A 230,686-nucleotide genomic window follows, 5' to 3' on the forward strand; every position below is an offset into this window, starting at 1 on the left:
GGGTGTAATCCTTGGCAGTGACAATGACTCGAAAAAAGCTAGAATTAAGTTAGCGGTTGCTCTTGCCTGTGGATTAGAGAGAATTAATTTTTAAAGGGCAATTCTTAAATGGGTATAATCTTTCATTTAATTAATGACCATATCATGTTACGATTAAGGAAACCATTGATTTGAAATGAGGATTATCCATGCTGGGAATATTATCAGCCGGTATTGCCCCCGGACTGGCCTTGTTAAGTTACTTTTATTTAAAAGATGAATATGAGTCAGAACCAATTTCCGTTGTGTTTAGAACATTCATGTTTGGTGCACTGTTGGTGTTTCCAATTATGTTTATTCAGCATGTACTCCAAACAGAGAATATAATAAAATCAGGATTTATTGAAGCATTTCTATCTTCTAGTCTTCTCGAAGAGTTTTTCAAATGGTTTATTCTGTTCTATGCTATTTACCAACATGTGGAGTTAGATGAACCATTTGATGGTATTGTATATGGTGTGGCTGTGTCACTTGGTTTTGCGACTGTTGAAAATATTTTTTATTTGATTGCTAATGGGATAGAACATGCAATGGCAAGGGCGTTACTTCCTGTATCGAGTCATGCTCTTTTTGGGGTTATTATGGGGTTTTACATTGGTAAAGCAAAATTTACAGAAGGGAAAAAAGTAAAATGGGTAATAATCTCCTTACTTTTGCCTTTCATTTTGCATGGATCTTATGATTATATTTTAATCTCACAAGAAAACTGGTTATATATCATTTTACCTTTTATGATCTTTCTTTGGTGGTTTGGATTAAGAAAGGTTAAAATGGCGAGAATCTTAACGGCAAATCACAAGAAAAAACAATATTCAACACAAAAATCCTTTCATTCTTAATGAAGAATTCCCTTCATTCTGAAATGAGAGGATTTTTTTTGAATAAATTTGCCATAATAACAAAAAATAGGCTTACATCTAAAATGATTTACAACTGGGGGTTATTTTACAATGAAGAAAAAAATTGTTCGATTTACAGTTCCAATCTTAATCTCCCTTTGTATCATGCCATTTACGAATCTTGAGGACAACAGGGCATTTGCATTTTCTAATCAGGTTATTCAACAAGGCGCTGTTGGAGATGATGTCATCGAGCTTCAATCAAGACTTCAGTATTTGGGATTTTACAATAAGAAAATTGATGGAGTGTTCGGATGGAGCACCTATTGGGCACTTAGGAATTTTCAATATGAGTTTGGATTACCAATTGACGGCCTTGCAGGTCCAGAGACAAAGGCTAAATTAGCTAAAGCAAGTAAGTATAATCAACAATTTGTAAAAGAACAAATCAATAAAGGAAATAAATTTACGCATTATGGCGGGGTGGAGCAAAAAAAACAGAGTGCACCACAACCTAAAGCACCAGCACCAAAAGCTCCTGCTAAAACGGCAGCCCCAAAACCAGCAGCACCAGCACCGGCAGCCCCAAAAGCAGCACCCAAAAAACCAACTGCGGCTAATACTCCAGGAGGTTTTTCAAGTAATGATATACAGTTGATGGCTAATGCTGTTTACGGAGAAGCAAGGGGTGAGCCTTACACCGGACAAGTGGCAGTAGCTGCTGTTATCCTAAACCGTGTAAATAGTGCATCTTTTCCAAACACTGTATCAGGTGTTATTTTCGAGCCAGGTGCTTTTACGGCCGTGGCAGATGGTCAAATTTGGCTTACCCCGAACGAACAAGCCAAAAAAGCGGTATTAGATGCCATAAATGGCATCGATCCTACTGGGGAAGCGTTATATTATTTTAATCCGGTTACTGCTACTAGTAAGTGGATATGGTCAAGACCACAAATTAAACGAATTGGGAAACATATTTTTTGCGAATAGAGGGGTGAATAGGATGATACGAGGAATAATCATAGGTGTTCTAGCAGTAGGTGTTGCGGGCACAGCCTACTGGGGTTATCAAGAACATCGGGAGAAAAATGCGATTTTGTTAAATGCCGAAAATAATTATCAACGTGCCTTTCATGATCTAACTTATCAAATGGATTTACTTAATGATAAAATTGGAACAACTCTTGCTATGAATTCTAGGCATTCTCTGTCCCCTTCACTAGTGGAAGTTTGGAGATTAACATCCGAAGCACATAGTGATGTAGGGCAATTGCCGCTAACGTTACTTCCATTTAATAAAACTGAAGAATTTTTGGCGAAAATCGGTAAATTTAGTTATCAAACAGCAGTAAGGGATTTAGATAAAGATCCATTATCTGAGGAGGAGTATGAAACCTTAAAGGTTTTATACAAGCAATCTGGCGATATTCAGAGTGAGCTGCGGAAGGTACAGCATATGGTTTTGAAAAATAATCTCCGCTGGATGGATGTTGAACTAGCATTAGCATCAGGAAAAGAAACTACAGACAATACGATAATTGATGGCTTTAAAACAGTTGAGAAAACCGTGTCAGGCTATTCTGAAAGCGACTTTGGACCGACATTTGCGAACCTGCAAATGAAAAATGAAAATTTCAAAAAAATTAAGGGTAAAACCATTTCTGAAAAAGAAGCCATAAGCATTGCAAGAAGATATATGAAATTTGATGGAAATGAAGAAGTAAAAGTAACAGAGAACGGAAAAGGCTCTGATTATGGGTTTTATAGTGTTGCAATAAGAAATAAGAATACTGGTCAAGAAGGAAGTATGGATATTACGAAAAAAGCAGGATATCCAATTTGGTTTATTAATTATAGAGAAGTAACACAGCAAAAACTTAGCGTAAACGATGCAAACCTTAAAGCTTCTGCATTTCTTAAGGAAAATGGTTACAAAAATCTTGAGTTGTTTGAGAGTACTCAATATGATAATACGGGTGTCTTTAATTTTGTAACCAGTGAGAATAATATTAGAATTTACCCAGAGGCCATAAAAGTGGAAGTAGCACTTGATAATGGAGACATTATTGGTTTCTCAGCAGAGGAATACTTGAAATCGTTAAATGATACAAGGAAAGTTGAAAAACCAGTGTTAACAAGTGAGCAAGCTCGTGCAAAAGTAAATCCTAACTTCAAAATTATGGAAGAAAGACAATCGATTATTGTTAATAATCTAAATAAAGAAGTTTTATGTTATGAGTTCTTAGGAACGATTGAAAATGATACCTATAGAATCTTTATTAATGCAGTAGACGGTGTTGAAGAAGAAGTTGAAAAGTTAAAAAATGCCGAGGAAGTATATGACGAAGTAATTTAATGGTGAGAATAAAACCATGCCATCACTCCAATAATAGTAGTAATTGGTTAATTGGAGTGATGGTATAACATGAAGGTAATTGAAAGAATATTAATAAAGGTAATTATTATTCAATTTGTCTTTCTTTTATTAGCGCAGTTATTTTTACATCAATTAGATATTTTCCCACAATTAGAGCAGTTAACAAAGTATGAAGGAGTAAATGAAAATACATTTACTGAGATATTACAGACATTTAACGGTGATTAAAAAAGCAGAAATTCTGCTTTTTTTTTTATTCTCTTAGGGGGAAAATATAGAAGAAATCTAATATTAAAATGTTCAAAAAAAAGAGGCAATCAGCTTTCTTATGGTAAAATAAAATAGAGGTGTACGTGACGAACATGAGTAACTTAGGAGGATCTATGGAAAAAAAATTATCAATTGCAATTGACGGACCTGCCGCAGCAGGCAAGAGTACAGTTGCAAAAGTGGTCGCAGAAAAATTATCCTACATATATATTGATACCGGTGCAATGTATCGTGCCTTAACTTATAAAGCATTGGTAAACAACATTAACTTAGAAGATGAAAACTCATTATTAGACACTCTATTATCAACAAAATTAGAACTATTTCCTTCACAGAAAGGTCAATTGGTTGTTCTTGATAATCAAGAAGTAACAGAAGCCATTCGGTCACGTGAAGTGACAAATTCCGTATCGATTGTTGCAAAGCATCAAAAAGTGCGTGAAGAAATGGTAAGGATGCAGCAATCCTTTGCTGTAAATGGTGGGGTTGTGATGGATGGCAGGGATATCGGGACCCATGTGCTACCAAAGGCAGAAGTAAAGGTCTTCTTACTAGCGAGTGTTGAGGAAAGAGCAGGTAGGCGCCATACGGAAAACCTCCAAAAAGGCTACCCTTCCAACTTAGAACAATTAAAGGAAGAAATTGCCCGTCGTGATAAAATAGATTCTGAGCGAGAGTATGCACCTTTAAAAAAAGCAGACGACGCAATTGAAATTGACACCACATCCTTGTCTATCCCTCAAGTAGTTGAAAAAATAATGGCTCTCGTGCATGAAAGGGTTGGATAAGTGTGACATTTTATTCGTTTGCAAGATCGGTTGTAGCTGGCTTTCTTAAACCGTTGTATAGAATTGAAGTTATTGGATTAGAGTATTTTCCTAAAGATGGAGGAGTGCTCCTATGCACAAATCATATTCATAATTTTGATCCTTTAGTTGTTGGTGCTACAGCTCCTAGACCTGTCCATTTTATGGCGAAGGAAGAAATATTTAATGTTCCTGTTTTGGGTAATATCGTGAGAAGGTGCAACGCTTTCCCCGTAAAAAGGGGGAAAGGGGACAGGGAATCATTAAGAGCAGGATTAAAGGTATTAAAGGACGGAAATGTGTTCGGGCTTTTTCCTGAAGGGACAAGAAGTAAAACTGGTGAAATCGGCAAAGGTCTATCGGGAGCTGGTTTTTTTGCCCTAAGAACAGAAGCTGATGTGGTCCCATGCGCCATAATTGGTCCCTACAAAAGTTTGGGGAAATTAAAGGTTGTTTATGGAAAGCCGATTGCAATGGAGGAAATGAGGGCGGCTAAGGCCTCGGCGGAACAGGTGACTGAATTAATAATGTCAGAAATCGATAAACTAATTAAAGAGCACCAATAGGTTCTGCTTGACAAAATCCGCTATTTGTAAGAAGTTAATAAAAAGAGATTTTATTAGAATATTCACTCGTTTATCATTTTGATATTATATAATTTATTTAGCAGTAATTGGATTAAGGAGGAATACATATGTCGGAAGAAATGAACCAAGTAGAAGTGAAGAATTATACCATTGGTGATAAAGTCACTGGACAAGTTACGAAAGTAGAAGAAAAACAGGTCATTGTAAATATTCAAGATAGTAAACATGATGGTATTATACCAATCAGTGAGCTTTCCAGCCTTCATGTTGAAAAAGCCTCAGATGTTGTTTCTGAAGGCGATGAATTAGAACTTGAGGTTTTAAAGGTAGAAGAGGATGCCCTTGTATTATCAAAAAGAAAAGTAGATGCTGAAAAGGCATGGGTAAATCTAGAAAATCTCTTCGATAGCGGCGAAGTATTTGAAACGGAAGTAAAGGATGTAGTAAAGGGAGGTCTTGTCGTTGATCTTGGCGTTCGAGGCTTTGTACCTGCATCTTTAGTAGAAGCACATTTTGTCGAAGATTTTTCAGATTATAAGGGAAAAAATCTTACTTTTAAAATTGTTGAACTTGACAGAGAAAAAAATCGTTTAATTCTATCTCATCGTGCTGTGGTGGAAGAAGAAAAGGGAAAACACAAGAAAAATCTTCTAAGTACGATTAATCCAGGTCAGGTTATTGATGGAACTGTTCAAAGAATTACGGACTTTGGAGCATTTGTTGATATTGGCGGTATCGATGGACTTGTTCATATTTCCCAACTATCACATCAACATATCGATAAACCATCAGATGTAGTACAAGAAGGTCAATCAGTAAAAGTAAAGGTTCTTAGTGTAGATCGTGATAGTGAAAGAATTTCTTTATCTATTAAAGAAACACAGCCAGGACCATGGACTGATGTAGCTGAAAAAGCACCTAAGGGCAGTACGCTTACTGGCACCGTCAGAAGATTAGTTTCCTATGGTGCCTTTGTAGAAGTCTTTCCTGGTGTTGAAGGACTTGTTCATATCTCACAAATTGCTCATAAGCATATTGGTACGCCCCATGAGGTATTGAAGGAAGGGCAAGAGGTGCAAGTAAAAGTACTGGATGCCAACGAACAGGAGCAGAGACTTTCTCTAAGCATAAAGGACCTTCTCGAAAAAGATGTTGAAGAGAACTTTGATTACGAACTTCCTGAAGAATCAAAAGGGTTTCAGCTTGGTGAAATGATTGGCGATAAATTAAAGAATCTGGGAAAATAATGGTGATACGCAGTGTCTAGATCTGAACGGAAATGGGACCATATTCGCTATGCCCTGGAAACAGGGCAAAAACGATCAACAGCATTTGATGATATTCAATTTATTCATCAAAGTTTACCAAACATTAATGTTTCAGATGTCCGCTTACACCAAAAAATTGGCGAACTTTCTTTAAGTTCGCCAATTTTTATCAATGCAATGACAGGTGGCGGCGGAGAGAAAACCTACATGCTTAACAAGCAGCTTGCGATAGTGGCAAAGGAGGCTGGGCTTGCCATGGCAGTAGGGTCACAAATGTCAGCTTTGAAAGACAAGTCTGAAAGATACACATATGAAGTGGTAAGAAAAGAAAATCCATCAGGAGTACTTATAGCCAACCTAGGAAGTGAAGCAACCCCTGAACAAGCAAAAATAGCGGTTGAGATGATTGAAGCAAATGCCTTACAGGTTCATTTAAATGTAATTCAGGAGCTGACAATGCCCGAAGGAGACCGGGAATTTTCTGGTGCTCTAAAAAGAATTGAAGGTATTGTAAACGAGTTAAGCGTTCCCGTAATTGTTAAAGAAGTTGGGTTTGGCATGTCTAAAGAAACTGTAGGGCTACTTTCATCAGTGGGGGTTTCTTCAGTAGATGTTGGCGGCTATGGCGGTACGAATTTTGCTGAAATAGAAAATAAACGCAGTGATGTAGCACAATTCTTCTTTAATCAGTGGGGAATCCCTACAGCCATATCTATTTGTGAGGCTGCTCAAGCTTCTAGAGTGCCTATCATTGGTTCTGGTGGATTTACTTCGAGTATTGATATAGCAAAAGGCTTAGCATTGGGGGCGAGTGCTACTGGCTTTGCAGGCTACTTCTTAAAAATCCTAGTTGAAGAGGGGATTGATTCACTAAACGAAGAAATTTCGTCACTTCATTATGGGTTAAAAATAATAATGACTGCTTTAGGAGCTAAATCGATTCGAGATTTACAAGGAGCACCAATAATAATTTCAGGCCAAATGCATCATTGGTTAACTCAAAGGGGTATCGATACAAAAACATACAGTCAGCGTCAAATAAAATAAGCTCTCGCACCCAGCGAGAGCTTATTTGTTTAGCTATACTTACCATCATTTAATTTTCGTGCTTCTTCAGGGCTTTGCATCTTTGTTGCTCCAGGATAATGCAGTGCTTGATTCCGGTCTGATTCGACTGTTCTACTAGCTTTTAGCTTTTTTTCTTGACGGTCCTTTCCCATTTCTCCACACCTCCTACTATTAACATGAATTTGTTGCCGAAAGATTATACAAGTAAGTATAAAACTACATAAAGAATACCGATAATGGAAATAGTAGGAGGTGTGTGATAGTGGAGGGTTCATTGTTTTATTGGATTCTTTGGCTTTTTTGGGTATACATTACTTTTTTTATGGGTAAGCAAAATCCGTATCGTACAAAATTAGCCGCTGGCATTTTATTGGTTATAATATCTTCAAATGTACATTTTATGGTTGCAAAATTTGAGTTCTATGCAAGTGGGTTATTTATCCTGATATTATCCTATATTATTTTGAGTAAGAAAAAGCTTGGGTCTTTGCTGTATGCATTCATTTGTTCATTTATCATAACCATTTCATACGTTACCTTTAATCTGTTTGTCATTTATGATCCCGTTTGGGTTATTTTTCAAAAGGAATGGATGTTAGCGGTTTGCTTTAGCTGCCTGGCGATATTTTTGCTAACATCTTTAAAAGACAGATTGTTGATTTTGGTTAGCGGCACCATGCAAGGTGAGATACTCTATGCTTATTACCTAAGTAAATTTGAATTTTCTTATCCAATTGGAACAATAGCTTATTTTGATGTCAGTGCGTTAACAATATTATTAGTAGTAGGCTGGAGCATCCTTGAAAATGCAGGCCCTTTCTTTCAAAACCATTTTCATTTTTTTGAGAAGGGTAAGCAAAAATCATCCTAAAATAATTCTTTCCAAGAATTTGGATTGCTAGAAAGGATTAACATTGCTAAAATAATATGGTTAGACCCTTCTGTTTGAAAGAAGGGTTTCTTTATCATTAGTACTCGATTGCTTAATTAATAAATTGAGTTTTTCTGCTCTTAACGATAAAAATAACAAAAATATTGATAAATAGAATAGAAAGGATGGCGATGATAATGGTAAAACCTGTTATAGCCATTGTTGGACGACCGAATGTTGGGAAATCGACCATTTTTAACAGAATTGTTGGAGAAAGAATTTCCATCGTTGAGGATATCCCGGGAGTAACGCGTGATCGAATTTATAGCTCTGGGGAATGGTTAACACATGATTTTAATGTAATTGATACTGGTGGTATTGATATTGGAGATGAACCATTTCTTGAGCAGATTCGTCAGCAGGCTGAAGTGGCGATAGACGAAGCCGATGTTATTATTTTTTTAACAAATGGCAGAGAAGGAGTAACAGCTGCAGACGAAGAGGTAGCAAAGATATTATATAAATCTAAAAAACCTGTTGTATTAGCTGTTAATAAAATCGATAATCCTGAAATGCGTGAACAAATCTATGATTTTTATTCTTTAGGGTTCGGCGAACCAATGCCAGTATCTGGATCTCATGGCCTTGGATTAGGTGACCTGTTGGATGAGGCTGCTAAACACTTTCCAAAAAATAAGGGTCAGGATTATGATGCAGATACGATTAAATTTTCCTTAATAGGCCGACCGAATGTTGGAAAATCATCACTAGTTAATGCAATTCTGGGAGAAGACCGCGTTATTGTAAGTGATATTGCGGGAACAACAAGGGATGCAGTGGATTCTCCCTATACGTATAATGGAGGAAAGTATGTTATCATCGACACTGCTGGAATGCGTAAAAAAGGTAAGGTTTATGAGACTACAGAAAAATATAGCGTACTCCGTGCATTAAGGGCAATAGAACGCTCAGATGTCGTTTTAGTGGTTATTAATGCAGAAGAAGGAATTATCGAACAGGATAAGAAAATTGCCGGATATGCACATGAAGCGGGCAGAGCAATTGTTATTGTGGTCAACAAGTGGGATGCGGTTGAAAAAGATGAAAAAACAATGAAGGAACTTGAACAGAAAATTAGAGAGCATTTTCTCTACTTAAGTTATGCTCCGATTGTTTTCTTGTCTGCAAAGACGAAAAAACGTATTCATACACTATTACCAATGATTAATACAGCTAGTGAAAACCATTCAATGCGTGTCGAAACAAGTGTATTAAATGATATAATTATGGATGCGGTAGCCATGAATCCAACACCTACAGATAAAGGTCGTCGATTAAAGATTTATTACACCACACAAGTAGCTGTTAAACCGCCAACCTTTGTTGTTTTTGTTAACGAACCAGAATTAATGCATTTCTCTTATGAGCGCTTCTTAGAAAATCGAATCCGTGAAGCTTTTGGATTCGAGGGAACCCCGATTAAAATTTACGCAAGAGAGAGAAAATAATTTTACGGTGGGAGTGATCTAAATGCAGGAAAAAAAGGAAGCTATCGCTGTTATTGGTGCTGGCAGCTGGGGAACTGCTCTTGCCATGGTCCTTGTAGACAATGGACATGAAGTTAGGCTGTGGAGTCATAATGAAGCACAGGTTCAAGAAATTAATCAATACCATACAAATAAAAAATACTTGCCAGAAATAATATTGCCAGATTTGATTGCAGGTTATGCTTCATTACGTGATGCGTTGGCAGGAATAAATACGGTTATCTTAGCGGTACCAACCAAAGCGATTCGTGAAGTACTAGGGAAGATGAGGGCTGTTCAAAGTACACCTTTGATTATTGCACATGTTAGTAAAGGGATTGAGCCTGATACCCTCTTGAGAGTGTCAGAGCTAATTAAAGAAGAAATGCCAAATGAGCTTTTGGAAGCAGTTGTAGTGCTCTCGGGTCCTAGCCACGCAGAAGAAGTTAGTAAAAGACACCCAACCACAGTAACTGTATCATCCGAAGACATGGCTGCTGCCGAAAAAATTCAAGATTTATTTATTAACCTAAATTTTCGAGTCTACACGAACCCAGATGTCATTGGTGTTGAAATTGGCGGAGCATTGAAGAATATCATAGCTTTGGCTGCAGGAATAACGGACGGGCTAGGTTATGGCGATAATGCAAAAGCAGCGTTAATGACAAGAGGATTAGCTGAAATCGCACGACTTGGAACGAAAATGGGCGCTAACCCTTTAACCTTTTCCGGATTAACCGGAATAGGTGATTTGATTGTAACTTGTACAAGCGTACATTCAAGGAACTGGAGAGCTGGAAATTTGCTCGGTAAAGGGAAAAACCTAGAAGAGGTCCTTGATAACATGGGAATGGTTGTAGAGGGCGTTAGGACAACCAAAGCAGCCTATCAGCTTTCTAAGAAATATAATGTCAGCATGCCGATTACATGTGTTCTTTATGATGTATTATTTAATGGGAAGAATGCAAAAGACGCAGTTGATGTATTAATGGCACGTGGTAAAACTCATGAAATGGAAGATTTAGTCAATATTCTTGAAGAAAGAACGCAAGAGGATTAAAAATTGTGCATTTTCCAATGAAAAATAGGCATTCGATGATTCGCATCTTCACCTGTTTGCATACAATGCAAGCGAAGCACACGTGTAGTATGAACCTAAAATTTGGGTTGTTTAGTCACTAAGACTGAAGTAGAGAATTCGCCCCTCTTTACTTCAGTTTTTTTATTACCGTTAAACAAAAATTTTTTATGAAACACTTCCCTTATGTTATAATAGCTTTCGGAATAAGGGGGGTGTCCTAATGTCACCAGGTATGCTGAAAATGTGGATATCAATTGCAGGGATGGGACTTATGTTTCTTGCTATTATTACAATTTATTTTAGCCGTTATAAGTTAAAAGGAGTCCTTAAGTTTTTAACAGCGATCATTGCTTACATTTTTTTATTTATTTCGGGAATTACGTTGTTTATAGTCCTTTTTACATAAAAAAAAGAAAAAATAGGTGATTGTATGAATTGGAAAGTCATAGGCACTCTGCTTGTTTTAACTTCATTATTTTTGACAGGTTGTATGTATCCATCTGAGAAGTTAACACAAAATCAAATCCCATATGAAGACCAAATACAAGCAGTTCAACAAGCTGTTAACTCCTTTAAGGAGGATAATGGGGGAATCCTGCCGATTAAAACAAGGGACGCAGTGACTCCAATCTATCAAAAATATCCGATTGAATTTAAAAAAATTGCTCCTAAATATCTTGCAGAGCCCCCAGGGAATGCCTTTGAAAGTGGCGGGATTTTTCAATATGTGCTTGTAGATGTTGAAACCAATCCAACTGTAAAACTGTTAGACTTAAGGATGGTTGATACGATTCGTGATATCAAACTGAGGATTAAATCCAATGGATATCCGCCATATAAAGACAAACTTGCTGATAATGTGTATACGATTGATTTTAATGAATTAGGTTATAAGCAGGAGCCATATGCTGTTAGTCCATTTTCTAATCAAAATCTCCCACTTGTGGTCACAGCAGATGCTGAAGTCTATGTCGATTACCGGCAGGATTTATTCCAGCAGCTACAAAAACCGGTAAAGCCGGTAAAACCAGGTGAGGATATACGTAATATTCTTGTGGAAGATTCCATGTTTGTTCCTGCCTATTCTTTACCTTACACAATTGATGAGAATAATGAGCCAGTTTTTTTAAAGCAATAAGAATGTCAAATAGTCATAACCCTTCACCTGCGAAATATATTGTAGGAGTAGGGTTTTTTTTTGGGCAAAAAAGGATCTATTGTACTTTGCCTCGGAAACCCTCATTCGTTCAACTGTTCAGACACAACAGATACTAGCAAATTCAAGGAAAATTAATTAAGGGGGTAAAAAATTATAAAAAAGTGTCATAACAATATAGGACAACGTCATAAATATATATTGTCCAAAAATATCTTGATGGATAATATTATCCCACTTTACTCTATGATCGGGAGGGGATCACTTGGAAAAGGTTGATATTTTCAAAGATATTGCCGAAAGAACTGGCGGTGATATTTATTTAGGAGTAGTAGGTGCTGTTCGAACAGGAAAATCCACATTTATTAAAAAATTTATGGAGCTAGTGGTTTTACCGAATATAGAAAATGAGGCAGAGAGATCTAGAACAGTTGATGAACTTCCTCAGAGTGCTGCAGGGAAAACAATCATGACAACGGAGCCTAAGTTTGTTCCGAATCAGGCTGCATCAGTTCATGTTGACGAAGGGCTTAATGTTAATATTAGACTGGTCGATTGTGTCGGTTACACCGTTCCAGGTGCTAAAGGATATGAGGATGAAAATGGTCCTAGAATGATTACTACACCTTGGTATGAAGAGCCAATCCCGTTCCATGAAGCGGCTGAAATTGGTACTAGAAAGGTCATTCAAGAGCATTCTACCATTGGAGTAGTGGTTACTACTGATGGAACGATTGGTGAAATTCCAAGAAGTAATTATATTGAAGCGGAAGAAAGAGTCATTAACGAGTTGAAGGAAGTTGGCAAACCATTCATTATGGTTGTCAATAGCGCCCAACCATATCACCCGAGCACTGAAACACTTAGGTCTAGCCTAGCGGAAAAGTATGACATTCCAGTGCTGGCGATGAGTGTGGAGAGCATGCGTGACAGTGATGTACTTAATGTTCTACGTGAGGCCCTTTATGAATTTCCGGTCCTTGAAGTTAATGTTAATCTCCCAAGCTGGGTAATGGTGTTAAGAGAAAATCACTGGCTGCGTGAAAGCTATCAAGAAGCAGTTAAAGAAACGGTTAAAGATATCAAGAGATTAAGAGATGTTGATAGGGTTGTGCAGCAATTTAGCGACTTTGACTACATTGAGAGAGCTGGTTTAGCTGGAATTGAAATGGGTCAAGGGGTTGCCGAGATTGATTTATTTGCACCGGATGAACTTTATGATGATATCCTAAAAGAAATTGTCGGTGTAGAAATTAGAGGGAAAGATCATCTACTTGAGTTAATGCAGGATTTTGCCCATGCAAAGGCAGAATATGATCATATCTCAGATGCATTAAGAATGGTGAAGCAGACTGGTTATGGTATTGCATCCCCGTCACTTTCAGATATGAGTCTTGAAGAACCTGAAATTATCCGTCAAGGTGCTAGATTTGGGGTAAGACTGCGAGCAGTGGCTCCATCGATTCATATGATAAAGGTCGATGTTGAATCTGAGTTTGCTCCAATTATTGGGACAGAAAAGCAAAGTGAAGAACTTGTCCGCTACTTGATGCAGGACTTTGAGGATGATCCACTATCCATCTGGAATTCTGATATATTTGGCCGCTCATTAAGTTCTATCGTTAGAGAGGGTATCCAAGCTAAGTTATCCTTGATGCCAGAGAATGCAAGATATAAATTAAAAGAAACATTAGAAAGAATCATTAACGAAGGATCAGGAGGCTTAATCGCAATAATCCTTTAATCTGAGGAGACTCCAATTAGGAGTCTTTTTCTATTGTTACAAAAAACAACATCCAAAATTGTGAAATTCAGTAGAAATTTGTAGTAATGAAGAAAAGATTACCATTATTTCATGAAATATTCTTGATAAGAGTAAATGATTGTGATAATCTTTTAACAGACTCACGTTTAGTGCTTAAAACCTTTATATAATAAGGTTTTTTATTAAAAAAGTAGATTAAAAAACAAAAGTAGTAATTTTTGATTACTTTGCCAATAAAATCGCGCTATGACGTATAGAAATAAGAAAAATTGTTTAGAAATGTAGATAAGTACTCTTATTTACGATTCTTTACTTAAATTATTGGGAGGAGGTGAATAGCATGAACAAGACAGAACTAATTAACGCAGTTGCAGAAGCAAGCGAACTTTCTAAAAAAGACGCTACAAAAGCAGTTGATGCTGTTTTTGATTCAATTCTAGATGCTCTTAAAAATGGTGATAAAGTCCAATTAATCGGTTTTGGTAACTTTGAAGTGCGCGAACGTGCAGCACGTAAAGGTCGTAATCCTCAAACTGGTGAGGAAATCGAAATTGGTGCAAGCAAGGTTCCTGCTTTCAAACCAGGTAAAGCACTTAAAGACGCAGTAAAATAATTACATAAATTTATTGCCTCGGAAAAAAGGTCATGGTAACCCCATGGCCTTTTTTCTATGTTCTTTGAACATTGTATTTGTTGTGCTAATATGTATTTGTCGTATATACTTGTGTGATATATAGTAGGGGGAATAGGAATGTCTGAAGTGAATCGTACCCAAATTGAAGAGGCGGTACGTTTAATACTAACGGCGATTGGGGAAGATCCAGGCAGAGAAGGTCTGCTTGATACGCCGAAACGAGTTGCAAAAATGTATGAAGAAGTTTTTAGCGGGATGAATGAAGATCCAAAAAAACATTTTGAGACCATTTTCAGTGAAGATCATGAAGAATTGGTTTTGGTGAAGGATATCCCATTCTATTCCATGTGTGAACACCATCTCGTACCTTTCTTTGGAACAGCCCATGTGGCATATATTCCAAAAAACGGTCGTGTAACGGGATTAAGTAAATTGGCTAGGGCGGTAGAGGCGGTTGCTAAAAGACCCCAGTTACAAGAAAGAATTACTTCAACCATTGCGGATAGTATGATGGAAAAATTAGACCCTCATGGAGTAATGGTTATTGTTGAGGCAGAACATATGTGTATGACGATGCGCGGGGTAAAGAAGCCAGGCTCAAAAACTGTGACGACAGCAGTAAGGGGCAATCTTGCGAATGATACGAATGCTCGTTCTGAAATTCTAACGTTAATTAAGAACTAGTAGGGGGGATACTATGGAAAAGCGGGAACCACAAAGTAGTGACTTTGTTGTAATAAAAGCAATTGATGATGGAGTTAGTGTAATAGGATTGACGCGAGGAACGGACACGAAATTTCACCATTCTGAGAAGCTTGATAAGGGGGAAGTATTAATTGCCCAATTTACAGAACATACATCAGCAATTAAAATCAGGGGAAATGCAAAAATAATGACGCAATTTGGTGAAATTGATAGTGAAATGAAAAAATAAGATATCAAATATAGAAATGTATTTATTTTGTGAATTTCTGCCCATACATAAGCTTTTATGATATAATTGTCACTGCCTTGTTTATACAAAAGGGTCATAATAAATATTTAAAATCGGGGAAGCAAGGGTGATTAAATTGCCAGACATTCGACAAAAATTCACAGACATAAAGGAGCAAGTTGAGCGAAAAGTATTTCATCCTTACTTGCTTAAATACATTGACATGCCTGTAATTGATGAAGATAAACTGCTTATTCTTGTGTCCATTATGGATAGACTCGAATTGTCTTACAATGAGTTAAAGAATTATGCAACGACAACTATGCTAATCCAAATTGCCCTTGATACCCATGAGCATATATCTAATGCAACTGTTGATGAAATAAATAGACAATTAACAGTCCTTGCCGGGGATTATTATAGCGGCTTGTACTATAAACTATTGGCAGAGTCAGAAGATATCCAAATGATAAAGGAACTCTCTAAAGGGGTAAAAGAGGTTAATGAACATAAAGTTTCCATCTATCAAAAAGAAATTGATAATATAGAAAATTTAATGACAAGTATAAAGAAAATTGAAAGCTCTTTACTTGTAAAATTCTCTGCATGTTTTAAAGTGGACTTATGGAATGAATTTATTACTAATTTATTTTTTTTCAAGCGCTTGCTTCAGGAAAAGACACTTTTTATGGAAACTGGAAGCAGCATCATGTTCGAATCTATGAAGGATCTTATAATTCCTAATAAAAATCTTTCAATTAAAAATTTATCAGATAAACAGCATAGAGATTTGCTTGGGATTTGTGATCGTTATCTTGATTCATCGAAACAATTCCTATTAAATGGAATCAGTCAGCTCCCATATTTAAATGATATGCTTGAAGCTAGAATTACTTCGATCATTAATGAACATCAACCATTTGCGAATACTTTAGTGGAAGAAGGGTAAGTAAATGCAGCAATCCAAGGAACAACGAGTTCATAAGGTTTTTGAGAAAATTTCCGATAACTACGATAAAATGAACTCTGTGATTAGTTTTCAGCAGCATATCAAATGGCGTAAAGATACCATGAAAAGAATGAACGTCAAGCCGGGTTCGAAAGCGCTGGATGTATGTTGCGGAACAGGGGACTGGACGATTGCACTCGCGGAGGCTGTTGGTCCTTCCGGTGAGGTTACTGGATTGGATTTTAGTCAAAACATGCTAAATGTTGGAATTGAAAAAGTAAAAAGTATGGGCTTAAAGCAAGTTAGCTTAATTCATGGTAATGCCATGGAGCTCCCTTTCCCTGATAATAGTTTTGATTATGTAACTATAGGCTTTGGTTTGAGAAATGTACCGGATTATCTTCAAGTATTAAAAGAAATGAACCGTGTAGTTAAACCCGGAGGTATTGCGGTTTGCCTTGAAACCTCCCAGCCTACCTTAATTGGATATAAACAGCTTTATTATTTTTATTTCCGTTTTATCATGCCGATGTTTGGCAAGTTATTTGCAAAAAGCTATCGAGAATACTCTTGGCTCCATGAATCTGCGCGAAATTTCCCAGGTATGAAAGAATTAGCGCGAATGTTTGAAACTGCAGGCTTCAAGGATGTTTTTTATAAGCCATATAGTGGTGGAGCGGCAGCAGTTCATATAGGATATAAAAAGTAATTTTTGATATGTAAACAGGATGAAAAGCTGGTGAATACAAATGAAATTAAAGATGATGTATTCATTTTTGAATTCAGATATTAATATAATCGAAAAAAAATTAGAAGAAACAATCCAGGCGGACTCTCTTCTTTTGAAACGGGCTTCTTTGCACACCCTGCAGGCAGGAGGTAAAAGAATTCGGCCTGTTTTTGTTTTATTGGCTGGAAAGTTTGGCCGTTACGATATTAATATAATGAAAAACGTTGCCGTTGCTCTTGAACTTATTCATATGGCATCGCTTGTCCACGATGATGTAATCGACGATGCTGATATACGAAGAGGTCAGCCTACAGTTAAAGCGAAATGGGACAATAAGACTGCTATGTATACGGGTGATTTTATCTTTGCGCTTGCCTTAGAATTGATGAGCGAAATTAATAAGCCCTTAGCACATAAAATATTAGCCAATACAATTGTTGAAGTATCTGTTGGTGAAATCCAACAGATTAAAGATAAGTATCGTTTTAATCAAAATCTTAGAGATTATTTGCGTAGAATTAAAAGAAAGACAGCATTATTAATTTCTGCAAGCTGTCAGCTGGGTGCGATTACTGCGGATGTTGAAGAGTCCATACATAAAAAATTGTACCTATTTGGGTATTACGTCGGTATGGCATTTCAGATAACGGATGATATTTTGGATTTTACCTCGACAGAAGAGGAACTTGGTAAGCCAGCTGGCAGTGACCTTCTCCAGGGGAATATCACAGCTCCTGCTCTCTATGCAATGGAAAATGATAAGGTTCGCCGTGAAATAGAAAAGGTCCATGAAGATATGGAGCCTGTTCAAATACAAAAAATAATCTCTCTTATTAAAGAGTCAGATGCTATTGAAAGATCCATTGCACTAAGCGATTTGTACCTAGATAAAGCACTAGCAGTACTAGAAGAGCTTCCCGCTAATAGAGCCAAAAAAACACTGCGAGATATCGCTAAGTTTATTGGAAGGCGTAAATATTAAAGACATGAGAGTTAACCGTGGTTTACTCTCTTTTTTAATGTATCGATGAATACGTTTTCTACTTGCGAAATATTCAAAAAAATGTTAACATTTTGATGGATTGTCCCACTATGACAATTATTATACATACTATTTTAGGAGTGGAATTCATGGAAAAAACATTTTTAATGGTGAAGCCTGATGGTGTACAGCGTAATTTAATCGGAGAAATCGTTGCTCGCTTTGAAAAAAAAGGTTTCCAATTAGCAGGCGCTAAATTGATGAGTATTCCGACTGAGCTTGCCGAGGAGCACTATGGTGAACATAAAGAACGCCCATTCTTTGGTGAATTAGTAGATTTCATCACATCTGGACCCGTTTTTGCTATGGTATGGCAAGGAGAAAATGTTATTGCAACTGCTCGCCAAATGATGGGATCAACAAATCCTAAGGATGCAGCACCAGGTACTATTCGTGGAGATTTTGGCTTAACTGTTGGAAAGAATGTTATACACGGATCAGATTCTCCTGCAAGTGCAGAGCGTGAAATCGGGTTGTTTTTTAAAGATGGCGGCGTTGTAGAGTACTCTAAAGTAGTAAACGAATGGATTTACTAAACTAACTATAAAAAGGCACTTGTATCCTATATACAGGTGCCTTTTTTTGTATGCGTATTCATCAGAATTAAAAAATATTTCAGCACCAATGGGTGTACAAAAGGGTGAAACGTGTTTATCATTAATTAAATAATCACTATCAATTTATGCTATTTTCAGATAATTATACTAGGTTTATTAGTCTTAATATGGTATATTGATAAAAATCCTTTAATGAGTTGAAGGGGGAAAGAGTAATGGGAATGAGATATTTAACAGCTGGAGAATCACACGGTCCACAATTAACGACCATTCTAGAAGGACTGCCAGCAGGAATGCCATTATTAGCAGAAGATATAAATACTGAGCTTGCAAGAAGGCAGCAGGGATACGGTCGCGGAAGAAGAATGCAAATAGAAAAAGATACAGTTCAAATCACATCTGGGGTTCGTCATGGACAAACACTTGGTTCTCCAATTGCGTTAGTCGTGGAGAACAATGATTGGAAGCATTGGACCAAAATTATGGGTGCAGACCCATTAATTGAAGGACAAGAGGACGAAGTTAAACGAAAAATTACTCGTCCAAGACCTGGACACGCAGATTTAAATGGTGCGATAAAATACGGTCATCGAGATATGAGAAATGTTCTTGAGCGTTCATCGGCTCGAGAAACCACAGTAAGAGTAGCAGCCGGTGCAGTTGCTAAGAAACTTTTATCTTTAGTTGGGGTTACACTCGTTTCTCATGTTGTAGAAATTGGTGGAATTAAGGCTAAAGCTAATGCCAATTTAACGATTGACGAGTTAAAGGAAAGAACAGAGCTTTCACCTGTACGCTGTGCCGACCCAGAGGTAGAACAGGAAATGATGGATGCGATTGATACTGCTAAGAAGAATGGTGATTCAATTGGCGGCGTTGTTGAAGTCATTGCAACTGGGATGCCAGCAGGGGTAGGCAGCTATGTTCAATATGATAGGAAATTAGATGCTAAGCTTGCAGCAGCTATTATAAGTATTAATGCATTTAAAGGGGTAGAGTTTGGTATTGGCTTTGAAGCAGCAAGAAAGCCTGGCAGTGAAGTACATGATGAGATTATTTGGGATCAAGAAAATGGTTATACCCGCAAGTCTAATCGTCTAGGTGGTTTTGAAGGTGGAATGTCCACGGGAATGCCTATTGTCGTCCGCGGAGTTATGAAGCCTATTCCAACGCTTTATAAGCCGTTAATGAGTGTTGATATCGATACAAAGGAGCCATTTTCTGCGAGTGTTGAGCGTTCTGATAGCTGTGCTGTTCCTGCTGCTGCTGTTGTAGCAGAACATGTTGTCGCATGGGAACTAGCTAATTCACTAATTGATCAATTCTATAGTGACCGTTTTGAAACATTCGCTGCTGAAATTAAGCGCCAGCGTGATTACGCGAGGGAATTTTAATGGAAGCTATCCAAATTCAAACGAGCTCGAAACAGTATGAGGTGTTTGTTGGCGAAGGCGTTCGAAGTGAAATCAACACTTTTTTATCCAATCATTTTACTAACCTGACTAGAATATTAATTATTACGGATGAAACCGTTGGAAAATTGCACCTGGATAAATTAGTACCACTTTTATCCGAATGGAATCCTGTTATTTTTACTGCTCCAAGTGGTGAGAAAGCCAAAACGTTCGAGGTATTCTATGACGCCTTATCCGTGGCATTAGAAAGCCGATTAGATCGAAAATCCGTTATTCTGGCATTTGGCGGCGGTGCAGTAGGTGACTTATCGGGCTTTGTTGCAGCATCATTTATGAGAGGAATTCCATTTATCCAGATTCCAACTACCATTCTCGCCCATGATAGTGCAGTTGGCGGAAAAGTAGCTATTAATCATCCTCTAGGCAAAAATATGATTGGAGCTTTCCATCAACCTGAGGCTGTTTTTTACGATCTTGAACTACTCAACACACTTTCAAAACAAGAAATTCGATCTGGTTTTGCAGAGGTTATTAAACATGCCCTTATTTATAATCCTAACTTTTATCAATGGTTAAAATCAGATATTCACGATCTTGGCTCTTTATCTTCTGAACAATTATTTGAATCACTTACAAGAGGGATTAAAATAAAAAACGAATTTGTGTCAAAGGACGAAAAAGAGACGGGAATTCGTGCGTACCTAAATTTTGGACATACTTTAGGACATGCAATTGAATCGGAAATGGGTTATGGGAATTTTACACATGGTGAAGCTGTTATGATTGGGATGATTTTTGCCTTAAAGTTAAGCAATGAGGTATTAGGATTATCCTTTGAAACAGAAGAATTTGTAAACTGGGTACAAGAACTTGGTTATCAAACAAAGATTCCAGTTCATCTTTCAGCTGAACGATTGCTGGCAAAAATGAAGCAGGATAAAAAATCAGCGGGTGGATCGGTTAAGTTTGTATTATTAGAGCAAGTAGGAAAACCAAAGCTTCAGGAGCTTTCGGATGACTTTTTATTAGGCCAGATCAATAATTTTTAAAACAAAGGGGGACTTGTCATGATTAGAGGGATGAGGGGAGCAGTTACTGTAGATAGTAATTCCGAAGAAGTAATCATATCAGCAACAGAAGAACTTTTAAAACAACTAATCGAGGGAAACAATATCCTTCCAGAGCAGGTTGCTTCTGTTTTTATTTCAACAACGGAGGACCTAAACGCAGCCTTCCCAGCAAGAGCACTGCGTAAATTTGATGGCTGGACGTATGTACCGGTTATGTGTATGAGGGAATTGCCAGTGACAAATGGTTTACCCATGTGCGTAAGAGTCATGCTGCATGTGAATACGGCTGTTAAACAGGAAGAAATTGTTCATGTTTATCTAAAAGGGGCGAAGGTATTACGACCTGATTTAGGAAACACTTTGGCTAAATAGTTAACAACAATATTATTACGGATGGAGTGGAGAAAATGAGATGGAAAAAGCAATTATTAACCCTGACTCCATATCAGCCAGGAAAATCAATTGAGTCAGTTAAAAGACAATATAAATTAGATCAGATTGTTAAGCTTGCTTCAAATGAGAATCCTTTTGGGTGTTCTCCTAACGTGCTTACAGAATTAGAAAGTAATCAACCAAGCTTTGCGATTTATCCTGATGGCTATGCTACCAGCTTAAGGGAATCAGTAGCTTCTTTTTTAAAGGTAAATCAGGATGAACTAATTTTTGGTAATGGATCGGATAATATTATTCAAATTATTTCAAGGTCTCTTTTACATCCTGGTGCCAATACTGTAATGGCAACCCCTTCCTTCTCGCAATACAAACATAATGCTGTGATTGAAGGAGCAGAGATAAGGGAAATTCCTTTACTTGATGGTCAACATGACTTAGAGAAAATGTATGGTGCTATCGACGATAATACGAATGTTGTCTGGGTTTGCAGCCCTAATAATCCAACAGGTACATATGTATCAAAAAATAATTTAATTTCATTCTTAGATAAAGTCCCATCCCATGTTTTGGTTGTATTGGATGAGGCGTATTATGAATACGTTTGTGCAGATGATTATTATGATTCAATTGAATTAACACGAAATTATTCAAACCTAATCGTGCTGCGAACTTTTTCTAAAATATATGGCCTTGCCTCATTAAGGGTTGGTTATGGCATTGCGAACAAAGAGATTATTAAAGCGTTGGAACCTGCAAGAGAACCGTTCAATGTTAATTCATTTGGAATGGTGGCGGCACAAGCTGCAATTCTTGACCAAGAGTTTGTCCAAACTTGTAAAGAAAAGAACAAACAAGGCTTAACTCAATTTTATCACTTCTGTGAGGATCACAAACTTAGCTATTATCCTTCTCAAACTAATTTTATATTAATTGATATCAATGCTGATGCAGACAAGGGGTTTCAATTTCTATTAGAAAAAGGCTACATTGTCAGATCAGGGAAAGCTTTAGGATTCCCTTCATCTTTAAGAATTACAGTTGGCAGCTTTGAGCAAAATGAGGGTGTGCTTAAAGCGTTAGGTGTATTTCTAGCTGAGCAACCTGAACAGCTCAGTGAAAACTAGGGGGGCTACCAATGAAAGGCCGAGTGTTTGTTATTGGGCTTGGATTAATTGGCGGTTCTTTAGCTTTATGTATAAAGAAAGAACATAAAGAGGCTATCATTATCGGTTACGATATTCATCAAGAACAAGCTAGACTTGCTAAAATGCTGGGTGTTATTGATGAAGTGGCTGATCATATAGCGGAAGGTGCCGCATCCGCGGATTTAATCATCATTTCCGCACCAGTAATTGAAACGGAAGCGATTATTCACTTATTGTCAGAACAATTGTTGAATCCTGAAGTGATCATTACTGATACCGGAAGTACAAAAAGTAAAATTGTTGAAATTGCTGCAACCTTGAGGAAAAGAGGATACACATTTATTGGAGGACATCCAATGGCTGGTTCTCATAAAAGCGGTGTATCAGCGGCAAAAGAGTTTCTCTTTGAAAATGCCTTTTACCTTTTAACTCCAGAGGATCATATTGAAAACTCAAAAGTAGAACAGCTAAAGTCTTGGCTTAAAGGTACAAATGCAAAATTCTTAAGTGTTACACCCAGTACCCATGATTATCTTACTGGGGTTGTCAGTCATTTCCCCCATATCATTGCAGCATCGATTGTCCGTCAAACGGAAAGGTTATCTGAGGATGAGAGTCTTATTCCGCGTTTAGCAGCAGGAGGGTTTCGAGATATTACTAGGATAGCTTCTAGCAGCCCAGAAATGTGGAAGGACATTTTACTGCATAATCGTGAGGTTTTGATAGATTTAATAGATAAATGGAAGGAAGAAATGGACTCAGTAAAAGTGTTACTCGAGCAAGAAAATAGTGGTGAAATCTTTCGCTATTTTCAACAGGCTAAACAATATCGTGATGGCCTGCCAGTACGAGAAAAAGGAGCCATTCCTTCCTTTTATGATTTATATGTTGATGTTCCAGATTATCCTGGTGTCATCTCTGAGATTACAGGTTATTTAGCAAAAGAAAATATTAGTATAACAAATATTCGTATATTAGAAACTCGAGAAGACGAGATTTATGGCGTACTAGTGATTAGTTTTCAAACAGAAGAGGATCGACAGCGTGCAGAGAAATGTATCCATATCTGCTCAAGCTACGCAACCTCAATTGGAACATAATTTGATCTGAATATAGGTGATGACATGGAATTTATAAAATTACAGCCAACAATGAATGGCTTGGAGGGTGTTATTGAAATACCTGGTGATAAATCAATTTCTCATCGATCCGTTATGTTTGGCTCCATAGCCCAAGGTGTAACAAGGGTAACGAATTTCCTGCCCGGCGATGATTGTTTGAGCACGATTTCCTGTTTTAGAAAATTAGGGGTCGTAATTGAAGAAAATGAAAATGAAATTATCATATATGGTAATGGATTTGATGGTTTAAAGGAACCTAACGACCTATTGGACGTAGGTAATTCTGGAACGACTATTCGATTATTATTAGGTATTTTAGCGGGGAGACCATTTTTCTCCTCACTTATTGGAGACCATTCAATTGGAAAAAGACCGATGACAAGGGTAACGGAGCCGCTTAAAACGATGGGGGTACAAATTGACGGTCGAAAGAACGGAGAGTATACTCCTTTAAGTATTCGCGGTGGTCACTTAAATCCGATTCACTATAAAATGCCAGTGGCAAGTGCTCAGGTAAAGTCTGCGCTTATTCTTGCCGGTCTGCAAGCTGAAGGAGAAACAACCATAATCGAAAAAGCTGAATCGCGTGATCATACGGAAAGAATGATTAGAAAATTTGGCGGTGAAATTCAAAAGGATAATCGTACGATTACGGTAAAGGGAGGCCAAAAGCTTACTGCTTCAGATATTCTTGTTCCTGGAGATATTTCTTCCGCTGCGTTTTTCCTAGTTGCTGGTGCGATTGTTCCAGATAGTGAAATTGTTCTCAAGAATGTTGGCCTCAACCCGACAAGGACTGGCATTATCGAAATTATGAATAAAATGGGAGCCAATTTAGAAATTCGTCAAAATGCGGCTGATGCCTTTGAACCAGCAGGGGATTTAACCATTAAAACATCAAGTCTTAAAGGAACTGTCATAGAAGGTGATGTTATTCCAAGACTCATAGATGAAATCCCAATTATTGCTCTATTGGCAACACAAGCAGAAGGTAAAACGATTATTAAAGACGCATCAGAGCTTAAAGTCAAAGAAACGAATCGAATTGATACAGTTGTTCAAGAATTAACAAAATTAGGCGCCTCAATAGAAGCTACCGAGGACGGAATGATTATCCATGGGGGAACGGAACTTAAAGGTGGAACTGTTTCTAGTCATGGCGATCATAGAATTGGAATGATGCTTGCGATTGCTTCTCTGCTCTGCAAGGACCAGGTTGAACTTGAAAACCCAGAATCCATATCCGTATCCTATCCAAACTTCTTTAGCCATTTGAATAGCCTGAAAAACTAAAGCTGCCATGTGCAGCTTTTTTCCTTTTTTTTCTTGTCATAGTATTTATGTATGACACATAGCTTGTCTTAAAGAGGTAAAGTTGGGAAAAGGGTGGTACGATGGGATATATCATTGAAAATGCTAATATTCTAAAGGAAACTAAACTTACACAAACATCGCTGCTAATAGAGGGAAACCACATTGCCGCAAAGCAAAATCATAATAATCATAATAAGTTAATGAAAATGAATGCAGAATCTTTTATAATGACCCCTTCTTTTGTACTGTTAGATACAAAAATACCACTTAATGCTTCCTTTCAGGAATTTCGGAAATACATCATTGATAACTTCCTTTTGAAGGGGTGCACCACAATACTAACCTATATTTCGATTTCCTACGAAAATGAATTAGCTGAAAAAATAAAAGAAACAAAAACTGCTCTTATTAGCAGTCCAATTGATTTTCTCATCAGTGTAAAAATTCCACTAAAGTCTTTAACTCCCTCATTCATCAGGAAATGTAAGAAAGAAAGAGTTCCGGCAATTTTTTTAGAGATTGATGACCTCAATGAATTAAGTGATATTCCTTGGGGGTGGATAAAAGAGGCGCTCTTTCCTTATAATTGTCCGCTTGTTCCAATAATTTCTAATGATTTAAAGAAGGAAGCAAGGAGGGCTCTGTCGAAATGGAAGGTAATAATGGAAAATCAAAAAATCCCTTCAATTCTTGAAGAAATTAGAGAGAACCAACCATTGTCTAGTCTAGTTCTAAACAAACTAGGATTATTACCACAAAAAGCAAGCCTGCTGCATGGGTCAGAGGTAAGCTATAATTTATTTCTTAAAGTTAGAGAAATCATGAATGTTGATGAAATGGCATTATTTCATTATCATTGTGATAGACTTGTAGTTACAGTTAACAAGGGACAAGTAGTACGAGCAGGGGAAAAGGTTTTATTTAAACCAGGAAATGGAGAATATGTTAGGGTGCGAACCCCATCATATTTTGCATTTTAGTCAAACAAGGGAACCGAGAGGATAGAAATCATGGACAGAGTAAATAAAATTATTACAATGTTGGAAAACGGCCAACATAATGAAGCTATAAATGAATATAATGTTGTATTAACCAAAGGTCAGCCCGATGAAAAATTTCTTCTTGCTGAAGAAATGTTTCAGTATGGTTTTTTAAGTGAATCAAAGGCTTTAGTTGAAAATCTATTAGTAATATATCCTGAAGAAGGTGAGCTCCTCGTCTTACTGGGGGAAATATTAGTTGAATCTGGAGATGAGGAACAAGCAATTCTTGAATTAGAAAAGATTTCTGAACACGACCCAAGCTTTGGACAATCTCTATTGCTATTAGCGGATCTTTATCAAGTTCAAGGATTATATGAAGTTTGTGAAAGAAAACTTCAAAAAGCAAAGGAATTACTGCCCGATGAGGTTATCATTGATTTTGCCCTTGGTGAACTCTATAGTGAACAAGGAGAAGTAACGAAGGCATTAATTTCATATGAAGCAGTCTTAAAGGAGCAGGATGAAATTGCAGGTGTGAGTATTTTTCAACGCATGGCCGAGCTTCTGAGTGCCTCAGGGGAATTTGAAGAAGCATTAACCTTTTATGACAAAGCAATCGATGACAAATTAGAGATTAATACCCTTTTTGGTTATGCCTTTACAGCACTCCAAGCAGGATATAATCGAACTTCAATCGAGAAATTTGAGGAATTAAAAGGGATAGATCCAGAATATCATTCCTTATATTTACATCTAGCAAAAGCATATGAGCGGGAAGAAGAACTTGAAAATAGCATGAACGTTGTTCAAGAAGGCATTAGGCAAGATGAATTTAATAAGGATTTATTTTTCTTCGGTGGAAAAATTGCTATCAAGCTTGGAAAACCAGATCTGGCTGAACAGTATTTCCGCGAGGCGCTTGTATTAGATCCAGGCTTTACAGAAGCAGCACTTACTTTAAATAAGCTCTTTTTTCAACAAGAGAGGTATGAAGCAGTAATTGATTTGATTTCACAGCTGGATTTTGTAGAAGATGAGGAGCCTCAACTCTTATGGGACTCTGCCCTTGCATTTGATAAGCTTGAGAAATATTCCAATGCATTAGACAAATACGAAAGTGCATATACTTTTTTTAAGAATAATGAAGCATTTTTGAACGATTACGGATATTTTTTAATTGAGGAAGGAAAAACCGACCTTGCTGCCGAAATTTTTAAACAGTTACAAAAAGGTGATCCAACAAATGGAGAGTATACTGATTTGCTTGACCGTCTAATTAGTAGAGAGAATTAATAAAAAAGCTGAATATACAGAGGAGGGAAACTATCAAATGGCAACCCCTGTTTCTGTCAACGAGAAAAAGGACTTTATTCGCTGGTTTTTAAATCACTATCAATTAAAAAGAAGAGAGTGTGTTTGGATTCTTAATTATTTAATGAGTCACGACCAATTAATGGAGAAGGTTCATTTTGTAGAACAAGCACAGTATTGTCCACGTGGGCTGATCATGTCAACTCATTGCGTTGATAAAGTACCATTTCGCTTTTATAAAGAAAATGTTATGACAACTGATGCTGAAAAATCCTTTCATGATATTCGGTTAAATCGTGACGAAGATATTTTTATTCAATTAAACTTTCATGCTTCCAATCAAGCGCACCAATATGCAGCAGTATTAGAGGAAAATCCATTTGTTCCAAAACACCTTCAAGTAAATGAGAAAGACGGAATTGTAGCAGAGCAATTTTTACAAAATAGCATTGAAAGGTTCCAACGAGAGAAGTTGCTTCAATTAATTGATGAAGCACTAGATAAACAGGATAAAATAGCCTTTCGTGCCTTAACAGAGCAGCTAAATCAACTTAAAGAAACAGAGAAAAATGGAAGCTTGCGATAAGCAAGTTTCTATTTTTTTTGATTACTTCCCGGTTTTCCTTTTTTTCTTTTGCGGTAGTCCAATATATTTTGATATGATAGGGGTAATGATGAGAAAAGGGTTGGTGTCAAAATGAAGTGGGTCTCAAAGGATATAGAAACCTATTTATCAGCAAAAGAATACGTGGATACAGCAGTAATTCCTTTGTTTAAGGTTTCATTTGGGAATGAGATGAAACAATCGGCCTCAAGTGCAGAATTTATTACCTTATTAACGAATTACTTAGAAAGGCAGTTTACCGGAAGATTGATGTTGTTTCCACCTTTTACATACTTGCAAACTGACGGTCTTGAAGAGGTATTTAATAAGTTAAGAAACTGGGAAGCAAACATAGAAAAAAGTGAATTTAAACATATTTTCTACATAACCTCTGAAAGTGACTGGAAAAAATATGAGAAAGAGTTGACAGGTCCATTAATATGGCTCCCATCTTTGCCTCTCGAGCACTTAAATGATTCTCAAAAAATTTCAATGATTGAGAGCCAAGTTAATCAACTCTTAAGTCTGTTTACTCAAAAATGGCATGAAAATTTATAATTCTTTGCTATTAAACATGTTTTTGAAATAGTATGATATTGACCTAGGATAAAGATTGATATATCATTGTTATGTCCTAGTTTTATATGTGTTTATTTTATGTCCGATGGACTTAACTTGTGAATAGAGGGGGGATAAGCATGAGTAAGCATCGCGTATCAAGAAGACAATTTTTAACCTACACTTTAACAGGTGTTGGGGGATTTATGGCAGCAGGAATGTTAATGCCAATGGTTCGTTTCGCGATTGATCCGGTATTAACAGCGGAAGCAGGCGGAGATTTTATTGCAACTCCATTGAAGATTTCTGATATCAAAGCCGAACCACAACGGGTAGATTTTTCGTTTGAGCAAAAGGATGCATGGTATACGTCAGAAGTTACAAATACTGCCTGGGTTTATAAGGATGACCAAGATAATATTATAGCCCTATCTCCAGTATGTAAACACTTAGGTTGTACTGTTGCTTGGGGAACGGATAAAGAACATCCTGAACAATTCTTCTGTCCGTGTCACTTTGGCCGTTATGAAAAGGATGGTACAAACGTTAAGGGAACTCCACCAATTGCACCACTGGATGTATATCCATTACAAGAAAAAGATGGTTTACTTTATTTAGGTAAAGCTGAACCACGGACGAAGGAGGCGTAATCATTGTTAAACAAAATTTACGATTGGGTAGATGAACGTTTAGATATTACGCCTTTGTGGCGCGATATCGCAGATCATGAAGTTCCTGAGCATGTCAATCCAGCGCATCACTTTTCTGCGTTTGTTTACTGCTTTGGCGGTATGACATTTTTTGTTACAGTAATTCAAATTCTATCTGGTATGTTCTTAACGATGTATTATGTACCGGATATTAAAAACGCGTGGGAATCTGTTTTCTACCTTCAAAACCAAGTAGCATTCGGACAAATCGTACGCGGTATGCACCACTGGGGTGCTAGTTTAGTTATTGTAATGATGTTCTTACATACATTACGCGTTTTCTTCCAAGGCGCATACAAAAAGCCTCGTGAACTTAACTGGGTTGTTGGAGTTCTTATTTTCTTCATCATGCTAGCTTTGGGTTTAACTGGTTATTTATTACCTTGGGATATGAAAGCGTTGTTCGCAACAAAGGTTACACTTCAAATTATTGAAGCAGTACCGTTTATTGGTGTCTACTTAAAAACTTTACTTTCGGGTCATGAGACGATTGTTGGTGCTCAAACCTTAACTCGTTTCTTTGCGATTCACGTGTTCTTCTTACCTGCTGCATTATTTGGGTTAATGGCAGCTCATTTCATGATGATTCGTAAACAGGGTATTTCTGGACCACTATAATACTCTTAAATTGATTCTGATCTATTTATAATCTTAATTTACGAATAAAGGAGGGGGATTGTTCGATGCATCGCGGTAAAGGAATGAAATTCGTTGGTGACTCACGTGTATTGGCACCTGAGGCCCGTACGAAAAAGAATATTCCGAAAGATTACTCAGAATACCCTGGTAAAACAGAGGCATTTTGGCCTAACTTCCTTTTAAAAGAATGGTTGGTAGGTGCAGTATTTCTTGTCGGTATTTTATGTTTAACAGTTGCACATCCGAGTCCACTTGAAAGGATTGCAGATCCATCAGATACAGGTTACACTCCAATGCCTGACTGGTACTTCTTGTTCTTATATCAATTACTGAAGTATGAGTTTGCAGCTGGACCTTACACAGTAGTTGGTGCAATGGTTATCCCTGGACTAGCTTTTGGAGCATTATTATTAGCACCGTTCTTAGATCGTGGACCAGAACGCCGTCCGAGCAAGCGTCCATTAGCAACTGGCTTTATGCTGTTAGCAATCGCTGCTATTACATTTTTAACATGGCAGTCCGTTTCTACCCATGATTGGGAAGCGGCAAAAGAGTATGGTAAGATTGTTGCTGATGTAGAGATTGATAAGACATCTGAAGAATATACAATCGCTTCAGATAATACTTGTATTACATGTCATGGTGATAGTTTCCAGGGTGGTGCTGGTGCGCCAACGTTAATTGACACTGGACTATCTGCTGACGAAATTGCGAAAATCGCAAAAGAAGGTGTAGGAACTATGCCGCCGGGAGTCTTCAAAGGTGACGATGAACAGCTTAAAAAGCTTTCAGAATACATCTCAGGCTTAGGTAAATAATAAAAGATTTTAAAAGCTGACGGACTATCGTCAGCTTTTATTATTAAAATGGCTGTGTTAATGGGTATTATTTATTTTGGCACATGTTGATTTGTGCGGAAGGCACGAAGACTCCTGCAGGAGGACGGGACAGGGGAGACCCCGCAGACGCTTTAGCGTCGAGGAGGCTTCCCGAACCGCCTGCGGAAAGCGAAGTGCCTCGGGACAGGCAAAGACCGCCTGTCCCTGCGAAGATTATTCAAAGAAGCCTTCCTTAGTGGAGCACAAATCAACAGTCCAGTTTAACACAGCTATTAATATAAAAGAAAAGAGGAGTTACAAGTGAACCGTATATATCCTCTCTTAGCAAACAGATCATTCTTGTGGCTTTTGCTAGTTGTCAATACTGCTGGAACTGCTTATGGCTATGTGTGGTACGGTTGGCAATTAAAAGAAACACCACCAATTTTCCTACTATTTGTTCCAGATAGCCCTACTGCAAGTTTGTTTTTTGTCTTTGTACTTCTTGCTTTTCTGTTGAAAAGGAACTGGCCGCTAATGGAATCGCTCGCGATTGTCACTTTATTTAAGTATGGAATTTGGGCGGTTGTAATGAACTCTCTTGTGTTTTTAATACAAGATGAATTGGACTGGATTGGACTGATGTTAGCTTTGTCTCATTTTGCCATGGCCGTTCAAGCGTTGCTGTATGCGCCTTTTTATCATTTTAAATGGTGGCACTTGATGGTGGCAGCTATTTGGACTTTACATAATGATGTGATTGATTATGTGTTTTTCATGCTTCCGAGGTACCAAATGTTAAATGATTTTATACCTGAAATTGGTTATTTTACGTTTTGGCTATCGATTTTGTCCATTGCAATAGGCTATTATTTTGTGATTCGCCCAAAACGTTTTCAACTAGAACTAAAATAGTTAATGATAGTATAAAAGATGGTCTAACCTTGTCCACCCCTTCATACATTTTAATAGTAATGATAGGGGGGACAAGGTTTGAAGTATAAATGGTTACTACTATTTTTAATTAGCGTTATGCTCACTCCCATGACGGCCTACGCCCATGAGCATAGACCGATAGAGAAGTTAGATAGTATCTCTGATGAAGCACTTCAAATGATCAAATTTCAGAGATATGATGATGGCAAAAAGCTGTTAAATTATTTCTCAGAACAGTTCACGGACATTTCAAACAAAGAACATCCATTTACCATGGATGAACGAAGGATTATAACAGTATCTCATGATGAAGCGTTGGAGGCAGCAGCGAGTTCAAATATGGAATATGAGGAAAGAGTCCAAAGACTAACGAAGTTTCGTCTAGTGGTTGACGCGATTGCAACTAGCCATCAACCATTATGGACAGAGATGGAAAATCAAATTATGAGGGCTTTCCAGGAGGCAAGAGAAGCAGCAAGTACCGGTGATTCCGCACATTTCCACTCTAATTTTAATACGTTTATGTCCTTATACAACGTTATTTATCCAAGTATGAAAATTGATGTTTCTGCAGAAAATATCCAAAGAATCGATGCGCGTATCAATCTTATTGATGAATATCGGTCAGAGGTTGTTAATAACGTAAAAAATTTACAGGAATTAGAAGGCCTAGAGTCGGATTTAAAGAATTTATTCGATAACATGGATGAGGATGAGGCAGACCCATCCCTATGGTGGGTAATCATTTCAACAGGAAGCATTATCATATTAACCCTTTCCTATGTAGGGTGGAGAAAATATCAAGGTGAAAAAGAGATAAGGAAAAACCGTTCTAGGGTTCATAAGGATTAAAAATTTTCATTTGAACTTCAACAAGAATAATTTCACCGTTAGAAAACTGGAGGTTCAAGATGGCATTCTTAATTTATTTTCTAATCATTATGTTGGTGCCTTTATGGGCTCAATTTAGGGTTAAAGGTACTTTTGTAAAATATTCTCGTGTAGCCAATTCATCCTACCGAACCGGAGCAGAAGTTGCTAGAGAAGTACTAAATTCAAATGGTCTTTTTAATGTTGGTGTCGAAGAAGGAAGAGGTTTTTTAAGTGATCACTATGATCCACGGACGAAAACTGTCCGGTTATCCCCAGAAAATTATCAAGGTCATTCAATCGCTTCAACCGCCATCGCTGCCCATGAATGTGGACATGCTATACAAGACGCGCAGCGCTATACTTTTTTACGGTTCCGCCATGCTTTAGTTCCAGTAGCGAATATTGGCTCGAATTTTTCGTGGGTACTTGTTTTGATAGGAATCTTTTTTCAAATGAGCGGGCTGTTGTTAGCGGGTATCGTGTTTATGGCAGCGGCTGTTCTATTTCAAGTAATCACGTTACCGGTTGAATTTAATGCTTCCAACCGAGCAATGGACCAGGTGGTCTCGCTAGGATTAATCCGTAATGAGGAAGAACGTAATGCTAGGAAGGTATTAAATGCAGCCGCGTTAACTTACGTTGCAGCAGCAGCAGTAGCTGTTTTGGAGTTATTAAGACTGGTCCTTATATTCACTGGCATGAATAGAAGTAATGAATAAAAGCAATGTCCCAGCTGGACATTGCTTTTCTATATTTCAATTGGCTTTTTATTTTCGTCTAGTGTAAAGCCTTCGCCATGGACATCATGGACAACCGTGACTGAAACAAAAGCATGAGGGTCGACGGAGGTTATTAAATTTTTTAAGCGGACAATCTCATTCTTAGCCACAACACAATATAGAACTTCGCGCTCTATTTTGGTAAAAGAACCATATCCTTTTAGAACGGTAACTCCCCGATCCATTTCCTCCATAATCTTTTTCGCTATATCTTCATTTCTTTCAGAGACAATCATCGCACCTCTTGCCGTATAGGCACCTTCTTGAATGAAATCAATCACTCTAGCCCCAATAAATACAGCCACCAGGGTATACATAGCTTCTTTATAATTGAGATATGTAAGCACAGAAACACCAATAACACAAATATCGAAGATAAACATGGTTCTACCCATGCTCCAGCCTGCGTATTTCTGAACAAGTCGTGCAATAATATCGACGCCGCCTGTGGTGCCGCCATAGCGAAAGATAATCCCTAACCCAATTCCCAAAAAGACTCCTGCAAATAATGCAGCTAGTAATAAATCGTCCTTTAGTGGCATTTCAATCGAGTAACGTTGGAAAATCCATAAAAACACGGAGAGACCTACTGTCCCTAGAATGGTATAAAAGAAAGCGTTTCTTCCTAGCAATTTCCAACCGATAAAAAAGAGAGGAATATTTAAAATTAAGTTTGTATAGGATGGGTCCCATTTGAACATGAAGTAAAGAAGAAGGGTTATACCTGTAAAACCGCCTTCGGCGAGTTTATTTTGCATATTAAAATGTACAAGTCCAAAAGACATAATCGCAGTTCCTAATAAGATAAATAAGATATTTTTTATTTTAAGTCCAAATAACATGAATCTTAACTCCTCTGCCAATATTTTCTACAACCAGCGGATATTATTATAGCGAATTAACTATAGAAGAGCAATTTTCGGCATGAAAGAGTATACTTAATACAAAAATATTTGTAAAACTAAAATATTTTAGCTAATGTATTTAGTAGATGTTTTTTTATATTTAAAAGAGGTGAATGTGTTTGGTCAATGGGAAATCTATCAAAGACCTGCAGGTAGAAGTAGATACATACATAAGTCAATTTAAAGAGGGGTATTTTAGTCCTCTTGCAATGGTGGCCCGACTAACAGAAGAGTTAGGAGAGCTTGCTAGAGAAGTCAACCATTATTATGGTGAGAAACCAAAGAAATCCAGTGAAACCGAGAAGGCTATTGAGGAAGAGCTTGGAGACCTTCTTTTTGTCATTATTTGTTTAGCCAATTCCTTAAATATTGACTTAGAAGAAGCACACGACTACGTTATGAATAAATTTAATACGAGGGACAAGGATCGTTGGACAAGGATAGATAATAAGAATCAGGAGTGAGAGAGATTGAATAAGGTAAAAATTATTATTGCAGGACCACGGGGACGTATGGGCAGCGAAGCTGTCAAAATGGTAACCAATACCGAACATTTTGAACTAAAGGCTGTTATTGATTATAAGTACGAGGGTCATATGTTAAGTGACCTTGAGGGATTCCAAGCTATTAATAATGTACCAATTTTTTCAAACATCGAAACTTGCCTTCAAAATGTGGAGTGTGATGTATTAATTGATTTAACTACACCAGAGGTTGGGATGCATCATGCAAAAACAGCCCTTCTTCATAATGTCAGACCAGTTGTCGGCACCACAGGATTTACAAAAGCTGATTTGGAAGAGTTAGAAGGTATTTGTAAGGACAAAAATCTCGGTTGTATTATCGCCCCTAATTTTGCCCTTGGCGCTGTGTTAATGATGAAATTTTCACAAATGGCTGCAAAATATTTTAATGATGTCGAAATCATTGAACTACATCATGACAAAAAACTCGATGCTCCTTCCGGAACAGCCGTGAAGACTGCCGAAATGATTTCCGCTGTAAGGGAATCAAAACAACAGGGTCATCCGGATGAGAAAGAAACACTAAGCGGTGCCAGAGGTGCTGAACTTGACGGCATGCATATTCATTCAGTGAGACTGCCAGGTCTAGTTGCGCATCAACAGGTTTTATTTGGTTCAGATGGTCAAACCTTATCCATCCGTCATGATTCCTATAATCGTGCATCGTTTATGTCTGGTGTAAAGATTGCAGTAGATACAGTAATGAAGCAAGATCTTTTTGTATATGGTCTTGAAAATATTATAGAATAGGAGCACTTCCATGAATATAGCCTTAATCGCACATGATAATAAAAAGAATGACCTTGTTCAATTTGCAACAGCATATCAAACTATTTTTTCAAAGCATGCTCTTTTTGCAACGGGTACAACAGGGCAGAGAATCCAAGAAGCAACTGGATTACCCATTACCAGATTTCAATCAGGTCCTTTAGGTGGAGATCAACAAATCGGTGCGATGATTGCAAAAAATAAGATGGATGCTATTTTCTTTTTCCGCGACCCGCTAACAGCACAGCCGCATGAACCTGATGTAACAGCACTCGTTCGCCTTTGTGATGTATATTCTATTCCCCTTGCTACTAACATGGGGACTGCGGAATTGTTGATAAGAGGCCTAGATGAGGGCTTCCTAGAATGGAGAAATATTGTCCACGAGAACGGTGAAAGTGATGAAGGATAAGCCCTTACATATTTTAGCTTTTGGTGCCCATGCTGATGATGTGGAAATCGGCATGGGAGGCAGTATCGCAAAATGGACAACAAGTGGAAAAAGGGTAGGTATTTGTGATTTAACCGAAGCGCAACTTTCTTCAAATGGGACCATTGAGATAAGAAAAAAGGAAGCGAATAAGGCTGCAGAACTATTAGGAGTCACCGAAAGGCTGTCACTCGGATTTCCGGATAGAGGACTCCTTCTCCAGGAGGAATTCATCAGGAGGATTGCATCAGTAATTAGAAGGTACCAACCTCAAATTGTCTTTGCTCCCTACTTTGAAGATCGCCATCCTGATCATGGAAACTGCGCCCGCCTTGTCGAAGAGGCGGTCTTTTCCGCGGGCATAAGAAAATACCAAACGGAGAATTCCCAAAAACCCCACAAGGTTTCAAGAGTATATTTCTATATGATAAATGGTTTCCATAAGCCCGATTTCACAATCGATATCTCAGCTTATATGGAAAATAAAATTGCAGCCTTGAGAGCTTACAAAAGCCAATTTGAACAAACAGATACTAGCGTCGAAACTCCGCTTGTAAATGGGTATATCGAAACCGTTGAGGCAAGGGAAAGATTATTCGGTCAACAAGTTGGTGTTAATTTTGCAGAAGGTTTTAAATCAAAAGTACCAATCCTTTTGAATTGTGATTTGATGGGAGATTAAGAATGAGGAAACTTAAAATTGGAATTACCTGCTACCCTACAGTTGGTGGCTCAGGTGTGGTAGCGACGGAATTAGGTAAAATGCTGGCAGAGAAAGGACATGAGATCCATTTTATCTCATCTAGTATTCCTTTTAGACTGAATAGAATTTATCATAATATTTATTATCATCAGGTTGAAGTCAATCAATACTCAGTTTTTCAATTTCCACCTTATGACATTGCTTTAGCTAGTAAAATGGCAGAGGTTGCTAACAGAGAGAAACTGGACATTCTCCATGTTCATTATGCGATTCCTCATGCTGTTTGCGCGATATTGGCCAAACAAATGAGTAAGGTAGATGTAAAGATTGTCACCACTCTTCATGGGACAGATATAACAGTCCTTGGGTACGATCCATCCCTAACGGAGGCAATTAAATTCGGAATTGAAAAATCTGACGTAGTAACGGCTGTTTCCAGGTCTTTAATTGAGCAAACTCACGAACTTATTCAGCCAGATAAACAAATTGAAACAGTATATAACTTTATTGATCAAAGAATTTATCAAAAACGAGACGCCAACCATTTAAAGAAAGAATTCGGGATTAAAGAAGATGAAAAGGTTGTTATCCATGTTTCGAATTTCCGACCAGTTAAACGAGTTCAGGATGTTGTAAAAACCTTCGCGAGAATTTCTGAAACAATGCCGGCTAAACTTTTGCTGGTAGGCGATGGCCCCGAAATGACACCTGTGTGCAGACTGGTTAAGAAGCTAGGCTTAACAGACAAAGTTCACTTCCTCGGAAAACAAGAAAACCTTGAGGAGTTATACTCAATCAGTGATTTGAAGCTTTTATTATCAGAAAAAGAAAGCTTTGGACTGGTGGCTCTTGAGGCAATGGCTTGTGGTGTTCCATGTATCGGTACGAATGTTGGTGGAATGCCTGAAGTGATTCAGCATGGTGAGACTGGGTACATATGTGAATTAGGTGATATTGCAGATATTTCTTCAAAAGCAATCTTGCTATTAAGTAATCAACAACTTCATCAAGAATTTGCTAATAATGGAGTCTTGGTTGTAAATGAAAAATTTAGAGCCGAACAAATTGTCGGTCAATATGAGCAGTTATACTATAAGCTCTTAAACTAAGGATGTTTTTGAAAAGAATGTTGTTAAAATCTTAAAGCCGATTTTAACGTGGAAATAGTTATTTTGCGCTTTAGAATTTAGTTTGTAGGCTCTTTTCTTTTTAATTTATTCTATTTTCTGCGGAAACTAGCATAATCATTATATTTTGTTCCAAAAAGCAACAAAGTTTAAGAAAAGAGCCTATATAAAGGATGATAAATATGAAAGAGCCTTTTTTAGCAGCTGTACCAGTTTTAACAAAGTTAGAATCTGCAGGTTATGAGGCTTATTTTGTAGGTGGGGCAGTCAGGGATTTCCTTCTGAAAAAAGAAATAAACGACATTGATATTGCAACTTCTGCAACCCCCGAGGAAGTAAAGCAAATCTTTTCAAAAACCGTAGATGTTGGTATTGAGCACGGAACCGTTCTCGTTTTATATCAAAATCAATCGTATGAAATTACTACCTTCCGTACGGAAGCTGAATACGAGGACTATCGCAGGCCGAAAGCAGTGTCATTTATTAGGAGCCTGAAGGAGGATTTGCAACGTAGGGATTTTACTATGAATGCAATTGCAATGGATAAAGACGGAAATCTAATTGACCCCTTTCATGGAGAACTTTCAATAAAGAATCAAGTTATTCAAACAGTCGGAAAAGCAACAGATCGTTTTCAAGAGGATGCTCTTAGAATGATGAGAGCGGTTCGTTTTGTTAGTCAGTTGTCTTTCCGGATTGAAGAAGAAACACTTACTGCTTTGGAAGATTTAGTGCATTTGCTTGGTAAGATTGCAATTGAACGAAAACAATCGGAGTTCGATAAATTACTTTCTGGTGATAATCGAAAACAAGCATTACAACTTATTCTTCAAACCAAAATTTATCTCTATTTACCAGGTTTATCAAACCAGGAGGAAAGCCTTAAGTTAATATTAGAGTACAAGTTTGACCGATTAACTACCCGGGAAATGTGGGCATTGCTTGTATATTGTCTGAAACTCAAAAATAAGGAAATAGAGGAGTTTCTCAGAGGCTGGAGAATGCCATTAAAGGAAATTAGGGAGATTCAACTTATTATGCACTACTTAAATAAGAGATTCGAAGTTAACTGGTCTTCATATGATTTGTATGAAGCTACGCAGGAAATTTTCCTATCTGCGGAGGTTCTCTATCTTGTAATAAATGGTTTTGAGTCTAATGATTCCATACAGCATTATATACAAATATATGAAGGTCTTCCGATAAAAGCGCGTTCAGAAATGGATGTAACGGGTAATGATTTAATGGAATGGTTTAACAAAAGCGGCGGACCATGGGTAAAAGAACTGCTTCTTAAGGTTGAGCAAGCTATTTTAGCTGGAAGCCTGGTCAATAATAAGAAAAATATAAAGGAGTGGCTCACAGAATGCAATCACAACTAAGGAAGGACTTACTTGATGCCTTTACAAAAGCTGATGGGGCCTATTTATCAGGGCAGCATATTGCGGAGTTAATTGGCTGCTCAAGGACAGCCGTGTGGAAGCATATAGGGGAGCTTCGAAAAGAAGGTTTTGAATTAGAGGCAGTGCGCCGGAAAGGCTATCGGATTGTGAAAACACCTGAAAAAATAACAGCTGATGAATTGAGACTCGGATTAACGACTAAATTCATTGGTAAAAATTTGCACTATGAGGAAACTGTAGATTCTACCCAAAAAATTGCGCACCGGTTAGCATATGACGATGCTCCTGAAGGAACAGTAATCATTGCCGAAGAACAGGTATCTGGCCGTGGAAGAATGGCCCGCAGGTGGCATTCCCCTAAGTATACTGGTATTTGGATGAGTATCATCCTTAGACCTAATATCTCACTGCCAAAAGCTCCACAATTAACACTATTAACAGCAGTGGCAATTGTTCAGGCAATTGAGGAACTTACTGGTTTACTTCCAGAAATAAAATGGCCAAACGATATCCTAATTAAAGGAAAAAAGGTAACAGGTATACTTACTGAGCTCGAAGCAGAATCGGACCGGATTAATTCAATCATCATTGGTATTGGCATAAATGTTAATCAAACAAAAGAAGACTTTCCAAGCGACCTAGAGCAAATAGCTACCTCACTCCTGCTTGAAAAAGGCGAGACGGTATCTCGAGCTGACTTAATAAAAGGTATCTTTACAAATCTAGAAAAATTGTATTTACTTTATTTAGAAGAGGGCTTCCTTCCTATTAAGCTTCTATGGGAAAGCTATGCGATAAGTATTGGCAAGAAGATTACAGCCCGTACACTCACACAATCCATTATCGGTAAAGCACTAGGGATAACAGATGATGGAGTGTTAATGATTGAGGACGATCATGGCAAAATACACCATGTCTATTCGGCAGATATAGAGCTTTAAAATATTGCATGTTTTAATCAAAGGCTGTTTTCATAAAGAGTGTTGTTAAAATCTTAAAGCCGATTTTAACGTGGAAATAGGTAATTTGCGCTTTTGAATTTAGTTTGCAGGCTCTTTTTTAATAAAATATTTTCTATTTTCTGTGGAAACTTTAGTACAAACATTAAATTTTGTTTCAAAAAGCAACATAGTATATGAAAAAAGCATAATCAAAAGAATATCTTGCGATTTATTCAGTTTTTTCTTATAATTCAAATAATGGGCGGTATCCTTGAGAGCTGCACCTGAAACTGATTTTTACAACTTAAAATGGTTTCTGCCTAGATCCGTATAGCGGACCGGGACAGAGGGATAGAACACGTAAAAGAGTACCAAGATCCTCTGCCTTCAGATGGGTCTTTTTATTTGCTCTTTTCCCCTCTCTTCCTACTAACAAGGAGGGAATATTGATGAAGCAAAGTACAGATTTCTTGAAAATGAAAAAAGATAATGAAAAAATCGTCATGCTCACAGCGTACGATTATCCATCTGCAAAGCAGGCAGAGCAGGCTGGAGTGGATGTCATTTTAGTTGGAGACTCTCTTGGGATGGTTGTCCTTGGATATGATTCCACAGTTCCAGTGACTTTAGAGGATATGATTCATCATGCAAAAGCAGTAAAGCGAGGAGCTAAGGAGACGTATATCGTTGTTGATATGCCATTTCTTACCTATCATCTTTCAATTAGGGATACCTTACTAAATGCAGGCAGATTGATTCAGGAAACAGGTGCTCATGCTGTTAAGCTGGAGGGTGCAGATGAAGTACTTGAACAAATCTCAGCACTTACAAAGGCAGGAATTCCAGTTTGTGGGCATCTTGGGCTTACACCTCAATCCGTTGGCGTATTAGGCGGTTATAAAGTTCAAGGAAAAGAAGCTAAAGACGCAATTAAATTATTGGAAGACGCAAAGAAATGTGAAGAGGCCGGGGCATTCGCCCTTGTGCTTGAATGTGTACCTAAACAGCTTGCAGATGAAGTCTCTAAAAACGTATCTATTCCTGTTATCGGTATTGGGGCAGGGGTTGATGTGGATGGGCAAGTATTAGTCTATCATGATATTTTAGGTTATGGTGTAGAGCGAGTACCGAAGTTCGTAAAACAATATTACTCCTTAAATCCGTTTATTGTTGAATCTATCCAAGCTTATGTGAAGGAAGTAAAAATGGAACAGTTTCCTGACGATAAGCATTCCTTTACCATGAAAGAACGTGAGCTAAGCGGACTCTACGGAGGATTAAAATGAGAGTCATTACCAAAATACATGAGATGCAAACTGAAATAAAAAATCTTAAATCCCAATCCAAAACAATTGGATTTGTGCCAACAATGGGATTTTTACATGAAGGCCATTTAACCTTATTAAAAAAAGCTAGACAAGAAAATGATCTTGTTGTATTAAGTATTTTCGTAAATCCACTGCAATTTGGTCCGTCTGAAGATTTTTCAACGTACCCTAGAGACATTAATAGAGACCAATCACTGGCTGAATGTGAAGGAGTAGACATCCTGTTTTATCCTGGTGTGGAAGAAATGTATCCACAGCCTTCATCAGTAAGGGTTATCGTTCAAGAGCGTACCGATGTTTTATGCGGAAAATCGAGACCGGGACATTTTGATGGTGTTGCTACCGTCTTAACAAAGCTATTTAATATTGTTATGCCAACAAGAGCCTATTTTGGGAAAAAGGATGCGCAGCAAGTGGCTGTAGTAGAAGGATTAATTTCCGATTTTAATTTCCCTATTGAATTAATCCCTGTAGATATCGTTCGTGAAGAAGATGGTCTTGCGAAAAGTTCTCGTAATGTCAATCTTCTGCTGGAAGAGAGGGCTCAAGCAAGCACCATTTTTAAAAGCTTAACAGCTGCTAAAACGGAGATTGGGAAAGGAGTTCGGGATCCAAACTCCATAAAGACGTTAGTAACTGATATTATTACCTCCCAGACCAATGGGGAAGTTGATTATGTTGAAATCTATTCTTATCCTCAGTTAAAACCATTGGAGAATTTAGATGGTACCTGTATCATTGCACTGGCTGTAAAATTTTCTAAGGTTCGGTTAATAGATAATATCATCTTAGAAGTTGGTCTGGAAATTGGAGGAGAAAAATAATGTTTCGTCACATGATGAATGGGAAAATCCATCGTGCAACTGTAACAGAAGCAAATCTAAATTATGTTGGTAGTATTACAATTGATGAAGATTTACTTGATGCTGTGGGAATGGTTGCAAATGAAAAGGTTCAAATCGTCAATAATAATAATGGCGCACGACTGGAAACCTATATTATTCCGGGTGAAAGAGGCAGTGGTGTCGTTTGCTTAAATGGAGCTGCCGCACGACTTGTTCAAAAAGGTGATATTGTTATTATTATTTCATATTGCTTGGTATCCGAAGAGAAAGTCCACAGCCATAAGCCTAAAGTGGCGATTATGGGGGAAGATAACAGGATAAAAGAACTTATAAGTGCAGAACCAGCATTAACGATTATGTAGAAAATTCCCGTTCATAACGGGGATTTTTTCTTTTTTTGTGTTAATTTTGTATACTGTAGATTAAGGTTTTCTTTTTCTTTTACCTTTTTTGTGATACCGTTTTAATGAAGGTTTGAGGTGTTATGTAAAATGTTAAATAAATTTGTTGTAGTAGATTTAGAAACTACAGGAAATAACCCTAAAAAAGGGGATAAAATAATCCAATTTGCCGCTGTAGTCATTGAAGACGGGATAATCACGGAAAGCTTCTCATCTCTGATCAATCCTGAAAAATCAATCCCAGCTTTTATCGAGGAATTGACAGGCTTAAAGGATGAGATGGTAAAGGACGCTCCATTATTTGCAGAAATAGCCCCCAGGGTGAACGCTTTATTAGAAGGTGCTTATTTCGTAGCTCATAATGTATTATTTGATTTGTCATTTTTACAGGAAGAATTAATTCAAGCAGGATTTGAAGGCTTTTACGGGTCGGTTCTTGATACAGTAGAAATGGCAAGAATCATCTTTCCGACTGCAGATGGCTATAAGCTAACTGACCTAGCAATACGTGAGGACTTGCAGCATGATCGACCACATCAAGCAGATAGTGATGCCCAGGTGACAGCAGAGCTTTTTCTTATACTTGTGAAGCGTTTATCTCAATTACCTGAATTGACTCTCCGTCAGCTTTCTCAAGCTTCAGGAGGGCTAAAAAGCGATTTACAACAATTAATGGATGAAATCATATTAGAATTAGACCAGAGTAATGAGAGTTGGCAAGAATCGCTTGAGATATGTAACATGCTTGCTTTGAAAAAATCGCCAAGTAATTCCAAGTCAACAAGCAAGCCGTATCAGGTTGATTTTAAATATCCAATCGGTGAAGAAGATAAAATAGAGTTGGTTACAAAAGGCTTTACTGCCTATGAAAAAAGAATCGGTCAATTTCAAATGATGGATGGGGTCTATCAAGCATTTAAGTCAGGAATGCATACACTCATTGAAGCTGGAACGGGTGTAGGGAAATCTCTTGGGTATCTGCTGCCAGTTGCTTATTTTGCTAAACAGAACTCGCTCCCAGTTGTGGTAAGTACACATACCGTTCAACTACAGGAACAAATCATTCATAATGAAATCCCTTTATTAGCAAAGATCCTTCCTTTTGGAGTAAAGACCGTTTTGTTAAAAGGAAGAAATCATTATATAAGTTTAGAGAAATTTGCGCTTTCCTTACTCGAGGAAAACGATAATTATGATACCACATTAACAAAAATGCAGATTCTTGTATGGCTGACCGAAACTGAAACCGGAGATAGAGACGAGTTGAATCTCTCAAGCGGTGGAAATTTATTCTGGAATAAGATTAGGAACGAACAATCTGTCTTTCCAATAAATAGGCTTTGGCAAGAGAAGGATTTTTATTTGCGGGCAAAAAACGAGGCACAAAATGCAGATATAATTATTACCAATCATTCATTGTTATTAAGTAATCTATCGGCCGAAAAATCCTTTTTGCCAGACTTTGATTATGCCATCATCGACGAAGGGCATCATTTTGAAAAGGTTGCAAGTCAATATTTTGGGCGTTCATTAGATTACTTAACAACTCGATTGCTCTTAAGTCAGTTTGGTCAATCTGAACAAAGACTACTTTTTTATGAACTAGAATTAATCCTTGATGAACTAAAAGCTAACAAAGGAGATTTAACTAAAAACATAAAAATAAATCAATTAGCGGCAGACCTTTCCTATGAAATGGACGAATTTTTTAAGCTGACTGCTCTTTATGCAAAATCAAATACTGCTCAAAGGCTTGGATTAAATAGAGCGAAAGTACGTTTTTCACGGGACAAGGGTGGAAAAGAAAAAATTGCGCTCGTACACAGCGCTGAAAGATTTGCCTTCCTTTTGAAAGATTTACATGATGCTATAACCGAACGTTTAGAGTTAATAAAGATAAATAAGGAATCATTATCAAGTAAGCAAAAAGGAAAATTAGAGGAAATCATTTCCTTTAATAACGATTTAGCAGAGTTGAGAAATACCGTTCAAGATTGTTTTATTAAGGAATCAAATGATGTTAAATGGATTGAAATTGACTTTCGCTCACAACAGAATGTCACAACCTTTTATGCTCAGCCTGCATTTGTTGAAGCTGGTTTACGGGAAAGATTCTTTAGCCTTAAAAAAGGCGTTGTCCTAACTTCTGCTACCCTTACTGTCAATCATTCATTTGACTACATGATAAAAGAGATAGGGCTTTCTAAAGACACTACACTAACAATGACCATCACCTCACCTTTTGATTATAAAAATCAGGTGCAGCTATTAATCCCAGAAGATTTGCCTGAGGTTAATTCAACCAGTCTAGAAGATTATGTCATTGCAATAACGGAGCATATCATAACGATCGCTGAGGCAACCAAGGGGAGAATGCTGATTCTCTTTACGGCTCATGACATGTTAAAGAAAACATATGAGCTAATTAAAGAAAGTGGTTTTTTAGATGACTATGCCATGATTGCTCAAGGGATTACCAGCGGCAGCCGCTCGAGGCTGACGAGGAATTTCCAAAGGTATGATAAAGCCATTTTGTTAGGCACAAGCAGCTTTTGGGAGGGAGTAGATATCCCCGGGGAGGATTTATCCTGTTTGGTTATTGTCCGATTGCCATTTAGTCCGCCTGATGAACCGCTGACAGAGGCTAAGTGTCAAATAATTAAACAAAAGGGTGGAAATGCTTTTACGGAGTATTCTTTACCTGAAGCAATCCTCAGATTTAAACAGGGCTTTGGCCGCCTTATTCGCACGGAAAACGACCGAGGGATTATGATGGTTTTTGATAAAAGGATTATTACTACAAAATATGGGAAGGCTTTTCTGCAATCCATTCCATCCGTACCCATGAAAAAGGGGAATATTGACGAGTTAGTTGAAATAATTTACAAATGGTTATAATGAAATTTGGAAAAATTACACATCCTAATCATAAGGGGGTATGTGTATGAGAGTGTTATTATTAATGACAGCAATCTTTTTTCAATTGACTTCGTTTGGAAGTGCCTCTTCAATTGAGTATGGAAATGTCGAGAGTATTGACTTGAATTTGAGGGATCATGAGATTGCTGTCACTTTTTTGGGTTTAAGTGACGGAGAAGCCACCCTAATCCAAGGCTCAAATGGAGAAAATATATTGGTTAATATGGGTGGTGAAGAAACAAGTGAAGAATTACGAGATATGCTTAAAACATATGGTGTTAAAGAAATTTCAACACTTGTTATTACGAACCGCCAAAATCTTTTTGTAAATCAACTTTCACCAATCATATCAAAATACAATGTAAAGCAATTAATTTCAACACCTGAAATAGCAAACGAATTAACAGATATGGCGGCTGCCTTTACCGAAGTTGTAGTGGTACCTTGGAAAGAGGGTACTGCACAAATCCTTCTGCCTGATTTGTCTGCAGATGTTCTTTTTGCAGGAAACGGTGAAGATGAAGGGTTAGATTTTAGGTTACAATTTTTTAAGCATCGTCTGTTTCTTATGACCTCATCTAGTGATCGTGCGGAAGAGAATTTATTAAAGAAAAATCTAGACGATATCAATATTTTTAAGGTACCAAACTGGGCCATGGAAGATTCGTTATCTGAGAAATTGATTCAATACGTTAACCCGCAAATATCGATTCTTTTTGAATCAGAACAACATCAACCTGACCCCGATATCATTTATGAGTTGCAAGATACATGGTCAGAAGTTTTTTTTACCAAGAAACATGGCAACATCACAATAAAATTTACAGAAAATAATTATGAGGTATTCACTTTTCCAGTAGAAAAGGAAGACTATAGCTGATATTATTGCTTTAGAGAGATAAAGGAGGAGTAGAATGGAATCAAAAGTCGAAGTCCTCTCCACTGTAAAACTTCAGCATAGTCCGGACTTATACAAAATTGTAGATGCCCTAAATCGAACATTGAAGCAAAAGGATCTAATGTTTGGATTGGCGCTTGATCGAGAAGATCAAAGCAAAGCGATATTTACCATCTATCGTACATAGAAAAGTGGAGTAAAATGAAAAAAATAATATTAATTCTTGTACTATTTATAGTTGTTTGTGTGGGGGTTTTTATTAAAGTATATGTAAGTGCTCAGGAGCCTCTAGCTGCTGCGGAAGAAAAAGCAGTATCCTTGGCAAAAGAGAAGGTCAATCTAAGTGAAGTAGAGGATTTCCATATCTATCATGGTACAGAGACCGTTAGTGTCTTAGAAGGGAAAAATAATAAAGGTGAGAATATCATCGTATGGATTCCCGAGAAGAGCAAAAAAGTCATGGTTGATAAACGAAAAAATGGATTATCCAAAGAGGAAGCTATTAAAAGGCTTATGGATGAAAAAAACCCAAAAAAAATTATGTCTGTTAGATTAGGAATGGAAAATAATATCCCATTATGGGAAATTCATTACCGTTCTGAAAATAATTTAATAAATTATTATTATGTAGACTTTAAAACAGGTGAGTGGCTAAAAAAAATTGAAAATTTATAGCTTGATTTAGTGGGAGGAAATAGGAATGGCAATCAATTTAGCAAACAGGGTAATGGCACTTACACCTTCAACAACATTAGCCATTACAGCAAAAGCAAAAGAATTAAAGGAGCAAGGGGTAGATGTAATTGGTCTAGGTGCAGGTGAACCCGATTATAACACTCCTCAGCATATCCTAGACGCTGCAGCCCGGTCGATGAATGAAGGTCATACAAAGTATACTCCTTCTGCGGGCTTACCAGCTTTAAAAAAGGCAATTATCGAAAAGTTTGAGAGAGATCAAGGTCTATCCTATAAACTAAATGAAATTATTGTTGCCAATGGGGCAAAACATGCTCTCTATACTTTATTTCAAGTGCTCTTAAATGAAGGTGATGAGGTTATTATCCCAACACCTTATTGGGTAAGCTACCCAGAACAAGTAAAATTAGCCGGAGGGGTACCGGTTTATGTAGATGGATTGGAGTCGCAGCAATTTAAGGTTACTCCTCAACAATTAGAAACGGTGATTACTGAAAAAACAAAAGCGATTATCATTAATTCGCCAAGTAATCCTACAGGTATTATTTATACTGCGGAAGAACTGCAGGAATTAGGAAAATTATGCCTAGAAAAAAACATTTTAATCGTATCAGATGAGATATATGAAAAGCTCATATATGGTGATCATAAGCATGTATCGATTGCACAGCTATCACCTGAGTTAAAGGAGCAGACAATCGTTATAAATGGAGTTTCTAAATCACACTCTATGACAGGCTGGCGCATCGGATATGCCGCTGGAAATAGAGCGATAATAGAGGCGATGACAAACCTTGCTAGTCATAGCACTTCTAACCCAACAACAACTGCTCAATATGCCTCGATTGCGGCCTATAACGGCCCTCAAGAGCCTGTAGAAGAAATGCGTCAGGCATTTGAACATCGCTTAGAAGTAATTTATGATAAATTAGTTTCGATACCAGGTTTTACTTGTGTAAAGCCTCAAGGTGCGTTTTATTTATATCCAAATGCAAAGGGTGCTGCAGAAATAACAGGCTATCCAAATGTTGACGCGTTTGTTGAAGCACTGCTAGTAGAAGCAAAGGTAGCCGTAATTCCGGGCTCGGGGTTTGGTACACCAGATAATATCCGTCTTTCTTATGCTACTTCTCTAAATCAATTAGAAGAAGCAGTAGCTAGAATCAAAAATTTCGTTGAGAGTAAACGTCAAGCTTAAAATATTGGATTTCCAAAGGAAAGTCTGCTAAAGCAGGCTTTTTCTTTTCCTTATAATATCTGGATAATCCATCCCTCTTACTCAGACGGGTTGTTCATGTTATACTAATCAAGAGGTGTCGTAAAAGATGAAAACAAATATATTATCCTGGCTTCAGGAAGGTAATCTAACGGTTCCTGCTGTATTATTTTCTGAGTACCGTAATATGAATCTAAATGAACATGAACTTGTTCTTATATTAAATATTATTACTTTTATAGAGAAAGGAAATAACTTCCCAACCCCAGAAGAGCTCTCCTCACGAATGACAATTACTGTTTCCGAATGTAATGAGCTGCTGCGAAAATTAATCCAAAAAGGGTTTATAGCTATAATAGACGAATACTCATCAGAGGGTATCAGGTTTGAGAAATACTCTGTTGAACCATTATGGGAGCGGCTTGTAGACCGGTTTTTGATTAAAAATAAAAATACTCAAGAAGTTACTAAGAAGGCTGACGAAAGTGATCTTTATACATGCTTTGAGAAGGAATTTGGACGTCCATTATCCCCATTTGAATGTGAATCATTGGCGATGTGGATGGATGATGATCACCATGATCCTATTATCATAAAGGCAGCATTGCGAGAATCAGTCATGTCGGGGAAGTTAAATTTTCGCTATATTGATAGGATTCTTTTTGAATGGAAAAAGAATGGTATAAAGACAATTGAACAGGCAAAAAATCATGGTCGAAAGTTTCGCCAAAAGCAAACACAAAATCGACCAGCTCAAGACTCTCAAGGCTCTACAGCAAATTCAGTACCATTTTATAATTGGCTTGAGCAATAAAACCTAGTAAACGAGAGGAAAATTTCTCTCGTTTGTTTCTCTTTGTACACCAAAAAGTATTAATACAACAGGCAGGTGAGATTTCTTTGTTAAACAATACGCAAATTCGATATTGTCTAGATCAAATGGGTGAGATGTTTCCTGAGGCTCATTGTGAATTAACACATTCAAATCCTTTTGAGCTAGTCATTGCAGTTGCATTGTCCGCACAATGTACCGATGTCCTCGTCAATAAGGTTACTAAGAAATTATTTGAAAAATACAAATCCCCAGAGGATTATTTACGTGTACCTCTGGAAGAACTGCAAAATGATATTCGCTCGATTGGACTCTTCAGGAATAAAGCTAAAAATATTCAGAATTTATGCCGTTTATTACTGGATGAATATGATGGGGAAGTACCTAATGATCGGGACGAATTAACGAAACTTCCAGGTGTTGGCAGAAAAACGGCAAACGTTGTCGTGTCTGTGGCATTTAACATTCCTGCAATTGCGGTAGACACACATGTAGAGAGAGTAAGTAAGCGACTGGGAATATGCCGCTGGAAGGATTCTGTGTTGGAGGTTGAAAAAACTCTGATGAAAAAGGTACCAAAGGAAGAGTGGTCTGTGACCCACCACAGATTGATTTTCTTTGGGAGATATCATTGTAAAGCTCAAAACCCACAATGCCCAAGCTGTCCTTTATTGGAGCTGTGCAGAGAAGGTAAAAAGAGAATGAAAGGGAAGGAAGTAGTGAATGGATAAACAAATCTTCGTCCCTTTTCTAGAGGAAATGGAATTAGCTACACAGATAGAAAATCCAGATGAAGCTATTTCACATCTTCTAGCTGAATGGGGTCAAGTAAAAGGTGAACTGGAAATCCTTTATCGTAATCGAGAGCAAAAAACGACGCTTCAAGGGATGAAAAAAGGAATTGGATTGTTCATCCTCTTTTTATATTTATCCAATGATAGCCAGGCTAACCTTAAAGAACTTGAGCCAATTGACTTTATAGAAATGAAACCAGTTAATCTTGAAGAAAGATTAGGTTTTATCATTAGCAGACCAACCTTATTTCATTCATATCGCCAGCTCACTGAGTTGATGGTGGAGCAAGAAAAACTATATGCAAAAAAAAATATCGTAAAAAAGCGTCTAAGCCAAAATGGTTAGACGCTTCTTTATGCTTATGGATTTCCTCTTCCACCATTACCATTCCCATTACCTGTACCGTTGTCATTTCCGGTTCCGGTTCCGTCTCCAGGGGTCGGGATTCCAGGAACTATACCACCATCACCGTCGCCATTACTTGTACCATTACCATTACCTTCACCCTCTTCTTCTTGTTGTGGTAAAGGTATGTCTACTGCGGTTGTTGCAGGGTCACTTCTCTTTTCATTGATAATTGCAACGATTGTAATGCTATACTTTGCACCAGGTGTTGGATTCTGAAGTGTGACTACTTTTTCTGAAATTATATCTGTTTTTGGTGCCACACCATCAGTGACTGTAATCTCGAATTGAGCCTGAGCATTACCTGGATTGTTATAATCCCATGTCAGTGTCACTACATTTTTTCCTGGATCATAAATTGCCTGTGGATTACCAGGAGCATCAATCTTGTTATATTTCACCGACACTGATTTTGGTGCATGACCTTTCACTGCATACTCTGTAATAACCTCACTATCAGGTGTAAACTCACTTGCAAGTGCTGGCGGCATAGAGCCTTTTTCAATCCTAACCTTCTGAACACTGTCTGGAACAGGAAAATCAGCTGTTTTAATATCCTTTGATACATATTCCATGAGGTTTTTAAAGATTAATTGTGCAATTTTTTGATCAGCACCTGCTTGAATAGGAGTCTTTATACTAGAATAACCCGTCCAAACAGCTGCAGTATAGTTGGTTGTGTACCCTGCTATCCATGCATCAGGAACTACCTTATCACTTTTGATGTTCCACTTTTTCATATCTTCTGTTGTATAGTTCGTTGTACCTGTTTTTCCTGCAATTGGCAGTCCAGGAACTTTTGCTGTCGTTCCAGTACCAGGGGAAACCATAACACTTTTTAGCATATCTGTGATCATGAATGCAGTTGAATCTTTCATAACAGGCTTTGTTTCTGGTGCTGTGTCAAGGACAGTACCATCTCTAAGCTCAATTTTTTTCACCGCATAGGGTTGTGTATACATTCCGTTATTTCCAAATGCACTAAAAGCGCCAGCCATTTGGAGCGGAGAAACTCCAACCCTAAAGCCGCCAATCGCGTATGATTCAAAAATTTCCTTAAGTGGAATTCCTAAGTTAATGGCAAATTCTTTAGCCCTTTCTAAACCAACCTGCTGAAGTGCTTGAACTGCGGTTGTATTTTTTGAAAGCTGTATAGCTGTACGCATGGAGATTGGGCCCATATACTTATCATTCCAGTTGCCAAACTCTTGACCTGTTGAATACTTTATTGGTTTATCATCAATAGTCTGATAGGTACCCCAATTGAGATATTCAATGGCTGGACCATAATCAAGTACAGGTTTGATCGTTGAACCAGGCTGTCGTTTTGTATCGATTGCATAGTTGAAGCCTCGCTTGACTTCTTGGTTCCGTCCGCCGCCAATGGCACGGATTTCACCTGTTTTTGTATCAATGAGAGCGACTCCTGCTTGAAATTCAGCATCTGGGTATTTAATCACTTCATCGGTATTTAGAATCGTATTCACATGCAACTGAGCGTTTCTATCGAGGGTTGTATGAATCGTTAACCCGTCTGAAAAAATATCAAAATCACCTTGTTTCTCTACTTCATCAATGACGGCATCGACAAAGGCATCATAAGGTTTTTCGTCTCTTTCACGTTCCTCTTCTTTAACTAATGAGGCTGTAACAGGTACACTTTTTGCTGCATCCATATCTTCTTTTGAAATGTATCCATGCTGCTCCATTAAAGTTAAAACAATATTACGTCTTTTTTCTGCTAAGTCCGGATGGTCAAATGGGTTATAATTATTTGGACTTTGCGGCATTCCAGCTATTTGTGCTGCTTCTGGAAGGGTTAATTCATTTAATGATTTATTATAATAAACTTTTGCAGCCGTTGCCAGTCCATGACTATTTTCCGATACAAAGACTTTATTAATATACATTTCAAGGATTTGGTGTTTTGTATATTTTTGTTCAAGCTGATAGGCCATCCATGCTTCCTGAACTTTACGTTTCAAGGTTTTTTCAGGAGTTAAAAATGAATTTTTTATGACCTGCTGCGTAATCGTACTTGCCCCTTCAGAACCAAATCCTTCACGGAAATTGGCAACCACGGCACCAGCTAAGCGGATGGGGTCCAGCCCATGGTGTTTATAAAAACGGGCATCCTCCACTGCTAGTACTGCATTTTCAACTTGTTTGGGTATATCCTTATAATTTACATACTCCCGGTTTTCTGACCCGACCTCAGAAATCAACTCACCATCTTTATCTAAAACCTTAGAAGAGATAGGGTCCTTTAATAATTTCGGATCAAGTTTAGGGGTATCCTTTACTAAAAAAGCAAAAGTTCCAACGCCAGCCAAAATACCAATAATGCCAAGTACCACAAGGGATAGAAAAATCTTCTTAACGATACCACTAGGTTTTTTCTTCGCTTGCTTTTTTCCTTTGGACTGTTGGAGTTTCTTACGGCGCTCTTCTCTTGATTGAAATTCTCCTGCCATAATAAAATTCCTTCCTTTCATACAACAACCAATTTCATTTTATAAATGAAAAAGAGTATCTATTATTTTAATATAATCAATTCTAGGTCGAAATCCAAGCGGAATAAAATCTGCATTTTGCTCAATTTCTTCTTTGGTAATTGATTTTCTTCCCCCATTTTTCATTCTTTCCCAAAAGAATAACAAGTGAGTTGCTTGGAGAAAATATACTTGTTCCTGCTTTGAAAACCGAAGAATAACAAAACAAATTCCACCATGAGAAACTACTTCCTGCATATGATCAATTTGGTGTTGATGGAAATTCTTCAATGGAAACGAAGTAGTATTAATTGTTTCCTTCGCCTCAAAATCGATATATTTCCCTTTATATACCCCATTATAGTCGGTCGTTGAAGCTTGTTTAAAGTATGCCTCTTTTATTACTGCAGCACTTCTTTTCGGGTAATCGACCTTGACAATTTGAACGGGTGTAGGTTTTTTATGGATAACAGCAATATTTCTCTCTCGGTAGTATTCATTCGTATCATTCAAATCATCTTCTAGTGTCATACCTCTATTACTATAGGATGGATTACTCTGTTTCTTTCCTTTGAATTCTGTTTCGCTAACTTTTGGAATGTACCTTTTTCCGTTTGGGTAATTAAAGTTCATGACAAGCACCTCTCAAGCTATTACTTATCATAACAAATCTCTGCAGCAATCGGGTGTATAAAATTTTTAAGTAAACACACGCTAATAAAAATAATGTACCTTGACTCTCAAGAAAAAGCATGATTCTTTTTTCATAAAAATCAATTCTCTAAAACTACCTATTGTGAAAGTTGTTGATGAATATGAATCATCTTACAATACCTGAGATTGAGACCATCAGTCAAATTAAGGGTGAAACCGATAAAAAGAATCTTGACAATATTTCAAGGACTGATGCATATTTCTCTTATTTTAAAAGGAACCCTGATATTATTTGGTCTTTCCTTGCCAGTATGGTTTCAAGGAATGGTGGCTGGAACATGTGTGATCTGGAAGGCCATGTCTTTCGAGAAATTTTAGAGCCTAAAACAAGGAAAGATCTATTCCTTACCTTTGAACGTGCCAATTGGTTAATCTTCCATGATGTTTACCCTCAATTACTGGTCTACCAATATTCGACGAAAATAAAGCGTCCAATGTTTCATCTCCTTCCATACTTTAAATGTTCTGAATTTATACAAAAAGAGTGGGAGAGGTACTGGAGAGAAGGAAATCATGAACGGCTCACTACGGCTTTAATTATTAATGAGCAAAATGTTATTCATAGACCAGTAATCCAACATCCCGTGTATAAAAAGAGGGTTTTTGAGTCGTGGATTTTTAATGTTCAAGATTGGCTTCATTTTAGCTGTGTCTTATTTCCTACATGTGGGGGAGAATTATATGGAGCGAGTGTAAATGGCTTTAAGTCACTTTCTAAACGAATTAATCTTGGAAAAAGGCTTTCAAGAATACTTACGCACCCACGTTTATTCCCTTTTTTCTTCGAGTTTGCCGATAAAACCCCACATACTGGATCTCGCAATGATTATGAACAATATTTTAAGACAGAAACTAGTCGTAAAACACCGTTATTAAGAGCAACTTTTCCCGTTATTCAGCACAATCATTTTCAATATGAGGATTGGAGTAAGACGCGGATGATTTCCCCTCTATGGCTTCATTTTCCAGCAAGACACCGCCATCCCATTCACTTAACCGATTGGTACTTTGAAAAATCAAACCAACTTGAATTAATTCTTGCCTTACAAAAGTCAGCACACATAAAGAAAATATAAAAAGCAAGGCAAATTGCCTTGCTTTTGCGCACTTCTTCATTACTCTGCAGGACGATTTGGTCCTTCGAGCTTCTTATCACCATAGCCAACTTTATTTTCTACTTGTGTTGTTCCGGATTTTTTGTTTTGTTTCTTTTTTGGCATTATCAACACCTCCATTTTTAGCTTGTTCGATTTTTCATTTTTCATGCGAAATTGAGATAGTGTCGAAAGTAAAGGTAATAAATGCCAGATTGCCACTTTCTTTGGCGAATCGCTTCTAGTTTTGTCAGAGGGGAAGGAAGCCTAAAAAAGAAAGAGAATAGTACTTAGTAAGAAAAAGCGAGGAGGTTCTAAATTTGATGAACTCGTCATTGCCAGAAAAGGAAAAGCTGCTTTCTATGCTGACAGAAATATATGATCAATTAGAAGAATTGGAGATTGTTTTAGAAACATCTTTCTCAGACCTTCGCATTCAAATGAATCATGAGGAAATAATAAAATTAACTGCACCCGTACAAAAACTTCATAAACTTGAAAAAGAATTAGATAGGATAAATCCAACATCAGACGAAGCGACAGAACAGACTAGCTCCATTGCAAGAGCTCTAAAACTTGAAATGGGCTTTTAATTACAGATAGAATAGGGACAGAAAACATTGAGTAGCTTTATAAAAAAAGCTGCTTTTTATTTTGCAGAAATAGAAAGGAATTAATGGCGATGTCCGAAAAAATTCTCCAGTTAACAAAAAAACTAATAAACTATAACCATTTATTTGTAAAATATTACGAGGACGCTCGTGAGAAAGGGATTACCCATGATTTTCATGAGATTATTAAGCCATTTGCAAATGAGGTAAAGAGTGTATCGGTGGAATGGAGTGCCTTAATGCAGAATTGGCTAGTAAACAATCCGCAGAAGCATCTTCATCCTAAACAAATCGATACTACAACAGAACATATCGAACAATTATCCATACAGGCATTTTTTCCGAAAACAAGCCGTTCAAGATTTTTAAATGCAAATCGGACAGTTGAATTTTTTCTATTGGAAGTGATAAAAGAACTTGAAAAATAAAAAGAGACGCATTTCTGCATCTCTTTGGGTACTTGTCTAGTTGTATTGTATCCTTTTAGGCATTTTCGATGAGGGAGTCTTCAATAAAATCGTCAGGAATCATAGCGCCCTGAGCTTCAAGCTCGCGCACAAGGAGACGGTATTCTTTAATGTCAATCTCGTTGTGAATATAAGCCTTCTTAGCAAAATCCAAAAGCGTATTAACATCATCTGTGTTGTATTCCCGACTTTGATTAAATTTGCTTTTAAGTGAGCGTATGACCATATGTAATTCCTCCTTCATCATTTTTTTAATAGTACCATGAAAAAAAAGGATTCCTAGTTTTTAAAATATTTAAACTTTAGACAAAATTCCCCGCATTTTGACATTGAAATCTGTTTGACCATATGCACCCATCTCCCCTTCTAAACATAAAGTGTAGTAATGAAAACGGGGGAGGAGATGTTTGCCCATGTTTGGTAAAAATAGATCAAATCATTTTATAAATCATGAATACTTAGGGCAAATGAATTACAGGAGACCGATATATGATCCAGCGAATTTTCACCCGTCTCCTCGTAATCAGCCATATCCATACCAAGCTGTTCAAGGAATGGAATGGCATCCATATCAACAACAAAACACTTACTATCAGCAAACTTATCCACAGTCCTATCAACCATATCAATCAGCCTATCAGCCTGTAGGAATACCTCAGCAGGTAGCTAATCAAACCGGTCAGTATCCTCCTAAAGATGCGCAATTTCTCTTTGAAAATCCATTGCAGCCCAAGGAGCAAATGGCACCAAATCCATATATGCAGCAAATGAATGACTACCCTGTAATGAACCCGTATCCAAAGCCAAATGGTATGCTGAAGCAGCCTGGGGGAATTCAATCAATTATGAATTCATTTAAATCACAAGATGGGACAGTGGATGTAAACAAGATGGTAAATACGGCAGGGCAAATGGTAAATGCTGTAACTCAAGTATCCTCTTTGGTCAAAGGTCTCGGAGGTATATTTAAGACATAAAAAGGAGAAGACGGCCAAAAGCCGTCTTTCTTATTGGAATTTTGTCGAAAACTTTTTCGGTTCCGTCAATCCTCAATATTTATTGTTTTTCCCTTTATGATTGGAATTCGTATATTTAGTAAGCCATCCCGATAAGAGGCTTTAACCATTTTATCATTAATTACCACAGGTAATGGAATCGTTCGAGATAACCTTTGTTGGGAAACTCTTTTTTGAAAAAGGTGGTTGTTAAGATCTTCTTTTGTTTCAATCTCTTTATTATCGACGGAAATGCTCACTTGATTAGGTAAAATATTTAGAAGTATTTGCTCCTTTTTAACACCCGGCAGCTCTGCGGAAATAATGTATTCATCTTCGGTTTCCCGTACTTGGACTGGAAAAGCCACACCAGGAAACGGGCTATTAAAAAATTCGTCAATAGATTGTAGAAATCCTTTTACCGGTTTTTCATGAACAAAGTCATTCATCGTTCTAATAAAGTCTCGAAAATGCTCAGGTTTAACCTTTTTTTGGTTATCTTGATCACCAGGGGGCATAGATGACATCATGAGTTCCTCCTCTTTTCAAAATTTCTCACCATATCATATGCCAATAGCTGCTGATTGTGCCCTGACATAAGATTGAGATAAAGTTATGAACCTTTTATTACAACTCTATTAATTGTGAGAAATGTCACATGAAAATTTTACAAGAATTTGTATTCTTAAACCGTAAATTGAGGAAAGCGAGGAAGATATATGTTCTGTAATCAATGTGAACAAACCCCTGCTGGAGGATGTACTGTGGTGGGTGTATGTGGGAAAGATGAGACAATTTCAAGCTTGCAGGATACCATTATCTACGGTTTGAAAGGAATTGCTGCCTACAGAACTCATGCCAATCAATTAGGCTATACGGATTCTTTTGTAGATACCACTACACAAGAAGCACTTTATATGACACTAACGAATTCCAATTTCAACGTTCAAGAACATATCGAAATGGCGATGAAAGTGGGTCAGGCTACTGTTCGCGTGATGGAGATGCTTGATGAAGCCCATACGAAGCGTCTTGGCATACCTGGGCCAATCCGAGTAAGTCAGAACAAAATAGAAGGAAAATCTATTGTTGTCTCTGGTCATAACTTGTTCGCACTCGAAGAACTGCTCAAGCAAACAGAAGGAAAGGGTATTAACATTTATACACATTCCGAAATGCTGCCTGCTCATGGGTACCCAGCATTAAAAAAATATGCACACTTAAAGGGAAATATCGGCAAGGCATGGTATGACCAGCGCCGCCTTTTTGAAAAATTCCCTGGAGCGATTTTAGCCACAACAAACTGTGTAATGCCCATTAAAGGTACATATGCCGATAGAATGTTCAGTTATGAAGTAGCAGGTCTAGAGAATGTACAAAAAATTACCAATGATGATTTTTCACCATTAATTGAGAGAGCACTAGAGCTGCCAGAAGCGGATATCCATTCAGATGAAACCTTACTTACAGGTTTCCACCATGAAACGGTTCTTGGCTTAGCACCTGAAGTCATTGAGGCTGTGAAAGCAGGCAAAATTAAACGCTTCTTTGTTATTGCGGGCTGTGACGCTCCTGGTGAAGGCGGGGACTATTATCGTGAGCTAGCAACCTCACTCCCACAGGAAACGGTTATTTTAACAACATCATGTGGTAAATTCCGCTTTAACGATGTTGACTATGGTGTCGTGCCTGGAACAAATATCCCACGTTATATTGACTTAGGTCAATGTAATAACTCAGGCTCTACAGTTAAGATTGCGATGGCGCTAGCCGATGCATTTGGCTGCGAAATCAATGAACTTCCTGTAAGTATCGTCTTATCTTGGTTTGAGCAAAAAGCAGTGGCGATCCTTTTAGGACTATTCAGCTTAGGGATCCAAGATATTCGTATTGGACCAAAGCCGCCTGAATTCATATCGGAAGGTGTTTTAAAGGTTCTCCAAGAAACATTTAACTTAAAGTTAATCAGTACTGCACAAGAAGACATGGCAGACATGCTCCAGCTTTCAAAATCATAGTGAAAAGACCGCAGAAAAGGCTGCGGTCTTTTAAATTAAATTAATTTCCTCCATGAGGATTTCAATATCTACGATCATATCCCCGTGATCATCGACTTCAATCAGTTCATCTTTTTTCATTTTTGTCAGCGTTCTGCTAATTGTTTCCCTAGTGGTCCCAATCATACTGGCGAGATCTCGGTTGGTAAATTCTGATTTCAATTGGATTGTTCCATCCTCTAATGCCTTACCATGTTTTTGAGCAAGGCGAATGATCAGTTTAATAATTTGCTCATATGTATTATTAAGGATTTGTTCTTCTAGACGATTTTGTAAATCCACTATCTTCTCACCTAATACCTTAAATACCTTAATACAAAGCTCTGGGTACTCAATGAGCACACTTTCAAATTTCAAAATAGGGACTGCGATAAGTGTTGATGGTTCGAGAACTTCAGCGTAAGCAGGGTAATCGCCTTTTCTAAAAAAGCCTACATGAGGAAACATTTCACCTTTTTTCATGATGGCGACAATCTGTTCTTTTCCATGGATATCACTTTTGTACACTTTGATTTTTCCGTCATAAATGAAATAAACATTTTCCAACGGATCACCTTGAAGAAAAACATAACTTTGCTTTTTCCATTCTCTCGCAATGGAAATATTGGCAATCTTTGTTAATTCATAGTTATCTAATTCTTTAAAAAGCATGAATTCAGATAGCACTCTCTTAATTTCTTCAATCCTCATACTCCACCTCCACAGACGTAATAAAATATCTTATACTATTGTAACAGACAAACAAATAATAATTAACAAGCTTTTTCTACGAACATTTATTCGTTATAATAGAAGTAATGAGGTGATACTATGAAATTGAAAAAAAACCTTCAAGAAATTCTTGCTGATTTAAAAATACATGATCATTTTAAAGAAAATATCGTTACGTGGAAGACACTAGAGGCTAAGGAAGCACAAACTGTTTCACTTCCAGATAACCTGCATTCGGCATTAACCAAGGCATTAAAGAGGAAAGGGATTGAAAATCTCTATACGCATCAAAAAACGGCTTATGAAGAAATTATGGCTGGAAATAGTGTTGTAGCTGTAACTCCTACTGCTTCGGGGAAAACACTTTGTTATAACCTTCCAGTTTTACAAAGCATTTTGTCAAACCCGAGTGCCAGGGCGCTTTATATGTTTCCAACAAAAGCTCTAGCGCAGGACCAGAAGAGTGAAATCAATGAAATCATTCAGGCTGCGGGGATTGATATTAATAGTTATACCTATGACGGTGATACACCGGCAAATATTCGCCAAAAGGTCCGCAAAGCCGGGCATGTTGTGATAACCAATCCTGATATGCTCCATTCAGCCATTCTGCCTCATCATACAAAATGGGTTTCGCTCTTTGAAAATCTAAAATTTGTTGTAATTGATGAGCTTCATACCTATCGAGGCGTTTTTGGCAGTCATGTTGCTAATGTTATTCGCAGGTTAAAAAGAATTTGTCGGTACTATGGCAGCAATCCAGTTTTTATTTGTACATCAGCCACAATCGCCAATCCAGTCGAGCTTGCTGAAAACTTAACAGAAGAAAGCATGGTCCTTATTGATAATAATGGCGCTCCGAGCGGGACGAAACACTTTCTTTTCTATAATCCGCCCATTGTTAATAAGCCTTTAAATATTAGAAGAAGTGCTACTCTTGAGGTTCGAAAAATCGCAGGTGAATTGTTAAAAAATAAAATTCAAACAATCGTCTTCGCTAGAAGCAGAGTTCGGGTTGAAATTATTTTAACGTATCTGCAGGAATTAGTGAAAAATCAATTAGGACCAAAATCGATTATGGGGTATCGAGGCGGCTATCTGCCAACAGAGAGAAGAAAAATTGAAAAAGGTCTGCGCTCAGGATATATATACGGAGTAGTAAGTACCAATGCGTTGGAGCTGGGGGTTGATATCGGTCAGCTGCAAGTATGCATTATGACGGGATATCCTGGAACGATTTCAAGCGCTTGGCAGCAAGCAGGAAGAGCAGGGAGACGGCACGGGGAAGCTCTTGTTATAATGGTGGCCAGTTCAAGTCCTCTTGACCAATATATTATCCAGCACCCTGAGTATTTTTTTAATCAAAGCCCGGAGACGGCAAGGATTAATCCTGATAACTTGATTATTTTAATCGATCATATGAAGTGTGCAGCGTTTGAGCTTCCCTTTAAAGCTGATGAGCAGTTTGGGGATGTTGGAACGGAAGAGCTGCTTGAATATTTGACAGAGGAACGTATTCTCTATCAGAACGGTGATAAATGGTATTGGATGAATGATTCATTTCCTGCTCATAATATCAGCTTACGCTCTGCTTCACAGGAAAATGTCATCATTATTGATCAATCAGATGTGGCAAATGCTAGAGTGATTGGGGAAATGGACCGGTTTTCAGCTATGACTCTTCTACATGATGAAGCCATATACCTCCACCAAGGAACTCAATTCCAAGTAGAAAAGCTTGATTGGGATGAAAAAAAGGCATTTGTCCGGGAAGTCAATGTGGATTATTTTACAGATGCCAATTTAGCCGTTCAACTAAAGGTATTAGAAGAGGACAAGCTTAAAAAGCTGGATGATTCTGAAGTTGGCTACGGGGATGTCAGTGTACGAGCAATGGCGACCATTTTCAAGAAAATCAAATTCGAAACACATGAAAATATCGGCTCAGGTCCCATACATCTCCCCGAGGAAGAGCTGCACACGAGTGCAGCATGGATTTCTTTAAACAAGTCTTTCGCAGAAATGGGACACGACCGATTAGAACAAGGACTTGTTGGAACGGCACATGCGTTAAATCATATTGCTCCATTATTTGTAATGGCTGATCCCCAAGACATTCATGTGATTCCACAGGTGAAAGCAGATCACAATGAAAAACCAACGATATTCTTTTATGATCGCTATCCTGGCGGTATTGGTTTAAGTGAGAAGATTCATTCAGGAATGACAGTAGTATTTACAGAAACAAAAAAGATGATTGAAAACTGTAAATGTCAAACTGGCTGCCCATCATGTATCGGAACCGATACTGTAAGTGAGACTGCAAAGTATGATACATTAAAAATTATCGAAGCGTTTTTAAATTCTTCCTATTAAAACGAGGTAGTGCAACCATGTCATTGAAAAACAAATTAAATCGTTTAAAACCGCATATTTCTGGTGGAGCACAAGGGGCACAAAATAATGTTTCTCCTGAAACAGCAAGGATTGAGATCCCTTTCCTTCCCAAATGGGAAAGTGAAAATGTGAGTCCTTATTTTTTGGATCAGGATTACTGCCTTATTCGTGAAGTAAAATATCCATTGTCACAAAAACATGGTCACTACCATTTTTATGATTTTCTTAAAGCCGTAGAGATCTGGAATAAACAGCCGGTTCACCATCCATTATCAGCTGAAGGGCATCGTGCGGAAGAATTATTCTTTTTTGATACTGAAACGACTGGACTTGGAGGGGGAGTAGGAAATACGATTTTTTTACTTGGTTATGCGAGTATAAAGGATGAACATCTGGTTCTAAGACAGCATATTCTCCCGCATCCAGGTGCAGAAGTACCTTTATATCAAAGCTTTCTGGAAAAGGTGAACTATAAAACATTAGTCACCTATAATGGGAAATCCTTTGATTGGCCGCAAGTAAAAACGAGGCATACGCTTGTAAGGGAGCATGTTCCAAAGCTTCCGGCGTTCGGTCATTTTGATTTATATCATGCAGCTAGAAGGCTCTGGAAGCATAAATTAGACCGGTTAAAGTTAGCGATTGTAGAAAAGGATGTCTTAGGTATTGAGCGAGAAGATGATATCCCAGGTTTTTTGGCGCCAATGATATATTTTGATTTCATCGAAAGCAAACAGCCGGATGGAATGCTTGGCATCATTAAGCATAATGAAATCGATATTTTGTCCCTTGTCACATTATATACCCATCTAACCTTTCAGCTATGTGGAATGGACAATAACCAAACACGTTCAGAATCATTTGAAGTCGGTCGGTGGTATGACTCACTCGGGGAAAAGGAAGAAGCCGCTAAGGTATTGACGAAGCTTGTAGAAGGAAGTGATACTACTTCACTAAAAGCAAAGCTTGCATTAGCCTATCAGTCTAAAAGAGTACAAAACTGGGAACGTAGTTTACCATTATTTTTGGAAGTGGCTGAAACAGAAAATGACCAGCTGAGTCCAGAAGCATGTATAGAAGCCGCTAAAATTTATGAGCATAAAATAAAAGATTATAAGCTTGCTTTGGATTACTGCTTAATGGCTCTGGATGTTGTTGGTAATACGAAAGCTTCCATGCAAAAAGTTCAGCAACAGCTCGAAAAGCGAAGGGAAAGATTGGAGAGGAAATTCGCTAAACTTCCCAGGTAAGCGCAACATTCGGCAATTATTTTGCATTCGGTAATTAATTTGACAAACCTCGAGTATTTGTAACAAAAATTTCACATTTCATTCACGTTTTCCATCTTGTTTCTTATAGTTGGAACATGTAAAATAGTAAACTGTGAGTAAAAAACGACTATAAAACAATAATGAGGTAGATACTATGTATAAAGCAATCTTGTATTTATTTTTTATTGTCGTTTGTTTGACTGCAGTACTTTTTTCAAACTTAAAAGATAACTTATATTCGATGCTATAAAAAAGCATAAGCGCCAATCTGCTAGATATATAGACACTTATCACTAGGCGCTTTAGCTAGACAGATGTCTAAGTGAAGTTAATCTTAAATAGATTTATGAAAAATAGGTATTTTCATTAGTACAAGAATTTCCCTTCTAACATAGGCTGTTAATGTAAACAGAATATAATTATTGAAGGGAGAGCTTAAATTGTATCTTGGAACTAATTTTGCGCCGCCAGTCATTCATCCGACTCAACAATTCGTTAACCACACTTTTTCAACAACTGTGGTTCCGCATATTCATCCAAAACATATGACAACTATTAATCATCATCTGTTCCAGCATAAACACTATTGTCCTCAGTCTGCTTCTTGCGTACAAGAAAATTGTAATCAGCACATTGACTGTTGCTGTCCAGGTGGTATGCCGGGACCTGCACCAATGGCTGTTGCTGGAGCACAGAGCAATGCATTACCTCTTGGAAACAACATGCCGCCTAATATGGGACCAGGCATGATGGGACCGGGTATGGGACCAGGCATGATGGGACCAGGAATGGGGCCAGGAATGGCTCCAGGGCAATACCCACGCCCTCGACGTTTCTGGAGATAATACCACTGACAAGGGCAGCTTGCCCTTGTTTTTTTCTATTATTTGAAACGTTTATTATAAAAAGGTGAGTTTCAACTGCCTAATAAGGAGAAGAACCTTGATCAAAGTTGCAGCAATCTCAGGTTACAAACCATTTGAGTTAGGGATTTTTAAAAACGACCATCCTTCCGTTTTTTTTATCAAAGCAGCGCTAAAGAAAGCTTTAATCCCGATGATCGACGACGGTTTAGAGTGGGTTATCATCAGCGGACAACTGGGAGTGGAGCTATGGGCTGCCGAAGTTGTTTTTGATTTAAAATCAGAATATCCTGAAGTAAAGCTAGCAGTGATTACGCCATTTTTAGAACAAGAGGCTTCCTGGAGTGAAAACAACACGGAGTGGTATAAAGCTATTCTTGCACAGGCAGATTTCATTGATTCTATAACGAAAAAGGGATATGAAAAACCTTGGCAGTTCCGCTTGAAAAATCAATTTTTCATAGAAAAGAGTGACACATTGATTCTTTTATTTGATCACGAAAAGGAAGGAAGTCCAAGATACATATATGAAATGGCTGTTCAATACCAAAATAAACATTCTTATCCTATCCAGCTGATATCCTTTTATGATTTACAGGTGATTGTTGAAGAAGAAGAGTTAAAGCGTTCTGATTTTTAGAATTTTTTATGATAAGAAAGAAGAATTGACAAAATCACATATTTTTGAGTAAATAATAGGTAATGATTGGCGAATGACTTGAGGTGGAAATGAATGGTGACCGATAAAGTGAAATTAACCGCTAAGGATATATTAGAGAAAGAATTTAAGACCGGTGTTAGAGGATATAAACAAGAAGATGTCGATAAGTATTTAGACTTAATCATCAAGGATTATGAAATGTTCCAACAAGAAATTGAAGATCTGCAACAAGAAAATCTCCGCTTACGTAAGCAGCTTGAAGAAACATCTAGAAGACAGCCGGTAACACAGCCTGCTGGTACAACGAACTTTGATATCCTGAAGCGTTTATCGAATCTAGAAAAGCATGTTTTCGGAAACAAGCTATACAACGATTGACAGATTGCACCTATAATTTCAAATTAATACCATTGATTAATAAAACAAAAATGCATATAATAACTAAGTACTCATTAATTACGTTCGGGTAATCGCTGCAATGAGCGTATGCGAATTGTAGAGGAAAGTCCATGCTCGCACGAGCTGAGATGCTCGTAGTGTTCGTGCCTAGTGAATTCATAAGCTAGGGCAGCCTGTACAAGGCTGACGGCCGGGAAAATACCTAAGTCCTATAAGGATATGGTATGAATACCTATAAAAGTGCCACAGTGACGGAGCCTTTCCAGAAATGAAAAGGGTGGAACGAGGTAAACCCCACGAGCGAGAAACCCAAATAATGGTAGGGGCACTTTCTCTGAGGAATTGAACGAGGAGAAGGACAGATTCTCTGCGAATCTGTAGATAGATGATTACCACCTAAGTACGAGGCGTCTAACGCCGTTTGCAGTACTCTGGTACAGAACATGGCTTACAGAACGTTATTAATGTAAATAAAATTAATGGTATCGACTCTCCCATGAGGAGGGTTTTTTTACTTTTAGAAGATAGATTATTTTGCATGGGCTTACTGATTTTGGTCTATAATGGTATGATAGACCAGCATATATTCATACATAATAAGGTAAAAAGTTAAGGGTGGACTAAATGGGAAAATATCAATTAATTGCAACGGCCGCGATGGGTCTAGAAGCACTAGTAGCAAAAGAGGTGCGCGCTCTAGGTTATGAGTGTGAAGTAGAAAATGGCAAGGTAATTTATACTGGTGACGAAAATGCAATTGCTCGCAGTAATCTGTGGCTTAGAACGGCAGACCGAGTAAAAATAAAGGTCGGTGAATTTAAAGCCTATACCTTTGATGAATTATTTGAAAAAACGAAAGCTTTGCCATGGGAAAAGTATCTCCCGGAGGATGCTGAGTTTCCTGTTACGGGTAAGTCAGTAAAATCAAAATTATTTAGTGTCTCAGATTGCCAGGCAATTGTGAAAAAAGCAGTTGTCGACCGGATGAAAAGCTATTATAAACGGAATTCCTGGTTTGAAGAGACAGGTGCATATTTCCGAATTGAAGTAGCATTGTTAAAAGACGTTGCTACGATAACGATTGATACGAGTGGCCAAGGACTCCATAAACGAGGATATCGAGTAGATCAAGGGGAAGCGCCATTAAAGGAAACACTCGCTGCTGCATTAGTTTCAGTGACAAATTGGAAGCCGGATAAACCGTTTATCGATCCTTTCTGTGGGTCTGGCACCATTCCAATTGAAGCCGCCATGATAGGTCAAAATATTGCTCCAGGTTTTAATCGAGAATTCGTGTCAGAGAATTGGAATTGGATTCCAGGTAGTGTTTGGGATGAGGCTCGAATAGAAGCAGAGGATTTAGCAAATTATGATCAGCCACTAGATATTATAGGAACTGATATTGATCATCGAATGATTAAGATCGCACAGGAAAATTCCTTTGAAGCCGGTCTCGGAGACCTCATTCAATATAAACAAATGCAGGTGAGAGATATCACCACGAATAAGGAATATGGCGTGATGGTTGGAAATCCTCCATATGGCGAAAGACTTGGTGAAAAGAAAGCTGTTGAGCAAATGTACAAAGAAATGGGACAGGCGTTTAGTAAGCTTGATACTTGGTCCATTTATATCTTGACCTCGAATGAAGAGTTCGAACAATTTTATGGGAAGCCAGCGACAAAAAAGCGAAAGCTGTTTAATGGCTTTATTCGTACAGACCTTTATCAATATTGGGGAAAACGACCTCCCCGTATAATTGAATAGTAATGTTTAGACCAATTGGAGCCTATTGAAAAGGGCTCCATTTAATTCGTTTATTGGAGGAGTTATATGCAAGACCGTATTCCATTTGTAGTTTCTAAAACTGAATCCTTTTATGACAAGCTGAGTGAGTGGATTGGTGACTTATTTTATGATATTTTACCCGAAGCTGGGTTTGAATTACGAGATGAACAAATCTTTATGGCCTTCCAGCTTGAAAAAGCCTTTAAAGACAAGAAAGTTATGTTTGCAGAAGCGGGAGTAGGGACCGGAAAGACAATCGTTTACTTACTTTACGCAATTATGTACGCTAGATACACCAATCGACCAGCCATTATTGCCTGTGCAGATGAAACTTTAATTGAACAGCTAGTTAAAAAAGAAGGTGACATTGCTAAGCTAGAAAAAGTTCTTGGGCTTAATATTGATGTCCGTTTGGCAAAGTCTAGAGACCAATACCTTTGCTTAAAAAAGCTTGACTATGTAAGGCATGAAGATTTTAACGATGATATTGCTGGGATTTATGAGGAATTACCAGATTTTGTCCATAGTGACGGCTCGATGCAAAAGTTTGAAAGATATGGCGATCGCCGGGATTATCCTACGCTGTCCGATGATACTTGGGGAAAAATTAACTGGGATATGGTTCAGGACTGTTTTTCTTGTGAAAAAAGGCATCGTTGCGGACTCACTCTTAATCGTGACTACTACAGACATGCAAAAGACTTAATTATTTGCTCTCATGACTTTTATATGGAGCATATTTGGACAAAAGAGTCGCGTAAACGTGAAGGACAGCTGCCGCTATTGCCTGAACACTCTTCTGTTGTCTTTGATGAAGGACATTTACTTGAATATGCTGCGCAGAAAGCGTTAAGCTATCGTTTCACCGATTCTACCCTAGAGACGCTTTTAACAAGGCTGATGGAAAATGAAGTGCGTGAAAAAACGTTATATACTATTGAGGAAGCTCTTTTGGATAATGACAAGTTCTTTAATACCATTTCACAGCATGCTGTTCCGTCAGATGGATCAGAAAAACAAATGATTACCATGAGTCCTGCCCTAATACAATATGGTACTAGGCTGCTAAATAGGCTCCAAGCAATCGAAGAAGAGCTTGTCTTTGAAAGTGAATTGTACGTAATCAATGAATACGATTTAAAAATCGTTGAGGAATATTTAGAACAAATCACTTACTCTTTATCACTTTTCCTTAAAGAAATGAACGGAATTACTTGGTTTGAGGAAAAGGGGTATGAACGGACGCTTGTCATTATGCCGAAAATGGTAGAAGAAGTGATGAGGGATGATGTATTCACTCAGAAAAAACCGTTTATTTTTTCCTCAGCTACATTATCAAATGAGAAGAAGTTTGATTACATTACCAATAGCTTGGGTATAAAAGAGTTCTTATCCTTTTCAGTTGATTCACCCTTTGATTACCAGGAAAAAATGGAAGTATACTTGCCAAAATTCAATAAAGGGGCAATGGAGGAGAAACTTGACTATTGTCTTAGCAAAATTGTTCAAACAGAGGGTCGAGCCCTGATTCTCCTAAACAATCAAAATGAATTAAAGAGTCTTAAACAAAGGCTTTCAGGAAACGTTCCCTACCCGGTTTATTTTGAAGGTGACGAGGAAATTAGCACGCTTGTTTCGAAGTTTCAAAATGAGGAGCATGCAATTCTGTGTACGATTCACCTCTGGGAAGGTTTAGATATTCCGGGAAGATCATTAGAAAATGTGATGATTTTTTCACTACCGTTCCCGCCAAATGATCCGGTGTTTACGGCAAAAAGGAATGGTGTCACTGACCCATATGCGGAAGTGGATTTACCCTATATGCTTCTGCGTTTGAGACAGGGGATTGGACGATTAATTAGAAGTGAAAATGATCAAGGTACAGTTCATATCATGCTAAATGAGGATATCGATCCAGCGTTATTGCAGAAAATAAAAGATGTCCTGCCTACAGAGGCAGTAGAAGTATAGAAAAAGGTCAGCCATGGCGGCTGACCTTTTTCTTATCTACCTAATAATCGAAGACCCTCTGGAGTCATTTTATCAGGCGACCATGCAGGTTCCCATACTAGATTAACTTCAACGTTTTTTGTTTCTTCAATCCCTTGCACCGCATAGCGAACGCCAGTAGTTATACTGTCATGAAGTGGACATCCAGGTGTGGTTAACGTCATTGTAACATCTACATTTTTTTCTTCTGTAACCTCGACATTATAAATTAATCCTAGGTCAACCACATTAATATTTAACTCAGGGTCATATACACTTTTTAAAGCTTCCAACACTTTTTCTTTTAAGTTCATCCTAAACACCTCGTTATTTTTTTAATACGTTCAGAATCGTTAAAGCAATGGCTATAAAAACAATCGATAATACAAACTGTCCAACATTAAACAGGATAATACTTTTAAAGATAATGGAAAGGAAGACCGCTAGTACTGCAATTACAAATATGGTAAAGAAGGGAACAACCACTTGTTCGTTCATCACATCTTTTAAGGAAGGGACGGCTCGTTTCCCCATTTCCTTACTGTACTTATAAGTCCACCATAGAAACGGAACAATTTTAAATAAATATCCCATTATACTTAGAACAATCCAGAGCAATAAATAAAGGTATACCAAAGGTCCTATTAGGATTGAAAACTGTTCAGTCCACAATGCAATGAATGCGGCTAAGTGGACGAGGTTTCCTAAGCCTATGGCTGCTAACGCAAAGGAAAACGAATGATCGAGCTTCTTCTTCAGCCTTTTTTTAATGATAATCGAGACATGCCAGCTGAAAACTGAAAAACCAACAAGCAGAAGGAAAAATCCTGCTTTTAGTAGGTAACTATTATCACTAAAAAACGAAATCAGGGTGATCACGAGACCAGACATATATAAGCCATATACATATCGTGCATGAACCATTGGAAACCCATGTGATAATGAAAACATAGGAGCCATTTTATAAGAAAAACCGAAAATTAATAGTGTAAACCAACCTGTTACACCCATTAAAAGATGACTTTTAAATATTGCTTGATAGTATTCAGCAGCAAACCCAGTTTGAAGAGAATAAATTAATGTAATCCCCAGGAATATCGTTAAGAATAAACAAACAAGTGCACTGCCGACAAAGGCTGTTAGGATATTGGGTTTTGCCTGCTTTCTTAAGGTCATAAACATTTGGAATAAAAACATTAAGATTCCTAGAAGCATTAAAATACCTGGTAGGAACGCGTTCTGTGGCGACACATACAGCATCCAAGAGAACGACGCAATTCCTAAAGCAGTAACAAAAAACTGAATGAAACCAAATTTCTCATTCCATATTTTTGTTAAAAAAGCAACTGGAACAAGCTGATACATCGCACCCATTGCCACCATGAGCGCCCAGCCCAAGACAAGCAGGTGGGCGGCGGACCAGATGGCAGGTATGCGAAAGCTGCCATTAACAAGCATTTGTCCGTTTATTAGCACGAGTATCTGAGATAACACCAACGCAATTAGACTGAAAATTATAAATGAGAAAGGAAGCTTTATATTTGTTTCATTTCCCATCGACGATTGTGGAAGCATATTTTTACACCTTCTTAGCGGAAGATTTCAATTTTAAAACTTCCGTCGTTTTGTGGTTCTGTTCGCTGCTTGTAGCCAAGTTCCTCTAACTGTTCATAAAGGAACATCGGTCTTCTATCATTAATAATGGTTAATACTTCACCTTCACCCAAGTTTTCTAAGGCTGCAAGAGTCCTCATCATTGGCTGAGGCGGTTCTAAACCTCGATTATCTAGTATCATACTGATCACCTTTCCTTATTCTCATTAGGCATTCTTTGTGAAAGTAACTTTCCAGTGTTTGGATTCAATTTCCTCTGCTTCATGGGTAAAGCCCTTTGCTTTTAAGACAGCAAACAATGGTACCGGCTTGAAAGGAGCGTGGAGGATAAATATATCATTATTTTTCACTTCTTTTATCGCTTCCATAATTTTTTGGAAAGGTTCAATCTTATTCTTTAAATCTTCTCTAACATCTAGCTCAATAATTTTCTGTTCCATTTCGGACAACTCCTTGAATGATTAATATTAGTAATTCTTAATTACCTTCATTTTATCAGTGATTGAATGGGAATAATGTGACCTCCATCATAGATGTGAAAATTATTCTCAATAGAAAAAAATGTATAAAAAAATCCACAAGGGCTAACCTTGCGGATTTTCTTCCTTACTTGATTCATAGCATTCAAAGCAATATAACTTTCGATCATCAGAATAAATTCCGTTAAAGAAGCCATCCAAACAATAAACCTCTTTTGAGCATGTAGTGCAAGTGCCTACCAGCTCTTTCAATCAAAACCTCTCCTTTTCGGATACTATAAGCAAAATCATCGCAAAGGTGTGATGTTAAACACTCAAGTCTATAAATTTATGTTTTATTATAAAAAAGAAGTTAACGAACTATTAAGGAGTGAAACTATGCAAACATACGCAAAAGTTATTCACGTGCCAGATTATCCACCACGTGAAAAGCATTCAACTATTTTTAAAGGGTTTGACGAACTAGAATCAGGTGAATTTATGCAGATTGTAAACGACCATGACCCAAGACCACTTCAATATCAGTTTATGATGGAAAGACCTGAACAATTTACTTGGGAATACGCTGAACAAGGTCCAGAAGTTTGGAAAGTAACAATCGGTAAGAAATAATCGGGTCAACTGTAACTCTCATTGAACATACTTAACTTCTCTTTAACATACTCTTTCCCTAAAATCATTTTACAACAGATTTCATCGTCTGTTGTTTTTTTTATCCAATTATTCTCAGAAAAATGTGATAAAATACAAATGGTTAGTAAAGACTCTTTTCTTAAACTTTGTTGCTTTTTGGGACAAAATTTAATGATTGTGCTGTGTTTCCACAGAAAAGTAGCATAAATTTAGTAAGAAAAGAGCTAGCAAACTAAATTTTCACGCGCAAAATATCTATTTCCACGTTAAAATCGGCTTTAAGATTTTAACAACAAACTTACGAAAACAGCCTTAGTAAAAAGGGGGATTTATTATGAGAATGACTCCAGAGCAAATAGAAAAAAAGTTTTTGGAATACGTAAAGAAAATGAGTGCTTATAATGAGGCGTTAGGGTTAATTTTTTGGGACCTAAGGACAGGTGCCCCCAAACAAGGGATGGATCAGCGGTCTGAGGTGATTGGTGTACTTTCATCTGAGGTCTTTAAAATGTCGACATCAGAGGAAATGGCAGCATACATAGCAAACTTATCAAAAAATAAACTTTCTGAAACCACTAGGAAAATTCTTGAGGAATGCAAGAAAGAATACGAACGAAACAAAAAAATTCCTGCTGAGGAATACAAAGAATATGTCATTCTCCAATCAAAAGCGGAAACAGTTTGGGAAGATGCGAAAGAAAAGTCAGATTTTGAAATGTTCAGGCCTTACTTAGAAAAGCTGGTTGAAACGACAAAACGATTTGTAAATTATTGGGGTTTTGAAGGAAATCGGTATGATGTCTTACTAGACCTATATGAACCTGGAATTACGGTAGAAGTTCTAGACAAAGTATTTGGGGATTTAAGGGATAAAATCGTCCCGCTAGTTAAACAAATTGCTGACTCCCCAAATAAACCCAAAACTGAATTCTTGTTTGATACGTTTAAAAAGGAAAAACAGCGTGCCTTTAGTTTAGATATTCTTGCGAAAATGGGCTACAATTTCAATGCCGGCAGGTTGGATGAGACCGTTCATCCTTTTGCAACAGGTTTAAATCCAGGAGATGTCCGAGTTACAACAAATTATGATGAACAGGATTTTCGTACAGCAGTTTTCGGTACGATTCATGAAGGCGGCCATGCCTTGTATGAACAAAATATTTCAAATGATTTAATCGGAACCCCATTGTGTACTGGAACGTCAATGGGCATTCATGAATCGCAATCTCTGTTCTACGAAAATATCGTGGGACGTAGTTATTCTTTTTGGAAAAACAATTATGAGCTGCTAAAGACTTATGCAACGGGTCAGTTTGACCAAGTTGCCATCGAAGATTTTTACCGAGCCATTAATGAATCGAAGCCTTCACTCATTCGAATCGAGGCAGATGAATTAACCTATCCACTTCATATTATTATTCGATATGAAATTGAAAAAGGCTTATTTAATGGGGAGATAGAGGTAAAGGACCTGCCGAAAGTTTGGAATAATTTATATGAGGAATATTTAGGAATTACACCAGATAATGATGCGATGGGCGTCCTTCAGGATGTTCACTGGGCAGGGGGAAGTTTTGGATACTTCCCGTCCTATGCACTAGGATACATGTACGCGGCACAGTTTAAGAAGAAAATGCTTGCGGATCTGCCGAACTTTGACCAACTGTTAGAGGAAGGAAATTTGCTGCCAATTAAGGAATGGCTGACGAAAAACGTACATCGATATGGTAAGCTTAAAAAACCGCTCGAGATTCTTAAAGATGTAACTGGGGAAGGCTTAAATGCGCAATATTTAGTTGATTATTTGTATGAAAAATATGGAAAAGTATATCAATTAAAATAAAAATGAAGAAGAGGAAGGGAGAATTTATCCCTTCCTTCTTATATAAGGTGTGTGGGGGATGGGGAAATTTGTTCCGTTTATGATGATCGCAGTAAGTGCAGCATTATGGGGAATCATTGCAATTTTCGTCAGGAATTTGGCGAATATTGGTTTTACCCCAATGGAAATCGTTACATTGAGGGTTGTTTCAGCCGTAGTGCTACTTGGTTTGATTGGAATTCTAAAATATAAAGAACAGTTGAAAATTAGATTTTCTGATACAAGATATTTTATTGGAACTGGGGTCTTTAGTATTGTTCTATTCAATTGGTGCTATTTTACTTCTATAAACCAAATGAGTTTATCATTTGCCGTCATTTTACTTTATACAGCACCGGCATTTGTGGTTGTTTTATCCTTTTTTTTTCTAAAAGAAAAGCTGGATAGGTGGAAAATTATTTCTGTCCTAGGAACTTTAACAGGCTGTGTTTTAATTGCAGGAGTAGGGGTATTTGAAACAACCACAATTAGTTTGGCAGGGATTATTACTGGGCTGGGTGCAGGATTTGGCTATGCACTTTACACTATATTTGGGAAATTCGCCTTGAAAAAATATTCACCATTCACTGTTACATTCTACACGTTCTTAGTTGCTTCTATTGCCTTACTGCCTATTACGGATATGTGGAAAAAAGCTAGTATTCTGGTAAGTGCGGAGGTTCTTTTTTACGGAATTGGGTTAGGGTTGTTTCCAACTGTACTAGCGTACCTATTATATACAAAAGGGCTAGAGAAAATGGACAGCAGTAAAGCGGCAATCATTGCAACGGTGGAACCTGTGGTAGCAACGCTATTAAGCGTTTTTTTGTACAATGAAGGCTTTGGTTTATGGCAATTTATTGGATCACTCTTAATCTTATTTTCAGTGATTCTGGTTAATCTTCCTATACTTTCTTTCCGGAAAAATAACAGAGAAAAGGCTACAATACTGTGATTGTAGCCTTCTGCTTTTCTATTTGTCTAGCTCCAGGCGCCATCGGCTCGAGTCAGAAGCAATCCGTCAAGAAGGTAAAAAACAACCTTCCTGCCGGCTCGTCTTCTGCTTGTCGCCGATAATCGGGCGCCTTCTGCTTTTCTATTTACCAAGAACCCCAAGTCTTAAAGCCTTCTGATCCAGGCGGTGCATTTTGAATCATGTCAATAAACGGTATTGTGTAAGCGAAAATAATAAGTAAAGCAGTGATACCGAGCCATAACTTCCAGTTTTCGAATATCATTGGTGCTTTTTCTTCCGAATTCTCAGCTTCACCAACAGGGAATTCTTCCTCTCCTTTAGGAGCGAAGAAAGCAAGATTAATAAAGATGATAAGAATCAAAATGATTCCAAGGAATAGAATCGATCCGCCAACTGCCTGTGCAATTTGATAAGGAATCCATTCAAGAGCTTGAGCTGAATCTCCATAAGTTGAGAAAGCGGAACGTCTAGGACCTCCAAGAAGACCTTGGAAGTGCATAGCGCCTGACATAAATGCCATACCGATAAACCAAACCCAACCTTGAATAATTGCTAACTTATTCATCGCTTTTGTTAATTTACGTCCGGTTAAATGTGGAACTAGCCAATAAGAAATTCCAAAGAACGTTAAGACAACCGAGGTTGCAGCAGTTAAATGGAAGTGACCTGTTACCCATATCGTGTTATGGACTACTTGGTTCATTTGGTTGGAAGCGTTGATGATACCGCCTGCTCCTGCTGGAATAAAGCTTGCCATACCGATAAATGGAACGGTAAAACGAGCATCCTTCCATGGCAGTACCTTGAACCAGCCGAAAAGACCAGTTGCCCCTTTAGAGCGTCCATATCTCTCAAACGTTGCAAATAAAGAAAATGCCGTCATCAATGATGGAATAATAACCATAAACGTTAAAACTACCTGTAAAAATTTCCATGCTGGATCAATTCCTGGCTCCGTTAATTGATGGTGGAAACCAACTGGAATTGAGAATAGTAAAAACAGAATAAACGATAGACGTGCTAATGAATCCGAGAAAATTTTACCGCCAATAATTTTTGGTATGATTGCATACCAGCACATATAAGCAGGAAGTAACCAGAAATACACAAGCGGGTGTCCGAAATACCAGAACAATGTACGGCTGACAAGGACATCAACTGTATCTACTAAGCCAAGTGACCAAGGTAATAACTGGAATAGTACGGTTGACGCTACTCCTAATGTTGCTACAATCCACATTACTGTATTTATGATAGCCATAAAGCTTAACAACGGACTTGGTTTACCCGGGTTTTCTTTACGCCATCTGGCATAAGTCATAATTTGGGCAGCTCCATCAAGCCAGCTTCCCACAACTACGAATGTCAAACCTAAGTAAAAGATCCAGTGAGCTTTCAGTGGTGCGTAGAATGTATAAAGAACAGATGCTTCCTTAAGTAAAACCATCGTTGCCGCCATGATGGTTCCTACTGTCATAACCCAAAAACCAATCCAGCCTATTCTTCGTGCTGCTGGAGAATGGGTACCTGCTGTGCGGCTAATCGCAGCATATTGGAATCCCATTATAAAGAACGTGGTTAAAACTAGTCCCATCAAAACACCATGTACAGTTAAAATTTGATAATAATCAATACCCCATGGAAGTTCGAATTTACCTGAACGAACGAGGGTTTGCAGTAACCCCATCAGACCGCCTAAAGCCAGAGCAATAAAGGCAACATAAAAGTGTGCCATCGCAAGCTTTCCATCACGCGGATCAACTTTTAATTTTGTTGTTTGGCTAATCATTATTTAACCACCTTTATCTTAGAACTCATTAAGTGGTGACCAGTACCACAGTACTCATTACAAACTACTAAATATTCGCCTTCTTTATCAAATGTAGTGACAATTTCGTTAACATATCCTGGTTCAAGCATCATATTAATATTCGTACCAGCTACTTGAAAACCGTGAACTACATCTTTTGTTGTTGCAATAACTTTTACTTTTGCTCCCAGTGGTACTTCTACTTCACCAGGATTGTAGAGGAAAGCAGAAGCAACATACACTAATTCATAATCCCATTCTTTCCCTTCAACCTTATTTAACCCAGGTTTGTCGAACGGAGCTTCTGTATCAACTTTTTTTGGATCAATGGTTGTTAAACAGCTAGGCGGCTTGTTACCTAAGTAAAAAGCGCTTACACCTACAACTGATAAGAAAACTACAAGAGCGCCTATACCGAAGATAAGCCAAATTTTTTCAAACTTATGCATATGCATGGTTTTTCCCCTTTCTCTCTTTAAGGCTCTTTTCTTAAACATTGTTGCTTTTTGGAACAATTCTGCTAAGTTTCACGCGATAATAGAAAATAAAATAAATTTAATATGAAAAGAGCCTGCAAACTAAATTCTAAAGCGCAAAATAACTATTTCCACGTTAAAATCGGCTTTAGGATTTTAACAACAACTTTACGAAAACTGTCATCATTAAAAACGTTCTACGAATAAGACATAGACACTTACCCATGTGACAACTAAAAAGATCCCCAAAAAGAAAACGGATGCTAAAGTCCCTTTAAGAGAAGAGCTGTCTTCAATTTCTGTTCGTTTGTTTGTTTTAAGTTCCGCTTTCGCCATCCCCCTTGCACTCCCTTCAGAAAATTAAAATTTAATAATAAGTTCTCTTTCATAATACAAAACAATTGTGTAGAAAAAATAACAAAATTGACAGTTCACAAAAAGTTCATTCCTGAGATATTCACTATGATAAAGTTATAAACTTGATATATCAGTGATATATATCACAATAGTAGTGACTAAGTTGTGACTGAAATGTGAACTATCAATAAATAGCTGTGATAAAAGTAATTGAATATGATTTTTTTGATGATAAAAGCTTGTTTTTTAATATTTGTCACAATTGTGAAACTTTTTAATAGAATAAAAGAAATATATTAGAATTTCGAGAAGCGAGCGTGTTATTGATGGAAAAATATTATTGTGAACCATGCCGTCTCCTCTATGACAAAAAAGAACATTGTCAAATCTGTGGGTCCTTGGCTGATAAAAAGATAAAAATTGAGGTTCAATCTCAACCAGAAAAATAATGGAGTTTGTGAAGCGTCGAAAACTGGAAATGTTTTCGTAATGAATTGAATCCACATCCGAGTTATAATCAAATAGCACAACAACAACCTTCAAAACGTTTGCTTCCCTTTCGTAGGGAGGCTTTTTTTTATACATAAATCTCCTTTTTTTGGTAAAAATACCAATACATACATTTAAGGAGAATGAACGGATGCCATCGATTCTTTCAATCGCAGAAGCAATTCCCCCTTTTGAACTAAAACAAGAGCAAGCTATGGACTTTGCCAGGGAGCTTTTTTCAGAAAGGTTCAAGGATATCGAAAGACTCCTCAAAGCCTTTCAGAACGGACAAATCGAAAAAAGACAATTGGCTAAAAATATCGAATGGTATAAAGAAGACCGTTCCTTTGCAGAGAAAAATAATGCCTATATTGAATCAGCTATAATACTCGGAAAACAGGCTATTGAGAACTGCCTTAAAAATGGGACATTTTTGACTAGAGAAATAGACTGTGAAGAAATTGATGCGATCATCTATATCTCGACCACTGGTATAGCAACTCCCAGTATCGAAGCAAGAATTATGAATCTATTGCCATTCCGAGCACATACAAAAAGAATACCCATTTGGGGTCTTGGCTGTGCAGGAGGTGCTGCTGGATTATCAAGGGCATTTGAATATTGCAAGGCTTACCCAGAAGCGAAGGTATTAGTGCTTTCTGTAGAACTCTGCAGCTTGACGTTTCAACGGAATGATTTTTCAAAGAGCAACTTGATCGGAACCTCACTATTTGCAGATGGAGTCTCTTGTGCTTTGGTTTGTGGAGATGAGGTAAACATTCGTTCATTGAATGCCAAAAAGACTGCTCCGGTAATCAAAAATACTCAATCTACGTTGATGCAAGATTCATTAGATGTAATGGGCTGGGATATTCGCGATCAAGGACTTTTTGTCGTGTTCTCAAGAGATATCCCAAGTATCATCGAAGACTGGTTAAAACCGAATGTAAGTAATTTCCTAACTCAGAATGGGCTTGAGTTAGCGGATATTAGCCATTTTATTGCCCACCCCGGCGGAAAAAAAGTTATTGACGCCTACATAAAATCGTTGGGTATTCCTTCTTCCATGACGGACATTTCACTAGATGTTTTAAAAAATTATGGAAACATGTCTTCAGCAACGATTTTATATGTACTTAAAAGGTTTATGGAATTAGGTGGTGAAGTGGGTTCGTATGGTCTGTGTACCGCACTTGGACCAGGATTTAGTTCAGAATTATTAATAATTCAATGGGGGTAACAAATGATTCCTTTTCTCGTAATTATTTCGGTTATTATGTTTCAGCGATTACTGGAGTTGGTGATTGCTCGTAGAAATGAAAAGTGGATGAAGGAACAAGGTGCGCTAGAATTTGGAAGTAATCATTATCCGTATATCGTGTTGATGCATTCTTTATTTTTTTTAGTATTTATCTTTGAGAAATTTGCCTTTTCACGTGAAATTTCACCCATCTGGCCATTATTAGCTGTTGTGTTTGTTTTTGCTCAGTTGATGAGAATTTGGGCAATATCTTCGCTCGGGAGGTACTGGAATACAAAAATCATCGTTTTACCAAACGTTGATGTTGTCAGAAAAGGACCATACCGTTTTATCAAACATCCCAACTATGTAGTTGTCACAATTGAACTTATGGTTGTTCCGTTATTCTTTGGCGCATACATAACAGCTAGTTTGTTCACGCTATTAAATGTATTGATGTTGTCGATCCGAATACCAGCAGAGGAAAAAGCGCTGCGCGCGCTAACGGAATATGAAGGCAGTTTTGAAAAATGTAATCGGTTTCTACCGAAATTGTTAAATAAATATGACAATTAACTTATCTGTATTGAAAATGATTATCACCTGTGATATCCTATTTTTATAGAAAATGAAAATCATTCTCATTGAAATCGAGCGGATAGGAAGGTGTAACTTATGGCTTTTGCATTAGTAGGTGGAACGGTAATCATATACGCATTTGTCATGAAACACGTCTTAAAAAATGTAACGCATTAACAGAGGGTATTGTTTAAAGCCAGGGAGAAATCTCTGGCTTTTTCTTTGTCTGTGGGGTGGAGTGACAGAAGAGCATTCAGAAAAAGCAATTGGGTCGATGCAAGAGGTCTGGAGTGACCGTAGAGCATAAAGAAACTTCGTTTGGGTCAATGCAAGGGGTCTGGAATGACTGAAGAGCATTCAGAAAAAGCATTTGGGTCGATGCAAGAGGTCTGGAGTGACCGTAGAGCATAAAGAAACTGCGTTTGGGTCAATGCAAGGTAGGCTGGAGTGACCGAAGAGCATTCAGAAAGAGCAATTGGGTCGATGCAGGTAAGCTGGAGTGACCGAAGAGCATTCAGAAAAAGCATTTGGGTCAATGCAGGAGGTCTGGAGTGACCGAAGAGCATTCAGAAAAGGCGTTTGGGTCGATGCAGTAAACTTAGAGTGACCGAAGAGCATTTAGAAAAGGCATTTGGGTCAATGCAGGTTGTCTAGAGTAACCGAAGAGCATTCAGAAAAAGCATTTGGGTCGATGCAGGTAGGCTGGAGTGACCGAAGAGCATTCAGAAAAAGCAATTGGGTCAATGCAGGAGGTCTGGAGTGACCGAAGAGCATTCAGAAAAAGCAATTGGGTCAATGCAGGGGGTCTGGAATGACCGAAGATCATTCAGAAAAAGCATTTGGGTCGATGCAGGTAAGCTGGAGTGACCGAAGAGCATTCAGAAAAAGCATTTGGGTCATTGCAGTAAACTTAGAGTGACCGAAAGCCATAAATGAAAAGCATTTTCGGTCACTCCACCCAATTTTTATCTCTTTATATATAATAGGTAGAATGCCTTGATCCCATTTTATTAAAATGCTTCTTCAATATCCGCCTAATCTGTTTTCTAGATTCAATCACCTGACACCACTCAAATATCAAATTTGTGGTGATTTTTATATCTGGAAAGAGCAGCTGAAGTTCCCTAACGGACCGCAATATGGCGTCTTCCACATATTCTACACACCCACATGAATGGCAGGCTAAGATCGTTCCATCAGACGAAACCGTAAAGGAATGACACACCATGCAGCATGGTCCTTTCTTCATTTGATAATAGTCATATGGAGGTAATCGGGTATAGGGGGAGATTGTTTTATGTTCCTTCACTAAATCTTCGGCAAGCTTATAGTGGTCATCGTTTAGAATAGAAGTTCTCGCATTTAATTCCTCCAAAAATTTAGCGAGCTGAGTGGGATAAATAATTGGCTTGTCCCGTGGTGCTTGATAGAGGGTGAATGCAGGATTGACAAAGAAGACATTTGATTTTATCGAAATAGAGTATTTTTTCTTCTGGAGAAACTGGCGAAGCAATGCGTCACTTCTCTTTATTTGGTCTAGCGGATTCTGTATCTCAGTATCATTCATGGCAAAGAACTGATCGGATTTATAATAGTAATCCCCCTCGAAATTTTTCACTTCACACGGAAAATGGGTCCCTTGGCTAATGATAAATGAATCTATTTGAAAAGTGGTAGAGTTCGTCTCCAGAAGTAAATCATTCACTATCAAAAACTTATTTGGATTAAGCCCTTCCGTTAATTGATCAAACATCACTTCACCTTTAAATCCTTTTTCTAAGTTAGAATAGATTTGTTTCTCTTTACTTGGTAATATCGTACGATTATTCAAAATCCTAAAAATCTTCAACTCATCTGACTCCGTACGTTCCCTAAATGCCATAATCCACTTCCTTTCCTTATTTCTTTATTGTAACTAAGAAAAAAATTAAAAGAAGTGAATATTATGTTAACAATTTGAGTTTTCGCAATAGGAAAAGTTTGAATTATCGTATAAAATATAAAATATTACAAAGTTGTGAACAAGGGGAAGAAATTATGGTGCAAATGGCTACTAAACAAGAAACGATTCCATCGCTTAAAAATAAGATTCTTGCTTTATATGAATACCTTATCAAAAATGGTGATACAGAAAACGCTGAAAAGACAAAGCAATTAGCAAAAAAACTTCAGAACCGAGAGTTTATGATTGCTTTTTGCGGTCACTTCTCAGCGGGAAAATCAACGATGATTAATAAGGTAGTTGGCGAAAATTTGCTGCCTTCAAGCCCGATTCCCACCAGTGCAAACCTTGTAAAGGTAAAAACAGGTGAGGAATATGCGAAAGTTATTTTCAAAAATGAGAAACCGAGGATTTATTTGGCCCCTTATGATTATGAATTAGTAAAAAACTACTGCAAGGATGGCGACCAAATCGAAGAAATTGAAATCAGCCATGCTGACTCGCAGTTACCTGCTAATACCGTGATTATGGATACGCCTGGGATTGACTCGGCTGACGATGCTCATAGGGTGGCAACTGAATCTGCAATCCACCTGGCTGATTTAGTTTTATATGTGATGGATTATAATCACGTCCAAGCTGAGCTTAATTTTTTATTTACCAAGGAGTTAACGGAAGCCGGAAAAGAAGTATATCTCGTAATCAACCAAGTGGATAAGCACAAGGAAGAAGAGCTTACTTTCGGTAAATTTAAAGAAAGTGTTCAGGATTCTTTTGGCGCATGGGGAGTTAAGCCAGCGCGAATCTTTTATACTTCCTTAAAGTTTCAAGACCATAAACTGAATGAATTTAAGGAACTAAAGGCATTTATTGCAGAGAAATTACAGAATAAAGATCAACTTCTTCAACAATCCATTTTTCATTCATTAAAAAAGATAGCTCAAGACCATCTTGATCAACAACGAAAAACAAGGGAAGACGAACTTCAGCCGATTTTTGACGTGTTAAGTGAACTGGCAGAGGAAGAAAAACAGCAATTAATACTAACCTATCAATCCATTACCGAAAATCTTCAGACCCTTGAAAAAGGGGTAAAGGAAACGGAAAAGGAAATGGATGATGAAATCGCTACAATTATGAAAAATGCTTATTTAATGCCTTTTCAAACAAGGGAGCTAGCAGAGGCTTTTCTTGAAGCAGCGCAGCCGGAATTTAAGGTGGGATTCCTTTTCTCGAAACAAAAAACTCTTGAAGAGAAGAATGCTCGTCTTGACCTTCTTTACCAAGACCTGGTAGATAAAACGAAATCACAGCTGGAATGGCATTTGCGTGAATATTTAATTTCTGTCCTAAAGAACAATGGTCTTGATAACCAAGAGCTGTTAAGTAAGGCACAATCGTTTGCCATCGAGGTTCCAATCGACTTGATGGTTCAAACGGTTAAGCCGGGGGCTATGGTTTCAGGTGAATATCTCCTTCATTACACAGAAGATTTGGCAAATGGGATCAAGAAAATAGCCCGAGACGGCATTTTGAATTTTAAAGATGCGCTCATTCCTGCATTAGAAGCGAAAACAGATCAGTTAACAAAAATGTATCAAAAAGAGTTTCAGAATCTAGAGCAATATGTGACTGCCCTTGCTGAACGAACGAAATTTGAACAAGAAACGGCGATTACTGAAGCTTCAGTGGTTAAATTGCTAAATGAACCTGTTGAAAGCAAACAAGACGATTACTTGCTATTTCAACAGGAGGAAGAAGAGGCTGAAGTTGTTCATGGTCAGCCTCGTTCTGAAACAAAGGAAGTTCAGAAGAATGAGCCAATACTACCAGTAACAAAGATAAATACGAATGAGACAAAGAAAAACGAAACGGAAGCAGCAAGAGGTCATTTACAAAGCATGGTTACCCGTTTAAATCAATCCGCAAAGCTGATTAACAGCCTGCCTGGATTTCAAAAGCTGGCAAAGGAATTGGAAGACAAATCAGACCGATTGGAACACAAAGGGTTTACAGTGGCATTATTTGGTGCATTCAGTGCGGGTAAGTCTTCATTTGCTAATGCACTAATGGGAGAAAAGGTACTTCCGGTATCACCAAACCCAACCACTGCTGCGATTAATAAAATTAAGCCAATTACTGACCGTTATCAGCATGGAACGGTGCTTGTTAAATTTAAAGAAAAAAATGCAATGCTCGAGGACGTAAACCGTTCTCTGAAATTATTTGAGCTCCAAGGTTCCAATTTAGAAACAGCGGCAAATGAAATTGAAAAAGTATTGCTTGAAAAGGGTCAGGAAGGCATCACGGAAAAGACTCACTATGCCTTTTTACAAGCATTTAAAAAGGGGTTCAATCTCCACGGTAATCAGCTCGGAAGTGTATTGGAAACCGATTTAAAAGAATTTGCTGACTTCGTTGCTTTGGAAGAGAAGTCGTGCTTTGTGGAATGGATTGAGCTTTACTATGATTGTGAATTAACTCGTAAAGGAATCACGCTCGTAGATACACCTGGAGCCGATTCAATCAATGCCCGCCATACGGGTGTAGCGTTTGATTATATTAAAAACTCCGATGCGATTTTGTTTGTTACGTATTACAATCATGCCTTTTCTAAAGCAGACAGGGAATTTTTAATTCAGCTTGGACGCGTAAAGGAATCGTTCCAGCTCGATAAAATGTTTTTTATTATTAATGCGATTGATTTAGCTGAAAACGAGGAAGAAAAGGATACCGTTGCCGATTATGTTACAGAGCAATTAATAAAATATGGAATCCGGAATCCACATCTTTACCCGTTATCTAGTTTACTAGCACTAAAAGAAAAGCTCGAACCGAACAAAGATATGCAGTCTGGAATGGGAGATTTTGAAGGAGATTTCTATCATTTTATTTCAAATGATTTAACAGAAATGGCGATTACCTCTGCGGGGAATGAATTATATCGTGTTCAGGAGCTAGTTGGAAAACTAATTCAAAGTTCAAAAGAGGATCAAACTGTAAAAGAACAAAGACTCTTCGAATTAAAAAAACAAAAATCGATGATGAAGGCTATCCTGGAAAAACAAACACCAGATGGTTTACAAAAACGAATGAATCAAGAAGCAGAAGAACTCCTTTACTATATTAAACAAAGAGTATTTTTCCGATTCGGTGACTTTTTTAAAGAAGCATTTAATCCTGCAGCCTTAAGGGATGATGGAAGAAATTTAAAGAAGGCATTACAGACTGCTTTGGATGAGCTGTTAGAAAGTCTAGGCTTCGATTTCGCACAGGAGCTTAGAGCGACAACGGTCAGACTGGATGCTTTTGCAGGAAAAGTGTTAACTGACTATCATATAGCCCTAACGCGCAGCATGGTGGAAATAAATAAGGACATATCCTTTTCAACCTTTGAGATGAAGCATGAAGGAGATATTGAATTTCCATTAGCCTTCAATCATCTAAACAAACAGCTCTTTTTGAAAGCCTTGTCTTATTTCAAAAATCCAAAGTCCTTTTTTGAAAAAAATGAAAAGAAGTTAATGAGTGATGAGCTCTATAACGTTTTAAACGGTCCAGCCGATGACTATTTAAAAGTTGAAGGTGAAAACCTAGCTGCTTTTTACTCTCAAAAATTGAGTGACCAATTTGAAAAATTAGTAACGCAAATAGAAGAGCAGGCCGAAGATTTTTACGTAAGCATCCTTACTGCATTGGATGGCGGAGTGCCAATCGATACGTTAGAAGCTGTTTATCAAAAGCTAGAAGAGTCAAAGTATTAAATGACTGGGGGATTCCTATGAATGTTATTGTTGACAAAGAATGGCTTCTGAAAAATTTACATCAGGAAAATGTCCGGATTGTGGATTGCTCTTTTTCATTAGCAAACTTTGAAAAAGGCAGACAGGAATATGATCAAAATCATATTCCTGGAGCCATTCATTTTGATCTCGAAAAAGACCTATCTGGTGAAGTAAGTGAACACGGCGGCAGACATCCATTGCCACCTATCAAAGAGTTCATTAACAAGCTTGAGCATGCTGGAATCGATGAAAGCACGACCGTTATTGCTTATGACCAAGGGGAAGGTGCATTTGCCGCAAGATTTTGGTGGATGTTGATGTACCTTGGGCATGAAAAAGTATCGGTCTTGGACGGAGGATTCAGTGGCTGGAAGGAAGGTAACTATCCAGTGACAACAGAAGTTCTAGTCTTCAAGCAAACTACATTTAAGCCCAACATAAACCACGAAGTATTTGCAAGTATGGAGGATGTTAGAGTAATAGCGGGGGGCCAGGATTCTCAAACGATTCTTATAGATTCAAGGGAAGAAAGACGCTATTTGGGATTAGAGGAACCGATTGATAAAAAAGCGGGGCGTATTCCTGGGGCGATTAACAAACCGTGGTTTGAAGGCTTAAATGCAGGCTACTACAAACCTGCAGAAGGACAAAAACAACGTTTTAATGACATCAATCCTGATAAACAAATTATCGTATATTGTGGATCTGGTGTGACTGCCGCGCCGAATTTTTTAGCATTAAAAGCAGCTGGGTTTGAAAAGGTAAAACTTTACTTGGGAAGTTTTAGCGACTGGATTTCCTATCAAGAAAACAAAATTCAGTAATATTTATGCTATAATAGAACCCGTGTTGTTTTTTAATTGATAGGAGGTCAATACATTGGAAAATCAAAAACCTTCACTTATGCTAGTAGATGGAATGGCGCTATTATTCCGAGCTTTTTATGCTACGGCTGTTTCAGGCCAGTTTATGATAAATTCAAAAGGAATTCCAACGAATGGAATTCACGGCTTCATTAAACATTTATTTACTGCAGTATCTTCCTTTAACCCTTCCCACGTAGCGGTTTGTTGGGATATGGGAAGTAAAACATTTCGAACTGAATTGTACAGTGCATATAAAGGGAATCGTGGTGAAGCCCCAGTAGAATTAATACCACAATTTGATTTAGTAAAAGAAGTAGTCGCTGCTTTTGATATTCCAAACATTGGTTTAGTGGGCTATGAAGCGGATGACTGCATTGGAACCATTGCCTATCAGGCTAAAGAGCATGCAAATGTCTCGATTTTAACCGGTGACCAGGATATTCTTCAGCTACTTGATGATAGCATTTCAGTTATTTTATTGAAAAAGGGATATGGTAATTATCAAGTGCATACTCCTGATACATTCTTTGAAGAAAAAGGGATCAAACCTCGACAAATGATAGACCTAAAGGCTTTAATGGGGGATACTAGTGATAATTATCCTGGAGTAAAGGGTATTGGTGAAAAAACCGCTCTTAAGCTCTTAAAGGAATTTGAACATGTTGAGGGGATTATCTCTAATCTCGACTGTCTTTCAAAGTCTCACAAAACGAAAATTGAGCAGGATTTAGAAATGCTCCATTTATCGCGAATCCTTGCGGAAATTAAGTGTGATGTCCCTGTAACATGTAATTTAGAAGAGGCAGGACTTAAGATTGAAAAGGAAAAAGCATTAAATAAATTAATGGAACTAGAACTTCGTGGCGTGCAGCGTCTGCTGCCGCTTGAAGCATCATTTGTTTCCTAAAATCCGAGGCTGCCCCAACACAGGGCAGCCTGCTTCTATATAATCTCCTATTGAATGACGGGGCATTTCTATTGAAGGATACATAAAAAACGTAGGAAGTGACAAGAATGGAGAAGCTAATAGACGCACATATTCATTTAGATCAATATGACGACATTGAAATTGCCGCGCTAGCTGAGGAGAACGAAGCCATTGAAGCACTGGTTTCAGTTTCGATGAATCTGGATTCCTGTAAGAGGAATCTTGTTTTATCGGAACGATATCCAATCGTAAAACCTGCATTTGGTTTTCATCCAGAGCAGCTTCTACCAACAGAAAAAGAACTTGGTGAACTAATAAACTGGATGAGAGTTAACAAAGACAAAATGATTGCTGTGGGAGAAGTAGGGCTGCCATTTTTTATGAGGGCAGAAAATAAAGTCACAAAAAAAGATTATGGCCGCTATATTGAATTGCTTGAAATATTTGTGAAACTAGCAAAAAATTGGGAAAAGCCAATCTCTCTTCATGCTGTCTATTCTGATGCCCCAGTTGTTTGTGATCTTCTCGAAAAGCATTCCGTTTCTAAGGCTCATTTTCACTGGTTTAAAGGGGATCAGCGGACAACAGAGAGAATGTTGGCAAACGGATACTTTGTTTCAGTTACTCCGGAGATTGCCATGGAAGAACCTGAAAACGTCACTTTAGTTCGAAATTATTCGATTAATCAACTCATGGTTGAAACAGATGGTCCATGGCCCTTTGAAGGTCCATTTTCTGGGAAAAGAACACACCCCCTTATGATCAAGGAGTCGCTTAAAAAAATAGCGGAAATCAAAGGTATGAATTTACAGGTGATAAACACCCAAATTCGAAACAATACCAAAATCTTTTTTAATATTAATTAATGGCTCTCATTTATGATGTAAAGCCTGAGGCTGTCCTTTAAAATAGGGCAGCCTCTTTCCGGACTATTATTTTGTATTTTTTTTCTTAGCAGCATTTTCTAATTTACTTTTTGGTTCTTCAGCAAACTCTGCATCTTGACCATATCCTTGTGGATTGACCCCATGAGTCTTTATACCGCGATTAGCATTATCGTTTTTGCTCATCTTCGTTCACCTCCCATTTTTTTAGTATTTCCACGCGAGAATAATAAAACTCAACTTTCTAAACAATAAGGTAAGAGGTGATGAAATGAACAAAGGTGTTTACTTAGCCCTTTTCAGCATTGGCTTAGCACAGGGCATGAAAATTCCCATTCATTATTATAAAAAGAAAGAATGGCGCCCAGACCTCTTTTTCCAAACAGGTGGGATGCCAAGCTCCCATTCAGCAGGAGTCTCAACACTCACCACTTTTATCGCGTTACAACGTGGTCTGCCAACCTTTGATTTTGCCCTTTCATTGGTTTACGGATTAATTGTTATGTATGACGCGCAGGGAATCCGGCGCCAAACGGGTGAACTCACCTTAAAGGTAAATTCCATGCATGACCTAATTGAAAAGGTCGATAAAGAAGAAAGTGTTGAATTTGAACAAGAAGCTCCTAAAAAGCTAAAAGAAATGTTAGGACATCAGCCTGAAGAAGTAATTGGCGGTGCCATTCTTGGTGCTTTAGTCGGTGTGGTTGGGCATGCATGCACAAAAAAGAGTAGAACATTGTCGAAATATAGGTTAAAATCTGATAGTGAATGGTTTTAGATTGCTTGGATAGGGGATGGAGAAGCCAGTGCGGACAGTTGATGAGTACTTGCATTACTTGGAAGGAAAAGGTTTTCAATTTCAAGATGAGGCAATCGGGTTTATTTATTTCGGAAAACAATATACGAATGCTTCTGATGAATTGATTAATTCCGCAATAGAGATCACTTTAAAAGCCCAGAAAAGCTTTGATGGCAGCTTTTATGTGTCGTTATTAGAAACTCTTGTTTCGAGCAAAATACAAACAAGAAATGCGGCCCTAAAGTTTGTTAAAGAAAGAGAACTAGTCGCAATTTAAACGAGAATCCTCCCAAAAGGGAGGATTTTTGTTTATCCGCTAGTGTTTGTATTTTTTCGAATTGCGGCCCTGGCCAATTCATCGGCCGCTTTATTTTCAATGCTTGGAATCCACTTCATAAAAAATAAATCAAATTGTTTGGCTAACTCTAATGCTTTTTCTAAAAGCGGCGCATACATTTTGTTTTTAACAAATTCTTTCTCGACCGCTTTATTAACTAATTCAGAATCGGTGCGAAAGGATACAACTGATTGAGAGTAGCCTTTCTCTAGGCAAATCTCTAGCGCTGTTATAAAGGCATGATATTCAGCCTCATGGTTTGTCATCAAACCAAGCGGGATCGAATATTTTTCGGCTGTGCCATTTCCCTTAATAAATATTCCAGCACCACTTGGTCCAGGGTTACCGGCACTGGCACCGTCGATGTAAACTTCAATCAATGCAGACCCTCCCAGTTTCATAATAAAAGAAATTTTATCATAATGAAACACAAAACGCAGGATTTATATTTTTCCTATTTCTACTTTGTTGAAGTGGGTATGCTAAGATTATATCTTTAAACATATGGTAAGAAAGTGCAATCAAAGATTCTTTCTATATACATGTGGGTTTCAAGTCGGAAATTTTTGTCAGAAAGGTTGAATATCATGAAATATAGACTTGAGTGGAATTATAAAACAGGCGGAAATGAAAAAATTCAATTTACCTCTGATTGGATATCAACTGAATTGGCAATACAAGCTGGTGAAGAACTTGAAAAGTTAGGGAAAGCAAATGATATATATTTCTATGATGAAGCTGGTACATCATGGATATTAAAAGAACTGAAGAAGCTTACAACTGAAATCGAAGATGATCCTCATGAAATCACCGTTTATTTTGATGGTGGATTTCAAAAGGATACCAATACGGCCGGTCTTGGTGTTGTAATATTTTTTAAACAAGGGAAAAAGAAATATCGAATACGGGCGAACGAAAAGTTCGATGAAATGGAAACAAATAATGAAGCAGAATATGCAGCCTTTTACTATGCTCTAACGATTTTAGAGGAATTAGGTGTTCACCATCTGCCTTGTGAATTCAAAGGTGACTCACAGGTTGTTTTGAAACAGCTGGAAGGCGAATGGCCATGCTACGAGGATGTTCTCAATGCCTGGCTTGACAGGATTGAGGAAAAGATCAAAGCGCTCTCGCTCACGCCAAAGTACACCCCAATTCCAAGAAACGATAATAAGGAAGCAGATAAATTAGCTACACAGGCGTTAGAGGGGAAGGAAATTTTTGCAAGAGCGCAAATTATATAGGAATCGGGGTGCCTGAATTCGTGAGAAATTCTAACAGAAAAGAACTGTTTCATCATGTTGAATCACTGCTAGGTCAATACTGTAACGGTTGTTTTGTACATAAACAGTTTAAACAGGACGGCGGCAGGAGGTTAGCACATCGCTTTTGTATTTCACAATGTACAGTTGGGGAAAAACTGCAGGAATATGGGAAGAAACTAACATGATTTCAGTTTCTTGACTGAAGAGTCGTTCAACTCGGGGTTGGTCAGGCACCTTGGCTGGATAAGAAAAAGGCTGACAAATATGTCAGCCTTTGGTTTGTTTTTTAGATTAAAGTTTAACTACGTTAGCAGCTTGTGGTCCACGGTTTCCTTCAACGATTTCGAAAGAAACTTCTTGGCCTTCTTCTAAAGACTTGAAGCCTTCACCAGTAATCGCGCTAAAGTGTACGAATACATCGTCTCCACCTTCAACTTCGATAAAACCGAAACCTTTTTCATTGTTGAACCATTTTACTTTACCGTTTTGCATCTACTATTTCCTCCTAAGCCTTTGAAGGACACCTATTAAAGTGCCAAAGATAAATATTATCATGTACAACAAAAGGTAGCATAATTGCTATTCAAATAATTATACATGACACTTAAAATATACATGAATATTTTTGGGCAGTCAAGGAATGAAAGTGCTTTTTTATCCATAAATCTTATTCTGGCGAAAATATTCTGAATAAATAAAATCTATTCTAACATATATTTTTTTCAGCCTCATATTCTTATAAAAAAGGTTATTAAAGGGTGGGGAGTAATGTACCGATTTTCGATTGAGGGAGATGAATGGATTTTAAGATTCTCGCCGCAAGTCTTCATTGAAGCCGAAGAAAAACAAGTAGTCTTGATGTCATTGCTTCAGATCGGAAATGATTTATCATCTTATTCACATGGTGACGCCTTTCTCATGTTCACAAAGAAGATAGGTGCAATCGTTTTTGATGTTGAAAGAATACCATCATTTATTTTGACTGTATCTAACATCATTCCAGAAGAAAATTGGTATATGCAGGATTCAACTTTAAAACTAATACAATAAGCAGTAGAAGAGTTCGGAAATTTTTAACAATTGGCATCCTTAAATAAGGGTGCCAATTTTTTAATCTTTACAAAAAGACAAATAAAGTGGGAAAATGAATCCTGGATGCTTTATCAAAAGGGAGCCATCATAAATGAAATTAATTATTGCTGAAAAACCAGACCAAGGTTCCACCTTGGCTTCTATTTTTAAACATAAAAAACAAAATGGCTTTATTGAGATTTTTCCAAATGAGACTTTTCCGAATGGCGCTTATGTCACTTGGGCGATTGGCCACTTATGCCAACTCGTGAATCCTGAACAGTATGAGCCTGGATGGAAGAAATGGTCTTTAGATAATTTGCCGATGATACCGAATCAGTTCCAATATGAGGTTACCAAGGATAAAGTAAAACAATTTTCCGTTATCCAAAAGCTTGTAGAGAGTCCCGCTGTAACTGAAATTATTCATGCGGGCGATGCTGGGCGGGAAGGTGAATTAATCATCCGAAATATTCTCCGGTTAACTGGCTGCAAAAAGCCAATGAAGCGACTATGGATTTCTTCGTTAACGGCTAATTCGATTCGTGATGGATTTTCTAAATTACTAGACGAAGATTATACAAGAAATTTATATTATGAAGCATACACCCGCGCCTGTGCGGATTGGGTGGTCGGGATGAATGCATCACGGCTGTATAGTTTGCTCCTGCAAAAACAAGGATTTTCTGATGTGTTTTCAGTTGGCAGGGTACAAACTCCGACATTAGCGCTTATTGTTAAAAGAGAATTAGAAATCGAGAATTTTAAATCTGAACCCTTTTGGGAAGTAATTGCTCATTTTAACATCGAGGGCAAGAAATACAGTGGTAAGTGGCAGAATGATGGAGAAACTCGTGTAAAAACAAAAGAAATGGCTGAGAAGGTTGCTGCTTTTTGCCGAGAAAAGCCTGCAGAGGTAGCAGAGGTTGACTCGGAAAGAAAAGAGTTTTTACCACCGTTACTGTATAATCTATCAGCTCTTCAGGCAGAAGCGAATAAACGCTATAAATTTTCGCCAAAAAAGACACTTGATGTCCTGCAGAAGCTCTATCAAAAGGGAAATGTTTCCTATCCCCGCTCTGATTCAAGGTATGTCACAAAAGAAGAAGCGAATACATTCCCAGAAATTCTAAATAAAATTAGTCATATCAACGGTTATGAACAGTTTTTTCCACTGCCTGTGGAATCATTAGTCGATAACAAGCGGTATGTAAACGAAAAAAAGGTTACCGATCACTATGCCATCATTCCTACTGAACAAATTCCTAATCTTGACAGAATCGATGCCGATGAAAAGAAATTATACGACATGATTGTCACCAGCTTAATCGCGGCACATTACACAAAAGCCATTGCTGAATATACGACGGTAAAAACTTTAGTAGATGGTCGAGCTGTTTTCCAATCGAAAGGAAAGGTTCAAATCGAAGAAGGCTGGCGAAAGGTTCTGAAACAAAAGGATAAAGAGGATGAACCAGCACTTCCCCGTTTAACAAAAGGGGAACAAGGCCGAACAACGAAAGTGGATGTAAAAGAGAGCCAGACACAGCCGCCTAAACGCTATACGGAAGGCCAGTTAATCACGCTAATGAAAACAGCTGGAAAGCATATCGATGACAAGGAAATGGAGAAAATATTATCTAAAACAGAAGGTCTTGGTACAGAGGCAACAAGAGCCGGAATCATCACGATGCTGAAGGATAGACGATATATCGATGTTACCAAGAATCTAGTTTATGCTACTGCGAAAGCTAGAATATTAATTGAAGCGATTGGGCAGGAAATCCTTGCTTCTCCAGAAATGACAGCAAAATGGGAGCAGAAATTAAAAGAGATTTCAGATGGTGCTTTTTTACCAAAGAACTTTATGGAACAAACGAATAAAATGGTGTACCATCTCGTATCCTCAGGAGTAGGGCATTCAGCAAACTGGGTTTTCTCAGAAGATATGCGTGAAAACTTTACTCCTAGTAAAAAGATGACCAAGTCTAAAGGCGGGACGAAGCTGGGAAATTGCAAAAAATGTGATGGCTCGGTCGTGGATAAAGGCAGCTTTTATGGTTGTTCCAACTATCAAAAAAATCAATGTAATTTTACGATATCAAAAAAGATTCTTGGGAAAAACATTACTCAAAAGAATATTAAACTACTGTTATTGGAAGGGAAAACGGAGTTGATCGAAGGATTTACAAATAAAGAAAAAACATTCAATGCCAGGCTTTATCTCGATGAACAGGAGAAAAAGATAAAGTTTCTGTTCGATAATCACGAAAAGGAACAAAAGCAAAGTGTAACAAAGTGATAAATCAACTTGTCACTAATTTTTTTCTATAGTAAACTTTTAAGAGAGTAATTTTTTTGGAGGTACGGGATGCCAACACCTAGTATGGAAGATTATATAGAACAAATTTATATGTTAATTGAAGAAAAAGGATATGCCCGAGTTTCAGATATTGCCGAGGCCTTAGCTGTTCATCCCTCCTCAGTAACAAAAATGGTTCAAAAGTTAGATAAAGATGAATATTTAGTTTATGAAAAATACAGAGGTTTTAGCTTAACCACAAAAGGTAATAAAATCGGCAAACGGCTTGTATTTAGACATGATTTACTTGAACAGTTCCTAAAAATCATCGGAGTTAAAGATGAAAATATATATAATGACGTTGAAGGGATCGAGCACCACTTAAGCTGGGATTCCATTGAGCGCATCGTAGACCTCGTTCAGTTTTTTCAAGAAGACGAATCGAGAATTGATGCATTAAAAGAAATTCAAAAACAAAACGAAGCTGAATAAATGGAAAGCACCTGGCCTATCACCAGGTGCTTAACTGTATTCTTATTTAGAACAAATCTGGAAAATGGTCAAATGATAGTTCCTGCTCTGGGCTTAGAATTAGTTTGCCGTCGAATCCCTCAGTTGCCTGAACGCCTTTGATAATGCCGTCAGTGGCTTCCGCTAATGCTTTTTGATAAGATATGACTCGACCTCCGGATGTAACAAAACTGATAATCTCTCCAAAATGGTTCCGATGAAGTGCTACTACTGTTTCCACAACGTTTCCCCCCTTTTGCTCGATATTCTTTCTAATATGAGCAAAAAATAAACTTAAAGGGATTATAAATTTAGCAGCGAAAAAATGATTTGGAGGCTTAAATGAATAATTTCAAATGGGTAAATGAAGCAGAAAAACAATGGGATGAGCGGGCTGATACATGGCATTCAAACAGCAAAGAAATGTGGGAGACAGGTAGTCGGAAAAACATTCTTCCTTTTTTTACAAAGCACGTGAAAGCGGAGGCGTCGATTTGTGATCTTGGCTGTGGTGACGGCTATGCCTCCTATAAGTTAGCAACTAAAGGGTATCAAGTTACTGGTGTCGATCTTTCCGAACAAATGCTTGAAAAGGCAAGGGGAAGAGCGAAAGACACTACTGCACAATTCCTTAAAGCCGATATTTCAAGGGTGCCGGTAGAATCGGGCTCCTTCGACGCCTGCATGGCAATCAATTCTCTTGAATGGACAGAGGATCCGTTAGATGTGTTGCATGAAATGAAACGGATCATTAAAAAAGATGGTTTGATTTGTATTGCGATTTTAGGACCGACCGCTATGCCGCGAATGAACAGCTACCGACGACTGTATGGAGAAAAGGTGATTTGTAATACGATGATGCCTTGGGAGCTAGGGAAACTAGCCGAAGAAAATGGTTTAGTCAAAGTGGATGAAATCGGAGTTTACAAGCGGGGAGCAGACACGCTGACTTTAGATAAACTGTCACTAGATTTGAAACAAGCATTGACCTTTATGTGGGTTTTCATGTTTCAAAATAAATAAGCGGAAGTGCCATAGTGCACTTCCGCATTTCTTACTTTCCTGCTTCAACATCTTGAAAAAGGTACTTTCGATTCTTTCAATCCCAATGAAAAGGTGTTTCTTGATAGACATAATAGTTGAGCCAGTTTGAAAAGAACAAGTGTCCATGGGAACGCCAACGATTAATCGGAGGTTGTGTTGGATCATTGTTAGGAAAGTAATTTTCCGGAATATGAATTTCCAGCCCTCTATCAATATCTCGATTGTATTCCTGGGCTAAGGAATCAGATTCGTATTCCAAGTGTCCTGTAATCATCACATGTTTTCTATCCCGAGAGGCAATAAGCAATGCTCCCGCTTCTTCGGATGCGGCTAAGAGCTTGAGTTTCGGATTTTCATGAATTTCACCAATCGATACATCTGTATATCGAGAATGGGGAGCATAAAAATGATCATCAAAACCGCGTAAGAGAAAATCATTATGTTCAAAAATTTGGTGCTCATAGATTCCAGAACATTTACGGGCCAATTCAAATTTATCAATCCCATAATGATAAAAAAGTGCTGCCTGTGCTCCCCAGCAAATATGCAAGGTAGAGGTGACATTGGTTTTGGTCCAGTCCATGATTTTCTTGAGTTCTTCCCAGTATTTTACCTGTTCAAATTCCATCAGTTCAACAGGTGCTCCGGTAATGATCATACCATCATATTTTTGATTTTTGACCTCTGGAAAGGTGGTGTAAAATTGTTCTAGGTGCTGTTTACTGGTGTGCGTAGCTTCATAGGAATCTGTTTTTAAAAATCTTACATTTACTTGCAGCGGGCTGTTTCCCAAAAGCCTTAATAGCTGCGTTTCTGCCTTTTCTTTGTCGGGCATTAAATTTAAGATAAGAATATTTAATGGCCGAATATCCTGTTGAATGGCCCTTTCATCGTCCATGATAAAAATATTTTCATGTTCGAGGATTTCTCTTGCCGGCAGCAGCTTTGGAATGTTAATAGGCATGGTGCACTCCCCCTTTGTTTCTAAACTATATAAGTATATTTTTAAAATTCGCTCATTAACATTATAAACATTATCTTTAATTCAGAAAAGAATAATTTCTTGTGAAAAATATTACACGAAATAAATCCGTGATTTGGTACAATATAAGAGGTTACTAATTCTATGTGAATGCGGGGGATCATTTTTGCAAATGAAAACATCATATAAGTCCGACATTGAAATTGCACAAGAATCAACCATGAAGCCCATTGTCGACATTGCAGAAACAATTGGTTTATCAGAGGATGACCTCGAACTTTTTGGAAAATACAAAGCAAAAATTTCGTATGAGGCGCTTACTAAGATTGAAACAAATGAAACTGGAAAAATAATTCTCGTCACCTCTATCAATCCTACGCCTGCAGGCGAAGGGAAATCAACAGTAACGGTTGGTCTTGGTGATGCTTTTCAACGCATCGGAAAAAAAGCGATTATTGCTATGCGCGAGCCTTCATTAGGTCCAACAATGGGAATAAAAGGTGGGGCAACCGGTGGCGGCTATTCACAGGTTTTGCCGATGGAAGACATTAATTTGCATTTTACTGGTGACTTGCATGCGATTACTACAGCTAATAATGCTCTTGCAGCTTTATTGGATAATCATCTGCAACAAGGAAATGAGCTTAACATCGACCAACGCCGAATTGTTTGGAAACGTGCAGTGGATTTAAATGATCGAGCTTTAAGGAAAGTCATAATCGGGCTGGGCGGTCCACTTCAAGGAGTCCCACGTGAAGATGGCTTTGATATTACAGTAGCTTCAGAAATTATGGCAGTCTTATGCTTGGCTGCAGATTTAAAGGATTTGAAAGTTCGTCTAGCAAGAATGGTCGTTGCCTATAATGTCAAAAAGGAACCAATAACGGTTGGTGACCTTGGTGTTGAAGGTGCGTTGACCTTATTGCTAAAAGACGCAGTCAAACCAAACATTGTTCAAACCATTGAACATACACCAGCACTCGTACATGGAGGTCCCTTTGCTAATATAGCCCATGGCTGTAATAGTGTAATTGCCACTCGTGCCGCTGCAAAACTTGCGGATTATGTGATTACAGAGGGCGGTTTTGGTGCAGATTTAGGAGCGGAAAAGTTTTTACATATTAAAGCAAGAAGTGCTGGTATTAAACCGGAAGCAGTAGTAATCGTTGCCACCATCCGAGCGTTAAAAATGCATGGCGGGGTTGCAAAATCTGATTTGGCTAAAGAAAACATTGCTTCGTTAACGTTGGGCTTTGCTAATCTGCAAAAACATATAGAGACCATTAGAAGCTTTGGTTTACCAGTGGTCGTGGCGATAAATAAATTTATTACTGATACAGACTTAGAAGTACAAACTTTACTTGAATGGTGTAAACGGGAGTCTGTCCCTGTTGCCTTAACGGAAGTTTGGGAAAAAGGCGGTGCCGGCGGGGTTGCCCTTGCTAAAACGCTTTTAGAAGTAATTGAAAAAGAAGAAAACAAATTCCATCCGCTTTACGATTTATCAGATTCGCTTGAACAAAAGGTGAGAACCATCGTTCAAAAAGTTTATGGCGGAAAAGATGTAGAATTCTCGTCCAAAGCAAAAAAACAGCTTGAAGAGTTTGAAAAATTTGGATGGTCTAATTTAGCGATTTGTATGGCTAAATCACAATACTCCTTGTCAGACGATCCAACTAAACTTGGCAGGCCAACTGGCTTTATAGTGAATGTCAGGGAGTTTAAACCATCTATTGGTGCTGGTTTCATTGTTGCCTTAACTGGTGAGGTCATGACCATGCCAGGTCTCCCGAAAAAGCCAGCAGCCTTAAATATGGATGTAAATGAGAATGGTAAGGCACTTGGGTTGTTCTAAAAATTGAGGTGAAAAAAATGTTTGATCCAACTGCTTTCGATAATATGAAAGTAGTCATCGAGGGCGCACTTTATGATTTAGATCTTGCCGGTAAAATCGAAATCATTGACCGAAATGACATCGTGAACATGGCAAAAATGTCGCGAAGTTTTGACTTGTACTTTAGGTTGCCTGAAGCACTGGAATCAGCAAAGATCGAAATTAATTCTGATTTTATTAATCTAGCCACCGAGCTTTTACCCAATTCCCTTTCAGAGAAACAGTCGGGCTGCTATATGAACCTGCAATTTTTTCATGAAGGTATAACAGAGGCTAAACCCTTGAAGAAAATCCAAAGGATACTCTTCGATATTTGGGGAGGCACAAGGAAGATCGGTCAATCCTTTACCATTAATCCCTCTGAATCGATGATTTATAATGTTATTAGCATTGAATTAGACAGATTGGTGGGGGAAGACCAAATGGAAGATATGGTTGAATTAATCGATACAATGGTTACCACACTTGAACATCTGCAATCTTACCTTATTGAGATACAAACAACGTAATTTATTAGAAAAACCAGCTTTTGTATTTAGCTGGTTTTTGTATGTTTACAAGAAAACAATTTCAAGGTACGATTATTTTAACTAGATATTAGGACCTCATACCAATTTAAAGGGGAGATTACATTGGTTAAAACGGCATGGGTAACAGACAGTACCGCTTTTTTAGATGAAGAATTAAAAAATCATCCTGATTTGTATACAATTCCATTAACCATTTTATTAGACGGTGAAGAATTTGCTGACGGGATTGATTTAACAGCAGCACAGCTGTTTGCAAGATTAAAAGAGCTTAAATCACCTCCGAAAACATCACAGCCAGCTGTGGGTGTTTTTCAAGAGTTATACGAAAAACTTTCCAAGGATTATGATCAAGTGGTAGCGGTTCTTTTATCAGGAAAACTTAGTGGTACCGTTTCATCGAGCGAACAGGCAGCAAAGCTTGTGGACATTCCTGTTACAACCTTTGATTCCCAGATTCTAACTGCTCCCATGACTGCTTTATTAAAAAAAGGCATGGAGTTAGTGGAGGCTGGAAATAGCATTGAATCTGTCATCGAACAATTAGATTCGTTAAAGGCTACAAATGAGACGTATGTACTAATTGGAAGCTTAGAGCAGCTACATCGGAGCGGCAGGATGTCTGGGTTGCAATTTTTCCTAGGAAGTATGCTTAACGTGAAGCCGATTATTTCGATTGAAAATGGTGCCCTCAATACAAAAGAAAAAGTTAGAAGTGATAAAAAAGCAAAAGAAAAAATTCTTGATTATTTTAAATCTTCCTATAAACAGCATAAATTTAAGGAAGTTTATATTTTATATGGTTTACACCTCGAACATGCCAATGAATGGAAGGTGGAATTGGAGCAATCATATCCTGAACTAAAAGTGATTTGCTGTCCACTAGGTGCGGTCATTGGTGTCCACGCTGGAGAAAACACACTTGGAATCAGCTGGCATAATGGATTAAAATAATCTTGTCAATAACTCCGGATTTTTTCGGGGTTATTTTTTGTTCGTTATTCATGCTAAAATAGCTAAGGTGAAGGAAGGTGTTTCTAAAATGAATGAAATCATTGAACAGACTGAAATGTATGTCCGCAATGAGTTAGGTGAAGATGCAACGGGGCATGATTGGTTTCATGTCGACCGCGTCAGACGGACAGCTTTACATATAGCTAAACAAGAACAAGTGGGGGATCCCTTTATTATTGAAATGGCTGCGCTACTGCATGATATTCCTGACGAAAAGCTGAATGAGAGTGCTGAAGCAGGGAAAAACAAGCTGGATTTATTTTTTCAAACGATATCATTGCCTGAAGAGGTACAAAACTCAATTAATCAAATTATCGAATCGATTTCATATAAAGGCGGAAGAAAAACAGAGTTGGAAACGATTGAAGCGAAAATCGTTCAGGACGCCGACAGATTAGATGCAATTGGGGCAATTGGGATCGCTAGAACATTTGCTTATGGCGGGAAAAAAGGACAACCCATCTACGACCCTAACCTTAATGTGCGAGAAGAAATGAGTTTAGAAGAATACCGTAAGGGTAAATCAACGAGCATTCATCATTTTTATGAAAAATTATTAAAGCTAAAGGATTTATTGAATACTAAAACTGCAAAAGAATTGGCAGAAAGCCGTAATCAAATGATGGTGTTATTTTTGGATCAATTTTATCTAGAATGGGATGGTCAAGACCAATGAAAATGCTCACAGTAGAAAATGTTACAAAAACATATGGGGAGAAACAACTGTTTAACAATATTTCTATTACAATCGGTGAAAAAGAGCGTGTCGGCTTAATTGGAATCAATGGGACCGGAAAATCTTCATTGTTAAAAATTATTGCAGGCATAGACCAGCCGGATGATGGGAAAATCATCACTGGTAAGGATTATTCGATTGCATTTCTTGACCAGCAGCCAGATTTAGATTCAGCTAAAACTGTTCTGGAACAGGTCTTTCACGGTGAAGCACCGATTCTAAAGCTAATGCGTGAATATGAAAAAACGTTATTGCTTCTAAATACCGCTCCTAATGATACAAAGGTTCAAGAGAATCTATTCCATTTACAAAAGCAAATGGATGCTTTAAATGCTTGGGATGCAAGTACAAACGCCAAATCGATTTTAATGAAACTCGGAATCGAGGATTTCACAAAGAAAATTGGTGAGTTATCTGGAGGGCAGAAGAAACGTGTAGCTTTAGCGCAAGTTCTCATTGCTGAGCCTGATTTACTCATCCTTGATGAACCTACGAACCACTTAGACTTCGACTCTGTGAAGTGGCTGGAGGATTACTTAAGCAGATATAGTGGTTCTATCCTACTTGTTACACATGATCGTTACTTTTTAGACCGGGTTGCAAACCGAATGTTCGAACTAGATGGTGGTAATCTCTACAGCTACAAAGGAAATTACGCTGCATTTTTAGAGGCAAAAGCCATTCGTGAGGAAAATGAGGCCGCAACCTTTGAAAAAAGACAGAATTTGTTTAGACGAGAGCTTGAGTGGATGAGACGCGGCGCCAAAGCACGAACAACGAAGCAAAAAGCACGGATTCAGCGTTTTGATGAGCTTGATGACAAGCTCTCTGGTGGAAAGCCAACAGGTGAAAAGGTAGATATCTCGTTAAATGGAAGCAGGCTTGGAAAACAGGTCTTTGAACTTAAGGACGCTTCCAAATTTTATGGAGAAAAAATAATTCTTAGTCACTTTAATTTGCTTGTAAAACCAGGTGACCGGCTGGGGATTATAGGCAGGAATGGAACAGGAAAATCGACACTTTTGAATGTCCTGGCAAAAAAGCTTCCTCTTGATGAAGGTGAATTCATCATGGGGCAAACGGTGAAAATTGCTTATTATACACAGGAAAATGAAGACATGGATGAAAACAAGCGGATGATTGAATACATTAAAGAAACCGCTGAAGTGGTGGAGACATCCGATGGTAAAACACTATCTGCAGCACTCATGCTCGAACGCTTTTTGTTTCCGCCATTTTCGCATGGAACCCCAATCCGTAAATTATCCGGTGGAGAAAAGCGTCGTTTATACTTATTGAAGCTATTAATGACCGCTCCTAATGTCCTTTTACTGGACGAGCCGACAAATGATCTCGATACTCAGACATTGACGGTTCTTGAAGACTATCTCGAAGAATTTCCTGGCGTGGTAATCACAGTATCCCATGACCGATATTTCCTTGATAAAGTGGTAGACCAGCTGCTAGTCTTGCGTGGTGAAGGGCAAATTGATTCTTTTTATGGAAATTACAGCGAATATCTAGAAAAAGAATCTGCAGTAGATGCGAAAAAGCCGGAAAAAAGTACGGCTGCACCTATAAAAGCTCCAGAAAAGGAAAAAAAGAAAAGAATGACCTTTAAGGAGAAAAAAGAGTGGGAAGAAATTGACGAATTGATTGAGAAAACCGAAACTCGTCTGGAAGAAATCGCCGAAGAAATGGGCAGCACAGGTAGCGACTTCACAAAAGCCCAGGATTTAATGAAACTAGAAGCAGAATTAAACGAAAAGCTCGAATATTTGATGGGAAGATGGGAATATCTAGCTGAATTAGCCGAAAGTGAGTAAAAAAGTGCGTCATTGACGTACTTTTTTTGCATTTTATTGTTGCCCAAAAATATATCTGCGATAAATTCAGATATATCTGCGCTAAATGAATTATATCCGCGTTAATTCAACTATATCCGCGATAAACGAAATATATCTGCGTTAACGATTCCATAAGCCCAATTTATAGAATGAACTATCACCAATATGTTAAACTTGTGAAGAGAAACTAAGGAATTAGGTGATCATCTTGAAAATTAAGGCAATCGAACCAACCCCAAGTCCAAATACAATGAAAATAATATTGGACCAAGAACTACCAATGGGGAAAAGTCATAATTATAAAAAAGAAACGTCAGCTGATGCACCTACAGTTATCCAAGGAATCCTTCAAATAGAGGGGATCAAAGGTGTTTACCACGTTGCCGATTTCCTTGCTGTTGAACGAAATGCGAAATACGATTGGAAGGATTTATTACCTCAAGTCCGCCAGGCATTTGGTGAAACAACAGAACAATCGGATCGGGCCCAAATTAAAGTAGATGAACATTTTGGCGAAATTAAGGTTGAGGTCCAAATGTTTAAGGATATCCCGCTTCAGGTAAAACTGACAGATGGTACCACTGAACGAAGGTTTGGAATGCCAGAATACTTTCTAAAGGTAAGAGAACGTGCCCAGCTTCCAGACGAAAATTATATTCTACTACGTAGATGGGACCAACAAGGTGTGAGATACGGTGAATTTGATCAAATTGGGCAGGAAGTAGTGGAAGAATTAATTGCTGCATATCCAAATGAGCGGCTAGAAGAACTCGTTTCCAAAGCACAAACAAAAGAATCTGCTACAAAACAAAAACCTACAAGGGAACTCAAAAAGGTTACTCTTGAATCTTTAGCCAATCCTGATTGGCAGATTCGCTATCAACTGCTCGAACAAATGGATAATCCTGAGCTAGAGGATCTACCTGTATTAGAAAATGCGTTAGCAGATGAGAAGCCCTCAATTCGTAGATTAGCCACAGTCTACTTAGGGATGATTAAAGATCCTGCTGTATTAACATATTTATATAAGGCTTTAAAGGATAAAACTGTTACCGTTCGCAGGACGGCTGGAGATTGCTTATCCGACCTTGGTTTCCCTGAAGCAAGTGAAGAGATGACCAAAGCACTTCAAGATCCTAGTAAATTAGTTCGTTGGCGGGCAGCCATGTTTTTGTATGAGGTCGGAGATGAAACATCATTGCCAGCTTTAAAAGCAGCACAAAATGACCCTGAATTTGAGGTAAGCATGCAAATAAAAATGGCAATTGAAAGAATTGAAGGCGGAGAGGCTGCAAAAGGTTCAGTCTGGAAGCAAATGACTGAAGTGCGAAAGGCAGAAAGTTAATTAGAATTGCATAGAATTAATTAGATATAGTACACTGCAAATATAGAAAGTGAGGTTTTATAAATGTCAATGGCATATGAAGAATACATGAAACAAATGGTTTTACCAATGCGTGAGGAGTTAACGAGGACTGGATTCCAAGAACTCACAACAGCCGAAGAAGTTGAAAATTACATGGAGAATGCAAGTGGGACAACGCTAGTAGTTGTAAACTCTGTTTGTGGATGTGCTGCAGGACTCGCACGTCCAGCTGCAACACAAGCGGTTCTATCAAGCGAGAAAAAGCCAGATCACCTCGTAACGGTCTTTGCTGGACAGGATAAAGAAGCAACAGCCAAAATGCGTGAGTATTTCGAGGGTATCGAGCCATCATCACCATCAATGGCATTGATAAATGGCAATAAAGTGGTTCATTTCATTCCTCGTCATGATATTGAAGGAATGCCAATGGAAAACATCATGGATAACTTAAAGGCTGCATTCAACGCTAATTGCTAATTTCTAAAAAGGATGTCTAACGACATCCTTTTTTAATAGCTAAAATTCTTTTGGGTCTTAGTAAATAAAATTTCTACCATTCTGTGAGAAATGGTTTTTCCATTTTACCTAGAAAAGAAGTATAATAATTGGTAAGAGTCAAAAAATATCGGAAAAATTAGCTGAATTCTTCCAGGAACAAAGGGGAATAAAGATGAATAAGTGGATTCGTAAATCGGCTGTCGTACTGATTTCAGTTTTAACCTTTGGATTAATTACACCAACACAATTAATAAATAGCGTAAATGGAGAGAAACCTAGTGAGAGAGACACTGTTGAGGAAACGCTATTAGGCAGTTATGGTCGAGAGACTAGCTACTTTCAGGAAGCAGAAGTAGACAAAGAAAAATTCATTGGAGAGCTTTTGAAACAGGCAGAGCTGCAGTCCTATCAAAAATTTGGCACAAGGATTAAACCAGTGATTGAAAATGAGTTTCGAGAAATTATCATGCCAAATATTGAAAAAGCCTTACATGATACAGCTTTACAGTTTCCAACAGAGGATTTATTAAACTTGACCATCACTGAGTCTCCGGGCAAAGGTCAATCAGAGAAGATATTTAATATCAAAAACAGTGATACCAAAAAGGATGTTCTTCGTTTTCATGTTAGAAGAGATAATCCGCCACAAGCAGGATACTGGTTTAACTTTCATTACCATACATACCATGACGGTTTTCAAAGTCACCATGAACTAGGTTCCATCTATTGGGATAAAAATACACCACCGAAATGGATGAGTTAATGATTTGCTATAGTAGCAAAAAAAGTTTTATTATATTTTTGAAACCTTTCTTAGAGAAACTCGTATAAAAACTATTACCTAAAATGGAGGAATGAAAAAATGGCAATTAGTTTATCAAAAGGTCAAAAAGTAGATTTAACAAAATCAAATCCTGGGTTAACAAATGTTGTTGTAGGATTAGGCTGGGATACAAATAAATATGATGGCGGTAATGATTTCGACTTAGATTCATCCGTATTCCTATTAGGAGAAAACGGAAAAGTTACAAATGAAACAGATTTTGTTTTCTACAATAATCCAAAAGGTGCAAATGGCGCGGTTGTACATAATGGGGATAATCGTACTGGCGAAGGTGATGGAGATGACGAGACAGTAAGCATCAACTTAACAACGATTCCTGCTACTATTCAACGTGTTACTTTTACCATTACAATTCACGATGCAGCGGCTAGAAATCAAAACTTTGGTCAAGTATCCAACGCATATGCTCGTATTTTCAATGAAGCAAATGGTGAGGAACTAATCCGTTACGATTTAGGAGAAGATTTCTCTATTGAAACAGCTGTTGTTGTAGGTGAATTATATCGTCATAACGGCGAATGGAAGTTTAGTGCAATTGGCAGCGGCTACCAAGGCGGCTTAGCAGCATTGGCAACAGACTTCGGTTTGTCAGTAGGATAAAACATACGGTGGGAAAACCTCCCATCAATCTTAGATTAACAACACAGAAACGAGAGACCCAGCCTCGGCTGGGTCTCTTTTGCTAAAAAACACTACTGCACTTATGAATTTTAATTTTAGAAGTATCTGACATCAGTGCCATGGCGCTAATGCTTTTCTACTGGGAGGAATTTTTTTTATGTCGATTTTGCAAGGAATTATTGATACGTATGCGCAATTTTTTAACTGGGAAATGTGGGGAGAGGTTCTAACAGATCCAGTTGCATGGGGATTAATCGGAACTTTAGTTATTCTTGAAGGATTACTATCAGCCGATAATGCGCTTGTTCTCGCAGTTATGGTAAAGCACTTGCCACCTGAGCAACGTAAAAAGGCACTTTTTTATGGATTACTAGGAGCTTATATTTTCCGCTTTATTGCTATCGGTGTAGGGGTTTTCTTAATTAAACTCTGGTGGGTAAAGATTTTAGGTGCAGCCTACCTAGCTTGGTTAGCTATTAAGTATTTCATGGATAAACGAAAAGCAGCACAAAATGAAGAGGAAGAAGCACATGGAATGAATCAAAAGGGGCTGCTTATCCGTCTATTTGGTACCTTCTGGGGAACAGTTGTCGCAGTAGAAATCATGGACATTGCCTTTTCTGTTGACAGCGTTCTTGCTGCTTTTGGTGTTAGTGAACAGGTTTGGGTATTATTAGTCGGTGGTATGCTCGGGGTCCTTATGATGCGAGGTATTGCCGGAGTATTTTTGAAGTTAATTGACCGTGTTCCAGAGCTTGAAACATCAGCGTATATCTTAATCCTGTTAATTGCAGTGAAAATGTTCGTAGCGGTTTTCAATATTCACGTACCACACGCAGCATTCTTTATCATTATCTTATTAACATTCGGAGCTACTTTTGTTGTTCATTTTAGGAACAAAAAGAAAGAAGTTGGCAAAGAATCATAATTATCGATGTACGACATAAAATGGGGAACAGACGAAAGTCCGTCCCCATTCTTTTTTATTTAGGCTGTTTTCGCATAGATTGTTGTTAAAATCTTAAAGCCGATTTTAACGTGGAAATAGTCATTTTACGCTTTAGAATTTAGTTTGCAGGCTCATTTCTTATTGGAATTTTTCTATTTTCGGTGGAAACTTAGCATAATCATTAAATTAGTTCCATAAAGCAGCAAAGTTTAAGAAAAGAGCCTTTATATAAAAGGAGTAAAAGAGTATGAAATTATTTACCTATTTTTATGAAAATGAGCTTGACGCACTATTTTTTCAAAAACCGAATGAATTTAATAAGTATAGTGACCGTGAGCTATTATCATATGGTCTTGGTGCCACGCTTTACATGCCGGCAACTCGTCCAAATATTCATCAAGATCTCCTTTCAAAAAAGCATGAAGGGTTAACATCACTTGTGATTGACCTTGAAGATGCTGTGGATGATATTGAACTTGAAAAAGCAGAAGAGCTGCTAGTTCAAGAATTATTAAAATTATATAGTGAATTCAGCAAAAAATATTTAACAATTGACGATTTACCACTCATGTTTATCAGAATTCGAAATCTAGAACAGCTTAAACGGATTAAAGAACAATTAGGGAATGCCATCCGGTTGCTAACTGGTGTGGTGTTGCCGAAATTTAGTGCTGAGTCTGGTGAAGAATTACTGTCTGAGGTTGTGAAAATCCACACAAAGCACAAGCCTTTTTACGCCATGCCAATTTTAGAAAGTGATAAAATTATACACAAAGAAACCAGAATGACAGAGTTAATGGCTATTAAACATCTGCTTGATCGATATAAGAACAATATATTGAATGTACGAATTGGAGCGACTGATTTTTGCGGGTTATATGGAATACGCAGGAGTTTCGATACTACAGTCTACGAGATTGCGGTTTTACGAGATTGTATTGCGGATATCATTAATGTTTTTCAAAGAGCAGAAAGTCCATACGTGGTATCAGGGCCGGTTTGGGAATATTTCTCCTCAAAACCAAGAATGTTCAAGCCTCAGCTTAGACAAACCCCTTTTCGTGAACGTTATGGGGATGAAGGCTTGAAATGGCGGGCTGAATTAATTGATCAAAATATGGATGGTTTAATCAGAGAGGTGTTAATGGATATTGCCAACGGACTTACGGGAAAAACAATCATCCATCCCACCCATATAAAGGCAGTCCAGGCCCTTAATGTTGTTACATACGAAGAATATATCGATGCGTGTTCAATCGTTGAATTTGCAGACAGTGAAAATGGTGTTAAGAAAAGTAATTTTTCCAATAAAATGAATGAAATAAAGCCTCATTTGTTTTGGGCAAAAAAAATCATTTTAAAATCTCAGCTTTACGGGGTGCTACATGAAGGATACACAAATATCGACCTTATCAAAAAAGACATATACGTATACAATTCTTGATGCAATTAGCTGCGACATTGAAGTAAAGGCTAACCCATATGAGTTATCTCTCGAAGAACTCTTTACGATGGCAGCAAGAATTAATAAAAAACGTTCGTTTTTATTTGTCAGTAAAGTTCTTGGGAAACATTTACCCATACATCCACAAAAAGGCCTGCTAACAGGCGCACTGCTTGCGTCTAGATTTGCGGAAAGTATCAAAGGGTTGAATTGTCAGGTAACAGAGAAACTAATTAAATCATTTAATCAGAATGAGATGGAGTTTCAGAGTGTTACTTTTATACCTAAGAATGTTAATCCTGTTGTTATTGGTTTTGCGGAAACTGCTACTGCTCTTGGCCACGCTTTTTTTGATTGCTTTGAAGAGGCAGAGTATTTTCACACAACACGGGAAGAAATTGATAGTTTAACACCATGTATTACCTTTGAAGAGGAGCATTCTCACGCTACCTCGCACCGCTGCTATATTCCGATTAGCATGATTCAAAATGAGCGCGAAATCATACTAGTGGATGATGAAATGACAACGGGAAAAACGGCGATCAATATTATCAAATCCATCCATTCCCAGTTTCCAAGGAAGGAATATACGGTTGTATCGATTTTGGATTGGCGTTCAGAGGAAAACAAACAAAGGTTTACACAATTAGAAAAAACACTTGGGATAAAGATAAACATTGTTAGTTTAATCGGAGGCAACGTTGTAGTAAACGAAATTACTAAGCTTCAAGAACACGAGGTTCAACGAGATTGTTTTGATCCAAAAGAACCGTTAATTGAAATACTTTCTTTATCTAGCTTTTTTGAAAGTGCAAATGTCGCTGCGAATAATAAGACTCCACTAATTAAGGAAACAGGCCGCTTTGGAATAGAGAGCAGAGCTAACCTTGACCTTCATCAGAAAATACAAAATGCATCATCTGAATTACGGCAGCACAGAACTGGTATTAGAACACTTTGTTTGGGGACCGGAGAATTTATGTATATCCCGATGAAATTGGCGGCGGAAATGGGGAGCAATATCTTCTATCAATCAAGTACTAGAAGTCCAATCTTTACTCAGGATATCAATGGCTATGGTGCAAGACATCGAATCAGTTTTCCTAATCCTGAGGACCAGGATGTTGCTCATTTCGTTTATAATATTCCTCCCGGAGAATATGATGAACTATTTGTTTTCATTGAAAGGGAAGTACCGGCCGCAAACCTTCGACCATTAGTAAAACAAGTAGAAAAATTACAGATCAAGTCGATGAAAATCGTCTTTTTCACGCATTAATGGGGGTGAAAGAATGTCGACGATAACCAATCAGCCAGCTAAAATGGGAAGCTATTCGGAGGATGATGTTCTTTTTCTATTAAAGGATTTGAGTAATATTGAGCTGGAAGACTCTACCATAAATCGTGAATTAAGAGTTCAATCTGGCCAGCATTACAGTGAATCTCTGCCAATCGAATACCAGCCTCCAAAGGAATATGTAAATTTGTTTTGGCATACAATCACGGAATATAAGCGGAAAGTGGCCCTATGCGTCGGCATTGTGGCTGAGCAAGTCTATCAAGCTAAGGGTAATAAAGCCATTCTCGTGTCACTTGCTAGAGCAGGTACACCTGTTGGAATTCTAATAAAAAGATATATTAAATTACGATATGGAGTAGCCTTGCCACATTATAGTGTTTCGATTATCCGTGATCGAGGCATTGATGAAAATGCACTTCACTATATTCTATCGAAACATCCAGAGGGAAAGGTTCAGTTCGTGGATGGCTGGACAGGAAAAGGGGCCATTTCGATTGAATTAACAAAGGCATGCAATCACTATGAAAAAAACTATCAAATAAAGCTTGATGATACCCTGGCTGTGATCGCCGATCCCGGTCATTGCACTACATTATTTGGAACGAGAGAAGATTTTTTGATTCCAAGTGCCTGCTTAAATTCAACCGTCTCAGGTTTGGTAAGCCGTACTGTTTTAAATGAACAATATATCGGTAAAAACGATTTTCATGGGGCTAAATATTACCGGGAGCTGCTTTCTAGTGATGTGTCTAATGATTATATCGATTTAATTGCTGGTGAGTACTCAGCTATCATGCAAGAAGCTGAGAATATTGCCTCACAAAAAAAACAGAAAAATATTAGGAATGAATTTTTAGGCATGCAGGATGTTAAGCAAATCCAGGCTGAATTTGGGATTGAAAATACAAATTACATTAAACCAGGTGTGGGTGAAACAACAAGAGTACTCCTCCGCAGAGTCCCGTGGAAAATCCTCATGCGCGACCCTTCTAGTCCTTCTGTAAAACATATTCTGATGCTAGCAGAAGAAAAAGGTGTGGAGGTAGCAGCCTATCCGGAAATGAATTATTTGTGTATGGGTCTAATAAAATCGGTTAAGGGGACTAGTAAATGATAACAGCATCGGATCTTGATCGAACCCTAATGTATTCCAATCGGGCACTAGAAGAATTCGGAAGACCGAAAGATAAAGTGTTAAAGCCGGTTGAAATGTATCAGGGTAACTGGACAGGGTATATGACAGAATCTGCTTTTTCCTTGTTAAAGGAAGTCAGCAAGCATAGTTTGTTTATACCAGTGACAACGAGAACAACTGAACAATTTAAGAGGTTTGTGATTTTTGAAAAAGAAATACCTTTATCCTATGCGGTTACTACAAATGGGGCTCATATCTTATATAAAGGGGAACCATTAAAAGATTGGTCTGAACAATTATTCATTCAATTAAAAAATGGATGTTCATCTGAGGAAGAGTTACAATCTGCCTTAAAAAACACAGGAATTACGTTGGATGGGAAAAGAAAGCAGGCGGAGAAGTTATTTTTTTACTATCTATTAAATTGCCTTCCGACCCCATCAGAACTCATAGAAATTCGTGAGCTTACAGCACAATATGGCTGGAAAATGAGCCTTCAGGGGAGAAAACTTTACTTTATCCCAAATGCGATAAGCAAAGGGAAGGCACTTGAATTTATTTGTAACCGAGAGGGAATGGAAGCAATGGCTGGCGCAGGTGATTCTGTTTTAGATTGGGATTTTCTAAAAGACTGCCGCTATCGATTCGTCCCAAGCCATGGAGAGCTGTTAAAAGTCAGGGGACCAGCTGATATTACACTGACAAACCAACTCGGCGTTGCCGCCGGAGAAGAAATCCTCCAGCAATTTCTAAATTTAGTATCACTCAAAATCTAAGGTTTTTTTAAATAGGGATAAAAGAAAAATAAATAGATCGAACAGAATACGGCAAAAGAACTGCAAAAAAATAGTATAGACATAGCAACCGTGGCAAGAACGGGAGAAAGTAACAGTGTAAAAAGTAAGCATAACCAGAATAAGTCTATCATAACGAAGGTTTTCGAGAGCATTAAATCCATGATTAAATTTAATTCCTCGCTAACTTCGTCTAATCTTGGCCGCCTGTATAAAAATCTCATGAAGTCACCTACTTATACGTCAGTACTTAAATCTTATGTAAGGACAGGAAAAAAGGTGAAAAGTGAGGAATTTATTTGCATCATGAAACATTTTACGATTACTTTCGTATAAAACATGAACCAATTATTTAACTGTGATATGATTGTAAAGAATACCCATACATAATGTAACTGTAACAAAAAAATCTTTCGCTTTTTTGAGGGAAGGGATTATGAATGAATTTACCATACAACCAAATGAACGTCCGACCTTTATCCCTTTCATTTGAAAATTGGCTTGATAAGCTGAAAATGCCCCTGTCAGAACGGCCAGAATTTTCAGTTGACAAGGGAACTATTCAGATTGGGCAAGTTCTAGGGAAATTTCTTGGAGTTCCGATTGATAGTGATGAATATTATAACCAGCTTTTTGATTATGTCATGTCTCCTGAACCGGTCTTATTGTTGTTATGTGATGAATCACTAAATAAAAATATTGATAATCGGCATTTTCAATCGATTCAAAAGGTACTGAATATCGCCCAGGAACAGAAGCTTTCGATTAACCGATTCACCGCTTTTCTTGATGGTGAACAGCTATTGTATAAGTCCAAAATCCCAGCCATACATCGGAAAATAAGGGAAGCGATGATCTGTACACTTGAACTATTTAGCAATCGTGAAAAAGATGGGTTAAAAAATCATGAACTAAGAAGAGTCTTAGTTGATGTAATTAAATGGTCGATGAACCATCTCAATCCGTTGCTTGACGCTGTTGATCTACATAAGGAAATGCCCAAATTTATATGGTATGGCGATATGAAAAGAAGTCAGCCTTATTTTTTATATTATTTAATAAAGCTTGGCTGTGATTTAGTTATTTTTCATCCGGAGGGCAAGGATGATTTGGCCGGATTTATTGAAGAGGAAATTTTTACACATCATTTTCCGAATAAGCAGCCTGCTGAGGCCTTTCCCAAAGAGAGAAGAAATCGCCAAACGACTGTTGCATACCGAGCGTCAAGAGAAATTGAGACCATACTAAATCAAGAAGGTTCAGGTTTATATAAACCATGGCAGTTAAGGGATTACACGCCATCTTCCATTACCTTAAAAACTACTTACGATGAATTATTTATTCTTGGTAAGGAAATCGCAATGGTACGGCCAGGTTTTGAGGTGGAAAATGGACAGGTCAAAATTCCTTCCCTCTTTGCAAAAATACAGGGAGTCAGTAAAAATCGGAAAGAGTATTGGGAGCGAATTCAAAACCTCTCAGAATTCGAGCATACCTTGTTAATCCGTCAATTGCCATTTACATGGTCAAGCTCTAATGATTTTCGCTTTCATTACCGGAATGCACTTGGCAGAGATGGATTATTGAATCCGGAAGCAATGATGCAGGCACATTATTGGCCTTATTCATTCCTGCCAACTGGATTGCAAAAAGGGATTGCCAATGCCATTCGGCGAATTTGTGAAAAGCCGGGTTTAAAGTTGTTACCAGGGGAAAACATGGAAGAGGTAAGCATCTATTTATTTAGTCAGGCGATGTTTACACCAAAAGAAATCATCCAATTAATGGAGAGATTTGATTACTCACAGCATGTGCCGAAGTTGGTCATTTATAATAATGAGTGCCGCGGTATGCTGGCAAGATCAGATGCAGCTCTTATGCTGCTGTTAAACCAATTTGGTATTGATATTATTGTATATAATCCGCCAGGGCATAATGATATTGAAAATTTCCTTCATGATAATTTATTCGATACCCACTGGCTTGAGGATGTTGTTTTTGAATTAGACTATAAAGAACCTTTTAAGTTGAAGAAAGGGTTCTTTCAAGGAATCTTAAAAAATTTAAGGGGAGATTAAAAGAATGAATCTACAAAAACAATCTGCTGACATAATGCCAGCAACCACAGATGATACACTGAGTGAAGCGAAGATTTCTGACATTAAGCTTGCCCTTCGGAAGGAAACAGAAGTTCAGAATTTGGCAAGGTCGATTGATGAAAGAGACCAGATAAAAATCTTGGAATTCGGAAAAGAGCCTGCTGTTCAAATCTCCCGTTTCTCTGACCAAATCTTAGGCAATATGCGGACCACAAAAGTGGAGGATTCAGGAGAGCTTCTTAAACAGCTTACCAAAATTATGGATAGGTTCGACCCGAAAGACTTTCAAAAAACCTCACCCGGATTCTTTGGAAAGCTTTTTAAAAAGGGCGAAAAGATGATTGAAAAGGTGTTTGGCAAATACCAATCCATGGGATCTGAAATTGATAAGGTCTATGTGGAAATTTCCAAGTATCAGCATGAAATGGTCGATTCTACGAAAATGCTTGAGAATATGTATGAGCAAAACTACCAGTACTATATGACGCTGGAAAAATACGTGGTTGCCGGTGAGCTCAAGGTAGAGGAACTAAAAAACAATCAATTGCCACAGCTTGAAGCCCGGGTTGCCGCAGGTGATCAGATTGCTTCCATGCAATTAGATACACTAAAAAATGCAATTGAGGCGTTAGAACAGCGTATTTATGACCTTGAAATGGCCAAAATGGTCTCCTTGCAGACTGCACCGCAAATTCGCTTGCTGCAGCGTGGAAATACGAAGCTAATTGGAAAAATTAATTCCGCTTTCGTTACGACGATTCCGATTTTTAAAAATGGTCTCATTCAAGCTGTTGCTGCTAAAAGGCAAAAGCTTGTTGCTGAATCAATGAGCGAGCTTGATCGCCGCACCAATGAAATGCTTCTGAAGAATGCTACTAACATATCGAAGCAAAGTACAGACATTGCAAGGCTTGCTGGTGGTCCAAGTATTAAAATTGAGACGATTGAAGAATCCTGGAACGTTATTATTAAAGGCATGCAGGAAACAAGAGCGATTGAAGAAGAAAACAAGCGCTTGCGTGTTGAGGGTACAAAGCGCTTAGAACAGCTGCAGGACAACTTTAAACAATTGAAACAACAATACTAATTTATTGTTATATAAAAATTTATTAATGAGGTGAATGATTTGGCTATTAGTTTACAAAAAGGTCAAAGAGTAGATTTAACAAAAGGGAATCCAGGACTATCTAAAATCTTGGTTGGTTTGGGCTGGGATCCAGTTCAAGCTGGTAAAAGCGGAGGCGGCGGTCTCTTTGGTGGATTGTTTGGCGGCGGTGGAGCAGGTGGCGGTGCAAATGTTGACTGTGATGCTTCGGTAATTATGCTTGGTGCCAATGATAAGATTCAAAATAATAAGGATGTCATTTATTTTGGAAATCTAAAGAGTAATGACGGAAGCGTTCAGCACTCTGGTGACAACCTTACAGGTGACGGAGACGGTGACGACGAGCAAGTTATGATTGATTTAAGCCGTGTTCCTGCAAGCGTTCAAAAGCTTGTATTTGTCGTTAACATCTATGACTGTGTCAAAAGAAAGCAGCACTTCGGAATGATCCGTAATGCCTTTATTCGCGTAGTAAATCCTTCTAATAATAATGAATTAATTCGTTATAATTTATCTGATGATTATAGCGGACAAACATCTTTAGTGGTTGGGGAAATTTATCGCCACAACACAGAATGGAAATTCGCTGCTGTAGGAACTGGTACAACCGCAGCTAGCTTAAGTGAAGTAGTTCGTTCTTATTCTTAATTTTGTGGGAACAGGCTTTGCTTGTTCCCTTCTATATCAAGTTTGCGAAGAGGTGAGATAATTGGGCATCAATTTATCTAAGGGACAAAGGATTGATTTAACGAAAACGAATCCAGGACTTACTAGAGCCGTTATTGGGCTGGGCTGGGATACAAACCGCTATAATGGCGGACACGATTTCGACCTTGACGCCTCTGCTTTTTTAGCGGATGCAAATGGCCGGGTCACCCAGGACTTGGACTTTATTTTTTATAATAATTTAGCTCATGCCTCTGGCGGAGTAGAGCATACTGGAGATAACCGCACAGGTGAGGGTGACGGGGATGACGAACAAATCAGGATTGATTTCAGCAAGGTTCCTCCACACGTTCATCGGATTGCCATTGCTGTAACGATTCACGATGCGGACTCGCGGAATCAAAATTTTGGACAGGTTACCAACGCGTTTGCCCGTTTGTTTGACGAAGAAACCAATCGTGAAATTCTTCGTTTTGACCTTGGGGAGGATTTTTCCGTTGAAACAGCCGTCGTCATTTGTGAGTTATATCGTCACAACGCAGAATGGAAATTCAACGCCATCGGCAGTGGCTTTTCAGGTGGATTAGCGGCACTTTGCCGGAATTATGGACTAGAAGTATAGATATTTAATGGAAAGCTGCCTGATGGCGGCTTTTCTCTGCGTTTTCAGGGCTTTTGGCTATGAAAATTGGTATCTTTAGTTTTTGTGGAAGTTATATCTGCTTAAATTGGGTTATATCTGCGATAAATCAAATATATCTGCGATAATCGAAATATATCTGCGTTTCTGGGAATATATCTGCGATGCCCAACTTTGCCCTCAAAAAATAGTAATTTCCCCCACTTATACCAAGTACTTACCAGTATTCCATCACATCTACCATGTTATAATTCTAGTAAGCATACGAATTACTAGGAGGATTATAATATGCGTAAATGGGTCGTTTCCTCCATCATTGCCGGATTTTTTATGTCGATGATCACCACCTCTCAAGCCTCATTTGATAGTATTATGTTAGCGGACTATCCAAAAAACTCTGAACTTTATCAACTTTTAAATACTGATACTTCCTTCGAACAAATAAACCAAATGATAGAATTACCAAAAAGCCTTTTTGATGAAAAAGAAGCTGCAGCGATTATTAATCGAATTGGTAATCTACCAGAAACTCTTTTGAAAAAAAGTAACAAGCAAGGCATTATTCTTAAACTGTTTACGGGGAAATTAACCGATAACCGAACTGCTCAATATTTAGCTGGGCAGATACCAAGGGGCTATCATTCACAAACTACATGGGATGAGGTACCGGGAATTGGCGGCTCGCAAGTTGTTTTAGTGAAAATAGGCTACAGTGAAAAAGGTAAAGGGCATGGATCGGTAAACTTAGAACTTCATGAACTCGCTCATTCAATTGATAGTCTCGTCTATCAAAATATAAGTAAAGATAAACAATTTCAGTTGATTTGGGAAGAGGAGCGAGGAATCTTGTTTCCTGGGAACACCTATGTTATCCTGCACGCCGAGGAGTATTTTGCTGAAACCTTCGCGATGTACTACTTAAATGATGTCACGAGAGAACAATTACAAAAAATCGCTCCCCAGACTTATGATTTCTTTCAAAACCTTCATTAATGCTCTTTTTATGGTAAAATAAAAGGTTTATGATAAAATGAAAAACATATGTAGCAAAAGGGAGTGTCAGTTTTTGAAGCAATATTTAGAGCTATGTGAGCATGTTTTGAATAATGGTCATGAAAAGGGAGATCGTACCGGAACAGGGACAATCAGTACTTTTGGTTATCAAATGCGATTTGATTTACAAGAGGGCTTTCCTTTATTAACAACAAAAAAATTGCATTTAAAATCAATTATTTATGAATTGCTTTGGTTTTTAAATGGAGATACAAATGTCCGTTATTTGCAAGAGAATGGCGTGAGAATTTGGAATGAATGGGCCGATGAAAACGGCGAATTGGGTCCAGTATACGGACATCAATGGCGTTCATGGACGGGTGCAGATGGAACTACAGTAGACCAAATCAGTGAGTTAATCCATCAAATTAAGACCAATCCTAATTCGAGAAGACTGATTGTGAATGCTTGGAATGTAGCAGAGATTGATAAAATGGCGTTAGCTCCGTGCCATTGCTTATTCCAATTTTACGTATCTGATGGAAAATTATCCTGTCAGTTGTATCAACGTTCAGCGGATGTCTTTCTTGGCGTACCATTCAACATTGCCTCTTACGCACTATTAACGATGATGATCGCTCAGGTATGTGATTTAGAACCGGGTGAATTTGTGCACTCGTTTGGTGATGTTCATATCTATCAAAACCATTTGGAACAAGTGAAAATGCAAATGGAGCGAGAGCCAAGGATATTACCAAAATTACAGATTAATCCTAACGTAAAGGATATATTCTCGTTTGAATTCGAGGATTTCGCTTTAGAAGGGTACGATCCGCACCCACATATTAAAGGAGCGGTCTCGGTATGATATCCTTTATAGTCGCAATGGATGAAAACAGAGTCATTGGTAAGGACAATCAATTGCCTTGGCATTTACCGGAGGATTTAAAGTTTTTCAAACGAACCACCATGGGACACCCGATTGCAATGGGCAGAAAGACGCACGAATCCATTGGCCGGGTTCTTCCAGGCAGAGAAAATATCGTGATTACCCGCCAATTAGATTATAAGAGCAATGATATGACAATTTTCTACTCGGTGGAGGAATTTGTAGAATATTGCAGAAATCAAGAGGATGAAATCTTCGTGATTGGTGGAGCTGAAATATTCAAAGAAACGTTTGCTTATGTAGACAGGCTTTACATAACACATATATTCGAAGAATTTGAGGGAGATACGTACTTCCCAGAGTTTAATGAACGTGAATGGAACCTGGTTTCCAGTGAAAAAGGGATCAAGGATGAGAAAAACCCTTATAAGTACGAATATAGAATTTATGACCGGAGATTGAAAGGCAGCCATTAATTCGGCTTTCTTGCAAACCGGAATGACCGCGGTCTCGCCACGTAGAAAAGAAGCATCTTTAGCCGATGCTTCTTTTCTTTTTAAAAATAGGACCCATTTAATTCATAATCAGCTAGTTTATCAAGCATTCCTCTGAATTCATCTGGATGGCAGAAGTCTTCCTCGTGGAAATGTGCTTTCACCCATTGAATCAATTCGTTGGGGCTATTAAAGTATTCACCACTACGGTCGCTTTTGCGAATCATATACCTTCCGTTATCCTCATCGATGGTGACTTCTACTGGCAGGGCTCCATCAAAACTACTGAGTGAAAATTCCATCTTCATCACATCCATTCCATTTAGATATCCTATAGTATATGTTTCTGTTGATGAAATTATAAACGAATAAATACCTAATTGTCAAAATATTTTTACAATTGTACATTAGAATTTACATTGACTTTAGGGGGTGTTCTTGATAAATTGTTAAGAGTAACGAGTGTAAATATAAATAACAAATATCACACATAGGTATTTTTTCGAGATTATGTGAAATTACTATGAATTATTACGAATATTTAACTCAAAAAGGCATATCAGTACTATAATCGTAGTAGAAAGATAATTTACTAAAGGGGATGTAAATGAATGTTCTCAAATATTGGAATACCAGGATTAATCCTTATCTTAACTCTAGCGCTCATCATTTTTGGACCTAAAAAGCTGCCTGAAATCGGTCGTGCCTTCGGACAAACATTGAAGGAATTCAAGAAGTCTACTCGTGAATTAACGGATGATGTAATGAAGGACATCGATGAAGAAAAGCAAAAAGTGACTAAATAAGGTGTAAGATTCATTCTTGCACCTTTTTTTCTTCTTTTTTCTTTTTAACTATAAAAATGGTGGTAAACATGTTTTTTTGAAAAGAAGGATGAACTAAAAAATCATTTTCAACCTTTGAAATTGGCAGGGGAAATACATGGAAGATAAAGAATTACAATTAGTTGATCATTTAGATGAATTGCGAAAACGGATTATTATTTCCGCCGTCGCTTTTGTTGCTTTTTTCATTGTTGGATTCATTTATGTTACAGATATTTATAATTGGTTAGTTCGTGATCTTGAAGTTAAATTAATCGTACTAGGACCAAGCGATATTATTTGGGTCTACTTTATGATAGCGACTATTATCGCTATTGCTGGTACCATTCCAGTGCTTGCAAGTCAGCTATGGATGTTTGTGAAGCCAGCACTTAAACCGCTTGAGAGAAAAATTACTCTTTCCTACATTCCAGCATTGTTTATTTTGTTTATTGTGGGACTTGCATTTGGATATTTTGTTATTTTCCCAATGGTGTTAGAGTTTTTAGTGAAAATGGGAGCAGATATGTTTGTAACAAACTTTACGGCAGATCGATACTTCCGATTTATTATGAATATGACACTTCCATTTGGCGTGTTGTTCGAACTGCCAGCTGTCGTTATGTTCTTAACTTCACTAGGGATTATTAATCCATTCGTATTAGCAAAAATTCGAAAATACGCTTATTTCGTTTTAATCCTGATTGCGATTGTTATCACACCTCCGGATTTCATGTCGGATTTTGTAGTGACGCTGCCATTGTTACTACTATATGAAATCTCAATAAACTTATCGAAAATTGTACACAAGAAACGAATGAAAAAGCTTCAGGAGCATGAAGAAGAGTTTGCAGAAGAAGCATAAATAAAGCACAAGAATATATTAATAATAAAAAAGTCCTCATTCTAAAAATGAACTATGACCCATAATATGGACAGTTTAATAAAAGAGCCTATGCTGCTAACAGATGACCTCGGTATTGTACCGGGGTCATCTTTTTTAATCCCCACTGGTAACGATGATTATTGTACTCCTCGATATATGAATTCACCATCTGCTTTAACTCAATAAAACTAGTACATTCTTTATAATCAACCTCATCTTTAAAATGACCGAAAAAGGATTCCATTGTAGCGTTATCCCAACAGTTACCCTTACGGGACATTGATTGAGTTATATTCAACTTTTTTACCCTTTTTTGAAAGAGAGGATGAGTGTAATGGAAGCCTTGATCTGAATGTAGAATCGCTTCTGGATGGAAATGATTCTGCATAGCTTCTTTTAGCCTCCCTAATGTTCTATAAACAATATTCATCTTTAATGAAGTGGATAAATAATGGGCTAGTATTTCATTAGTACTGCCATCTTTAACACATGATAAATAGGCTTTTTGACCATTTGCATAATATAGATATGTGATATCTGTTAATAACACTTTCCCTGGTTCCTCTTGATTAAACTCACGGTTTAAAATGTTAGGGCATGTTTTATGCTAACCCACATAATGGTGATAGATATATTGGAAGTGGTTCAGGTGATGGTACTGCTGCACAAGTAAATCCAGGTGGAACTAATGGTGTTGGTACTATTGCAACTCCAGTTACAAAAGGATCCGATGGTCCAAGCGATAACTAAAAATATAATGGGGCGGTGGGAATTTTCTCCTCCCGCCTTTAAAAAATGATCATGAGGTAAAATATGAAAATAATAAAAATTTGTTTATTAATTTTTCTTCTTATTTTTCCATTAAAGGTATTCGGCAATGTGAATTCGCAAATACTTGATCTTACTGTAAATCCACAAAAAGTTTTATTTGGTTTTAGTAATTTAAAGCCAGGCGATTCTATGGAGAGAATTCTAATTATTGGTAATAATGGTGCTAATAACTTTAACTATAAGATAACAAGTAAATTTATAGATGGTTCTCAAAAGTTTTATGATCAATTATTACTAACAATTACAAATAAAAATATCACTTTGTTTCAAGGTAAATTAAGAGATTTTAATGGTTTACAGTCAATGTCTTTAAATAGCGGAAGTCAAGAAGAATTAGTATTCAATATTAATGTACCTGGAGAGCTTGGGAATGAGTTCCAAGGATTAACAAGTACAGTTGAATTTAAATTCTATGTTGAAGGTACCTTAGGTGGTGTATTACCTGCAGACGGACCAAAACTTCCTAATACCGGATCAAATATGTTCAATATTCTAGTAATTGGAGCAGCATTAGTTTTAACTGGTTCTTTCTTTCAATTTATCGTTAAAAGGCGAAAAAAGTTAGATAATCAGGTATAGAGGGGCCTTGGTTTTAAAAGTTGAAAATCAGGGTCTTATAGTTTTAAAAGATTAGAATACATATTTATTGATTGTTAAATATATATTTTTCTAGTATTGATTAGAATGGTGTTGCCACCCCAATGTACAAAAAAATCTGCCCTAAATGCCACCAATAATCCTTCAGCAGCATTGACTCTGGAAAATGGCTTTGACCTACTTGCAATAAAGAGCTTACAAAAGCTACTCTCCAAGATGCCCTAAAGACCAGAACAAAAAAACCTCATTTATACATAATCAATAAACAATTCACTCAAGATATCCCCAAAATTAAATAATTCACATTCCCCTCATTCGATTAAGTAACAGGTCATCCATACTGTGGCCTGTTTTTTGCCCAGAAAATAAAATTTTCTCAATAAATATTCACAAATATTTTTCAAACCAACCAGATTTAGACACTTTTCGATTAGCTAAAGGTGTATAATATTTACAAACGGGTGAAAAAGAGGATTGATATTTTGTTATTCAAGAGCCTAGAGTTCAAAAATGATGTTGGACAGAAGGTTAAAGTTATTGAAATTCCTGTATTGGAGCAAGGCAGCACTTATAATTTTATGATCCAAGTCCGTTTACAGAATTTTATTACGACACTTTATCAGGAGACCAAACCGAAAAAATGCTATTCGTTTAAAGAGTATTTGAAAAAGGTTATGAAATGGCCTGATTATGAAGCTTTGTTTAAAGTACAAGAACTAAAGAATAACGCATAACTTTTTCAGAACACTGGATACCCCAGTGTTCTTTTAATTTTCACAATTAAATTCATGAAAATAGGGGAATTTATTTCTTAAAGAACAGGGAACCTGTATAATACAAAAGAGTAAACGCTAGGATGTGAGGATATGAGCAAGATTAAGATTGTAACGGATTCGACAATGGATATGACAAAAGAACAGGCTGAACAGCTTGGAGTTGTGGTTGTGCCTTTGTCCGTAACGATAAATGGAGAAACGTATTTAGACAGAGTTGAAATACAACCTGCTGAATTTATGGAAACGATGAAAGGCTTAGTGGAATTGCCGAAAAGCTCACAGCCTTCAGCTGGAACCTTTCTTGAAGTATATGATAGGCTTGGCAATGAAGGTTATGAAGTAATATCCATACATATGACTGGAAAAATGAGCGGGACGATTCGCTCTGCTGAAAGTGCAGCGCAAATGACGAAGACGAAGGTAACCGTGGTTGACTCCAAATTTATTTCGATTGCCCTTCAGTTTCAAGTTAGAGAAGCGGCTGAAATGGCGAAGCAAGGCAAGAGTGCGGAGGAAATTCTAGAGCGTCTGGACAAGGTAAGTGAAAACTCGAAACTTTATATTATGATTGATACACTCGAGAACATGGTGAAAGGCGGGCGGATTGGTAAAGGGAAGGCTTTTATTGGCTCGCTACTCAATATCAAGCCGGTTGCCTCTCTTGAAGGTGCAGAATATAATCCAGTTGCAAAAGTGCGCAGCCATTCCCAAGTGGTTAAATGGCTCGCTAAACAATTTGCAGAGGATGTAAAAGGAAAAACAGTGCTTGGTGCTGGGATTGTTCATGCCGAGGCACAGGAATTAGCTTCAAAGGTAAAGGAATCAATTATAGAAGTAACGGGATACCAGGACATCCCGATTTGTTATACTGGTCCAACCATCAGTACCCATACAGGACCTGGTGCAATTGCTTTAATGTATTACACGGATTAAAAAATGTGGATGGTGCATAGTGGCACCATCCTATTTATTTACCAACAAAATTTCTGATGACTCGTGAACAGTATACCCAAGACGCTGTAGATGCTTCCGAATCCCACTCCGTTCCCATGTCCTTAGAATCATAGTGCTTAGTATTTTTTTCGGATAGAAGATTCCGATATTTGTGAGTTCCTCAAAGTTCAGTCCCTTACGCACATATTTTTCAATCATTACGTCACGTTGATCGATAATCGCTAAAAATTTGTCCATTGCCTCGATAAATTCCTGTTTCGTAAAAACACCTTTTTGATGACCTGTAATAAAAGTATCTGCATCCAACTCTAATAGTCGTTTACCTGATTCAATCAACTCGTCAATATCTCCATCTGTTCCAAAATACCATGGACCAAAAGAAGTCATATCGAAATCCCCTACATAGACGACCCCTAATTCAGGAAAGTAGGGGCTTGCATATCCTTTTGTGTGACCAGGCGTATGCAGGAAGTTAACCGTAACACCGCTAAAATTATATTCTTCCTCATATTGATAGGTTGCAGAAATTCCCCCAAGGTTTTGTACCCATTCCTTAGGCATGTGATTCCTTAATGCTTCAACACCTTCCGGACCCCATTCTTGATAAACTCCGTTTCCACGCGCAATTCCTTCGATGGATTGAATAGTTTCAAATTCTAGTGGGTTAATCCATTTTTCAACACCCGGAAACAAATGATTATGCAAGGTGTGATCGGGGTGGTAGTGAGTATTGATAATCAACTCAACCCCATACTGATTATCTAAGGCAAGCAGTTTAGTTGGGTCTGCTCCAGTATCAATAAGTACTTTATCTTTACTATTAATAAACAAGCTTCTTGAAAAGGGAACCTTACTGTTATTCGGACCTTCAATGATCATGAGCGGGCCAATCTGCGGAATTTTAAACACCTCTTCTAAATAGACTTAATTTTCTGTTTTCTGAATGAATACTCATTCATGATACCATATCTTATCCTTTCATTAAACCATTTCGCCTTCAGCCTGTCATTCGACATAAAATTTAAATATCTTGTGAATTAATTTTATTTTTAAAGGAAAAAACCCTTTTTTTGTAGAATTCTTGAGAATGAAGCAACTCGAAGGGGCTTAGAATATGTCAAAAGAAAAGCAACTCAAAGATCTGCCACTATATCGTAAGCTATTATTATTTTCCTTTTTCATCACCTTAATGATTGTGATTTCAACAGCAGGCTTCACTTTTATCTTTCAGACCGAGCAGCTAGAAAATCAATTGACAGATCGTGTAAAGGGACTTGCCTCACTTTGGTCTACCACCATTGACCCAATTGATGTTCAACTTGCGTTGGATTCACATGATAAGGATAATTCATATGTAAAGAAGCTGAGTGAACAAGTCTCTATGTTAAATGATAAAAACTCAAATTATATAGGCGGATTCATTATTGATGGGAAAATGAAGAATGTGAATCAATTAACTTTCATTTCTATTTCAAAGCATTATGAAGCCTATGGGCTTGATAACTTTTATCTGTACCAGCCGGGAAAGGAATTTCTTACAGCCTATAATACCGCCATTAAAGAGAAAGTATTGACGAATACCAAAGTTTATCGGGACGAGACAGGGGAGTGGATCACTGCCTTTTACCCGATAATGAATGATAAGGATAAAGTGATTGCCCTATTAGCAGTCGATGTCGATGCGGCAATTATTGAAAATTTCCAAGAAAAAATTGCCTTCTATCTCATTTTCTCGTTTCTTATCGTGAGTATAATTGTTTATTTTACCTTGAGATGGGGGCTTAAAAAGGCATTAGCACCCGTCCATGAAATCATTTCAGGTATTAATGCCGTTAGTGCTGGTAATTTTAATGTGAAGCTTAACATTACAGATCAAGCTGATATGGAAGAATTAAGCGATAAATTCAATCATATGACTGAAAAATTATCGATTTTGTTTGAACGACTTTCCGATACAAGTAAAAAGTTAGGTTCTAATTCAACTAGCCCCAGCAATATCCATCGAATTGAAGAGGCAATTGGAGAAATGGACAATATCATTGCCAAAACGAAAATCCAAAAGGAGCTGCAGCGTGCGGAAAAAATGAATGCGATTGGCCAGCTGGCTGCCTCAGTGGCCCATGAAATCCGCAACCCGATGACAGTGGTTAAAGGCTTTTTGCAGCTATTCCTAGCAAAAGATCATTTTAGTTCTGAAGAATTAATGTTTGTTCAATTAATGATCGATGAGTTAAACCGAGCCGAAATGATTATCAACGATTATCTCTCGCTTGCAAAACCGAACCTAGAACAAATTGAAAAAGTAGATGGTAGTGAATTAGCCCATAATGTCATGGATTTAATGAACACCTTTGCACTAATGAAACAGAATATTACGCTCAAAGTTGATATTGATAGTGAAATACAATTAAAAGGGAATAACAACGAAATGAAGCAGGTGTTAATCAATATTGTCAAGAATGGCATTGAAGCTATGAGAAATGGAGGAACCCTCAGTCTTAAAGTCTATCAACAGGAGGAATACGGTGTCTTTGAAGTAACTGATACAGGGATTGGAATGTCCCCAGAGGAATTAGCGCGATTAGGTACGGCTTTTTATTCGCTGAAGGAAAAAGGAACGGGAATGGGTTTAATGGTGTGCTACCAAATCATTGAGAAAATGAAGGGTCAAATTGATGTCATCAGCGAAAAGGACAAGGGAACAACTTTTAGGGTTTTTATCCCTGTATGGACAGAGTAAGAAAGCAGGATGGTATTTAGCGCGATTTAAGGAACGCTTTCCTTTTCTCTTTCGTGAATCTTTGTTAAACTATTCTCGAAAAGTAATTAAGGTTGCGGGGGATTTATATGAAATTACGATTATCGATTCTATTTATGATTATTTTTACATTACTTTTATCTGCTTGTGGACAAAAAGGAATTGAGAATCAGCTCGATTACCCAGTGAATGATTTTTCTGCTGTGACAGAAGAGAATAAACCGTTTGAAAAGAAGAATTTAGACGGCAAGATTTGGGTCGCTGATTTTATTTTTACCAATTGTGCAGATGTTTGTCCGCCAATGACAGCGAATATGACCAAGCTGCAGAAAATGGTGGCAGAGGAAGATTTGAAAAATGTTGAGTTCGTCTCGTTTAGCGTCGATCCAACTGTTGACACACCTGAAGTTCTTGCAGCTTATGCGAAAAATTTTGGCTTGGATTCAACGAATTGGACTTTTTTGACAGGTTATTCACAAGAGTTTATTGAGACTTATGCGAGAGAAACATTTAAGACATTAGTGAAAAAACCTCAAGAGGGCAATCAAGTAATTCATCAGACATATTTTTTCTTAGTAGGACCGGATAGCAAGGTTAAAAAGACTTACGCAGGTTATGAAGAAGTACCTTATGAAGAGATGATTAGTGATATAAAAACGTTGCAATAGACCTATTCTCCAGGGTCTATTTTTTTGACAATGAATAGGATATAGTACTAGCATGTTTTGAATTATTTTGTTCATGTTATAATATCATTGGTAAGAGGGTGGTGAATAAAATGAAAAAAGTTTTCACCCTTCTCATTCTTTCGACTTTTTTCTTAAGTTCTTGCAGTCAATCCGATCGCTGGGAATTGCATAAAGAACGTACCGCTTCGGCAGTTGTTTATCAAGAGGTTCCTGCCGATTTTGTCCCAAAGGAAATAAAGATCATCTCCGCTGGTGATTCTTTAACAGAGGGAGTTGGCGATAGTACAAAAAATGGAGGATACCTGCCTTACTTAAGAACTTTGCTCGAGGAAGAAAAGGGGATTAAGGAAGTTGATTTCTACAACTTCGGTGTAAAGGGTAATCGTACGACACAATTATTAAAAAGGCTGCAAAGAGAGGAAATCAATGACAAACTTTCTACAGCAGATTTGGTGATTTTGACGATTGGCGGCAATGACATTATGAAGGTTGTTAAGGATAATATTTCAAATTTGCAGTTATCCGTTTTTGATAAGGAAAGAGAAGGTTATATTAATAATCTGTACCAAATTATGAATACCATTATCAGAGTAAATCCAGATGCCTATATTGTTTTGGTTGGCGTCTACAATCCTTTCTCTCAATGGTTTTCTGACATTAAAGAGCTAGACCAGATTGTTTCAAATTGGAACGTTGCCAGCCAACAGGTTGTGGCAAATTATCCAAATGCTTATTTTGTGGGAATTGAAGATTTATTTCGTAATCCAACAGAAAGTCTTTTGCATACTGATAACTTTCATCCCAACGATAAGGGCTATGAGTTAATTGCAGAGCGTTTAAACAAAACGTTAGAAGAACGGACATTACCTGATCTCGTTAAGAAGGCGTACATGGTCAGTAAAGAGGAGAATTAGTCTTCTATGATAAATAAATGGAAAAGGGGATTCTTTCTTTTATTAGGGTTAAATGGTTTCATTTTGATCCTGCTAATATCTTTAATTCTGGTACCGGCAGATGAAAAAGGGAAAATTCTACAGGGTGTACCGAATAACAATAGTGTTACTTTCGAGGTTACATCAAATAAGGCAGACTTAAATCGATTAATCAGCCAGTATATTAAAAAGGAAGCGGCCGATTCACCGATTGAATACAGTATCCAGTTACAGGATGAAGTCGAGTTGTACGGGACCATACCATTCTTTAGTCAAGAAATTGATTTGAAGCTCACCTTTGAACCAGAGGCATTAGAAAATGGCGATTTAGTCTTAAAGCAGAAGTCTATTTCGCTTGGTAGCTTACATCTGCCCGTTTCGTATGTGCTCAAATATATTAATGAAAATTATAAGCTCCCAAAAGGGGTAGACATTCAACCGAATGATAAACTTGTCTACGTAAATATGCAGCAATTAAAACTAAAAAGTGATGTAATAATACAAGCGAAAAAGTTTGATTTAATAAAAGATGATATTGCTTTTACAATACTCGTACCCGTTGAATAAGGTGACTCACTAACTTGTGAGCCACCTTTATGTTTTTAATCCTTCAAAACCATAGCCTGTAAAGCAGGCTCTCCTTTGGAATGACCAATCATTATGATGGTATAGGTTTCATTTGGACGGAACTGAGCTTTTAGCATCGAGAGGACCACATTTTTCGTTCCTGCCTCCCTGACTTCTAGATCAACCGTCATTGGCATGATTCCCAGATATTCAGACGCCTGTTTGTAGGAAATATTCGGAAAGACAACATCTCTGTCCTTAACGGCAAAATCCAGGGCTCCTGTATCAGGTGATAAATGCAGAAAACGTATTTTTGATTCATTCGGCGGCACGTGCGGTTGATTTACGTATGGAAGCATACGCAATTTTTTTACAGAGTCAATGATTGCTAGTGTATAGGTCATTCCAGGTTCTACGGTAATCTTCTTATTTAGCACACTATCGACCGAATTTCCCGTTGGATAAATATCAATATGATACTTTCCAGGCTTTAGAGCTAAATAATTGCTTGCCACTCTGAACGGTAGTTTTTTCACTTTCATTTGCCCGTTAATATAGATGTCAACATCGGGGGCATCAGGTGAGGTATGAAGGAACCGGACCTTTCCTTCGACTTGAGTTTGCTGGGGGTCACGCACCATCATGGCTTTATTCATATATTTTAGATGTTTCAAATAATATTGCATGTGCAGGTTGGGGTTAGAGTATTTAACGTTATGAGCTAATAAATCATACATCGCGGCTCTTTGAAGATAATCAGAATGATTTCTATTTCCAGACATACCCTTCTCTCCTTTCTCTAGTTCTTTACAAATTAATTTATTCAAGCATGTTTAGCTGGGTGTCTATATTTGGATTTTTTGTTTACAAATGGATTGTTCATAACATATACTTAATACAAATAAGTCGGAAAGCGGGTGAAGTGTAATGGTAAATGTAAATACGTTAATTGCCGTTTATTTCAATATCGTTTGCACAGCCCGCAGGTTCACCAGGTAGGGGAATCTATACCCATTATTCCTTTGTGAATAAAACCATGGGCTGTGTTGCCTATGGTTTTTTATTATACAATTTTTGGAGGAATATGGATGAATTTAAAAACATTTGGATTAACTGAAAAAATATATAATGATTTTCTAGCCTTGGAACAAGGTGAAGAGATGATTGTTGGCAGGGTTGCCTTGGAACATAAACATATGTATCGGGTATGGACGGAGCATGGAGACTTACTTTGTGAGGTATCAGGAAAATTTAACTTTGAAGCATTGAGTCGTGAGGATTATCCTGCTGTTGGGGATTGGGTTGTGCTGAAACCCCGGCTAGAAGAAGGAAAAGGAACAATCTATTCGATTATCCCTCGGTTCAGTAAGTTTTCAAGAAAATCAGCAGGCAGGACGGCTGAGGAACAAATTGTTGCTGCGAACGTGGATACTGTCTTTCTCGTGAACTCACTCAATGATGACCTGAATTTAAGAAGAATCGAACGCTATCTGTTGCTAACATGGGAAAGTGGTGCGAATCCTGTTATTGTCTTGAGTAAAGCTGATTTATGTGAAAATCTTGAAGAGAAGCTTGCAGAAGTAGAAACAATCGCCTTTGGCGGGGTTCCGGTTATTCCAATTAGTGCGGAAACAAAGACTGGAATTGAAAAGCTTAATCCATACTTACAGCCTGGAAAAACGGTCGCATTGTTAGGATCTTCGGGGGTAGGGAAGTCAACTTTGACGAATTTGTTATTAGGTGATAAAAAACAAGCTGTTAAGGAGATTCGTGAAGGTGATGACAAAGGCCGCCACACCACTACCCACCGCGAACTGATTTTGCTGCAAAATGGCAGCGTGCTGATTGACACACCAGGAATGCGGGAATTACAGCTTTGGGAAAGTTCGGAGGGCCTTACAGAAACATTCTCGGATATTGATGAATTGGCAGAGAACTGCAGATTCAGAGATTGTAAACATCATGATGAGCCTGGTTGTGCCGTAGTTTCAGCGATTGAAGATGGTACGCTTCCAGCAGGCCGACTAACCAGCTACAATAAACTACAAAAAGAATTAGCTTATATCGAAAGAAAAGCTGACAAACGGGCGCAAACAGAAGAACAGAAAAGGTGGAAGAACGTCACGAAACAAATGAGACATAAAAAGAAGATTAAATAGGAAGCTACAGCCGACCCTGGAGATGGGTTTGGTTTTTTCAGTGGTTTGGCTTGGCTTGGCTGGAGAGGAAAGAGAGGGCATCGCAGATATATTTGGATTAACGCAGATATATTTGATTTATCGCAGATATATGGGAATAAACGCAGATATATTTCGATTTCCTTCTTTCAGTCAGCAAATTGTATTTCTTCATAAAGATTCGGTATACTCATACTCGGGAGCAAATATATCCAAAGGGGTGGGATTGTGGTAGAAAGTAAACAATTAGCTACGTTTGCGGGTGGCTGTTTTTGGTGTATGGTGAAGCCATTTGATGAGCAGCCGGGAATTATTAGTGTCATATCTGGATATACCGGCGGTCATGTCGAGAATCCTACATACGAGCAGGTTTGTTCTGAGTCAACGGGTCATTTTGAAGCTGTTCAAATTACATTTAATCCGGAAATTTTTCCATATGAAAGACTGCTGGAACTATATTGGCAGCAAATCGATCCAACTGATCCCGGAGGCCAATTTTACGATAGAGGTCAGTCCTATCAAACAGCGATTTTTTACCATAATGATAAACAGAAGGATCTCGCTGAACAGTCAAAGCAGGCATTACAGGATAGTGGTCGCTTCAATAAACCGGTAGTAACGCCAATCTTACCAGCAACAACCTTTTATCAAGCAGAAGAATACCATCAACATTACTATAAGAAAAATCAAGCACATTATGAAAGATACCATATAGGTTCAGGGAGAGCTGGTTTTATAAAAGCAAATTGGGGGGAGAAGAATGAAAAATAAGGAACAATTAAAACAGGAATTATCACCAATGCAATTTGAGGTAACTCAAAATAACGGAACAGAGCCTCCTTTTCGCAACGAATATTGGAATGAAACGAGAGACGGAATTTATGTGGATCTTGTTTCAGGAAAGCCGCTATTTAGTTCCCTTGATAAATTTGACGCTGGCTGTGGCTGGCCGAGTTTTACCAAGCCGATTGTAGAGGAAGAAGTGTTGGAAAAAGAAGATTATAGCCATTTTATGGTACGGACGGAAGTAAGAAGTAAGACAGCTGATTCCCATTTAGGTCATGTCTTTAACGATGGTCCCGATCCAACAGGCTTACGCTACTGTATCAATTCAGCAGCCTTACGCTTTGTTCCAATAGAAAAGCTCGATGAGGAAGGTTACGGAGCATATAAGAAGTTATTTGACGAAGAGTAAAAAGCCGCGATTTCGCGGCTTTTTCTATTTTCCATTTACTTTTGATGTGGAGGTCATTCCACCGGAAAGGATAAATTTCATGGCATCCTCAGGCTTCACATCAATAATTTCCACTTGTTCTTTCGGAATTAAAAAGGTAAAACCAGCTACTTGAAAGGTTTGCGGCACATAAACGGCTACATGGTCCTTTAGCGGGCTATAGAAATCCTCTAACTGTTCAGAGGTAATAAACCCCATACTCCTCATTTCTGTTCCAGGAATCACAACCAGCGCCACTTTTGAAAAAGACTTTTTCTCACCCAAAAAGGATTGAACAGTATCTTTAATAACGGAATAAATGGTTTTTACAACAGGAATTCTTTCAAGCAATTTATCAATTAGTTTGATGATGCTGCCAGTAACAAATTTTGTAGATAACCAGCCTAGCAGAGTAATTAATACAATTGTTGTCAGCAATCCAATCCCAGGAATGTAATCATCCTTTAGATAAGGTCTTAATGTGTTTCCGAGCAGACCATCGAGAAACAAAAAAGTTTTGTAAATAACAAAGATTACAAGAATAATGGGGACAATCGTCAAAATACCGTTAACAAAGCTTTTCAATAAAGTTTTCAAACTATCACCTACAGATTTTTATTCATTGATTCTCATATTATAGGCGAATGCACAGACAGGTCAAGTACCTACTTCATAAATTAACAGTGTTAACAGACAAATCTCAAGGAGTGAATTTGTATGCATTATGGTTATGGGCAGGAATGCTGTGGTTACGGCTATCCAGGAGTAGGTGGCATCGGTTACGGTTGTGGAACTTTTGTATTAATCGTGGTGTTGTTTATTCTATTAATCATCATCGGCGCTAGCTGGTGCTGAACAAAAAAGATTCAGGCGAAAAGCCTGGGTCTTTTTTGTTATTTTCAAAAAATAAGCAAAACACGAACAATATTGAACTGAATTTATTAATAGTTCGTTTTTATTGTTGACGGATAGAAAATTGATTGATATATTTACCAAGGGTTAAGTAAATACATACGTCTTGGAGGTTTTGGACAATGGAAAATAGATATGATGTTATAGTAGTGGGTGCAGGCCCAGCAGGGATTTTTACCTGCTATGAACTTACACTAAAAATGCCAAACGCAAAGGTGCTATTAGTAGATAAGGGGCATGATATTTATCGGAGAAATTGTCCAATTTTAGATAATAAAATCGAGAAATGCCCTCCAGCAGCAGGTAAGAAAGAGTATGCAGGATGTTTGCCTGCTTGTTCAATCACTGCTGGATTCGGTGGTGCTGGAGCATACTCAGATGGAAAGTTTAATATTACGAGTGAATTTGGCGGCTGGATGACCGATTATCTTTCAGATTCTCAAGTTATCGATTTGATTACATATGTCGATGAAATTAATTTAAAACACGGTGCAACAGAAAGCATTACTGATCCGCTTACAGATAAAGTAAAGGATATCGAGCGCCGCGCTTTTGCAGCTGGCTTAAAATTGCTGCGTGCTCAAGTTCGCCATCTTGGAACAGAGAAAAACTTAGAAATAATGAAAAGTATCTTTGAATACTTAAATGATAAAGTGGAACTGTCTTTTAAAACAGAAGTAAAAGATTTGATAACTGAAAAAACACCTGATGGGCATGTTGTGAAGGGGATAAAGCTGAAAGGTGATAAAGACCTGTTTGCAGATAAGGTTGTTATTACTCCTGGCAGGGATGGTTCGAAATGGCTGACTGAAATCTTGAAGTCACGCCGTCTGAAGATGACAAGCAATCAAGTAGATATCGGTGTACGTGTGGAGACATCTGATATCGTAATGAAGGAAATCAATGATAATTTATACGAAGGGAAATTTGTCTTCAATACATCCGTTGGTACAAGGGTACGGACGTTTTGCAGCAATCCTTCCGGACATGTTGTCGTTGAAAATCATTCTGGTATTATGCTTGCCAATGGGCATGCCTACAAGGATCCGAAGCTTGGAAGTCCAAATACCAACTTCGCCTTGTTAGTGTCACATACATTCTCAGAGCCTATTGATAAGCCGAACGAATATGCGCACGAAGTATCACGCCTTGCAAATGCCCTTTCAAATGGCGGCCTAATTGTTCAAAAGTATGGAGATATTTTAAAAGGACGTCGTTCAACGGACAGAAGGATTAAAGAGGGATTCATCGAGCCGACACTTAAAGAGGCGGTACCAGGTGATCTTGGTTTGGTCCTTCCATATAATACTCTTAAGAGTTTAATTGAGATGACTGAGGCATTGAATCAAGTATCTCCGGGGTTAGCTTCCGAACATACATTGTTCTACGGTGTCGAAGCGAAGTTCTACTCTGCTCGACCAAAGCTCAATGACCGTTTTGAATCCGAAATCAGCGGATTGTATGTCGGCGGAGACGGCGCAGGAATTACCCGCGGTCTTGCCCAAGCAAGTGCCTGCGGCGTCTGGATTGCAAGGGATATCATAAAAAAAACATCAACAGAACGAAAAAAGGAAGTCGTTATGGCCTAAACCCGCTGAATCTAGCGGGTTTGTTTTTATGTGAAAGCAGGTATCTGCGATAAATCGGATATGAATATTCATTGGACAGGACAAGCTGTAAATAGCTTATTGATATCCGAAGATGAGGCGACTTCGGACAGGACAAGCTGGAAATAGCTTATTGATGTCCGAAGATGAGGCGACTTCGGACAGGAGTAGTTGGAAATAGCTTATAGATGTCCGAAGATGAAATCACTTCGGACAGGACAAGCTGGAAATAGTTTATAGATGTCCGAAGATGAGGCGACTTCGGACAGGACAAGCTGGAAATAGTTTATAGATGTCCGAAGATGAGGCGACTTCGGACAGGACAAGCTGGAAATAGCTTATAGATGTCCGAAGACAAGGCGACTTCGGACAGGAGTAGTTGAAAATAGTTTATAGTTGTCCGAAGATGAGGTCACTTCGGACAGGACAAGCTGGAAATAGCTTATTGTTGTCCGAAGACAAGGCGATCTCGGACAGGGATAGTTGGAAATAGTTTATAGATGTCCGAAGACAAGGCGACTTCGGACAGGAGTAGTTGGAAATAGCTTATAGATGTCCGAAGATGAGGAAACCTCGGACAGGAGTAGTTGGAAATAGTTTATAGTTGTCCCAAGGTGAGGCAACTTCGGAATCCATTTCAATAAATCCTCCTGTTTATTACCCAATCGTTACTTTCTCTTTCGGAAAATGAATCTTTTCCTGACTGTTATCTTTGCCCCTTAATATTAATAAAAAGGTAACTATTCCCAATCTTCCAATAAACATCAAAAGGATAATGAGGATTTTTCCGAATGTGGATAATACAGGTGTTAAGCCCATCGATAATCCATTGGTTCCAAACGCAGAAGAAACTTCAAAAATGACCTGAATAACGGTTCCATCTTCTGTGATTGAAAGAATTAAAATGGAAACTAAACAGAGTATGGCTGCTGTCGAAATCACGATAAACGATTTTAGAACATCCTGGCTATGCAGTTCTCTTCTAAATATTTTAATGGAACCTTTTCCTCGTGCATAATAGAAAATGGCCAATAAAACAATCGCAAATGTTGTTGTCCGGATACCTCCGCTGGCGCTGCTAGGTGAACCGCCGATAAACATTAATACGGACATAAAAAGCTGATTGCTCGGTGTGAAATCATTTAAGTCCATGGTCGCTAATCCTGCACTTTTTGTTGTTACAGAATTAAACACGGAGTAAAAAAAAGATTCATGCCAAGATTTATCTGCAAAAAAGTGATAGCTGTCAAGTAAATAAATAATCAGACTTCCTCCAACGGTCAAAATAACAAATGTAGCTGTGGTTAATTTCGTAAATAACGTAAAATGATACCTTCTCTTAACCTTAAGACTTAAAAAGAATTCATACACCTCGACGATAACAGGAAAGCCGATGGCTCCGATAATCATCAATAAAATAATAACTGTTTGAACGAAGTAATCATTACTAAAAGGGATTAATGAACCCCCTGTAATATCAAATCCAGCATTTGTCGTGGCACTTATGGAGCCGAAAAATCCATGTTTAAATGCTGATAACGGGCTGTCAAAATATTTTAAAAAGCGTAATCCTAAAATAATTCCACCAATGATTTCAAATGAAATAATGATAATAAAAATCCTCTTTGCCAGCTGCACCAATCCAGATAAGTTGGATTGATTTTGGTCTACCATGATTAGTTGGCGTTCTTTTAATCCCACCTTTTTCCCAATCATAACCCAAACGAAGGTACTAAGTGACATTACACCTAATCCACCTATTTGAAGAATGATACATAATAGAAAGATCCCGAAGTTATTAAATGTATCTTTTAAGGAAATTGTACTTAGACCTGTTACACTAATCGCACTCGCTGATGTAAATAAAGCGTCAATAAAGCTTAAGGATACATCTTCTTTAAGAGCTAATGGTATTTTCAACAGTAGCGTAGAAATGATTAAAGCGGATAAGTAAAAAATAACGATTAATTGAATTGTTGATAATTCATTCTTTTTTAATGGAGACCTATTTTTTATGTTCATTTGATCCTTCCTTATGTAAATCTATCTGTTATTTTATAGTAACCGCCTTTAAAAGTAAAAGATAGAATTCAGATGGAACGAACTAGCAGTCGTTTGAAAAATACAATAGTACTAAATAACTAAAACAGATGCGCAAAGGTGTGTCTGTTTTTTCTTATATTAAAAAGATGAAAGTATTAAAAAGTTCACTCATACAATGAACTAAAAGGGGAAGTGGTGTCAGGTTGGAACGGACATATCTAATAAAACCATTACTCGATGAAACCTTGCCGATGATCGACCATGGCAAAGGGGTTTATTTGTATGATACAGAAGGAAAAAAATACCTTGATGGTTCCTCAGGTGCAGTAACCGCTAATATTGGGCACGGTGTGTCAGATATTATCGAGGCGATGCAGGAACAGGCAAAAAAGGTCTCGTTTGTGTATCGCTCGCAATTTACGAGTGAAAGTGCTGAGAAGCTGGCGAAGAAAGTCGCAGAAATGACACCGGGAGACCTAAATTGGTGCTTTTTTGTAAACAGCGGGTCTGAAGCGGTAGAAACTGCAATGAAAATGGCGATTCAATATTGGCAGGAAAAAGGTATACACACGAAAACGAAAGTGTTATCAAGGTGGGTCAGTTATCATGGTATCACTTTAGGAGCGCTTTCGCTGTCAGGTCATACAGGAAGAAGAGCACGATTTGTTTCGCTTCTTGAGGATTTCCCGGTCATCAATCCCCCTTACTGTTACCGTTGCCCCTATGGCCTTGAGTCCCCTTCCTGCGGAAGCGCTTGTGCTCAGGAGTTAGAACTCGCAATCAAACGAATAGGTGCTGACCATATTGCCGCCTTTATTGCAGAACCGGTTATCGGAGCAGCAGGCGGGGCGATTGCAGCTCCGAAGGATTATTTTAAAATTATTAAAAAAATCTGTGAAGACCATGACATCCTTTTTATTGCGGATGAGGTGATGACTGGTTTTGGGCGGACAGGGTCAATGCTGGCGATGGAACAGTGGGATGTTATCCCTGATATTGTTGCCTTAGGGAAAGGTATGGGTGCAGGATACGCCCCGATTGCGGCTGCACTAGCAAGTGAAAAGGTAATTGAGCCAATTTTAGCTGGAACGAAAGTGGTTATGAGCGGACATACCTTAAGTGCAAATCCGCAATCCTGTGCTGTGTCGCTCGCCGTACTAGAATACTTGGAGAAAAATAAGATTGTCAGTCAAGTAGAATCCAAGGGAGATTACCTCAAGAGTTTATTGCTCCAATTAAAAAATCAGTTTTCCTTTATTGGTGATATTCGTGGGAAAGGCTTAATGTTGGGAGTTGAATTTGTTGAAGATGCTGCTACTAAAACTCCTTTTTCAAGAAAGGCAATGGTTACCCAAAAAATAATCGCCCTCGCAAAGGAAAAAGGGCTGCTCGTTTATCCAGCTGGTGCTGGTATTGATGGTGTGAATGGTGACTCCATTATTATCTCACCGCCATTAACGATTACAAAAGATGAAATAAATGAATTGGTTTTGCTTTTAACAGATTCGTTTGAAGCTTTTTCTAAGCAATTGAAATCCGACGATTGATGGGTGGTGTTTGGATGGAAAATCCATTTGGAAAAATTACAACCTTAGAGAAGGTTTTAGAACTCTTCAATAACGGGATGACGATCATGTTTGGGGGATTCGGCGGTGTCGGAACCCCGCCAACCCTTATTGATGGGATACTTGAAATAGGAGTACGAAATTTAACACTCATTGGGAATGATACCGGATTTCCTCATATCGGCATTGGTAAATTAGTTAGTCAGGAAAGGGCCATTAAGGTGATTGCTTCCCATATTGGTTCTAATCCCATTGCCGGCAGGCTCATGCATGAAGGAAAACTTGAGGTGGAATTTTCGCCGCAGGGGATATTAGCAGAAAGAATTCGTGCTGGCGGGGTCGGTCTTCCTGCGATTCTAACAGATATTGGAATGGATAATGAATTAGTATCGAAAAACAAGCCCCATTTTCTCCTCAACGGAAAGGACTACCTAATTGAAACTGCTTTAACGGCTGATGTTTCAATTGTTTATGCGAAGAAAGCAGACCCCTATGGAAATTTAATTTATGACAAAAGTGCTCGGAATACGAATCCACTTGTCGCAATGGCCGGAGATATCACCATTGCCGAAGTGGAGGAATTCGTTCCGCTGGGCAGCCTCAACCCTGATGAAATTATAACCCCTGGAGTTTTCGTGGATCATATTATCCCTTCGAAGGGAGTGAATTGGAAATGGGCTTGGGAGTAGACTTTCGCAATCGAATCGCTAGAAGAGCCTCAGAAGAAATCCACAATGGTATGGTTGTGAACCTTGGCATAGGTATCCCATCCTTAGTTCCGAATCATTTACCAAAGGACATGATGGTCATGTTCCATGCTGAAAATGGAATTACCGGTATGGGTCCAAGCCCTGAGAAAGGGAAAGAGGATGAAAATCTATGTAATGCTGGCGGTTTTCCTGTCACTTTGAACCAAGGTGGTTCTTACTGTGATAGTGCGATAGCTTTTGGGATGATTCGCAGAGGTAGGGTGGATATCACAATTTTGGGATCCCTTCAAGTCAGCAAGCAGGGGGATTTGGCCAATTGGATTGTTCCAGGAAAAAAAGTCCCTGGAATGGGCGGTGCGATGGAATTGGCACAAAAAGCAAGAAAGGTGATTGTGTTAATGAATCATTGTGATAAGGCCGGAAATCCGAAAATTGTCACGTCCTGCACGTTACCGCTGACTTCCTCCCAATGTGTTGACATGATCATAACGGAGTTAGCTGTTTTTAATGTTACCGAAAAGGGATTACTATTAACGGAGTTGTTTGAACCATATGATTTGCAAGAGGTAGTGAACAAGACAGAATGTGGGTTTACCGTCAGTAATAATCTCCGAAAGATAACCTATTAATCTCACCCATTCTTCATCAGAGGGAGTGAATTTGTTGAGTAACTATGAAGAATCCATCAAACAATGGCTGAAGGACAATCGTGCTAGAGGTACTAGATTTTTACAAATACTTGTTCAAGAAAATAGTATCAGAGGAAACGAAAGTAGTGCACAGGCTGTCATTATTGAAAAATGCCGGCAGTTGGGGCTGCATCTCGATATATGGGAAATTGACAGGGAGGAGCTAAGGGAACACGAAGCGTTCTGCTGTGATCGGCAGAGCTTTGAGGGAAACCCGAATGTCGTTGCCGTGTTAAAAGGAACTGGCGGAGGTAAATCTATCATCCTAAATGGACATATCGATGTGGTTCCGGTCGGTGATGAGAAGAACTGGACACACGATCCGTTTAGCGGACATATTGAGTGTGGAAAGCTTTATGGACGCGGCAGCACAGATATGAAGGGTGGGACGGCTGCACTCATCATGGCTATCGAGGCAATAGTTGCCACAGGAACGAAGCTTAAGGGTGATGTCATTTTTCAAAGTGTAATAGAAGAAGAAAGCGGGGGTGCCGGTACACTTGCTGCTGTTCTAAGAGGTTATCATGCTGACGGTGCTATTATTCCCGAACCGACTGGGATGAAGCTGTTTCCAAAACAGCAAGGTTCAATGTGGTTTAGAGTGCGTGTCAAGGGGAGGGCAGCACACGGTGGTACCAGGTACGAAGGAGTAAGTGCCATCGAAAAAGCTGTCAATGTAATACAAAAATTTCAACAATTAGAAAAAAATCGAAATATAAAAATTACCGATCCTCTTTTTAACAATATTCCCATTCCGATTCCGATAAATATAGGAAAAATAAACAGTGGTGAATGGCCGTCCTCCGTGCCGGATTTAGCTGTGATAGAAGGAAGAATGGGTGTTTCTCCAGAAGAAACGATTGCTGCCGCTCAAGCGGAAATGGCTGCCGTTTTGAATGAACTTAATAAACAAGATGAATGGTTCCAAGAGAATCCACTTGAAATTGAATGGTTTGGGGGAAGATGGCTTCCTGGTAATCTTGAAGTTGACCACCCGTTAATGAAGACACTTTCTGAGAGTTTTGTAGATGTAAAGGGAGAAGCACCGGTCATTGAAGCAAGTCCATGGGGGACCGATGGTGGAATTTTATCTAACGTGGGAAATACACCTGTCGTTATTTTTGGTCCGGGCATTACAGCTACAGCACATGATGCGGATGAACACATTCAGTTGGAGGATATGTTTGCAGCTAGTAGGATTATTGCCTTAACCTTATTGAAATGGTGCGAAGTCAGTGAATAAATAGTCCCTCCGTAAACAGTTTAGGAAAAATTTGGTACAATAGATTATAATGAACTTTTTATCGTTTGGAGGGACTCGGATGAAGAAGGATTTGTGGATAGGCGGCGAATATCGAAAGGCTTCTTCGTATATAAAGCTGAAAAATCCTTATAACTTGGAACTGCTTGCAGAGATTGGGGTTGCCAACCAAGAAGATGTACTGGCAAGCATAAATGCAGCACAACAGGCTAAAACAATTATGGCAGATATGCCTGCATTTGAGCGGGCAGAAATTCTTGAAAAAGTAGTGCAATTTCTTAAGGTTGATCATGAGGAATGTGCGAGATTAATAGCATTGGAGGCAGCAAAACCGTTAAAGGCCGCGCGAGCCGAAGTCGATCGAACGATAATGACATATACTTTTGCGGCACATGAAGCTAGAAGAATTCATGGTGAAACGGTGCCGATGGACGCAGCCCCAGGGGGTCAGGGAAGAATTGCCTTTACAGTCCGAGAACCGTTAGGTGTAATTGCCGCGATTACACCGTTCAATTTTCCTATGAACCTGGTTGCTCATAAAGTAGGTCCGGCCATTGCAGCTGGAAATAGCGTGGTTCTAAAACCAGCCAGTCAAACTCCATTAACTGCCTATAAGATAGCTGAGTATTTTCACCGTGCAGGTTTACCGGCGGGGGCACTAAATGTTGTTACAGGAAGCGGAAGTAAAATTGGGGATGTCTTAATGAAGGACGACCGAATCAAAATGATTACCTTTACTGGAAGTCCCGAGGTAGGGCGCTATATTCGCGAGCACTCCGGATTAAAGCGGGTAACACTTGAGCTGGGATCGAATTCGGCAGTCATTGTCGATGAGGGTGTTCAACTAAATAAAGTGATTCCTCGAATCGTGAACGGAGCCTTTGCCTATCAGGGTCAGGTTTGTATATCGATTCAAAGAATTTTTGTACATGAAAATATTTTTGAGGGGTTTGTTGAACAATTTGTAAGTAATGCGAAAAAGTTGAAAACTGGCAATCCGTTAGAGGATGATACCGATATTTCTGCAATGATTACGCGGGGTAACGTCCAGCGAACGAAGGATTGGGTAGATGAAGCCATACACAATGGGGCTGAATTGAGGTTGGGCGGCAGCGCTGAAGAAGCAGTCTTTCAGCCAACCGTTTTAGTCAATGTACCGTTAAAGGAAAAGGTCAGCTGTGAAGAGGTATTTGCTCCCGTGGTGCATATTAATAGCTTCTGTGATTTCAGTGAAGCCATCGACCTAGTGAATGATTCCAAATATGGCTTACAAGCTGGAATATTTACGAATGATATTCATAAAGCCCTTCAAGCTGCTAAAAAGCTTGAAGTTGGCGGTGTCATGATCAATGAAATTCCAACTTTCCGAGTTGACCAAATGCCGTATGGTGGAGTGAAAATGAGCGGGATGGGTCGAGAAGGCATTAAATATGCTGTAGAAGAAATGACAGAACTAAAACTGATTAGCTTTAAAACAGAGTAATAGAAAATGTCTGGCTGTTTTTCCAGTCAGACATTTTTACAAATTGGTAGTTTATAATATTTGATACTTATTAAGGGTTCATGAAGCCCAAAAAAGTGCGGAATTTAGAAAAATGGTCTTCGTGAACTATGGATTTAGAAATTACCAAAATATTAATCTGACTTTACTAATTCGAAAAGGATTGGAGCGTCGAGGATGAGCCTAACTACCTCCACCGTCTATATAAACGAAAGTAATTACTTTCTAGAAGTGTATTTGGACCCTTTTAATAGAAGAATTCGGATAGATGACTATCGCGGCAATACGAATTTAGTCCTCGAAAAAGCAGAGGAGCTGGTACGTAAGCATCAAGCAGAAAAGTTAATCATGAAAGCACGAATAGAGGATACCTTACCCTTATATGAAAGAGGATTGCAGCCTGAAGCTGTTGTTGATCGGTATTTTCTCGGTTCGGATGCCCATTTTTTTTCAAAGTTTTATACTGTAGAAAGGAAGAAAAATGACCACTGGATTACCGAGGACGGAATGATTCACAGTATCTATCAATTAGACAAAGCAACTGACAAACCCTATCCACCAAAGGAATATGAATTAAAGAAAGTGAATGAGGATTGCGCAGAGGAGCTTGCAGGCTTGTATCGTCAGATTTTTCAAATTTACCCTACACCCTTACATGATCCTGAATATGTGAAAAAAACAATGACGGAAGGGACTATCTATTACGTGTTCCTCCATCAAGGAAATATTGTCAGTGCTGCATCGGCAGAAGTAAATTCTTTTTATAAAAATGCAGAATTAACCGATTGTGCGACCTTAAAGGAACATCGGAAGTATGGGTTGATGAAAATAATCCTAAGGGAGCTTGAGGGGGAACTCAAAAGGCAAGGTATTTATTGTTCGTATTCCATTGCGAGGAGTTTGTCCTTTGGAATGAATGCAGTCTTGTTCCAACTCGGTTATAAATATCGGGGCCGATTAATGAATAATTGTTTTATCTACGACAAACTTGAGAATATGAATATGTGGGTAAAGAATCTGGCAAACTGCTAATATTTCGGCTTTAGGTGACGAATTTTCGGCACCTAAGGGGAGGTGAACTGGATGGTTCAATTAACTGTGTTAACGCAGGAAGTTCTTTCAGCGATTTTGAAAACCATTGATGAGGGAATTCATGTCGTCAATACAGAAGGGAAAACGATTTTTTATAACGAAGTCGCAGCACGGCATGATGGCATGGAAGTAAAGGAAGTACAGGGAAAACATCTTTTCGATGCCTTTCCATCACTATCAGAGAATTCAAGCACCTTGCTCCGGGTGATCAAAACAGGCAAGCCCATATATAATCAGACACAGGTTTATGTAAATATTCATGGAAAACAAATAGATACCATTAATACGACACTTCCGATTTTTTTAGAGAAGGAGATTATTGGAGCGGTTGAGATTGCTAAAGATTATTCTCGAATGAAGCAATTGGCTGAAAGCCTTTTAGACTTACAAAGAAATGTAAATAAAAACAACAAGAAAAAGACATTAAAAAACGTTATTTATACGCTACAGGATCTAAAAAGTGTAAATCCAGTTTTTATTAGCATGAAGGAAGAGGCTGGGAAACTTGCAAAATCAGATTCTCCCATCCTTGTATATGGAGAAAGCGGGACTGGAAAGGAATTGTTTGTGCAAGGAATTCATCACGCCTCCTATCGAGCGAATGGTCCTTTTATTGCGCAGAATTGTGCAGCCATCCCAGAAACACTGCTTGAAAGTATCCTTTTTGGAACGGCAAAAGGAAGCTATACTGGAGCTGTCGAAAGAAAAGGGCTATTCGAGCTTGCAGATAGCGGGACATTGTTTCTCGATGAACTTCATACAATGCCGATTGAGCTGCAGGCGAAGCTGTTACGGGTTTTAGAGGATGGAATGGTGCGAAGGGTTGGAAGCGCTCAAAACATATCTGTTGATGTCCGCGTCATTGCCGCAATGAATGTCCATCCTAATCATGCACTTCAAAATCAAAAGCTTCGCTCCGACCTGTACTATCGTCTAAATGTGTTTACCTTTTCACTGTTGCCTATTCGAGAACGAAAAGAGGATATCCTATTTCTTACAAATTATTTTATTCAGTTTTTTAATAAGAAATTACAAAAGGGTATAAAAGGGATTGAACAGAAATTGGAAAGTTTTTTTATGAGTCATCCTTGGCCTGGAAATGTACGGGAACTAAAACATACGATTGAGTACATGATGAATGTATGTGAGGATGAACTCCTTCTAATGGAAGACCTGCCAATTATGATGAAACCACAGGCAGTTATCAATGAAAAGGTTGAGAAGAATCTTTCCTTAAGAAAAAATGTCGAGGAGCTTGAAGGTCAATTGATTACCCATGCACTGAAATTATCGAATGGAAATATCAATCAAGCGGCCAAGCTGTTGGAGATTCCTAGACAAACCCTGCAATATAAACTCAAAAAGATTAGGGAATAGCTGCCGAAATATCGGCGTTTTTTTTGTCTACATAATAAAAAACATAACCTTACCCGGACTAAGTGCGTTGGCATAATTCTTGCATAATATCTTAGTAAAGCAGGGCAAGGAGGAAATACACATGAAACATTCATTATACAAGCCGGATAGGCATTGGAAAAATATAGAGCTATGGAAGGATGTAACCGAAGAGCAGTGGAATGATTGGCTGTGGCAGCTAACAAATACCATTCGTACACTAGAGGATTTAAAAAAGGTAATTAATTTAACTCCAGATGAAGAGGAGGGAGTTAGGATCTCAACAAAGACGATTCCGCTGAATATTACACCGTATTATGCTTCATTAATGAACACTGATGATCCACGCTGCCCGATTCGGATGCAGTCTGTTCCGATTTCTAAAGAAATCCATAAAACCAAATATGATCTTGAAGATCCGTTGTATGAAGATGAAGATTCACCAGTACCAGGCTTAACGCATCGTTACCCAGACCGGGTACTGTTTCTCGTTACCAATCAATGTTCGATGTATTGCCGTTACTGTACAAGGAGACGGTTCTCTGGACAAATTGGTATGGGTGTACCAAAGAAACAGCTTGACGCAGCAATTGGTTATATCCGTCAAACTCCACAGGTTCGGGATGTATTAATTTCTGGCGGCGATGGGCTGCTCATTAATGATACAATCCTTGAATATATTTTAAAAAATCTCCGTGACATCGACCATGTTGAAATTATTCGAATCGGGACAAGGGCACCAGTGGTATTTCCGCAAAGAATTACCGAAAACCTCTGTAACATTTTAAAAAAATATCATCCGATTTGGTTGAATACTCATTTTAATACATCGATTGAAATAACCGAGGAATCCAAAAAGGCCTGTGAAATGCTGGCCAATGCAGGTGTACCGGTTGGAAATCAATCTGTTATCCTCGCTGGTATCAACGACAGTGTGCCGATTATGAAAAAGCTCATGCATGACCTTGTGAAAATAAGGGTTCGCCCTTATTATATCTATCAATGTGATCTTTCAGAGGGAATTGGTCATTTCCGGGCACCGGTTTCCAAGGGACTTGAAATTATTGAAGGTTTGCGCGGTCATACGAGCGGCTATGCAGTACCAACGTTTGTTCTAGACGGCCCCGGTGGCGGCGGGAAAATTTCACTGCAGCCAAATTATTTAATTTCACAAAGTGCCGAAAAGGTTGTCCTCCGCAATTTTGAAGGAGTGATTACCTCTTATCCAGAACCAGAGAATTATAGACCTGGTACTGCAGAAGGGTACTTTAAAGAGGTTTATCCAGACATGGAGGAAAAACGCTCCAATATTGGCATTGCAGGAATTATGAATGACCAGCACTTCAATTTAGTTCCAGAGGGATTAACAAGGCTAAATCGCCGTAAGGAGTACAATCAAGATCCTACTCATTCATCATTAAAGGATAAACGAGGCAAGCGGGATGAATTGAAGGAAAAGAAATTTCAGGCTCAGCAAAATAAACCGACAGCTGGTAAAAATGATAAAGATGTAAACTCTGCATCGGATGAATAGAGGGATATATATGGAAATAGTCTGTGAATGGTGCGGGAATGAGGCCAAAAATAGCGAGAATAGTGTTTATTGGGAGCTTCCAGACGGTACTAGAGCTATTGAGATTACAGAAACCCCTGCAATTGTTTGCAATCAATGTAAGATGGAATATCAAACAGATGAGGTAACAAAAGAAATTGAAGACCAGTTATTTTTAGTGGATACGAAGAAAATTGGTAAAAGCATCAGCTATAAAGAATTAATGGCGCTTCCAAGGCTATTGAAAAGAAACTATTTTGATTTTTCCTCTTAAAACAAACCCCCTATCTGCTGATAGGGGGTTAATTGATTATTCGGTTTGGATCCGTTTTGCTTTTCTGGCACGAAGAAATTTTACTAGGTTTAAAACAATGGTTTTCATTACAGCGTAGAATGGAATGGCCAGCACCATCCCAAGCACCCCAGCTAGATTTCCGGCAGCTAGTAAAATAATGATAATCGTTGCTGGATGTGTGTCTAAGCTTTTTCCTAGAATAAGTGGTGATAACACATTTCCTTCAATCTGCTGTGCAATAAGTATGACAACGATGACTAATAATGCTTTGGTAGGAGATTCAAATAAAGCCACGATAACCGCTGGAGCTCCCCCAAGAATTGGACCGATATAAGGAATAATGTTGGTAAATGCTACGATTAAGGCCATGACGAGTGCAAATGGTAAATCAATAATCAGGTAGCCAATAAATGCCAGTGTTCCAACTGCTAAGGCAACGGTAACTTGTCCCTGAATATAGGCTGAAAGCGTGTCACCTGTTTCTTTTAAAATGGAAAGACCCTCTTCTCTATAAGCAGCCGGAAGAAATTTGGAAAGTGCAGTAGGAAACCTGTGACCATCTTTAAACATATAAAATAATAAAAATGGGACGGTAACAAGAACAATGGCAATATTGGTGACCACCCCTAGGATGTTTGTTATACCACCGGTAATGGTGTTTGGCAGAGTATTAGCAAATTCAATCAATCTATCCTGAACGGTCTCAAGAATATCTTTTTGTTCGTCCATAATCCATTTGAATTCCGAGGATTTGGCGATTGAGTCAAAGAAGTCCATCGTTTTATCAGCGTATACCGGCAGTTCGTTTGCTAGTGCCGTAAATTGTTTCGTAAGTGCAGGTACTAAATTTCCAATCGCAAATACACAAAGCGCTACAAACACAACATAAATAATGATAATGGATAATAGTCTCGGTACCTTTCGACGTTGAAGGAAATTAACAACAGGGTTAAGTAAAAAATATAAAAAGCCTGTAATCAGAATCGGGAAAAAGATGGTTGAAAAAAAGATACCGATTGGTTCAAATAAAAATGAAATTTTAGTTGAGACCCAAATGATGGTTAAAATTAACAGAATCTGTATTAACCAGTATTGAAATTTTCTCTTTGCCAATGTATGTACCTCTATTTCTATATATATTTGGTAAAATTATATCAATTTTATTTAATTTATACCAATGATTCTTAAGACTGGTTTTCAAATAAGACTCTGGACGTAGAAATACGCATCCGTTATAGTATCAATTAGTAAAGCCCTACTATGGAGAGAAAGGCGCTATTTTATGATTAAATCCTTTTATCACTTTTTAATGAAATTTAGGCATCCTAAACCAAAAGATGCGATTAGTGTTTTTGCCAATGAGGCATATCTGGACCACAGCTTTCCAAAAATATCTCAAGAATACAACGAAGTCAGTTCCTATCTTGAATTTAATGGTCATTATCTAGAGTCCATGACGGTATTTGATGAAGCTTGGGAGCTATATATTCATTCGGAAACAAAGCATCATTCCTAAGAATCGTCTCTTGAAAAAGAGGCGATTTTCTTTATGTCCATTGTGCGCGATGCTCAGGTTGGTGCATATACTATCGTAATCAAATTTCACGACTCATCATTGAGAGGATGGAGGATATGAAAAGAAGGAACATACCGAAGTATAAGGTCGGTGATACGGTCGTGATAACGATGTATGGTACAGTTGGGAAAATAACAGATGTCAAATTGATTGACGGTAACTATGTTTACGAAGTGAATAAAAGTGATGGTCTTTTTGTTGAATCAGGACTTCAACTTCTTTCAGAATATGAAGGGGATTTGGTGGAGCAAGAACAAATAGATATTGAATATAAATTCTTTTTCGGAGATTTAGTTCAGGTCGCCGGATATGGCCCCGATTTGTTTAAGATTGTCGGATTCCGAACAGAAATTTGGCGTTACAAAGAAGATGCATGGGAAGATGTTATCTATGAGCTTTCGAGAATCAGTGACGGGGAATGGCTAGAAGCGGGTGAAGAGGAAATGACACTCGTGGCGGACGCTGAGAGTGCGGACACGTTTATTCAAAAATTAGGACTCCTCTACTTAGTTAATAATGAAGAAAAACAGCAGGTAGCAGTTTCAAAAACACAGAACATGGTTAGAAAAGTAGAACTTGACGCAATCGAACGGAAAAAAGAAAAGAAACAACTAATCGATAATTTACTGGATATCTATAATGATTACAAAATTTTATATACTATGTTCCTCGATCAGGAGTACTACCAAGTTATGCGTGTCATTCTAAGGAAATTGAAAAGTGTCGTAAATGACGATGGCAAAAGCCATGTCTAGCGTCTACCACTTGGATATTGTCCATAATAAGTAAGTCACCAAAGGAATCCCGCCCCATTTGATTAAAAAGAATAGGCTGTCTGTAATCTTCTCAAAGGCTGTGATGATTTTTCCATCCTCACGATTTACATCATCAATAATAGCTTCAAATTTCGTTTGTAGATTTGACATACTATCACCTCATAGTTCTTTTTATTCATCCTATGCTTGTCCAAATAAAAAAAGACATATTTACTCTTTTATTTTGCTCTCTATGTTTAAGCTGCAGAATAATTACCGATTCTTCTAGAAGTAAATAGCATGAAAGAGCAGAATTCATCATACATTCTGTAAAAAGGGGGCGATGCTATGAGAGAAATTGAAGTATTTATTGATACGGAAGAAATTGCTGAATTTTTCTTTCATGAGCTGGTAAAAAGAGGATACGTTCCTACGGAAGAAGAGTTGGAAGAAATAGCGGACATTACCTTCGAGTATCTCATCGAGAAAAGTATTATCGACGAAGAAGTAGAAGATGAATAGGTAAAATATCACGATACTTTATTCATCTTTTAAATAGGTAGTAACGAAAGACGAGCATTTGATTCTGCTCGCTTTTTGTTTGTGTAATTATTTTTTACTAATTTCATTATTTGGTGAAACTTTACTATTTCTTTCCCGTATTAAGAATAGCAAAGATGAGGAGGAATGATGATGCTTAAAAAGATTTTAAAATCAATCTTAGGAAGTAAACTTCATCATCAAAAACATTCACATTCAAGTAATGCTTGGAAAAAAATGAACCACAACAAACATAAACACCATGGACATCACCACTATAAAAAGAAACATAAAAGTGGCAGTTTTTCTAGTTTCTTTAGCAGTTAATCATTTATATGTTTAAAAGGATGACATTAGTTGCTGCAAACATGATTGAAAGGCGATTTCAGCAAAATGAAATCATTTCAGAGCGCTATCTGATTATCAGCCATCTAGGTGTTGGAAGCTACGGAAATAGTTACTTAGTATTTGATCAAGTATCACAGCAAGAGAAAGTATTAAAAGCATTGCGTATCCATAAAAGAATCACGAAGTCTGGAAAAATCGGCTTTGAGTTAGAAAAAAAACTACTTAAATCATTAAAGCATCCTGGGTTTCCATACTATTACGAGGATGGCACATACAAAAGTATTCCATTTTACACAATGGAGTATATTAAAGGGAAAAACTTCGAACAGCTAATCTTTCAAGAAGGTCGAAAATATACTGAAATAGAAGCTTTTGTGATCGCCGCTGAATTACTAGAGCTCATTCGCTATTTACATGATCATCAACTTATTCATAGAGATATTCGAATCCCCAATGTCATTGCAAATGATTCAAAGATCGTTCTTATTGATTTAGGGCTTACCCGGAAATGTGATCAAGAGATTGATGAAAAGCCAAAACGGAATTTACGGAAAGAGATAAATCCCAAAGCAGATTTTTACGGTCTTGGTCATTTCTTACTGTTTTTACTTTATTCCAACTACTCGTTCCCAATCGACCAGAAAGAAAGCAGCTGGGAAGAGGAATTGAAGATATCATATCAAGCTAAGCACATTATTAGCAGGCTTTTACAAATTGAATCCAGCTATGAGAGCTGCGCACAAGTAAAGTCAGATTTTAAAAAATTATTGGAGAAATAGGGAGGAAATAATCATGGCTTTTTTTGACAAAGTATTTGCTAGTGTAGGAATTGGTTCTGCTGCAGTAGACACAAAGCTTGAGAGAGATACCTATATGCCTGGTGAAACGGTTAAAGGTGCAGTAGAAATTAGAGGTGGAAAGGTAGACCAACAAGTAGATGATATTTATTTGACATTAAATACTACCTATTTGAAAGAATCAGATGATAAAAAGTATAATGTAACAGCTACAATTGATCGTTTCCGAATTACTAGTCCATTTACGATTAGAAAAAATGAAAGAAAAGAAATTCCTTTTTCCTTCCAGCTGCCATTAGATACACCGCTCTCGATTGGTAGGTCAAAAATCTGGGTAACAACAGGATTAGATATTAAAAATGCCGTCGATCCAGGTGATAAGGACTATATTCAAGTAGTTCCAGATCAATTAATGAACGCAGTATTTAATGCTGTCGATAGTCTTGGCTTCCGTTTGCGTGAAGCCGATTGTGAACAAGCACCACACCGGTTACGTGGGCGCTTACCATTTGTTCAAGAATTTGAATATGTACCTACATCTGGACCATTTCGTGGGAAATTAGATGAACTAGAATTAGTATTCCGTCCATCCGGTACGGGCGCAATTGAATTGCTTTTACAGGTTGATCGACGTGCTCGTGGATTGGGCGGATTATTTGCAGAAGCTGCCGGAATGGACGAAACCAATGTAAGATTAACCGTAACATCTGCCGATATTCCAAACTTACAACAGCAAATTCAGAGCGTAATCCAAAGATTTTCCTAAGCGTCGACAAAGGCTCTTTTCTTAAACTTTGTTGCTGTCTTGAATAAAATTTTGTGATTGTGCTAAATTTCAGCAGAAAAATTCAATAATTTAATAAGAAAAGAGCCTGCAAACTTAAATTTTAACGCGCAAAATACCTATTTCCACGTTAAAATCGGCTTTAGGATTTTAACAACAATCATTACAACAACAGCCTCGAAAAAAAAGACGGTTTTCTTTGAAGGATTCTAGTATGTCCATCTCTAATTATTAAAGTAATAACATTTATTTATTTTAATGATTGGAGGGGATAAGATGATCAAGGCGATAACGAGAAGAACGAATATTCAATATGATGTGACAATCTTTCAAACTCCAAAGTACAGAGAATACAAAGGGTACAAACAAGTTTATCGTACCCACATTCATGCAGGAAGCCATGAAAATTGTTTGGAGAAAACGTTTAGCCTTTTTAATGTTACCGATCGAATACCATCGAATTATGAGGGAAGATTTCTTTCCACTGGAGACATCATATTAATTGATGAAGGTCGTCGCGGACAGCATTACTATCAGCTAAAGCCTGGCGGCTGGCAGCCTATTAATCGAATCCAAATAAGATAAAAATAAAACCTAAGGAGAAAATTCCTTAGGTTTATTTTTGTCCAGCGCAAGCGGCCCTAGCGGCTAGTGTCCTTCGCTCTCCGCCCTACGATAAGTCAAGCACGAATACGCCTCAGGCTCTTCGTGTTTCCTTTATCTCAGTTGGAGCGCTCCACAAGGAACGCTTCGGCAGCATAGGCTTCGCACGAAGGAAAAGCGTTAGCTTTTTCGAGGAGGCCATACGCCGCTGACCAGGGCGCTTGCGCTTTTATTTTTGCATTAGCTGTTATCGACCATTACTTTTTCGACCGCCAGCTCCTTCATTCTCTTTTGCATGGGCATTATGCTCTGCTTCAATCGCTTCAGGTGGAATATGATTATTTTTCTTTGGACGATTCGTTTGTGCTCTATGCTTTTTTCCCATAATGTATGGAACCTCCTTTGGATAATCTAAAAATAGCTTCCCACAAATAAATAAAATCATGAACTTTTTCCGTGAATGGTTTTTCAATCGAAAAAGGTTGTGATATATTGACATGTGTGGAGTAAATGACTTCACTTTAATTGATTGGAGGATTTTGATTATGAGTGTACATATTGGTGCAAAGGAAAATGATATTGCTGAAACGGTATTATTGCCTGGAGATCCACTTAGGGCTAAATATATTGCAGAAACTTTTTTAGAGGATGCAAAATGCTATAACGAAGTGAGAAATATGTTTGGTTTTACTGGGACATACAAAGGGAAAAGAATTTCTGTTCAAGGAACAGGAATGGGTGTACCTTCTATCTCTATTTATGTAAATGAATTAATGAATAGCTATAATGTCCAAAATTTAATTCGCGTCGGTACTTGTGGAGCTATACAAAAGGATGTAAAAGTTCGTGATGTCATTTTGGCAATGACGAGTTCTACAGATTCCAACATGAATCGTCTAACTTTTGGCGGGGTTGATTTTGCTCCATGTGCAAACTTCGATTTACTAAAAAAGGCATATGACGCTGGCCTAGAAAAAGGTCTTAATTTAAAAGTAGGGAATATCTTTACTGCTGACTCCTTCTATAATGACAATGCTGATTTAGAAAAATGGGCAAGGTATCAGATTCTTGCCATCGAAATGGAGACAACAGCACTATACACACTAGCTGCTAAATTTAACCGCAGAGCATTGTCGGTATTGACTGTAAGTGATCATATTTTAACAGGCGAAGAAACAACAGCGGAGGAAAGACAAATAACGTTTAACGATATGATAGAAGTTGCATTAGAAGCTGCAACTAAGAAATAGTAAAAACGACCTCTTTCATCGTGGAAAGAGGTTTTCTTATTGACCTTTTTGGTAAAAATAGATATAGTGCAAAAAGGAATAAGAAAGATAGATAGGTGAGAAAAATGATTTGGAAAAATATGTTGTTGATAGGCTTTATGACCATTCTAGTGAGCGGCTGCAGTCAAATAAATTCACTAGTAAATAAACTTCCATTCATCTCAGGTGATTCTAACAATAAGAATCAACAAACACAAGAAAAGGAATCTCAAATCAATGACCCACTTAGTTTAGAATCGATTTTTTTCAATGACATAAAAGAAGTAGATGGTAAAAATATCATCCAAAACTCTACTAATGTCATGGCATTGGTTAACAAAGAATATTTTTTGCCAGAAGATTATACGCCTGAAGATCTTGTTAAACCAGATGTTGCGTTCTCCTTTGGCGATATGGAAATGGAAAAGAGTTTATTGAGAACAGAAGCGGCTGCAGCTTTGGAGGAAATGTTCGCTGACGCTGCTAAAAATGGTATAGAACTGTATGCCGTTTCCGGATACCGGTCCTATAGCAGGCAAAAAAGTTTATTTGATGCTGAAATTAATAGAGTAGGAATAGAAAAAGCTGAGCAGGCTGTAGCCATTCCAGGTGCAAGTGAGCACCAATCAGGGTTGGCAATGGATATCTCGAGCAGGTCGAATAAATTTTATTTGAATGAAGCCTTTGCTAAAACAGCAGAAGGTAAATGGCTCAAAGATAACGCCTATCGTTTTGGCTTTATTTTAAGATATCCGAAAGAGAAAATCGACATTACCAATTATATGTACGAGCCATGGCATTTCCGCTACGTTGGAGTGAAATCTGCGACGATTATGTACGAGCATAACTGGACGTTAGAGGAATATTTTAATGAAGTAAAGAAAATGTAGATACGGCACGCCTACCATGGATGTGCCGCTTTTTATTTTATTGTTAATTTCTAATAAAAGATGTTATTCTAATCACAAAGGACAAGTTTTACATATTATTTTTTGAACAATGAAAGTGGTGAAGACTTTGGATGAACAGAATGTTGAACAAGAAAAATTTGAACATGAACATGAACATGAAACTGACAAAAAATCTGGGTATTTTCACATTAAGAAATTTCATTTTATATTAATTTTGTTTTTCCTTGTATTACTATCTACCGGAATAACAGGGTTTGCCCTATCTTTCGGCGAAGAAAAAGTCATTACAGTGGGTACCGAAAGATCAGAATTTGATAAGCTTTACTCTGCCTATGATACGTTGAAGAGCGGATATTTTGAGGAACTCGACCAGAAAAAGCTTATCAATGGGGCTATTGATGGTATGGTGAAAGCCCTTGATGATCCTTATACAGACTATATGAGTGTGGAAGAAGCAGAACAATTCCATAGCTCGATTGATGCTTCTTTCCAAGGTATTGGTGCTGAAATCCAAGAAAAAGACGGACATATTATGATTGTTTCACCAATAAAAGGAGCACCTGCTGAAAAAGCTGGATTGAAACCGAACGATATCATTACCATGGTTGATGGAAAAAGTCTGCAGGGGATGACCTCGACGCAAGCAGTAGCGATCATCCGCGGTAAAAAAGGAACAAAGGTGGAACTGACCATCCAACGACCAGGAACTGCCGCTCCGGTAAAGGTTCCCATTATCCGAGACAATATCCCTATTGAAACCGTTTATGGTGAAATGGTTGAAGATGGTATTGCTAAGGTTCAAATTACAAGTTTCTCCAAAAATACATCGAAGGAGCTTGTTGAAAAGTTAAACGAATTGCAGAAACAGGGAATGAAAGGATTAGTACTTGATTTACGCCAAAACCCGGGTGGATTATTAGACGAAGCCATTAGCATTTCCAGTATGTTTGTTCCAAAAGGGAAACTGATCTTAAAAGTAGAGGACCGCAACGGTAAGACGGAAGAATATCCTTCTCAAAATGATGGCGATCCCGATTTCCCTTTGGTTGTGTTAATAGATAAAGGCAGTGCAAGTGCTTCTGAAATTCTTGCAGGCGCAGTAAGTGAATCCGCAGGAGTTAAGCTTGTAGGTGAAAATAGCTTTGGAAAAGGAACTGTCCAAACGGCCAAGGATTTTCCTGATAACTCAAATATTAAATTTACAACGGCAAAATGGTTGACACCGAATGGGAATTGGATTCATAAAAAAGGCATAAAGCCGGATTTTGAAGTCCCGCTTCCTGAATATGCTTCATTACCAATCATAAATCCCGACAAGGAGTTAAAGCTGTCAAGCTCATCAACCGAGGTAGAATCTGCACAGAAAATGTTAAAAGCAATCGGCTATGACCCAGGGCGTGAAGACGGATTCTTTGATGAGAAAACACAGGAGGCAGTTATTAGTTTTCAAACAGCTAATAATCTTCCTGCTGACGGAGTATTAAAAGGCGATTCCACTTTTAAATTAATGGAAAAACTCAGAGAGCAGATACAAAATAACGATACCCAGCTCCAAAAAGCAATTGAAGTATTAAAAGAAGAAATGAAATAAAGAAGAAGCCTGAACCATTGCGGTTCAGGCTTCTTCTTTATTAATCAGGAAGGATATCTAATAATTGCCGAATTCTTTCCTTTTTGCGTTCTATTAATTCTGCAATAAAATGGGCATATTCATTATCCTTTTGTGTGGATAGTTCTTCGTATAACTCCTTTAATTGGTCAAGGTGCTCTTTTAGGGTGTATTCATTCACGCCAGACCCTCCTGACTGAACCTTGCGTAAAATCATTTCAACAAGCCTATCATTCGTTGCTTCGAGCGATTTGGTTCCTTGACGTACATAAATGGCACCATAACGAAGTTCATTGCGTTGAATAACAGAAGTATAAGGTACATATTTTGGATCATATTCAATGATGAGTACTTGAAACCTTTTATTGCTTAAGGTTTGCTGGTTCTCACTGTATTGAAAATCTTCCGTACGGTATTTTAAGTATTTTGGCAGTAAATTTGCAAGTTTATTGTCAATATCAGCTTTATCTAAAAAGTCATCTTCGTTTAGACCAGTTAGGGATATCGCTCCCTCATCAGTTTGACTAACACCAACAATAATACAGCCTCCACCCGAATTAGCGATAGCAAGGACATGCTTGGCCATCTTAGAGAATTCCGTCCATTTTGTTTTAAAATCCAGAAAATCTGTTTCACCCGTATTATGAAGAAGAAGGTCTTTTAAGGATTCATGTGAAGGGTTTTTAATGAAATGAAGAAGACTTTTTGGGTAGACATACTCATAGATCATGAGAAAGGTCCTTTCTGAATATTCTTTTTACTATTATTATAAGCCGATTCTATCTAGTTGATAGCCCAATTTCCTATATAATAAAAGAAATATCAGATGAAAATGAGGGAAGTAGATGAACAGTACAGAGGTTTATATATTATCCGGATTTCTAGGAAGCGGAAAAACAACCCTATTGAAAACATTACTCGAAAATGAGCGGTTCTTAGGGAGAAAAACAGCGGTGATGATGAATGAGCTTGGGAAGGTATCGATTGATTCTGAAGTCGCTCGTGATGAGGATGTTGCATTAAAGGAACTATTAGGAGGCTGTATCTGCTGTTCCATTCAGGACAAGCTTGAGGGACAGCTGCAGGGTCTATTGTTAAATGAAAAACCTGAGGTTATTTATATCGAAACCACTGGCGCAGCACACCCTGTTGAAGTCCTAGACGCCATATTATCACCGTTATTTGCTGATCAATTTACAATCAAAGGAATTGTAACAACAGTAGATGGATTAAGATGGAGGGATAGAAAGGCGCTAAGCCCACAGCTGCAGCAATTACTGCTTGAGCAGGTTAGACACGCTGACTTCATTCTTGTTAATAAAATGGATGAGCTGTCAGAATCTGAACAGTCGAAGATTATTTTTGAAATACAAGCAATCAATCCTAAAGCCCGCTGTTTGTTAACGAATTATTCTCAGGTGTCCATCGATGAATTGAGAAAACTAACCCTATCATATGCAAAACAAACAAGCGCAACAGCATTTACTCAACAAGCTCTTAATTTAACTACCTTTGTCTATCAATTCCAGGAGCCAGTCAGCCATTCTGGGTTTGAGGATTTCTTGAGGGTTTTACCAGAGACCATTTACCGAGTCAAAGGCTATATAAAATTTGATTATTCATCCAAACCCTATCTCTTCCAATACTCTTATGGAATGCCTTTTTATATGAAGGAAGAGATGAATTTACCCTTAAATCTAGTGTTTATTGGCGAAAATATCAATTGGTCAGAGATAGAAGAAAAGCTTAAAAAGCTAGAAATGGAATTCAAAAACCAAAAAGAAAATGAATGAACATTTCTTCTTCAGGTAACTCTTTTAATGTAGTTATTTTTACATGGTAAAGGGGGATTAGATGAAGAAGAAAGCAGTTTTATTTATGGTTATTCTTTTCCTCCTAAATGGACAGGGGATTCAAGCTGCAACCAATATTAGTTACAAAATTGAAATGCTGCCATGGGAAGAAGTTAATAAAGTTTTGCCGAAGTATTCAAAGTTTACTGTTCTAGATATTGAAACAGGGAAAAGGTTCAAAGTTCAAAGGCGTGCGGGAAGTCATCATGCCGATGTTCAGCCATTGACTTCAAAGGATACCAAGATTATGAAAAAAATCTACGGTGGAAAATGGAGCTGGAAACGCCGGGCTATCGTCGTGATTAGTGAAGACCAATGGGTTGCTGGCTCGATGCACGGAATGCCACATGGAGGAGGGGCATTAAAGAATAATTTTCCTGGGCATTTTTGTATCCATTTTTATGGAAGCACAACGCATCGCACAAATTCAATGGACCTTTCCCATATGCTAATGATTTATAAGGCTTCTGGAAGGCTGGAAGAATACTTGAGCAAAGCATCACCCTATGAGACAGTAGAAGCGTATATCGCTGGTTTCAAGCAGCAGGATGCCTATATTTCATCAAAAATCTCCTTACAGAAGAAAAAATGGAATCCGATTTTAGGAAAAGTAGAAAATGTTAGAATCACAAGGATGCCGATTTTACCTGCTGAGGATTTAACACAGGAAATAAGTATAGAGGTACCCATTGAAATTGATTGGTTTATTAAAAATAGGGGAGGACAAAGCTATAAGGGTAAAATTCATTTAATCCGTTTTTCAACCATGGATGCCTGGAAGGTGGACTCTGACTTGTTTTTAAAAGAGAATGACCTTTGAAAAATGAAAAAACACCTTGATGAAAGGTGTTTTTCTGTTATACCTGTTCCCCAAATTTAATAAAGGTAAGTTCGTCTTCAATTAAGCCGCAGACACCACATTGAATTCGATAATCGGGACCATTATATGGAATGTGAAAGGGTTCTAAATCATTTTCGCCGTATTCTCTAACAACTTCACCGGATTGAGGGTCAAGTTTTACAGATTGGGAAACTTGTTGAATAACATTAAAACGGCTTCGATTTGTTTTGCAATTAGGACATTTATATGGGGTTGTCATAGGTTACTCCTTTCAAGGTAATGTTAAAATCTATTTTTTGCAATAATGTTGGAAAGTATGTAACAATGCAAGTGAGGAGGGTCGAACATGAAAAAATTATTATTCGTAAGTCTATCTATTCTATTAATTTTGGTTATCAGTGCCTGCAATAGTACCAGCAAGCACAATGACAATGCGGGGGAGGAATTACCTGAGTTTGTGGAGGTAGAATTGACGATAAGTCCTGAGACTGGACAAGTTAATGAACCAATAAGCATAGAAGCGAAGATAACACAGGGAGACGAAAATGTGGAGGATGCTGATAAAGTAACCTTTGAAATTTGGCGTTCCAAGGATGAAAAGCATGAAAAAATTGATGTTACCCATGCTGAAGATGGGATCTATCGGTTAGAAAAGTCTTTTCAGCAAGAAGGAACTTACTACATAATCTCTCATGTAACCGCTCGAGACATGCACAATATGCCTAAAAAAGAATTCATCATTGGTACGGCAAGTGAACCAGAGGATCCAAAAGATATGAAGGATTCAATGGAAATGGAAGGGCATTAAACAAAAATGACAGCCTCTTCGAGAAGGCTGTCTTTTATATTTCTGTCACGTCTATTTGGGAATACTGAATGTCATATGATTTAATTAGTTTAATTTCAAGGATTCCATCTTTATATTTTGCAGATGACCCTTTCTTTTTTACCATTGCTGGAAGGGTGATAGAATGCTTATGGTCTTTCTCCGGAATATGTTCAATCATCAACTGATTCGGCGTATGATAAATCCTCAGTTCCTTCAGCATTGCCTCATCCTTAATCGGTATTCTAACAAATACAGAATCATGTGTTTCAAACGCAGTTGAATTCAATGTATTTGCCTGCTGAGTGGGCTCTCGGCGATGATGATTCATCTTGTCTTGAGAATTCATGGAACCCCATCCTGATTGAGAAGACATTACATTTCCCATTATGCCTTTAATAAATTGGTCGATTTCATCTGGCTTCATATGCTGCAGCTTATTCTTCATATCTTTATTAAAAGGGAATAGATTCCACGGGAACATAACTTCCCCACCTTTTCAGTAAACTCTCTGGGCATTTATACCTCATTCTATGCAAAACTGGTTCTAAGCGTTATAAATATCAAAAAAACAAATACATTTAAATACATAAAGAAAACCTAATTGAGAGGTAATGGCCCTTGAAGAAAAAAACGGCTTTAATTACTGGGGGAGCGACTGGTTTAGGGAAGAAAACTGCTTGTCAGCTTGCAGAAAAAGGTTATCAGCTAGCGATTAATTACCGAAACAGTAATAAAGAAGCTATTCTTTTAGCTAAGGAGCTTGAAACAAAATTCGGGAATAAAATCATTTGTATTCAAGGGGATGTGGCAGATCAAGTTAATTGTACAAAGATTGTTGAAACGGTTTTTTCAGAATTCGCCTCCATTGATGTTGTGATTCATAATGCAGGTCCATATATACATGAAAGAAAAAAAATAACAGATTATTCGATAGAGGAATGGAATTATTTAATCAATGGGAATTTAAATGCAGTTTTTTATTTATCAAAAGCCATTATCCCAAGCATGCGAAAACAAAAATGGGGAAGAATCATAACGTTGGGTTTTGATAGAGTTGAAACCACTCCGGGCTGGGTTTATCGGTCTGCATTTGCCGCAGCGAAAACGGGTCTGGCTTCACTGACAAGAACCATTGCTATCGAGGAAGCAGCAAATGGAATCACCGCTAATATGGTATGCCCTGGAGATATCATCTCTCATTGGAAGGAGAAAGGGATTGAGGAAGCCATCCTTAGTGACAGCGTGCCAGTGGGAAGACAAGGGACGGGAGAGGATATTTCAAGAGTCATTTCCTTTCTTATTGATGAAAAATCTGACTTTATTACTGGTAGTATCATTCCGGTAACAGGAGGGATGGATGTTCTCGGTAAGGCGTATTCTCAAGCAAGATTGCCAGAAAAATAATCTGTCTTTCCTTTTACAAATTTTTCGAACTATTTGATTTTGAAGAATGAATTGTGTTCCTTTTGTAGATAATAGTTGTAGCACATCTATGAAAGGAGCAAAAAAGATGAGTTTTAACATGAACCGAATTAATCCCAACCAAACTCAAGTATTTTTTCATGATGGTCGTTTTGAAACATTAACAAATGAGGAATTAGAAGAATTTTTGCTCCATATGGGTATTCGTGAGGTTAATTCAGGAATGGAACAGGATATAACGGATTAATAAATTTCTTTTAATACAAAAAAGCAATCGGCCATAAGCCGGTTGCTTTTATGCTTCTAATAGATGAGAAGGTTCTTCTTGAGGAGCACCATTTCTCATCAAGTAGAATGAGTATTGGTCTTTTGGAATTTCATATAAATCGTAAACTTCACCATTAGCATTCAACTGCTCGTAAAGTGATTTTCTTGTTTCATTTGCTTTCACTACATAAGGGAGTTTTTCTGCAGCCTTAATAGACCTGATATTCACTTTACGAATCCTCATAAAGATCGTTTCAATTCCCATATTGTAAAAAACCTCTTGAAAAAAAGCGTCTTTTGCAGGACTGTTGTAGCCTTTTCCATGATAGGGCTTGCCAAGCCAGGTTCCTAAAAATCCAGCTTGATCTTCAATATCAAAAAGATTAATGGTGCCAATTGGGTTACCCCATTCATCAAGAATCGTCCGTGAAATACATTCACCGCGTTCTTCAGCTTCAATTGTCTGTTTGGTCATAAATATGAATTCTTCATAAGAAGCGCATTTTTGACGCACAAAAGGAAAGACATCTGGATGCGACATTAATTCAAATAATACATGGCTGTCATGAAGATCTCGTTTCTTAAGCATTGAATTTCCCTCCATTGGGTAATCCGATCCCATGTCTAAAGAAGCGGCCCACCCTCGAAATTTTTTATTCAGATAAACTAAAAAATTTCGGGGTGGGAATCGAACCCACTAGAACCAGGTATTACTGGTGGCGCACCATTTGCCTTCCCTATATCATTTTTTTTGTTGATGAAAATAAATGTGATTTACCCCCTAGATTTTTAGGCCATTTCGGTTTCACTTTAAGTATCATACTAAAAAAAATAAAAAAAATAAATAGGTTTTTTGTTAACTTTTTGTAATTATTTATTAGCAAATTTCAACAAATTTCTACTATTCCGAGAAAACGATTTCACCGCCAATCATCGTCCATTTTGGTTTTGCCAAATAATGAAAAGGATGGTGACTCCATAGCACTAAATCCGCATCCTTTCCTGGTTCAATACTTCCTAATTTATCATCTAGTCTAAGGTTCCTAGCTGGAAGAATGGTGATTCCTTCTAATGCTTTTTCCTCGGAGAGGCCTTCTCGTACCGCAATACCTGCACATATATTTAAATATTGAATGGGGGTGTACGGATGATCGGTGGTAATGGATACTTCGACACCGTTATTAGTAAGCTCTTGATAGGTTTTCCAAGTCTTATTTTTTAGTTCAATTTTTGATCTTCGGGTTAAAGTCGGACCAACAGAAACTTTTAAATTCATCCCTGCTAATTCACTGGCAATTAAATGCCCTTCGGTACAGTGTTCAATTCTTAAATCAAGGTTAAATTCCTCGGCAAGTCGTAAGGCAGTTATTATGTCGTCAGCACGGTGAGCGTGAATTCTGACAGGAATTTCTCTCTTTAAAGCCATCACAAGTGGAGCTACTCTTAAATCTTCTGGGTTATCTGTATGAAAGGCTTTATAAAACGCCTCCCTCAGCATTCCCATGATCCCCATTCTGGTAATCGAGTCATTATTGCCCTGACTGTGAATTCTTTTCGGATTTTCTCCTAAAGCAAGCTTCAAGCCGGCAATTTCCTGGACAATCATTTTTTTTACGTTTTTACCGGTTGTTTTGATAACGGAAGTGGTGCCGCCAATAACATTCGAACTTCCAGGCATGACATGTGCTGTTGTGATTCCGCTTTTAATCGCATCGGTAAAAGCTGGATCTAATGGATAAACACCATCAATCGCTCTGATATGTGGTGTCATTGCTTCGGCTGTCTCATTTGCGTCATTACCAGCCCATCCCGTACCTTCGTCATATAGACCAAGGTGAGTATGAACATCTATAAACCCGGGTAAAAGATAGAGATTTTTACAGTCAATGACATTGTCATTTGAAATAATCTCAAGATTGTTTCCTACACTTATTATTTTTCCATTTTCAATCAAGACATCGCCGTTTGGAATGGGTCCTGAGGTAATGGGATAAATCATTGCATTTTTTAAAAGTATTTTCATGATAATTAAACCTTTCTGCACACTGATAATAGTATTTTTACTATTTTATCAACTGGACTAGTGATGTGATAGTGGAAAATACGTGATTATTGCAAAAATAATGAAACCTTTTGGTGATATTGGCGTAAGTATTAGGGAAAGATAGAAAAACTTTTTTGTTGGGGGAATCAAAAATGATAAAAAGCGAAGAAAGAATGCTTGCGGCAATTCTCTATGTTGTTAGTCTTTTTTTCCCAATTATCGGACCACTTGTTATTTGGTTATTAAAGAAGGATGAGTCATCATTTATCAATTATCATGGAAAAGAATATTTTAACTTTTTCATTTCTTACACGGTTTATTCGGTAATAAGCGGGATATTAATTTTCCTCATTGTCGGTATTTTCCTATTATGGATTTTGGGAATTATGGCATTGGTTTTTACAATCATCGCAGCTGTGAAAGCTTATGAAGGATCTGAATATCGCTTCCCATTAGTTTTCAGAGTAATTAAATAATATCAATAATCAACTACCCAGCAAAAATAAATTTGCTGGGTTTTGAACGTTTTTCTAGTTCAAACGTCATATCTATATATAAACATTAAAAGGGGGAATTAGCATGGAATTTTTAGAAGGACTTAACTGGGGGCTGCTTGCACCATTATTTATTATTCAGCTCATTTTATTAATTGTTTCACTTGTCGATTTATCCAGAATTGAAAAAACCAATGGTCCAAAGCTGCTTTGGGTGTTTGTTATTGTGTTTGTAAACATTGTCGGACCGATTCTTTATTTTGTTATTGGAAGGAGAAATAATTGATGTCTCTCATCCAAATTCAAGGATTAAAAAAGAGTTTTCAAGGTACGGAAGTGATAAAGGGATTGGACTTTAAGCTTGAAAAGGGCAAATGTATTGCCCTTTTAGGGCCGAATGGTGCAGGTAAGACGACAACGCTTCGGATGCTTTCGGGATTAATGAAACCAACGGGAGGGTCAATCGTGTTTAACGATGCCAAAAAGGACGGGGATATTCGCCATTTAATTGGCTACCTGCCGCAATTTCCTGTTTTTTATGAATGGATGTCTGGATTAGAATTTCTTCAATATGTCGGGCAACTTACAGGGTTAACTAGCAAGGAAGCAAAGGAACGTTCTAAAGAGCTCCTAGAGCTTGTAGGAATCAGTGATGCAAAAAATCGCAGAGTAGGGAAATACTCAGGCGGGATGAAACAAAGACTCGGAATTGCACAGGCCATCATACACCGTCCGCAGCTCGTTATGCTTGATGAACCCGTTTCTGCGTTAGATCCATTTGGCAGGAGGGAAGTACTCGAACTTCTAGAGGGTCTGAAAAAGGAGACCACCATTCTTTTCTCCACTCATATCCTGAATGATGCAGAGGAAGTTTGTGATGAAATTTTATTTTTACATAATGGAGAAATTGTGGAGTCTGGGACAATGGAAGATTTGCGTGAGCGCCATCAGCAGGCAAAGATAGACTTGATTTTCCGTAAAAAAACAGTAGGGATTGCCGATGTATTTAATCATCATGCCTTAACACTTTCTATTTTAGAAGAAGGAAATAGAATTAGCGTAATTGTAAAAGATGTTGAGCTTGCTAGAAAGGAATTTTTAAAACTGATTTCGGATAATGACTGGCACCTTGAAAAATTTGAAATAAGCAGTATGACCCTAGAGGATGTATTTATGAAGGTGGTGGGAAAATGAGCCAGTGGTTGATGCTTTTTCAAAAAGAGATACTCGAAATGTGGAGGAATTTTAAATGGATTTGGGTTCCGATTACCTTCATATTATTAGGGGTATCAGAGCCATTAACTAGTTACTATATGAAGGATATTCTCGATTCTTTTGGGGGTCTGCCTGAAGGTGCGGTCATAGATATCCCGACCCCAACCGCAGGAGCTGTATTAGCTTCAGGTCTAAGTCAGTACTCCACACTTGGGGTTTTAATTATTGTTCTGAGCACAATGGGGATTATTGCTGGAGAAAGAAAAAGTGGAGTTGCCGCAATGATTCTAGTGAAACCTGTCTCCTATCTATCTTATGTAACTTCTAAATGGGCGGGTAGTCTTTTGTTAGTGTGGTTCTCTTTATTTATTGGATATCTATCAACCTGGTATTATACGGGTCAGTTATTTGATTGGGTTCCATTCGGTGAATTTTTCCAATCCTATATTTTGTATGGTTTATGGCTGACAGTTGTGTTAACGGTTACGGTCTTTTTTAGTGCATCACTTATTGCTCCAGGTATGGCAGGCTTTATATCGCTGGCGATTGCGCTAGTGGTCAGCATCATTAGCGGTGCACTTTCTCATTTGTTAGAATGGAGTCCTTCCCAGCTAACTGGTTATGCGAGCGCTCTGCTTACAGTGGGGGAACTTCCTGATGACACATTTCCAGCAAGTTTAGTGGGAATCTTCATTATTGCTATCCTCTTATGGTTAAGTGTCTTTATTTTTAAGAAAAAAGAGCTTGCCTCTTAATGTGCTATTTTGAAAATGATCAACCGTAATGGAGAAGCCTGTCAAATGGCTTCTTTTTTTCTACTAGAAAAACTCCTATCATTTTTTTACCCGTCGTTTAATAGAATAAAAATAAGAGAGGTAGATAAGGAGTACTCAGGATGAAAATACATGAATTTTACCGTGGTACGGCCAATATTAATTTAAATGGAAGCATTGCCGCACTCGTTCCCGCCATCGTTATTGCTGTAGGGAATCTATATTACTTTCAAAACAATCAAATAATGTTCTTAACAATACCTTTTGTGGTTTACAGCTTTATTAGCTTCCAAATCTATCTTTTTAGGATGAACCAATCGATTTCAATTGGGAGAAATATGTCTCATGCCGAAAGCCATTATCAAAATATATTTGAAGCAAGGCACCTTGTAGTTGTTTTCATGAACCACCAAGAACCGAGCCTGCATCTTTTCTTTCCGGATGGACACCAAGCAGGAATGATAAAGAAATATCGTCAAAAGGGGTTTCATCTGTTTAAGAAACCAATAATTTATGCGCTCTATAATAGCCTAAATCAGGCTATTGGTTATTTTAAAATTAAACACCTAACTATTGAGGTATATGATCAAAATAAGAGATATATAGGCTGTTTTGAGAAAGAGAAAGTATCTTGGTTGAAAAAAAGGAAAGAAATAATCGATGAGTCGGGCCGTTATATTGGATCAGTTGAAGGATCAACAACCTATATGGATGAACGTGTATTGAATCAGTCGCAGCAGCAGGTGGGACGCCTTAGACGGGGATGGATGCCAGTAGAGTGGAGCGGTCGTTTTCCAGAACCCAATACTCCAATCCTTTCACTAGCAGAAACCTTATCAGAAAAGGACAAGCTGTTAAGGATGTCCTTTTTGATAAATGAATATTTTATTGAGAGATAAGGATGTGTCATTCTCGATAATTATTTGATAGAATAAATAAAAAATATTTTTATTTATTCCGGAGGTAATTGTCGTGCTAATTGATTTGATTAAAGGTCATGGTTCAGGAAATGATTTTCTCGTAATTGATGAAATCGCCAATGCTTATTCTTTTTCGGAAAGTGAAAGAGCTGAGATTGCCCGGTTATTATGTAACCGTAGTTCAGATTTAGGTGCAGATGGTATCCTCTTTATTATGAAAAGCGATCATGCTGAAGGAAGAATGAGGGTATTTAATGCGGATGGTTCAGAGGCATCGATGTGTGGAAACGGTCTTCGACTGGTTGCTAGATATGTGTGTGAAATGCTGGGGTTCCAAGAGGCCATTATTGAAACTATGAAGGCTGATTTAAAGGTAAGTAAACAAGAGGATATTTTTGTAAATGTGACAACCTATCAAGTGGAAATTTCACCAGTTTCATTTCATTTGGCAGACTTGCCATTGAATTTGAACGAAGACAACTTGTTGAATGAAAAAATTCCAGAGCTTTCGGATGAGTTAACGTTTTCGGCGCTAGCGGTACCGAATCCCCATTTAATTTCAATTGTAGAGACAGAACAGTTGAAATCTGATATTCAGAAACAGATTAGTGAAAAAGTGAATAATCCGAATGAGTTATTGCCTGATGGTGTAAACGTCAGCTTTGTGAAATCATTGGAAAAGGGAAGTATTTATGTAAATACTTTTGAACGCGGGGTAGGCTTCACAAATGCTTGTGGAACGGCGATGTCAGCCTCTTCATTAGTTACATGCCTGCAAGGGTTAAATGAAGTGGAAGAAATCATAAATGTTTATAATAACGGTGGTAAAGTACAATGTGTTGTTCATGAAAGCGAAGAAAACTACTCAATCGACCTGATTGGAAATGCAACTTACTTATACAAAGCGGAGGTTGACATTGACCTCGGAAGCGAGAAGTTTGTAGTGAGTTCGAAAGAAGATTTTACTGAGCAGAGTACTTACGAAAAATTGCAGGCAGAAGCCCAGGCATATCTTCGGGGAGCAGGATTGTAAGACAAAATGATTTTCGGTCACTATAGAGAGTTCATAGTGACCGTAGTTGGTATTGGAGAGAAGATACGGCCACTATAGCGTAATTTTATTTATTCGCCTTTAACACTTCCAGAACTGGTCCAAAGTTCTGAATGAATTTGGTTTGAAAGTAATTTTTAAAGGGGTCGCCTTGTTTACGAATTCGATTTAATGCATTTTCCATATTGAAATCAACCGGGTTCAGTTTATCACTCACTTCTTCCCAATATAATGGCGTGGCAACCCCTGCATGGTCATTTCCCCTCAGTGAATACGGAGCGACAATCGTTTTCCCTTCACTATGCTGAACATAATCAACATAGAGCCTGTTTCCGCGGTTTTTCTTCATACGTTCTATTGTAAAAGAATCAGGATCCTTCGATATTAAATAGTCAGCAATGAAGCTTGTGAATAGACGCGTATCGTCAAAGGAAAATACGTCCTCCGGCAGCGGCAGATAGATTTGTAATCCCTTATTTCCGGATGTCTTTATGAATCCAATTAGATTTAATTGATCTAGCACCTCTTTAATTAATAGCGCTGCTTTCACCGCCATGTGAAACTCATCTCTGGATGGGGGGTCTAAATCAAAGACAATTTCACTCGCACCTTTACTGTGTGTCGTTTGAAACGGTATATGGAATTCAATCGCCAACTGATTGCCGAGCCAAATCAAGGTTTTTAGATTGTTACAAACGATATAGTCGATGCCTTCAGCTTGATGAGTCTGTACAAACTCCGGTGCATAATCGGGGCAATTCTTTTGATAAAAAGGATCGCCAAACATTCCATGCGGGTAGCGGATAACTGTAAGGATGCGGTTTTCTAAAAATGGCAGCATATAGGGAGAGATTTCCCTTAAGTACAAAATGAAATCTGCCTTTTGTATATCATGGTGCTTCCAAAGCGGCTTATCGGGATGGGTAATATCCAAATCCTCTGGTAAGTTTTTTTGTTTAAAAATAAACTGCTCATATGTACATTCCTCCGGCTTACTATCAAAGCGGAAACGGTGGAAATGAGGTTCACGTAACTGATTATCATAGAGCTCTAAATATTTTACTTCCAAACAAATAGCGGGCTCAACATAAATAAATTGATTGTCTTCTCTAACCATATTTTGCTTGACCGTACTTTGAAGTGCTTGCTTTTCATCTGGTTTAAAGCCAAACAACACTTGACCTATCCCATGGATTTTCCCTTCTTTATATACTCCTACATAAAAGTATCCATTTGTTTTTTCAAACGCAGTAATGAAACAGCTGACATATTTCCAATTTTTATATTTTAACCATTGTAAGGATCTCTTTCCTTCCTCCCAAAGGCTGTTTTTATGCTTAGCAATGATTCCTTCTCCATCATATAAGACAACATTTTCCCATAGTTTTGAAAAATCCGTATGAGGCACTACAGGCTGCAGCAGAGTTTCACTATAAGGGTCTGCAACATTTGGTAGTCCGAGCTTCATAAACAGTTTGAGCAGTTCATCCTTTCGCTTCTCAAAGGTTTTAGAAATCTGGGATTTGCCTGCCAAAACAAGAATATCAAACACCATTAGACGGCACGGGGATTTAGCTGCTTGTTCAGCTATTTTATTAGCGGCCTTAAGTCTACCGCGAACCTGAATAGTAGAAAAGTTTGCTTTATATGCATTCTCAAGCCAAACTAACTCACCATCAAGTCGAAGCGGTAAAAAAGGTTGGAATTGTTTCTCTAGAGACTCAAGATATCCTGCTATTTCAGGGAACTGTGGCAGCAATGGCTTATCATTCCTACTAGTTAAGGTAATCCCACTATCATCCCAATTCAAAATTGCTCGAAAACCATCGTATTTAACCTCGTACAGCCAATCCGGACTTGGTGTTAAATCAAAGGTTAATGTTGGCAGCATCGGTTTCATTGGTTAAATTCCTTTCTTTTTCTTTATTTTGTTTCAAACTACACTGATTCATCCTTTACCAAATGTTTTTAGGAATGTTGTTGATTAAGAAGAGCAACAATAATAGCAAAAAGATTGGAGAAATACGCTATGCATACGATGTGGAAAGGCAGTATTAGTTTTGGTCTGGTTAATATCCCTATAAAGCTTCATACTGCCACTGAAGATAAAGACATAAAACTCCGGACTTTGCATAATAAATGCCATGCGCCGATTAAATATGAAAAAATATGCACCTCATGTGAACAAGAAGTAAAGCCAGAGGACATCGTCAAGGCGTATGAATACACAAAAGGAAAATTTGTCATTCTTGACCAAGAGGACCTTGAAAAACTCCGGAAGGAAAACGAAGATAAAGCTGTAGAAATCATTGATTTTGTTAAAATAGAGGAAATCGATCCCATCTATTTTGACCGCAGTTATTATATGTCACCAAATGAAGGTGGAGGTAAAGCATATTCCCTATTGAGAAAAGCGCTTCAAGAATCTCAAAAGGTTGGAATTGCTAAAATCATCATTCGATCAAAAGAGCAAATGGCCGTTATTCGTGTATATGAAAATACCTTGGTAATGGAAACCATTCATTTCCCTGACGAAGTTCGCCGTGCTGGGGACGTACCCAATGTCCCGTCTGATGAAAAGGTAACTGAAAAAGAATTAGCTACAGCTATTATGCTGATTGATCAATTAACATCCGAATTTGAGCCTGAAAAATACACAGATGAATATCGAACAGCATTATTAGAATTAATCGAATCCAAACGGACAGGACAAGAGACAGTAATGCCAGTTGCAAAAGAGACCGCTTCAAATGTCACCGATTTAATGGCTGCCTTGCAGGCATCTATCGACCGTACAAAGCCTAGGAAGGAAACAGCGGTAAAAAAAGAAACTGCTGTAAAAAAAGAAACAACAGAAAAATCAGCAACAGTCAAAAAGCCAGCAGCGCCTAGAAAAAAAGCAGTACCAAAGGTGAAAAAGGAAGCATAAAGAGAAAACCGATTCGATAGTATCGAGTCGGTTTATTTTGATTATTTAGACTTATAGCCTATTGTACTTTCAAACCGTATTTTCGCCTATCATTAAAGCTCATAATGTTCACGTTCGTTAACAATTTTATGGAAATTTTTTTACAAGGTGATTTTGGAAAAAATAATTAATTGTTATATATATATAGTTGCTTGCTAGTATGCTATACTGTAAATTTAATTGACTTTTAGAGATAGTAAGTGTATGATTAAAGTACGCTTTTAAGTTCGTGTAAATATTTATTGGTTTAAGTAGTCGTAACTGCACGAAATGTGGGTGATGTCTATTACCCGGTGGTGCACTGCGGCTTTTTGATTTTGTAAATGGTTATTAACTTAAAGTGAACAAATCTTTGGGGGTACTACTCATGAATAACGGTAAAGTAAAATGGTTTAATGCAGAAAAAGGCTTTGGATTTATCGAAGCTGATGGCGGTCAAGATGTATTCGTACATTTCTCTGCTATCCAATCAGAAGGCTTCAAAACTTTAGAAGAAGGTCAATCAGTTTCTTTCGAAATCGTTGAAGGCGCTCGTGGACCACAAGCTTCTAACGTAAAAGCTGTTTAATTAATGAAAAAATAAAAAGGTGGTGCACGGATAAGGCATCACCTTTTTATCTTTATAAAAAATGATTTTTTTATCTTTCATCTTGATCAAAGTGTCAAGAAACAGTCTTGCAAAAAGTACAAGGGGTGATCATTTTGGCGTTTGGTAGAAGAAATGATGAAGAAGTTAAGCTTGAAGAAACTAAAATTTGGGAATGTAATTCAGATAGCTGTAAATGCTGGATTCGTGACAATTTTAAGAGCACTGAAGTGCCCCTCTGTCCAATATGCAAAAGTGAAATGAGCCTTTCAACAAAAGAATTAGCAGTAATTCATAATCATAGTAAAAACTTTATGTAATAATTAGGAAAAAGCAGGGGGTAATTCCTCTGCTTTTTCTTATGAATCGATGTTTTCCTTGCAATAATTAAACACTAATAATTCCTCATCTTCTTCAAGCTCAAAATCTAAAACCTTGTCGGTTCCTCCTTCATAAAGATGATAGTTGGAAATTCTTGCTCCGCCTTCATCCACTACAAAAAGTACCCTTATTCCAATTCCTTTATCAGTATAGAGTTCATCGTCTTCCTCTACCTCTACATCTATAAAAAATTCATAGCGGTCCCCGCTTAATAATCCAAATGGATCTACAAGTGTTTCAACTGTATGACCAGTAATATTCAATGAAATCATCCTTTACATAATGTTGTCTTCTATATTATATACATATTTCGGGGATAACTAGAAATAAATAGGCTGATTTCGTAATGATTGTTGTTAAAATCTTAAAGCCGATTTTCACGTGGAAATAGTTATTTTGAGCTTTAGAATTTAATTTGCAGGCTCTTTTCTTATTAAATTTATTTTTTTTCTTTAGGAACTTAGCATAATCATTAAATTTTGTTCCAAAAAGCACAAAGTTTAAAAAAAGAGCCATAAATGACACCATCCGACTTTAGAATGTTATCAAAATGTGGATGATTTTTATGAATTAAATGTGAACGATCTGAAATTTAATATTTATTTAATAACTATCAAGTAAAATTGAGATATAAACTTGGAAGTAAAAATTGTGGGTGAAGACTACTTTTAAAATATGTGAAACAATTCACATTAAAGAATTTAGAAAAGAGGTAATAATCAATGTCTGAGGGAAGCCTTTTAAAAAGATTAATGACGAATAAAATGGAGCGCAGGACTTTTATAAAATGGTCTGGGGCAATTGGTGTTCCCGTGATTGCTGGTGGAGTAGGGACCAAATTATTGATTGATAAGCAAAAGGAAGAAAAAGTGGCCAGTGCCAGTGATTGGGATAAGGTTGTTTCTACCTGTAGTGTTAACAACTGTGGGGGCCGCTGTGTCATTAAAGCATATGTAAAAGATGGGGTGGTTGTCAGAGTAGCAACAGACACACAGGAAAGTGGCGATCCGTCGATTCCACCACTTAGAGCATGTGTACGAGGCAGAAACTATCGAAATCTTCTCTATCATCCAGATCGCCTTAAGTATCCGATGAAAAGAGTCGGAAAACGTGGTGAAGGGAAGTTTGAAAGAATCTCATGGGAAGAGGCTGTAGACACAATTGCTTCTGAAGTGAAACGTATCGGTGATACATATGGCCCAGAATCAAGATATGATAACTACTCTTCGGGTCAATGCTGGGGGCTGCATGGCGGCAGTACAGCCGTAAGAAAATTGTTATCGGTTACCGGCGGATTTTTAAACTTCCGAAATGATTATAGTTCTGGAGCGGGAAACGTAGCAACTCCCTATACCTATGGAACCAATAATTCTGGCAGCAGTTTCGATTCCTTGCTGCATTCAAAATACATACTCTTATGGGGCCAGAATCCATCTGAAATGATTTTCTCCACCCCTTATCGTGAATATTTACTGCAAGCAAAGAAAAATGGCGCAAAAATAGTCGTTATTGACCCTAGGTATACAGATACTGCTATTACCTATGGAGATGAGTGGATCCCGATTAAGCCGACCACGGATAATGCGATGATGGACGCAATGGGGTATGTTATAGTAACTGAAAAATTACATGATCAAAACTTTCTTGACAAGTACTGTGTTGGCTTTGATGGCGACCATATGCCGGAGGGTGTTGCGAAGGAAGAGTGCTTGAAAAGCTATTTATTAGGTGAAAAAGATGGAGTTGCTAAGACACCTGAATGGGCAGAAAAGATTTGCGGGGTACCTGCAGAAAAAATACGAGAAATTGCAAGGAATTATGCAACCATAAAGCCTGCGGCTCTAATTCAGGGGTGGGCAGCACAACGGCAGGCATATGGTGAGCAATTCATGCGTGGCGGTGCTCAGTTGGCTTGTTTAACAGGGAATGTTGGTAAGTTAGGCGGTTGGGCGGCTGGAACAGGGTACTGGAATCGTTCGAACATTGTCTATCCTATTTCCTATGAAAATCCAGTAAAGGCATCTATACCTTGCTTCCTTTGGACAAAGGCAGTTGAACAAGGTACGGAAATGACTGCAGCAGATGGGCTGCAAGGAACTGAAAAGCTATCGACAAATATTAAGTTGATTTTTAATATGGCAGGAAATATGCTGATTAACCAGCATGCTGATATTAATAAAACAAAACAGCTTTTAGAAGATGAGAGTAAAGTAGAATTTATTGTAGTCAGCGATCTCTTTATGACTCCGAGTGCTAAATATGCAGATATAATACTTCCTGGAACGACGTTTTTTGAACGGTATGATATAGGTGTACCATGGTGTTTTGGAGATTATGTCGTTTTTGGTGATAAAACGATTGATCCCCTTTACGAGTGTAGAGATGAATATGATGTTTTTGCAGAAGTTGCAGAAAAACTGGGTGTTAAGGACCAATATACAGAAGGTAGAACCATTCTCGATTTGGTAAAAGAAAGTGTTGAAAGAACAAGAAAAGAACTGGATCCTACTTTTCCAACTTTTGAGGAATTCCGTAAAAAAGGGGTGCACCATTTTCAATATGATGAGCCTCTAGTTGGCTTTAAGACTCAAATTGATGATCTCGAGAACAATCCTTTTGAAACACCTTCAGGCAAAATCGAATTATTCTCAAAGACGCTTTGGGACTTGAACCAGCATGAGGAAATACCCGCTATCGCAAAATATATTTCTTCGTGGGAAGGACCAGAAGACCCATTAATAGAGAAGTATCCCTTGCAGCTTATCAGCTGGCATTATAAACGAAGATGTCATTCCACTTATGATAATATGCCATGGCTAGAGGAAGCAGCCAAGCAAGAAATGTGGATAAATCCTAAAGATGCTGAAAAACGTGGAATCAAGGATGGAGATAGAGCTCAGGTATTTAATGATCGAGGCAGCTTGGTTATCGATGTGAAGGTAACGACACGTATCACTCCAGGTGTAGCAGGTATTCCTCAAGGAGGCTGGTATTCACCTGACAAGTCTGGTATTGACCAAAGGGGAGCGGTAAACGTGTTAACCTCACAACGGCCGACTCCACTGGCAAAATCTAATCCACAATTAACCAATCTTGTTGAAGTAAAAAAGGCGTAGGGAGTGACTATTTTGGGTCAAATAGGATTTTATATCAATCAGAGCATCTGCCAAGGCTGTAAGGCCTGCAGTATAGCTTGTAAAGATAAAAACAATACAGAAGTAGGGATCAACTTTCGTAGAGTTTATACTAAAGAAGAAGGGTCCTATATGCAGCAGCCCAATGGCGGAATCGTTCATAATGTAAAATCGTTTTATTTTTCCATATCTTGTAATCATTGTGAACAGCCAGCCTGCGTTCTAAGCTGTCCAACAGGTGCAATTGAAAAGAGCAAGCAAAACGGTGTGGTTACCATTGATCAGGAGATTTGTGTTGGAACACAATTATGTGTAAAAGCTTGTCCTTACGGTTCACCACAATATAACAAAGAGACCTTTAAATCAAATAAATGTAACTTTTGTATGGATCTCCAGGAAAAAGGAGAAGACCCAGTTTGTGTTGCAACCTGTCCATTAGGAGCCATTGAATTTGGTCCGATAGAAGAACTTCGAAAAAAGTATGGAAACATTAGTCAAATTAAAGGAATGCCAAGTGCAACTATTACTAAACCAAACCTTGTAATCACGCCGCACAGGGACGCAAACCTAGTCTAATGACTTCGAAAATGAGTGGGTGATAAGAATGTCAATTCTCGTAAATTGGCTGGAGAGCCTGCATGAAGAAATGAAGGTTACAACTAAGTGTTCCAGGGAACGGAATCGAAAGTCTACTTGCAACGATTGTGTAGAGAACTGTGAGCATAACGCTATCGAATTAAAGGACGATTTATTCATCATCGACACAAAGAAGTGTACGATGTGTGGGGAGTGTATGATTGCTTGCCCATTGTCTGCTATTGAAGGCTTGGCAAGTAACCGGCTCTTTGAAAAAGGAAGCCTTGTTTTTGATGAAAGCTATGTACCTTCTTTAAAAGAATTGCTAATTTATAAAAAAAGAGGAATGACAACGATTCAAGTTGCTCATCAGCCATTTAACCAGGAATGGGAAACAGTACTACGTGTTACAAATGAACAACTACAATTGCTTGAAGAGACTCCAATTGTTGTTGTCGAAAGAGTTAAGGATGAGGTACTTTCAAGAAGAGCGTTATTTGGATCATTTCAAAAAGAAAGAAAACAACTGGCAAAAAAGATGGCGCCAGCGGCATGGAAGATGGAGAAGGATGACTGGCAGCTGACAAAATATTATCCAGACTATCAATTTTTCTCTGTAAAATTGGACAAAGATAAATGCACTCTTTGCAATGCTTGCTTTACACTCTGCCCGGAAGAAGTTTTTCATTTGAAGGAAAGTATGCTCCAGATTAAAAACGAAAAGTGTGTAGGTTGTTCCTCTTGTACCGAAGTTTGTCAGGAAAATGCAATTGAGATCGTACCAGATATAAAAAGAAAAAGGGAACAGGTTGTATATGTCCATTCTAAGAATTGCAAAGATTGTGGGCACAGCTTTTACACGTTTGGAATCAGAGAAATGTCATGTTTGTATAAACAGAGATCCCGATTGGTTAAGTCCGTATTAGGACTTTTTGAGTAAAAGCGCCAGAGATTTGGTGCTTTTTTTCGTTTATTAAATTTTTATGTAGTCTGGAGTGACCGAGAATCATTTAGGAAATGAGTTTGGGTCAATGCAGGTGGTCTGGAGTGACCGAGAATCATTTAGGAAATGAGTTTGGGTCACTGCAGGTGGTCTGGAGTGACCGAAAAACATTCAGGAAAGGCGTTTGGGTCAATGCAGCTGGAGTTTTTAGAATTTTTATGTGCTATTTGATTAAATTATAGCCATCTTAACATAGGTGGTGAGAATGTGACGAAACGGAATATTAAAACGAAATCTGGTTTACAAAGTGCGAAGAGTCTAACTAGCGAAGAATTTGCCAATGAGATGACTCCACAGAACAAAAAGGCAAAGAAATCAAAGCCAAGCACATAAGTAAGCCTAATTTATCGCCTAATATAAAGCGCTGGAAGAGTCCCAGCGCTTGTTCTAATGTGCTTTTTTTTCACCAGGCTTGATTGCGATTATCGCCACAAAGGCCGCAATGATACTGAGACCGCTAAGTGTAATAAAAATCCAGTAAGTTGCTTGTTTCATTAGCATAGCAATAATCGGAGGGCCGGCTGCGACTCCGATAAATCTCATTGAACTATAGATGGATGAGATGGTTCCGCGCTCTTCCTTCTCGATTCCCGCGGTAATTAAGGCATCCAGACATGGTAGACCGATTCCAATTCCAACACCGGCTATTAAAAACATGCCGATCATAAACCAAAGCTTTATCGATAACCAAAGTGCCGCTATAGCTAGAGATGCGGCAACAATACCTCCAAAGGTGAGCCATTTCATTAGTACCTTGTTATCTTTAATTACCTTGCCAGCAATAAACGATGATAAACAAAGCGCGCCAAGTGGCAATGCAAGAAACAATCCTTTTTTTAAATCTTTTATACCATATTCTGTTTCAAAAATTTCCGAAAGATAAAATAATATGCCAAAAAGGACTAACATCAGGATACCGCCAATAAAAAAAATAGCGTATAACCATTTTCCTTTTTCAGTAAAGGTTTTCTTAACATTAGAGAAAAATTCTTTGAATGGAATTGGTTTAGATTTTGACTTTGGACTTTTAACTAATACCATAACCATGATAACAGATATGGTACAAAAGACTGGAAACGAAAAGAAAGGTAAAAACCAGATAAATCCTGCTAACAATGCCCCTAGAATCGGGCTTAGAACTTTTCCAAACGTATTAGATGTTTCAATTAAACCTAGACAGCTGCTTACATCATCATCATTTTTAAACATGTCCCCGACAAAGGGAAGGACTATAGGGGCAGCACCAGCAGCTCCCACTCCTTGAAGGGCACGGCCGATTAAGATCAACCAATATGCATTGTCCAACTTCCATGCCGCCCAGCCGGAGATTAGACCGCCAATACCAGCAATGATGAGACTTGGAATGATTACTTTTTTTCTGCCTATATGGTCAGACAAATAACCGGCGACCGGGATTAAGAAAATTGCTACTATCGAATAAACGGTTATGACCATACTTGTTTGGAAAGCGGTAATCGATAATTTCTTTTCCATAGAAGGTAAGACTGGTATTAACATGGAATTACCCAAGGTCATCACTAGCGGTATGGATGATAGTGAGAGTATCGCCCACTTTTGTTTGGATAACTCACCTGATTTTTTCTTTTTTCCGGCTGCTGAGGAAGATTTGTTTCCCTTTGAATCCTGGGATAATCGTTCAATATAATCCATTATTCCTCCATCCCGCCTCCATATGATGTGCTAAAGTTAATATTGACATCTTTATTTCAAAATAACTATCAAATAACAATCCTTTAAATGGAATAAAAAAAGGGCTTAATATTGAATTTTCTAATAATTATTGTTGACAATAAGCTTTAAAATGGTTTAATATGAAAATTAATAAATGAAGGGCATTGATGAAGAGTAGTAACTTTTACGGATTCTTTAGAGAGCTGATGGTTGGTGCGAATCAGTGTAGACGTATTAGTGAATGGACTTCGGAGCCTCCAAACCGAACCTCCTAAAGGGTCAGTAGGCTTTGGCGAAATCCTCATCGTTAAAAGAGGCAGATGTTCAAGCAGATTATTGCTTCGATGTCGGTTAAGTGAGCAGATTTTTTGCTAATGAAGGTGGCACCACGGGTCTTCCGTCCTTTTTGGATGGAGGGCCCTGTTTGTTTTTAACCAAATAATTTAAATCAATGAGCAAGAGTAGTACACTTATTAAATTCTTTTCAGAGAGTCGGGGAAGGTGAGAGCCCGGTAAGAGTGGATTTGTGGAATGGACTTGTGAGAGGCGGCTTGAACCTGTAGTAGGGCCGCACGGAGTTCCACCGTTAAAAGGATAGGGTATCGGACTTTTTTCGTCCTGTATCTGAAGAAGGAAGCTGAAGATTCAGCTTCAAACAGGGGTGGCACCACGATCTTAAGAATCGTCCTCTATATGCATAAAAGCTTTTTATGTATATAGAGGACGATTTTTTTTATTTATTTACGAAAGGATGCATGGTATATGAAAACAAAAAGTGGTTTTTTTATAAAGGAATTAAAAGGGGATACATTCACTCCTATTTCAATTTTGCAGAAAATTAGCGGAGATAAAAAATTCTTATTGGAAAGTTCTCATAAATACCATGACTCTGGTCGTTATTCGATAATTGGATCGGACCCAGCATTTGAACTTATATCTACTGGCGACTCCAACGAAATCCTGTATCGAAATGGAGAGAAGAAAGTTTTAATAGGAAATCCCCTAGAACTGATTAAAACATTGCTCCCGAAGATGGATGAAGCACCTTTTCCTTTTATAGGTGGAGCTGTAGGGTATGTAGGCTATGACATTATCCGTCAATTCGAAGAAATTGGCAAAGAGTTTGCGAATGGATTGCAAATGCCTGATGTTCATTTAATGTTTTATGAAGAAGTGATTGTTTTTGACCATCTTGAAGAAAAAATAACCATTTGTGGACTTCCCCTTTTAGAGGAAAGTGACATTGAAAAAAGGTTAGACCAAAGAATTGGTGAACTGAAGCAACATGCTATTTATCAAGAAGACACGCCTTTTAATTTCTCAGGCTTTCAGTCGGAAACATCGAAAGAAGAATTTATTAAAAATGTAGAAATTGCCAAGGAGCACATCAAAGCAGGTGATATTTTTCAAGTGGTTCTCTCTAGACGAATGAAATCATCGTTTCAAGGTTCACCGTTATCACTTTATCGCAAACATCGTGCCCACAATCCAACACCTTATATGTTTTATATTGATTTCAATGGATATACCGTAATTGGTTCTTCACCCGAAAGTCTAATAAAAACTAGGGGATCTCAGGTATTCTCAAACCCAATTGCAGGTACAAAAAGAAGAGGAAAAACAACTGAGGAAGACCAGTTGATTGCAAAAGAATTGAAAAGTGACGAAAAAGAATTGGCAGAGCATAAAATGCTCGTTGACCTCGGCCGAAATGACTTAGGAAGAGTTTGTGAATTTGGTTCTGTAACAGTGGATAAGTATATGGAAGTTGAAAAGTTCCGGCATGTCATCCATCTAGTGTCAGAAGTAAGCGGTACGTTAACAAAAAGCAATAGCAATCTGGATGCATTGGCAGCATGTCTCCCTGCAGGCACTGTATCAGGGGCACCGAAAATAAGGGCCATGGAAATTATCAATAAATTGGAGAAATCAAAACGGGGACTATATTCCGGTGCAATTGGTTATCTATCTGCCAATGGAAATATGGATTTTGCCCTGGCGATACGAACCATGATACTTAAAGACAACACTGCCTATATTCAAGCAGGTGCAGGAATTGTCCATGACTCCGACCCAGAATCTGAGTATGAAGAAACCATTAATAAATTAAAAGCCTTTTTGGAGGGAGAACAATGATTTTACTAATCGATAATTTTGACTCCTTTACGTTTAACCTTTATCAATATTTAGGTGAATTAGGTGAGGAAGTAACGGTTATTAGAAACAACCAGCTTACTATCCAGCAGATAAAGGATATGAATCCGAAAGCCATTATTTTGTCACCGGGCCCTGGAAAACCAGAGGATGCAGGAATTTGTATTGAGGTAATTCAAAATTTATATCAAGAAATCCCTATTTTGGGTATTTGTTTAGGGCACCAAGCAATAGGAGCAGCATTTGGAAGTGAAATAAAAAGAGCTGATTTTATAAAACACGGGAAAACATCGCAAATCACACATAGCGGCAGTGGAATTTTTACGTATCTAACTTCTCCGTTAGAAGTGATGCGGTACCATTCATTGGTAGTATCAAAGGATAGTCTTTCACCTGATTTGGAATGTGTAGCCCATTCACTTGATGACCATGAAATAATGGCGATCAAGCACCGTCACTATCCAGTATTCGGTTTACAGTTCCATCCTGAATCTATTGGCACACCAACTGGTAAGCAAATGCTGCAAAACTTTTTAACTGAAATAGAAGGGATGAAGAGAAATGAAAAATTTTTTACTCCAGTTAGCTGATGGTGAATCATTCTCAGAGCCACAAATGATAGAGGCAATGGAGTTAATTTTAGGGGAAGAGGTTTCTGAAAGTGAAATTGCTGCCTTTTTAATGGGTTTAAAATCAAAAGGTGAAACAGTGGAAGAAATCACTGGAATCGTCAAGGGTCTTAAGGAGAATACACTCCCATTTCGTAAGAGGTTTCCGCAGGTTCTAGATAACTGTGGCACCGGCGGGGATGGTTCTTCGAGCTTTAATATAAGCACTACATCGGCATTTGTAATTGCTGGAGCTGGTATTCCTGTGGCAAAGCATGGAAATCGCAGCATTTCAAGTAAAACAGGCAGTGCAGATGTACTGGAGTATCTAGGCATTAATTTAAATTTACCTGTTGAGCGTACAGAAGAAATTCTCCATGAACTTGGAATTGCCTTCTTATTTGCGCCGCATGTGCATCCAAAATTAAAGAAGATTATGACAGTTAGAAGACAATTAAGAATCCCAACGGTCTTCAACTTTATCGGTCCACTTACTAATCCTATTGATTTGGACTATCAAGTACTTGGTGTCTATCGGAAAGACTTATTACCGATTTTTGCAGAAGTTCTGCAAAACCTTGGGCGTAAACGTGCGGTGGTCATAAGCGGTGCAGGATCTATGGATGAGGCATCCTTACAGGGTGAGAACTATCTGACTTTATTAGAAGATGGAGTTATTTCCACCCAAACCTTTGTACCGGAAGAAGTAGGACTTCCTCAATATGATAACAGCGCAATTAAAGGCGGAGATTCTAAGGAAAATGCGATGATTCTCAACAAGGTCCTTACAGGGGAAAAAGGAGCCTGCCGAGATACAGTCCTATTGAATGCAGGGTTAGGAATTTATACAAGTGGAAAAGCAGCCAATATTGTCGAGGGGATTAACATCGCTAGAGATGTGATTGATTCAGGAGCAGCATATGAAAAATTACAACAATTAATTGAAATGACAGCTAAAGCTAAAAGAGAGGCGATATAAGTGGAGACGATATTAGATCGTATTATTAATGAAAAACAAAAAGAGGTCCTAATACTTCGCGAAGGTGATTCGATAAAAGTAGGAGCGAAGCCGAAAAGATCCTTCATCCAAAAATTACAGAATGCAGAAGAAATAGCAATCATCTCGGAATTTAAACGTGCCTCTCCATCTAAAGGTATGATTAACAACGGAGTGGAACCTGCTGATCAAGCAGCAAAATATGAGCAGGCAGGAGCGTCCGCTATTTCAGTACTAACCGATTCCACTTTCTTTAAAGGGTCGTTTGCTGATTTAAGAGCGGTTAGAGAGGCGGTTAATCTGCCCATCCTTTGTAAAGATTTCATTATTGACTCTTGTCAAATTGACCAGGCAGCAGCAAATGGTGCTGATATCATCCTATTAATTGTTGCAGCACTGGACGAGAATACGCTGACACAGCTGTACCAATATGCAATGGATTTGGATTTAGAGGTGTTAGTCGAGGTTCATAATCAAGAAGAATTAGAAAAAGCACTCAACATTGGTGCCCAACTTATTGGCGTTAATAATCGAGATTTAAAGACTTTTAACGTTTCACTAGATGTTACGGAGTCTCTGGCAAAATCAATAAAGGACGCTGGAGCCTTTCTAATCAGCGAAAGTGGGATACACCATAAGGAAGATGTGGAGCGGGTACGCAGTGCTGGTGCGAATGGAATTTTGGTCGGTGAGGCGTTAATGAAGAGCCCAGACCTTGCAAAATCCTTCCAAGATTTCAGATTACCGCTTGTTGGCGGGGTGAAAAAGTGAAGGTGAAAATTTGTGGAATAACAGATCTCACTACTGCAATAGCAGCGGTGGATTATGGTGCTGATGCGATTGGTTTTGTTTTTGCAGAAAGCAAGCGAAAGATTACCGTAGCCAAAGCAAAAGACATCATAACCCATTTACCGAAAGAGGTGTTAAAGGTAGGGGTGTTTGTAAATGAGTCAAAAGAGAAGATTGAGGAAATTGCTTCTACAGTAGGACTCACACATGTTCAATTACACGGCGACGAGACTCCTGCCTTTAGCGAATCTCTGTCGTTCCCGGTAATCAAAGCTGTTGGTATTCATGATGATCAGAGTTTACAGGAAATAGTAAATTATCCTTGTGAATATGTGCTATTGGATGGACCAAAAGGGAAATACAGAGGGGGAAATGGCTTATCCTTTGATTGGAGCAGCATTTCCTCAAAGGAACTTAAGGGAAAAAAAGTCATCCTTGCTGGAGGATTACACGAAGAAAATGTGGAAGATGCAATCAAGCTAATTCAACCAGATATGGTCGATGTTAGCAGCGGTGTAGAAACGGACGGAAAAAAGGATCTAAACAAGATTCAAACTTTTATTAATAAGGCTAAAGGAAGCCAAACAGGAGGAACTAGCAATGAATTCATATACACTGCCGAATGAAAAAGGGCAATTTGGTATTTATGGTGGAAGGTTTGTACCAGAAACACTGATGAAAGCTGTACTTGAGCTGGATGAAGCGTATAAAATTGCAAAAGCCGACCCAAGTTTCCAAGAAGAAATAGATGGATACTTATCAGAATATGTTGGAAGAGAAACGCCGCTTTATTTAGCCAAAAATCTTACAAAACACGCTGGCGGTGCTCAAATATACCTTAAAAGAGAAGACCTGAATCATACCGGTGCCCATAAAATTAATAACGCAATTGGTCAGGCTCTGTTAGCGGTTAGAATGGGAAAAAGGAAAATCGTAGCGGAAACGGGTGCAGGACAACATGGTGTAGCGACAGCTACTGTTTGTGCCTTATTAAATCTTGAATGTATTGTTTTTATGGGGGAAGAAGACATCAAACGTCAAGCACTAAATGTCTTCCGTATGGAGCTTCTCGGAGCAACAGTTGTCAGTGTCACCTCTGGCAGCGCCACCTTAAAAGATGCTGTAAATGAAGCATTACGCTATTGGGTTGAACATGTGGATGATACACACTATCTATTAGGATCTGTGATGGGACCACATCCATTCCCTGTTATGGTAAGAGATTTTCAGAGTGTTATTGGAAAGGAAACTAGAAAGCAATTTTTAGCACAGGAAGGAAAGCTCCCTGAAGCTATTGTTGCCTGTATCGGCGGCGGCAGCAATGCTGCTGGAATGTTCCATCCGTTTATTGAGGATAAAGAGGTTTGCCTTTACGGAGTAGAAGCTGCAGGGCAAGGAACGGATACGGCATTCCATGCTGCTTCACTTACAAAAGGAAGACCAGGAGTACTGCATGGAGCATTAATGTATTTATTGCAGGACGATGACGGACAAATCATTGAAGCACACTCCATTTCAGCTGGGTTAGATTATCCAGGTGTAGGGCCGGAACATAGCTTTTTAAAAGATAGTGGCAGAGCGCAATATCGCTCGATAACGGATACAGAAGCACTGGATGCATTTCAGCTTTTATCAAAGCTAGAAGGTATCATCCCTGCGCTTGAAAGTGCTCATGCCATTGCCTTTGCTGTTAAACTTGCAGCTGAAATGAAGGAATCAGAGAATATTGTGGTTTGTTTGTCCGGGCGTGGAGATAAGGACGTAACGGCTGTTAAAGAAAGGTTAGAAAGGGAGAAGGCAAATGAATAGAATTGAACAATCATTTAAGGAATTAAAAAATCAGGAACGTAAAGCTTTTATCCCCTACATTATGGCTGGCGATGGGGGGCTTAATAATCTAACCGAACGACTTATTACCTTGGAAAAATTCGGTGCAACACTCATTGAAGTAGGGGTTCCTTTTTCGGATCCTGTAGCAGATGGTCCGATTATTCAGCAAGCAGGGATTAGAGCACTCCAAAATGGAACGACACTAAGGGGAATCATTGCTGAGCTTGCAAAAGCGAGGGAAGTAGTATCGGTACCTATCGTCCTGATGACATACTTAAATCCTATTTATTCATATGGGATTTCTAAGTTCGCCCAAGATATTGCAAATGCAGGTGTAGATGGCTGTATCATTCCTGACCTTCCTGTTGAGGAAGAGGACCTGATTGTGGGTGAGCTAGAAGATGAAGGGATTGAATTAATCAGACTTGTTACGTTGACTTCTCCAATAGATAGAATTAAAGAAATTTCAAATAGAGGTAAGGGATTTTTATACACAGTTACCGTAAAAGGAATAACCGGAGCGAGAAAAGAATTTGCTCAAGAAGTTGTGGAGTTTTTAAAGAAGGTGAAAGAGGTTAGTCCGATACCGGTTGTAGCTGGGTTTGGCATTTCAAGCGAAAAACAAATTAATGAATTAACACCCCATTGTGATGGTGTCATTGTTGGAAGTAAGATTGTAGATTTGCTCCACAAGGGTGATATAAATGGGTTAGAGAGCTTTATGTCTGTTCTTAAACCTGAAAAAAATATTAGGTAAGTATGGAAATCTACTCATTTCGAGTAGATTTTTTATTTCCTTTGAATAATTTGTGTCATTTGTTACTGCGAACCACTATGTTATTAACTATAATTTTAGTAAGTAGTAGTTAGCTAAAATCAAATTGGTTTGGTAAGGGGAAGGAATGGATGATGAAGGTTAAGGAAACAATCAACTCACTAATTGCAGGTATTGATGGCTTTTCTGGTATCTCCTATAAGGTTCACGTTGATTTTTTTCGAAATACATTTAGCGTTTTTGAATGGAGAAACAAAGACTATACCCTCCCGTTTACAACTCTGGAGCCAAAATCAATCGGAAGCATGGAAGATTTCAAAAGGGAAATTTATTTGATGAAAATTTGGGAATGGGAACCTTTCTATCAAAAGGAAGAGGGAATCATACTCGATGGGAAGTATTGGTCGATTAGGCTCAATACAAAAGCAAAAATTTATGATTGTGAAGGAATGGAATGTTTTCCACCTGAATGGGAACGATTTTGTCAGGCAGTTGAAAAATTAACAGGAATACCATTTCGCTAATCCCTTTTCAAGGAAATTGGCAGCAATGTCTTCTTGAAACCCTCGTATATCTCTTATATAATTAGTCTATACTTTTACTGAACTTATTTTTCATTTCCAATTAAAAGGGATTTCTCTTATTTTTTAGATTTTAAACTTCCATTCATGGAAGTTTTGTTTGTTTTAGCACATATTTACTAATAAATTTGATAGATAGAATGAGGAGTTAATATAAATGAAGGAAATTACTGTTGAGCAATTACAAACGATAAAGAATCCGATTATCATTGATGTTCGCTCACCTATTGAGTTTAAGGATGGTTCAATACCGGAAGCAATCAACATTCCTTTATTTACAGATGAAGAGCGAGAAGTAATTGGTACCATCTATAAACATGAAGGACAAGCAGCAGCTAAATGGAGGGCAATGGAATTTGTTTCACCTAAAATTCCTAGTCTTCTTCAACAAATAAAAGCAGCAATGTCTAATAGGGAAGAGCTTGTGATCCATTGTTGGCGCGGGGGAATGCGCAGTAAGGCTGTCGTAACATTTTTAGAGTTCGCTGGAATCTATGCAATGCGATTAGATGGAGGCTATAAGGCTTACCGGCAATATATCCTTAAACAAATCCCAACCATGTTTCCAGATAAAGCGATTGTCTTACATGGTCTAACCGGTGTAGGGAAAACAGAGGTCTTGAAGAAATTGAAGTCACTCGGTTATCCGACACTTGATCTTGAGGAAATGGCTGCACATCGAGGCTCTATTTTTGGTACGATTGGGCTGGGTGAAGGTCATAATCAAAAGATCTTTGATTCACTCTTATACAAAGGACTAGGTGAAATTCAGGGAGCTACTCATTTTGTCATGGAAGCAGAGAGCAAACGAATTGGAAAAGCAGTTCAACCTGAAGAGCTTATGGATAAAAAAATGAAGGGTATCAATATATATATTCACACACCTCTACAGCAAAGGGTTAAACAACTGGTGAATGAATATGTGCTGCCCTATCAAAATGAACCTTGGTATCATGAACAAATCTCGCTTGGAATTGAAAAAGTTCTAAGAAGGATAAAAAATAACGACATAAAAGCAGCATTAATTCAATCATTAGAAAATAAGGATTATCAAGTAGTAATCAGTATTTTACTCGAACACTATTACGATCCCCGTTATGATCATGCAACTCTTGAATACGATGGGAATTTCATCGATATCTATGCAGATGATTTTTATGATGCCAGTAGGAAAGTGATGGCAGAAGTGGATAAACTAATGATTAAAAAGAAAAAGATAGTTGAAGGACAGATCTAAAATAAAGGCTTTTGATAATCTGTAAAACTTGAGGTCGGATCACCAGCCATTTATTTTTTATACTTGGCTGTGTTAAAGGATAATATTGATTTTAGAACCTGTTGATTTGCGCGGAAGGCACGAGAATCCTGCGGGACTAGCAGGTCAGGGTGAGACCCCGCAGACGCGCAGCGTCGAGGAGGCTCACCGACCGCCCGCGGAAAGCGAAGTGCCTGGAGCGCAAATCAACAGACTTGATTAACACAGCCTTATACTTAAAAACCGCCGTAGGCTCGGCGGTTTTTAAGTATAAAATTTATCGATTTTTAAATGGCCTCAATCCCCGACGTTTTATTTCATCTTTTAAAATCTTAATCCATTCTTTTTCATTTCCAGATTTTAAAGCATCCCGATACGTTACAACCAACAGCTCGTTACTCATTATTTTCAACTTTGCAAGCCCCCCTCGGAATAGTGGATTGAATATTTAGTTTTTTATATTGTAATCGCTTTCTTTCTATTTAAGAACCTTATTCACAAATTTGTAATAAAAAACACAAAGGGGACTTGATGGATAATTTAGTTGCACTACAGTGTGTGCATTGATTATACTAAGGAAAGTTATAAATGGAAAGGAAAGGTGCAAGGATGATTCATTTAACATGGCGCGAGCGTGAAACCCTAAAAAAGGTAAAATGTGTTCATACGGATGCTAAAAAATATATTGTACATAACGCATTAACTGCTGGAAAAGTCTATGATGTTAAAAATGAAACAGAAGAGTTTTATTATATTATCGATAATACCGGAAAAGTAGGCGGATTTTACAAAGAATATTTCCAAAATATTGACTGAGGGCTTTAGCCTGCAGTCCTTTTTTTGAATTTAGGGGGTTAGAGTATGAAGTTGTGAGAAAAGGAAACTTGGTATATTGTAAAAAGAAGCATTGGGATCCAATGCTTCTTTTCAGTCCTTATGAATTTGTAGTTGTCGTTGCTTTCAGTTCTGCTTTTTTATCATTTTTATATAGCTTTCTGCTTAGCCAGGTTTGTAGAATTAAAAACGTACCGCCTACTACCCAATAAAGCGGCAGCGCTGCAGGTGAATTAAAAGAAAACATAACAATCATGAGTGGCGACAACAGCCCCATAAATTTCATTTGCTGTTGCTGAGCAGAAGGCATACTAGACTGGGAAACTTTAAATTGGAAATAATAAATCACACCCGCAATGATGGTAATGATAATATCAGGGTCTCCAAGACTAAACCATAGGAAACGGTGGCTTGCAATCTCTTCTGAGCCACGAATCGCATAATAAAAGCCCGTTAGAATCGGCATTTGAATCAGAAGAGGTAAACATCCCATATTTAATGGATTTACACCATGCTTCTGATAAAGACCCATTAATTCCTGCTGCATTTCTTGTTTCTTTTTTGGATCCTTTTCTTCTTTCATTTTCTTTTGGATGGCTTCCATTTCTGGCTTCATTCCATCCATTTTCTCTTTCATGTTCATTTGATTTCTATATTGTTTTAGCATAAATGGCATTAATATAAGTCTAATGATGAGGGTAATTAGAAAAATTGATAAACCATAGCTTCCATTGAAAAACTCAGCTAAAAAATGAATAGAAACAGCAAATGGTTCAACGAAATAGGTATTGAAAAACCCATCACCTTTTCCGTCTGCTGCAGAACAGGCTGATAGGAACATGGTGGTTAATGAAAAAAGTAGTAATAATAAAGAATGTTTGTTTTTCATATTTCCTCCTAAAATTGTTAAATTGTTATTAAGTGAAAAAGGGAGGAGGAAATTGGTTCTTCTGTATCATCCTGTGAACTTTCTTTTCTACGAATATATTTAAAAATACGAATTAGAATAATATTTCTATTTAAAGAGCATTTCTTTTTATAAATAAACAATGGGTGATTTATTTTTGTATGTGCAGGTTCGCTTATGGATCCCATAAACGAATATTCTACATTCATTGCCCAAAGTAATTTGATGATGACACCAAAGTATAAACTTAAATAAAGTGTTTCTAAAGCATTTGTATCTGTAAAATCAATGAGCAATTGGTACAAAAATAATCACCTCATTTCCTGCTAATGTTAAGAGTATAAAGGAGAAAGGGGAAAGAATCAATTTAATCTCACTGGAAAAAACATTGTAGGAATATTCTCATATAAAGGCGAAAAATGCTGCCAACGTTGACAGCATTTTTATTTATAAAGTTATTAATGGTTTATTCCAGTGGGCAGTAATCATTTTATAAGCAGAGTCCACTTTCACTTCTGAAGGTGGTTCTACATGATTCAATGGATATTCCAGCCCAAGTGCTTCCCATTTATAAACACCAAGCTTATGGTAGGGAAGAATTTCAATCTTTTGTACATTTTCAAGTGTTCCAATAAACTCTCCAAGCTTTTGAAGATCTTCTGGATCATCTGAAACGGTAGGAACAAGAACATGTCGTACCCAAACAGGTACTTTACGATCAGACAAAAATTTGGCAAATTCCAGAATATGATCATTTGCCATACCCGTTAATTGAATGTGTTTTTTTCGGTTGATATGCTTTAAATCAAGTAAAATCAGGTCTGTATATTGTAATAACTCTTCAAGCTGTTCAATAAATAGTTTAGAGTGTGAGAAACAGCCGCCAGATGAATCGATGGTCGTATGAATCCCTTTCTTTTTACATTCCTTAAATAGTTCTAATAGGAAAGGTATTTGTAGCAACGGTTCACCGCCACTTACTGTAATTCCCCCGCCAGAAGATTGGATGAAGGGGAGATAAGAGATAAGATCATCCATGATTTCGGAAACGGTCATTTGTTTGCCGCTGCCGATTTCCCATGTATCAGCGTTATGGCAAAACTGACAGCGTAATAGGCAGCCTTGTGTAAATACAACATATCGTATACCAGGTCCGTCGACTGTTCCTAAAGATTCTATAGAATGAATATTTCCGTTCATGAAGATGATCCCCCTTTAGTTTTAAAGCAGGAGCCCCTTTTAAAGGAGCTCCAAAATATTTTTTAAAGTGATTCGTGGAAAGTACGATTAATTACGTCAAGTTGTTGCTCTTTTGTTAATTTGATGAAGTTAACTGCATATCCAGAAACACGAATGGTTAATTGTGGATACAATTCTGGATGTTCCATTGCATCTAATAATGTTTCTTTATTAAAGACGTTAACATTTAGGTGGTGACCGGATTTAACTGCATATCCGTCAAGGATAGAAACCAAGTTACGAACTTGAGTCTCTTCTTCTTTACCTAATGCTTTAGGTACGATAGAGAAAGTATTTGAAATTCCGTCCATTGCAGAGCTGTAAGGCAGTTTTGCTACTGAAGATAGAGAAGCAAGTGTACCTTTTGTATCACGGCCATGCATTGGGTTAGCACCTGGTGCGAATGGTTCGCCAGTACGACGGCCATCTGGTGTATTACCAGTCTTCTTACCATAAACGACGTTAGATGTAATCGTCAAGATTGACATGGTATGAACAGAACTACGGTAAGTATGGTGCTTGCGCAGCTTTTTCATAAATGTTTCAACGATTTCAACGGCAATACTGTCTACGCGATCGTCGTTGTTTCCGTATTTAGGGAAGTCGCCAGTGATTTCGAAATCAACAGCAAGACCGTTTTCATCACGAATGACTTTCACTTCACCATATTTAATAGCACTTAAAGAGTCAGCGACTACACTCAATCCAGCAATACCTGTTGCCATTGTACGTAAGATTTTAGTGTCGTGTAACGCCATTTCAATTCTTTCATAGCTGTACTTATCGTGCATGTAGTGAATGACATTAAGGGTGTTGATATAAAGACCTGCAAGCCATTCCATCATTTGATCAAACTTTTGCATAACTTCTTCATAATCTAAAACTTCTGAAGTGATTGGCTGATATTGTGGTCCTACTTGTATTTTTAACTTCTCATCTACACCGCCATTAATGGAGTACAGTAGAGTTTTCGCAAGGTTTGCACGAGCACCAAAGAATTGCATTTGTTTACCGATTTCCATTGCAGATACACAGCAGGCAATTCCATAGTCATCGCCATATTCTGGACGCATGATATCGTCATTTTCATATTGGATAGAACTTGTTTTAATCGACATGTTTGCACAATATTTTTTAAAGTTTTCAGGCAGCTGTGGTGACCATAAAACGGTTAAGTTTGGTTCAGGAGCTGGACCTAAGTTATCTAATGTATGAAGGAAACGGAAAGAGTTCTTTGTTACAAGAGCACGACCGTCAGACGACATACCGCCAATAGATTCTGTTACCCAAGTTGGATCACCCGAGAATAAATCATTGTAGTCAGGTGTACGGGCAAATTTCACCAAGCGAAGCTTCATAATAAAATGGTCAACAATTTCCTGTGCTTCAACTTCCGTTAAAGTACCATTTTCTAAATCTCTTTCTATATAAATATCTAAGAAAGTAGAAACTCGTCCAAGACTCATTGCAGCACCGTTTTGCTCTTTAATAGCAGCTAAGTAACCAAAATATAACCATTGGAATGCTTCTTGTGCAGTTTTTGCTGGCCCCGAAATATCAAAACCGTGACTGCTAGCCATTTCTTTTAATTCTTTTAAAGCACGAATTTGTTCAGCAAGTTCTTCACGAAGGCGCATATTATCTTCAGTCATTGTGCTGCTTGTATTTTTTTGATCTTTTTGTTTTTCTTTAATAAGGAAATCTACACCATATAAAGCAACACGACGATAGTCTCCGATAATACGTCCGCGGCCGTATGCATCTGGAAGTCCTGTAATGATGGCAGCTTTACGAGCAAGCATCATTTCATCTGTATAAGCATCGAAAACACCTTGATTGTGAGTTTTACGGAACTCTGTAAAGAATCTTTCAATCTCAGGATTTAATTGGTATCCGTAAGATTCTAAAGAAGCTTTTGCCATCCGAATTCCTCCGAAAGGCTGCATAGAACGATTAAATGGCTTATCAGTTTGAACACCAACTACTTTTTCAAGTTCTTCATTTAGATATCCAGGAGTGTGGGATGTAATAGTAGATACTGTTTCAGTATCCATATCTAGAACGCCGCCTTTTTCACGTTCTTGTTTCGTTAATTCCATTACTTGATCCCAAAGCTTGTTTGTTGCGTCAGTTGCACCTGCTAAAAAGCTATCGTCACCTTCATAAGCATTATAGTTTTTCAAAATGAATTCACGTACGTTAACTTCTTTAGTCCAAGTTCCTTTAGTAAAACCTTTCCATTGTTCCATAATTATTTCACCTCGTAAGTTTATATGAAAGTTAATATAACAGCTGTTGCTGTTTATATCTTGATTAGAGTATAACAGGTTTTTTGTGAAGGAATTCACACATATTGTTAAGATATTGTGAATCTTATTTTCATGGGGTTTTTAAATCCTATTTTTTAAGCTATACATCAAAGTTTGTAAAATCTGTACTATAATTATTTTTAAAAATATCAAAACTGTTATATAAGAGGAAACTTTCAATATCATCGTGTATACAGTATAAACAATAGAACAAAATCTATCTACAATAAAATAAGCAGGAGAATCATCTCCTGCTTTCTTACTAATCCACAATTATATCAGCAATCATTGGTCCATTATGTTCTCTATCGCCATGTACTTTACAAATTAAACGATAAGTACCTTCTTTATCGATTTGAAGGGAGACCATTGTTTCTTCCCCTTTTTTGACTGTTCCTTTTATGTCAGTACCCTCAATATAAAAGGGATGTTCTTCACCGTTAATACCGCTGATGTATAAGTTTACTTTTTCACCGGCGTCGATATTTATTGTTCCTGGGTCCCAGCGATATACTTCGATTTCCTTTCCATCTTTCATTTTAGACTTATACTCAACAGTGACCATGTGAATTTCACGAGTATTTTCGCTAGCAATCTGATTGAATACGGCTGTATCACCAGCTTTTAACATAAACCAAGCAGAAATGATAACTAGTAGGAATGCGGTAACTAAAATAAAAACAAGTGTATCTTTCTTCAAAACTAAGAATTTCATCATAAACCCCCTCAATAATTTGTCCTATTTCATGTTTATGCAGATAAGGGAGGGAAACTTGTCTCTTTTTTATAATTTTTTTCTAGAGCTTGTACATATATAATAGAAAAGAAGCAATTTCTTTGTTTGTACTTTATGAAAAGGTAATGAAAAAACAGTTTGGAAAAGTATAGGTGGTAATCTAGGTATGAAAAAAGGAAAATGGTTGACCTGCGTTAAATTTCTCTTCCCCTTACTACTATTAATTTTTGCAGTCCTTGAATTGAAAAAGTTTATTGGTAATTTAGACCTTGTATTACTACAAACTGAAATAGAACAACTGGAATTTGGTGCTTTACTCCTTATATTGATTGTAATGTTCGCTGCTGTTTTACCAATGTTATTTTACGATTTTATGTTAATGAAGATTCTCGGTTTACGGGCAAGGAAAAAAACAGTCATAGAACAAGCACTCATCGTGAATACCTACTCAAATCTCTTTGGTTTTGGCGGTCTAATCGGGGCAATGTTAAGAACCTACTTTTATCATCAACTAGAAAATGATAAACGAAGGCTAGTAGGGGGAATTGCTGCAGTTTCCTTCTTTTATATGACAGGAATGGCGCTGCTCGCCTTACTAGTGATAGTGGGATTCACAAATCATCCCATTTTTGTGCAAACGAAATGGCTATACTTTGCTGTCCTGGGTGTTTCTTTATACTTACCTTTATTTTTGGGATTACATCTAGTTAACAAAAGAAAGAACAAGCAGACATTAATTACCTTTGGAGATGGGGTCAAACTTTTCTTCATTTCACTATTAGAGTGGAGTGCTGTATTCTGTGGTATTTGGTTTTTAACCTTGATTATGAATATACCAGTTAACTTTGCTCAGTTATTTCCTATTTATGTAGTGGCGGCATGTGCGGGTATTATAAGTATGATCCCAGGTGGTCTTGGAACGTTTGATTTGGTGTTTATTTGGGGAATGCAGTATTTACATGTTCCGGAGGAAAAGGTACTCGTGATCCTGTTATTTTACCGGATTGGTTATTATTTGGTTCCATTTATGCTCAGTACGGTCCTATTTATTAAGCGGAATTGGGAAAAATGGAACAAGTCATGGAGTAATATCCCAGCGGCCATTATCCAAAATATTAGCCATATTATGGTGACTTTGCTTGTCTTTCTTTCTGGGTTAATCCTACTTTTATCCGCAAGTGTCCCTGGAATTATGGATAGACTTAGAATCGCTCAGGAAATTCTGTCTTTCCCTATCATTAACCTTTCCCATCAACTCTCTGTGGCTGCAGGCTTTCTCTTATTGGGGTTATCCAGGGGGATAGAATACAATGTGAAAAGAACATATGAGTTAACCATGTTTGTCTTAATTCTTGCTGCTTTGTTTTCTATTTTCAAAGGAATTGATTATGAGGAGGCCATTTTTCTTATCACAGTCGCATTGTTATTAAGGATGTCAAAAGGGCAATTTTATCGAGAAAGTTATGTTCTTACCTGGGGAAAAACCACAGTTGATATCCTGATAATTAGTGTGATTATTTCGATGTATTTGGTGATAGGATATTCCAATTTACCAACTGCAAAAATATCCATTCCGTCTCAATTATTGCCATATGTAATTGTAGATTCTCAGGATTTGTTTAGTAGTGGGTTGATTGGACTCGTGATTGCGATGCTCACCCTATATACCGGATACGTGATAAGTAAACCAAAGAAATGGAAATTTGAAAGTTCAATAGCTCATGAAAAAGAGATCCTCGAACATTTAAGTACCTATGATGGGAAGAATTTGTATCATTTTATTTTTCTCCATGATAAATATATTTATTGGAATAGGAGGAAAAATGTCTTAATTTCTTTTCAACAATATGCCGATAAACTAGTGATTTTTGGAGATCCAGTTGGGGAAAGAAACGAAATTGCAAATGCGATTGAGGAATTCCACGAAGTTTCCGATCGATATGGTTACACACCCGTTTTTTATCAAGTTAGTGATGAAATGTTTCCATACCTGCATGAAAATGGGTATACCTTCTTTAAATTAGGCGTGGAAGCATCCAAATTTTCATTTTTAAGTGAAAAAATAGCAGCGCAAATTTATTTGCATGGATACCAATTATATCAATTTCAAGGATTAAGAAAATTTAAAGAAGAATATACAAACAAGTGGGAGTCTAGTTATTTAGGATATAGGAGAAAATCAACATTCTCCTTGCCATTAACCATGACCCAAATAACTTTATTAATTTCGAAAAAAAGGATGTAAACGAGGCGGCTTGGAAGCGTAACCAAGCCGTTTTTTATTGCAATTATTTCAATAAACGCTAAAATCTTTTCGTTTGAATAACATTTTTACCATATATATTTACATTCAAGCGTTATTTGATAAAATCAGATGATAAAGAAAAGGTAAGGATGTTGTAAATTGTCAAAGTTTGTAACTTTTTTTATACTATTATTTCTCGTTTCATCAAACCAATTAAACGCATATGCTGCAGAAAACCATCCCTTGGAGATAAAAAGTGAAGCTGCTGTCCTATTAGATTCAGAAACAGGTGCGGTTTTATATAATAAAAATAGTGAGGAAAAATTATATCCTGCTAGTTTGACTAAAATAGCAACGGCTATTTATGCCATTGAAAATGGAAACCTAGAGGATATTGTAACTGTAAGTGCTAGGGCGGTAAATGAAGAAGGTACGAGAGTATATTTAGAAGAAGGGGAAAAGGTTCCTTTAAAAAAGTTGATTCAGGGAATGCTGATTAACTCAGGTAATGACGCTGCTATAGCAATCGCTGAACATGTAGATGGATCGGTGGAGCAGTTTGCAGACAATATGAATCAGTATTTAAAAGAGAAAATCGGTGTTCGTAATACCCATTTTACCAACCCAAATGGATTATTTGATGAAACCCATTATACAACGGCGTTAGACTTAGCAATAATCACAAATTACGCAAAAATGAATCCAGTGTTCTCGGAGATTTTTGGGACAAAAGAGCTTGGGTGGAGCGGGAAATCATGGCAAACTACATTGCTGACTCATCATCGTCTTCTAAAAGGTGAGATACCTTTTGAAGGAATCACAGGTGGGAAAACAGGCTTTGTAAATGAATCAAAACACACGTTAGCTACTACAGCTGAAAATGAAAACTTAAAGGTGACTGCTATTGTCCTGAAAGCAGATAGGAGCGAGGATACCTATACTGACACTGAAAAGCTGATTGAATTTGGATTAAAAAGCTTTAAACATCGTGTAATTAAACATAACGAGATATTTACGTTTAAAGATAAGGAATATTATCCGAAAAATGATACGATTATTACTGAGCACGTTAATGGATCACAAGAAACTATGACGGATCAAGGTATCTTAAAAGTTGTAAATGGTAATCAAGTTATACAGTCTATTCAAATTGAAATGATAGCACCACCAAAACAAGTAGAGGTAAAAAAAGAAAAGCTATTATCAAGCGAACAAAGTAGTATCAATATTTTTTATGGAATTATCATATTTGCTTTTGCAGCACTTTTCCTTGGAGTTAGAAAAAGATTGGTGAAGAGACAATAAGTTAGAAAAAGCCATGAGAGAATCCTCTTCATGGCTTTTTTTGTACGAAGTTTGATAGCAAAAGCATGAGAAAGGAGATAATCACCATGGATAGAACGAATGACCATGCCAAACTCATGTTACCAGATTCCATAGCGACATAAATCGCTGTTGGAGCGGTTTGTGTTTTTCCAGGTATATTTCCAGCAAACATTAAGGTTGCACCAAATTCACCAAGGGCTCGTGCGAAGCTCATAATTAAACCAGAAATGACCGAGGGAAGGGTTAAAGGCAGGGAAACAAATAAGAATACTTTCACTTTGTTTCCGCCATCGACTCGAGCAGCGTCCTCTATATCAATATCCACTGATTGAAAGCCTAATTTTACAGATTGATACATTAACGGAAATGCAACGGTTGTGGACGCAATGATCGCAGCCCAAGGTGTAAACATAATGGATTGTTGAAATAAATCCTCGATAACAACGCCGATTGGAGGGGGAAATAAAAAAACTGCCTGGGTGGCAGTTTTAAGTGGTAATCTCTTGTGATGGATGATTCCGAGGTTATCGTAATCTGCTCTCGACCTGTTGGCACACTTCATCTGCGCTCATCCCATGTGCTTCAATGACCGAACCTTTTGTTAAGGTATCCTGCATTCCCATTACATTGGAATCTAAACCAGTAACAACACAGCAATCACAATTCTGTGCATCAGATTCCTGTTTTAATTCAATCACATCATGGCCTTTTTCCCTTAAAGCTTCTTGAACATCCGTTAAAGAACCTTCTACTCCAATTTTCGCCATACAAAACACCTCCTCCCGTAATTATCATGCCAAAGTTTCTGTTAATTATTCTGTATAAGTCACGATAATCTTCAAAAACTAAAAGAGGAGGTGTAACATGGGAAAGCGTAAAAAGGATCCATCCACCATTGGCCTAGCTTCACCGCAAGTAGAAGGTCAAGGTACAACTACTACTGAAACAGGTACAAGAACAGCTTCATCATCACGCAGGAAACAGAAGAAAGATTAATAAAACAAAAAAGCGGGCACCCGATGTGCCCGCTTTATACTATTTATTGTACATTTCTGTAACTTGTTTTTGAACTTCGGTATTTTCAAGATATTCATCGTATGTCATTTGCTTATCAACTAATCCATTTGGAGTTAATTCGAATACCCGGTTAGCGATGGTTTGGATAAACTGATGGTCATGTGAGGAAAAGATAAGGGACCCTTTAAAGTTTATTAAACCATTATTCAATGCTGTAATGGATTCTAAGTCAAGATGGTTTGTTGGCTCATCAAGAAGTAAAACGTTCGCTCCATTTAACATCATTTTAGAAAGCATACAACGAACTTTTTCTCCTCCAGAAAGGACGCTTGATTTCTTAAGTACTTCTTCACCTGAAAACAGCATTCTTCCTAAAAATCCACGTAAGAAGCTTTCACTTTCATCTTTAGGTGAGAACTGGCGAAGCCAATCAACAAGATTTAAGTCACTGTTCTCAAAAAACTCGGAGTTATCCTTAGGGAAATAGGCTTGAGAAGTGGTAATACCCCATTTAAAGGTTCCACTGTCAGCTTCCATTTCACCCATTAATATTTTGAAAAGAGTTGTTTTTGCAACTTCATTCGGTCCAACAAGAGCTATTTTATCACTTTTGTTCATGAAAAAGCTTACGTTATTAAGGACTTTTACACCATCAATTGTTTTTGTTAATCCTTCAACCATTAATAAATCATTACCAATTTCTCGTTCAGGTGTAAACCCTACGAACGGATAGCGGCGGGATGATGGTCTAATATCATCTAGTGTGATTTTATCTAATAACTTCTTACGAGAAGTAGCCTGCTTTGACTTAGAAGCATTCGCACTAAATCGAGCAATAAAAGCCTGTAGTTCTTTAATTTTTTCTTCCTTCTTTTTGTTTGCATCAGAAGTCAGTCTTGTAGCTAATTGACTTGATTCATACCAGAAATCATAGTTACCCACATAAACTTGAATTTTTCCAAAGTCTAAATCTGCGATATGGGTACAAACTTTATTTAAGAAATGACGGTCATGGGATACGACAATGACTGTGTTTTCAAAGTTTATTAAGAACTCCTCCAACCACTGAATAGCTTTAATATCTAAGTGGTTCGTGGGCTCATCGAGTAGTAATACATCAGGTCTGCCAAAAAGAGCTTGTGCAAGAAGAACCTTTACTTTTTCTGAACCAGTTAATTCAGCCATTTTTTTATAATGTAAGTCTTCACCAATTCCTAGACCTTTTAATAGAATAGCTGCTTCAGGCTCTGCTTCCCAACCGTTTAGTTCAGCAAATTCACCCTCAAGCTCTGCTGCTTTCATTCCATCTTCATCAGTGAAGGGATCTTTCATATAAATGGCATCTTTTTCTTGCATCACTTGATAAAGTCTTGCATGCCCCATAATAACCGTCTTTAATACTTCCTGTTCCTCGTATTCAAAGTGGTTTTGTTTTAATACAGCCATTCGTTCATCAGGACCAAGATGAACAGTGCCGGACTGAGATTCAATTTCTCCGGATAATATCTTTAAAAAAGTCGATTTTCCAGCGCCATTTGCACCGATAAGACCATAGCAATTCCCTGGTGTAAATTTAATATTTACATCTTCGAATAACTTCCTGTCACCATATCTTAAACTTACGTTACTTACAGTTATCATTTATAAAATCCTCCAACAGCAAAATATCTTTTAATTATACCATTAAAAAGGATGAAGAGCGAATTCTTTGTAGAATGAGAAGTGTTAATAGGAGAAAATAAAATAAAATGCAGAAAATTTTTCTAATTTTTTTTCGCAGTTTTCACACTTTATTCATACTTTTATTGTAGAATTGGGTAAAGAAGTATGAAGGAATGAAGTAGGTGAGAACTATGTCGAAAAAGCAACTTACTGAACTCGTTAATAAGTTAAAGCAGGCCGGAATAAAAGCAAGTCTCACAAAACCCAAGTCCAACTACCTATTATCTTTACAACAAATAAAAAAGTATCCTTCATCCGTGAATTAAATAGGTAGTAAAAAGCGATTAATCCCAGGGACTAACCGCTTTTTTTATTGTATAGGAATTTTTAGACTCATACTAGTGTTGATAACTTGGAATAGTTATCTGAATCCAGCTCCAGCGCCCTAGCGGCTAGTGTCCTTCGCTCTCCGCCCTACGATAAGTCAAGCACGAATGCGCCTCCGGCTCTTCGTGTTTCCTTTATCTCAGTTGGAGCGCTCCACAAGGAAAGCTTCGGCAGCATAGACTTCACACGAAGAAAAAGCGTTAGCTTTTTTGAGGAGGCCATACGCCGCTGACCAGGGCGCTTGCGCCTTTTGTTCATTCCTATTAGTTAATTTCATCCATGATTTCTTCGTAGACTTCTCGTTTATTAAAATCTTCTCCCATTGGAAACTTGGCAATGAATTTATTGTTTCCATCTAATAAATAGGTGAAGGATGTATGGACAAATTGCCCATTACCTGGATCTTTATATTGGAATTGTAATGATTCTCCAAGTTCTCTAATTTTTTTCTGGTCAGCTTTAATCGTTTCTTGATCACCAGTAAGGAAAATCCAATTGTCATTATTTTGAATTTCAAAAGCGTTCATGTATTTTTTCAGCACTTCAGGCGTGTCTCGATAAGGGTCAATTGTAATCGTAACGAAGTCGATTTCTTTACCGAATACGTTACTTTTTTCTAAATCTCCCTTTAATTGCACCATTTTTTGAGTAGTGGTTGGGCAAATATCTGGACAATTGGTATAAATAAATTCGACTAGTTTTAGTTTAGGGTTTTTATCGAAATTGTAATCCTCGCCATTCTGATTCATTAAAGTAATATTGGCTGGTACTTTAGCACTTGCATCCCGAATGAGAAAAAAAGAGATTCCAGCTGTAATCCCTATGAATACTGCTAAACTGCATATAAGATAGATTTTTTTCATATTTTCTCCCTCCTTCCATAAAGATAAAGAAGTTTTCAGGAAAAAGATGTGGATATTGTGTGAACATTCATATAGGCAATGAAACTATTTAATCAATGGGTCTTTCCTTAAACTTTGTTGCTAATTGGAACAATATTTAATGATTGTGCTGTGTTTCTGCAGAAATATCGCATAAATTTAGTAAGAAAAGAGCTTGCAAACTGAATTCTTAAGCGCAAAATAACTATTTCCACGTTAAAATCGGCTTTAAGATATTAACAACAATCTTACGAGAACAGCCTAATCAATTGTACATTGTGCGACTGGACAGTTTTCACAATCATTTTCTTTTTTTAGATAATCAAGATTATGAATGATTATTTTTTTATGATCGATAGAAATAATCTGCTGCTTCTTCAATATAGTCAGCATTCGACTGATAATTTCCCTTGCTGTCCCGCAGAAATGTGCTAAATCCTGTGTAGTAATAGGTACAGTGATATGAATTCCGTCCTCTTGAAGAAGACCGTAACTGTTTGTTAGGCGGATTAGGGTAGAGTAGAGAGCCCCCTTTTTTCCATAGAGCACTAAATCTCGAAATTTAGTCATCGTGCTTCTAATATGGTCATTCATCCATTTAATAAACTGATACCCTAGATTACTATTCTGGAATAATGCTTTCTCTAGCAGGTCTAATTGGATACCTGCTACATATCCGTCTTCCATCACTCTCGCATTGAAAATATAACGTGGCTCCTCGGTAAATAGTGTTAACTCTCCCACGATGTCGTGCTCTGAACATAAACGTAAGTATAACTCTTGACCTTCAGCATTCATTTTTGAAATTTGAATTCTTCCAGAAAGAATAAGATACATTTCAGAAGCAGCTTGTCCCTCTTGGAATAAAAACGACCCTTTTTTTATTTCGAATATTCTCCCTGATGAATGTAATAGTTCAATTAATTCATTGGTAAGAGTGTTTTCTCTTTGCGTGTCAGTCATAAATACCACCTGAAAATTATTTGACCTACTCTAATCATACGTGTTGAATAAGTAAAAAAGAGGTCAATTATGTTACACATTATTGAAATTTACGTGTAATAGATTATTGATTTTGACCATCATTACTAAGCATTCCGATAATTGAAATAGAGAACCTTCCAAATCACGGAAGGTTCTCCTTTTATTTAGGTAATTACCTATTGTAATTATCTGAAGTAATTCTCTATTAACCATTCTGCTATGACACCCCCAAAATAAACACCAAAGATTCCAAGGGCACCTGTTAAAACAGGTGGAGCTGGAATAGGGAGTTTTAGATATCTAAACAGGATTCCGACCACTATTCCAGCGAGTATGCTTAAAATTATTTCTTACAATGGAGCTTTCCTCATTTCTACTTTTTATTAGCATATTTTTCAGCAAGCAATTGTTTCACCTGGTTATAACTTAAGCCAGATTGGCTATTTAATCGTTTTACTTCTTCAATATCGGTACCAACGACGGTTAATTTTTTACCAGCATTTTTCATGGAGAATATTCCTTTCTTATTTGTTTATGGTAAAGAAAGTTTTTTAGCAATGAAAAGGACATTTTTGGTACATACTATAAAAAAAGGAGGCGGTTCCCATTTTTTATGGTAAAAGGGCTAAGGATGAAGAAATTGAAGTAATTATGCTTGAAACCGAAATCTATTCTTGCATGGATAGTGCTTGTATTGGCTGGATGAGAAAGGATTTCGTTACAGACGATTTGCTCTGCCCAATGTGTGGAAACGAGATGGCTACAGAAATAAGAGAGCTTCCGAAAATTTAATGAAGATAATATTCAAAAAGACTGTCAAATAGATGACAGTCTTTTATTCTTCTCCAAAATCAAAAAAATGGCCATCAAATGCTTTTTGTGCAGATTCGGAACTAGGAAAAAGAGCGTCATCATCTTCAATTACATGAAAGGTTTCATTTAAGAACAGTGCAAGAGCATTTGGATCCTTTGGATGAGCGACAATTTCTGCGGCTCGTATATTAGCTACAGTTGGAACATGAGGATTACGATAGATTACAAACACTTCGTCTCCTGGCTTTGCACTCTCAATATTAACCATATCCATTATACAATTACCTCCCTCTTTTAAAGATTTTCATTTTGCTGCCGGATTTCATCCCCGGTTAACATGATGTTTGCGTCCACAATATTTTTATGTTCATCAACTGATTCACCTGGAACATATTTTTGTGAAGGATAGATTCCTCCTTGAATGGATGTTTGCTTCTTATTGGATGATGTAGTTTTCTTTGCCATTACAAACACCTCCTTTTCTAAGCTTTTACTTACTGAATTGGGATTATTCCTTCCTTAATTTTCAGCACAAAAAAACTCCCCATATTTTGGGGAGCGTGTTATTTCTTTTGTTCTATTCGTCTTTATTTGCTAAACAACGGTCGCACTCCATTAGGTAGCTTTCTGCTTGTTCTTCCATGTGCTGCCCACATTCTGGACATTGCTTTGCTTGCAAAGTGCGGAAAAATTCAACTGGACTAATTAACATTAAAAACTCCCCCTTTTTTAATACAGTGTATTAGATTATGTTTTGTTATAGTACAACTCGATTAAAAAAATATTTTCTACTTATTCTTCTCTTTTTGCTAAACAACGATCACATTCCATTAAGTAGCTTTCAGCTTGTTCTACCATGTGCTGCCCACATTCTGGACATTCCTTTTTTGGCAAAGTGCGGAAAAATTCAACTGGATTCATTAACATTAAAAATCTCCTCCTTCTTTAATACAGTTTATTTTCTTTCAACCTGTTGTAGTACAGTATAATCAAAAAAAATCAATTTGTGTAGTCCTTTTTGAAAAATAATTTAATTTTTTTGAAAAATGATTCATTTATCCCGCATTTAAATTTTGTCCAGGTTTGGAACATATTATTTATGACTGATAGTTAAAGGAAGGTATATTCAACAATTTTGTGAACAAAAAAGCTTTCATATCTTAATTCTTTACATTACAATCATAGTAGAAAGAGATTAGGTAAGAGGGGGGGATGCTGTAAATGGAAACAGTATCTGCTGAGTTACATCCATTCTTAATTGTTACCGCCATAGGTTTAACCATCATGGCATCATATACAGGGTTAGATATGTTCACATTGATAAAAAACTCTAATAATAAGAGGCTATTATATCTTGGCGGCGCTTTATCTATGGGCGTCGGGATATGGGTTATGAATTTTATTGGGCTTATTGCAGCTGATATAAATCGATTTTCAAGTTATCAAATTCCACTTACAATCTTGTCTATCCTTATCGGGATTGCCTTTTCCGGAATGGCCTTCATTCCTTTTTTTGGAAAGGAAATCAAATCCATTCATTTGTTTTTCGGAAGTTTCTTTTTAACAACAGCTGTTTTTGCCATTCATATCATAAGTATTTACGCGATGAACTTAACGATTGCATACAATGTTCCGCTTTTTGTTTTTTCAGGACTACTACTTTTTGGGTCTTTTTTATTTTCCTTATGGATTCTTTTTTCTTCAAAAACCTTTTCAAAAGGGAATCAGACTTGGTTGAAACCTATAAGTGCCTTAATCATATCAGCGGCGATTGCTGAAGGGCATTTCCTTTTAAAAAGAGCCTCGACGATTATTTCAAATAATACAGGAAATGGATCTATCAATGAAGAAACCTTTCTAGTTTATTTAGTATTGCTAGTGACGGTTTTGATTATCAGCGGGTTAATAGCTTCAAGTACTTTAATAAGCAAGCAGTTAGCAGAATCTGACACCAACTTAAAGGATATCACTGCAGCTTTGGATGCATCAACCATTGTAGCTATAACCGATCCACAAGGGAACATTATATTTGTAAATGATAAGTTTGAAGAAATCTCAAAGTATCATAAAGAAGAAATTATCGGAAAAAACCATCGCATGTTAAATTCCGGATATCACTCAAAAGACTTTTTTAAAGATATGTGGACAACAATACAATCTGGTAAAACTTGGCGGGGAGAAATTAGAAATAAAGCAAAGGATGGCTCCTTTTATTGGGTCGATACCACGATTGTCCCTTTTTTGAATGAAAAAGGAAAGCCATATCAATATGTAGCGATTCGTTCAGATATTTCAGATCGAAAAAGAGCAGAAGAACACTTAAAGGAATCGATAAAAGATAATACAGATATTCGCTTTGCACTTGACCAATCTACGATTGTTGCCTTTACGGACGCGAGAGGGATGATTACAAGTGTCAATGATAAGTTCTGTGAGATTTCCAAATATAATCGTGAAGAGCTAATTGGAAAAGACCATAATATCTTAAACTCAGGTCATCATCCTAAACTGTTCTTCAAAGATTTATGGAAGACAATTGGAGAAGGTAAGGTGTGGAAAGGTGAAATAAGAAATAAAGCGAAGGATGGAAACTTTTATTGGGTAGATACGACCATCGTTCCTTTCTTAAATGAAAATGCGAAGCCATATCAATATGTCGCGATTCGGAATGATATTACTGAGCGTAAGAAAGCTGAAGAAGTCCTTCATCGTCAGGATAAGCTGGCAGCTGTTGGTCAATTAGCAGCAGGTGTGGCACATGAAATCCGAAATCCACTTACATCGATGAAAGGATATGCAGAGTTCCTTACTTTGGATGAGAAGGACCCTGAACGCTTAGAATTTATCAACATTATTCTCGATGAAATTGAGCGGGTTAATACGATTGTTGAGGATTTCATGGTATTAGCAAAACCTAAGATGGTTGAATTAGAAGAAAAGAATGTGGTTCCTGTAATTAAGAATGTAGTATCACTGCTTGAATTTGAAGCCAGAAAGAAGCATGTGAAACTATCATTTGATTGTCCTCATGAAATTATTCAAATTGAGTGTGACGAAAACCGTTTAAAACAAGTATTTTTGAACTTTATTAAAAATGGGATAGAAGCCATGCCAAATGGCGGCGAGTTGCATGTGAAAACGACGATACACAATAACAATGTCCAAATCTCCATTCAAGATACTGGAGTGGGAATTCCAAAGGAAAAATTAAAACAGATCGGTGAACCATTCTATACGACGAAGAAAAATGGGAACGGACTAGGATTGATGGTTAGCTTTAAGATTATCGAAAATCATAATGGTAAAGTGTTTGTTGAAAGTGAACTAGATAAGGGAACAATTTTTAATATCCTTTTACCAGCAAAACTAGCATGAACGAACGGAAGATAATCTCTTCCGTTTTTTTATGTCCATTTATGGAATTTTTCAAAAAATGGACAATTATTTTTTCAAAAATAAGGCTACTTTTGAGTGGAATAGATTAATATGTTTATATAAGTACTAATGTTTGAAATTGGAGGGGAAAATGTGGGGGAAGCAAATTTTGTCAAAACCATTTGTGGTTATTGCGGTACAGGCTGCGGCTTAGTGCTGGAAGTAAAAGACAATCGAATTACGAAAATTCGCGGTGACAAGGATGCACCGGTAAACAAAGGTCAAACATGTGTGAAAGGCGCCTTTGCCTACGAATATGTACATTCAAACAAACGATTAATGAATCCGCTCATTCGAAAAGCAGGACATTTAGTAGAAACAACATGGGACGAGGCATACCAATTTATTGCAGATAAATTATCTTCCATTAGAGATACATGGGGACCAAATGCGATATCGATGTTTGCCTGTGCTAGGACAACGAATGAATCCAATTTTATAACGCAAAAGTTCATGAGAACCGTTATAGGCAGTAATAATATTGATGGATGTAACCGTACGTGACACGCACCAAGCGTTGCCGGTCTGGCAACTGTATTTGGAAGCGGTTTCCCAACAAATACGTTAGAGGATTTTGATAGAGCAGAAGTATTGCTGCTAATGGGGTCGAACACCACAGAAGCACATCCAATCATCGCAAATAGAATTAAGAAAGCAATTAAAAATGGTCTAAAAGTAATCGTCATTGATCCTAGAAAAATCGACATGGTTAAATTTTCGCATCGTCACTTGCAAATCAATGTCGGTACTGATATCGCCCTCATTAATGCATTCTTGCGGGTTATTATTAAGGAAAATTTATACAGTGAAGAGTTTATTAAGCAATTTACGATTGATTTTGAGTCATTAAAGAAGCATGTAGAGCGATACACACCTGAATATGCAGCCTCTATTACGGGACTGAATGCTGAGGATATTGTTACGACAGCTAGGGAATATGCGACTTCAAGTGGGTCTATGATTGCCTATACACTTGGGATTACCGAGCACCATTGTGGTGTTAATAATGTCTTTGATATTGCAAATCTAGCACTGTTGACAGGTAATATTGGTAAGCAGGGGACTGGGATTATGCCGCTTAGAGGGCAAAATAATGTGCAAGGTGCAGGAGATATGGGTTGTCTGCCAAATCAATTAGCGGGTGCCATGAGTCTAGCCAATGATGAGTACCGGGCGCGATATGAAAAGGAATGGAATGTCACGCTGAATCCTCATGCAGGTGACACACAAACAAGAACCTTTGACAGACTCGAAGATGGTGAACTAAAGGCGCTCTATATCATAGGTGAAAATCCATTGCTCGCAGATGTTCATATGAACCATACGATAGAGTTAATGAAGAAGCTTGATTTGTTGATTGTTCAGGATATATTCATGACTGAAACAGCGAAAATGGCGGATGTGGTTCTTCCTGCATGCTCATGGGGAGAGGTTGATGGAACCTACACCAATACAGACCGAAGAATACAAAGAGTCCGTAAAGCCGTGGAGCCCGAGCCGAATGTAAAAGAAGACTGGGTCATCCTTTGTGAACTTTCTACTATAATGGGTTACACAATGAACTATTCTAGTAGTGAAGAAATCTGGAATGAAGTAAAAAAACTCGCTGGGGAGATGTATGGAGGAATCTCATATGAGAGACTCGAAAATGAATACAGTATCCATTATCCATGTCCTAGTGAGGATCACCCAGGAACATTTGTTATGCACGAAAGATTTCATAATCAGGAGTCTATTAGTAAAAAGGCACCATTCGTTCCTGTAGATTTCACACCGCCACTGGAGCTTCCGGATGATGAGTTTCCTTTTACACTAACGACAGGCAGACGTTATGAATCGTATAATACACATTCGCAAACCCGCCACTATGCTCCTGGGGTTAAGGTGAAACAGACAGAAGAAAGTGTTGATATTCATCCAGAGGATGCGCTTGCTCTAGGAATTACTGACGGGGAAGTGGTTCAAGTCCGTTCGCGAAGAGGAGAGTTAACTGTTAAAGCAAAAATTACGGATCAGGTTGTTCCGGGTTTAGTGTTCATGAGTTTCCATTGGAGTGAAACACCAACGAATGTTTTAACCTTAAACGAATATGATCCGATATCAGGAACCGCGGAATATAAAGCATGTGCGGTTGCCATTTCAAAGATATAAATGGAAGGCACGGGATTTTTATTCCGTGCCTTTTTAAATACAAAAAAACAAACCGGGGTTTACCCGGCTTGTTTAACTAATTGCTTATCTTCAGCTGTTTTTCTTTGGTAGTAGAAATAGTTCAGCGCAAATGCAATAACATAAAATCCAATAAAGAAATAGAATGCTGTCACATAAGAACCAGTTGTTTCAACGGACCATCCAAAAAGCTTAGGAATTAAGAATGAGCCGTAGGCCGCAAATGCTGCTGAGAAACCAATTACTGGTGCAGCTTCTTTTGGAATAAAAATGTTCGGAATCATTTGGAAAGTAGAACCCGATCCAATTCCTGATGCTAAGAATAAAACTAAAAATGAAGCTAAGAAACCAGCAAATTGTTTAAGATTTAAGAAGTATATAACTCCGAAGGCACCAATTGTCATAACCACGAATACAATAGCCGTTACTTTAGCGCCGCCAAACTTATCAGCCAGCCAACCGCCAACTGGTCTTGCGGCAGCAGCTACTAAGGCACCGAGGAAGGCAAGTGAGATGTATTCTGGGAACTGTGATTTCAATAGAAGCGGGAATGCCGCTGAATAGCCAATGAAAGAACCGAAAGTTGCGATATATAGGACCGTCATAATCCATGTGTGTTTGCGTTTAACGATAACAAATTGGTCTGCAACTGATTGCTTCGCACCTGGTACATTATCCATTTTAAAGTAAGCAAGCAATGTCATAATCACAATTGGGATTACCCAGATAAATGCTGCATTTTGTAACCATACTTCTTGACCATTTGCTAACACTTGACCTTTACCAGCAAATGCGAATGCGCCAGTTGTAACGATTAATGGTGTAACAAATTGGACAACAGAAACACCCATGTTTCCTAATCCGCCGTTTATACCTAGTGCTGTACCTTTTTCATTTTTCGGGAAGAAGAAACTAATATTTGCTGATGACGAAGAGAAGTTACCTCCACCAAGACCGCAAAGAGCTGCTAATAATAACATAATCGAAAAGGGCGTGTCAGGATTTTGTACCGCGAACCCAATACCAATTGCTGGAATGGCTAAGACGGCAGTTGAAATTACTGTCCAGTTTTTTCCTCCAATCGAGCCAACTGCAAAAGTATAAACAAAACGAAGTGTGGCACCGACTAAGCCTGGAACGGCAGCTAATGTGAATAATTGTTCATCTGTAAAGCTAAAACCGATATCATTAAGCCTTATTGCAACTACGGACCAAATTTGCCACACGATAAATGCAAGCATTAAAGATGGAACAGAAATCCATAAATTTCGCTTTGCGTGTTTTTTTCCTTCTGCATTCCAAAATTTTTCATCTTCAGGATTCCAATAATTTATTCGAGGCATATTTATCTCTCCCTAAATCCACTTTCTTAATTCTGTGTGGATGTTGTTTGTATTTTCACTATAAACCAGATGGTAACATGATTTTTGTGACGTACGTCACAAAAATCGTGAAGGAATTGTGAACTAGGGAGGAAAGACAAAAAGTTGTAATAATTTCATCCGTTAAGCAACTTATTATAAAAAAAAGACCCTCCGAAGAAGGTCAAAAGCTATGATGTCTTTTCAGCGTCTACTTCATGAAACATGGCAACATAATTTTTTGTATCACCACTGTCATCCCGAATCGCTGTAATGGTTAACCATTCTCGATAGATTTCTTGGTTTTTACGTTTGTTCCAAATGAAGCCTTCCCAGTAGCCCGCAGTTAATAAACTATCCCACATCATTTTATAAAAAGCATTATCATGTTCACCAGATTGAAGGACACTCGGTGTTTTTCCAATCACTTCAACCATTGTATATCCTGTTATCCTTGTAAAAGCAGGATTTACACTTTGGATGATTCCATTTTTATCGGTAACCGTTATGCCATCTATAGCATGTTGGACAATCTTTGCTGAAATTCCCAGCTTTTCCTGATAGTAGAGCCATACAACTAATACTGTACTCGCAAGTGAAAACTCTGATAAAACCATGAAGCCAATTGCATAATGCCCCGTCCAATTAAATAGGATGGTCAATATAATGGGAGGAAAAAAGCCGCCAAGCCCTCCCATTGCTGAGACAATACCATTCACGATACCTGCTTGTTTCGAAAAATATAAAGGTACCAATTTAAAAATAGTCCCGTTACCCGTCCCAGCACATATAGCAACTAATAAACAGCCAAAGGAATAAATAGGAAGAGAAGGTGTAAAAGACAGTAGAAATCCAGCGAATGTAAGTCCGGAAAATACACCTACAAGGATAAGAAACGGATTTAACTTATCTCCCAGCCATCCTCCAATTGGTCGAAATACAGTGGCTAAGGCTATAAATCCAGCTGTCCGTAAACCCGCATCCACCTTTTCCAAATCAAAATGGTTAACAAGGAAAGACGGTAAATAAATAGTGAACGCAACAAAAGAACCAAATGTGATAAAATAAAATAAACTTATAAACCATAATTTTTGATTTTTATAAACCGCATTAATTTGATCAGATAATGAGTTATTAACTTTTCTTTCAGTTTTGTCACCGAAAAAAAAATTTAACAGTGCAAATAGTAAAACCACAATAAGGAATATTTGAACAGTCGTTCGCCAGCCAAATGTATTGGCAAGAACCGGAGCCGCGAACGAAGTAATGGCAGTACCAATATTTCCTACACCATAAATTCCATTAATAAATCCGTGTTTATCTTTTGCGTAATATTTAGGCAGCGAGGTTACACCGATAGAAAAGACAGCTCCGCCAATACCAAGCATAAACCCGCCTAAAATTAACATCAATAAAGAATTTGCAATGCTTAAAATCCCAATTGGCAGCAATAAGATAATAAAACTTATCGTAAATATGGTTCGAGCACCAAACCGATTTGTCCAATAACCGATTGGAACCCTGAGTAAAGATCCAAGTATTACAGGTACTGCTGTAGCCCAAGAAATTTGAGTAGGTGATAGCTTAATATCGGCTTGTATGTAAGGCATGAGTGACGAAATAAGTACCCAAACCATAAAGCCTGCAATGAGGCTTGTCGTTTGAATGTATAATTGTTTTGCACCTTGTGACAAATCAGAACCCCCTTCATTTCAAATAAGTAGTATTTCCCTGAATAAAGCTAAACAACCGAAACTTTTATGGAGAAAAACGATTATTGGTAATTTTTTCTTATTGAAATTATAGAACAATTTTTCTTATTTCACAGTGAGTTATGACACAAAAACTACAAATATAGTAATACTTCTTAATAAAAATGGAAAATATGTCCTCATTCATGTATTATCATATTTAATTTAAACAATTTGTCCACAGGGAGTTGAGGAGCTGTTTTATGAATTTTCATGATATAGAGTCATTTGATGAACAGTTTGAGTTGATGAATGAGCTTTCACAATGTTTTTTATCAAGAGCCCATAAAGTTGATATTGAGGGAAGTTTTCCTTACGAAAACATTCAAGATTTAAAAGATACAGGTTATACCGCATTAACAGTTCCAAAGAAGTTTGGCGGGAGAGAAATTTCGTTATATGATATGCTGCGTTTTCAAGAAAAAATAGCTGAAGGAGATGGAGCAACAGCGCTATCGATTGGATGGCATATGGGTATAATCAAAAATCTATCAGAGAAAAATTCTTGGAATGAAAACATCTTTAATAAAATCTGTGAAGACGTTAAAAATGGGTCATTAATAAATAGTGCGGCAACAGAGGCGGGAACAGGAAGCCCAACCCGTGGAGGGAGACCTGAAACAACTGCCATTAAAGACGGAAACCATTGGATTATTAATGGAAGAAAAACATTTACCACCATGGCTCCTGTCCTAGATTATTTTATTGTTAGCGCATCTATAACCCAAAGTGATCAAATAGGAAACTTCCTTATCCCTCGGTCCTCAAATGGGTTATTAATAGAAGAAACATGGGATAGTATTGCCTTAAGAGGAACTGGAAGCCATGATTTAATCCTCAAAAATGTTTCGATACCAGAAGAAAACTTTGTCGAGCAAGTTGGAAGGGAAGGGAAGAAAACAAACGGTTGGCTTCTTCATATACCAGCTTGTTATCTTGGAATAGCAAAAGCGGCACAGAAATATGCGATTAACTTTGCATTAGAATACTCTCCTAACAGTGTAGAGGGGACGATTATTGACCTGCCGAATGTTCGACAAAAAATAGGAGAAATGGAATTGAAATTGATGGAATCTGAGTTTTTCTTACATTCTGTTGCGAAAAAATGGGACGATACAGATGAGCAAGGTAGAGGAGAAATGGGACCTTTTCTAGGAGCTGCCAAACTAACAGTTACAAATAATGCCATCAAGGTAGTGGATTTGGCGATGAGATTAGTAGGAGCAAGAAGTCTTTCTTTGAAAAATCCACTTCAGCGGTACTATCGGGATGTGAGAGCAGGACTCCACAACCCGCCAATGGATGATATGACCATCCAACTCTTAGCACACACGGCCATCAAAGACTTACAAAAGTAATATTTTTTGATTAAATTTTACTCTCCTTGAACATTTTAATGATAAGGGGTGATGACAATGCCAAGAGGTAAAGAATTAAGCCAGCTTCCTAAGTCTGATACCAGAGTAGATGTGGGAACGAATACACAAGAGGTACTAAGAAAAGGTTTTGATCAACAAGTGAAGCCTCAGCCAAGAGACATAGATAAGGAAAACGAAGACATGATTTAGGCAGAAAATTTCTGTTTGAAAATACCTCCACCTTTAGGAGCAAAGGTGGAGGTATTTTTATTCTTCGATTAGTTCTCCAACTTCAACGGTGCTTCGTTCCTCAAGAGGACCTCTCAGGTGAACAGTAGCTGTTCTTCCGTCCTCATTTAGTTGGTCAATCCAGACAGAAGCTCCATTATATTTGACCTCAATATCTGCAGACGATGAAAGAATTTGCTTTACACGATTCACATTCATTTTTTACCACTCCTAAAAAAATTGTCTTTTTATTTTTACCATCAAGTGTTATTTCATTCGCATTGAAATGATAATTTCGAAACTGTTTTCTTCTATTAATACAGTGTACGATTCGGAACATGAAAATAAGGAAGAAATCCCTACAGATTTCCTCCTTAACCTTACATAATGTATTAGAACCCATAGAAGTGAATAAAATAGTTCATTTCATACTTCTAAAAAAGGAGCTTGTTTTATATCCTGTAAAAGATAAGTCTAAACGCATATTGCACGCCCTAAATTTCCGGTATATGATTACTTGATATAAGAATCAGAAAAAATTTGAAACTAATTGTGGCTCCTTTCGTCTTATATAAAAGAGGTTCTAAGCACTGAGGATCTACTCATAATGTAAACATGCAGCTTTCTGATGAATTTGACCAAGCTACCAAAATGTGAGATTACTAGCTAAATATAGTGAAAATTGGCGAAAGAAATGGGTATTACTGGAAATGGTTTTGTTTTTATTTTAACAATAAATGTGATATAGTAAGTGATGTTCGTTTACCGAAGTTCATTGGTAAGTGAGGGGAGAATTAAAATGAAAAAGATTAGAATGCCTAATATAAAAAATAATGGATATATTGCTTTCTTTGCAATTGCCGTTGTTTTATTCTGGCTAAAAACATATGCAGCATATCAAATTGAATTTTCACTTGGCATTGATAATAATCTACAAAAATTCCTTTTATTTATTAATCCATTAAGTTCAGCATTATTCTTTTTTGGATTAGCATTTCTTTTTAAAAAGCGAATGAAACTTGTTCTAATTATAACAAATTTTATTTTGTCGTTCTTATTATACGCAAATATCGGTTATTACAGATTCTTTAGTGATTTTATTACCGTACCCGTATTAATGTCGACCAAAAACAATGCTGGACAGCTTGGAGATAGTGCATTGTCATTAATGTCTCCATTTGATTTCTTGTATTTCACTGATTTCTTTATTCTAATAGCACTAGCTCTTACCGTATTTAAGAAGGTAACGGTTGAGAATAGAAGGTCATTTAAAGTTGTTCTGTTGTTTGCAGTCACTGTATTTTTATTTAACCTTGGATTAGCAGAAAAGGATCGCCCACAGCTTTTGAGCCGTTCATTTGATAGAAATTACTTAGTAAAATATTTAGGTGCCTATAACTTTACTATTTACGATGTGATTCAAAACATTAAATCTTCCGGTCAACGAGCACTTGCGGACAGCAGTGATATTACAGATGTTGAGAACTATCGAAAAGCGAATTTCGCAGCACCTAATCCTGAGTACTTTGCTAAAGCCAAAGGAATGAACGTAGTCTATATTGCCATGGAATCACTTCAAAGCTTTGCCATTGATTATAAGATGTCGGATGGTCAGGAAGTAACACCATTCTTAAATTCCTTAGTACATGGGAATGAAGCCTTTTATTTTGAAAACTTCTTCCACCAAACTGGACAGGGAAAAACATCTGATGCAGAATTCTTGATGGAAAATGGGTTATACCCAATGGCTCAAGGTGCTGTTTTCGTCAATAAAGCGCAAAACACCTACCAGGCGATGCCAGCCATATTAAAAGGGAATGGGTATTATTCTGCTTCCTTCCATGGAAACTATAAAACGTTCTGGAACCGAAATGTTATGTATAAAGCTTTAGGCTATGACCAATTTTTTGATGCTGAATATTACAATATGACGGAAGAAAATACAAAGAATTACGGCTTAAAGGATAAGCCATTCTTTACGGAATCAATGCCATTGCTTGAGAGTTTGCCACAGCCGTTCTATACAAAGTTTTTAACACTATCAAACCATTTTCCATTTGAAATGGATCCAGAGGATACTGCATTTCCTGCTGGCGATACAGGCGATAAAGTGGTTGACCAGTATTTCCAAGCAGCGCATTATATGGATGAAGCCATTGAACAGTTCTTTAATGATCTAAAAGCTTCAGGTTTATACGATAATACAGTTATTGTCATGTATGGTGACCATTACGGTATTTCTGAGAATCATAATGAAGCAATGGCAAAGGTTCTTGGCGTTGAGGAAATCACTCCAACACTGAATACAGGCTTGCAGCGTGTTCCTTTATTTATACATGTTCCTGGAGTAAAAGGTGGAGTTCAGCAGCAATATGCAGGTCAGGCAGATGTTCGTTCAACAATCCTACACTTATTAGGAATTGATACAAAAGACTATATGGAACTCGGGTCTGATTTACTATCTCCGGACCACAGGAATTGGGCTTTATTTAGAAATGGTGATTTCGTTTCACCTGAAATCGTTCAAATAAAAGGGAAATGCTACAGTAACGAAACAGGAGAATTACTAGAAGGAACTGATGCGTGTAAACCGATTGCTGATAAAGTGGCTGTAGAACTTCAAATCTCAGATGAAATTGTTCATAAAGACCTATTACGGTTCTACCAACCAACGGGGTACACACCGATTAATCCTAATGACTTTGAATATTTAGCTCCAAAAGTAAAAAAAGAGGTCATTGAAAGTGACGAAGTTAAAGATTACGAATCTAATAATAATACTGAAGGTACCAGTGAAACGGAAACTAAAGGTATAATAAATGCTGAAGTTACAAATGAATAATAAATGAATATTAAAAACAAAAGGGGCTTTCATTACTAATGGAAGCTCCTTTTGTTTATTAGTCATAATGGATTAATATGTAGCTTTAGAGGTATGTTTATAATATAATGAATATTAAAAAATTATTCTGCATGGGTGGAGGAGATTGATATGAGGGATGTAAAGTTAATTAACATATTTGAGCATCATATTGCACAAAAATACTTAAATCGGTCTGGAATTGCCCATGCTATTGCTGTTGCCTATCATGCTTTTCATTTAGGTAAAGAACATCAACTGGATACTGACACTGCTGCAAAAGCGGGGCTTTTACATGACATGGGACATTACACATGGTATAAAAATGGAAAATGGGATTATGATTTATATAAACAAAATGACATTCACCCTATAAAAGGGGCGGAGCGAGCGCACAAATTATTAATCCGATTAGGTGAAAATCCGATAAAGGCAAAGACGATTGCACTGGCGATTCTGTTCCATACCGATTCTTTTTTACCTTCAAACGATATTGTTCGCACACCACTACAGCAAATTGTTAAATGGGCGGATGAGAAGGATGAAGAAAAGGGAGGAATGCATCATTATCGATCGATTGATTATGACCGGGCTAAACAGAGCATTATCCGCTTGGATGATTTGATTGATACGGAATTAGCAAAAATAGCTGAGCTTGAATAAATAGGTTGTTTTCGAAACGATTGTTGTTAAAATCTTAATGCCGATTTTAACGTGGAAATAGTTATTTTGTTCTTAAAATTAAGTTTGTAGGCTCTTTTCTTACTAAAATTTATTATATTTTTGGCGGAAATTTTGCATAGAAATTAATATTTGTTCCAAAAAGCAACAAAGTTTAAGAAAAGAGCCATTAAATAAGAAAAAGCTGTGCATTGCGCACAGCTTGAAATAAATATGTCTTAAACCCGATGAAATCCTTCCTCTGTTAGAAAATCCTCCGCTTCACCGTAGGTATCGAAGCTTTCTTCTAGATTTAATCCAAAGTAAATATTCCACGAATCGTTTTCATTGATGACAATCAGATGATTCTTTTCCTCGTTCACCCAACGTTCTTCGACTTGATTTCCAATTATGGCCTCTTCTGCAAGTGACTTTTCCACCGGTAATAAGGATTCGATGGAATCCTTAATCAACTTTTTTAAGTCCTCCGCGCTAAAGTCACGGATATTAACCATTCCTTTATCATCTGTTTGATAGGTTTGTTCATAGGTATTTATGTTCCCTGCATAAACAAATCCATTTCCATTGGGATGGAGATGATAGACCACATTCTTTTTGTCGGACGCACTGTTTGGCAGCTGAAAATTCACACGTTTGAGCGAGACATCTTTTCTCTCTAGTTCAGGAAATGATTCAATAATAGCTAATTTTTCGTTAAAAGTAAGCATACTTGCCTCCAATATTTTTCGTAATGTTACTATCATACCGATAGTTGGAGTGAAGATACAACTTTTTATTGAAAAAAGCTTTAGCGGCTAGGCGCTAAAGCACGATGATGCTATTATTTTAGAGACTTTGTCCTTGGTATCCATATTAGCGGGAATGTTCTTACAGATTAAAGCCTACTTTTTTGTTGGTGCAGGAGACAAACAAGACCTTATTGGGGCAATATGCCATGGTGGGGCTATTTATTACTAGCTGGTTTAGTTTTGATAACCGTTGCTAGTACGAATGAATGGCATAAACAAAAAACACAGAAAGGAGAGTCAACTTTTATAAAAGTATTTATAGATAAAATTGTAAATAAAATGAAGAAATGGGATTAAGAAACCATTGAGTGAAAACTATAGGCATGTTATTATTGTGTAAATAAATAAAAATAATTTTTGGAGGAGCCTGTCACCAAGGGATAACTATGTCCCTTAGTGATAGGTTCTTTTTTTTGTTTAAAAATGAATGAGGAGGAAAATGAATGTTAATTTTTGAGTTAGCGATTATCTTATTAGCATCAAAGATTGCAGGAGACATAAGTGTTAAATTGGGGCAACCGTCAGTTTTGGGGAAGCTGCTTGTGGGGATTATTCTAGGACCTGCTATTTTTGGAGTCATCTCCGATTCTGCTACTTTAGAAGAATTGAGCCATATTGGTGTAATCTTGTTAATGTTTATTGCGGGTCTAGAAACTGATATTGACGAATTTAGACGTTCTGGAAAAGCTTCAACTATAGTAGGGCTTAGCGGTATTATTGTACCATTTGGTGGAGGATACCTTGCAGGTGTCTTAATGGGGTTGACTACATTTCAAGCACTCTTTCTGGGGCTGCTGCTGTCTGCAACTAGTGTAAGTATATCTGTTCAAGCACTTAAGGAACTAAATAAGTTGAAATCAAAGGAAGGGGCAGCGATATTAGGAGCAGCAGTCATTGATGATGTTGTGGTCATTATTGCACTGGCATTTTTACTTAGCCTTGCAGGTGGTGGGGATGTTCATTTAGGATTGATGCTCCTAAATAAAGTACTATTCTTTGCTGGTGCGATTTTAGTAGGATGGAAAGTTGTTCCTTGGGTCCTAAAGAAATTTGCATCATTAAAGGTATCACAAACAATTATCACGGCTGCATTAATCATCTGCTTTCTTTTTGCCTATGTTGCGGAATTAGCAGGAGTAGCCGCGATTATTGGAGCATATATTGCTGGGATTGCGATTAGTTTAACAAATTTCAAACATGAAATAGTCGAAAAGGTTGAAACCATCGGTTATTCCATTTTTGTCCCTATTTTCTTTACATCCATTGGACTTAAAGTAACTTTTGCTGGTATAACAGATTATATTTGGCCAATCGTTTGGCTTAGTTTTCTCGCTATTCTAACAAAATTAGTCGGGGCTGCACTGGGAGCAAAGGCATCACAATTTTCTTGGAGGAGTTCTTTAGGAATCGGAGCTGCAATGGTTTCACGAGGAGAGGTAGCGTTAATCATTGCGGCAATTGGATTAGAGAGTAATTTACTAAGTCAGGAGTTATTTGCTGCCTTGGTAGTCGTAGTTCTGATCACCACGATTGTTACACCGCCGATGATGAAATTCATTTTTAAGGAAGAGGAAACACAACCAGAATTTTTATCACAAAAGGTTGCCAAAGAAATCTAAACAAGAGACAACAAGCCAGTTATTCATATCGATGACTGGCTTGTTTGTTTTTTTTAGAAGTTAGTAATGATTAAGAAATAATGAATTTTATTATACCCTTACTAGTAAACTTTAATAAAGAGAACTTTATAAAAATATACTTATTAACCCCCACAATTGTCCCTATCGGTACGAATCATTTGGTAACTAAAAATATGGAGGTTAGATATGGGAACTATTATGATTGATATCGATAAGCTGCTAGAGAAAACTGCAAATCTAACATCTGAGAAAAACATAAAAAAGTTAAAAAAAATAGAAATCGATAAATTATTAGATCAAACACAGGATTGGAAAATAAATATTATTAACTAGATAATGGAATAGGTAACCTTTAAAGCTCTCATATCATTGAGGGCTTTTTTTTATTTTTTAAATTGTTGAAAAATTTGTCGCTTTAAAGCGGAAAAATAATTTTGGGTAATTCTATTGCTTTTAGTCTAAAAAAATACTAGAATAACTTTTATAATATAATAAATTTTTGCAAAATTAGAAAAGGGTAATAGGGGGATGTAATAATGAAAAAAGGTGTAAAAGTATTATCTTTTGCCTTAGCAGGGATGATGATGCTTGCTGGGTGCGGCAGCAAGGAATCGGCAGGTGGAACGGAAAAAGATGGGGAAAAGGTATTTAAAATCGGGATATCTCAATATGCTACACATCCATCATTGGATGCAGCGACTGAGGGCTTTAAAAAGGCATTAGCGGATAAAGGCATTAAAGTTGAGTATGACGAGCAAAACGCTCAAGGCGAATCGGCCAATGTTCAAACGATCTCTAATAATTTTGTTGGGGATAAAGTCGATCTTATTTTTGCAAATGCAACTCCAAGTGCAACAGGTGCTTTAAATGCTACGAAGGATATTCCAATTATCTTTACTTCGGTAACAGATCCTGTGGGTGCTGAATTAGTCAAAGCATTTGATCAGCCTGGTGATAATATCACAGGTACAACGGATAACCATCCTGAGGGAACTGCAAAAACGATAAACTTTATTACAGAAGAAGTAAAAGCAAAAAATATTGGTGTTATCTATAATTCTGGTGAACAAAACTCTATAGCTCAAGTGGACGAAGTGAAAAAATTAGCTGAAGGTAAGGGTGCTAAGCTTGTGGAAGTGTCTGTCTCTACCTCTGCTGAAGTAAAGCAGGCGGCTGAATCCCTAGTCGGTCGTGTAGATGCTATCTATATTCCAACAGATAATACGGTTGTCTCTGCTCTTGAGTCAGTTATTTCAGTTGCAAACAGCAAAAAAATCCCTCTATTTGTTGGTGAGCTAGATTCAATGAAAAAAGGTGCAGTTGCAGCGAGTGGCTTTGAATATTTCGACATTGGTTATCAATCAGGTTTAATGGCAGCTGAAATTTTAAGCGGGAATAAAAAGCCTTCTGAAATTCCAGTAGAATTGCCAAGCAGTTTAACACTTGTCATTAATAAACAAGCTGCAGAAGCACAGGGGCTTGAAGTGAAAGACGAATGGAAAGACCTTGGTGAGTTTTACGAAGGTAAATAATAATTCTTTGTAATGCTGGGAGTCAGCCGCTAACATGGTTGACTCCTTCATCACTAAAAAAGGTATTTATTCAATTAAATATTAGGCTGTTTCGTAAAGATTGTTGTTAAAATCTTAAAGCCGATTTTAACGTCGAAATAGTTATTTTGCACTTTAGAATTTAGTTTGCAGGCTCTTTTCTTATTAAATTTTGTTCCAAAAAGCAACAAAGGTTAAGAAAAGAGCCTTTACAACGACTTAAAGAAAGGATGATCTCAATGTTTACAGCCATATTTGGATCATTTGAATCAGGTATCATCTACGCGATTATGGCACTAGGCGTCTATCTTTCCTTTCGTATTCTGGATTTTCCGGATTTAACGGTAGATGGGAGTTTTGTTACAGGTGCAGCTTTATCAGCAGTCTTGATTGCTGGCGGGGTTAACCCGTTTTTAGCCACGATATTAGCACTATTTGCAGGTTTTGCAGCAGGTTGTATGACAGGACTGCTCCATACCTTTGGGAAAATTAATAATTTGCTAGCTGGTATTTTAATGATGATTGCCTTATATTCTATTAATCTTAGAATAATGGGAAGATCAAATATTCCCTTACTGAATACGGAAACTTCTTTTACGAAAATCGGTACAATTTTCGAAAACCTTGGTGTTGATTCTTTTTTCAACAGTCTTCTAACAATGGTTGGTCTTGGTGACAGCCTTCCTGATACATGGGGAATTTTTATTTTTATGATTATCGTTACCTTAGTAATCAAATGGCTTACGGATTTATTTTTACAAACGGAAATTGGTCTTGCCTTAAGGGCGACCGGTAACAATAAACAAATGATTCGCAGTTTTTCTGCCAATACAAATCTCCTTACCATTCTGGGCCTTGGATTATCCAATGCACTTGTAGCTTTTTCGGGTGCCTTAATTGCGCAGCAAGGTGGTTTTGCGGATGTTGGTATGGGAATCGGGATGATTGTTATTGGTTTAGCCTCTGTTATTATCGGTGAGGCCTTGTTTGGCACCAAATCGATTGCAAGGGCAACACTTGCAGTTATCGGAGGAGCAATCATCTACCGTATTGTGGTTACACTTGCATTAAGGGTGGATTTCCTCGACCCAGGTGATATGAAGGTAATCACTGCATTAATTGTCATCATTGCCTTAACGGCACCAAAAATGATTGAACATTCTAAAGAGAAAAAGCGTAAAGCCCGGAGAAGACAAGAAAAGCTGAACATGTTACAAGCAGCGGCTGAGCGAAAGGGTGAGAACCATGCTTGAATTAAATCAGATTCATAAGATTTTTAATGAAGGTACACCTGATGAAAAAATTGCAATTGACCACGTAAATCTAACCTTGAAACCAGGTGACTTTGTTACTGTTATCGGAAGTAATGGTGCAGGGAAATCGACCTTAATGAATATTATTTCAGGAGGTTTGGTACCTGATATTGGTGATATCCAAATTGCCGGTAAAAATGTAACCACCATGTCTGAGTATAAACGATCAAAAATGATTGGACGAGTATTTCAAGACCCAATGGCAGGAACGGCTCCCAGTATGACGATTGAAGAAAACTTAGCGATGGCCTACTCACGAAATAAAACGAGGACCTTCAGAAGGGGAGTCACGAAAAAAAGACGTGATTACTTTCGTGAGGTGCTTGAATCCTTGCACCTTGGCTTAGAAAACCGTTTAAGTGCAAAGGTGGGATTGCTATCGGGTGGAGAACGACAGGCATTGTCGCTGTTAATGGCAACATTCACAGAACCCTCCATCTTATTGCTTGATGAGCATACTGCTGCGCTAGACCCATCAAGAGCTGAATTAATCACCAATCTAACACGTGAGATTGTGGGGAAATATCAGCTTACGACATTAATGGTCACTCATAACATGCAGCAAGCGATTGATCTTGGAAACCGGTTAATTATGATGGATAAAGGTCAAATCATCTTAGAAGTAGACGCTGAGAACAAGAAAAACCTAACCATTGAAGGATTGTTAGAGGAATTTAAAAGAATTCGCGGCGTACAAATGGCCAGCGACCGCGCGGTATTGTCATAAAACGATGGAGAAACAGCCTTTTTTAGGGTTGTTTTTTTTTTGTGTGTTTTCGGTAAAATGTGGAGATTCCACTTGCCCGAAAGAGGAAGGAGGCTAGCGTTGGGTCAAGTGGAGAGGTCCCACTTGACCGAAAAAGGAGAGAATCTAGTGTTGGGTCAAGTGGAGAGGTCCCACTTGACCAAAAAAGGAAAGAATCTAGTGTTGGGTCAAGTGGAGAGGTCCCACTTGACCGAAAAAGGAAAGAATTTAGTGTTGGGTCAAGTGGAGAGGTCTTACTTACCCGAAAAAAGGTAAAGAAGCTGCCATTCGGTCAAAAGGAAAGTACAAATCTTTACTGCTCAAAAGCGTTATCGCTTTAACCCCCGCTCTTGAGGGGACACGTTAGTATCACTTAAACTATATTCTGAATATTATTAATTAAAAGATAATAGGAGGAATATAAATGAAAGAAAAAAGAATCAAGGCTGAAGAACTTGTTAACGATTTCTTTCCCGTTCATGATGTAGACTATATTGAAATTTATACAGGTAATGCAAAGCAGGCCTGCCACTTCTTTTGTACTGCGTTTGGATTTAAACCAGTTGCCTATTCCGGCCTTGAAACGGGAAATCGTGAAACTGTTTCCTTTGTTCTTCAGCAAAGAAATATCCGCCTTGTTCTTACTGGTTCTTATAAAGAAGATACACGAGCTGCCCAATTTGTTAAAAAACATGGTGATGGGGTAAAAGACGTTGCGTTATTAGTTGACGATGTCGATAAAGCCTACAATGCTGCTATAAAGCGCGGTGGCATTGCCCTTGTGCCGCCATTTGAGTTGAAGGATGAAAAAGGAACGATTAAAAAGGCCGTTCTCGGTACATATGGAGATACCATCCATACGTTAGTAGAACGCAAAAATTATCAAGGTGTTTTCATGCCAGGCTTTGATCCATATTCGGTTTACCTTCCAATCGAGGATGCGGGATTAATAGGCATTGATCATGTAGTGGGAAACGTTGAACGGATGGAGGAATGGGTTGAATATTATTCCAAGGTAATGGGATTTGTTGAGATGAAACATTTCACGGATAAAGATATTACCACTGAGTATTCAGCGCTGATGTCAAAGGTTATGCATAATGGCGGTAGAATCAAGTTTCCAATCAATGAACCTGCGGAAGGGAAACGGAAATCACAAATCCAGGAATATTTAGAATTCTACAATGGTCCTGGTGTCCAGCATCTTGCTATTTTAACAGAGGATATTGTCTCAACGGTTGCCACCTTGAAAAAGAATGGGGTTGAGTTCTTAAGTACACCAAGTACCTATTATGAGGATTTGGGACAGCGTATTGGAAAAATTGACGAAGAAATTGAGAAGCTTCGTGAATTAAATATTCTTGTTGACCGTGATGATGAGGGATATTTGCTGCAAATCTTTACCAAGCCCATTGTTGACAGACCGACACTATTTGTAGAAATTATCCAGCGTAAGGGTGCACGTGGGTTTGGTGAAGGGAACTTCAAGGCGTTATTTGAATCAATTGAAAGGGAACAGGAACGTAGAGGAAACCTATAAGTTTTTAGAGATATTTTTAAAGAGGAAAAGATTGAACGGAAGGAAAAAGGGAGAGGGGTCTCCCTTTTTCAAAGAGTAAAAAGAAAGAGCGGTGAGAGAAATGGAAGTTTCACCAGATACACTAGAATGGAGAGACGCATATAAGCTATTAATTGGCTCCATTCTGCCTCGCCCGATTGCCTTTGTGTCAACCGTGGATGAAAACGGAATCGCCAATGCTGCCCCTTTTAGCTTTTTTACTGCGATTTGCGCAGACCCCATGCTCATCTGTTTTTCACCGATGCGAAGGGGGAGTGATGGAGCAAAAAAGGATACACTATTAAATATTGAAAATACCAAACAATTTGTGATTAATATCGTTAGTGAAAATATGGCAAAGCAAATGAATGATTGTGCTGTAGAATTTGCTCCTGAGGTAGATGAGCTGGATGTGGCTGGCCTAACAAAAGAGGCAAGTCGTTTGGTGAAAGTGCCGCGAATTAAGGAATCTTTGGTTCATTTAGAATGTGAGCTATACCAGGTGATGGATTTTGGTGACAAACCAGGTGCTGGGAGCCTTGTAATTGGAATGGTTTTGAATATCCATATTGAAGATGAATTAATTCAAAATGGGCGAATCGACACGGCGAAACTTCAGCCTATTGGCAGAATGGCAGGTCATACCTATACCAATCCATTAGGGAAAACGTTCGATATTATCAGGAAATAAGAAACTAGGTGAAAATATGAGATTCGTAACCTTTGAAAAAAGCGATAGGACTGTGAGGTCAGGAGTTTTGTTAGAATCTGACCTTCTTGTTGATATGCATGAAGCAACAAACGGAATTTTGCCTGAAAAATTGATAGATTTCCTGGAGCAGAGTGAACAAAATATGCAATTAGCCTCACAAATCTTACAACTCACAGCAGAAGATAAAAGTGTCTATCCGTTAAATGAAGTTAGGCTTCTTGCGCCTCTGCCAGCTCCGAAAAGCTTTCGCGATTTTTATGCTTTTGAGCAGCATGTGAAATCTGCAAGGGAGAACAGAGGACTGAAAATGATACCAGAATGGTACCAAATACCAGTGTTTTATTTTTCAAATCACCTTGCGATTAAAGGACCTGAAGATAAAATTTCCATGCCTATGGACTGCAATTGGCTCGATTACGAGCTGGAAGTGGCGTGTGTAATCGGGAAACAAGGCAGGAACATTTCTGCTGAAGAAGCCGATGAGTATATTTTTGGTTATTGTATCTTAAATGACTGGAGCGCTAGGGACCTTCAGAGACAGGAAATGAAGGTAGGCCTCGGTCCTGCAAAGGGGAAGGATTTTGCCACCTCGATTGGACCATGGATTATCACCAAGGATGAGCTGGAGCATTGTAAATCACGTAAAGGCTTTGACATAACCATGAAAGCGAAGGTGAATGGAGCCCTCCTCTCTGAAGGAAATATGAAGGATATCTACTATTCGTTCGCAGAAATGATTGAGAGGGCTTCTGCAGGGGTTACTCTATATCCAGGAGAAATCATCGGTTCTGGTACAGTTGGGACAGGGTGCATCCTTGAACTCGGTACAGAGGTCCATCGCTGGCTGCAGCCGGGTGACGTGGTTGAATTGGAGATTGATAAACTAGGAGTATTAAAGAATTCTATTGTAAATGATGAAGTGAGGTGAAACGATGTATTACCGGCAAATGGGAAGGATTCCACATAAACGCCATACCATTTTTAAAAAAGACGATAGTAGTCTCTATCGTGAGCAGGTAATGGGGACACGCGGTTTTTCCGGAACGCAATCAATTCTTTATCACCACTACATGCCAACGGAAGTGCTAAAAGCAGAGCTGGTTGGCATGTATTTGCCTGAATATGAAGACCAGCAAGCACTTAAGCACAGGCTGTTTTTGACAAACCAGACCATCAAAACAGGGGATGCTCTTACAGCTCGGGAATACATTTTAGGGAATCAAGACTTAATAATTGGGACTGCTTCTGTTAATGAGACAATGAAAAGTTTTTATCGTAATGGTGATGGAGACGAAATGATGTTTATTCATTACGGGTCAGGCAAGCTTGAAACGATGTTCGGAAGTATTACCTATCGATCAGGGGATTACCTATTAATTCCGATTGGGACTATCTATCGATTGATTCCAAATGAGAATGAGGTAACGAAAATACTGTTTATCGAATCATTTAGCCAGATTACTACACCAAAACGTTATCGCAATGAATATGGGCAAATGTTAGAGCATAGTCCGTTTTGCGAGCGTGATTTCCGGGGTCCAGAAATACTAGAGACCTTTGATCAAATAGGAGAGTTTGAGGTAGTAACAAAATCGCGGGGATTGATTCATTCCCATCTATTGGGTCATCATCCTTTAGATGTTGTTGGCTGGGATGGATACCTCTATCCATGGGCTTTTAATGTCGAGGATTTTGAGCCGATCACAGGACGAATTCATCAGCCGCCTCCAGTTCATCAAACCTTTGAAGGGAATAACTTTGTGGTATGTTCCTTTGTGCCGAGATTGTTTGACTACCATCCAGAAGCAATACCTGCTCCATACTACCATAGTAATGTGAATAGCGATGAATTACTTTATTACGTTAAAGGCAATTTCATGAGCCGTAAAGGGGTACAATTGGAGTCGATTACTCTCCATCCAAGCGGCATTCCGCATGGTCCGCACCCTGGCAAAACAGAAGCAAGCATTGGAAAAAAAGAAACACTCGAACTTGCAGTTATGATTGACACCTTCCATCCGCTAAAAGTGGTAAAGACAGCGAGCCAGATAGAGGACACGAACTATATGTTTTCATGGGTGGAAAAATAAGGAATAAATTAATTGAAACAATCCGATGATAGAAACATTGGATTGTTTTTTCGTGAGTAAGAACCATAAGATAAGCATTAAATAAATAATAAGTGTTACTATTGTATATATAGATTTAATTTGGAGGTGTAAATCATGAATTTAGAATGTGTTCAATTGAAATTAAAGAGCCATACTCCTACCATATTAGGAAGTGATAAATTTTCAAAATATGCTGTGATGATACCACTTATCCAAAAAGATGATGGCATTCACGTCTTGTTTGAGGTCCGTTCACTTCAGCTGCGAAGGCAGCCGGGAGAAATTTGTTTCCCAGGAGGAAGAATTGATCCGCAGGACGTAGATGAAAAATGTGCAGCGATTAGGGAAACAATCGAGGAATTGGGTATAAGCAGTGAGAATTTGTCGGAGGTTTTTCCACTTGATTTCATGATTTCCCCTTTTGGAATGATGATTTATCCTTTCGTAGCCATCATTGACAAACCGGAAAAGATTCAACCAAATCCCGCGGAAGTAGGCGAGGTATTTACAGTGCCGTTAACCTACTTTATTGAAAATGCACCGGATATTTATCATCTAAATTTTAAGGTAGAGCCAGAGGAGAAATTTCCTTTTGATTTAATTGTTGGTGGGGAGAATTACAATTGGCGGACTCGTGCAATTGATGAATACTTTTATCTTTATGAAGAGAAGGCAATTTGGGGGCTTACAGCTAAAATCCTTTCCCATTTTATAGATATAATGAAACAGTGAAATTATCCAGGGATGAATTTGCAGTGAAATTATCCAGGGGATAATTTCTACTGTTTTTTTGTCCTCCCCAGAAACACAAATGTCTTTTTGTGGAAGAAAAAAACACTTGATTATTTTCTGAATAGGGATAAAATTAAGATTATACTTTTTGGGATAGGTGATGTTGTAATGAAGGTTGTAAAGTTTGGTGGATCCTCTTTAGCGTCAGGAGAACAAATCGAAAAAGTTTTTCAGATTGTGATGTCTGACCCTGAGCGGAAGGTAGTGGTTGTATCTGCTCCGGGGAAGAGGTTTGCTGAGGATGAGAAGGTAACGGACTTGTTGATAGAGTGCGCTGAACTATGTCTGCAAGATAGTAATCCACAGGAGAAGTTTAACGCCGTTATGTCAAGATATTCCTCCATTGCAGCAGAGTTAGATCTCCCTCATGAGGTAATTAGTGAAATTCATCACGATTTATCTGAAAGATTAAATGGAGACAAAAGTAAACCAGATCGCTTTATGGACCTAGTAAAAGCTAGTGGTGAGGATAACAATGCGAAATTAGTTGCTGCTTATTTTAGGGAGCGAGGCGTAGAGGCTACTTATATAAATCCGGGGAAAGCTGGATTGCTTGTAAGTGATGAACCCGGTAATGCACAGGTGTTACCAGAATCGTATGAGAATTTATATTCCCTTCGTGAGATTCCGGGAATTATTATTTTTCCAGGGTTCTTTGGTTATAGCAAACAAGGTGAAGTGTTCACCTTTTCACGGAGTGGCTCGGATATAACAGGTTCTATTTTAGCCAATGGGATAAAGGCTACTTTATATGAGAATTTTACCGATGTGGATGCTGTATTTACAGTTAATCCTAATCTTGTTAAAAATCCGAAGGAAATTAAAGAATTGACCTATAGGGAAATGCGTGAACTTTCCTACGCAGGATTTACCGTTCTGCACGATGAAGCACTAGTACCTGCTTTCCGTGCTGGGATTCCTGTTCAAATTAAGAACACAAACAATCCTACAGCACCAGGGACAAGAATTGTCTATTCACGGAATAATACGAATGGACCGGTTGTGGGAATTGCTAGTGATGAAGGGTTCTGCAGTATTTATGTCAGCAAATACTTAATGAATCGGGAAATTGGCTTTGGGCGTAAGCTTTTGAGTATTTTAGAAGAATATGGTCTCTCTTATGAACATACACCTTCAGGAATTGATGATGTTTCTGTAATTTTAAGAGAGTCACAACTTGACCCTGATATGGAAAATGAAATTATCTGGAGAATTGAGTCTGAATTGCATGCAGATGTAGTGAAGATTGAGCACAGCCTCGCATTGATTATGGTCGTGGGTGAGGGAATGCGGAGGAATGTAGGAACAATGGCACGAGCCTCTAAAGCTTTAGCAAAAGCAGAGGTCAATATTGAAATGATTAACCAAGGTTCCTCAGAAGTAAGTATGATGTTCGGTGTGAAAGAAGTGGATGAAAAAAGAGCTGTTCAGGCCCTTTACGATGAGTTTTATGCAGCAGTGCCAGTATAACATGGGAAAAGCAGTTCTAAAAATTAATTTTAGACTGCTTTTTTCTTTATATCTGCGATAAATGAATTATATCTGCGTTATTTCAAATTTATCTGGGATAATCATTTTTTCATGTTAATTGTGGGTATTCATGTTTCTTCTTAATCTTTATCTTCGTTCTTAGCCCCGCCAAAACGGCAATAATCAAACCACCGCCAGTATCGGAGATTAAATCAATCATCGTATCGTCATTCCCGCCGCCTTGTAAGGTCGTATTGAAAAATTGATCAGAACTGAATTCATAGATTTCCCATAAGACACCGCCGAAAGCGGCAAAAGATAAGGTAAATAGGAAAATAATCCAAGGGGAAATTTCCACTTCTGCCTCTCGATGTACTAGTCTTTCATATAAGGCGATTCCTGAAAAGGCAAGGATGGCTCCACTTAGGAAATGCATAAATGTATCCCACCAGCCTAGTCCATACCAGCCAAGGATTGAGCCGAAATACTGGGAACCGACCAAGAATAATAAATAGGAAATAACGATAGGAAGATTAAATTGAAGCCTTGTAAAAAGGGATATGAGGAGTGGAACTGCCCCACAAACCATTCCCCCAATTGCAACCGTTGATTTAAATGATTCCCCATCGGAGCGATAATGAAAAAATAAAAAGGCCATAAATGCTACATAAAGAAGACTGAGAATTAGGACTAGCTTACGATTCATATTTTCACCTCAGGTAGATTACACCGTTCTTGTTTACTATGATTATGTCCAAACGATAGCCTCCTATTCCAACCCCATTTTTTTTAGAGTATAGTGGAAATATACAATAACATAGACTCAGTAAAAGTGGAGGAATATATGCAGAGGGCACAAATACCAACCTATGAACGAATTGCCATCGATTTAGCGAATCGAATTTACGACGGTAAATTCAAAGTCGGTGAAAAGATTCATGGAAGATCAACATTGGCAAGTGAATATAAGGTGTCACCAGAGACGGTACGCAGGGCAATAAAGATATTAGAAGATGTGGAGATTGTTCATTCGACTAAGGGCAGCGGGATTGTGATTTCTTCACGGGAGAATGCTTATAAATATATTCATCGTTTCTCGAATTTGGCCAGTATCAAAGACCTTGAAAAAGAAATTAACATGCTAGTGAAAGAGAAAAACAAGATCGATGAGCAACTTTTAGATACAGTAAAGAAAATCACCGATTATTCTACAAAGCTTCGTCATACCAATCCATTGGCACCGATTGAGGTAGAGGTTTTTCCAGGTTGTATACATATCGATAAGACCATTTCGGAAGTGAAATTTTGGCAGAATACAGGGGGAACTGTAATAGGAATGAAGCGAAAGGGAGAATTGATTATTTCTCCGGGGCCCTATGCATTGATTCTAGAAGGAGATTTATTACTGATTATTGGGGATGATGAAACGTATGAGCGAGTCGTTCATTTCATGGAAGATTAGAAAAAGCCGGCAGCGCCGGCTTTCCTAATTATAGTAGACCTTCTTCTTGTAAAAACTCTTTTGCTACTTTAGCTGGTGATTCCTTCAGGCTGTCAACTTTGTAATTCAGATTTCGCATTTTATCGTCTGTCAACGTACCAGCAAGTAAATTTAGAGCTTCTTTTAATTCAGGATGTTTCTCTAATGTCTCTTCTTTGACAATAGGAACGGCATAGTATGGAGGGAAGAAGTTTTTATCATCCTCTAATACCTTTAATCCAAATTCCTCAATCAATCCATCGGTTGAAAAAGCATCGATGACATCACTTTTATGATTATCAAGAGCGGTATAGCGCAATCCGCCGTCAACTGCTTGAACATCTTTAAATTTCATATTATAGGCTGTCTCTAGGCCATTTAATCCATCTTCTCGGTTAGCAAACTCAATCGTTGGCCCCATAATCAAGCCATCGCTTATGTTAGCAAGATCGGAGACAGCGTTCAGATTAAATTGTTCTGCTGTATCCTGACGTACGGCTATTGCATACGTGTTATTAAATCCAAGCGGTTTTAACATGTCAATACCATACTTCTCTTTGAATTCCTTTTTTACGTAGTCATACACTTTATCAGAATCACTTTGTGGACTTTGCTTCAGTATATTTACAAGACCAGTCCCGGTATACTCCACATATGCATCGATGTCACCGCTATTTATTGCACCAAAGGCTACCTGTGTACCACCTAGATTTAGTTTTCTTTCAACCTCAAGCTCAGTCTTGCTTTCTACTAAATCCGCAAGCATATTCCCTAAAATCAGCTGTTCACTGTAATTTTTAGATCCAATGACAATTTTATCTGCGGCATTTACCTGTGAATAAACCGTAAAGGCACCACCTACAACGATGATCATACTAGCAAATCCTATCACAAGCTTTTTTACTTTCCTACTTACTTTTGAAGAGGATTTTTGTTTATTAGTATAAGAGAATGAAGTTTCTAATTTACCAACGATAAAGTCAATAAGCAGTGCAAGAATGCATGCAGGGATGGCTCCTGCTAAAATCATGTAATTATCTACAGTCTGTACACCTGAGAAAACAAGATAACCAAGTCCTCCTGCACCTATGAAGGCAGCGATTGTCATCAATCCAACAGCTGTTACTGCAGAAATTCTGATACCCGCCATAATCATCGGAAAGGCTAGCGGCAGCTGAACCTTTTTCATGGTTTGACTCTTTGTCAGACCGATACCTTTGGCGGCTTCCAGAATATCAGAATCAATGTTCGTTAATCCAGTATAGGTGTTCTTTACGATTGGAAGTAGCGAATACAGAACGACCATGACGATGGCAGGTGCACTGCCAATTCCAATGAACGGAATTAGGAACCCAAGTAAAGCCAAGCTTGGTACAGCTTGAATAACATTGG

252 protein-coding genes, 1 other RNA gene, 2 pseudogenes and 2 other annotated features (2 of these 257 cut by a window edge) are annotated in these 230,686 nt (G+C 37.9%); of the genes and pseudogenes, 194 read left to right on the forward strand and 61 right to left on the reverse strand.

What is annotated here, in order from left to right; genetic code table 11:
* The 9 genes from J2Y03_RS01230 to fni all read left to right on the forward strand — a co-directional run.
* Window positions 1–94, forward strand: the end of a protein-coding gene (locus J2Y03_RS01230) for an asparaginase (RefSeq protein WP_132089633.1). The gene continues 863 nt to the left of window position 1, outside the view; the window shows 94 of its 957 coding nt (coding positions 864–957); its start codon lies off the left edge, out of view; the stop codon is at window positions 92–94.
* A 94-nt stretch (window positions 95–188) separates the two neighbouring features.
* The gene (prsW, locus tag J2Y03_RS01235; RefSeq protein WP_132089630.1) at window positions 189–878 is read left to right on the forward strand and encodes a glutamic-type intramembrane protease PrsW; all 690 of its coding nucleotides are present in this window, start codon (window positions 189–191) and stop codon (window positions 876–878) included.
* A 111-nt stretch (window positions 879–989) separates the two neighbouring features.
* The gene (gene sleB, locus J2Y03_RS01240) at window positions 990–1,868 is read left to right on the forward strand and encodes a spore cortex-lytic enzyme (protein WP_310189991.1); all 879 of its coding nucleotides are present in this window, start codon (window positions 990–992) and stop codon (window positions 1,866–1,868) included.
* Window positions 1,869–1,881: 13 nt separating this feature from the next.
* Window positions 1,882–3,234 (forward strand): germination protein YpeB, encoded by a 1,353-nt coding sequence (gene ypeB / locus J2Y03_RS01245; RefSeq protein ID WP_310189993.1) that lies wholly within the window; start codon window positions 1,882–1,884, stop codon window positions 3,232–3,234.
* 69 nt (window positions 3,235–3,303) lie between these two features.
* Entirely contained in the window at window positions 3,304–3,483 is a 180-nt protein-coding gene (locus J2Y03_RS01250) for a YpfB family protein (protein ID WP_132089620.1), read from the forward strand.
* A gap of 155 nt (window positions 3,484–3,638) precedes the next feature.
* The gene (gene cmk, locus J2Y03_RS01255; RefSeq protein ID WP_310189994.1) at window positions 3,639–4,313 is read left to right on the forward strand and encodes a (d)CMP kinase; all 675 of its coding nucleotides are present in this window, start codon (window positions 3,639–3,641) and stop codon (window positions 4,311–4,313) included.
* A 2-nt stretch (window positions 4,314–4,315) separates the two neighbouring features.
* Window positions 4,316–4,897, forward strand: a complete 582-nt coding sequence (locus J2Y03_RS01260) for a lysophospholipid acyltransferase family protein (RefSeq protein ID WP_132089610.1) — start codon at window positions 4,316–4,318, stop codon at window positions 4,895–4,897.
* Between the two features lie 128 nt (window positions 4,898–5,025).
* Window positions 5,026–6,165: a 30S ribosomal protein S1 gene (rpsA, locus tag J2Y03_RS01265; RefSeq protein ID WP_132089606.1), complete on the forward strand. Its 1,140-nt coding sequence runs from the start codon at window positions 5,026–5,028 to the stop codon at window positions 6,163–6,165.
* A 12-nt stretch (window positions 6,166–6,177) separates the two neighbouring features.
* Window positions 6,178–7,233 (forward strand): type 2 isopentenyl-diphosphate Delta-isomerase, encoded by a 1,056-nt coding sequence (gene fni, locus J2Y03_RS01270; protein WP_310189996.1) that lies wholly within the window; start codon window positions 6,178–6,180, stop codon window positions 7,231–7,233.
* A gap of 29 nt (window positions 7,234–7,262) precedes the next feature.
* Here the strand turns inward: fni and J2Y03_RS01275 are convergent, their stop codons facing one another.
* Entirely contained in the window at window positions 7,263–7,406 is a 144-nt protein-coding gene (locus tag J2Y03_RS01275; protein WP_310189998.1) for a YpzI family protein, read from the reverse strand.
* Window positions 7,407–7,516: 110 nt separating this feature from the next.
* Between J2Y03_RS01275 and J2Y03_RS01280 the strand changes: the two genes are divergently transcribed.
* The 29 genes from J2Y03_RS01280 (at window position 7,517) to J2Y03_RS01420 (ending at window position 33,108) form a co-directional block, all read left to right on the forward strand.
* Entirely contained in the window at window positions 7,517–8,125 is a 609-nt protein-coding gene (locus tag J2Y03_RS01280) for a YphA family membrane protein (protein ID WP_310189999.1), read from the forward strand.
* A 197-nt stretch (window positions 8,126–8,322) separates the two neighbouring features.
* Window positions 8,323–9,633 (forward strand): ribosome biogenesis GTPase Der, encoded by a 1,311-nt coding sequence (gene der, locus J2Y03_RS01285; RefSeq protein WP_132089592.1) that lies wholly within the window; start codon window positions 8,323–8,325, stop codon window positions 9,631–9,633.
* A gap of 22 nt (window positions 9,634–9,655) precedes the next feature.
* A complete protein-coding gene (locus tag J2Y03_RS01290; RefSeq protein WP_310190001.1) occupies window positions 9,656–10,711 on the forward strand; it encodes an NAD(P)H-dependent glycerol-3-phosphate dehydrogenase in 1,056 nt (351 codons plus the stop codon).
* Between the two features lie 241 nt (window positions 10,712–10,952).
* A complete protein-coding gene (locus tag J2Y03_RS01295; protein WP_132089583.1) occupies window positions 10,953–11,138 on the forward strand; it encodes a DUF2768 domain-containing protein in 186 nt (61 codons plus the stop codon).
* A 24-nt stretch (window positions 11,139–11,162) separates the two neighbouring features.
* Window positions 11,163–11,870 (forward strand): hypothetical protein, encoded by a 708-nt coding sequence (locus J2Y03_RS01300; protein WP_310190003.1) that lies wholly within the window; start codon window positions 11,163–11,165, stop codon window positions 11,868–11,870.
* Window positions 11,871–12,153: 283 nt separating this feature from the next.
* Entirely contained in the window at window positions 12,154–13,632 is a 1,479-nt protein-coding gene (spoIVA, locus tag J2Y03_RS01305; RefSeq protein ID WP_132089576.1) for a stage IV sporulation protein A, read from the forward strand.
* A 361-nt stretch (window positions 13,633–13,993) separates the two neighbouring features.
* Window positions 13,994–14,266: a non-specific DNA-binding protein Hbs gene (gene hbs, locus J2Y03_RS01310; protein WP_034676225.1), complete on the forward strand. Its 273-nt coding sequence runs from the start codon at window positions 13,994–13,996 to the stop codon at window positions 14,264–14,266.
* Window positions 14,267–14,404: 138 nt separating this feature from the next.
* Complete coding sequence (folE, locus tag J2Y03_RS01315) at window positions 14,405–14,971, forward strand: GTP cyclohydrolase I FolE (protein WP_132089572.1); 567 nt, start codon at window positions 14,405–14,407, stop codon at window positions 14,969–14,971.
* Between the two features lie 13 nt (window positions 14,972–14,984).
* Entirely contained in the window at window positions 14,985–15,221 is a 237-nt protein-coding gene (mtrB, locus tag J2Y03_RS01320) for a trp RNA-binding attenuation protein MtrB (RefSeq protein ID WP_132089567.1), read from the forward strand.
* Window positions 15,222–15,348: 127 nt separating this feature from the next.
* The gene (locus J2Y03_RS01325; RefSeq protein WP_310190006.1) at window positions 15,349–16,170 is read left to right on the forward strand and encodes a heptaprenyl diphosphate synthase component 1; all 822 of its coding nucleotides are present in this window, start codon (window positions 15,349–15,351) and stop codon (window positions 16,168–16,170) included.
* A gap of 4 nt (window positions 16,171–16,174) precedes the next feature.
* A complete protein-coding gene (locus J2Y03_RS01330) occupies window positions 16,175–16,879 on the forward strand; it encodes a demethylmenaquinone methyltransferase (protein ID WP_132089564.1) in 705 nt (234 codons plus the stop codon).
* A 40-nt stretch (window positions 16,880–16,919) separates the two neighbouring features.
* Window positions 16,920–17,882: a heptaprenyl diphosphate synthase component II gene (hepT, locus tag J2Y03_RS01335; RefSeq protein WP_310190009.1), complete on the forward strand. Its 963-nt coding sequence runs from the start codon at window positions 16,920–16,922 to the stop codon at window positions 17,880–17,882.
* A gap of 149 nt (window positions 17,883–18,031) precedes the next feature.
* On the forward strand, window positions 18,032–18,478 hold the full coding sequence (ndk, locus tag J2Y03_RS01340; RefSeq protein WP_132089558.1) for a nucleoside-diphosphate kinase: 447 nt from the start codon (window positions 18,032–18,034) through the stop codon (window positions 18,476–18,478).
* 242 nt (window positions 18,479–18,720) lie between these two features.
* Entirely contained in the window at window positions 18,721–19,893 is a 1,173-nt protein-coding gene (aroC, locus tag J2Y03_RS01345) for a chorismate synthase (RefSeq protein WP_310191284.1), read from the forward strand.
* On the forward strand, window positions 19,893–20,963 hold the full coding sequence (gene aroB, locus J2Y03_RS01350) for a 3-dehydroquinate synthase (protein ID WP_310190011.1): 1,071 nt from the start codon (window positions 19,893–19,895) through the stop codon (window positions 20,961–20,963). The genes aroC and aroB overlap by 1 nt, the downstream gene beginning before the upstream one ends.
* Before the next feature lie 18 nt (window positions 20,964–20,981).
* On the forward strand, window positions 20,982–21,356 hold the full coding sequence (gene aroH, locus J2Y03_RS01355; RefSeq protein ID WP_132089550.1) for a chorismate mutase: 375 nt from the start codon (window positions 20,982–20,984) through the stop codon (window positions 21,354–21,356).
* 35 nt (window positions 21,357–21,391) lie between these two features.
* Window positions 21,392–22,501: a histidinol-phosphate transaminase gene (gene hisC, locus J2Y03_RS01360; RefSeq protein ID WP_310190013.1), complete on the forward strand. Its 1,110-nt coding sequence runs from the start codon at window positions 21,392–21,394 to the stop codon at window positions 22,499–22,501.
* Window positions 22,502–22,512: 11 nt separating this feature from the next.
* A complete protein-coding gene (locus J2Y03_RS01365) occupies window positions 22,513–23,622 on the forward strand; it encodes a prephenate dehydrogenase (protein WP_310190015.1) in 1,110 nt (369 codons plus the stop codon).
* A 24-nt stretch (window positions 23,623–23,646) separates the two neighbouring features.
* Window positions 23,647–24,936, forward strand: coding sequence for a 3-phosphoshikimate 1-carboxyvinyltransferase (aroA, locus tag J2Y03_RS01370; RefSeq protein ID WP_310190017.1), 1,290 nt, complete (start codon window positions 23,647–23,649; stop codon window positions 24,934–24,936).
* 101 nt (window positions 24,937–25,037) lie between these two features.
* Entirely contained in the window at window positions 25,038–25,937 is a 900-nt protein-coding gene (locus tag J2Y03_RS01375) for a hypothetical protein (protein ID WP_310190019.1), read from the forward strand.
* Window positions 25,938–25,967: 30 nt separating this feature from the next.
* Complete coding sequence (locus tag J2Y03_RS01380; protein ID WP_310190021.1) at window positions 25,968–27,233, forward strand: tetratricopeptide repeat protein; 1,266 nt, start codon at window positions 25,968–25,970, stop codon at window positions 27,231–27,233.
* A gap of 37 nt (window positions 27,234–27,270) precedes the next feature.
* On the forward strand, window positions 27,271–27,837 hold the full coding sequence (locus tag J2Y03_RS01385) for a ReoY family proteolytic degradation factor (protein ID WP_132089532.1): 567 nt from the start codon (window positions 27,271–27,273) through the stop codon (window positions 27,835–27,837).
* 111 nt (window positions 27,838–27,948) lie between these two features.
* Window positions 27,949–28,413 (forward strand): YpiF family protein, encoded by a 465-nt coding sequence (locus J2Y03_RS01390; protein ID WP_310190023.1) that lies wholly within the window; start codon window positions 27,949–27,951, stop codon window positions 28,411–28,413.
* A gap of 140 nt (window positions 28,414–28,553) precedes the next feature.
* The gene (locus J2Y03_RS01395) at window positions 28,554–29,063 is read left to right on the forward strand and encodes a QcrA and Rieske domain-containing protein (protein WP_310190025.1); all 510 of its coding nucleotides are present in this window, start codon (window positions 28,554–28,556) and stop codon (window positions 29,061–29,063) included.
* A 3-nt stretch (window positions 29,064–29,066) separates the two neighbouring features.
* On the forward strand, window positions 29,067–29,741 hold the full coding sequence (qcrB, locus tag J2Y03_RS01400; protein ID WP_132089521.1) for a menaquinol-cytochrome c reductase cytochrome b subunit: 675 nt from the start codon (window positions 29,067–29,069) through the stop codon (window positions 29,739–29,741).
* A gap of 65 nt (window positions 29,742–29,806) precedes the next feature.
* Window positions 29,807–30,580, forward strand: coding sequence for a menaquinol-cytochrome c reductase cytochrome b/c subunit (locus J2Y03_RS01405; RefSeq protein WP_310190026.1), 774 nt, complete (start codon window positions 29,807–29,809; stop codon window positions 30,578–30,580).
* 321 nt (window positions 30,581–30,901) lie between these two features.
* Window positions 30,902–31,495 carry a lipoprotein heptaprenylglyceryl N-acetyltransferase LhaT gene (lhaT, locus tag J2Y03_RS01410; protein ID WP_132089511.1) on the forward strand — a complete coding sequence of 198 codons (594 nt, stop codon included), beginning with the start codon at window positions 30,902–30,904 and terminating at the stop codon, window positions 31,493–31,495.
* A gap of 78 nt (window positions 31,496–31,573) precedes the next feature.
* On the forward strand, window positions 31,574–32,368 hold the full coding sequence (gene ypjB, locus J2Y03_RS01415; RefSeq protein ID WP_310190028.1) for a sporulation protein YpjB: 795 nt from the start codon (window positions 31,574–31,576) through the stop codon (window positions 32,366–32,368).
* 59 nt (window positions 32,369–32,427) lie between these two features.
* Entirely contained in the window at window positions 32,428–33,108 is a 681-nt protein-coding gene (locus tag J2Y03_RS01420) for a zinc metallopeptidase (RefSeq protein WP_310190029.1), read from the forward strand.
* Window positions 33,109–33,137: 29 nt separating this feature from the next.
* On the opposite strand, the gene J2Y03_RS01425 is transcribed toward J2Y03_RS01420, so the two are convergent.
* Window positions 33,138–34,010, reverse strand: a complete 873-nt coding sequence (locus J2Y03_RS01425) for a YitT family protein (protein WP_310190031.1) — start codon at window positions 34,008–34,010, stop codon at window positions 33,138–33,140.
* A gap of 176 nt (window positions 34,011–34,186) precedes the next feature.
* Here J2Y03_RS01425 and J2Y03_RS01430 point away from each other — a divergent pair, with 176 nt between their 5' ends.
* The 18 genes from J2Y03_RS01430 (at window position 34,187) to J2Y03_RS01515 (ending at window position 50,244) form a co-directional block, all read left to right on the forward strand.
* Window positions 34,187–34,537 (forward strand): nucleotide pyrophosphohydrolase, encoded by a 351-nt coding sequence (locus J2Y03_RS01430; RefSeq protein ID WP_165903062.1) that lies wholly within the window; start codon window positions 34,187–34,189, stop codon window positions 34,535–34,537.
* A 6-nt stretch (window positions 34,538–34,543) separates the two neighbouring features.
* The gene (gene dapB / locus J2Y03_RS01435; protein WP_310190033.1) at window positions 34,544–35,347 is read left to right on the forward strand and encodes a 4-hydroxy-tetrahydrodipicolinate reductase; all 804 of its coding nucleotides are present in this window, start codon (window positions 34,544–34,546) and stop codon (window positions 35,345–35,347) included.
* A gap of 10 nt (window positions 35,348–35,357) precedes the next feature.
* Window positions 35,358–35,777: a methylglyoxal synthase gene (mgsA, locus tag J2Y03_RS01440; RefSeq protein WP_310190035.1), complete on the forward strand. Its 420-nt coding sequence runs from the start codon at window positions 35,358–35,360 to the stop codon at window positions 35,775–35,777.
* Entirely contained in the window at window positions 35,767–36,477 is a 711-nt protein-coding gene (bshB1, locus tag J2Y03_RS01445) for a bacillithiol biosynthesis deacetylase BshB1 (RefSeq protein WP_310191287.1), read from the forward strand. The genes mgsA and bshB1 overlap by 11 nt, the downstream gene beginning before the upstream one ends.
* 2 nt (window positions 36,478–36,479) lie before the next feature.
* Entirely contained in the window at window positions 36,480–37,607 is a 1,128-nt protein-coding gene (gene bshA, locus J2Y03_RS01450; protein WP_310190037.1) for an N-acetyl-alpha-D-glucosaminyl L-malate synthase BshA, read from the forward strand.
* 200 nt (window positions 37,608–37,807) lie between these two features.
* The gene (locus J2Y03_RS01455) at window positions 37,808–39,007 is read left to right on the forward strand and encodes a CCA tRNA nucleotidyltransferase (protein ID WP_310190039.1); all 1,200 of its coding nucleotides are present in this window, start codon (window positions 37,808–37,810) and stop codon (window positions 39,005–39,007) included.
* Entirely contained in the window at window positions 38,992–39,969 is a 978-nt protein-coding gene (locus J2Y03_RS01460; protein WP_310190041.1) for a biotin--[acetyl-CoA-carboxylase] ligase, read from the forward strand. The genes J2Y03_RS01455 and J2Y03_RS01460 overlap by 16 nt, the downstream gene beginning before the upstream one ends.
* Before the next feature lie 449 nt (window positions 39,970–40,418).
* Window positions 40,419–41,255, forward strand: coding sequence for a 3-methyl-2-oxobutanoate hydroxymethyltransferase (gene panB / locus J2Y03_RS01465; RefSeq protein ID WP_310190043.1), 837 nt, complete (start codon window positions 40,419–40,421; stop codon window positions 41,253–41,255).
* Window positions 41,252–42,121 carry a pantoate--beta-alanine ligase gene (panC, locus tag J2Y03_RS01470; protein ID WP_310190045.1) on the forward strand — a complete coding sequence of 290 codons (870 nt, stop codon included), beginning with the start codon at window positions 41,252–41,254 and terminating at the stop codon, window positions 42,119–42,121. Before panB ends, panC begins: the two co-directional genes overlap by 4 nt.
* Entirely contained in the window at window positions 42,121–42,504 is a 384-nt protein-coding gene (gene panD, locus J2Y03_RS01475; RefSeq protein WP_310190048.1) for an aspartate 1-decarboxylase, read from the forward strand. The genes panC and panD overlap by 1 nt, the downstream gene beginning before the upstream one ends.
* Before the next feature lie 129 nt (window positions 42,505–42,633).
* The gene (gene dinG, locus J2Y03_RS01480) at window positions 42,634–45,441 is read left to right on the forward strand and encodes an ATP-dependent DNA helicase DinG (RefSeq protein ID WP_310190049.1); all 2,808 of its coding nucleotides are present in this window, start codon (window positions 42,634–42,636) and stop codon (window positions 45,439–45,441) included.
* Between the two features lie 46 nt (window positions 45,442–45,487).
* Window positions 45,488–46,342, forward strand: coding sequence for a ComEC/Rec2 family competence protein (locus tag J2Y03_RS01485; RefSeq protein WP_310190050.1), 855 nt, complete (start codon window positions 45,488–45,490; stop codon window positions 46,340–46,342).
* Between the two features lie 34 nt (window positions 46,343–46,376).
* Window positions 46,377–46,547 (forward strand): YpmA family protein, encoded by a 171-nt coding sequence (locus J2Y03_RS01490; RefSeq protein ID WP_132089461.1) that lies wholly within the window; start codon window positions 46,377–46,379, stop codon window positions 46,545–46,547.
* Between the two features lie 14 nt (window positions 46,548–46,561).
* On the forward strand, window positions 46,562–47,035 hold the full coding sequence (locus tag J2Y03_RS01495) for a cell wall elongation regulator TseB-like domain-containing protein (protein ID WP_310190052.1): 474 nt from the start codon (window positions 46,562–46,564) through the stop codon (window positions 47,033–47,035).
* Between the two features lie 25 nt (window positions 47,036–47,060).
* Complete coding sequence (locus J2Y03_RS01500) at window positions 47,061–48,254, forward strand: pyridoxal phosphate-dependent aminotransferase (protein WP_310190054.1); 1,194 nt, start codon at window positions 47,061–47,063, stop codon at window positions 48,252–48,254.
* 127 nt (window positions 48,255–48,381) lie between these two features.
* Window positions 48,382–49,086 carry a DnaD domain-containing protein gene (locus J2Y03_RS01505; RefSeq protein ID WP_132089455.1) on the forward strand — a complete coding sequence of 235 codons (705 nt, stop codon included), beginning with the start codon at window positions 48,382–48,384 and terminating at the stop codon, window positions 49,084–49,086.
* Between the two features lie 86 nt (window positions 49,087–49,172).
* On the forward strand, window positions 49,173–49,835 hold the full coding sequence (gene nth / locus J2Y03_RS01510; RefSeq protein WP_310190056.1) for an endonuclease III: 663 nt from the start codon (window positions 49,173–49,175) through the stop codon (window positions 49,833–49,835).
* Complete coding sequence (locus J2Y03_RS01515; protein ID WP_310190058.1) at window positions 49,828–50,244, forward strand: YpoC family protein; 417 nt, start codon at window positions 49,828–49,830, stop codon at window positions 50,242–50,244. Before nth ends, J2Y03_RS01515 begins: the two co-directional genes overlap by 8 nt.
* Before the next feature lie 14 nt (window positions 50,245–50,258).
* Here the strand turns inward: J2Y03_RS01515 and J2Y03_RS01520 are convergent, their stop codons facing one another.
* Both J2Y03_RS01520 and recU read right to left on the reverse strand, forming a co-directional pair.
* Entirely contained in the window at window positions 50,259–52,778 is a 2,520-nt protein-coding gene (locus J2Y03_RS01520) for a PBP1A family penicillin-binding protein (RefSeq protein ID WP_310190059.1), read from the reverse strand.
* Between the two features lie 39 nt (window positions 52,779–52,817).
* On the reverse strand, window positions 52,818–53,429 hold the full coding sequence (recU, locus tag J2Y03_RS01525) for a Holliday junction resolvase RecU (RefSeq protein WP_310190060.1): 612 nt from the start codon (window positions 53,427–53,429) through the stop codon (window positions 52,818–52,820).
* A 176-nt stretch (window positions 53,430–53,605) separates the two neighbouring features.
* On the opposite strand from recU, the gene J2Y03_RS01530 reads away from it, so the two are divergent.
* From J2Y03_RS01530 to J2Y03_RS01540, 3 genes are all read left to right on the forward strand, one after another.
* Window positions 53,606–54,586, forward strand: coding sequence for a DUF2515 family protein (locus J2Y03_RS01530; RefSeq protein WP_310190062.1), 981 nt, complete (start codon window positions 53,606–53,608; stop codon window positions 54,584–54,586).
* A gap of 341 nt (window positions 54,587–54,927) precedes the next feature.
* A complete protein-coding gene (locus tag J2Y03_RS01535) occupies window positions 54,928–55,197 on the forward strand; it encodes a hypothetical protein (RefSeq protein ID WP_310191290.1) in 270 nt (89 codons plus the stop codon).
* A gap of 89 nt (window positions 55,198–55,286) precedes the next feature.
* Window positions 55,287–55,643 carry a DUF1798 family protein gene (locus tag J2Y03_RS01540; RefSeq protein WP_310190064.1) on the forward strand — a complete coding sequence of 119 codons (357 nt, stop codon included), beginning with the start codon at window positions 55,287–55,289 and terminating at the stop codon, window positions 55,641–55,643.
* Window positions 55,644–55,698: 55 nt separating this feature from the next.
* Here the strand turns inward: J2Y03_RS01540 and yppF are convergent, their stop codons facing one another.
* Complete coding sequence (gene yppF, locus J2Y03_RS01545) at window positions 55,699–55,908, reverse strand: YppF family protein (RefSeq protein ID WP_132089431.1); 210 nt, start codon at window positions 55,906–55,908, stop codon at window positions 55,699–55,701.
* Window positions 55,909–56,095: 187 nt separating this feature from the next.
* Here yppF and J2Y03_RS01550 point away from each other — a divergent pair, with 187 nt between their 5' ends.
* Window positions 56,096–56,659: a YppG family protein gene (locus J2Y03_RS01550; RefSeq protein ID WP_310190066.1), complete on the forward strand. Its 564-nt coding sequence runs from the start codon at window positions 56,096–56,098 to the stop codon at window positions 56,657–56,659.
* Window positions 56,660–56,724: 65 nt separating this feature from the next.
* Here the strand turns inward: J2Y03_RS01550 and J2Y03_RS01555 are convergent, their stop codons facing one another.
* Window positions 56,725–57,204, reverse strand: coding sequence for an Hsp20/alpha crystallin family protein (locus tag J2Y03_RS01555; RefSeq protein WP_310190067.1), 480 nt, complete (start codon window positions 57,202–57,204; stop codon window positions 56,725–56,727).
* 192 nt (window positions 57,205–57,396) lie between these two features.
* Here J2Y03_RS01555 and hcp point away from each other — a divergent pair, with 192 nt between their 5' ends.
* The gene (gene hcp / locus J2Y03_RS01560) at window positions 57,397–58,695 is read left to right on the forward strand and encodes a hydroxylamine reductase (protein WP_310190069.1); all 1,299 of its coding nucleotides are present in this window, start codon (window positions 57,397–57,399) and stop codon (window positions 58,693–58,695) included.
* Window positions 58,696–58,725: 30 nt separating this feature from the next.
* Here hcp and J2Y03_RS01565 read toward each other — a convergent pair whose 3' ends face one another.
* On the reverse strand, window positions 58,726–59,424 hold the full coding sequence (locus tag J2Y03_RS01565; RefSeq protein ID WP_310190070.1) for a Crp/Fnr family transcriptional regulator: 699 nt from the start codon (window positions 59,422–59,424) through the stop codon (window positions 58,726–58,728).
* 120 nt (window positions 59,425–59,544) lie between these two features.
* On the opposite strand from J2Y03_RS01565, the gene J2Y03_RS01570 reads away from it, so the two are divergent.
* The 8 genes from J2Y03_RS01570 to J2Y03_RS01605 all read left to right on the forward strand — a co-directional run bounded on the left by J2Y03_RS01570 (window position 59,545) and on the right by J2Y03_RS01605 (window position 68,795).
* Window positions 59,545–61,821: a DEAD/DEAH box helicase gene (locus J2Y03_RS01570; protein WP_310190072.1), complete on the forward strand. Its 2,277-nt coding sequence runs from the start codon at window positions 59,545–59,547 to the stop codon at window positions 61,819–61,821.
* 17 nt (window positions 61,822–61,838) lie between these two features.
* Window positions 61,839–63,092, forward strand: coding sequence for a ribonuclease H-like domain-containing protein (locus J2Y03_RS01575; protein ID WP_310190074.1), 1,254 nt, complete (start codon window positions 61,839–61,841; stop codon window positions 63,090–63,092).
* A 461-nt stretch (window positions 63,093–63,553) separates the two neighbouring features.
* On the forward strand, window positions 63,554–63,958 hold the full coding sequence (locus J2Y03_RS01580) for a CotD family spore coat protein (protein ID WP_310190076.1): 405 nt from the start codon (window positions 63,554–63,556) through the stop codon (window positions 63,956–63,958).
* A gap of 100 nt (window positions 63,959–64,058) precedes the next feature.
* The gene (locus J2Y03_RS01585) at window positions 64,059–64,616 is read left to right on the forward strand and encodes an SLOG family protein (protein WP_310191292.1); all 558 of its coding nucleotides are present in this window, start codon (window positions 64,059–64,061) and stop codon (window positions 64,614–64,616) included.
* Window positions 64,617–64,709: 93 nt separating this feature from the next.
* Entirely contained in the window at window positions 64,710–65,015 is a 306-nt protein-coding gene (gpsB, locus tag J2Y03_RS01590) for a cell division regulator GpsB (protein ID WP_132089403.1), read from the forward strand.
* Between the two features lie 80 nt (window positions 65,016–65,095).
* Window positions 65,096–65,492: RNase P RNA component class B (gene rnpB, locus J2Y03_RS01595), an RNA gene on the forward strand.
* Window positions 65,493–65,660: 168 nt separating this feature from the next.
* Window positions 65,661–66,803: a THUMP domain-containing class I SAM-dependent RNA methyltransferase gene (locus J2Y03_RS01600; protein ID WP_132089400.1), complete on the forward strand. Its 1,143-nt coding sequence runs from the start codon at window positions 65,661–65,663 to the stop codon at window positions 66,801–66,803.
* A gap of 66 nt (window positions 66,804–66,869) precedes the next feature.
* The gene (locus J2Y03_RS01605) at window positions 66,870–68,795 is read left to right on the forward strand and encodes an ATP-dependent DNA helicase (RefSeq protein ID WP_310190078.1); all 1,926 of its coding nucleotides are present in this window, start codon (window positions 66,870–66,872) and stop codon (window positions 68,793–68,795) included.
* A gap of 32 nt (window positions 68,796–68,827) precedes the next feature.
* Here the strand turns inward: J2Y03_RS01605 and J2Y03_RS01610 are convergent, their stop codons facing one another.
* From J2Y03_RS01610 to J2Y03_RS01630, 5 genes are all read right to left on the reverse strand, one after another.
* On the reverse strand, window positions 68,828–69,127 hold the full coding sequence (locus J2Y03_RS01610; protein WP_310190079.1) for a metal-sulfur cluster assembly factor: 300 nt from the start codon (window positions 69,125–69,127) through the stop codon (window positions 68,828–68,830).
* A 13-nt stretch (window positions 69,128–69,140) separates the two neighbouring features.
* Window positions 69,141–70,370, reverse strand: coding sequence for a hypothetical protein (locus J2Y03_RS01615; RefSeq protein WP_310190081.1), 1,230 nt, complete (start codon window positions 70,368–70,370; stop codon window positions 69,141–69,143).
* 32 nt (window positions 70,371–70,402) lie between these two features.
* Window positions 70,403–70,609 carry a DUF2249 domain-containing protein gene (locus J2Y03_RS01620; protein ID WP_132089388.1) on the reverse strand — a complete coding sequence of 69 codons (207 nt, stop codon included), beginning with the start codon at window positions 70,607–70,609 and terminating at the stop codon, window positions 70,403–70,405.
* A 24-nt stretch (window positions 70,610–70,633) separates the two neighbouring features.
* A complete protein-coding gene (locus J2Y03_RS01625; RefSeq protein WP_132089385.1) occupies window positions 70,634–70,867 on the reverse strand; it encodes a DUF2249 domain-containing protein in 234 nt (77 codons plus the stop codon).
* Between the two features lie 144 nt (window positions 70,868–71,011).
* Window positions 71,012–71,158, reverse strand: coding sequence for a hypothetical protein (locus J2Y03_RS01630; protein ID WP_310190083.1), 147 nt, complete (start codon window positions 71,156–71,158; stop codon window positions 71,012–71,014).
* A gap of 126 nt (window positions 71,159–71,284) precedes the next feature.
* Here J2Y03_RS01630 and J2Y03_RS01635 point away from each other — a divergent pair, with 126 nt between their 5' ends.
* The 3 genes from J2Y03_RS01635 (at window position 71,285) to J2Y03_RS01645 (ending at window position 74,355) form a co-directional block, all read left to right on the forward strand.
* A complete protein-coding gene (locus J2Y03_RS01635) occupies window positions 71,285–71,518 on the forward strand; it encodes a DUF2249 domain-containing protein (RefSeq protein ID WP_132089382.1) in 234 nt (77 codons plus the stop codon).
* Between the two features lie 355 nt (window positions 71,519–71,873).
* Window positions 71,874–73,382, forward strand: coding sequence for a carboxypeptidase M32 (locus J2Y03_RS01640; protein ID WP_310190086.1), 1,509 nt, complete (start codon window positions 71,874–71,876; stop codon window positions 73,380–73,382).
* 58 nt (window positions 73,383–73,440) lie between these two features.
* A complete protein-coding gene (locus J2Y03_RS01645; RefSeq protein WP_310190088.1) occupies window positions 73,441–74,355 on the forward strand; it encodes a DMT family transporter in 915 nt (304 codons plus the stop codon).
* Window positions 74,356–74,500: 145 nt separating this feature from the next.
* Here the strand turns inward: J2Y03_RS01645 and J2Y03_RS01650 are convergent, their stop codons facing one another.
* The 3 genes from J2Y03_RS01650 to J2Y03_RS01660 form a co-directional block, all read right to left on the reverse strand.
* Window positions 74,501–76,165, reverse strand: a complete 1,665-nt coding sequence (locus J2Y03_RS01650) for a b(o/a)3-type cytochrome-c oxidase subunit 1 (RefSeq protein WP_132089373.1) — start codon at window positions 76,163–76,165, stop codon at window positions 74,501–74,503.
* The gene (locus J2Y03_RS01655; RefSeq protein ID WP_310190090.1) at window positions 76,165–76,641 is read right to left on the reverse strand and encodes a cytochrome c oxidase subunit II; all 477 of its coding nucleotides are present in this window, start codon (window positions 76,639–76,641) and stop codon (window positions 76,165–76,167) included. Before J2Y03_RS01655 ends, J2Y03_RS01650 begins: the two co-directional genes overlap by 1 nt.
* A 207-nt stretch (window positions 76,642–76,848) precedes the next feature.
* Entirely contained in the window at window positions 76,849–76,998 is a 150-nt protein-coding gene (locus J2Y03_RS01660) for a cytochrome c oxidase subunit 2A (protein WP_132089365.1), read from the reverse strand.
* Between the two features lie 661 nt (window positions 76,999–77,659).
* Between J2Y03_RS01660 and J2Y03_RS01665 the strand changes: the two genes are divergently transcribed.
* Window positions 77,660–78,748, forward strand: a complete 1,089-nt coding sequence (locus J2Y03_RS01665) for a type III polyketide synthase (protein ID WP_310191295.1) — start codon at window positions 77,660–77,662, stop codon at window positions 78,746–78,748.
* 3 nt (window positions 78,749–78,751) lie between these two features.
* On the forward strand, window positions 78,752–79,324 hold the full coding sequence (locus J2Y03_RS01670; protein WP_310190092.1) for an isoprenylcysteine carboxyl methyltransferase family protein: 573 nt from the start codon (window positions 78,752–78,754) through the stop codon (window positions 79,322–79,324).
* A gap of 976 nt (window positions 79,325–80,300) precedes the next feature.
* Here the strand turns inward: J2Y03_RS01670 and J2Y03_RS01675 are convergent.
* Window positions 80,301–81,209, reverse strand: coding sequence for a nuclease-related domain-containing protein (locus J2Y03_RS01675; protein ID WP_310190094.1), 909 nt, complete (start codon window positions 81,207–81,209; stop codon window positions 80,301–80,303).
* A gap of 164 nt (window positions 81,210–81,373) precedes the next feature.
* On the opposite strand from J2Y03_RS01675, the gene J2Y03_RS01680 reads away from it, so the two are divergent.
* The 4 genes from J2Y03_RS01680 (at window position 81,374) to J2Y03_RS01695 (ending at window position 87,714) form a co-directional block, all read left to right on the forward strand.
* Entirely contained in the window at window positions 81,374–85,033 is a 3,660-nt protein-coding gene (locus J2Y03_RS01680; RefSeq protein ID WP_310190096.1) for a dynamin family protein, read from the forward strand.
* A gap of 17 nt (window positions 85,034–85,050) precedes the next feature.
* Complete coding sequence (locus J2Y03_RS01685; RefSeq protein ID WP_310190098.1) at window positions 85,051–85,878, forward strand: sulfurtransferase; 828 nt, start codon at window positions 85,051–85,053, stop codon at window positions 85,876–85,878.
* Between the two features lie 55 nt (window positions 85,879–85,933).
* Window positions 85,934–86,827 (forward strand): 5'-3' exonuclease, encoded by an 894-nt coding sequence (locus J2Y03_RS01690; protein WP_310190100.1) that lies wholly within the window; start codon window positions 85,934–85,936, stop codon window positions 86,825–86,827.
* A gap of 107 nt (window positions 86,828–86,934) precedes the next feature.
* On the forward strand, window positions 86,935–87,714 hold the full coding sequence (locus J2Y03_RS01695) for a TatD family hydrolase (protein WP_310190102.1): 780 nt from the start codon (window positions 86,935–86,937) through the stop codon (window positions 87,712–87,714).
* Between the two features lie 66 nt (window positions 87,715–87,780).
* Here the strand turns inward: J2Y03_RS01695 and sspL are convergent, their stop codons facing one another.
* A complete protein-coding gene (gene sspL, locus J2Y03_RS01700) occupies window positions 87,781–87,918 on the reverse strand; it encodes a small, acid-soluble spore protein L (RefSeq protein WP_310190103.1) in 138 nt (45 codons plus the stop codon).
* 85 nt (window positions 87,919–88,003) lie between these two features.
* Between sspL and J2Y03_RS01705 the strand changes: the two genes are divergently transcribed.
* Together J2Y03_RS01705 and J2Y03_RS01710 are read left to right on the forward strand one after the other, a co-directional pair.
* Complete coding sequence (locus J2Y03_RS01705) at window positions 88,004–88,510, forward strand: divergent PAP2 family protein (RefSeq protein WP_310190105.1); 507 nt, start codon at window positions 88,004–88,006, stop codon at window positions 88,508–88,510.
* A 16-nt stretch (window positions 88,511–88,526) separates the two neighbouring features.
* Window positions 88,527–88,808, forward strand: coding sequence for a DUF6123 family protein (locus J2Y03_RS01710; RefSeq protein WP_207909411.1), 282 nt, complete (start codon window positions 88,527–88,529; stop codon window positions 88,806–88,808).
* A 32-nt stretch (window positions 88,809–88,840) separates the two neighbouring features.
* On the opposite strand, the gene J2Y03_RS01715 is transcribed toward J2Y03_RS01710, so the two are convergent.
* Window positions 88,841–89,248 (reverse strand): reverse transcriptase-like protein, encoded by a 408-nt coding sequence (locus J2Y03_RS01715; RefSeq protein ID WP_310190107.1) that lies wholly within the window; start codon window positions 89,246–89,248, stop codon window positions 88,841–88,843.
* Between the two features lie 207 nt (window positions 89,249–89,455).
* Between J2Y03_RS01715 and J2Y03_RS01720 the strand changes: the two genes are divergently transcribed.
* Together J2Y03_RS01720 and J2Y03_RS01725 are read left to right on the forward strand one after the other, a co-directional pair.
* Window positions 89,456–90,112: a ribonuclease H family protein gene (locus tag J2Y03_RS01720; RefSeq protein WP_310190108.1), complete on the forward strand. Its 657-nt coding sequence runs from the start codon at window positions 89,456–89,458 to the stop codon at window positions 90,110–90,112.
* 20 nt (window positions 90,113–90,132) lie between these two features.
* Window positions 90,133–90,318, forward strand: coding sequence for a zinc-finger domain-containing protein (locus J2Y03_RS01725; protein WP_132089332.1), 186 nt, complete (start codon window positions 90,133–90,135; stop codon window positions 90,316–90,318).
* Between the two features lie 106 nt (window positions 90,319–90,424).
* On the opposite strand, the gene cspD is transcribed toward J2Y03_RS01725, so the two are convergent.
* Window positions 90,425–90,625 (reverse strand): cold-shock protein CspD, encoded by a 201-nt coding sequence (gene cspD, locus J2Y03_RS01730; protein WP_026563856.1) that lies wholly within the window; start codon window positions 90,623–90,625, stop codon window positions 90,425–90,427.
* Between the two features lie 276 nt (window positions 90,626–90,901).
* On the opposite strand from cspD, the gene J2Y03_RS01735 reads away from it, so the two are divergent.
* The 3 genes from J2Y03_RS01735 (at window position 90,902) to mntR (ending at window position 93,998) form a co-directional block, all read left to right on the forward strand.
* Complete coding sequence (locus J2Y03_RS01735; RefSeq protein ID WP_095251973.1) at window positions 90,902–91,183, forward strand: hypothetical protein; 282 nt, start codon at window positions 90,902–90,904, stop codon at window positions 91,181–91,183.
* Between the two features lie 133 nt (window positions 91,184–91,316).
* The gene (locus tag J2Y03_RS01740; protein ID WP_310190111.1) at window positions 91,317–93,506 is read left to right on the forward strand and encodes a DNA topoisomerase III; all 2,190 of its coding nucleotides are present in this window, start codon (window positions 91,317–91,319) and stop codon (window positions 93,504–93,506) included.
* A gap of 69 nt (window positions 93,507–93,575) precedes the next feature.
* On the forward strand, window positions 93,576–93,998 hold the full coding sequence (gene mntR / locus J2Y03_RS01745) for a transcriptional regulator MntR (protein WP_132089326.1): 423 nt from the start codon (window positions 93,576–93,578) through the stop codon (window positions 93,996–93,998).
* A gap of 46 nt (window positions 93,999–94,044) precedes the next feature.
* Here mntR and J2Y03_RS01750 read toward each other — a convergent pair whose 3' ends face one another.
* On the reverse strand, window positions 94,045–94,257 hold the full coding sequence (locus J2Y03_RS01750) for a DUF3892 domain-containing protein (protein WP_132089323.1): 213 nt from the start codon (window positions 94,255–94,257) through the stop codon (window positions 94,045–94,047).
* Between the two features lie 101 nt (window positions 94,258–94,358).
* Here J2Y03_RS01750 and J2Y03_RS01755 point away from each other — a divergent pair, with 101 nt between their 5' ends.
* Complete coding sequence (locus tag J2Y03_RS01755) at window positions 94,359–95,039, forward strand: class I SAM-dependent methyltransferase (RefSeq protein WP_310190114.1); 681 nt, start codon at window positions 94,359–94,361, stop codon at window positions 95,037–95,039.
* A gap of 76 nt (window positions 95,040–95,115) precedes the next feature.
* Here J2Y03_RS01755 and metA read toward each other — a convergent pair whose 3' ends face one another.
* The gene (gene metA / locus J2Y03_RS01760) at window positions 95,116–96,024 is read right to left on the reverse strand and encodes a homoserine O-acetyltransferase MetA (RefSeq protein WP_310190116.1); all 909 of its coding nucleotides are present in this window, start codon (window positions 96,022–96,024) and stop codon (window positions 95,116–95,118) included.
* Window positions 96,025–96,214: 190 nt separating this feature from the next.
* On the opposite strand from metA, the gene J2Y03_RS01765 reads away from it, so the two are divergent.
* The 21 genes from J2Y03_RS01765 to J2Y03_RS01865 all read left to right on the forward strand — a co-directional run bounded on the left by J2Y03_RS01765 (window position 96,215) and on the right by J2Y03_RS01865 (window position 117,879).
* Window positions 96,215–97,897 (forward strand): formate--tetrahydrofolate ligase, encoded by a 1,683-nt coding sequence (locus J2Y03_RS01765; RefSeq protein ID WP_310191298.1) that lies wholly within the window; start codon window positions 96,215–96,217, stop codon window positions 97,895–97,897.
* A 17-nt stretch (window positions 97,898–97,914) separates the two neighbouring features.
* A complete protein-coding gene (locus tag J2Y03_RS01770) occupies window positions 97,915–98,445 on the forward strand; it encodes a hypothetical protein (RefSeq protein WP_310190118.1) in 531 nt (176 codons plus the stop codon).
* A 123-nt stretch (window positions 98,446–98,568) separates the two neighbouring features.
* The gene (locus J2Y03_RS01775; protein WP_310190119.1) at window positions 98,569–99,417 is read left to right on the forward strand and encodes a DegV family protein; all 849 of its coding nucleotides are present in this window, start codon (window positions 98,569–98,571) and stop codon (window positions 99,415–99,417) included.
* An 88-nt stretch (window positions 99,418–99,505) separates the two neighbouring features.
* Complete coding sequence (locus J2Y03_RS01780; RefSeq protein ID WP_310191301.1) at window positions 99,506–100,153, forward strand: HD domain-containing protein; 648 nt, start codon at window positions 99,506–99,508, stop codon at window positions 100,151–100,153.
* Window positions 100,150–102,039: an ABC-F family ATP-binding cassette domain-containing protein gene (locus tag J2Y03_RS01785; protein ID WP_310191304.1), complete on the forward strand. Its 1,890-nt coding sequence runs from the start codon at window positions 100,150–100,152 to the stop codon at window positions 102,037–102,039. The genes J2Y03_RS01780 and J2Y03_RS01785 overlap by 4 nt, the downstream gene beginning before the upstream one ends.
* A gap of 229 nt (window positions 102,040–102,268) precedes the next feature.
* Window positions 102,269–103,405 (forward strand): conserved virulence factor C family protein, encoded by a 1,137-nt coding sequence (locus J2Y03_RS01790; RefSeq protein WP_310190120.1) that lies wholly within the window; start codon window positions 102,269–102,271, stop codon window positions 103,403–103,405.
* A 63-nt stretch (window positions 103,406–103,468) separates the two neighbouring features.
* Window positions 103,469–103,903: a BrxA/BrxB family bacilliredoxin gene (locus J2Y03_RS01795; protein ID WP_310190122.1), complete on the forward strand. Its 435-nt coding sequence runs from the start codon at window positions 103,469–103,471 to the stop codon at window positions 103,901–103,903.
* Window positions 103,904–104,096: 193 nt separating this feature from the next.
* On the forward strand, window positions 104,097–104,687 hold the full coding sequence (locus J2Y03_RS01800; RefSeq protein WP_310190124.1) for a YpjP family protein: 591 nt from the start codon (window positions 104,097–104,099) through the stop codon (window positions 104,685–104,687).
* 99 nt (window positions 104,688–104,786) lie between these two features.
* Window positions 104,787–105,368, forward strand: a complete 582-nt coding sequence (locus J2Y03_RS01805; RefSeq protein ID WP_310190126.1) for a TerD family protein — start codon at window positions 104,787–104,789, stop codon at window positions 105,366–105,368.
* Window positions 105,369–105,546: 178 nt separating this feature from the next.
* The gene (locus J2Y03_RS01810) at window positions 105,547–106,317 is read left to right on the forward strand and encodes a TerC family protein (RefSeq protein ID WP_310190128.1); all 771 of its coding nucleotides are present in this window, start codon (window positions 105,547–105,549) and stop codon (window positions 106,315–106,317) included.
* Window positions 106,318–106,585: 268 nt separating this feature from the next.
* On the forward strand, window positions 106,586–107,782 hold the full coding sequence (locus J2Y03_RS01815; RefSeq protein ID WP_310190130.1) for an HpcH/HpaI aldolase/citrate lyase family protein: 1,197 nt from the start codon (window positions 106,586–106,588) through the stop codon (window positions 107,780–107,782).
* Window positions 107,724–109,061 (forward strand): phosphoribosyltransferase family protein, encoded by a 1,338-nt coding sequence (locus J2Y03_RS01820; RefSeq protein ID WP_310190131.1) that lies wholly within the window; start codon window positions 107,724–107,726, stop codon window positions 109,059–109,061. The genes J2Y03_RS01815 and J2Y03_RS01820 overlap by 59 nt, the downstream gene beginning before the upstream one ends.
* A gap of 13 nt (window positions 109,062–109,074) precedes the next feature.
* Window positions 109,075–110,196 (forward strand): cysteine protease StiP family protein, encoded by a 1,122-nt coding sequence (locus tag J2Y03_RS01825; RefSeq protein WP_310190133.1) that lies wholly within the window; start codon window positions 109,075–109,077, stop codon window positions 110,194–110,196.
* Window positions 110,193–110,993 (forward strand): hypothetical protein, encoded by an 801-nt coding sequence (locus tag J2Y03_RS01830; RefSeq protein WP_132089273.1) that lies wholly within the window; start codon window positions 110,193–110,195, stop codon window positions 110,991–110,993. The genes J2Y03_RS01825 and J2Y03_RS01830 overlap by 4 nt, the downstream gene beginning before the upstream one ends.
* A 458-nt stretch (window positions 110,994–111,451) precedes the next feature.
* The gene (locus J2Y03_RS01835) at window positions 111,452–113,089 is read left to right on the forward strand and encodes a YceG family protein (RefSeq protein WP_310190135.1); all 1,638 of its coding nucleotides are present in this window, start codon (window positions 111,452–111,454) and stop codon (window positions 113,087–113,089) included.
* Window positions 113,090–113,123: 34 nt separating this feature from the next.
* Entirely contained in the window at window positions 113,124–114,197 is a 1,074-nt protein-coding gene (locus J2Y03_RS01840) for a toxic anion resistance protein (RefSeq protein ID WP_310191307.1), read from the forward strand.
* A gap of 39 nt (window positions 114,198–114,236) precedes the next feature.
* Window positions 114,237–114,863 carry a TerD family protein gene (locus J2Y03_RS01845; protein ID WP_132089264.1) on the forward strand — a complete coding sequence of 209 codons (627 nt, stop codon included), beginning with the start codon at window positions 114,237–114,239 and terminating at the stop codon, window positions 114,861–114,863.
* Between the two features lie 61 nt (window positions 114,864–114,924).
* Entirely contained in the window at window positions 114,925–115,503 is a 579-nt protein-coding gene (locus J2Y03_RS01850; protein WP_132089261.1) for a TerD family protein, read from the forward strand.
* Between the two features lie 306 nt (window positions 115,504–115,809).
* Entirely contained in the window at window positions 115,810–116,514 is a 705-nt protein-coding gene (locus J2Y03_RS01855; protein WP_310190136.1) for an anthrax toxin lethal factor-related metalloendopeptidase, read from the forward strand.
* A gap of 73 nt (window positions 116,515–116,587) precedes the next feature.
* On the forward strand, window positions 116,588–117,382 hold the full coding sequence (locus tag J2Y03_RS01860) for a thymidylate synthase (RefSeq protein WP_310190137.1): 795 nt from the start codon (window positions 116,588–116,590) through the stop codon (window positions 117,380–117,382).
* Window positions 117,379–117,879 (forward strand): dihydrofolate reductase, encoded by a 501-nt coding sequence (locus tag J2Y03_RS01865; RefSeq protein WP_310190139.1) that lies wholly within the window; start codon window positions 117,379–117,381, stop codon window positions 117,877–117,879. Before J2Y03_RS01860 ends, J2Y03_RS01865 begins: the two co-directional genes overlap by 4 nt.
* An 80-nt stretch (window positions 117,880–117,959) precedes the next feature.
* Here the strand turns inward: J2Y03_RS01865 and J2Y03_RS01870 are convergent, their stop codons facing one another.
* Window positions 117,960–118,199: a hypothetical protein gene (locus J2Y03_RS01870; protein ID WP_310190141.1), complete on the reverse strand. Its 240-nt coding sequence runs from the start codon at window positions 118,197–118,199 to the stop codon at window positions 117,960–117,962.
* Between the two features lie 309 nt (window positions 118,200–118,508).
* On the opposite strand from J2Y03_RS01870, the gene J2Y03_RS01875 reads away from it, so the two are divergent.
* Together J2Y03_RS01875 and tatC are read left to right on the forward strand one after the other, a co-directional pair.
* Window positions 118,509–118,703 (forward strand): twin-arginine translocase TatA/TatE family subunit, encoded by a 195-nt coding sequence (locus J2Y03_RS01875; protein WP_132089246.1) that lies wholly within the window; start codon window positions 118,509–118,511, stop codon window positions 118,701–118,703.
* A 136-nt stretch (window positions 118,704–118,839) separates the two neighbouring features.
* A complete protein-coding gene (gene tatC, locus J2Y03_RS01880; protein WP_310190145.1) occupies window positions 118,840–119,586 on the forward strand; it encodes a twin-arginine translocase subunit TatC in 747 nt (248 codons plus the stop codon).
* Window positions 119,587–119,674: 88 nt separating this feature from the next.
* Here tatC and J2Y03_RS01885 read toward each other — a convergent pair.
* Window positions 119,675–120,214: pseudogene (locus J2Y03_RS01885) on the reverse strand (IS3 family transposase); the annotation flags it as partial.
* Here J2Y03_RS01885 and J2Y03_RS01890 point away from each other — a divergent pair.
* From J2Y03_RS01890 to J2Y03_RS01905, 4 genes are all read left to right on the forward strand, one after another.
* On the forward strand, window positions 120,205–120,357 hold the full coding sequence (locus tag J2Y03_RS01890; RefSeq protein WP_310190147.1) for a hypothetical protein: 153 nt from the start codon (window positions 120,205–120,207) through the stop codon (window positions 120,355–120,357). The pseudogene J2Y03_RS01885 and the gene J2Y03_RS01890 sit on opposite strands and share 10 nt — an antisense overlap.
* A 63-nt stretch (window positions 120,358–120,420) precedes the next feature.
* Window positions 120,421–121,017 carry an LPXTG cell wall anchor domain-containing protein gene (locus tag J2Y03_RS01895; RefSeq protein WP_310190149.1) on the forward strand — a complete coding sequence of 199 codons (597 nt, stop codon included), beginning with the start codon at window positions 120,421–120,423 and terminating at the stop codon, window positions 121,015–121,017.
* Window positions 121,018–121,517: 500 nt separating this feature from the next.
* Complete coding sequence (locus J2Y03_RS01900) at window positions 121,518–121,769, forward strand: DUF2535 family protein (RefSeq protein WP_310190151.1); 252 nt, start codon at window positions 121,518–121,520, stop codon at window positions 121,767–121,769.
* Window positions 121,770–121,901: 132 nt separating this feature from the next.
* Window positions 121,902–122,744 carry a DegV family protein gene (locus J2Y03_RS01905; protein ID WP_310190153.1) on the forward strand — a complete coding sequence of 281 codons (843 nt, stop codon included), beginning with the start codon at window positions 121,902–121,904 and terminating at the stop codon, window positions 122,742–122,744.
* A 30-nt stretch (window positions 122,745–122,774) separates the two neighbouring features.
* On the opposite strand, the gene J2Y03_RS01910 is transcribed toward J2Y03_RS01905, so the two are convergent.
* Window positions 122,775–123,644: an MBL fold metallo-hydrolase gene (locus J2Y03_RS01910; RefSeq protein WP_310190155.1), complete on the reverse strand. Its 870-nt coding sequence runs from the start codon at window positions 123,642–123,644 to the stop codon at window positions 122,775–122,777.
* 235 nt (window positions 123,645–123,879) lie between these two features.
* On the opposite strand from J2Y03_RS01910, the gene J2Y03_RS01915 reads away from it, so the two are divergent.
* The 4 genes from J2Y03_RS01915 to J2Y03_RS01930 all read left to right on the forward strand — a co-directional run bounded on the left by J2Y03_RS01915 (window position 123,880) and on the right by J2Y03_RS01930 (window position 127,711).
* A complete protein-coding gene (locus J2Y03_RS01915; RefSeq protein ID WP_310190157.1) occupies window positions 123,880–125,505 on the forward strand; it encodes an ATP-binding protein in 1,626 nt (541 codons plus the stop codon).
* 107 nt (window positions 125,506–125,612) lie between these two features.
* Window positions 125,613–126,191 (forward strand): SCO family protein, encoded by a 579-nt coding sequence (locus J2Y03_RS01920; RefSeq protein ID WP_132089188.1) that lies wholly within the window; start codon window positions 125,613–125,615, stop codon window positions 126,189–126,191.
* A 110-nt stretch (window positions 126,192–126,301) separates the two neighbouring features.
* Window positions 126,302–127,126 carry an SGNH/GDSL hydrolase family protein gene (locus J2Y03_RS01925; protein ID WP_310190161.1) on the forward strand — a complete coding sequence of 275 codons (825 nt, stop codon included), beginning with the start codon at window positions 126,302–126,304 and terminating at the stop codon, window positions 127,124–127,126.
* A 6-nt stretch (window positions 127,127–127,132) separates the two neighbouring features.
* Window positions 127,133–127,711: a YpmS family protein gene (locus J2Y03_RS01930; RefSeq protein WP_310190163.1), complete on the forward strand. Its 579-nt coding sequence runs from the start codon at window positions 127,133–127,135 to the stop codon at window positions 127,709–127,711.
* A 35-nt stretch (window positions 127,712–127,746) separates the two neighbouring features.
* Here J2Y03_RS01930 and J2Y03_RS01935 read toward each other — a convergent pair whose 3' ends face one another.
* Window positions 127,747–128,493, reverse strand: a complete 747-nt coding sequence (locus J2Y03_RS01935) for a DUF4397 domain-containing protein (protein WP_310190165.1) — start codon at window positions 128,491–128,493, stop codon at window positions 127,747–127,749.
* A 306-nt stretch (window positions 128,494–128,799) separates the two neighbouring features.
* Between J2Y03_RS01935 and rsgA the strand changes: the two genes are divergently transcribed.
* From rsgA to msrB, 3 genes are all read left to right on the forward strand, one after another.
* Window positions 128,800–129,870: a ribosome small subunit-dependent GTPase A gene (rsgA, locus tag J2Y03_RS01940; RefSeq protein ID WP_310190167.1), complete on the forward strand. Its 1,071-nt coding sequence runs from the start codon at window positions 128,800–128,802 to the stop codon at window positions 129,868–129,870.
* Window positions 129,871–130,167: 297 nt separating this feature from the next.
* Window positions 130,168–130,659, forward strand: coding sequence for a peptide-methionine (S)-S-oxide reductase MsrA (gene msrA, locus J2Y03_RS01945; RefSeq protein WP_396954165.1), 492 nt, complete (start codon window positions 130,168–130,170; stop codon window positions 130,657–130,659).
* Window positions 130,649–131,083, forward strand: a complete 435-nt coding sequence (gene msrB, locus J2Y03_RS01950) for a peptide-methionine (R)-S-oxide reductase MsrB (protein WP_132089170.1) — start codon at window positions 130,649–130,651, stop codon at window positions 131,081–131,083. Before msrA ends, msrB begins: the two co-directional genes overlap by 11 nt.
* Before the next feature lie 24 nt (window positions 131,084–131,107).
* Here msrB and J2Y03_RS01955 read toward each other — a convergent pair whose 3' ends face one another.
* Window positions 131,108–131,698, reverse strand: a complete 591-nt coding sequence (locus J2Y03_RS01955) for a DUF502 domain-containing protein (RefSeq protein WP_132089167.1) — start codon at window positions 131,696–131,698, stop codon at window positions 131,108–131,110.
* A 120-nt stretch (window positions 131,699–131,818) separates the two neighbouring features.
* On the opposite strand from J2Y03_RS01955, the gene J2Y03_RS01960 reads away from it, so the two are divergent.
* Both J2Y03_RS01960 and J2Y03_RS01965 read left to right on the forward strand, forming a co-directional pair.
* The gene (locus tag J2Y03_RS01960) at window positions 131,819–131,956 is read left to right on the forward strand and encodes a YjcZ family sporulation protein (protein WP_310190173.1); all 138 of its coding nucleotides are present in this window, start codon (window positions 131,819–131,821) and stop codon (window positions 131,954–131,956) included.
* A 179-nt stretch (window positions 131,957–132,135) separates the two neighbouring features.
* Window positions 132,136–133,602 carry an NAD(P)/FAD-dependent oxidoreductase gene (locus tag J2Y03_RS01965; RefSeq protein WP_310190175.1) on the forward strand — a complete coding sequence of 489 codons (1,467 nt, stop codon included), beginning with the start codon at window positions 132,136–132,138 and terminating at the stop codon, window positions 133,600–133,602.
* Window positions 133,603–134,277: 675 nt separating this feature from the next.
* On the opposite strand, the gene J2Y03_RS01970 is transcribed toward J2Y03_RS01965, so the two are convergent.
* Window positions 134,278–135,642, reverse strand: a complete 1,365-nt coding sequence (locus tag J2Y03_RS01970; protein WP_310190177.1) for a TrkH family potassium uptake protein — start codon at window positions 135,640–135,642, stop codon at window positions 134,278–134,280.
* Window positions 135,643–135,866: 224 nt separating this feature from the next.
* Between J2Y03_RS01970 and J2Y03_RS01975 the strand changes: the two genes are divergently transcribed.
* From J2Y03_RS01975 to J2Y03_RS02015, 9 genes are all read left to right on the forward strand, one after another.
* Complete coding sequence (locus tag J2Y03_RS01975; RefSeq protein WP_310190179.1) at window positions 135,867–137,210, forward strand: aspartate aminotransferase family protein; 1,344 nt, start codon at window positions 135,867–135,869, stop codon at window positions 137,208–137,210.
* Between the two features lie 14 nt (window positions 137,211–137,224).
* A complete protein-coding gene (locus J2Y03_RS01980; protein WP_310190181.1) occupies window positions 137,225–137,917 on the forward strand; it encodes a CoA transferase subunit A in 693 nt (230 codons plus the stop codon).
* Window positions 137,902–138,567: a 3-oxoacid CoA-transferase subunit B gene (locus J2Y03_RS01985; protein WP_310190183.1), complete on the forward strand. Its 666-nt coding sequence runs from the start codon at window positions 137,902–137,904 to the stop codon at window positions 138,565–138,567. The genes J2Y03_RS01980 and J2Y03_RS01985 overlap by 16 nt, the downstream gene beginning before the upstream one ends.
* Window positions 138,568–138,601: 34 nt before the next feature.
* Window positions 138,602–139,870, forward strand: a complete 1,269-nt coding sequence (locus J2Y03_RS01990; protein WP_310190185.1) for a peptidase — start codon at window positions 138,602–138,604, stop codon at window positions 139,868–139,870.
* A gap of 79 nt (window positions 139,871–139,949) precedes the next feature.
* Window positions 139,950–141,371, forward strand: coding sequence for an aldehyde dehydrogenase family protein (locus tag J2Y03_RS01995; protein WP_310190187.1), 1,422 nt, complete (start codon window positions 139,950–139,952; stop codon window positions 141,369–141,371).
* 195 nt (window positions 141,372–141,566) lie between these two features.
* Window positions 141,567–142,421, forward strand: a complete 855-nt coding sequence (gene ablB, locus J2Y03_RS02000; RefSeq protein WP_310190189.1) for a putative beta-lysine N-acetyltransferase — start codon at window positions 141,567–141,569, stop codon at window positions 142,419–142,421.
* A gap of 51 nt (window positions 142,422–142,472) precedes the next feature.
* Window positions 142,473–143,858, forward strand: a complete 1,386-nt coding sequence (locus tag J2Y03_RS02005) for a sigma-54 interaction domain-containing protein (RefSeq protein WP_310190191.1) — start codon at window positions 142,473–142,475, stop codon at window positions 143,856–143,858.
* Between the two features lie 121 nt (window positions 143,859–143,979).
* A complete protein-coding gene (gene kamA / locus J2Y03_RS02010) occupies window positions 143,980–145,410 on the forward strand; it encodes a lysine 2,3-aminomutase (RefSeq protein ID WP_310190193.1) in 1,431 nt (476 codons plus the stop codon).
* A gap of 10 nt (window positions 145,411–145,420) precedes the next feature.
* Complete coding sequence (locus J2Y03_RS02015) at window positions 145,421–145,702, forward strand: YokU family protein (protein WP_132089127.1); 282 nt, start codon at window positions 145,421–145,423, stop codon at window positions 145,700–145,702.
* A gap of 36 nt (window positions 145,703–145,738) precedes the next feature.
* Here the strand turns inward: J2Y03_RS02015 and J2Y03_RS02020 are convergent, their stop codons facing one another.
* Window positions 145,739–146,836 carry an AI-2E family transporter gene (locus J2Y03_RS02020; RefSeq protein ID WP_132089124.1) on the reverse strand — a complete coding sequence of 366 codons (1,098 nt, stop codon included), beginning with the start codon at window positions 146,834–146,836 and terminating at the stop codon, window positions 145,739–145,741.
* A 172-nt stretch (window positions 146,837–147,008) separates the two neighbouring features.
* On the opposite strand from J2Y03_RS02020, the gene J2Y03_RS02025 reads away from it, so the two are divergent.
* Both J2Y03_RS02025 and J2Y03_RS02030 read left to right on the forward strand, forming a co-directional pair.
* Entirely contained in the window at window positions 147,009–147,239 is a 231-nt protein-coding gene (locus J2Y03_RS02025; protein WP_207909415.1) for a YozE family protein, read from the forward strand.
* Window positions 147,240–147,355: 116 nt separating this feature from the next.
* Window positions 147,356–148,054 (forward strand): hypothetical protein, encoded by a 699-nt coding sequence (locus J2Y03_RS02030; protein WP_396954154.1) that lies wholly within the window; start codon window positions 147,356–147,358, stop codon window positions 148,052–148,054.
* A gap of 3 nt (window positions 148,055–148,057) precedes the next feature.
* On the opposite strand, the gene J2Y03_RS02035 is transcribed toward J2Y03_RS02030, so the two are convergent.
* Window positions 148,058–148,225, reverse strand: coding sequence for a hypothetical protein (locus J2Y03_RS02035; protein ID WP_165903180.1), 168 nt, complete (start codon window positions 148,223–148,225; stop codon window positions 148,058–148,060).
* A 177-nt stretch (window positions 148,226–148,402) separates the two neighbouring features.
* Here J2Y03_RS02035 and J2Y03_RS02040 point away from each other — a divergent pair, with 177 nt between their 5' ends.
* The 5 genes from J2Y03_RS02040 to J2Y03_RS02060 all read left to right on the forward strand — a co-directional run bounded on the left by J2Y03_RS02040 (window position 148,403) and on the right by J2Y03_RS02060 (window position 151,108).
* Window positions 148,403–148,576, forward strand: coding sequence for a YozD family protein (locus J2Y03_RS02040; protein WP_081954691.1), 174 nt, complete (start codon window positions 148,403–148,405; stop codon window positions 148,574–148,576).
* 171 nt (window positions 148,577–148,747) lie between these two features.
* A complete protein-coding gene (locus J2Y03_RS02045) occupies window positions 148,748–148,921 on the forward strand; it encodes a hypothetical protein (RefSeq protein ID WP_165903179.1) in 174 nt (57 codons plus the stop codon).
* Window positions 148,922–148,929: 8 nt separating this feature from the next.
* Window positions 148,930–149,721 carry a protein kinase domain-containing protein gene (locus J2Y03_RS02050; protein ID WP_310190196.1) on the forward strand — a complete coding sequence of 264 codons (792 nt, stop codon included), beginning with the start codon at window positions 148,930–148,932 and terminating at the stop codon, window positions 149,719–149,721.
* A 13-nt stretch (window positions 149,722–149,734) separates the two neighbouring features.
* Window positions 149,735–150,505, forward strand: coding sequence for a sporulation protein (locus tag J2Y03_RS02055; protein ID WP_132094559.1), 771 nt, complete (start codon window positions 149,735–149,737; stop codon window positions 150,503–150,505).
* Window positions 150,506–150,799: 294 nt separating this feature from the next.
* Window positions 150,800–151,108: a YodL domain-containing protein gene (locus J2Y03_RS02060; RefSeq protein WP_132094557.1), complete on the forward strand. Its 309-nt coding sequence runs from the start codon at window positions 150,800–150,802 to the stop codon at window positions 151,106–151,108.
* 265 nt (window positions 151,109–151,373) lie between these two features.
* Here J2Y03_RS02060 and J2Y03_RS02065 read toward each other — a convergent pair whose 3' ends face one another.
* Entirely contained in the window at window positions 151,374–151,511 is a 138-nt protein-coding gene (locus J2Y03_RS02065) for a hypothetical protein (RefSeq protein ID WP_310190200.1), read from the reverse strand.
* Between the two features lie 160 nt (window positions 151,512–151,671).
* Here J2Y03_RS02065 and deoD point away from each other — a divergent pair, with 160 nt between their 5' ends.
* The 3 genes from deoD (at window position 151,672) to J2Y03_RS02080 (ending at window position 154,896) form a co-directional block, all read left to right on the forward strand.
* Window positions 151,672–152,376, forward strand: a complete 705-nt coding sequence (gene deoD, locus J2Y03_RS02070; RefSeq protein WP_310190201.1) for a purine-nucleoside phosphorylase — start codon at window positions 151,672–151,674, stop codon at window positions 152,374–152,376.
* 104 nt (window positions 152,377–152,480) lie between these two features.
* A complete protein-coding gene (locus J2Y03_RS02075; protein ID WP_396954155.1) occupies window positions 152,481–153,284 on the forward strand; it encodes a D-alanyl-D-alanine carboxypeptidase family protein in 804 nt (267 codons plus the stop codon).
* Window positions 153,285–153,393: 109 nt separating this feature from the next.
* Complete coding sequence (locus tag J2Y03_RS02080; protein ID WP_310190204.1) at window positions 153,394–154,896, forward strand: lmo1851 family serine protease; 1,503 nt, start codon at window positions 153,394–153,396, stop codon at window positions 154,894–154,896.
* A 40-nt stretch (window positions 154,897–154,936) separates the two neighbouring features.
* On the opposite strand, the gene J2Y03_RS02085 is transcribed toward J2Y03_RS02080, so the two are convergent.
* The gene (locus J2Y03_RS02085; RefSeq protein WP_310190206.1) at window positions 154,937–155,644 is read right to left on the reverse strand and encodes an AlbA family DNA-binding domain-containing protein; all 708 of its coding nucleotides are present in this window, start codon (window positions 155,642–155,644) and stop codon (window positions 154,937–154,939) included.
* 115 nt (window positions 155,645–155,759) lie between these two features.
* Here J2Y03_RS02085 and J2Y03_RS02090 point away from each other — a divergent pair, with 115 nt between their 5' ends.
* Together J2Y03_RS02090 and J2Y03_RS02095 are read left to right on the forward strand one after the other, a co-directional pair.
* Complete coding sequence (locus J2Y03_RS02090; protein ID WP_310190207.1) at window positions 155,760–156,707, forward strand: CobW family GTP-binding protein; 948 nt, start codon at window positions 155,760–155,762, stop codon at window positions 156,705–156,707.
* Window positions 156,708–156,768: 61 nt separating this feature from the next.
* Window positions 156,769–157,587, forward strand: coding sequence for a hypothetical protein (locus J2Y03_RS02095; RefSeq protein ID WP_310190212.1), 819 nt, complete (start codon window positions 156,769–156,771; stop codon window positions 157,585–157,587).
* A 37-nt stretch (window positions 157,588–157,624) separates the two neighbouring features.
* Here J2Y03_RS02095 and J2Y03_RS02100 read toward each other — a convergent pair whose 3' ends face one another.
* Window positions 157,625–157,867, reverse strand: a complete 243-nt coding sequence (locus J2Y03_RS02100) for a DNA alkylation repair protein (protein ID WP_310190214.1) — start codon at window positions 157,865–157,867, stop codon at window positions 157,625–157,627.
* Between the two features lie 87 nt (window positions 157,868–157,954).
* Here J2Y03_RS02100 and J2Y03_RS02105 point away from each other — a divergent pair, with 87 nt between their 5' ends.
* Window positions 157,955–158,416: a FixH family protein gene (locus J2Y03_RS02105; protein ID WP_310190217.1), complete on the forward strand. Its 462-nt coding sequence runs from the start codon at window positions 157,955–157,957 to the stop codon at window positions 158,414–158,416.
* Window positions 158,417–158,450: 34 nt separating this feature from the next.
* On the opposite strand, the gene J2Y03_RS02110 is transcribed toward J2Y03_RS02105, so the two are convergent.
* Entirely contained in the window at window positions 158,451–158,918 is a 468-nt protein-coding gene (locus J2Y03_RS02110) for an Hsp20/alpha crystallin family protein (RefSeq protein WP_310190220.1), read from the reverse strand.
* A gap of 137 nt (window positions 158,919–159,055) precedes the next feature.
* Between J2Y03_RS02110 and J2Y03_RS02115 the strand changes: the two genes are divergently transcribed.
* Together J2Y03_RS02115 and J2Y03_RS02120 are read left to right on the forward strand one after the other, a co-directional pair.
* Window positions 159,056–159,841 carry an SDR family oxidoreductase gene (locus tag J2Y03_RS02115; RefSeq protein ID WP_310190223.1) on the forward strand — a complete coding sequence of 262 codons (786 nt, stop codon included), beginning with the start codon at window positions 159,056–159,058 and terminating at the stop codon, window positions 159,839–159,841.
* 106 nt (window positions 159,842–159,947) lie between these two features.
* Window positions 159,948–160,106 (forward strand): hypothetical protein, encoded by a 159-nt coding sequence (locus tag J2Y03_RS02120; RefSeq protein WP_165903176.1) that lies wholly within the window; start codon window positions 159,948–159,950, stop codon window positions 160,104–160,106.
* A gap of 48 nt (window positions 160,107–160,154) precedes the next feature.
* On the opposite strand, the gene J2Y03_RS02125 is transcribed toward J2Y03_RS02120, so the two are convergent.
* Together J2Y03_RS02125 and J2Y03_RS02130 are read right to left on the reverse strand one after the other, a co-directional pair.
* Window positions 160,155–160,715, reverse strand: coding sequence for a GNAT family N-acetyltransferase (locus tag J2Y03_RS02125; RefSeq protein ID WP_310190226.1), 561 nt, complete (start codon window positions 160,713–160,715; stop codon window positions 160,155–160,157).
* Between the two features lie 312 nt (window positions 160,716–161,027).
* A complete protein-coding gene (locus tag J2Y03_RS02130) occupies window positions 161,028–162,152 on the reverse strand; it encodes an amidohydrolase (RefSeq protein WP_310191315.1) in 1,125 nt (374 codons plus the stop codon).
* Window positions 162,153–162,322: 170 nt separating this feature from the next.
* Between J2Y03_RS02130 and J2Y03_RS02135 the strand changes: the two genes are divergently transcribed.
* The 6 genes from J2Y03_RS02135 (at window position 162,323) to dapF (ending at window position 166,605) form a co-directional block, all read left to right on the forward strand.
* A complete protein-coding gene (locus tag J2Y03_RS02135; RefSeq protein WP_310190229.1) occupies window positions 162,323–162,646 on the forward strand; it encodes a DUF4870 domain-containing protein in 324 nt (107 codons plus the stop codon).
* Between the two features lie 103 nt (window positions 162,647–162,749).
* Window positions 162,750–162,950: a PLDc N-terminal domain-containing protein gene (locus tag J2Y03_RS02140; RefSeq protein WP_132094533.1), complete on the forward strand. Its 201-nt coding sequence runs from the start codon at window positions 162,750–162,752 to the stop codon at window positions 162,948–162,950.
* Window positions 162,950–163,858: an ABC transporter ATP-binding protein gene (locus J2Y03_RS02145; RefSeq protein WP_310190233.1), complete on the forward strand. Its 909-nt coding sequence runs from the start codon at window positions 162,950–162,952 to the stop codon at window positions 163,856–163,858. Before J2Y03_RS02140 ends, J2Y03_RS02145 begins: the two co-directional genes overlap by 1 nt.
* Window positions 163,855–164,634: an ABC transporter permease gene (locus tag J2Y03_RS02150; protein ID WP_310190236.1), complete on the forward strand. Its 780-nt coding sequence runs from the start codon at window positions 163,855–163,857 to the stop codon at window positions 164,632–164,634. Before J2Y03_RS02145 ends, J2Y03_RS02150 begins: the two co-directional genes overlap by 4 nt.
* A gap of 140 nt (window positions 164,635–164,774) precedes the next feature.
* A complete protein-coding gene (locus tag J2Y03_RS02155) occupies window positions 164,775–165,551 on the forward strand; it encodes a hypothetical protein (RefSeq protein WP_310190238.1) in 777 nt (258 codons plus the stop codon).
* 73 nt (window positions 165,552–165,624) lie between these two features.
* On the forward strand, window positions 165,625–166,605 hold the full coding sequence (gene dapF / locus J2Y03_RS02160) for a diaminopimelate epimerase (protein WP_310190239.1): 981 nt from the start codon (window positions 165,625–165,627) through the stop codon (window positions 166,603–166,605).
* A gap of 85 nt (window positions 166,606–166,690) precedes the next feature.
* Here dapF and J2Y03_RS02165 read toward each other — a convergent pair whose 3' ends face one another.
* Complete coding sequence (locus J2Y03_RS02165; RefSeq protein ID WP_310190242.1) at window positions 166,691–168,523, reverse strand: DNA ligase D; 1,833 nt, start codon at window positions 168,521–168,523, stop codon at window positions 166,691–166,693.
* A 129-nt stretch (window positions 168,524–168,652) separates the two neighbouring features.
* On the opposite strand from J2Y03_RS02165, the gene ku reads away from it, so the two are divergent.
* From ku to J2Y03_RS02180, 3 genes are all read left to right on the forward strand, one after another.
* Window positions 168,653–169,552 (forward strand): non-homologous end joining protein Ku, encoded by a 900-nt coding sequence (gene ku, locus J2Y03_RS02170; protein ID WP_310190244.1) that lies wholly within the window; start codon window positions 168,653–168,655, stop codon window positions 169,550–169,552.
* A 406-nt stretch (window positions 169,553–169,958) separates the two neighbouring features.
* Entirely contained in the window at window positions 169,959–170,159 is a 201-nt protein-coding gene (locus tag J2Y03_RS02175; RefSeq protein WP_132094519.1) for a cold-shock protein, read from the forward strand.
* A 134-nt stretch (window positions 170,160–170,293) separates the two neighbouring features.
* Window positions 170,294–170,497 carry a cold-shock protein gene (locus J2Y03_RS02180; RefSeq protein WP_207909467.1) on the forward strand — a complete coding sequence of 68 codons (204 nt, stop codon included), beginning with the start codon at window positions 170,294–170,296 and terminating at the stop codon, window positions 170,495–170,497.
* Between the two features lie 39 nt (window positions 170,498–170,536).
* Here J2Y03_RS02180 and J2Y03_RS02185 read toward each other — a convergent pair whose 3' ends face one another.
* On the reverse strand, window positions 170,537–170,830 hold the full coding sequence (locus tag J2Y03_RS02185; RefSeq protein ID WP_310190249.1) for a DUF6509 family protein: 294 nt from the start codon (window positions 170,828–170,830) through the stop codon (window positions 170,537–170,539).
* A 450-nt stretch (window positions 170,831–171,280) separates the two neighbouring features.
* On the opposite strand from J2Y03_RS02185, the gene J2Y03_RS02190 reads away from it, so the two are divergent.
* The 5 genes from J2Y03_RS02190 to J2Y03_RS02210 all read left to right on the forward strand — a co-directional run bounded on the left by J2Y03_RS02190 (window position 171,281) and on the right by J2Y03_RS02210 (window position 175,604).
* Window positions 171,281–173,674 (forward strand): DMSO/selenate family reductase complex A subunit, encoded by a 2,394-nt coding sequence (locus tag J2Y03_RS02190; protein ID WP_310190252.1) that lies wholly within the window; start codon window positions 171,281–171,283, stop codon window positions 173,672–173,674.
* A gap of 12 nt (window positions 173,675–173,686) precedes the next feature.
* Window positions 173,687–174,268 carry a DMSO/selenate family reductase complex B subunit gene (locus tag J2Y03_RS02195; protein WP_310190254.1) on the forward strand — a complete coding sequence of 194 codons (582 nt, stop codon included), beginning with the start codon at window positions 173,687–173,689 and terminating at the stop codon, window positions 174,266–174,268.
* Between the two features lie 28 nt (window positions 174,269–174,296).
* Window positions 174,297–175,208 carry a 4Fe-4S dicluster domain-containing protein gene (locus tag J2Y03_RS02200; protein ID WP_310190256.1) on the forward strand — a complete coding sequence of 304 codons (912 nt, stop codon included), beginning with the start codon at window positions 174,297–174,299 and terminating at the stop codon, window positions 175,206–175,208.
* 107 nt (window positions 175,209–175,315) lie between these two features.
* Window positions 175,316–175,453 (forward strand): hypothetical protein, encoded by a 138-nt coding sequence (locus tag J2Y03_RS02205; RefSeq protein ID WP_207909466.1) that lies wholly within the window; start codon window positions 175,316–175,318, stop codon window positions 175,451–175,453.
* Between the two features lie 25 nt (window positions 175,454–175,478).
* Window positions 175,479–175,604, forward strand: a complete 126-nt coding sequence (locus J2Y03_RS02210) for a hypothetical protein (protein ID WP_310190259.1) — start codon at window positions 175,479–175,481, stop codon at window positions 175,602–175,604.
* A 54-nt stretch (window positions 175,605–175,658) separates the two neighbouring features.
* On the opposite strand, the gene J2Y03_RS02215 is transcribed toward J2Y03_RS02210, so the two are convergent.
* Window positions 175,659–176,942: an MFS transporter gene (locus tag J2Y03_RS02215; protein WP_310190262.1), complete on the reverse strand. Its 1,284-nt coding sequence runs from the start codon at window positions 176,940–176,942 to the stop codon at window positions 175,659–175,661.
* 176 nt (window positions 176,943–177,118) lie between these two features.
* Window positions 177,119–177,371: a binding site (T-box leader), on the forward strand.
* 34 nt (window positions 177,372–177,405) lie between these two features.
* Window positions 177,406–177,656 (forward strand) — a binding site (T-box leader).
* Window positions 177,657–177,725: 69 nt separating this feature from the next.
* Here J2Y03_RS02215 and trpE point away from each other — a divergent pair.
* From trpE to mnmH, 9 genes are all read left to right on the forward strand, one after another.
* Window positions 177,726–179,099 carry an anthranilate synthase component I gene (gene trpE / locus J2Y03_RS02220; RefSeq protein ID WP_310190265.1) on the forward strand — a complete coding sequence of 458 codons (1,374 nt, stop codon included), beginning with the start codon at window positions 177,726–177,728 and terminating at the stop codon, window positions 179,097–179,099.
* Window positions 179,096–179,707, forward strand: a complete 612-nt coding sequence (locus J2Y03_RS02225; protein WP_310190266.1) for an anthranilate synthase component II — start codon at window positions 179,096–179,098, stop codon at window positions 179,705–179,707. Before trpE ends, J2Y03_RS02225 begins: the two co-directional genes overlap by 4 nt.
* Complete coding sequence (trpD, locus tag J2Y03_RS02230) at window positions 179,679–180,704, forward strand: anthranilate phosphoribosyltransferase (RefSeq protein WP_132094503.1); 1,026 nt, start codon at window positions 179,679–179,681, stop codon at window positions 180,702–180,704. Before J2Y03_RS02225 ends, trpD begins: the two co-directional genes overlap by 29 nt.
* Complete coding sequence (trpC, locus tag J2Y03_RS02235) at window positions 180,705–181,493, forward strand: indole-3-glycerol phosphate synthase TrpC (RefSeq protein WP_310190270.1); 789 nt, start codon at window positions 180,705–180,707, stop codon at window positions 181,491–181,493.
* Window positions 181,490–182,137: a phosphoribosylanthranilate isomerase gene (locus tag J2Y03_RS02240; protein WP_132094499.1), complete on the forward strand. Its 648-nt coding sequence runs from the start codon at window positions 181,490–181,492 to the stop codon at window positions 182,135–182,137. The genes trpC and J2Y03_RS02240 overlap by 4 nt, the downstream gene beginning before the upstream one ends.
* A complete protein-coding gene (gene trpB / locus J2Y03_RS02245; RefSeq protein WP_310190273.1) occupies window positions 182,112–183,320 on the forward strand; it encodes a tryptophan synthase subunit beta in 1,209 nt (402 codons plus the stop codon). The genes J2Y03_RS02240 and trpB overlap by 26 nt, the downstream gene beginning before the upstream one ends.
* Window positions 183,313–184,098: a tryptophan synthase subunit alpha gene (gene trpA, locus J2Y03_RS02250; RefSeq protein ID WP_132094495.1), complete on the forward strand. Its 786-nt coding sequence runs from the start codon at window positions 183,313–183,315 to the stop codon at window positions 184,096–184,098. Before trpB ends, trpA begins: the two co-directional genes overlap by 8 nt.
* Window positions 184,099–184,247: 149 nt before the next feature.
* Window positions 184,248–184,640, forward strand: a complete 393-nt coding sequence (locus tag J2Y03_RS02255) for a hypothetical protein (protein WP_310190275.1) — start codon at window positions 184,248–184,250, stop codon at window positions 184,638–184,640.
* 214 nt (window positions 184,641–184,854) lie between these two features.
* Window positions 184,855–185,934, forward strand: a complete 1,080-nt coding sequence (gene mnmH / locus J2Y03_RS02260) for a tRNA 2-selenouridine(34) synthase MnmH (protein WP_310190277.1) — start codon at window positions 184,855–184,857, stop codon at window positions 185,932–185,934.
* A 295-nt stretch (window positions 185,935–186,229) separates the two neighbouring features.
* Here the strand turns inward: mnmH and sda are convergent, their stop codons facing one another.
* Entirely contained in the window at window positions 186,230–186,355 is a 126-nt protein-coding gene (gene sda / locus J2Y03_RS02265) for a sporulation histidine kinase inhibitor Sda (protein ID WP_396954156.1), read from the reverse strand.
* A gap of 206 nt (window positions 186,356–186,561) precedes the next feature.
* On the opposite strand from sda, the gene J2Y03_RS02270 reads away from it, so the two are divergent.
* Window positions 186,562–186,768, forward strand: a complete 207-nt coding sequence (locus tag J2Y03_RS02270) for a DUF6501 family protein (protein ID WP_132094638.1) — start codon at window positions 186,562–186,564, stop codon at window positions 186,766–186,768.
* 118 nt (window positions 186,769–186,886) lie between these two features.
* Here the strand turns inward: J2Y03_RS02270 and yidC are convergent, their stop codons facing one another.
* The 5 genes from yidC to J2Y03_RS02295 all read right to left on the reverse strand — a co-directional run bounded on the left by yidC (window position 186,887) and on the right by J2Y03_RS02295 (window position 191,956).
* The gene (gene yidC / locus J2Y03_RS02275; RefSeq protein ID WP_310190280.1) at window positions 186,887–187,675 is read right to left on the reverse strand and encodes a membrane protein insertase YidC; all 789 of its coding nucleotides are present in this window, start codon (window positions 187,673–187,675) and stop codon (window positions 186,887–186,889) included.
* A gap of 17 nt (window positions 187,676–187,692) precedes the next feature.
* Window positions 187,693–187,998, reverse strand: coding sequence for a hypothetical protein (locus J2Y03_RS02280; RefSeq protein ID WP_310190282.1), 306 nt, complete (start codon window positions 187,996–187,998; stop codon window positions 187,693–187,695).
* 142 nt (window positions 187,999–188,140) lie between these two features.
* Complete coding sequence (pflA, locus tag J2Y03_RS02285; RefSeq protein ID WP_310190284.1) at window positions 188,141–188,893, reverse strand: pyruvate formate-lyase-activating protein; 753 nt, start codon at window positions 188,891–188,893, stop codon at window positions 188,141–188,143.
* Window positions 188,894–188,955: 62 nt separating this feature from the next.
* On the reverse strand, window positions 188,956–191,181 hold the full coding sequence (gene pflB / locus J2Y03_RS02290) for a formate C-acetyltransferase (RefSeq protein ID WP_310190286.1): 2,226 nt from the start codon (window positions 191,179–191,181) through the stop codon (window positions 188,956–188,958).
* A 322-nt stretch (window positions 191,182–191,503) separates the two neighbouring features.
* The gene (locus J2Y03_RS02295) at window positions 191,504–191,956 is read right to left on the reverse strand and encodes a cupredoxin domain-containing protein (protein ID WP_132094473.1); all 453 of its coding nucleotides are present in this window, start codon (window positions 191,954–191,956) and stop codon (window positions 191,504–191,506) included.
* A 187-nt stretch (window positions 191,957–192,143) separates the two neighbouring features.
* Here J2Y03_RS02295 and J2Y03_RS02300 point away from each other — a divergent pair, with 187 nt between their 5' ends.
* Both J2Y03_RS02300 and J2Y03_RS02305 read left to right on the forward strand, forming a co-directional pair.
* A complete protein-coding gene (locus tag J2Y03_RS02300; RefSeq protein WP_310190289.1) occupies window positions 192,144–194,222 on the forward strand; it encodes a phosphatidylglycerol lysyltransferase domain-containing protein in 2,079 nt (692 codons plus the stop codon).
* A 159-nt stretch (window positions 194,223–194,381) separates the two neighbouring features.
* Window positions 194,382–195,527, forward strand: a complete 1,146-nt coding sequence (locus J2Y03_RS02305; protein WP_310190291.1) for a D-alanyl-D-alanine carboxypeptidase family protein — start codon at window positions 194,382–194,384, stop codon at window positions 195,525–195,527.
* Between the two features lie 28 nt (window positions 195,528–195,555).
* Here the strand turns inward: J2Y03_RS02305 and J2Y03_RS02310 are convergent, their stop codons facing one another.
* Together J2Y03_RS02310 and J2Y03_RS02315 are read right to left on the reverse strand one after the other, a co-directional pair.
* Window positions 195,556–196,110, reverse strand: a complete 555-nt coding sequence (locus tag J2Y03_RS02310; RefSeq protein WP_310190294.1) for a molybdate ABC transporter permease subunit — start codon at window positions 196,108–196,110, stop codon at window positions 195,556–195,558.
* Window positions 196,073–196,315: a YkuS family protein gene (locus J2Y03_RS02315; RefSeq protein WP_132094461.1), complete on the reverse strand. Its 243-nt coding sequence runs from the start codon at window positions 196,313–196,315 to the stop codon at window positions 196,073–196,075. The genes J2Y03_RS02310 and J2Y03_RS02315 overlap by 38 nt, the downstream gene beginning before the upstream one ends.
* Before the next feature lie 97 nt (window positions 196,316–196,412).
* Here J2Y03_RS02315 and J2Y03_RS02320 point away from each other — a divergent pair, with 97 nt between their 5' ends.
* Window positions 196,413–196,544 carry a YuzL family protein gene (locus J2Y03_RS02320; protein WP_132094458.1) on the forward strand — a complete coding sequence of 44 codons (132 nt, stop codon included), beginning with the start codon at window positions 196,413–196,415 and terminating at the stop codon, window positions 196,542–196,544.
* A 39-nt stretch (window positions 196,545–196,583) separates the two neighbouring features.
* On the opposite strand, the gene J2Y03_RS02325 is transcribed toward J2Y03_RS02320, so the two are convergent.
* From J2Y03_RS02325 to J2Y03_RS02345, 5 genes are all read right to left on the reverse strand, one after another.
* A complete protein-coding gene (locus J2Y03_RS02325; protein WP_132094455.1) occupies window positions 196,584–198,206 on the reverse strand; it encodes an ABC-F family ATP-binding cassette domain-containing protein in 1,623 nt (540 codons plus the stop codon).
* A gap of 671 nt (window positions 198,207–198,877) precedes the next feature.
* On the reverse strand, window positions 198,878–199,477 hold the full coding sequence (locus tag J2Y03_RS02330; protein ID WP_310190301.1) for an SCO family protein: 600 nt from the start codon (window positions 199,475–199,477) through the stop codon (window positions 198,878–198,880).
* A 279-nt stretch (window positions 199,478–199,756) separates the two neighbouring features.
* On the reverse strand, window positions 199,757–200,458 hold the full coding sequence (locus J2Y03_RS02335) for a Crp/Fnr family transcriptional regulator (RefSeq protein WP_310190302.1): 702 nt from the start codon (window positions 200,456–200,458) through the stop codon (window positions 199,757–199,759).
* Between the two features lie 206 nt (window positions 200,459–200,664).
* Entirely contained in the window at window positions 200,665–200,826 is a 162-nt protein-coding gene (locus J2Y03_RS02340; protein ID WP_310191318.1) for a XapX domain-containing protein, read from the reverse strand.
* Between the two features lie 26 nt (window positions 200,827–200,852).
* Complete coding sequence (locus J2Y03_RS02345; protein ID WP_310190304.1) at window positions 200,853–200,987, reverse strand: hypothetical protein; 135 nt, start codon at window positions 200,985–200,987, stop codon at window positions 200,853–200,855.
* Window positions 200,988–201,085: 98 nt separating this feature from the next.
* Between J2Y03_RS02345 and J2Y03_RS02350 the strand changes: the two genes are divergently transcribed.
* Window positions 201,086–201,271 carry a cold-inducible protein YdjO-related protein gene (locus J2Y03_RS02350; RefSeq protein WP_310191321.1) on the forward strand — a complete coding sequence of 62 codons (186 nt, stop codon included), beginning with the start codon at window positions 201,086–201,088 and terminating at the stop codon, window positions 201,269–201,271.
* A 43-nt stretch (window positions 201,272–201,314) separates the two neighbouring features.
* Here J2Y03_RS02350 and J2Y03_RS02355 read toward each other — a convergent pair whose 3' ends face one another.
* The 4 genes from J2Y03_RS02355 to yhfH (J2Y03_RS02370) form a co-directional block, all read right to left on the reverse strand.
* Complete coding sequence (locus J2Y03_RS02355; RefSeq protein WP_310190307.1) at window positions 201,315–201,566, reverse strand: transcriptional regulator SplA domain-containing protein; 252 nt, start codon at window positions 201,564–201,566, stop codon at window positions 201,315–201,317.
* A 20-nt stretch (window positions 201,567–201,586) separates the two neighbouring features.
* Complete coding sequence (locus J2Y03_RS02360; RefSeq protein ID WP_165903175.1) at window positions 201,587–201,757, reverse strand: hypothetical protein; 171 nt, start codon at window positions 201,755–201,757, stop codon at window positions 201,587–201,589.
* A 112-nt stretch (window positions 201,758–201,869) separates the two neighbouring features.
* Window positions 201,870–202,004, reverse strand: a complete 135-nt coding sequence (yhfH, locus tag J2Y03_RS02365) for a protein YhfH (RefSeq protein WP_310190311.1) — start codon at window positions 202,002–202,004, stop codon at window positions 201,870–201,872.
* Between the two features lie 80 nt (window positions 202,005–202,084).
* Complete coding sequence (yhfH, locus tag J2Y03_RS02370) at window positions 202,085–202,219, reverse strand: protein YhfH (RefSeq protein ID WP_132094440.1); 135 nt, start codon at window positions 202,217–202,219, stop codon at window positions 202,085–202,087.
* A gap of 294 nt (window positions 202,220–202,513) precedes the next feature.
* On the opposite strand from yhfH (J2Y03_RS02370), the gene J2Y03_RS02375 reads away from it, so the two are divergent.
* From J2Y03_RS02375 to fdhF, 3 genes and pseudogenes are all read left to right on the forward strand, one after another.
* Complete coding sequence (locus J2Y03_RS02375; protein ID WP_310190315.1) at window positions 202,514–204,667, forward strand: PAS domain S-box protein; 2,154 nt, start codon at window positions 202,514–202,516, stop codon at window positions 204,665–204,667.
* A 129-nt stretch (window positions 204,668–204,796) separates the two neighbouring features.
* Window positions 204,797–204,982: pseudogene (locus tag J2Y03_RS28850) on the forward strand (hypothetical protein); the annotation flags it as partial.
* A 24-nt stretch (window positions 204,983–205,006) separates the two neighbouring features.
* Entirely contained in the window at window positions 205,007–206,878 is a 1,872-nt protein-coding gene (fdhF, locus tag J2Y03_RS28855; protein WP_396954166.1) for a formate dehydrogenase subunit alpha, read from the forward strand.
* Window positions 206,879–206,937: 59 nt separating this feature from the next.
* On the opposite strand, the gene J2Y03_RS02390 is transcribed toward fdhF, so the two are convergent.
* Together J2Y03_RS02390 and J2Y03_RS02395 are read right to left on the reverse strand one after the other, a co-directional pair.
* Window positions 206,938–208,239, reverse strand: coding sequence for an MFS transporter (locus tag J2Y03_RS02390; protein WP_310190318.1), 1,302 nt, complete (start codon window positions 208,237–208,239; stop codon window positions 206,938–206,940).
* A gap of 209 nt (window positions 208,240–208,448) precedes the next feature.
* The gene (locus J2Y03_RS02395; RefSeq protein ID WP_310191327.1) at window positions 208,449–209,894 is read right to left on the reverse strand and encodes a NarK/NasA family nitrate transporter; all 1,446 of its coding nucleotides are present in this window, start codon (window positions 209,892–209,894) and stop codon (window positions 208,449–208,451) included.
* Between the two features lie 317 nt (window positions 209,895–210,211).
* On the opposite strand from J2Y03_RS02395, the gene J2Y03_RS02400 reads away from it, so the two are divergent.
* Together J2Y03_RS02400 and J2Y03_RS02405 are read left to right on the forward strand one after the other, a co-directional pair.
* Window positions 210,212–211,366: an acyl-CoA dehydrogenase family protein gene (locus J2Y03_RS02400; protein WP_310190320.1), complete on the forward strand. Its 1,155-nt coding sequence runs from the start codon at window positions 210,212–210,214 to the stop codon at window positions 211,364–211,366.
* 57 nt (window positions 211,367–211,423) lie between these two features.
* Window positions 211,424–211,576, forward strand: coding sequence for a hypothetical protein (locus tag J2Y03_RS02405; protein ID WP_165903173.1), 153 nt, complete (start codon window positions 211,424–211,426; stop codon window positions 211,574–211,576).
* A 57-nt stretch (window positions 211,577–211,633) separates the two neighbouring features.
* Here J2Y03_RS02405 and J2Y03_RS02410 read toward each other — a convergent pair whose 3' ends face one another.
* Window positions 211,634–211,813: an H-type small acid-soluble spore protein gene (locus J2Y03_RS02410; protein ID WP_310190323.1), complete on the reverse strand. Its 180-nt coding sequence runs from the start codon at window positions 211,811–211,813 to the stop codon at window positions 211,634–211,636.
* A 580-nt stretch (window positions 211,814–212,393) separates the two neighbouring features.
* Here J2Y03_RS02410 and ltaS point away from each other — a divergent pair.
* Together ltaS and J2Y03_RS02420 are read left to right on the forward strand one after the other, a co-directional pair.
* Window positions 212,394–214,436 carry a lipoteichoic acid synthase gene (gene ltaS / locus J2Y03_RS02415; protein ID WP_310190326.1) on the forward strand — a complete coding sequence of 681 codons (2,043 nt, stop codon included), beginning with the start codon at window positions 212,394–212,396 and terminating at the stop codon, window positions 214,434–214,436.
* Between the two features lie 150 nt (window positions 214,437–214,586).
* Window positions 214,587–215,117 carry an HD domain-containing protein gene (locus J2Y03_RS02420; RefSeq protein ID WP_310190328.1) on the forward strand — a complete coding sequence of 177 codons (531 nt, stop codon included), beginning with the start codon at window positions 214,587–214,589 and terminating at the stop codon, window positions 215,115–215,117.
* Between the two features lie 236 nt (window positions 215,118–215,353).
* Here J2Y03_RS02420 and J2Y03_RS02425 read toward each other — a convergent pair whose 3' ends face one another.
* Window positions 215,354–215,842, reverse strand: a complete 489-nt coding sequence (locus J2Y03_RS02425) for a hypothetical protein (RefSeq protein ID WP_310190331.1) — start codon at window positions 215,840–215,842, stop codon at window positions 215,354–215,356.
* Window positions 215,843–216,366: 524 nt separating this feature from the next.
* Between J2Y03_RS02425 and J2Y03_RS02430 the strand changes: the two genes are divergently transcribed.
* From J2Y03_RS02430 to J2Y03_RS02485, 12 genes are all read left to right on the forward strand, one after another.
* Window positions 216,367–217,542 carry a cation:proton antiporter gene (locus J2Y03_RS02430; protein WP_310190334.1) on the forward strand — a complete coding sequence of 392 codons (1,176 nt, stop codon included), beginning with the start codon at window positions 216,367–216,369 and terminating at the stop codon, window positions 217,540–217,542.
* Window positions 217,543–217,749: 207 nt separating this feature from the next.
* Window positions 217,750–217,896 (forward strand): hypothetical protein, encoded by a 147-nt coding sequence (locus tag J2Y03_RS02435; protein ID WP_165903172.1) that lies wholly within the window; start codon window positions 217,750–217,752, stop codon window positions 217,894–217,896.
* A 203-nt stretch (window positions 217,897–218,099) separates the two neighbouring features.
* Complete coding sequence (locus tag J2Y03_RS02440) at window positions 218,100–219,095, forward strand: ABC transporter substrate-binding protein (RefSeq protein WP_132094407.1); 996 nt, start codon at window positions 218,100–218,102, stop codon at window positions 219,093–219,095.
* A 257-nt stretch (window positions 219,096–219,352) separates the two neighbouring features.
* On the forward strand, window positions 219,353–220,366 hold the full coding sequence (locus tag J2Y03_RS02445) for an ABC transporter permease (protein WP_310191328.1): 1,014 nt from the start codon (window positions 219,353–219,355) through the stop codon (window positions 220,364–220,366).
* Window positions 220,359–221,153: an ABC transporter ATP-binding protein gene (locus tag J2Y03_RS02450; protein ID WP_310190338.1), complete on the forward strand. Its 795-nt coding sequence runs from the start codon at window positions 220,359–220,361 to the stop codon at window positions 221,151–221,153. Before J2Y03_RS02445 ends, J2Y03_RS02450 begins: the two co-directional genes overlap by 8 nt.
* A gap of 59 nt (window positions 221,154–221,212) precedes the next feature.
* Window positions 221,213–221,512, forward strand: coding sequence for a hypothetical protein (locus J2Y03_RS02455; RefSeq protein WP_310190341.1), 300 nt, complete (start codon window positions 221,213–221,215; stop codon window positions 221,510–221,512).
* An 83-nt stretch (window positions 221,513–221,595) separates the two neighbouring features.
* Window positions 221,596–222,711 (forward strand): 4-hydroxyphenylpyruvate dioxygenase, encoded by a 1,116-nt coding sequence (gene hppD / locus J2Y03_RS02460; RefSeq protein WP_132094397.1) that lies wholly within the window; start codon window positions 221,596–221,598, stop codon window positions 222,709–222,711.
* Between the two features lie 100 nt (window positions 222,712–222,811).
* The gene (locus J2Y03_RS02465) at window positions 222,812–223,420 is read left to right on the forward strand and encodes a flavin reductase family protein (RefSeq protein WP_310191331.1); all 609 of its coding nucleotides are present in this window, start codon (window positions 222,812–222,814) and stop codon (window positions 223,418–223,420) included.
* Between the two features lie 16 nt (window positions 223,421–223,436).
* Window positions 223,437–224,369 carry a fumarylacetoacetate hydrolase family protein gene (locus J2Y03_RS02470; protein ID WP_310190345.1) on the forward strand — a complete coding sequence of 311 codons (933 nt, stop codon included), beginning with the start codon at window positions 223,437–223,439 and terminating at the stop codon, window positions 224,367–224,369.
* A 4-nt stretch (window positions 224,370–224,373) separates the two neighbouring features.
* Window positions 224,374–225,531, forward strand: a complete 1,158-nt coding sequence (locus J2Y03_RS02475; RefSeq protein WP_310190348.1) for a homogentisate 1,2-dioxygenase — start codon at window positions 224,374–224,376, stop codon at window positions 225,529–225,531.
* A gap of 135 nt (window positions 225,532–225,666) precedes the next feature.
* Window positions 225,667–226,284: an NUDIX hydrolase gene (locus tag J2Y03_RS02480; protein WP_310190351.1), complete on the forward strand. Its 618-nt coding sequence runs from the start codon at window positions 225,667–225,669 to the stop codon at window positions 226,282–226,284.
* Between the two features lie 168 nt (window positions 226,285–226,452).
* On the forward strand, window positions 226,453–227,814 hold the full coding sequence (locus tag J2Y03_RS02485; protein WP_310190354.1) for an aspartate kinase: 1,362 nt from the start codon (window positions 226,453–226,455) through the stop codon (window positions 227,812–227,814).
* 109 nt (window positions 227,815–227,923) lie between these two features.
* Here the strand turns inward: J2Y03_RS02485 and J2Y03_RS02490 are convergent, their stop codons facing one another.
* Window positions 227,924–228,520 carry a hypothetical protein gene (locus tag J2Y03_RS02490; RefSeq protein ID WP_310190356.1) on the reverse strand — a complete coding sequence of 199 codons (597 nt, stop codon included), beginning with the start codon at window positions 228,518–228,520 and terminating at the stop codon, window positions 227,924–227,926.
* 138 nt (window positions 228,521–228,658) lie between these two features.
* Between J2Y03_RS02490 and J2Y03_RS02495 the strand changes: the two genes are divergently transcribed.
* Window positions 228,659–229,276, forward strand: a complete 618-nt coding sequence (locus J2Y03_RS02495; RefSeq protein ID WP_207909465.1) for a GntR family transcriptional regulator — start codon at window positions 228,659–228,661, stop codon at window positions 229,274–229,276.
* A 28-nt stretch (window positions 229,277–229,304) separates the two neighbouring features.
* Here the strand turns inward: J2Y03_RS02495 and J2Y03_RS02500 are convergent, their stop codons facing one another.
* Window positions 229,305–230,686, reverse strand: the 3' portion of a protein-coding gene (locus J2Y03_RS02500) for an ABC transporter permease/substrate-binding protein (RefSeq protein ID WP_310190358.1). It continues 172 nt past the right edge of the window; 1,382 of the gene's 1,554 nt are visible here — the last part of the coding sequence; the start codon falls outside the window, past its right edge; the stop codon is at window positions 229,305–229,307.

Origin of the sequence: Neobacillus niacini, assembly GCF_031457145.1 — a bacterium.
GTDB lineage: Bacteria > Bacillota > Bacilli > Bacillales > Cytobacillaceae > Neobacillus > Neobacillus niacini_J.

Coding starts and splice junctions, on each gene's coding strand:
- prsW (WP_132089630.1), top strand. CDS start 189: ATGCTGGGAATATTATCAGCCGGTATTGCCCCCGGACTGGCCTTGTTA.
- sleB (WP_310189991.1), top strand. CDS start 990: ATGAAGAAAAAAATTGTTCGATTTACAGTTCCAATCTTAATCTCCCTT.
- ypeB (WP_310189993.1), top strand. CDS start 1,882: ATGATACGAGGAATAATCATAGGTGTTCTAGCAGTAGGTGTTGCGGGC.
- J2Y03_RS01250 (WP_132089620.1), top strand. CDS start 3,304: ATGAAGGTAATTGAAAGAATATTAATAAAGGTAATTATTATTCAATTT.
- cmk (WP_310189994.1), top strand. CDS start 3,639: ATGGAAAAAAAATTATCAATTGCAATTGACGGACCTGCCGCAGCAGGC.
- rpsA (WP_132089606.1), top strand. CDS start 5,026: ATGTCGGAAGAAATGAACCAAGTAGAAGTGAAGAATTATACCATTGGT.
- J2Y03_RS01275 (WP_310189998.1), bottom strand. CDS start 7,406: ATGGGAAAGGACCGTCAAGAAAAAAAGCTAAAAGCTAGTAGAACAGTC.
- der (WP_132089592.1), top strand. CDS start 8,323: ATGGTAAAACCTGTTATAGCCATTGTTGGACGACCGAATGTTGGGAAA.
- J2Y03_RS01290 (WP_310190001.1), top strand. CDS start 9,656: ATGCAGGAAAAAAAGGAAGCTATCGCTGTTATTGGTGCTGGCAGCTGG.
- J2Y03_RS01295 (WP_132089583.1), top strand. CDS start 10,953: ATGTCACCAGGTATGCTGAAAATGTGGATATCAATTGCAGGGATGGGA.
- J2Y03_RS01300 (WP_310190003.1), top strand. CDS start 11,163: ATGAATTGGAAAGTCATAGGCACTCTGCTTGTTTTAACTTCATTATTT.
- hbs (WP_034676225.1), top strand. CDS start 13,994: ATGAACAAGACAGAACTAATTAACGCAGTTGCAGAAGCAAGCGAACTT.
- folE (WP_132089572.1), top strand. CDS start 14,405: ATGTCTGAAGTGAATCGTACCCAAATTGAAGAGGCGGTACGTTTAATA.
- mtrB (WP_132089567.1), top strand. CDS start 14,985: ATGGAAAAGCGGGAACCACAAAGTAGTGACTTTGTTGTAATAAAAGCA.
- J2Y03_RS01330 (WP_132089564.1), top strand. CDS start 16,175: ATGCAGCAATCCAAGGAACAACGAGTTCATAAGGTTTTTGAGAAAATT.
- hepT (WP_310190009.1), top strand. CDS start 16,920: ATGAAATTAAAGATGATGTATTCATTTTTGAATTCAGATATTAATATA.
- ndk (WP_132089558.1), top strand. CDS start 18,032: ATGGAAAAAACATTTTTAATGGTGAAGCCTGATGGTGTACAGCGTAAT.
- aroC (WP_310191284.1), top strand. CDS start 18,721: ATGAGATATTTAACAGCTGGAGAATCACACGGTCCACAATTAACGACC.
- aroB (WP_310190011.1), top strand. CDS start 19,893: ATGGAAGCTATCCAAATTCAAACGAGCTCGAAACAGTATGAGGTGTTT.
- aroH (WP_132089550.1), top strand. CDS start 20,982: ATGATTAGAGGGATGAGGGGAGCAGTTACTGTAGATAGTAATTCCGAA.
- hisC (WP_310190013.1), top strand. CDS start 21,392: ATGAGATGGAAAAAGCAATTATTAACCCTGACTCCATATCAGCCAGGA.
- J2Y03_RS01365 (WP_310190015.1), top strand. CDS start 22,513: ATGAAAGGCCGAGTGTTTGTTATTGGGCTTGGATTAATTGGCGGTTCT.
- aroA (WP_310190017.1), top strand. CDS start 23,647: ATGGAATTTATAAAATTACAGCCAACAATGAATGGCTTGGAGGGTGTT.
- J2Y03_RS01375 (WP_310190019.1), top strand. CDS start 25,038: ATGGGATATATCATTGAAAATGCTAATATTCTAAAGGAAACTAAACTT.
- J2Y03_RS01380 (WP_310190021.1), top strand. CDS start 25,968: ATGGACAGAGTAAATAAAATTATTACAATGTTGGAAAACGGCCAACAT.
- J2Y03_RS01385 (WP_132089532.1), top strand. CDS start 27,271: ATGGCAACCCCTGTTTCTGTCAACGAGAAAAAGGACTTTATTCGCTGG.
- J2Y03_RS01390 (WP_310190023.1), top strand. CDS start 27,949: ATGAAGTGGGTCTCAAAGGATATAGAAACCTATTTATCAGCAAAAGAA.
- J2Y03_RS01395 (WP_310190025.1), top strand. CDS start 28,554: ATGAGTAAGCATCGCGTATCAAGAAGACAATTTTTAACCTACACTTTA.
- J2Y03_RS01405 (WP_310190026.1), top strand. CDS start 29,807: ATGCATCGCGGTAAAGGAATGAAATTCGTTGGTGACTCACGTGTATTG.
- J2Y03_RS01420 (WP_310190029.1), top strand. CDS start 32,428: ATGGCATTCTTAATTTATTTTCTAATCATTATGTTGGTGCCTTTATGG.
- J2Y03_RS01425 (WP_310190031.1), bottom strand. CDS start 34,010: ATGTTATTTGGACTTAAAATAAAAAATATCTTATTTATCTTATTAGGA.
- J2Y03_RS01430 (WP_165903062.1), top strand. CDS start 34,187: ATGTGTTTGGTCAATGGGAAATCTATCAAAGACCTGCAGGTAGAAGTA.
- mgsA (WP_310190035.1), top strand. CDS start 35,358: ATGAATATAGCCTTAATCGCACATGATAATAAAAAGAATGACCTTGTT.
- bshB1 (WP_310191287.1), top strand. CDS start 35,767: ATGAAGGATAAGCCCTTACATATTTTAGCTTTTGGTGCCCATGCTGAT.
- bshA (WP_310190037.1), top strand. CDS start 36,480: ATGAGGAAACTTAAAATTGGAATTACCTGCTACCCTACAGTTGGTGGC.
- J2Y03_RS01455 (WP_310190039.1), top strand. CDS start 37,808: ATGAAAGAGCCTTTTTTAGCAGCTGTACCAGTTTTAACAAAGTTAGAA.
- J2Y03_RS01460 (WP_310190041.1), top strand. CDS start 38,992: ATGCAATCACAACTAAGGAAGGACTTACTTGATGCCTTTACAAAAGCT.
- panB (WP_310190043.1), top strand. CDS start 40,419: ATGAAGCAAAGTACAGATTTCTTGAAAATGAAAAAAGATAATGAAAAA.
- panC (WP_310190045.1), top strand. CDS start 41,252: ATGAGAGTCATTACCAAAATACATGAGATGCAAACTGAAATAAAAAAT.
- panD (WP_310190048.1), top strand. CDS start 42,121: ATGTTTCGTCACATGATGAATGGGAAAATCCATCGTGCAACTGTAACA.
- dinG (WP_310190049.1), top strand. CDS start 42,634: ATGTTAAATAAATTTGTTGTAGTAGATTTAGAAACTACAGGAAATAAC.
- J2Y03_RS01485 (WP_310190050.1), top strand. CDS start 45,488: ATGAGAGTGTTATTATTAATGACAGCAATCTTTTTTCAATTGACTTCG.
- J2Y03_RS01490 (WP_132089461.1), top strand. CDS start 46,377: ATGGAATCAAAAGTCGAAGTCCTCTCCACTGTAAAACTTCAGCATAGT.
- J2Y03_RS01495 (WP_310190052.1), top strand. CDS start 46,562: ATGAAAAAAATAATATTAATTCTTGTACTATTTATAGTTGTTTGTGTG.
- J2Y03_RS01500 (WP_310190054.1), top strand. CDS start 47,061: ATGGCAATCAATTTAGCAAACAGGGTAATGGCACTTACACCTTCAACA.
- J2Y03_RS01505 (WP_132089455.1), top strand. CDS start 48,382: ATGAAAACAAATATATTATCCTGGCTTCAGGAAGGTAATCTAACGGTT.
- J2Y03_RS01515 (WP_310190058.1), top strand. CDS start 49,828: ATGGATAAACAAATCTTCGTCCCTTTTCTAGAGGAAATGGAATTAGCT.
- J2Y03_RS01520 (WP_310190059.1), bottom strand. CDS start 52,778: ATGGCAGGAGAATTTCAATCAAGAGAAGAGCGCCGTAAGAAACTCCAA.
- recU (WP_310190060.1), bottom strand. CDS start 53,429: ATGAACTTTAATTACCCAAACGGAAAAAGGTACATTCCAAAAGTTAGC.
- J2Y03_RS01530 (WP_310190062.1), top strand. CDS start 53,606: ATGAATATGAATCATCTTACAATACCTGAGATTGAGACCATCAGTCAA.
- J2Y03_RS01535 (WP_310191290.1), top strand. CDS start 54,928: ATGAACTCGTCATTGCCAGAAAAGGAAAAGCTGCTTTCTATGCTGACA.
- J2Y03_RS01540 (WP_310190064.1), top strand. CDS start 55,287: ATGTCCGAAAAAATTCTCCAGTTAACAAAAAAACTAATAAACTATAAC.
- yppF (WP_132089431.1), bottom strand. CDS start 55,908: ATGGTCATACGCTCACTTAAAAGCAAATTTAATCAAAGTCGGGAATAC.
- J2Y03_RS01550 (WP_310190066.1), top strand. CDS start 56,096: ATGTTTGGTAAAAATAGATCAAATCATTTTATAAATCATGAATACTTA.
- J2Y03_RS01555 (WP_310190067.1), bottom strand. CDS start 57,204: ATGTCATCTATGCCCCCTGGTGATCAAGATAACCAAAAAAAGGTTAAA.
- hcp (WP_310190069.1), top strand. CDS start 57,397: ATGTTCTGTAATCAATGTGAACAAACCCCTGCTGGAGGATGTACTGTG.
- J2Y03_RS01565 (WP_310190070.1), bottom strand. CDS start 59,424: ATGAGGATTGAAGAAATTAAGAGAGTGCTATCTGAATTCATGCTTTTT.
- J2Y03_RS01570 (WP_310190072.1), top strand. CDS start 59,545: ATGAAATTGAAAAAAAACCTTCAAGAAATTCTTGCTGATTTAAAAATA.
- J2Y03_RS01575 (WP_310190074.1), top strand. CDS start 61,839: ATGTCATTGAAAAACAAATTAAATCGTTTAAAACCGCATATTTCTGGT.
- gpsB (WP_132089403.1), top strand. CDS start 64,710: ATGGTGACCGATAAAGTGAAATTAACCGCTAAGGATATATTAGAGAAA.
- J2Y03_RS01600 (WP_132089400.1), top strand. CDS start 65,661: ATGGGAAAATATCAATTAATTGCAACGGCCGCGATGGGTCTAGAAGCA.
- J2Y03_RS01605 (WP_310190078.1), top strand. CDS start 66,870: ATGCAAGACCGTATTCCATTTGTAGTTTCTAAAACTGAATCCTTTTAT.
- J2Y03_RS01610 (WP_310190079.1), bottom strand. CDS start 69,127: ATGAACTTAAAAGAAAAAGTGTTGGAAGCTTTAAAAAGTGTATATGAC.
- J2Y03_RS01615 (WP_310190081.1), bottom strand. CDS start 70,370: ATGGGAAATGAAACAAATATAAAGCTTCCTTTCTCATTTATAATTTTC.
- J2Y03_RS01620 (WP_132089388.1), bottom strand. CDS start 70,609: ATGATACTAGATAATCGAGGTTTAGAACCGCCTCAGCCAATGATGAGG.
- J2Y03_RS01625 (WP_132089385.1), bottom strand. CDS start 70,867: ATGGAACAGAAAATTATTGAGCTAGATGTTAGAGAAGATTTAAAGAAT.
- J2Y03_RS01635 (WP_132089382.1), top strand. CDS start 71,285: ATGCAAACATACGCAAAAGTTATTCACGTGCCAGATTATCCACCACGT.
- J2Y03_RS01640 (WP_310190086.1), top strand. CDS start 71,874: ATGAGAATGACTCCAGAGCAAATAGAAAAAAAGTTTTTGGAATACGTA.
- J2Y03_RS01645 (WP_310190088.1), top strand. CDS start 73,441: ATGGGGAAATTTGTTCCGTTTATGATGATCGCAGTAAGTGCAGCATTA.
- J2Y03_RS01650 (WP_132089373.1), bottom strand. CDS start 76,165: ATGATTAGCCAAACAACAAAATTAAAAGTTGATCCGCGTGATGGAAAG.
- J2Y03_RS01655 (WP_310190090.1), bottom strand. CDS start 76,641: ATGCATATGCATAAGTTTGAAAAAATTTGGCTTATCTTCGGTATAGGC.
- J2Y03_RS01660 (WP_132089365.1), bottom strand. CDS start 76,998: ATGGCGAAAGCGGAACTTAAAACAAACAAACGAACAGAAATTGAAGAC.
- J2Y03_RS01665 (WP_310191295.1), top strand. CDS start 77,660: ATGCCATCGATTCTTTCAATCGCAGAAGCAATTCCCCCTTTTGAACTA.
- J2Y03_RS01670 (WP_310190092.1), top strand. CDS start 78,752: ATGATTCCTTTTCTCGTAATTATTTCGGTTATTATGTTTCAGCGATTA.
- J2Y03_RS01675 (WP_310190094.1), bottom strand. CDS start 81,209: ATGGCATTTAGGGAACGTACGGAGTCAGATGAGTTGAAGATTTTTAGG.
- J2Y03_RS01680 (WP_310190096.1), top strand. CDS start 81,374: ATGGCTACTAAACAAGAAACGATTCCATCGCTTAAAAATAAGATTCTT.
- J2Y03_RS01685 (WP_310190098.1), top strand. CDS start 85,051: ATGAATGTTATTGTTGACAAAGAATGGCTTCTGAAAAATTTACATCAG.
- J2Y03_RS01695 (WP_310190102.1), top strand. CDS start 86,935: ATGGAGAAGCTAATAGACGCACATATTCATTTAGATCAATATGACGAC.
- sspL (WP_310190103.1), bottom strand. CDS start 87,918: ATGAGCAAAAACGATAATGCTAATCGCGGTATAAAGACTCATGGGGTC.
- J2Y03_RS01705 (WP_310190105.1), top strand. CDS start 88,004: ATGAACAAAGGTGTTTACTTAGCCCTTTTCAGCATTGGCTTAGCACAG.
- J2Y03_RS01710 (WP_207909411.1), top strand. CDS start 88,527: ATGGAGAAGCCAGTGCGGACAGTTGATGAGTACTTGCATTACTTGGAA.
- J2Y03_RS01720 (WP_310190108.1), top strand. CDS start 89,456: ATGAAATATAGACTTGAGTGGAATTATAAAACAGGCGGAAATGAAAAA.
- cspD (WP_026563856.1), bottom strand. CDS start 90,625: ATGCAAAACGGTAAAGTAAAATGGTTCAACAATGAAAAAGGTTTCGGT.
- J2Y03_RS01735 (WP_095251973.1), top strand. CDS start 90,902: ATGTACCGATTTTCGATTGAGGGAGATGAATGGATTTTAAGATTCTCG.
- J2Y03_RS01740 (WP_310190111.1), top strand. CDS start 91,317: ATGAAATTAATTATTGCTGAAAAACCAGACCAAGGTTCCACCTTGGCT.
- mntR (WP_132089326.1), top strand. CDS start 93,576: ATGCCAACACCTAGTATGGAAGATTATATAGAACAAATTTATATGTTA.
- J2Y03_RS01755 (WP_310190114.1), top strand. CDS start 94,359: ATGAATAATTTCAAATGGGTAAATGAAGCAGAAAAACAATGGGATGAG.
- metA (WP_310190116.1), bottom strand. CDS start 96,024: ATGCCTATTAACATTCCAAAGCTGCTGCCGGCAAGAGAAATCCTCGAA.
- J2Y03_RS01765 (WP_310191298.1), top strand. CDS start 96,215: ATGAAAACATCATATAAGTCCGACATTGAAATTGCACAAGAATCAACC.
- J2Y03_RS01770 (WP_310190118.1), top strand. CDS start 97,915: ATGTTTGATCCAACTGCTTTCGATAATATGAAAGTAGTCATCGAGGGC.
- J2Y03_RS01780 (WP_310191301.1), top strand. CDS start 99,506: ATGAATGAAATCATTGAACAGACTGAAATGTATGTCCGCAATGAGTTA.
- J2Y03_RS01785 (WP_310191304.1), top strand. CDS start 100,150: ATGAAAATGCTCACAGTAGAAAATGTTACAAAAACATATGGGGAGAAA.
- J2Y03_RS01795 (WP_310190122.1), top strand. CDS start 103,469: ATGTCAATGGCATATGAAGAATACATGAAACAAATGGTTTTACCAATG.
- J2Y03_RS01800 (WP_310190124.1), top strand. CDS start 104,097: ATGAATAAGTGGATTCGTAAATCGGCTGTCGTACTGATTTCAGTTTTA.
- J2Y03_RS01805 (WP_310190126.1), top strand. CDS start 104,787: ATGGCAATTAGTTTATCAAAAGGTCAAAAAGTAGATTTAACAAAATCA.
- J2Y03_RS01810 (WP_310190128.1), top strand. CDS start 105,547: ATGTCGATTTTGCAAGGAATTATTGATACGTATGCGCAATTTTTTAAC.
- J2Y03_RS01815 (WP_310190130.1), top strand. CDS start 106,586: ATGAAATTATTTACCTATTTTTATGAAAATGAGCTTGACGCACTATTT.
- J2Y03_RS01820 (WP_310190131.1), top strand. CDS start 107,724: ATGAAGGATACACAAATATCGACCTTATCAAAAAAGACATATACGTAT.
- J2Y03_RS01825 (WP_310190133.1), top strand. CDS start 109,075: ATGTCGACGATAACCAATCAGCCAGCTAAAATGGGAAGCTATTCGGAG.
- J2Y03_RS01830 (WP_132089273.1), top strand. CDS start 110,193: ATGATAACAGCATCGGATCTTGATCGAACCCTAATGTATTCCAATCGG.
- J2Y03_RS01835 (WP_310190135.1), top strand. CDS start 111,452: ATGAATTTACCATACAACCAAATGAACGTCCGACCTTTATCCCTTTCA.
- J2Y03_RS01840 (WP_310191307.1), top strand. CDS start 113,124: ATGCCAGCAACCACAGATGATACACTGAGTGAAGCGAAGATTTCTGAC.
- J2Y03_RS01855 (WP_310190136.1), top strand. CDS start 115,810: ATGCGTAAATGGGTCGTTTCCTCCATCATTGCCGGATTTTTTATGTCG.
- J2Y03_RS01865 (WP_310190139.1), top strand. CDS start 117,379: ATGATATCCTTTATAGTCGCAATGGATGAAAACAGAGTCATTGGTAAG.
- J2Y03_RS01870 (WP_310190141.1), bottom strand. CDS start 118,199: ATGGAATTTTCACTCAGTAGTTTTGATGGAGCCCTGCCAGTAGAAGTC.
- J2Y03_RS01875 (WP_132089246.1), top strand. CDS start 118,509: ATGTTCTCAAATATTGGAATACCAGGATTAATCCTTATCTTAACTCTA.
- tatC (WP_310190145.1), top strand. CDS start 118,840: ATGGAAGATAAAGAATTACAATTAGTTGATCATTTAGATGAATTGCGA.
- J2Y03_RS01890 (WP_310190147.1), top strand. CDS start 120,205: ATGTTTTATGCTAACCCACATAATGGTGATAGATATATTGGAAGTGGT.
- J2Y03_RS01895 (WP_310190149.1), top strand. CDS start 120,421: ATGAAAATAATAAAAATTTGTTTATTAATTTTTCTTCTTATTTTTCCA.
- J2Y03_RS01905 (WP_310190153.1), top strand. CDS start 121,902: ATGAGCAAGATTAAGATTGTAACGGATTCGACAATGGATATGACAAAA.
- J2Y03_RS01910 (WP_310190155.1), bottom strand. CDS start 123,644: ATGATCATTGAAGGTCCGAATAACAGTAAGGTTCCCTTTTCAAGAAGC.
- J2Y03_RS01915 (WP_310190157.1), top strand. CDS start 123,880: ATGTCAAAAGAAAAGCAACTCAAAGATCTGCCACTATATCGTAAGCTA.
- J2Y03_RS01920 (WP_132089188.1), top strand. CDS start 125,613: ATGAAATTACGATTATCGATTCTATTTATGATTATTTTTACATTACTT.
- J2Y03_RS01925 (WP_310190161.1), top strand. CDS start 126,302: ATGAAAAAAGTTTTCACCCTTCTCATTCTTTCGACTTTTTTCTTAAGT.
- J2Y03_RS01930 (WP_310190163.1), top strand. CDS start 127,133: ATGATAAATAAATGGAAAAGGGGATTCTTTCTTTTATTAGGGTTAAAT.
- J2Y03_RS01935 (WP_310190165.1), bottom strand. CDS start 128,493: ATGTCTGGAAATAGAAATCATTCTGATTATCTTCAAAGAGCCGCGATG.
- rsgA (WP_310190167.1), top strand. CDS start 128,800: ATGAATTTAAAAACATTTGGATTAACTGAAAAAATATATAATGATTTT.
- msrA (WP_396954165.1), top strand. CDS start 130,168: ATGGTGAAGCCATTTGATGAGCAGCCGGGAATTATTAGTGTCATATCT.
- msrB (WP_132089170.1), top strand. CDS start 130,649: ATGAAAAATAAGGAACAATTAAAACAGGAATTATCACCAATGCAATTT.
- J2Y03_RS01960 (WP_310190173.1), top strand. CDS start 131,819: ATGCATTATGGTTATGGGCAGGAATGCTGTGGTTACGGCTATCCAGGA.
- J2Y03_RS01965 (WP_310190175.1), top strand. CDS start 132,136: ATGGAAAATAGATATGATGTTATAGTAGTGGGTGCAGGCCCAGCAGGG.
- J2Y03_RS01970 (WP_310190177.1), bottom strand. CDS start 135,642: ATGAACATAAAAAATAGGTCTCCATTAAAAAAGAATGAATTATCAACA.
- J2Y03_RS01980 (WP_310190181.1), top strand. CDS start 137,225: ATGGAAAATCCATTTGGAAAAATTACAACCTTAGAGAAGGTTTTAGAA.
- J2Y03_RS01985 (WP_310190183.1), top strand. CDS start 137,902: ATGGGCTTGGGAGTAGACTTTCGCAATCGAATCGCTAGAAGAGCCTCA.
- J2Y03_RS01995 (WP_310190187.1), top strand. CDS start 139,950: ATGAAGAAGGATTTGTGGATAGGCGGCGAATATCGAAAGGCTTCTTCG.
- ablB (WP_310190189.1), top strand. CDS start 141,567: ATGAGCCTAACTACCTCCACCGTCTATATAAACGAAAGTAATTACTTT.
- J2Y03_RS02005 (WP_310190191.1), top strand. CDS start 142,473: ATGGTTCAATTAACTGTGTTAACGCAGGAAGTTCTTTCAGCGATTTTG.
- kamA (WP_310190193.1), top strand. CDS start 143,980: ATGAAACATTCATTATACAAGCCGGATAGGCATTGGAAAAATATAGAG.
- J2Y03_RS02015 (WP_132089127.1), top strand. CDS start 145,421: ATGGAAATAGTCTGTGAATGGTGCGGGAATGAGGCCAAAAATAGCGAG.
- J2Y03_RS02030 (WP_396954154.1), top strand. CDS start 147,356: ATGAAAAGAAGGAACATACCGAAGTATAAGGTCGGTGATACGGTCGTG.
- J2Y03_RS02035 (WP_165903180.1), bottom strand. CDS start 148,225: ATGTCAAATCTACAAACGAAATTTGAAGCTATTATTGATGATGTAAAT.
- J2Y03_RS02040 (WP_081954691.1), top strand. CDS start 148,403: ATGAGAGAAATTGAAGTATTTATTGATACGGAAGAAATTGCTGAATTT.
- J2Y03_RS02045 (WP_165903179.1), top strand. CDS start 148,748: ATGCTTAAAAAGATTTTAAAATCAATCTTAGGAAGTAAACTTCATCAT.
- J2Y03_RS02050 (WP_310190196.1), top strand. CDS start 148,930: ATGTTTAAAAGGATGACATTAGTTGCTGCAAACATGATTGAAAGGCGA.
- J2Y03_RS02055 (WP_132094559.1), top strand. CDS start 149,735: ATGGCTTTTTTTGACAAAGTATTTGCTAGTGTAGGAATTGGTTCTGCT.
- J2Y03_RS02060 (WP_132094557.1), top strand. CDS start 150,800: ATGATCAAGGCGATAACGAGAAGAACGAATATTCAATATGATGTGACA.
- J2Y03_RS02065 (WP_310190200.1), bottom strand. CDS start 151,511: ATGGGAAAAAAGCATAGAGCACAAACGAATCGTCCAAAGAAAAATAAT.
- deoD (WP_310190201.1), top strand. CDS start 151,672: ATGAGTGTACATATTGGTGCAAAGGAAAATGATATTGCTGAAACGGTA.
- J2Y03_RS02075 (WP_396954155.1), top strand. CDS start 152,481: ATGATTTGGAAAAATATGTTGTTGATAGGCTTTATGACCATTCTAGTG.
- J2Y03_RS02080 (WP_310190204.1), top strand. CDS start 153,394: ATGAAAGTGGTGAAGACTTTGGATGAACAGAATGTTGAACAAGAAAAA.
- J2Y03_RS02085 (WP_310190206.1), bottom strand. CDS start 155,644: ATGATCTATGAGTATGTCTACCCAAAAAGTCTTCTTCATTTCATTAAA.
- J2Y03_RS02090 (WP_310190207.1), top strand. CDS start 155,760: ATGAACAGTACAGAGGTTTATATATTATCCGGATTTCTAGGAAGCGGA.
- J2Y03_RS02095 (WP_310190212.1), top strand. CDS start 156,769: ATGAAGAAGAAAGCAGTTTTATTTATGGTTATTCTTTTCCTCCTAAAT.
- J2Y03_RS02100 (WP_310190214.1), bottom strand. CDS start 157,867: ATGACAACCCCATATAAATGTCCTAATTGCAAAACAAATCGAAGCCGT.
- J2Y03_RS02105 (WP_310190217.1), top strand. CDS start 157,955: ATGAAAAAATTATTATTCGTAAGTCTATCTATTCTATTAATTTTGGTT.
- J2Y03_RS02110 (WP_310190220.1), bottom strand. CDS start 158,918: ATGTTCCCGTGGAATCTATTCCCTTTTAATAAAGATATGAAGAATAAG.
- J2Y03_RS02120 (WP_165903176.1), top strand. CDS start 159,948: ATGAGTTTTAACATGAACCGAATTAATCCCAACCAAACTCAAGTATTT.
- J2Y03_RS02125 (WP_310190226.1), bottom strand. CDS start 160,715: ATGCTTAAGAAACGAGATCTTCATGACAGCCATGTATTATTTGAATTA.
- J2Y03_RS02135 (WP_310190229.1), top strand. CDS start 162,323: ATGATAAAAAGCGAAGAAAGAATGCTTGCGGCAATTCTCTATGTTGTT.
- J2Y03_RS02140 (WP_132094533.1), top strand. CDS start 162,750: ATGGAATTTTTAGAAGGACTTAACTGGGGGCTGCTTGCACCATTATTT.
- J2Y03_RS02145 (WP_310190233.1), top strand. CDS start 162,950: ATGTCTCTCATCCAAATTCAAGGATTAAAAAAGAGTTTTCAAGGTACG.
- J2Y03_RS02150 (WP_310190236.1), top strand. CDS start 163,855: ATGAGCCAGTGGTTGATGCTTTTTCAAAAAGAGATACTCGAAATGTGG.
- J2Y03_RS02155 (WP_310190238.1), top strand. CDS start 164,775: ATGAAAATACATGAATTTTACCGTGGTACGGCCAATATTAATTTAAAT.
- J2Y03_RS02165 (WP_310190242.1), bottom strand. CDS start 168,523: ATGAAACCGATGCTGCCAACATTAACCTTTGATTTAACACCAAGTCCG.
- ku (WP_310190244.1), top strand. CDS start 168,653: ATGCATACGATGTGGAAAGGCAGTATTAGTTTTGGTCTGGTTAATATC.
- J2Y03_RS02175 (WP_132094519.1), top strand. CDS start 169,959: ATGAATAACGGTAAAGTAAAATGGTTTAATGCAGAAAAAGGCTTTGGA.
- J2Y03_RS02185 (WP_310190249.1), bottom strand. CDS start 170,830: ATGATTTCATTGAATATTACTGGTCATACAGTTGAAACACTTGTAGAT.
- J2Y03_RS02190 (WP_310190252.1), top strand. CDS start 171,281: ATGTCTGAGGGAAGCCTTTTAAAAAGATTAATGACGAATAAAATGGAG.
- J2Y03_RS02200 (WP_310190256.1), top strand. CDS start 174,297: ATGTCAATTCTCGTAAATTGGCTGGAGAGCCTGCATGAAGAAATGAAG.
- J2Y03_RS02215 (WP_310190262.1), bottom strand. CDS start 176,942: ATGGATTATATTGAACGATTATCCCAGGATTCAAAGGGAAACAAATCT.
- trpE (WP_310190265.1), top strand. CDS start 177,726: ATGAAAACAAAAAGTGGTTTTTTTATAAAGGAATTAAAAGGGGATACA.
- J2Y03_RS02225 (WP_310190266.1), top strand. CDS start 179,096: ATGATTTTACTAATCGATAATTTTGACTCCTTTACGTTTAACCTTTAT.
- trpD (WP_132094503.1), top strand. CDS start 179,679: ATGAAAAATTTTTTACTCCAGTTAGCTGATGGTGAATCATTCTCAGAG.
- trpB (WP_310190273.1), top strand. CDS start 182,112: ATGAATTCATATACACTGCCGAATGAAAAAGGGCAATTTGGTATTTAT.
- trpA (WP_132094495.1), top strand. CDS start 183,313: ATGAATAGAATTGAACAATCATTTAAGGAATTAAAAAATCAGGAACGT.
- J2Y03_RS02255 (WP_310190275.1), top strand. CDS start 184,248: ATGATGAAGGTTAAGGAAACAATCAACTCACTAATTGCAGGTATTGAT.
- mnmH (WP_310190277.1), top strand. CDS start 184,855: ATGAAGGAAATTACTGTTGAGCAATTACAAACGATAAAGAATCCGATT.
- sda (WP_396954156.1), bottom strand. CDS start 186,355: ATGAGTAACGAGCTGTTGGTTGTAACGTATCGGGATGCTTTAAAATCT.
- J2Y03_RS02270 (WP_132094638.1), top strand. CDS start 186,562: ATGATTCATTTAACATGGCGCGAGCGTGAAACCCTAAAAAAGGTAAAA.
- yidC (WP_310190280.1), bottom strand. CDS start 187,675: ATGAAAAACAAACATTCTTTATTATTACTACTTTTTTCATTAACCACC.
- pflA (WP_310190284.1), bottom strand. CDS start 188,893: ATGAACGGAAATATTCATTCTATAGAATCTTTAGGAACAGTCGACGGA.
- pflB (WP_310190286.1), bottom strand. CDS start 191,181: ATGGAACAATGGAAAGGTTTTACTAAAGGAACTTGGACTAAAGAAGTT.
- J2Y03_RS02295 (WP_132094473.1), bottom strand. CDS start 191,956: ATGAAATTCTTAGTTTTGAAGAAAGATACACTTGTTTTTATTTTAGTT.
- J2Y03_RS02300 (WP_310190289.1), top strand. CDS start 192,144: ATGAAAAAAGGAAAATGGTTGACCTGCGTTAAATTTCTCTTCCCCTTA.
- J2Y03_RS02310 (WP_310190294.1), bottom strand. CDS start 196,110: ATGAAGTGTGCCAACAGGTCGAGAGCAGATTACGATAACCTCGGAATC.
- J2Y03_RS02315 (WP_132094461.1), bottom strand. CDS start 196,315: ATGGCGAAAATTGGAGTAGAAGGTTCTTTAACGGATGTTCAAGAAGCT.
- J2Y03_RS02320 (WP_132094458.1), top strand. CDS start 196,413: ATGGGAAAGCGTAAAAAGGATCCATCCACCATTGGCCTAGCTTCACCG.
- J2Y03_RS02325 (WP_132094455.1), bottom strand. CDS start 198,206: ATGATAACTGTAAGTAACGTAAGTTTAAGATATGGTGACAGGAAGTTA.
- J2Y03_RS02330 (WP_310190301.1), bottom strand. CDS start 199,477: ATGAAAAAAATCTATCTTATATGCAGTTTAGCAGTATTCATAGGGATT.
- J2Y03_RS02335 (WP_310190302.1), bottom strand. CDS start 200,458: ATGACTGACACGCAAAGAGAAAACACTCTTACCAATGAATTAATTGAA.
- J2Y03_RS02345 (WP_310190304.1), bottom strand. CDS start 200,987: ATGAAAAATGCTGGTAAAAAATTAACCGTCGTTGGTACCGATATTGAA.
- J2Y03_RS02355 (WP_310190307.1), bottom strand. CDS start 201,566: ATGGATATGGTTAATATTGAGAGTGCAAAGCCAGGAGACGAAGTGTTT.
- J2Y03_RS02360 (WP_165903175.1), bottom strand. CDS start 201,757: ATGGCAAAGAAAACTACATCATCCAATAAGAAGCAAACATCCATTCAA.
- yhfH (WP_310190311.1), bottom strand. CDS start 202,004: ATGTTAATTAGTCCAGTTGAATTTTTCCGCACTTTGCAAGCAAAGCAA.
- yhfH (WP_132094440.1), bottom strand. CDS start 202,219: ATGTTAATGAATCCAGTTGAATTTTTCCGCACTTTGCCAAAAAAGGAA.
- J2Y03_RS02375 (WP_310190315.1), top strand. CDS start 202,514: ATGGAAACAGTATCTGCTGAGTTACATCCATTCTTAATTGTTACCGCC.
- J2Y03_RS02390 (WP_310190318.1), bottom strand. CDS start 208,239: ATGCCTCGAATAAATTATTGGAATCCTGAAGATGAAAAATTTTGGAAT.
- J2Y03_RS02395 (WP_310191327.1), bottom strand. CDS start 209,894: ATGGTTTGGGTACTTATTTCGTCACTCATGCCTTACATACAAGCCGAT.
- J2Y03_RS02400 (WP_310190320.1), top strand. CDS start 210,212: ATGAATTTTCATGATATAGAGTCATTTGATGAACAGTTTGAGTTGATG.
- J2Y03_RS02405 (WP_165903173.1), top strand. CDS start 211,424: ATGCCAAGAGGTAAAGAATTAAGCCAGCTTCCTAAGTCTGATACCAGA.
- J2Y03_RS02410 (WP_310190323.1), bottom strand. CDS start 211,813: ATGAATGTGAATCGTGTAAAGCAAATTCTTTCATCGTCTGCAGATATT.
- ltaS (WP_310190326.1), top strand. CDS start 212,394: ATGAAAAAGATTAGAATGCCTAATATAAAAAATAATGGATATATTGCT.
- J2Y03_RS02420 (WP_310190328.1), top strand. CDS start 214,587: ATGAGGGATGTAAAGTTAATTAACATATTTGAGCATCATATTGCACAA.
- J2Y03_RS02425 (WP_310190331.1), bottom strand. CDS start 215,842: ATGCTTACTTTTAACGAAAAATTAGCTATTATTGAATCATTTCCTGAA.
- J2Y03_RS02430 (WP_310190334.1), top strand. CDS start 216,367: ATGTTAATTTTTGAGTTAGCGATTATCTTATTAGCATCAAAGATTGCA.
- J2Y03_RS02435 (WP_165903172.1), top strand. CDS start 217,750: ATGGGAACTATTATGATTGATATCGATAAGCTGCTAGAGAAAACTGCA.
- J2Y03_RS02440 (WP_132094407.1), top strand. CDS start 218,100: ATGAAAAAAGGTGTAAAAGTATTATCTTTTGCCTTAGCAGGGATGATG.
- J2Y03_RS02445 (WP_310191328.1), top strand. CDS start 219,353: ATGTTTACAGCCATATTTGGATCATTTGAATCAGGTATCATCTACGCG.
- J2Y03_RS02450 (WP_310190338.1), top strand. CDS start 220,359: ATGCTTGAATTAAATCAGATTCATAAGATTTTTAATGAAGGTACACCT.
- hppD (WP_132094397.1), top strand. CDS start 221,596: ATGAAAGAAAAAAGAATCAAGGCTGAAGAACTTGTTAACGATTTCTTT.
- J2Y03_RS02465 (WP_310191331.1), top strand. CDS start 222,812: ATGGAAGTTTCACCAGATACACTAGAATGGAGAGACGCATATAAGCTA.
- J2Y03_RS02470 (WP_310190345.1), top strand. CDS start 223,437: ATGAGATTCGTAACCTTTGAAAAAAGCGATAGGACTGTGAGGTCAGGA.
- J2Y03_RS02475 (WP_310190348.1), top strand. CDS start 224,374: ATGTATTACCGGCAAATGGGAAGGATTCCACATAAACGCCATACCATT.
- J2Y03_RS02480 (WP_310190351.1), top strand. CDS start 225,667: ATGAATTTAGAATGTGTTCAATTGAAATTAAAGAGCCATACTCCTACC.
- J2Y03_RS02485 (WP_310190354.1), top strand. CDS start 226,453: ATGAAGGTTGTAAAGTTTGGTGGATCCTCTTTAGCGTCAGGAGAACAA.
- J2Y03_RS02490 (WP_310190356.1), bottom strand. CDS start 228,520: ATGAATCGTAAGCTAGTCCTAATTCTCAGTCTTCTTTATGTAGCATTT.
- J2Y03_RS02495 (WP_207909465.1), top strand. CDS start 228,659: ATGCAGAGGGCACAAATACCAACCTATGAACGAATTGCCATCGATTTA.